Consider the following 196,350-nt stretch of genomic DNA (forward strand, 5'->3'; position numbering starts at 1 on the left):
CTCGAAGAGCCCGATCGCCGCCTTCCTGGCCTCGATGTCGTGCTTCACCCTCAAGTCGACACGCATAAAAAGCCTCCCATTTCTCATGTCCAAGAAATGGGAGGCAGTTCAAATTTGGGACGGGGCTTTTTTGGCTACCCTGTTCTGCGCAGCCTCAGTTTCTAGACCTGCCGCTGGGTAGCTAAAAAAGCCCCGTCCCAAATTAACTACTTTGATTTTGTGTGCTGGGCGAAAGATTGGGTAGTATAGCTATTCAATGCGGCGACCCTGCCGTGTGTTAACCGCTACGTACCGGAGGTGTTCCATGGTTCGTGTCGACATAGAGACCATCGTCATGGCCGCCGGTCCCGTGCCATCGCTGATCGTCTTGCGCGAGCGTTGCCGTAAGTCGGATTCGTCCGCGCCGCTGCGCTCTCTTTCCATCCAGACCGGTTCCTACGAGGCAGCGGCCATCAGCCGCGGTATCGATACCGGCCGCACCGATCGCCCCATCACCCACGATCTTTTGCTCGATACCATCGAAGTGGTGGGAGCGAAGATCGAGCGTATCGAGATCGTGCGCGCCGAGCCGCCGGTGTTCTACGCGACGGTCGTCGTGCACACCGATAGGGGCGAGCGTATGCTTGACGCGCGACCGAGCGACGCTATCGCCCTTGCCGTGCGCAGCAATGCCCCCATGTTTGTGGAGGACGACATCATGAATCGCTTGGGCACCGTCTCTCCGCTTGCCGACGAGGTTGACGACGAGAGTGAGTTCGAGAAGTTTGACGAGTTTGTCCACACGCTCTCGCCCGATGATTTCTAAATGTCGGTTGAGCACGATGCACGGCGAGCGCTGATGGGTACCAGTGTGTCGACCGAAGCAGCCGCTATCGCGCGTGAGGCCCATATGCGCGCCGAGGCATTTGAGGCCGCGCGCATTGCGTATGTGACGCAGGCTCGCACTCTTCGCGAGCGCCGTGACTCCTATATCAAGATGGTTGTTGTCTCCGCGCTTGCCGCGGTAATCTTGTCGCGGCTTCGTGGTACAGTTGGTGCGCTTGGGTTTTCGATTTCGACGGGCCTGGTGATCTGGGGCGTGGTCGATGCGGTAATGCTGACCAACCAGATCAAGGTGCTCGACAAGCGCGCGGCGGATATGGTTCGCGCCCGTGACGCTGCCGCCAGAATCGCGGCCGAGGCACAGGAGTTATAACGACGCCGAATACGATGGGAAGGTCAAAAGATGGCACAGGATATGCAGGACGCCGGTAACGTCTCCGCCGAGCTCGACGCCATGGTGTGCGATCTGATCGGTGCGTTTTTGGACGACCTTGCCGCCGGTGAAAACCCGGGCGTTGTCGTGGCGATCGAGGATGCCGCCTCCAACCGCTATCTTGCGGCTCTCGACGAGGACGGTGAGGAGGCATGCCTGGAGGCTGCCACCAACTTTATCTCCGAGCACAAGATGGGTCTCAAGGACGAAGGCCTGGGCCGCATCGCCCGCTATGCCATCGGCTACACCGGCTGTGTGGAGATCGAGGGAGGATATCACGACGCTTTGCTCGTTAGCTTCTTCGAGACCACGCTCGAGAGCGGTTTTTCGGCATATGTGCTGTACGAGGGCATGGGCGCCGGCGATGGTTTTATGTGGAGCGACCCTGAACCTGCAGGTGAGGAAACCCCTCTCATCTAGAATCGCTAAAATAAACGAGTTTTCGGTAAAAGGCTCAATATTCCCGCCGAGCGTTGTGTTGCTGGACGGGTCGCATACGCGTGCCGTTTGTATATAGATAGAAGATAGGGGAACTACATGCGCGTAGACAATCTGAGGAACATCGCCATTATCGCCCACGTCGACCACGGTAAGACGACGATGGTCGACAAGCTCCTGCGTGCCACGGACGCCTTCCGTGCCAACCAGCAGGTCGAGGATCGCGTCCTGGACTCCAACGACCAGGAGCGCGAGCGCGGCATCACGATTCTCGCCAAGAACATCTCTATCGAGTACAAGGACGTTAAGATCAACGTCATCGACACCCCGGGCCACGCCGACTTTGGCGGTGAGGTCGAGCGCGTGCTGCGCATGGCCGACGGTGCCCTGTTGCTGGTCGACGCCTTTGAGGGCCCCATGCCCCAGACCCGCTTTGTCCTACGTCACGCCATCGACACCGGCCTTAAGATCATGATCGTCATCAACAAGATCGACCGTCCGGGCGCCAACCCCGAGAAGGCCTACAACGACTGTCTGGACCTTATGGCCGACCTGGGCGCCACCGACGACCAGCTCGAGTTTGCCATGGAGCACGTGGTCTATGCCAGCGCCATGAATGGCTTTGCCCGCCTTGACCCCAACGACGGCAACATGGACATGTACCCGCTGCTCGACATGATCATCGACGACATGCCCGCGCCCGAGGTTGACGAGACCGCGCCGCTCGCTATGCAGTGCGTGACCATCGACCACTCCAACTTTGTCGGCCGCATCGGCATTGGCCGCGTGTACTCCGGCACCATTCGCCAGGGCGATCAGATCCTGGTCGTCAAGAACGACGGTTCCAGCGCCACCGCTACCGTCAAGCAGCTCTTTACCTTCGACTACCTGGGCCGCACCGAGTGCCAGGAAGTCGGCGCCGGCGACATTGCCGCCGTCGTGGGTATCGAGCGCACCGACATCGGCGATGTCTACACCGATCCCGAGAACCCCGTCGAGCTCGAGCCTATCGAGATCGATCCGCCGACCCTGTCCATCGTCTTCGAGGCTTCGACCTCTCCGCTCGTCGGCCGCGATGGCGACATTGTGGGCGCTCGTCAGCTCAAGGAGCGCCTGTTCAATGAGGCCGAGAACAATGTGACCATGAAGATTGAGGAGCTCGAGGACAAGAGCGGCGTCGAGGTCTCGGGCCGCGGCATTCTGCACCTGTCCGTCCTGATGGAGTCCATGCGTCGCGAGGGCTTTGAGTTCCAGGTCGGCCGTCCCCGCGTTCTGTTTAAGAAGGATGAGAACGGCAACAAGATGGAGCCCGTCGAGCAGGCTGTCGTCGAGTGCCCGGACGAGTACTCGGGCAAGGTCGTCGAGGTCTTTGGCACCTCTGGCGGCATTATGACCAGCATGGACACCTCGGGCATCGTGACGCACCTTGAGTTTAAGATCCCGACCCGCGGCATCATGGGCCTTAAGAACCGCATCATGAACGTCACTCACGGCGAGGGCGTGTTCTATCACACCTTCCTGGAGTACGGTCCTTACGCCGGCGAGATCGGCAACCGTCAGAACGGCGCCATGATCTCCATGACCACCGAGAAGGCCGTTGCCTACGCTCTGGGCACGCTGCAGGAGCGCGGCCAGCTGTTTGTTGAGCCGGGTGTCGAGTGCTACGAGGGCATGATCGTGGGCGAGCGCAGCAAGGCCGGCGACATGGTCGTCAACATCGCCCGTACCAAGAACCTGGGCAACCAGCGTTCCTCGACCTCCGATATCTCCGTGCAGCTGGTGCCGCCTCGCACCTTCTCGCTGGAGGAGGCGCTGGAGTACATCGCCGATGACGAACTGGTGGAGATCACCCCCAAGAACATCCGTCTGCGCAAGCGTCTGCTCAACGCCACCGATCGCAAGAAGGCTGCCGTTCGCGCCGGTCAGGTCAACAAATAAGCGCTGCGCTCTGTAGCATTCACAAGAAAGGGCGTCGACCATCGCGGCCGGCGCCCTTTTTGTACCACCACAAAGAGAAAGGACACCTTTGCGGTGGTTGGCGGTTAGGCGGAGGGAAGGCCCGGGGTGTTGGGGGCCTGTTGCGGCTTGACGTGGGCGTTGCGCCAGATGATCTGAATGAGATAGCCCAGCGTAAAGACGAAGGCTACGCCGCTGATAAAGTTGCCCATAAGGGGAAGTGCTGTAAGGGCGCCGGCGATGGCGCCGCCCACGGCGGCCATGGCGTAGCGGTTCTGGCTGTGTCCGACCATGCGTGCGACCGCGGTGCCCGCAAAGGCCGCCGAGACCAGCGCGATGCCGATGACGCCGCACATCAGGGCTCCGGCGAGCGACAGGCCGGCAATAGAGATGATGAGCAGCAAGATGGCGGGAACGGCGGCTACCGTGCCCAAAAGACCGCTCACCCACAGCGGGGCGGGGTGCTGGTGAAGCATGCCGGCCGCGCTGGCTGTTGCACGCGGAAAGACGAGCTCAAGGAGAATCGCGACAAAGCAGGTGGAAAGAGCTGCGGCAACGATGCCGCCGATGACGTCGTTGACGGTGGAGGTATCCTCGTTCTCGGTGCGGTCGATCTTGAGGGCTCCAACTTTGGCGCCGTCGGCGCGTTCGGGGTCCTGTGAGACATGAGCGTTTACGGTACCGGTGATGTTGGCGTTTTTGCCGAGCACCAGCTTGTCGGCCCAGACCTCAACATCGCCATCGACAGTGCCGTCGATGGTTACCGTATTGCCCGCGAGCGCTGCCGACTTGGCGGAGCCGCGCAGGGCAACCGTCTCACCTGCGGCATAGAAGCAATTGGCGGTACTGCCGGAGTTAAGTACGACGTGCTGAGCGGCAACTGTCACGCTTCCATCAATGGTGGTCTTGGCGATATCGATGGTGCGCGCCGCCAGGCGAACGGCGCCGCCTACGGTGCAGTCGCGAATCGACAGGCTTTCGCCGGCGGCGATGATATCGCGGTCGATGGACGCGTCGTCCAGGCTAAGGCTTTGACCGGCCCAGTACAGATCGCCCCCGACGCCGGATGGACTGGAATCCCCGTCGGACACGAAAACATTGCCCGCGGTGTCGGTGCCGGCGAATGCCATGGAAGGCAGCGCGGTAAACGCCAGCGCGATAAGCGCGAAGGCCATAATGAGGTGTCCGCGCATGTTGTGACGTTGCGCCGCCGCGGGTTGGTTGTGAGGCATGGTGAATCCTTTGCTTGGTGATTTGCATACGCCCAATATGGTACCCATTGCGCCTTCGCTCTAAAAGAAACTCGCGGTTGCAGTATTCTGCATGGGCAATTGCCTACGTAAGGCGTCGTGGGATATCGGGCCTGCGGCCGGTTGTAGATAGGCTGTCACCTTGCGATGGGTCGGGCCGTGCTATCTATTTTTTACGATGTAGGAAACGCGCGATATCGTCCTCGGTGGGGCTTTTGATGTCAAAGCGCAGCGAGAGCCAGCGCAGGCCCATGGTCACTGCGACGCAAACGACCAGCGCGACGACATTGCTGACCAAGCCGCTCATGACAAGGCAAACATAGCTTGCCGATCCAGCGATAGCCGCGATGGCATAGAAGTTGGTTCGCTGGAAAATACCCGGCACCACGCCCATAAAACCATCGCGCAGCATGCCGCCGCCTACCGCGGTAAAAAAGCCCATCATGATGCACACGACCGGTGCAAATCCGTACACGAGCGCCTTATCTGCGCCGGTTGCCGCATAAATACCCACCGAGATGATGTCGAGCAGGGGGATGAGCTTGTCGGGCTTGTCGACGATGGCAGGGAAGATGTAGATGATGGCCGCCGTGGCGATGGACAGCGGCAGCGCCATGGGCTGGTTAAGGATGTAGACGTTGCCCACCTGGAGCGTCATATCGCGCAAAAGACCGCCGCCCAGACCGCAGACCACGGCGAGCGCGACGGCGCCCACCAGATCGAGTTTGTGCTCGCGCGCAACCAGTACACCCGAAATCGACGCCGCGACGACAGCGAACATCTCGAGCCAAAACGGGATGGCAACCATGGCATCCGAGGCGTGTGCGGTAACGATTACAGTGGCGATGACGGGCAAGGTAGGTTCCTTTGGGTAGTTGGATTGGAAAATGCCCGTACATAGTACATGGTTGTGGGAGGTCGTGACCCCATTGCTCGGTAAACGGTCGGAACTGGGCGCGGTCACAGGTTCCAAACATGTACATCAGCATCCAAAAACGACATTTTTTGACATCTTTGGAGGGTGATGTACATGTTTGGAGATCTAGATTGGTGTTGAACGCCCTGGCGGGTTCGAACCCCTCCTCCGCCGTATTTGTTTGTAAGGGACTCAAAACAAAAAAGCTCCCTTTGTTGGGAGCTTTCTCAACCAAAATGGCGGAGGAGGAGGGATTCGAACCCTCGTGACCTTATACAGGCCAAACGGTTTTCGAGACCGCCGCATTCAACCACTCTGCCACCCCTCCGCGTGGGGTAAAAACAAAGCAGGCACAAAGGCCTGCTTTGGAATTAACTGGCGGAGAGTCAGGGATTTGAACCCTGGAGACGCTTTTGACGCCTACACGATTTCCAATCGTGCTCCTTCGGCCACTCGGACAACTCTCCGTTAAATGCGAAAGTCAGTATACACGAGGAATCGCAAAGTGCAAACCAAAAACTTGGCATTTTTTAAATTGCATCGCTCCGTCGTTTGCCTAACCGTGCCGAAACCAATCGATGACCTTCGTAATCTGACCAGACGAACTGTTCAAATGAGGTAGTTACGGACGGTCGGGAATCAAGTTTAATAATTCAAAATGTCGCGTTGTACCGCTGGTATGCATTTTGCGACCGCAGCCATGCTGCGAGCGACTTGCGGTTATCTGGCAGAAAGTCGGTATGTACCCGCCCTTGTCCTCAAATCCGTCAAGCTCTTGGCCAGCATTTGGTTGGAATACGCAAGAAAGGCCGTGCGAGTATGGGCATATGTGGAGGTCATGAGGTTGTAGCTGCATATTCTTGCAGCCTGGGAGGTTGAAAGATACTATTACCAAGTCTTTTCCTGCTTCAGGCGCACCTTCACGACCTGAAGCCACATTTGTCCAGAGGAGGTGACAATATGAAGGCTTATGAACTGCTGTTCTTTGTTGACCCGTCGCTCGACCCCGAGACTCGTCTCGCTGTTATGAAGCGTATCGATACCACGATCGCTGAGGGCGCTGGCAAGGTCGACTCCGTTGACGAGTGGGGCAAGCGCAAGCTCGCCTACGAGATCAACGACCTCACCGATGGTGACTACACCCTCATCAACTTCCACGCAGATCCTACCCAGATCGCCGAGCTTGATCGCGTCCTGCGCATCACCGACGCTGTGGTCCGCCACATGATCGTCCGTCGCGACGACCAGGAGTAAGACTGTCGTTTTGGACTGGGCTTGTGCCCCAAGAGGAAGTAGTGAGTAATGAGCATCAATCGAGTGAACATCACCGGTAACCTCACCCGCGATCCCGAGCTGCGCGCCACTGCCGGCGGAACCCAGGTTCTGTCCTTTGGCGTCGCCGTGAACGATCGCCGCCGCAATGCGCAGACTGGCGAGTGGGAGGACTATCCCAACTTTGTCGACTGCACTATGTTCGGCACCCGCGCCGAGGCCGTGAGCCGTTTCCTGGCAAAGGGAAACAAGGTCGCGATCGAGGGCAAGCTGCGCTACAGCTCTTGGGAGCGCGACGGTCAGCGCAGGAGCAAGCTTGAGGTCATCGTCGATGAGATCGAGTTTATGAGCTCCCGTGGTGGCCAGGGTGGCTACGATCAGGGCGGTTACGCCCCCGCAGCTCCCGCGCCCGCAGCACGTCCTGCCGCACCGGTGGCTACGCCGCCCGCGGTCGACGTCTACGATGAGGACATCCCGTTTTAAGGGTTGTTCACCTATTTTTGAGTGAGAGGCGGCTTCGGTTCGCCGAAGTTGCCAAATGAAAGGTATTTTGACATGGCTAATGATTTTTCTGCACGTCAGCCGCGTCGTAAGTACTGCCAGTTCTGCAAGGAGAACACTGAGTTCATCGACTATAAGGACACTCAGCTTCTCCGTAAGTACATGACCGACCGTGGCAAGATCAAGCCCCGTCGCGTCACTGGCGCTTGCACGCAGCATCAGCATGACATCGCCAACGCCATCAAGCGTGCCCGCGAGATGGCTCTCCTGCCGTACACCGTCCCCGTGGTTTCCTCTCGTGGCAACCGCGACCGCGGCTAAGAAGGGAGACGCATCATGAAGGTTATTCTTCTCGATGAGATCAAGGGCAAGGGCGGCGAGGGTGACGTCGTAGAGGTCGCTCAGGGTTACGCTGAGAACTTCCTGTTCCCCAAGAAGCTCGCTGTTGCCGCCACCAAGGGCAACCTCAAGCAGCTTGACGAGCGTCGCAACAACATCGCCAAGCGCGAGGCCGTCCGCCTGGCTACCGCCAACGAGACCAAGGCTGCCCTCGAGGGCAAGCAGGTCACCGTTGACGTCAAGGTCGGCGACGAGGGCATCCTCTTTGGCTCCGTCACCGCCGCTATGATCGCTGACGCCATCAAGGATCAGCTCGGTATGGACATCGACCGCAAGCGCGTCGAGCTCGGTAAGCCCATCAAGGTTGCCGGTGCCCACACCGTTGCCATCTCGCTGTACCGCGAGATCAAGGCCGAGGTTGTCGTTCTCGTCGGCGTTACCGCCGAGGAGCTCGCTGCCGAGGCTGAGGTCGAGGAGGCCGCTGAGGTCGCCGAGGCCGAGACCGCCGAGGTCGAGACCGAGGCTGCTGCCGAGTAGCATTTGCTGCAACGCAACAATCTTGTTCTAAGAAGGGCGCTCTGGGAGACCGGGGCGCCCTTTTATTTTTTTGCGCTGAGTGGGTGTCACGTCATACATTGAGATGTAGTCCCACATACGCGTTGTGTTAGACCGCTTTGGATAAGTGTCCTATGCACAGTACACGCAGCAGGACCCCCAATTGCGACAATTCCATCATCAGGAAAGATGGAGGTTGCAATGGAAGACGTGCTCACCCAGCTGACGAGGCAGTTCCTCCCGCAGATGACGGCTGCCGAGAAGAGCAGGGCCCTGAGATCGCTCAAGGCGCTGATAGACGCGGAGCTTTTCGACCTTGCGGCAAGCGAGGGGGCGGAAGACGATCCCGACAGAGCCTGCCCCTGGTGCGGCTCCCCGCATTACGTGAAGAGGGGGCGAGACGGGCGCGGCCGTCAGCGGTTCCTCTGCCGAGGGTGCGCCAGAACCTTCACCGACGCCACCATGCGCATCTTCTCCACCACCAAGCTCGACAGGTCGGCCTGGATGAGGTTCGCGGAGTGCCACGTGGACATGCTCCCGCTGCGCGAGTCGGCGGAAAAGTGCGGCGTGTGCCTCAAGACGGCGTTCTTCATGCGCCACAGGCTGCTCGAGGCCATGGCCAAGCGCATGCCCGCCTTCCGCGTGGAGGCCGGTGGCGGGGCCGAGCTCGACGAGTGCTTCTTCAGGGAGAGCTTCAAGGGAAACCGCTCCAGGTCGGAGTCCGGCATGCCCAGGAAGCCCCGCACAAGGTCGCAGGGAACCGACGGGCACGAGAAGATATGCGTGCTCACCGGCATCAACGACGCCGGCGACATCTTCTACGAGATCGCGGGGAGGGGCGGCCTCGACGAGGCGGCAGCCAGGGAGCTGCTCGCCGACAAGCTCGCGGTCGGCGCGATAATCTCGACGGACCGTGCGCACGTGTACCGCCGCGTCCTGCCCGCCCTCGGCGTCGGCGAGCACATCGCCAGCAAGAGGGAGGAGCACGCCATCAACAGGGTGAACAGCCTCCACTCCCAGATGAGGCACTTCATCGGCAGGTTCCGGGGCGTCTCCACGAGACGCCTCGAGAACTACCTCGCCTGGTTCAAGTGGACGTGGTGCTTCAAGGTCCGCAGGAGCGCGGACGAGCTCGCCGAGCTCATAGTGAGGCAGGCGGCCCGCGGCACGTACGAGAAGACCTGGCGCCAGTACAAGGTGACCCCCTATCCGTTCTACGAGTACTGGATCAAGCAGGCGAAATGGGACTCGCGTGCGCGGAGGGCCATATACGGCGTGGCGTGATGTCCAGGGCGGTCTGGCGCAGCGCATCTGCGGCAAGCGCTGAAGTCGTGACCCGATGCAAAAAGCAACAGCTAGCGATATTCTTCGGGAACGTCGAAACCGTACTCACGGCATAGGAGCATGACATCGTGGACGTCGTGCTCGTCATGCTGATAGCCCAAGTGAAACAACAGCTGGCTTTCGGGGTCGATGCACGACACCTCCACCTCGCCGATGCGCCCCCTCCCCGAAAAGACCTCCCCGGGAAAACGATCTCCCTGATACAGAATATCGCCATTCTCGGCGAAATCGAAGCAATGCAGGTCGACGATGCGCCCCGCCTCGTCTTGCCACACCGTGTGATCTTCGGTGGTGAAAGATGCAGCCACCTCGGAAAACCCCTCATCAGCAATTAGATCCACGAACCTTTGGTAATCCCCGCGCTGAACGAACAGGTCGATGTCGTTATGAGCCCTGGTCTCACGCCCGACAAGCGCATCGACGCCCCAGCCGCCATCAAGATATACGCCAATGCCCGCACCTGCGGAAAGGCCGATTATCCAACACGCATCATCCTTGGTGACCATAGGAGCTCCTTCGCTTTCGCCTGCTATTTAAGCAAGAAAGATTATAGGAAAAGTCCCAGTATCCAAAGTGGTCTAACACAACGCACATAAGGGACCGTTCATCCGTTTGGTTCGGTGATGATTATTAAGGCGCGCCTCGATTTAAAGCTGTGGCTGATACTATGGATGCTCGCAAGCGATATGAATGAGGATGCTCATGGCATACGACGATAGGGAGACATGGCTGACGGTCGAGGACCGCGGCTCCAAGTTGGGTCTCCCCCAAAACCAAGATGCAGAGGCCAACGTACTGGCCGCCATGCTGCTATCGCCCGAGGTGGTCGAAGAAGCCCAGGTCGAGCTGCAGCCCGACGATTTCTACCGGCCCATTCATAAGACCATCTATACCGCGATGGTCGATATGTACAACAGTCGCATTCCCATCGACTCCATCTCGCTGATCGATTACCTGCGAAGCATCAACAAGCTCGATGCCGTGGGCGGCGAGGCGTACATTTTGGAGCTGATGGGTCAGACCCTGTCGCTCGTCAACTGGCAGCACCATGCCGCCATCGTTCGTCGCGACTCGATGCTGCGTGAGCTGATCGGCGCCACCAACGAGATTAACGCGCTGGCCTATAACGCCCCCACCGATACCAAAGAGGTCGTGGAGCTGGCCGAGAGCAAGCTGCTCAAGGTTACGGCGCGCGAGGTTAAGTCGAGCTACAAGACACTGACCGAGTTTATGGTCGAGGCCTATAACGAGGCCGAGGAAGTGTGCCAGGCCGGTGGCCAGGCAGCGGGCGTTCCCACGGGCTTCCCGTCACTCGACCGCATGCTTATGGGCTTCCGCGAGGGCCAGCTCATCATTATCGGCGCCCGCCCCGCCGTGGGTAAGACCTCGTTCGCTCTAAACCTGGCGCTCAATGCCGCCGCTGCGGGCTACACCGTCGGCTTTTTCTCGCTGGAGATGTCGGGCAAGGAAATTGCCCAGCGCCTGATTTGCGCCTATGCCATGATTTCGATCAGTGATTTTCGCATGGGTCGCATTAGCCCCGAGCAGTGGGCCAATATCAATGAGGCCACGCAGACCTTGTCCAAGCTCGATATTCTGATTGACGATACGCCCGGCACCACGGTGACCGAGATTCGCGCCAAGAGCCGCCGCATGCTCCACAACAAGGAGAAGGCCATCATTATCTTGGACTACCTGCAGCTGGTGAGTCCTCCGCCGGGACGCCGTTCCGAGAGCCGCACCGTCGAGGTCTCCGAGATGTCGCGTGGCTTAAAGATTATGGCCAAGGAACTCAAGATTCCGCTGATCGCGCTGTCTCAGCTGTCGCGTCAGGTCGAATCCCGTACCGGCAAGCGCCCGCAGCTTTCCGACCTGCGCGAATCGGGCTCCATCGAGCAGGACGCCGATATCGTCATGTTCTTGGACCGTTCCGCCGACGAGGCTGAGGCCTCGCGCGACGACCGACCCGACGAGGGCGTCACGCGTATTGTCGTGGCCAAGAACCGTTCGGGCCCGATCGGCGACGTCGACCTGATGTTCCTGCCGGCATCCACCAAGTTCTATGAGCTTGATGGGGTGCATACCGAGGAGTAGGACAGGCGCCCGTTGCACGGGTATACTGGGAATGTTTTGTGCTTCTGCCCGCCGTGTGGCGCGCAGACAGTCCATGTATGTAAGGAGTAAACATGCCGTCAACCGTTTTGGTCGGTGCCCAGTGGGGCGATGAGGGCAAGGGTAAGATCTGCGACCTGATCGCCGGCGACTTCGATGCCGTCGTGCGCTATTCGGGCGGCAACAACGCCGGGCACACCATCGTTGTCAACGGCAAGAAGTACGGCCTGCACCAGGTGCCTTCCGGCATCATGTACGCCGACCACGTGTCGGTGATTGGCAACGGCTGCGTCGTCAACCCCAAGGTTGTCCTTGAGGAGATCGACATGTTCGAGGCCGATGGCATCACCACCAAGAACCTCAAGATCAGCGGCAACGCACACGTGATCATGCCGTATCACGTCGACCTGGACGGCGCCTTTGAGCAGAAGCTCGGCAAGAAGAGCATCGGTACCACCAAGCGCGGCATTGGCCCGTGCTATCAGGACAAGATGGCCCGTATTGGCCTCCGCATGCAGGACATGCTGGATGAGGAGCTCTTCCGCGACAAGCTGGAAACCGCTCTCGCCCGCGTGAATCCCGAGCTCGAGCTGCTTTACGGCCTGCCCACCTACACCGTGGACCAGATCTGTGAAGAGTACCTGCCCATGGCCGAGCGCCTGCGCCCGTACATCACCGAGACGAGCCTGCTGCTCAACAACATGATCGATGAGGGCAAGACCCTGCTCTTTGAGGGCGCCCAGGCAACATTGCTCGATATCGACCACGGCACCTATCCGTTTGTCACGTCTTCTAACTGCACCGCCGGCGGCGCGATCACCGGTTCTGGTGTTGGCATGAAAAACGTCGACCGCGTGCTGGGCGTCATGAAGGCCTACATCACCCGCGTCGGTGCAGGCCCCATGCCCACTGAGCTTTCCTACGAGTCCGAGGCCGGCCATACGCTGACCGAGGAGGGCTATGAGTACGGCGTGACCACCGGTCGCCGTCGTCGCTGCGGCTGGTTTGACGGTCCCATCGCCAACTACGCCTCGCGCGTCAACGGTCTTACCGACATCGCCCTGACCAAGCTCGACGTGCTTTCGGTCTTCGACACCATTAAGGTGTGCGTGGCCTATGACGTCGACGGCGAGCGCTACACCAGCGTGCCCGAGCACCAGGTACGCTTTGAGCATGCCAAGCCCATCTACGAGGAGCTTCCCGGCTGGAAGTGCGATATTACCGGCTGCCGCAGCTTTGAGGAGCTGCCGCAGGAGGCTCAGGACTACGTGGCATTTGTCGAGGATCTGGCGCACACGCGCGTGACGTTTGTCGGTGTTGGCGCCGGTCGCGAGCAGATCATCAACCGATTCTGGAAGTAATCGGCGTTATTTGGTTATTGCGATATACCCCTTCGCAGCCCGGACGGGCGGCCGAGGGGTATATTTGCTTGTAATGGGCCCGCATGGTTGACGGGCCGTTAATCCATAGAGGAGGCACCCTTGAAGGCGGACACTCAAACCATCGACATCCTGTTGTTGGGCAGCGGCGGCCGCGAGCATGCTTTGGCAGCCAAGCTCGCGGCATCACCGCGCGCCGGCAAGCTCTACATCGCCCCGGGCAACGGCGGCACCGCGAGCTGCGGCGAGAACGTGGTTCTCGACGATTGCGATCCTGCTGCCGTGGCGGCGTTTGCACAGAGCCACGGATGCGGACTCGTGGTAATTGGCCCCGAGGCTCCGCTCGTGGCGGGCGTGGCCGACGCCGTGCGCGCGGCGGGTATTCCCTGCTTTGGCCCGGGTGCCGAGGGCGCTCAGATGGAGGGCTCTAAGCTGTTCTCCAAGCAGCTCATGGAGCGCGCGGGCATTCCGACGGCCGCCTACGGCTCGTTTACCGACGAGGCTTCGGCTCTCGCCTATGTGCGCGAGCAGGGCGCTCCGCTGGTCGTGAAGGCCGACGGTCTTGCCGCGGGCAAGGGCGTTATTGTGGCAACCGAGCTTTCGCAGGCCGAAGAGGCCGTGCGCGAGTGCTTTGGCGGCACCTTTGGCGACGCCGGCAACACCGTGGTTATCGAGGAGATGCTCGTTGGCCCCGAGTGCTCGCTGCTGGCCTTTACCGACGGCAAGACCGTGCGCCCCATGGCCACCTCGCAGGACCACAAGCGCGCGCTTGAGGGCGACCTTGGTCCCAACACGGGCGGCATGGGCGTCTACAGCCCGGTGCCCATCGTGACCGACGAGGAGCACGCCACCATGGTGAAGGTCATGGAGCAGACCGTGGCCGAGCTCGCCGCCGAGGGCATCGATTACCGTGGCTGCCTGTACGGCGGCTTTATGCTTACCCCCGCCGGCCCCAAGGTGCTGGAGTTTAACGCCCGCTTTGGCGACCCCGAGACGCAGGTCGTGCTGCCGCGCCTTAAGAACGACCTGGTCGAGGTCATGCTTGCCTGCGCTAACTGCGAGCTCGACCAGATTGAGCTCGATTGGCGTGACGAGTGGGCGGTGGCCGTTGTCCTGACGAGCGCGGGTTATCCCGGCAGCTACGAGAAGGGCAAGGTCATTACCGGCATCGAGGATGCCGAGGCCATGGAGAACGTGACCGTGTATCACGCCGGCACCGCCGTGGTGGACGGCCAGCTCGTGACCAACGGCGGCCGCGTGCTCGCCGTGACCGCGCTGGGCGACACGTTCGAGAACGCTCGCAACCTTGCCTACGAGGCTTGCGAGAAGATCGATTTTGAGGGCAAGACCCTGCGTCACGACATTGGCCTGCGCGCGCTGCGCGGCCGCGACGCCTGGGATGCTTAAAATCCGAGAGGAATGAGACGGATGGACGAGAAGAACGAAGAGCTCGTGGACGCGCAAATCGTCGAAGAGGACAGCCACATGTATGGGCACGCCGAGGGCGAGCCTGGTGGCGAGGTCGCTGACGAGCCGGCGCTGGTGCTGGGCGACGACGACCCGCACGATGCCGAGCTGCACGAGAAGATTCTTTCGGAGGAGTGCGCCTGGAAGGGCAAGATCCTCGACGTCCACCGTCTTGAGGTTGAGCTGCCCAACGGTCACCGCAGCGCCCGCGATATCGTTCGCCATCCGGGTGCGGCGGCCGTTGTGGCGCTGACCGAGAGCGGCAAGATCGTACTGGTGCGTCAGTACCGCACCGCCATCGACCGCGTGACGGTTGAGATTCCCGCCGGCAAGCTCGACCCAGGCGAGGACCCGCTCGATTGTGCCAGGCGCGAGCTGCATGAGGAGACGGGCTTTAAGGCCGGGCGCATTCGCTTTTTAACGTCGATTGTCACGACCTGTGGTTTTTGCGACGAGATTATTCACATCTACCTTGCCACCAAGCTCGAGTTCGATGCGCCCAACCCCGACGATGACGAGTTTGTCAACGTTGACCTGGTGCCGCTGCACGAGCTGATCGATGCCGTGCTCGACGGCAAGATCGAGGATGCCAAGACCGTCGTGGGCGCGCTTGCCTGCGACAGCATCGCACACCGCCTTGGTGGTTCTGAGCTGTAACGAGTGGGGATAGCCCTGGGACAAGTGCTACTGATTGCTTTGTCCCAGGGTCTTACGTTGCTGATATTTCTTTGAGGATCACATGCTGAAGCGTTTTCTGTCTTACTACAAGCCCCAGATGGGGCTTTTTGTTGCCGATACCATTTGCGCCCTAGTGCTCGCCGCCATTGACCTGGCGTTTCCCATTATCCTGCGCAATCTGTGCGGCGGGCTGTTTACCCAGGGCCAGACTGCCATTATGCAGGCGCTCGGTATGATCGCGGTGGGACTGGTGCTGATGTATGCCACCCGCTGCGCCTGCCGCTACTTTGTGAGCTATTGGGGCCACGTGATGGGCGCGCGCATGGAGTCCAAGATGCGCGAGGACTTGTTCGATCAGTACGAGCGTTTTAGCTTTGCGTACTTTGATCGCAACAGCTCGGGTGACATGATGAGCCGCGTGGTCAACGACCTGTTCGATATCTGCGAGGCGGCGCACCACGTGCCCGAATGGATCATTATTTGCGGTATCGAGATCATTGGCTCGTTTGTGATTCTGTTTACCATTGCGCCGGTGCTCGCGCTCGCCATGGCCGTGGTGACGGCGGTGTTCGCGGTCATTATGTTTTGGCAGAATATGCGCATGCGCGAGGTCTTTAGCGATAACCGCAAAAAGATCAGCGGCATCAATGCGCAGCTGCAGGATTCGCTGGCGGGTATGCGTGTGGTCAAAAGCTTTGCCAATGAGCAGACCGAACGCTCTAAGTTCCGTGCTTCTAACGATCGCTACCTTTCGTCCAAGGAAAACATGTATCACGCCATGGGCGTCTACACCGCGACGTATGGTCTGCTCTCGGGCGTGCTCTATGTGATCGTGGTGCTGCTGGGCGGTTGGCTCGTTGCCCAAGGCCAGCTGCAGGCGGTCGATATGGCAACCTTCGCGCTCTACATTTCGCTGTTCTGCACGCCGCTCGAGACGCTCGTCAATTCGGCCGAGACGTATCAGAAAGCCATCGCCGGCTTTAAGCGCATGGACGAGGTGCTCTCGACTGTCCCCGATATTCAGGATAAGCCGGGTGCTGCGGATCTGCAGGTGACGGCCGGCGCTGTTGAGTATCGCGACGTGTGCTTTAGCTACGAGGATGTCGAGCTGGGCGCGGGCGACGGGACGCGCCCCGTTATCGACCATATGGATCTGTCCATTAAGCCCGGTCAAACCATCGCTTTGGTTGGTCCCTCGGGCGGCGGCAAATCAACGACTTGTTCGCTGTTGCCGCGCTTTTACGACGTTGCCGCCGGCTCCATTAGCATTGACGGCCAGGATGTGCGCGACGTGACACAGCGTAGCCTGCGCCAATCCATCGGCCTGGTGCAGCAAGATGTCTATCTGTTCGACGGAACGATTGGCGAGAACATCGCCTATGGCAAGCCGGGCGCCACGGCAGAAGAAATCGCCGAGGCGGCCCATCGCGCCAACATCGATGCTTTTATCGAGTCGCTTCCGCAGGGCTATGACACCGTGGTGGGCGAGCGCGGCAGCCGTCTTTCTGGTGGTCAAAAGCAGCGCGTCGCCATCGCGCGCGTGTTTCTCAAAAATCCCAAGATCCTTATTTTGGATGAGGCGACCAGTGCTCTGGATAACGAGAGCGAGGAGGCAGTGCAGGAGTCGCTCGAGCGCTTGGCGCGCGGCCGCACCACGATCATCATCGCTCACCGTCTCTCGACCATTAAGCATGCCGACGAGATTGCGACCGTTGAGCATGGTCGCGTTGTGGAACGTGGCACGCACGAGGAGCTTCTCGCCCGTGGCGGCACTTATGCCCGTTACTATCGAATGCAGTTCGAAGGTGCGCGTGCGCACGAGCTCGACTGATTGATATGGCAGGAAGGTTATGGCTGATAAGAACCATCTGACTCCGGAAGAAGTGACGGAGTTATTCTCCGAAATCGATGCATCCGGCGTCTTGGATCCTACACTCGCCAAAAAGCGTACCGAGCGCATGCGCGAGAAAGAGTCTGCCGTCAAACGCGGTGACAAGGCGACACTGGCGCGGCTGCGCAGCGAGGATCGCGCGAGCCAGGCAAAACATATCGACCCGCTGTCCGAGGACGATCCTTCGGGTTCGCAGGTGAGCCATACCATTACGAAGACTGCCATGGTCGTGGTTATCGGCATCCTGGTGCTGATTGTGGGCATGCAGATCGGCTACGGCGTGATGCGACGCCTGAACACCGCGAACCTCTCCGAGAGCGTTTCGGTGGATACCGTCTCGACCGCGCTCAAAGGTGGACTTGAATGGGGCAACGGCTTTACGCAGTTCCCGCTCGATTTTACCGTCGACGAGGCCGACGAGGGTACGGGCACGGTTGAGGTGACGGTGCTGGACACGTCTTCTGCCAATGAACTCGAGTTGCTGTCCAACGGTCAGATTCAGGCGGCGGCGCTCGCAACCAATGCCCTGCTCAACGACAAGATTGACCGTGTGGTGTATAACGTCCACGCCTATATCGACGAGGACAGCAGGATTCAGCATGATTCCTTCTTTGGCATGTTTCCCGCCCAGGGCCACCAGAGCGCCATCCTGACGTTCGTCTGGACCAAGAGCTCTTCCAACGCCACCAATATCGACTGGAAGATGCGTATCGTGAGCATGGATGACACCATTGCCGAGCGTATTCAGAAACAGGTGAACTCGGTATCGTCGCTCATCGAGGACCCGGCGGTGAGCCAGACTAAGATTGACGAGGAAAAGGCCGAACGTGACCTGGAGCACCGCCTGCACGGCCGCGAGATTTTCCGTGGCGGCAAGCTTGGCCGCACCCCGTCCGAATTACTTGAGCAGGACAAGCAAAAGTAGTCCGCAGCCACATAGAACGATGACATCCCGCGTGAGCCGCAAGCCCACGCGGGATGATTTTTCTGGGACGGGGATTAAAAAATATTCTGTCATGTATGCGGTTGGCGAGTAGTCAATTTGGGACGGGGCTATTTTAGCTATCCCGGCTGGTGGCACGACGGTTAGGTTGATTGACGGACGGGGCAGCTAAAATAGCCCCGTCCCAAATTGACTACTCAGCGACAAAGCTCTGCTTTCAGAATGATTTTTTAATCCCCGTCCCAGAAAAATCATTATGCATAAGAAGTCATAATTATCATTTTGTAAACAATTCTATGTAATTAACGCCATACGGCATACTTACGGTTAGAATACCGCGAGGCCTAACTACACACCTTTAAGCCGGTCCCGAGAGACCGGGAAGGAGAACTATGGCGAACAACCATATTGCGGGCGCTGCCGCCCGCACCATCGCGCCCAGCGAACTGTGCCAGCGCATGCTGGCCAAAACCAGCAAGGGTGCTTGCGGTCCCTGCATCCTGTACCTTGAGGATGGGACCATTTTTTATGGCCGTGCATGTGGTGCCGAGGGCACCGCGACCGGCGAAGTCTGCTTCAATACCTCACTCGAGGGTTACTTTGAGGTTATGACCGACCCGAGCTATGCTGGCCAGATCGTTACCATGACCTATCCGCAGATTGGCAACTATGGCATCGATGAGACCGATGTCCAGTCCGCCTTCCCCGGCGATGACGTACGCCCTGCGAGTGCTCCCGCCATGCGCGGCATGATCGTGCGCGACATGTGTGCCACGCCTTCTAACTGGCGCTCGGCCGTCAGCGTGCCGGAGTACCTGCGCGCACACGGCATCGTCGCTATCGAGGGCGTCGACACCCGAGCCCTGGTGCGCCACCTGCGCGACAATGGCTCCAAGATGGGCATTATTTCGACCGAGGTCCTCGACATCGACGAGCTTGCCGAGCGCTTGGCCTCTGCTCCCACGCTGGTGGGGGAGAACCTGGTCAAGACCGTGAGCTGCCCTGCGCCCCATTCGTTCGCCGGGAGCGATCTGCCTGCCGAGCATGGCTTTGCGCTTGCGGCCCCCGCTCCCGCCCGCCACAACGTGGTCGCGTACGACTGCGGTGTCAAGCGTGGCATCCTGGAGGGTCTGGTCCGTGCTGGCTGCGACCTCACCGTCGTGCCATGGGATACACCCGCGCGTCAGGTACTCGACATGAATCCCGATGGCGTCTTTTTGTCCAACGGTCCCGGCGACCCCGATGCCGTGGTAGAGACCTACGAGCAGGTGCAGCAGCTGATCGGCAAGGTGCCCGTCTTTGGCATTTGCCTGGGTCACCAGATGATCAGCTTGGCATGCGGTGCCCAGATGGAAAAGCTCAAATTCGGTCACCGTGGCGGTAACCAGCCGGTTATGAATCTGGTCAGCCGCCGCGTGGAAATTACCACGCAAAACCATGGCTTTGGCCTGCTGTTCCCCAGCTTGGGCAAGCTTGTCCCCGAACTTTCGGGCGGCGAGACCGAGCATGCGGCCGACGGCGATCTGCGCGTCTGGGTGCGCCGTGGTATCGCGCCCGTCGTGATGAACGAGCGCTTTGGTCGCATTCGCCTGACGCACGTGAACCTCAACGATGGCACCGCCGAGGGCATTCAGCTGCTCGACGCCCCGTGCTTCTCGGTCCAGTACCACCCCGAGGCCTCGCCCGGCCCCACCGATGCCCACTATCTCTTTACCGCCTTTACGCGACTCATGGACGGCGAGGAGAACTACCTGGACATCGACACCGCGAAGGACCGCCTGCAGGGCTGGAACTTTGCCGACAATGGTTCCGCCACGACCGAGACCGAGGAGAACTAACATGCCTAAGCGTACTGACATCAAGCGTATCCTCGTCATTGGCTCGGGTCCCATCGTCATTGGCCAGGCCTGCGAGTTCGATTACTCCGGCGCCCAGGCCTGCAAGGTGCTCAAGGAGGATGGCTTTGAGGTCATCCTGGTCAACTCCAACCCGGCGACCATCATGACCGACCCGGGCCTGGCCGACCGCACCTATGTCGAGCCCATCACCGCCGAATTTATCGAGCGCGTGATCAAGAAGGAGCGCCCGGACGCGCTGCTGCCCACGCTGGGCGGCCAGACCGGTCTGAACGCCGCCGTCGAGCTGGCAAAGGACGGCACGCTCGACCAGTATGGCGTCGAGATGATCGGCTGCGACCTTGCCGCCATCGAGCGCGGCGAGGACCGCAAGCTCTTTAACGAGGCCATGGCCGAGATCGGCCTGGAGGTCGCGCGCTCGGGCTATGCCTACAGCGTGGCCGACGCCGAGGCCATCGCCGAGCGCGTGGGATATCCCTGCGTGCTGCGCCCGAGCTTTACCCTGGGCGGCGCCGGCGGCGGCATCGCGCACACCCACGAGGAGCTCGTCTCCATCGTGAGCCAAGGCCTTGAGCTTTCGCCCGCCCACGAGGTACTGGTCGAGGAGTCCATCGAGGGTTGGAAAGAGTACGAGATGGAGGTCATGCGCGACCACGCCGGCAACGGCATCATCGTGTGCTCCATCGAGAACCTCGACCCCATGGGCGTGCATACCGGCGACTCCATCACCGTGGCGCCGGCGCAGACCCTCTCCGACCTTGAGTATCAGCGCATGCGTGTCGCCTCGCTCGCCATTCTGGAGAAGATCGGCGTCGAGACCGGTGGCTCCAACGTGCAGTTTGCCGTGAACCCGCAGACCGGTCGCCTGATCGTCATCGAGATGAACCCGCGCGTGAGCCGTTCGTCCGCACTGGCCTCCAAGGCCACGGGCTTCCCCATCGCCAAGGCCGCCGCTCGCCTGGCCGTGGGCTACACGCTCGACGAGATCGTCAACGACATCACCAAAGCCACGCCTGCCTGCTTTGAGCCCACGATCGACTACTGTGTGGTCAAGGTGCCGCGCTTTGCCTTTGAGAAGTTCAAGGGTACCGACCCCACGCTCACAACGCGCATGAAAGCCGTGGGCGAGATCATGGCGATCGGCCGCACCTTTGAGGAGGCCTTTGGTAAGGCCATGCGCTCGCTGGAGGACGGGCATCAGGGCATTTGCGCTGGTGGCAAGGAAGGTGCCGATAAGCTGAGCGACGACGAGCTCGCTCAGGCCGTGGGCACCCCGACTGAGCACCGCATCTTCTTTGTGGTCGAGGCCCTGCGTCGTGGCTGGGATGTCGCGCGCATCCATGCCATCTGCGGCATCGATCCGTGGTATCTCAACCGTATCAACGATATGGTGCAGGTCCAGGAGAGCATTCGCGGCCTGCGCGTGGAGGACATCGACGCCGACGCGATGCGCCTGCTCAAGCAGTATGGCACGAGCGATGCCGAGATTGCCGCGCTGACCGGCTCGGACGAGCGCTTTGTTCGCGCTTACCGTAAGGGTCTGGGCGTGGTTCCCAGCATGAAGACGGTCGACACCTGCGCTGCTGAGTTCTCGAGTGCCACGGAGTATCACTACAAGACCTACGAAAACATCTACCGCACGAGCCCGGTCGCCAAGAAGTGCGTTGCCCCCGACGAGACCACGCCGGCAGATAAGCCCAAGGCGATGATTCTGGGTGCCGGCCCCAATCGTATCGGCCAGGGTATCGAGTTTGACTACTGCTGCGTGCACGCGAGCTACGCGCTGGCGGCCCGTGGCTTCGAGACCATCATGGTCAACTGCAACCCCGAGACCGTCTCGACCGACTATGACACGTCCGATCGTCTGTACTTTGAGCCGCTCACCTACGAGGACGTCATGGACGTTATCGATGTTGAGCGCCCCGACGGCGTCGTGGTGACGCTCGGCGGCCAGACTCCGCTTAAGCTGGCGCGCATGCTCGAGGAGAGCGGCGTGAACATCATGGGTACCACGCCCGATGCCATCGATTTTGCCGAGGACCGCGAGCGCTTTGCCGCCCTGCTCGACAAGCTGGGCATTATGTACCCGCCGGCGGGTCAGGCCACCTCGTTTGAGGAGGCCGAGGCCGTGGCTGCGCATATCGGCTACCCGCTGCTGGTTCGTCCGAGCTATGTGTTGGGCGGCCGCGGCATGATGATCGCCTACGATGCCGAGCATCTGCACGATTACATGGCCGAGGCTGCGCGCATTAGCCCCGACTACCCGGTGTACCTCGACCGCTTCCTGGAGGGCGCGATCGAGTCCGATGTCGATGCCCTGTGCGACGGCGAGGAAGTCTACATCGGCGGTATTCTGGAGCATATCGAGGAGGCCGGTATCCACTCCGGTGACTCCGCGACTTGCATTCCGCCGTTTAGCTTTAGCGAGAGTCTGCAGGCGAAGCTCCGTGAGACCACGCGCCGCATTGCGATGGCGCTGGGAGTTCGCGGCCTGGTCAATGTGCAGTATGCCATCAAGGGCGAGACTGTCTACGTGATCGAGGCCAACCCGCGTGCCAGCCGTACCGTGCCGTTTATCTCCAAGGCCACCGGCGTACCGCTGGCCAAGTGCGCGGCGCGCATCATGGCGGGCGATTCCATCGCGAGCCTGGGACTGCCGAGCGACGAGCGCCAGCTGGACTGCTTCTGCATGAAGGAAGCCGTTATGCCCTGGGGTCGTTTCCCGGGAGCCGACGTTATCCTGGGGCCCGAGATGAAGTCGACGGGCGAGGTCATGGGTGTCGCCAAGAGCTATCCCGAGGCATACGCCAAGACACAGCTGGCGATTGACTACAAGCTTCCCGATCCGAGCGCCGGCAAGGTGTTCATTAGCGTGTGCGATCGCGACAAGCGCCATATCCTTTCGGTCGCCCGTATCCTGCGCTATCTGGGCTTTGACATCTGCTCTACCGAGGGTACGGCGCGCGTGCTGCGTGGAGGCAACGTGACGTGCGAGGTCGTGGAAAAGATCAGCGGCCCGCACGACGGCGAACGTCCCAACATCGGTGACCTTATCGCCGATGGCAAGATCGCGGTGATCATCAATACGCCGTACGGCCCGGGCTCGCGCGGCGACGGCTATCTGTTGCGCACCGAGGCGGTGCGCCGAGGCGTGACCTGCGTGACGGCGATGTCTGCCGCCAACACCTACGTGAGTGCTATCGAGGCGGTGCGCGAGGACCAGCAGGGCCACGGTAGCGCCAACGACATGGGCATGGACGTCATCGCCCTGCAGGACCTGCCGCAGTACACGGTGTAATGTGACCTGGTCGGCCGGGGCGGGAGGGGCCGAGATTTCCCCCTTTCGCTCCGGCTGCAAGCAGAGTCGCTCAGGAGGAAACTCGGCCCCTCCCGCCCCGGCCTGCGGTGACTCGGTTGCACCGTGTGCTGCAGAAGGGGCTTTGCGCAATGACCAGGGCTGAATAAAAAGTGAGCGTGGGATCTGCCGTTCGAATGAACGGCAGATCCCACGTTAATATTTCAGCCAACGTACGTCATGGCAATTCCCGGTAGGTCGCAGGGCGCTTCGCGGGCGGGCCAGTCTTTATCTGAACGACTTTGCGAAGCAACCGGAGTGAAGATAAAGCCTGGCCCGCCCGCGAAGCGCCACAAAGACCGCAGGGACGGGAGCAGCTATACTACTCTCAGTAGTTAAGGGTCTCGGATTGGCCGCGTCACCGCTCTCAACAGGAGGTCTTTGTTTATGGCAGATCAAAAGCCGGTTGTCGGGATCATCATGGGTTCCAAGTCCGATCTGGGCGTTATGGAAGGCTGCACCGCCGAACTCGAGGCGCTCGGTGTGCCCTATGAGCTCGTGATTGCCAGCGCGCACCGTACGCCGGCGAAGGTCCACGAGTGGGCTTCGACTGCCGCCGACCGTGGCATCAAGGTGATTATCGCCGCAGCCGGCAAGGCCGCGCACCTGGGCGGTGTCGTGGCTGCCTTTACGCCGCTGCCGGTTATCGGCGTGCCTATGAAGACGAGTGATCTGGGCGGCATGGATTCGCTGCTGTCGATGGTGCAGATGCCTTCGGGCGTGCCTGTGGCATGCGTTGCCATCAACGGCGCCAAGAACGCTGCCATCTACGCCACGCAGATTCTGGGTGCTTGCGATCCCGAGTATCGCGCAATTATCGAGAAGATGAAGCAGGAGATGGCTGACGCTTAAGCGGCTTGCCGTTCCGTTGTAATCATAGGGAGAGTCATGTCCGACTATCAGGGAAAACGTTTCTCGGCTTCTCAGATCCCCGATCCATCCAAGTCGGGATCGGCCCGCTCCATGCAGCAGGGTCGGGCATCCTCTCCTCAACAGGCTCGTGCGCCGCGCCCCGTAACGCCGACGTCCCATCGCCGTCAGGATACGCCGGCTGCGTTTCGCCCCTCGTCATATGGCACGGCAAAGAAGCAGGCCCGGTCGACGAGGCAACCGAGCGGCGCTCCGTCCAGCTACACCGAGCCGCCGCGTAAGAAACGCCGCTCCATCATCCCCATTCTGCTCATCATCGTGGGCATCGGTCTGATTGTCGCCGCCGCCGCCATCTTTATCAATGCTCAGATTGGCTATAAGCAGGCAAGCGATTCGTACCAAAAGATCGAGAAGCAGTACGTGAGCGATAAGGATGCGAGCGGCGTGCCGATTGTCGATTTTGACGCTCTTGCTAAGGCAAATCCCGAGATCGTGGGATGGATTTATGTGCCGGATACCAACATCAACTATCCCGTGGTGCAGGCCAAGGACAACTCTAAATACCTCAACACGCTGTTTGACGGTACGTCCAATGCATCGGGTGCGATTTTCTTGGACTTCGAAGATGTCGCGCCGGGCATGGTGGACCAGCAGACGACAATCTACGGCCACCATATGAACGACGGATCGATGTTTAATGTGATCTCGGACACCACCGACCAGGCGACGTTCGATAGCATCGAGTACGTGTACTACATCACGCGCGATGGCACGTATAAGCTGAGACCGCTGGCGACCAAGGTGGTTGAGGATACGTACTCCAAGGCGCGCGCGACCAACTTTGAGGGCGACGACGGGCTGACAAATTATCTGTCCGAGATGCTCGACGGTGCCTCTGCCGTGGCGAGCGATGCCACCGATCGTGCCGCTTCGGCAACCAAGGTCGTAACACTTGTGACCTGTCGCTCACTGTCATTTAGCAATACGCGCGCAGTCATGGTACTCACGCCGGTCGAGGAATAAGCGGTTCGAGAGTAGCTAATTTGGGACGGGGCTCTTTTAGCTACCCCGGATATGCAGAATGATTTTGCTGGGTTAGGTGACTGGGGTAGCTAAAAGAGCCCCGTCCCAAATTAGCTACTCGACGACGGAAAAAAGGGGAAGCGATGCTTGAAAGCGGCAAATTGATGCCTTCGGTCGATGCGTGGCTGCGCGAAGCCAAGGCCGACGCTTCGGCGCCGGTGTGTGGCATGTACCTGACGCACAATGGCGTGGTGCGTGCGACACCCAAGTCCGAGGCGCGCGGTGTCGAGACCGATGGCGTGGCGCCGGGCCACAAGGTGGGCGGCGTGGTGTTTGGCTACGACGCCAGCAAGGTGCAGGCTGCCATCGAGGCGACGCGCGCGATGCCCGGCATCGGCTATGTGCGCGTATGGCTGGCGAGCGGCGAGCTTGCCGTGGGCGACGATATCATGCTCGTGCTCATTGGCGGAGACATTCGCCCGCATGTGGTCGATGCCCTGCAGGCGCTCGTCGGCACTATCAAGAACGAGTGCGTGAGCGAGGTCGAGCGCGAAGCGTAACGCCTAGCCGGCAACCCGTGTACGTCTATAGCAAAAGCCCGCTGGCAGTTCAGGTAAATCTGCCAGCGGGCTTTGGTGTGTTGGGGCTGTTTTGTGCCGGCGCTCGCTACACGCGTGTGGCGTCCTTGGGGCTCATGGTCATGCTCTGGAAGCGATTTTCCATATACTCGTTATCGAAGTACTTTCCGTAGAACTGCGCAACGGGAATATCGCTGGCCGTGCCGTTGACACGCTGGTACCAGTAGTCGAGCGACTGCAGCGTCATGACGCCGTCGACCAGCATGATGATGGTAAAGATGACGGTGGCTGAGTAGCGATTCTTCCAGGGAATCATGTTAATGAGCTTGAGCAATCTGGGCAGCAGCAGCTTGATCCAGATGAGTCCGCCCAGACCCCACAGGCAGGCGAAGCCCGTGCAGGTGCGACCGCCCGTAAGCACGGCGAGCGGATCGGGCATGCCAAAGAGCTTCATGTGCGAGTAGTTCCACGAGACCACACCGAACGAGGTCTGCATAAACCAGCCCACAAAGACCTCAAAGCTTGCGCCAAGCAGGGCGCTCACCAAAAAGATAATGATGGGGTTCTTTTTGTAGAAGCGGTTGAGCACCATGGTCATGAGTACGGCGCCAAATCCGTAGATGGGGCTGAAGGGGCCAAATAGCATGCCGGCGCGGTTCTGGTAGACGCCTGGATCGTCGACCGTCATGTGCCAGATGTCCTCCAGGATCAGACCGAGCACGCAGCAGACAAAGAATACCCAAAACAGGTTGAAGTAGTTGAGCTTGATGTAGCCCTCGCCGGTCTCATCGCGGCCGAGCATACCCTCGGCGGCGGCGTCGCGATCGAGCATCTCCTGCAAGCGGCGCTGCAGTTCGCGCTCCTGACGAAGCGTTGGGTCAACAGTGGCCGAAAGCGCGACGAGGATGCCGAGCTGGATGGCGGGGCGCAGCAAGAACGGCCCGATACCCTGGAGCATCACGTCGACCAAAAGCTCAACGACGGTAAGTGCGATAAGGATATAGGACAGGCGCGCGGCGTTGCGGCGCTGGTTCTTGATGAGGTCCAGGCCAAAGATGATCAAGATGACCGCGCTCGCCGCCGAGAGCATGATGCCGGCGACGATAAGGCCGACCGCGACGAGCGTGTTGTCGCCGAGCTTGGCGGCGGCGTTGCCGTTGATGAGCGCGGTGATGACCTGCCACATAAAGGCGCCGACCGAAGGGAGCGTGCCTACGCCGGACAGGATGCACAGGACGGCGTACACCTTAATGATGAGGGGAATCTTCTTGACCTCCGTGGCGCTGGGGACGCTGGGGTCGAGTTCGTTTCGATCCATACGGAACCTTTCTCGTTTTGTTGTAGGTTACAAGGATACGCCGCCGACCTGCTTAAAGACAGGACGAATGGCCCAATTGCAGCAATGTAAGCCCTAACGGTGGGCGAGACGCGTCGCGACGGAAACATACGGGACCTTTGGCCCCGAGGGCGGGTTGCCCGATAAAATGTTTGGCCGCAAAACGGATTATAAGCTCGGTGGGCTTTTAAAAACCGCTGTTCATGCGCGGGAGTGCTTGTCTTGCCGTGCGTATAATAGGGCAAGTAACGCCAAATAACGAGGCTCTGAGGGGATGCCATGTCTCAAGAAACCATCCGCGCGGCCGAGCGTGCTACGGGACGGCTGACGACCATGTCGACGTATGATCCGGACTCCGACCAGCTGCATGAGGAATGCGGCATCTTTGGTGTGTGGGCACCCGATCGCGACGTGGCTCGACTGACGTACTTTGGTCTGCGTGCGCTGCAGCATCGCGGCCAGGAATCGGCGGGAATCGCCGTGGGCGATGGCGGCACGGTTATGGTTCGCAAAGACCTGGGACTGCTCGATCGCGTGTTCTCCAACGCCGACCTGTCGACGCTCTCCGGCCAGTTGGCTGTGGGCCACGTGCGCTATGGCACCGCCGGCGCCAAGAGCTGGGAAGCCTCGCAGCCGCATCTTTCCACCATCAACAGCGTCATCATCGCGCTTGCGCACAACGGCACCCTGGTTAACACTGACGAGCTGCGCCGCCAGCTGATCGAGCTCGGCGTGCCGTTCCTCTCCAATTCGGATTCCGAGGTCGCGACCAAGCTCATTGGCTACTTTACCCAGTGTACGGGCCACCTGCGCGAGGGCATTCGCAAGACCATGGAGCTCGTGCGCGGCGGCTACGCCATGACGCTCATCAACGAGCAGGCACTCTACGCTTTCCGCGACCCGCATGGCATTCGTCCGCTGGTGCTGGGCAAGCTCGTGGACGAGGGCCTGGACCAGGCCGACGCCGCATCCGTTTCGCAGCTACCGTCGCAAGACGACGCCGCGAGGGTCGACGCTGCCGCTCATGTCACGCGCGCTGGCGGCTGGGTCGTTGCCTCCGAGACATGTGCACTCGATATCGTGGGCGCCGAGTATGTCCGTGATGTCCGCCCCGGCGAGATCTTGCGCATCAGTGCCGAGGGCCTGGTATCCGAGCAGGGTGTGCCCGCTGCCAAAGAGCCCGCTAACTGCATCTTTGAGCAGGTCTACTTTGCCCGCCCCGACTCCATCATGAATGGCAAGAGCGTCTACGCCTGCCGTTACGACATGGGTCGTCAGCTGGCACACGAGGAGCCCGTCGATGCCGACCTGGTCATCGGCGTGCCCGACTCCGGTCTGCCGCCTGCGGAGGGTTATTCGCGCGAGAGCGGCATTCCCTTTGGCGAGGGCCTCATCAAGAATCGCTATGTGGGCCGTACGTTTATCGAGCCCACGCAGGAGCTGCGTGCCATGGGCGTGCGCATGAAGCTCAATCCACTGCGCGACAATATCGAGGGCAAGCGCCTGGTCGTCATCGACGACTCCATCGTTCGCGGCACCACCATGGTGCAGCTCGTCAAGATGCTGCGCAACGCCGGTGCCAAGGAGATTCACATCCGCATCAACTCGCCCGAGGTCATCTGGCCGTGCTTCTACGGCATCGATACCGACGTGCAGTCGCAGCTCATCAGCGCTAACAAGACGGTCGATGAGATCTGCGAGTACATTGGCGCCGATTCGCTGGCCTTCCTTTCGGTCGAGGGCCTGCTGAAGGTCATGCCCAAGGGCGGCTACTGCGATGCGTGCTTTACCGGCCGTTATCCCGTGGCGATTCCCGAGAGCTTTGGCCGCGACAAGTTTATGGAGGGCTTTAAGCCCCGCAACCTGGATAAGCCGCTGCACTTTGGCGACGACGCCGTGGTCGAGAAATACGATGACCGCAGCTGGGAAGAGAAGCACGGCGAGGCCTAAAACCTGCCATTTAGGGACAGGTTTATTTTGGTAGGTTTTACCTGCTGTTTTGTTGATTTGGCGGCGCGTGTTGTTACCGTGTGCGCCAACTTGAGGGCAACTATGAGCACTGTTTGGCGTCTGTGTGTCAAACGGTAGTGGGAGAGGAAGGCTCAGATGAGCGACAGCAAGCATGTGACGTATGAGGATGCCGGCGTCGATACCGCCGAGGGCGGCCGCGCCGTCGACGCTATTAAGCAAATGGTTAAGGATACCAACCGTCCCGAGGTTATCGGCGGCATCGGTGGCTTTGGCGGCCTGTTCTCGGCCGCCGCGCTTAAGGACATGGAAGACCCGATCCTGATCAGCGGTACCGACGGCGTGGGCACCAAGCTCGTCCTCGCCCAGATCATGGACCGTCACGAGACGGTGGGCCAGGACCTGGTCGCCATGTGCGTCAACGACATTTTGGCTTCGGGCGCCGAGCCGCTCTTCTTTTTGGACTATGTTGCCATCGGCCACATCGAGGCCGAGCACATGGCAAAGATCATCAAGGGCGTGGCCGATGGCTGCAAGCTCGCGGGCTGCGCGCTCGTGGGCGGCGAGATGGCCGAGCACCCGGGCGTCATGGCTCCCGCCGACTACGACCTCGCCGGCTTTACCGTGGGTGTCGTCGACCGTCCCAAGATGCTCGACCCCGCCAACGTCCGCCCCGGCGACGTGATTCTGGGCCTTCCCTCCACCGGCGTGCACTCCAACGGCTACTCGCTCGTGCGTAAGGTCATCGGTGTTGACGGCATCAAGCCTGGTACGCCCGAGGCCGCCGCTAAGGCCGAGGAGCTGAGCCGTCCGCTCGAGGAGCTCGGCGGCGCATCACTGGCAGACGCTCTGCTGGCCCCCACGCGCATCTACGTCAAGCCGATTCTTGAGCTGCTCCGCGGCGGCGCTCCGGTGCACGCCATCGCCCATATCACCGGCGGCGGCATCACCGAGAACCTTAACCGTGCGCTGGCCGACGACGTCGACGCCGTGGTCACCCGCAATGGCGCCGAGATGGGCTGGGACATTCCGCCCGTCATCGCCTATGTTTCGCACCAGGCCGAGCTTACGCCCAACGAGGCATGCAAGACCTTCAACATGGGCGTCGGCCTGTGCCTGATTGTCGCTCCCGAAGATGAGGCCGCGGTAACCGATGCCCTGGTCGCGCTGGGCGAGAAGCCGTTCCGCGTGGGCGAATGCGTCGAGGGCTCCGGTAAGGTCGTGTACTCCGATGAGCGCTAACGAGCAGACGGCTGCCGCCGAGGGCCTGGGTTTTGCGCCCTATACCCGTCCGACCGGCACCGATACCACCGAGCCGCTCAAGATCGGCGTGCTCATCAGCGGTTCGGGCACCAACCTACAGGCGTTGATCGACCTGATCGCCGCCGGCAAGCTCAATGCTTCGATCGAGCTCGTGGTGTCGAGCCGTCCTTCGGCCAAGGGCCTGCAGCGTGCAGAGCGTGCGGGTATCCAGACGCTGACGCTCTCCAAGGATGTCTACGCCGACCCTATCGCCGCCGACGAGATTATTGCGCACGAGCTTCTCGAGCGCGGCTGCGAGTATGTGGTCATGGCTGGCTACATGCGCATGGTGCACACACCCCTGCTGGCGGCGTTCCCCAACCGCGTTGTCAATCTGCATCCGGCGCTGCTGCCGAGCTTTACCGGTGCGCATGCGATCGACGATGCCTTTACGCGCGGCGTCAAGGTGACCGGTGTGACTGTGCATTTTGCCAACGAGATCTACGACAACGGTCCCATCATCGCCCAGCGCGCGCTGGCTGTTGAGGAAGGCTGGGATGTCGACACACTCGAGGAGCACATTCACGCGATCGAGCACGTGCTGTATCCCGAAGTCGTGCAGATGCTCGCTGACGGCCGCGTCCACGTGCTGGAGAGCGGTAAGGTGGCAATTGATCCGGCGCGCCATCGTGCGTAAAAGGATTCGCCTGGTTTTCCTTGCGACGTAAACTATCAAAAAAGCTGATTGGGGCATATGGAATCACATGTGCCCCAATCAGCTTAATACACCTCTTTGATTTTGGGCTTTGGATAACGTGACGGGCACCATTCCAATTCCAAGAAATCCGATAGGGCCTCGTCCGTGTGTGGGCGGGGCCCTTTTGCGTGGCCTTTTATGTTTGCTATACTGCTAGCAAGTAGAGAGGAGCCGCTATGGGTACAGCGACGGTGCAGCTCAATACGCGAATCGATCCTATGCTCAAAGCTGGTGGCGATGCGGTCCTGGCTCGCAATGGATTGGGGCCGAGCGATGCCATTCGTACGCTTTGGGCCTATCTCGTCGAACATCAAACGTTGCCGGGATTCATGGTGACGGATAAGTGCGAGGCACCCCGTGCGGAGAGTCTGGCCGAGCAGGGATGTGGCCTGGCTTTTTCTTCGTTGGGGCTACGTGCTTCGGATTTTGCGCCAGTTGGATCATCTGCGGAAGACTGGGATGCCGTACGAGATGATATGTATGACGCGATGATTGCCGACACCGAGGCGAATTGCCGATGATTGAGGCAAAGCATCTCTTGGTAGATACGAACGTTTGGCTCGATTATTACCTGCAAGAGGGGGCGTTCGACGAAGCGAAAAGATTGGTTGAACTGGCCGAGGCAGGAACGATTGACCTTCTGTATGCCCCAACGACGGCAAAGGATGTGTTCTATATTTTGCCCCGGCGACTGGCCCGGCGGAATGCGAATGGGATTAACGTTTCGTTTGCCTCGGCGTCATGGGCCTGCATCGAGCACATGATGCAGGTGGCAACTGCCTCTCCGCTTTCGTTGGCAGAGTGCGAGATGGCGCGCATGCTTGGCAAGCGCATGCCGGATCTCGAAGACAACCTCATCATCGCTTCGGGCGAGACGGCAGATGTTGACTACGTGGTCACGAGCGATCGGCACATGCTGGAGGCGATGCCCGAGGTGTGCTTGACGCCTGCCCGCGCACTCGAGATGATTGGGATCCTCGGCTAACCTTGCCTGTCTGGTTTCGCTATCATATGGGGCATTGTGAACCTCATGCAACTTTGGAGGACGGTATGGCGGATAACGCCGAGATGCTATTCGCGCCTGAGCTGGTGTTTTTTGATTGGGAGTGCGCGACGCCGGATGAGGTGTTTGCGCGACTCGAGGGCGAGCTTGCTCCGCACGGCTACATTGCGTCCGGTTGGCTCGATGCCGTCCGTACGCGCGAGGACATCTATCCCACGGGCCTCGCCATGCCGGCGGCCAATATTGCCATTCCGCATACCGATCCGGGGTTTGTGGCTAAGCCCTATATCGCGGTGATTAAGCCCTCCGCGCCCGTGACGTTCAATGCTATGGCGGGCATGGGTGCCCCCGTGCCGGCGAAGATCATCATCAATCTGGGTATTGCCGAGCCGGGCGGCCAGGTCGAGGCCCTGCAAGCGCTTATGAATATCTTTATGGATGCTGACGCCGCAGCCGACGTGCTCGGCCAGACCTCGTCCCAGGGCATGGTCGACGCCATCCGCCGCCACTTCTAGGGCCGGCATTTGGGGACTGTCCCTAACTGCCGGCAGAAAAGGAACGTCCCTAGCTGTCGGAGCTGTCCCCTTTGCACCAAAATGGTGCAGATTGACCTGTCTCCCATGCACCAGGTGTGCCGCGGAGCTGCGTTGTGACACAATGACGTTTGTTCGATTCGTGATGCGAAAGGCCAACTATGGCAAACAAGAAAAAGAACCCAGAGGCCGCACCGACGCCCGAGCAACGGTCCCGCGCTGCCTCCAGCTCTCGCAAGAAGCAGCGCAAGACGTACGTGTCTAAGACCGTCAAGATCGTCCTGGTGGTTATCGGCGTGCTGGCAATGCTGCTTTCCGTCTCGGCCATGGCGTGCTCCGGTTTGATGTCGCAGACCGAGAACAATAACTCGGGTTACAAACTGACCGGCGGTGTGGCTGCTACCGTCAACGGAACCAATCTCACCGAGGACACCGTAACCAAGCAGATCATGAGCATGCGCACGTCCTACGGCTACACCAAGGATGAGGATTGGGCGCAGTATCTGGTTGACAACGACCTGACGCCCAAGAAGTACCGCAAACAGCTCATCGATTCCTATACGCAGCAGATTCTGCTCCAGCAGGCGCAGACGGAGAACGGCGTGACGGTTTCGGACGAGGAAGTAGAGAAGGCTTGGAAGGACGCCTGCAAGAGCGCGGGCGGCGCCAAGACCTTTAAGGAGACCCTTAAGACCTACGGCTATACCGAGGACACCTACAAGGACTCGCTCAAGGAGAGCCTGGCGCAGCAGAAGCTTAAGGATGCCGTTGCTCCCACCAGCAAGCCCAAGGACAGCGAGATTGTCGATTACATTAACGAGAACCTGTCTAACTACAACGATGCCCGCCGCTCGTCGAACATCCTGATCAAGGTTGATTCCGACGCTTCCGACGAGGACAAGGCCGCCGCCAAGGCCAAGGCGCAGGAGTGCCTGGATAAGATCAACTCCGGCGAGCTGAGCTTTGAGGATGCCGTGAAGCAGTATTCCGACGACACCGGTTCCAAGGAGAAGAAGGGTGACGTGGGCTGGGATAAGCTCACCACCTTTGTCGACAGCTACCAGACGGCGCTCGAGGGCCTTAACAAGGGCGATGTGAGCGACGTGGTCGAGTCGACGTATGGCTACCACATCATCAAGTGCACCGACTACTTCCATGTCGATGGCCAGGTCGATGACATCAATCAGGTGCCCAAGGCTATTAAGAAGTACGTTTCCAATGTGGTGAAGACCCAGGCATCGGGCACGGCATACAACGAGTGGCTGGAGAAGTACACGAAGGATGCCGACATTACCGTCAACCCCATGCCCAAGGACGTGCCCTATAACGTAAGCCTGAAGGGCGTCACCAAGAGCTCGACCGACGATTCGTCGACGACTGAGTAATCAAGGGGCGGTGCTCGTGCGAGTGCCGCCCACACTATTGAGGAGGATTTGCAGATGACCAACGAAGAGCTGCAGCAGGAAATGATTGCCGCCATGAAGGCCAAGGACAAGGTTCGCCTGTCTATCATTCGCCAGGTCAAGGCCGAGGTTAAGAACATCGAGGTCAACGAGCGCCGCGACGTGACCGAGGAAGACGTCAACAGCATGATCAAGCGTCTGATTAAGCAGACAAGCGAGACGTTGGAGATGTCCATCAAGGCCGGTACCGACCAAGATCGTACCGACAACCTGACCGAGCAGGTCAAGATTCTGAAGAGCCTACTGCCCGCGCAGGTTTCGGGCGAGGAGCTCGAGGCGCTGATCGAGCAGGTCATCGCCGAGCTGGGCGCCACGTCCAAGAAGCAGATGGGCCAGGTTATGGGGGCGCTCGGCAAGGCCACCGGCGGCAACTTCGATAAGCCGGCCGCGGCAAAGATTGTCGGCGGCAAACTCGCGTAATTTGTTACGCGGTTTTACCAAACCGCGTAACGGCTCGACGCTGCAAACCCGTACACGCGGCAATCTGACGTTCAATTTCAAGGGCGCGACCATGAGGTCTGCGCCCTTTCATTTCACGTCACCTTGCTCGCGTGTACGGGTTTTCGCTGACTTATGCTCAACAAGGGCGGTTGTATTATTTTCGGGTCTTGAGGGGCGCGGCCGTCATGGTCGCGCCCCTTTTTGCTGGGCTGGGTACTCATTTAAGCCTGTCCCCAATGAGTGCAATGAGCGCTCAATGAGTGGGTTAAAGGTTGCGGGTTCTTTACGGGAATGTAGTGTGGGCTGCGGAAACGTGGTTCTTTCCGTAAAATAGAGCAATTCGTGTAAGCGCAGGGAAGGGATATTCATGGCAGACATGATCGAGATCAAGCATCTCAACAAGTACTTTGGCGACCTGCATGTGCTCAAAGATATCAACCTCACCGTCAAGCGCGGCGAGAAGCTCGTAATGATCGGGCCTTCCGGCTCGGGCAAGTCCACGCTCATCCGTTGCGTCGATTATCTGGAGGAGCCCACGTCGGGCGAGGTCATCATCGACGGTACGCCACTCACCAAGAAGAATCATCTGGAGATGGCTCGCAAGTACAGCTCCATGGTGTTTCAGCAGTTCAACCTATATCCCAACATGACGGTGCTGGGCAACCTGACGCTCGCGCCCATCAAGCTGCAAAAGAAGAGTAAGGAGGAGGCGACCGAGATCGCCATCGCCGCGCTCAAGCGCGTCGGCATGGCGCATAAGGCCGGCGAGTATCCGCAGAACCTCTCGGGCGGTCAGCAGCAGCGCATCGCCATTGCCCGTGCCCTGTGCACCAAGCAGCCCATCATCCTGTTTGACGAGCCGACCTCGGCGCTCGACCCCGAGATGGTCCAGGAAGTCCTGGACGTTATGATTGAGCTCGCGCAGGAGGATATCACCATGATCTGCGTGACGCACGAGATGGGCTTTGCGCGCCAGGTGGCCGACCGCGTCATCTTTATGGAGGACGGCCGCATCCTGGAGGAGGGCACACCCGAGCACTTCTTCGATAACCCCGAGAACCCGCGCTGCCGCGAGTTTCTGTCCAAGATTCTGCACTAGGCGCGGTGATGGACATGACGGATATGACGAGGGTGGCCGTGTCGCGCCGCCACTTTTTGCAGCTGGCGGGCGCCGGTATGCTCGCGCTGACGGGGACCGCGCTTGCCGGTTGCGGCAACTCCACCGTCGGCGAGGGCTCCGACAAGGGGTCTAAGCTTGCGGCCATTAAGTCGCGTGGCCATCTGAACGCCGGCGTTAAGAAGGACGTTCCTGGCTACGGCTATTACGACACCGCCAAGGGCCGCTTTGAGGGCATGGAGGTCGATTTGTGCTACCAGATCGCCGCTGCCGTCTTTGGCGTGAGCTACAAGGAGGCCCGTGCCCAGGAGCTTGTCGAGTTTACTGACGTAACGCCCAAGACGCGCGGCCCGCTGATCGATAACGGCCAGCTCGACGTGGTCGCGGCGACCTACACCATCACCGACGAGCGCAAGAAGAGCTGGGATTTCTCGACGCCGTACCGCACCGACTACGTGGGACTCATGGTCAAGAAGCGTTCGGGCTTTACCTCGATTGAGGACCTGGACGGCAAAGTCATTGGCGTGAGCCAGGGTGCAACCACGCAGGGCCTGATCGAGCAGATGATCAAGGACAACGGCTTTAGCTGCAAGCCCGAGTTTAGGGCCTTTAGCGGCTACCCCATCATTAAGAGTTCGCTCGATGCCGGCAATATCGACGTCTTTGCCATGGACCGCTCCACGCTGGCCGGTTACATGAACGAGACCGTCGAGCTGCTGCAACCCGAGGTCAAGTTTGGCGAGCAGGGCTACGGCGTGGCGACCAAGAAGGGCTGTGATCTTTCGGCCGTGGTCGATCAGGTGATATGCGATCGCCTGGCCGACGGCTGGCTCGACCAAGAGGTTAAGACCTGGGGTCTTGTATAGGCGCATCGTCCAAGGAAGGAATCAAATGCTCGAAGGATTGTTTGACGCCGACCGCTGGTCGACGACATTCCAAAACATGGGGCCCTTCTGGGAGGGCTTTGGCGTGACGATGCAGGTGGTCGTTGCCGGCCTGCTGCTGTCGCTGGTGTTGGGCACGCTGCTTGGCGTGTTCTCTACCACTCGTTCTCGCGTTCTGCGCGCCATAAGCCGCGTGTACGTGGAGTTTTACCAGAACACCCCGCTGCCCGTGCAGGTGCTCTTTATGTACATGGCCGGTCCGCAGTTTTTGCAGGCCATAACCGGTGCCGACCAGCCGGTGCGTATCGCGCCGTTTGTGCTGGGCTTCTTGGGCGTGGGCCTGTATCACGCTGCCTACATTTCGGAGGTCATCCGTACCGGTATCGAGGCCGTTCCGCGTGGCCAGATGGAGGCGGCCCAGAGCCAGGGCTTCACCCGTGCGCAGGCATACTGCTACATCGTGCTGCCCCAGACGTTCAAGATCATTCTGCCGCCGCTGTGCAACCAGGCACTCAACCTGGTCAAAAACACGTCGGTGCTGGCGCTTGTGGCCGGCGGCGACCTTATGTACCGTTCCGACAACTTTGTGAGTCTGTACGGGTACCTGCAGGGATACATCGTCTGCTGCCTTATGTATTTCATCATCTGCTTTCCGCTCGCCATGCTGGTGCAGTGGCTCGAGCGCCGCTCCAAGGAGCGCCCGCGCGGCGTGAGCCTGGCCGAGCTGGGGCTCGACAACGTAGAGGAGGCCTAGCGCATGGAAATCTTCAACGCGACCAACCTGCTCTACATTTGGGGCGGCTTTGTTAAGACGATCGAGATCTCGGCGCTGTCGATCTTTTTCTCGCTCATCTTTGGCACGGTGCTGGCGCTCGTTAAAAGCTACGCGCCTCGTCCGTTCCGTATTTTGGTGAGCGCCTATATCGAGCTGTTCCGTTGCACGCCAAACTTGCTGTGGATCCTGTTTATCTACTTTACGGTGCAGGGTTTGGACATTGTGATTTCGACCATCGCCTTTACGCTGTTTACCAGCGCTGTTATGGCCGAGATTGTGCGCGGCGGCCTCAACTCGATTCCGCGCGGCCAGTTTGAGGCGGCGCAGAGCCAGGGCTTTGGCTTCTTTGCCACCATGCGCTACATCATTCTGCCGCAGACGTTTAAGACGATCATTCCGGCGCTGTTTAGCCAGTGCACGACCGTCATCAAGGACAGCTCGTATCTTTCGGGCATTAACGTGGCCGAGCTCATGTACACGGCAAACGTCGTGATGGCCCACGCGATCGACCTGTCGCAGGTGCTTATGCTCTACGGCCTGGTGTTTGCGATGTACTTTGTGCTCAACTTTGGTATCTCGCTGCTGGTGAGGGCATATCAGCGTCGCATTGTGGCCGCATAGTCCTGCTTCCCCAAGCACGGCACCTTGCCCCTCAATCGTCGCTTGCGTACATTTAGTACGCGGCGCTCCTCTTTCGGGGCAATCTGCCGCACTTGGGAAACCAGGACGAAGGTGGGGGCAAAATGAATGTGACAAAGGGACTGTCCCTTTGTCACATAGAGAAAGGAATCGCGATGAGCGATCTGGAGAACAAGAAGAATCCTGTGGTCATTACCATCGCGCGCGACTTTGGCGCCGAGGGCCACGAGATTGGTCGCATGCTTGCCAACGAGTTGGGAATTCCGCTGTACGACAACGAGCTGCTGGTGCGTGCGTCGATGCGCGCGGGTGAGTCGCTCGATAAGATGGCCGCCTATGACGAGCGTCTGGCCGTGGAGAACATGGCGTTTCTGCCCGACCGCTACGATGCGCGTTCGTACTCGGACAAGTTGTTCCAAAAGATGAGTCAGGTGATTTTGGACCTGGGCGAGACCGAGAGCTGCATTATCGAGGGTCGCCTGTCCGATTACCTGCTGCGTAACAACCCTAATCACATTGCCGTGTTGGTGACCGCACCCTTTGAGGACCGCGTCGAGATCGTGCGCAAGAAGCGTGGGCTCAACAAAAAGAAGGGCGCCAAGCTGGTCAAGCAGCAGCAGAAGGCACGCGAGGCGTTCTATAAGCGCTACAGCGCCGGAAAGTGGAAGATGACGAGCGGCAAGGATATCGTCGTCAACCGCGCCAAGCTGGGCCGCGAGGGCTGCAAAGACGTCATAGCCGCTGCCTACCGCTACAAGGTGGCTCAGCTCGAAGTCTAGCCGACCAAAAGCCATCACAAAGGGGACAGGCACCTTTGTGATGGCTTTTGTTTTAGGCGGAGGGGAAGGCCTTGGTGAGACCGGCGCGCGTCTGCGTGTCGGTCTTTTGGTAGATAGAGCTCAGGTGGCGCTGTACCATGCGCATCGAGATACCGAGCTCCTCGGCGACCTGCTTGAGCGGGCGTTCGTCTTGGGTTACAGCCATGAGCACGTCGACTTCGCGCGGGGTGAGAGCGTGGTTGGTGATGAAGGCCTGACGCTGCTCCTCGATGGTGGGGGTGGCGAGTGCTTCTTCTGCCAGCTGTTCGCGCTCGCGCTCCTGCCCGGTTTGGGGTAGACGGAACAGGCCGGCTGCCACGAATGCCGCGCAGGCGGCGACGAGCAAGACGAGTGCACCGATCATGATGAGGGCAACGTTGCCCGAGGTCACGAGGGTAAGCGAGATGCTCGATGTAGTGAACGCGCATACGTTGTTGGCCGCGCGACCCATGCCGGCCCATAAGGCGGGCGCGTGCATGCGCGGCGCTAGCTGTGTAAACGTGGCGGTGAAGAACGTGACGAAAAAGCCTGAACTCAGGTAAAAGACGATGAGGCCCAAGTTGGGGTCGGCGCCGGCTTCCACGGCCAAGATCGAAATGCTGGAAAGCACCGTGACGCCGAGCATGACGAGTCCCATATAGCGACGCTCGGCAAGGTCAAAGATGATGCCGGCAAGCAGACCGCTCGCTGCCAAAAAGAGGCGTGGCCAGGTTTGCACGGCAATGGTGCCGTGGGCGTTTGAGAACGTGACGACGTTGTCGAGGGTGGAGAACAAGCAGGCGAGAATCATGACGAGCGCGATGCTCCAGCACGCCTGTTTGGCGAGGGCGCGTGAGGGCTCGACTAAGGGATTGATGGTGCGACTGGAGCCCCTGTCTGTCGCTTGGGGAGCGGCGCTGAGGGCGGAAATGACGATCGTCGCCGTGCCAAGAACGATGAGCTCCGCGATGCCGCCGCAGTCGAGCAGGTTGATCGCGAACTGTATCAGGATGCCTGCGGCATAGGCCGCTCCGGCGCCGGTGGCGAGTTTTGGGTCATCTTGGAACGCCATCGAGAATGCGTGGTGCGCCGCGGCGCCCAGTAGGCCGAGTCCGAGGAATGCGAGACATCCCAGAATCTCGAGCGCAAGCGGGCTCGTGGGGGACTGGACCTGGGTCAATCCCAGGATGGCGATGGGAACAGCGGCGTTGGCGGCTGCCAGTGAGTGGCCTTTGCGCTGTGCGAGCCCGAGCAGCGGCGCGTACCCGATAAAGCCGAGCACGCTCGCACCCAGAATAAAGCCCTGTGCGATTACAACGCGTTCGGCATCGGCGAGCAGCCCGACGTTGACGTCGAAGCGAAACTCGGCGGCAAGGAAGGCGAAGGTGAAGAGCGCGAGTGCCAGAAGCGCGTTGATTTTAGGCTTGCTCAGGTTCAAGGACGGTCCTTTGGGTGGATGAATAATCGTGTCCTCGATTGTAGCGTTCCCGGGACGAGTGCGGCGATGGCGAAGTCATATTGAATTAAATCGCAGGTAGAGGCCTAGGTTCGCATCTACGAACCTAGGTATACGGAGTCATTTGACACATCTTGGTGCTACAGGACCACCACAAAGGGGACGGGCACCTTTGTGGCGGTATGTCCCTACGACCAAGGAGGGCGTTATGTGCGGAAGCCACTTTGATAAGCAAACCCAACGCGAGCGTACCTGCTCGCTGGTTCACGGTACCTGGCGTTGTGTGGGTGTGAGGATTGCGAGCGTCGGTGCGTGTGCGCTTATGGTTGGCCAGCTGCTGCTGCCGAGCGTGGCGCTGGCGACGGAATGTGCCGATCCTGTCGCTGCGGCGGACGAGGTGGCCGCAGCTCCGGTGACGCCGACGGTTACGGAGGATACGGCGGCTCCGGCGCCGGTACCGTTGGCCCCGGCTGCGCCGATGACTGACGCGGCTCCGGTGGCGCAATCCACGGCAGAACCTCAGCAGGCTCAGCAGGACGCATCAGCGGCAACGGCGAACGATGCGACACCCGCTGAACAAAACACTCCCAGCGACAACGCCGCCACTCCGGCAGGCGACGCCATCATGCCCTGTGGCGTGACCGATGTGACAGGCGAGGGCGGCGTTAGGGTCAATACGACCGTGGTTCCCCACTACACGGACTGCGTGCTTCCGAGCAATGTCACACTCGAAAAGGGCCAGTCGTATACCTATGATTTTCCCGATGTTGAGGGCGGCATGCCGGATGAGCCGCTCCGCGAACTTGTCGAAACCAAGTACTACCGGGCCGATGCTGCTTCGGGCACCCTGGCTGAAGTCCAGGACACATCTATGTCCGATGTGACGGCTCACTTTGAGCCTGTTGGCGATCACATGAGGCTGACACTGACCTTTACGGCTGGCGCGGCAGGCGGCTCGTATCGACTCACGCGCAATGAGGTTCTTTATATTGGCGCGGCACTGACGTATACCGGAACTGACTATGGCACCGACTATGAAGGTGACAACAGCTACGCGGGCAGCTCGATTACCCTCAACGAAACCAGGGACGACTATTACCTCCGCTACGCCATCAATAGCGAAATTACGCTTGATGCATCGGAAAACGAAGCCCTCCATAACCTGAACGTCAACGACGTGAAGACCGACTACGCGCCCGGCGAGGCACCGCGCGCGACCGCGACGATTCCCGCTGCCGATGCCGACAAGTACGAGATCGCGTATGAGTGCTGGGAGGAGATGGAGCTCAATATGGAATCCAGGGAGTCGGTACCCGTCGCCTTCTGGTATTCCGATCCCGCGCAGTACAAGCCGGGCATGAAGAAGATTGACCACTTCGAAGAGGGCAAGTTCTACATGTACTCCGTTGAGCTGAGGCTCAAGGGCGACAATACCGTGGCCGATGACTGCGAAATGAACGTCAACGGCCGTTGGGTGCCCCACATCAAGACCGACAACGGTGTCTTCGCGCCAAACGCTGACAATATGCTGTGCGAGGCTCCGATTGATGAGTGGCGGGCAATCGACCTTATCGAGATTAGCGGTGCCATGACCACCTTTAAGGCGGGCGACAGGCCGGTCTTTACGGCGGGTACTCCGGCGGGTTCCGACTCTATTCTCCAGTGCGAGTTCTGGACGGGCAGCGATGGCAGCGAAGTGAACTCTCAGAAGTTCTGGGATCAGAACATCACGAATCACATCGACGTCTTTAAGCCCGGCGTGACCTATCGCTACGGTATCTACCTCAAGTCCGCGCGCGGCTTCTACTTTACGCCCGACACCAAGCTGGTGATCAACGGCCAGGAGTGCGGCTACCAGATGGACGAAGCGAGTGTGGTTGATCCCGAGAGCGGTTGGATCTACACGCTATGGCTGAGCACCAACCTGACGTTTACGCCCGAGGCCACGCCGGCCCCGGTCGATCCCGAGAAGCCGGCGCCGCAGCCTGGGGTCAAGCCTGAGGCCAAGCCAGAGGTCAAGCCGGTCGCGACAACTACCCCGACCAAGAAGGGTGATGCTGTCCTGGCTACCACGGGCGACACCACCGCGATGACGGTCGCTGCCCTGGGCGTCGCCGGCGCAACCGTAGCCGCGGCCGGCATCGCCGCGACCAAGCGCCGCAAGCGCTAGGTTTTTTGGTGGCAGCGCCCATCCTCGGATTTTGCAAGATCTCAATCTGTAACACCAAACTGCCCAAAACGGTTCTAGATGTTACAGATTGAGATGAACCGAATGGCCGTCAATCTAACGTCTTGATCTGTAACACCAAGCGGGGAATTTGACCTCTAACTGTTACAGATTGAGACAAACTGGCCGGCCAAGTCCAGAACCACCACAAAGGTGCCTGTCCCCTTTTTGGTGGTTTGCGCAGGTAGAACGGTAGGTTCGTATATATGAACCTACCGTTCGCTTTGTTTTTGGACGACGATTACGCTGGATGACTTTTGGTTTCAGGAAAGGAACGACCATGAGGTGGACCGCTGTTCGAGCGCTTTGCCGCCGCCTGACCGTTGCCGCGGTGACCCTCACCATGGTGACGGGTTCGTTGCCCGCGGGCGCGTTTGCCGAGACCCTCACCACCGACGGCACTTTTGTGCAGACGGATAACGGCCAAGCAGCCGACGCCGCCCCCGCCGATTCGGCTGACGCCCAAACGCCAGACTCTGCTTCCGCCGACCCCGCGCCCGATGCCGGCGCTGCCGACCCCACAGTGCTCGATAACGGTGACACCCCTACGCCCCCGGACTCCGAGATTGCATCGGCGGCGGGCCTGACGGGCGCCGGGCAGACCGAGAGCACACCTGCGGGTACGCTCGCCACCGATCTTGTCGAGGGCAAGGAACTCGCCGAGCAGCAGAAGCAAGAGGAGGCTTCCGGTGCCGAGGCAACCTGGAACGAGGAACTTGAACTCTGGGCAACCTCGAAGGGCGCCACGGGCGTAAAGGGCGAACACGACGACGGCTACGTGGCCGGCGAGCAGACCCCCGCGCAGTACTACTTCTCGATCGATAGCCTCACCAACGAAATTTCTATCGAGTATGGCGACGCGGGCATTACCACATTGGAGGTCCCCTCGACCATCGACGGCAAGCATGTCGTAAGCCTTACGGGTATGGGAAGCGCTGTGCTCACATCGATTACCTTCGCTTCGAATTCGCACGTCCGCTCGGTTGGCGGCTTGGGCGGCAGCAGCATCAAGGAAATCGCACTGCCCGATTCGGTTGAGGAGTTGGGCTGGAATGCGTTTACCGGGAGCAAGACACTTCAGACGGTGACCTGGCCCAACAACGCGGCCTTTACCACGATTCCCGAGCAGGCCTTTGAGGGCTGCGAGCAACTTGACGACAATGTGGTGGCAACGCTGCCGCCTTCGGTTAAGACTATCGACTATCGTGCCTTCGCCAATTGCGGCGTGCCGCAGTTCCATGTCTCGGACACAACGGTACTCACCTTTACGCAGATCAACGTGCCGGGCACGGTGGAGCGGATTGAGCGCTATGCCTTTGACGGGTGCTCGCATGTGTCGTCGGTGACGATCGGCGATGGCGTCAAATATATCGGAGCGCACGCGTTTACTTACCTCGATCCCGCACTGGCCGGTAAGGAAATCGTTGTGCCCAAGAGCGTGCAGACAATTGATCTGGAGCCGTTCGACAACACGCGTAATACCAGCAGCGCCGGCACCTCGACCGCCAACCACAATGCGGTGACCCTGCGCGTCATGAATCCCGACATCAAGCTCGAAGAGGCGGGCCTGTACACCAACAACGTGACGATCGATGGCGTCGATTACCTGATGCCTTTTAGCGAGGGCCAGACCATCTATGCCTATGCGACGGACTCGGCGGGCAACCCCTCGATGATCAAGAAGATTGCCGATGCCGTCGCCGATCGCATGGACTCGGCCGACCCAACGCGTCCCGCCTATACCTTTGAGTGGATGGGCGAGGACGCCCAGATCACGGGCAAACTTCCCCAGGGCGCGGCGGCCGTGCTCGTGCAGGCGGGACAGTCCACGCCGTTGACGGTTGGCGACGACGGCTCCGTTGCTGCCGACGTCCTCTCCAAGACGGCAGCAACGCTGCGCATTTCGCTCAGCGGTTACTATGACATGGTGCTGGCGCGCCCGGGCGACCAGATGACGGGCACATGGAATATCGGGGAGATTAAGGCGGAGGACTTTACCAAGATTCCGGCTTCGCGCGCGATTGAGCTCAACGTGGGCTATCTCGAACCGGTCGCAGGCCAGGATAAGACCGAACGCATTGAGCTCGATAGTCTCGATAACATCGATCTGACGGTGAAGAGCGGCGGCAAGACGCTTAAACCCGCCAAGGGCGACAGGGAAAACGACTACCGTATCCAGGGCACAGTGCTCGTGGTGTCGCAGGCCATTGCCGACGCGGACCAGGATCTGGAGATAACGCTCGAGCCCAAAGACAGCCTCAAGCTGGGTGGGGCGACGGCGACGGTGAAGCCTTCGGTCGGCAAGGTCGATATCGACTTGAAGCCCTGGGGCACGGCGACGGTCACGACCAAGGGCGACTACCAGGGCGCCAACCGCGTGCTGGTGTTCCGTACGTCCGACGGCAAGCTGGTCGCCGACGGCGTCACCTATTTGATGGGTTACGAAGACGATGGCACCACGCCTATCATGAAGGCCGAGACGCCGCGCCTTAAGGCCGGTTCGTACACCATCATCGCCTTTAACAAGACGAGCTACGACATCCAAGCGACGAGCTATTCCACGTTTAGCCGCCTAGGGCTGACCGCGGGTAAGCATATCGCGCAAAAGCAGGTGAAGATCGAGGACGGCAAGCAGCTCAACGTGACGCTCGACGTGCCGACGTTTGACGTGGAGACCTATCGTGCCGAGCGCGGGCTGACGGCAGGCTCGGTTATCGCTGATTCGTCCGCGGTCGCTGGCGTGGAGACCGAGCTGCGCATTCATTACGAGCTCAAGGACAGCCAGGCTGCTAAGATTGAGATTCCGCTTGCCAAGGATGCCGTCGAGGATGTGTCCGCAGGTGCTCGCGAAGCCGGCGCAAGCTCCGATGCCATGTGGGCTGACACAACTTGGGAGGGCGACAACCTCGTTCTCGATATGAAGAAGAGCGCGGGCGCCGATGTGTTTGTGCGCTTTAAGCCTAAGGCCGCGGGCATCTATGCCGTCTCTCCGCTCATTACGCTGGGCGAGGTGACATTGCCGCTGGGAAGCACCACACTCGAGGTTAGCGGATCGCGCATCGAGGTCGACAACACCGACGTTCACAGCCTGCTGGGCAATGTGGCCTACGTTTATGCAGCGCCGGGCAAGAGCGTGCAGCTCACCGTGGGGACGGGCTCGTCGGCTGTAAAGTACACCGGCAAGACCAATAAACTCGGCCGTGCCAAGATTGAATACGACCTGCCGCAGGATACGCTTGCCGCCGAGCGTGTGACGCTCGAGGCGCGCGTGGGCTCGACCGATGTTGCCGCCGCTGCCGCAGAGGTGACGGCTCGCAACTACGTGCGCTATGTTCCGAGCGCTTCGGTCTGGAGCTTTGATGTGACGTATCGTGGCGGTACGCAAAACTTGGTCAAGGACGGCAAGGACACCGGCAAGAGCCTGTGGACCTTCCATCATCTGCCACAAAAGAAGAACGCCTACTGGACCTTTGACATCACGCTCGAGGTGGGAAACGAAGAGGCCGCCGACACGCTCGACCTGTACGTGGACTGCGTGGATGGCAAGACGGTGACGATTCCTCTGACTCAAAAGTCGCGCGAGGGCACCCGTGTGCGCTATGTGGCGGAGTATGTGGACGAGGGCTACCTTAAGCTGCTCGACGAGTTTAACAAGGCGAATGACTCGACCTATGTGAACTGCGGCAACTTTGAGCAGATCTTTATGCCGCAGACCTACCGCATCTCCAATGCCCAGCTTATGACCATGCTGAGTTTTGACGCCAAAGCTTCGGCCAAAAAGCATTCCGCCGCGGCCGAGGAGCGCCAGCAGGAGTTCTCGAATGCCGTTCAGCAGTGGCACGAGTATATGATGGATAACTCGTTTAATGATGTCGACGAGGCCTTTAACGACGCGATTGACAAGATGGTCGCCGATGCGTTTGCCGAGGAGGACGAGAACGGTAAAGAGGACGAAGCCCAAGGTGGAGCTGCCCGCAAGGCTCGTCGCGCCCCTGCCGCCAGCGACGGCGAGGGCGATGATGCTGGCAACGAGGAGGCCGCGCAGTTTGCGGCTGAGCTCAAGGCCGCGGTCGGCGGGTCGGCGGCGCTGCTGACCCAGCAGGGCGACAGCTATGGCGTCAATGTGGACAAGATGATCTTTGAGGATGCTTACGGCACCAGCGAGGATTGGTATCAGGAACTCGCGGCGGCCCAGGGTGCGAACCCTGCGGATGCGGCCGCCATCAAGGAGCTCGTCGACCATGCATCGCGAGCGGAGTTTATCGCCCAGCAGGCCGAGGATCTGGTGGGCCAGTCGATGGGTATCGGCCGGCTCAACCAATACGGAAGCTGGAATGACGCAACCGCTGCGGCGCTCAACAAGTGTGCGGGCATTAAGGCCAGCGAATACAACGGCCAGTCGACGAGCGGGTTTAACGATTTGGGCCAGGCGCTCGGCAGCTCGCTGAGCTACAAGGCGGCTGACGACGATACCATCAAGGGCTTTAAGGTCGCCGCGCCCGATGGCGAGCAGACGGCCTATATAGAGTCGGAATTTATCGAGAACTCCAATAACAACAAGAACCAGGCGCTTCTGTTTAATTCGATCGCCATGCAGTGCGATATTCTGGACAACCTGTACGACAACTGGAATGTGGTCCAGAGCCTCAACAACTCCAAGGTGCGCGGATGGCTCATGGCCTGGAAACGCAACGGCGACGTGAGCGCCCATATGAAGCTCATCCGCACGATCCGTTCGCTCAAGAGCTATAAGATCGAGTGCGAGATGTTCGGACAGGTCTTTAAGACCGATGCGTGGAAGGCGGCCGGACAGGCGTTTCCCGCGGCGACCCAGGGTATCGGCGTCTTTACCGGCATTTACGGCGTGAACGATGCCAGCAAGAACTGGGAGAACGTGAACGTCCGTATGCAGAAGGTGAAGGGCGAGCGCGAGGGCTATGAGCTTCAGCATACGCGCTTGCTTGCCAAGCCCGAGAAGACCGAGGACGACTGGAAGTGCATTTACGCGCTGCGTGACGCCATGGAGAAGGCGCGTGCGTTTGAGGATCTGCTGTATCGCCAGCTCTGCCACGATAGTACCGATGTGGCGGTGGGCTCCATTATGACGATCGCCGGCGTGCTAACGGCTGGCTCGGCGGGTACCGTGGTGGGCGCCGCCTATGATGCGGCCTCGACGAGCGTGGGCTCGGAGCGCGCGGTTAAGTTGACCAATGCCGAATGCGCCTACGATGTTGCCTGCGAGCAGGTGGAGCGCGCGTGTCAGAATCGTATTACGGTCAACTGGGGCGAGCTGACCGATGCCGAGGTCTACAAGGCCAACAAGGATGGCTTGATCTCGGACGAGAAGATGCAGTCGATCTTCGAGGCGCGTTATCGCAATGTGGCTGCCAAGGCAGCACCCGACCCTGCGGGCGTGGTGTACGAGGGTCTGCTGTCCAATACGGTTGAAGGCGCAACGGTTGAGCTGTGGAGCGCCGACGATGCGGCCGGTACCAATGAAGTGCGTTGGGATGCCGAGGAGTATGAGCAGGACAATCCGCTTGCAACGGGTGCGGACGGTGCATACAACTGGAATACGCCGACCGGCTGGTATCAGGTGCGCGTGACCAAGGGCGGGTATGAGGAAGCGCGTTCGGCTTGGCTGCGCGTACCGCCGATTCAGACTGAGGTGAACATTGGCTTGGTGTCGACGGCGGCGCCCGAGGTGGCTTCGGCCCATGCCTATACCGATTGCATCGAGGTTGAGTTTGCGCAGTATATGGATGCGAGCGACGATGCCCTGGCCGCATTGTGCGCGCAGGGCTTGGGCGACGTGACGTATACGTGGCTCGACAAGCAGGACGATCCCAATGGCAAGCCGCTGTCGCGCGTGCTGCGTATTCGCTATGCCGATGCGTGTGAGGCGGGCTCGACGGTGGCGCTTGAGCTCGACGGTGCTCGCAACTACGCCGGCACGGCCATGGAGCGCTGGGCAAGTGGAGAGCTTGTCGTGGGCGCTCGTGCCGACAAGTTCAAGCTCAACGTGGAGCAGGCCGTGACCATGCTTGATGGCAGTGACTTTGAGCTGGTGGCGCACGTGACCGATAAGGCGGGCAAGCCGTTTGCGGGCGCCAAGGTTAGTGTTGGGCTGGAGTCCTCGGCTATCTGCTCTGTCGATGCCACCCAGGCCGTGACGGGCGAGGACGGCGCGGCGACGTTTGTGCTGCATGGTGCTCTGCCTGGTTTGACGACGTTGACGGCGGCGGTGGACGGCACGGCGCTGTCCAAGCAGGTCGACGTTCGCGTGTCTGCCGAGGCGGTGCGACCGGCGCGACCGGTGGCGACGATTGGTGCGACGACGTTTGGTGCATGGTCGCCCAAGGAGAACTACATTACGGTGCCCAAAGGCACGAAGCTAGAGCTTTCGGCCGAGGATGGCGCGACGATTTGGTACACCACCAACGACACCTGCCCCTGCCGTGACGAAGGCCGCGTAAAGTACACCGAGCCTATTGCGCTCGATAGCAACATGTATGTGCGCATTGCGGCACAGCGCCCTGGCATGTCGTACAGCGAGTATTCCGAGCGTCTGAACATTACGATTACGGTGACCGATGAGGCGGCGCCTGATCCCGAGCCGACGCCTGACGGCGGCGGGCAGGGCGGCGGTACGGATGGCTCTGGTGGGGCCGGGGTCCCTGCGGGCGGCTCGGCTTCGACGACGACCACGGTGACGACGGAAAAGTCCAAGGGTAAGGGCAAGAACGGCAAGAAGTCCGGTGGCACGGAGCTTGCCAGCACGGGTGACTCCGCCGTGATGACGGTCGCCGCCCTAGGCATCGCCGGCGCAACCGTAGCCACTGCCGGCATCGCCGCGACCAAGCGCCGCAAGCGCTAGGTTTTGGCGGCGGCGCCCATCCTCGGCTTTAACAAAATCTCAATCTGTAACACCGAGCCAGATATTTGGACTCCAAGTGTTACAGATTGAGATGAACTGTTCGGCCGCCAACCTAACGTCTCGATCTGTAACACGTAGCGAGGAATTTGGTCTCTAACTGTTACAGGTTGAGACAAACGTCGGAATCGGTTCGCCGGCCAGGCCCTCAACCACCGCAAAGGTGCCCGTTCCCTTTATGGTGATCGAGCGGCCGGCATAGAAAAAGTCCCCGCCGGGCGTGTGCCCGACGGGGACTTTGCCGTTTGGTGGCTAGTGCTGTAGGTGATTACTCGCCCAGCAGGCTCTTGGTGATGGAAGCGGCGGCCTTCTTGCCGGCGCCCATCGCCAGAATGACCGTAGCGGCACCGGTGACGATGTCGCCGCCGGCCCAGATGCGGGGATCGGTGGTCTGGCCGGTCTCCTCGTCGGCGACGATGTAGCCCCACTTGTTGAGCTCCATCTTGCCGCCGATCTTGGCAGCGAAGGGGTTGGCGTTGGTACCGATAGCCGAGATCGCGACGTCGCAGGGGATCTCCTCGATGGCGCCCTCGATGGGCACCGGGCGACGACGGCCGGACTCGTCGGGCTCGCCGAGCTCCATCTTCTGGACCTTGACGGCGCACACGGAGCCGTCCTCGCCAGCGACAAACTCGAGCGGGGAGACGAGCGGCAGAACCTCGACGCCCTCGGCCTTGGCATGGTGCAGCTCAGCGCGGCGGCAGGGCATCTCGTCCTCGGTACGACGGTAGGCGATGATGGCGTGCTCGGCGCCCAGGCGCTTGGCGGTACGGACAGCGTCCATAGCCACGTTGCCGCCGCCAAAGACGACGACGTTCTTGCCGTGCTTGGTGGGGGTGTCGTACTCGGGGAACTTGTTGGCCTTCATCAGGTTCACGCGGGTGAGGTACTCGTTTGCGAAGAAGACGTTGGGCAGGTTCTCGCCGGGGACGTTGAGGAACTTGGGCAGGCCAGCGCCGGTCGCCACGTAGATGGCGTCGAAGCCCTGCTCGAACAGCTCATCGGCCGTGGCCATGTTGCCCACGACGGAGTTGTACTCAAACTTGACGCCCATGTCCTCAAGGCCGTCAATCTCGCGCTTGACGACCGCCTTGGGCAGACGGAACTCGGGGATGCCGTAGACCAGCACGCCGCCGCCGGTGAAGAAGGCCTCAAAGACGGTAACGTCAAAGCCGTTGCGGGCGAGCTCGCCGGCGCAGGTGATGCCGGACGGGCCGGAGCCGACGACGGCGACCTTCTTGCCGTTCTTGGGAGCCATCTTGGGCGTGGAGGCGAGCTCGGGGCGGTCACCCAGGAAGCGCTCGAGCTGGCCGATGGCCACGGGCTCGGACTTCTTACCACGGATGCACTTGCCCTCGCACTGGTTCTCCTGCGGGCAGACGCGACCGCAGATGGCGGGAAGCATGGAGTCCTCGCGGATGGTATCGAGGGCGCCGCCAAAGTCCTTCTCGCGGATCTGCTCGATAAAGCGGGGGATGTTGATGTTGACGGGGCAGCCCTCAACACAGAACGGCTTCTTGCAGTTGAGGCAGCGCTCGGCCTCGGCCAGCGCCATCTCCTCGGTGAAGCCCTTGTCGACGGGGCGGAAGTCGCAGGCGCGCTCGGCGGCCGGCTCCTCGTTATCGGGGGTGCGGGGCGACTTCATATCGGCAACGAAACGACCGTTAACTAGTGGCATGCGCAGCTCTTTTCCTCATAGGCCTTGAGGGACTCGCCCTCTTCGGAACGGTAAGCGGCCTGGCGGGCACGAAGGTCATCCCAGTCGACCAGGGTGGCATCGAAGTCGGGGCCGTCGACGCAAGCAAACTTGGTCACGCCGCCCACCTCGACGCGGCAGCAGCCGCACATACCGGTGCCGTCAACCATGATGGGGTTGAGCGACGCGGTGATGGGGGTGTCGTACTTCTGGGCGGTGAGGGTCGAGAACTTCATCATCGGAACGGGGCCGACGCAGAAGACCTGGCTCACGGCCTTGTCCTGCAGCAGGCGCTCCAGCGGAGCGGTGACAACGCCCTGCTCGCCGTAGGAACCGTCGTCGGTGGTGATGTGGATGTGGTCCTCGTCGAGGAGCTCGCGGAACTGGTCCTCCATGAGCAGGAGGTCCTTGGTGCGAGCGCCCATGATGGCGTGCACCTCGTGGCCGGTCTCGACCAGGTGCTTGGCGACCGGGAAGGCAATTGCCAGGCCGACGCCGCCGCCAATGACGGCGCAGGGGCCTTCGGCCATCTCGGTGGGAACGCCCAGCGGGCCCACGACGTCGCGCAGCGACTCGCCGGCCTCGTAGGTGGAAAGCATCTCGGTGGTCTTGCCGATCACCATGAAGATGAACTCGACCCAGCCCTCGTCACCGTTCCAGCCGGCCAGGGTAAACGGGACACGCTCGCCCGTCTCGTTGGCGCGAACCATGAGGAACTGTCCAGCGTGCGCATGCTTGGCGATTGCAGGCGCCTCGATGCGGAACTTGAACACCTTCTCCGAGAACTGCGTCTTCTCCAGGATCTTATACATAGAACCCCTCTCTTGTTAGGGCAACCGAACCGTGCCTCCACGGAAATGGACGGCAGCCCGAATAAAACCGTACGCGCACAGGCGTTGTGCAGACATACAGTGTAAATTATACCCTCATGGACATGTTGCTTACGTGTATCTTTGGCAGGCGGGAAAAGTGATCTAGCACAAAGAGGCAGGTTTATTTTGGCGGGTTTTATCAGATAAAACGACAAAAGGGGCCGGCCTTGCACATCGGTGAGGCCGGCCCCTTTTGGGGTGTTGGGTATGTATGGCGGCACAGGGTTTATTGCGATGCGGCCGCTGCGGCGTTTTCGCATATAAAACCTGCCAAAATAAACATCCCTTTTTGGTAGGTTTTAGTGCTTGCCGTTGGCAGAGGCGGAGCCGTTGACGTGGTCGCGGGCATAGATTACGCCGTGCACAATCGCCAGGCCGGCGGCGTCGGCGGCGCGGGCGCAGGTGTCCTGGAAGTCCTCGGCCTCGCGGGCGCGCAGCTGCTTGAGCACGTAGTCGGCGACAGCCATCTTGCCGGGAGGGTTGCCGATGCCGGTGCGGATGCGGCTAAAGTCGCGGCTGCCCATCTTGTCGATGATGGAACGCAGGCCGTTGTGGCCGGCGTGGCCGCCGCCCACCTTGACGCGCACGTCGCCGGCGGGAATGTCGAGCTCATCGTGGATTACGAGCAACTCCTCGGCCTTGATTTTGTACTCGCGGCAAAGTTTGGAGATGGGGCCGCCCGAGGTGTTCATGTACGACTGCGGCTTGACCAGCACAATCTGGCGCTTGCCGCCCTCTTCCTCTGGATCGTTGATGTTGATGAGCGCGACCTCGGCGCCGGCCTGGTTTTTCCAGTACGTGACGCCGGCCTGACGCGCCAGCTCGTCGATCGCCTTAAAGCCTGCGTTGTGGCGGGTCTCGGCATACTCATCGCCAGGGTTGCCAAGTCCGGCAACCATGCGAATCTTAAGCGGCTGTGCAGCTGCCATGTGCTTCCTTTCATCGATTTGTCGCCTGCTATGGTGAGCGACCCCGTTGCTGCTGTCAAATGGAGGGTGATTGAGGCTGCATGAGGGCGTTTGGACAGTCGTCAGAAGCCGGGATGGACAGTTAGTTCAGATTTGTATAAACCAAGAGATCTTTGACTGCCAAAATCGGGGCCACGGAACTGTCACGGCGCTTTGGGGAGCACAATTTGTGCTATTTCAGATCTTTTGAGTCTTCAAATGAGGTGATTGGCGCCGGGATGGCGGCAAACCACCTCGACATGAGCCGTCTGTTTATACAAATCTGAACTAACTGTCCGGCCATGCTCGGTAGCACTGGGTAAAAGTCTTTTAGACCGGCGCGAGGCCGATTCCGGCCCGCAGGGTGTTGAGCCAGGCGGCCTGACGCTTGCGATAACCCTTGATGCGGTAGCGGAATCGAACTCCCGCAAGTCGATGCATCGTCTGGGCGAAGGCTTCGAGTGCAACAAGGTCCTTCATTTGGTCACGATTGATAACCAGGACGTGGATACCCATGGCCTTAAGGCCATTGTTGCGATTGCCATCGTGGATGCGAGCGTTTTGAAGCTCATGTCCAATTCCGTTGTATTCGTTGTCGACTCCGGCTGCTGGGCAATATAAGTCGCAGATGGCGTAGGGGATGCCCGAGGACATGTTGACCGCAAGGGTGTCGAAATCGATTCGATAGTTGAGCAGCAGGCCTCCCATGGGCAGGCTGCAACACCCGAATCCGCCAAAGCGCATGGGTGCGCCCAGGACAGCGAACATCAATGATTCCGCTGGGGATGCGGATCCGGCCCGGGCGAGTTTGATAGCTGTGCGAAACGAGGCGTAGGAACTACTTTTGGCAAACCGTGCGACTGCCTCGAGCTCTTCGATGGTTGTGGCGGGCTCGCATTTGTAGTGCGCCTGTTCGTAGCGGGTTTCGGCTTGCTTTTCGGGTGTCGGTTGATCGCCCTGGCAATCGAGATCGTCCATCGTTTCGAAGCTGTTGGCCTCGGGCCACGTGTCGTCGTAGGCGATGGGGTAAGTTGCTTCGGGCGGAAGTGAGTAGGTCCCGAGCAGTTCCATGAGAAGCATCAAGGTTTTGGCAACCGATTCATTTTTGGAACAAAGCATGGCCGTCATGGCGGGAGACGTTGCGTAGATGTCGGCTTCGATGTGCATGATCGCGCCCTGGGGGAGAGGGGCGGTGATGGTGTGCTGGAGGAGCCGTCCGTCGGGCCGTCTGTTGCTGCCGCTCGCAACAAAGAGGTCTAGACGCTCGGAGTCGTCTTCGCTCCAGGCGTCAAGTATTGCAAGGGCCGCAAAGTCTATGGCGTCCTTGTTGGGAACGCAACCTACGAGGGCTTGTGTCTGTTGCTCGTCATCGATGGCGTCCCAGGGAAGGGCGGAGTACGCCCGTCGAGCGCGGCGAATTGCGCGGAGGGCGGAGAGGTGTGAAATTACGGTTGTCATAGCTATAAGGTACTAAGCCGTTGGCGAAATGATATAGCCGTGTCGTTCTTTTCGCTCAAAGGGGCGTCGCGCGCCGCGGGCGGTAACGACATCATACGGAATGCCTTGGAAAAGTGGAGAATGGAGTGATGGGTTGGCCTTGGAGGCATCTACTGAGATGGATGCTGGACAGTTAGTTCAGATTTGTACAAGGCGACCGGGGTGTATTGCCGTTGTTGAAGGACTCGGTGGGCAAAATGGGGCCAATGGCACGGTGAGGAGATCCATAGGTGGAGGAATCGAGTGGAATTATGCCGGCAAGAGAGCTTTCGACGCATTAAATGGCCCAAACGAATGCCACATTAATACAAATCTGAACTAACTGTCCAAGGCGGGTTGTCGAGGGGCAGAAAAAAGGGTCGGAAGCGAGCCTCCGACCCTTCAAAAACACCAAAGATGATGCGATGCGCGCTGGATTACAGCGCGAAGTCGCCGCCGACGAGCGTGGAGACGGGCTCCTCGTGGTAAACGGCAGAGATGGCCTCGGCGAACTCCTCGGCGACCGAGATGGTCTTGATCTTGCCGCCAACCTCGACGGGGATGGCATCGGTGACGAGGCACTCGACGATGGGGGCGTCGTTCAGGCGCTCGATGGCCGGGCCCGAGAAGATGCCGTGGGTGGCGCACACGTAGATGTCGCCGGCACCCATGGCCTTGAGCTCCTTGACGTTGGCGCACAGGGTGCCAGCGGTGTCGATCATGTCGTCATTGATGATGCAGGTCTTGCCCTTGATGTCACCGATGATGCCCATGACCTCGGCGGCGTTGTGGCGCGGACGGCCCTTGTGGGCGATGGCGAGGCTGCAGCCGAGCATGTCGGAGAGCTTCTTGGCAGCTTTGGCGCGACCCACGTCGGGGGAGACGACAACCAGGTTGTCGGTGTCGAAGTGCATGTCGTTGTAGTACTGGCCAAACAGCGGCAGTGCAGACAGGTGGTTAACCGGGATATCGAAGAAACCCTGAATCTGGCCCTGATGCAGGTCGAGGGTGATGATGCGGTTGACGCCAGCGCGCTCGAGCAGGTTGGCGACGAGGCGGGCGGTGATGGGCTCGCGCGGGCCGGCCTTGCGGTCCTGGCGGGCATAGCCGTAGTGGGTGATGACGGCGGTGATGGAGCGGGCGGATGCGCGCTTGGCAGCGTCGGTGGCGATGAGCAGCTCCATGAGCATGTCGTTGACGTTGCCGCCGGCCACGGACTGAATCAGGAAGACGTCGGCGCCGCGGACGGTCTCGTCGTAGCGGGCGTAAATCTCACCGTTGGCGAACTGCTTTAGCGTAAGGCCCGAAAGCTCGACCCCAAGGTAATCAGCGATCTTCTGAGCGAGGGGACGGTTGGAGGAACCGGAATACACGCGGATGGACTTGCGCATATTCTCCGACTTCTCGGGATCATTAATCGGCATTACCCTTCTCCTTTATACATCGAATGCCATATAGATGCCTTGTTGCATTGTAACCGCGTGGCGGGGTTTATGGGGTCTTGATAACGTCTTTACCGTCAACGGACACGAACCGACCACTCATCGGTCGCGCAGGTCAGCATAGAAAAAGGAGCCATTCCCATGGGAACAGCTCCTTAGATGCTTGGTAAAACGTTATACCTCGTCGTCCTCGTGCAGACGGCGGCGATAATCGGCGGCCCAGCCCTCAATATTTACCTGACGGGCGCGGCCCAGGCCGAGTGCGTCAGCCGGGACCGGCTCGGTGATGACGGAGCCGGCGGCCACGAGCGCGCCGTCGCCGATCTGGGCGGGCGCGACCATCATGGTATCGGAACCGATGAAGGCATCCTTGCCGATGACGGTCTTGTGCTTGTGCACGCCGTCGTAGTTGCAGGTAATGGAGCCCGCGCCCACGTTGACGCCGGAACCCATGGTGGTGTCGCCGATGTAGGACAGGTGCGGTACCTTGGAGCCCTCGCCGATCGTGGACTTCTTGATCTCCACGTGTGTGCCGGCCTTGGAGCCATCGAGCATGTGGGTGCCCGGGCGCAGGTAGGCGCGCGGGCCGCAGTCGACGCCGTTCTCGATGACAGCCTCGATGGCGATGGTCTCATCGATGGTGCAGCCGCTGCCAACGGTGGTGTCGGTGAGGCGGCTGTTGGGGCCGAGCTGGCACTCCTCGCCCACGGTGACGTGGCCGATCAGGTGCGTCTGCGGCCACACGACGGTGTCGCGGCCGATGACGGCGTCAGGGCCGATCCAGGCCTGCGTGGGGTCGATGAAGGTAACGCCCTCGGCCATCCAGTGCTCGTTGATGCGGTCGCGCGCGATAGCGGTGAGTTGCGCGAGCTGGATGCGGCTGTTGACGCCCAGGCCGTCGCGGTAGTCGTCGCAGTGGAAGATGGAGACTGCCTGGCCGTGGCCCTTGAGAATCTCGAGCATGTCGGGCAGGTAGTACTCGGACTGCGCGTTGTCGTTGCCGATCTCGCTGATGTGGGCGGCGAGCTGCGCGCCGTCGAAGGCGTAGCAGCCAGCGTTGCACTCGAGCAGCGTGGCGGCCTGCTCGGGCGTGCAGTCCTTCTGCTCGATGATGCGCTCGATCTGACCGTCGGCGCCCAGCTTGATGCGGCCGTAGCCAAAGGGATCGGGCGGGGTCATGGTCATGACGGTGCAGGCGAGCTCGCCGGTAGCGACGGTCTTCGCGAACTTGGCGACGGTGTCGGCGGTGATGAGCGGCAGGTCGCCGTTGAGCACGACGACGGGGCCTTGCACGATGCCGCATGCCTCGAGCGCGACCTTTACGGCATGGCCGGTGCCCAGGCGCTCGGTCTGTTCGACGCACTCGACCTTGGTGGCGCTGTTGGCGTAGGCGCCGTCGATAAGCGCGCGCATCTCGTCGGCGTGGCTGCCGATGACGACCACGACGCGGCTGCAGCCGGCCTTGATGGTGGCGTCGACGATCCACTGGACCATGGGCTTGCCCAGGATCTTGTGCGAAACCTTGCAGTGGTTCGACTTCATGCGGGTGCCCTCGCCGGCGGCGAGGATAATTGCGGTTGCGTCCATGTGATCTCCTGTTACGTTATAGAGACGTGTGTTTGGAAACGATACACGGCGCAATATGATACCGCAGGCATATGATGAGCGCGTAACGATTGGCGCATGGCGGCCGATGTCGGTGCCGCCGGCGTGCCGTTTGCGCTGGCTGTGCATGGCGGCGGCACTGCGGCGTTGGAGCTTGAGCGAGGGGATGGGGGTGTCCGTGGATATCATGCGAGAGGAATCGGGCAACGAACCCGTCGCGGCATTCTCGATGTCGCATCCGGCGGTGCCGGCGCTCTACATGGTGCTGACGCTGGGGCTCACCATGTTCTCGATGCAGCCGGTACTGCTTGCGCTGTCGCTTGCGGGCGGGCTGGCGTATGGGTTTGCGACGCGCGGCGTCGCACGCACGTTGGGGGCGCTTCGCTGGCAGCTGCCGGTGATTTTGATTATCGCGGTGCTCAACCCGTTATTTAGCGCTTCGGGCTCGACGGAACTGTTCCGTATTGGCATGCGTGCGGTGTATCTGGAGAGTATGGTATACGGCCTGTGCATGGGCGGGCTGTTTGTGGCGAGCGTGCTGTGGTTTGAGGCCGCGGCGTCGATGCTTAGCTACGACAGGGTGCTTGCACTTTTGGGTAACACCGCGCCGGTGATCGCGCTCATGATCTCGATGTGTATGCGGCTTATCCCGCAGTTTTTGCGTCGCGGTCGCACGGTGCTGGCGGTGCAGGATGCGATTGATGTGCCGGGCCGCGCGCCGGCCGACCCCGTGCGTTCGCGCCTACGGGCATCGAGCGTGTTGATGGGCTGGGGCATGGAAGATTCGCTAGAGCGTGCGGACGCCATGCGCTCCCGTGGGTGGGGCGCCGCGGCGCGTCGCACGACGTACGCGCGGTATCGGCTGGCGCGCGGCGACGTTGCCGCGCTGGTTGGGCTTGCGCTGTTTGGCGTGGCCACGGCGGCAGTGGCGTGGACCGCGACGATGCAGTATTCGTTTTACCCGCAGCTTTCGGTGCCGGCGCCGTGGCCTGGCTATGTTGTATACGCGACCTGGATGGCGCTGCCCTGCGTGCTGCATGCGATTGACGAGAAGAGGTTTGGCTGATGGCTCGGTTGGACGGGAGCATCATGGCGGACGCGGTGTGCGGCTCGGATATACCGGCGATTGAAGTGCGGGGCCTGCGCTTTGCCTACCCCGGGGCCGAAGTGCCGGTGTTCGAGGGGCTCGATTGGCGTGTTCCCCAAAGGACGTTTGCGTTGCTTGTCGGTGGTACCGGGTCGGGCAAGTCGACATTACTCTCGTTGCTCAAGCCCGAGATTTCGCCGGCGGGCGAATGCTCCGGCGAGCTGCGCATGCTGGGCGAAAGCGTTGCCGACATGGACGTTCGCGCGTCCGCGGAGCGCGTGGGCTATGTGTTTCAGGACCCCGAGAACCAGATTGTGTGCGAAACCGTGTGGCACGAGATGGCGTTTGGCCTGGAAAACTTAGGCATGTCACGCGACGAGATGCGTCGTCGCGTGGCCGAGACCAGTTATTTCTTTGGGGTGGAGGATTGGCTCCACCGCGATACCGATACGCTTTCGGGCGGACGCAAGCAGCTGCTGTCGCTGGCAGCCGTGCTGGCGTTGCGCCCTCGCGTGCTGCTGCTCGACGAGCCCACGTCCCAACTGGATCCCGTTGCCGAGAAAAATTTTCTGCATGCGCTGTTTCGCGTGAATCGCGAGCTGGGCTGCACGGTTGTTGTGGCAACGCACCAGCCGCGCCCGATGCTTGAATACGCGACGTGCGCGTATCGGATTGAGGGCGGGCGCGTATGCGAGGTCGCTGACATCGCCTCCTTGGGGCATCGCGAAGAGCTGTTTTCTGGCGAGGTGCCAGGGTGGGGTGGCTCGTGGCGTGCAAAAAACGGAGTTTTCAGCAGCGCCAGTGGCCGGCCGGGCTATTTGGACCCGCGCGTGGGCGCTTCGGGCGCAAAAAAAAGACCGAAATCGGACAAATCGGCTGAATTTGAGGCGCAAATCCTGTCGCAAGACGACTCGGGGGCGCCGTCGTGCGCCGGTGGATGCCGAATACTCCCAAAAATGCACGCTGGGTCGGCTACCACCCTGGCAGGGGGCTGGTTTCGCTACGATCGAGCGTCCGGCTGGGTGCTGCGCGGGCTCGATGCGTCGTTTTCGGCAGGCGCGGTGCATGCTGTTGTGGGCGGTAACGGCTGCGGTAAGTCGACAATGCTTTCGGTGCTGGCCAAGACGGTCAAGTTGCAGCGTGGGCATATGGAGCGCGGGGCGGCCTCGGCGGCACTGCTGCCTCAGAATCCCAAGGCGCTGCTGGTTGCCGAGACGGTGCGCGAGGAGCTGATGGAATGGGCTTCGACCTGCGGATATGACGAGGCTATGGCGCGAGAGCGCGCGACGAGTCTGGGATTGTCCGGCTTGGATGGGCGCCATCCGTACGATCTTTCGGGCGGGCAGCGCCAGCTGCTTGCGTTGGCAAAGCTGCTGTTGATCGGCCCCGAGCTGCTATTGCTCGATGAGCCCACCAAGGGTCTGGACCTGGCCAGCCGTCGCATCATCGCCCGCGCCCTGCGCGACCATGCGGAGGCTGGCGGTACCGTCATCATGGCAACGCACGATCTGGGTTTTGCCGAGCAGGTTGCCGATGACATTGCCATGATGTTCGACGGTGAGATTGCCTGCATGGAGCCGCCCGCCGACTTTTTTGCCGACAATGTGTTTTATAGGGCGTGATGGGATGGCGGATTATCGCGTCTTGCGCCTACTCGCAAAACTGGAGATCCCACTGCTGCTGGCGGTGCCAGTGGTAATGGCCGCGGCGTTGCTGGCAGGCGTTGAGCAGGCGGCGCTTGCCATGCTTGTCGTGGTGGCGCTGGTGCTCGCGCTGTTCTTTGCGGGCTACGAGGCGTCGCGACCGGGCCTGCGCCAGATTATGCCCACGCTGGTTCTGGCGGCGTTGGCCGCGGCGGGGCGTATCTTGTTTGGCCCCATTCCCGACTTTAAACCCGTGAGCGCCATCGCCATTATCGCCGGGGCGACGCTCGGTCGTCGTAACGGCTTTATGGTCGGTGCGCTGGCGACGCTGACCAGCAATTTCTTTTTTGGGCAGGGCATGTGGACGCCGTGGCAGATGTATGCCTGGGGTCTGGTCGGCTATGTTGGCGGCGCGCTGGCGCATGCGGGTGCGTTCGACCGTGCCGATGGAACCGTGCGCATGCCGGCGCTGATGGCGTACGGCTTTGCGTCGGGCCTGCTCTATGGCGCCGTGATTAACGCCTACGACATCATCGGTTTTGTGCAACCGCTCACGTGGGCGGGCGCCGTGGCGCGTCTTGCCACGGCGGTACCGTTCGATATCACACACGGCCTTGCGACCTGCGTGTTCTTGGCCGCTCTCTACAAACCTTGGTGTCGTCGCATTAACCGTGTCCTCGTGAAATACGGGCTGTAGTGGCGGTTGCGCCGGGGCGAGAATCAATACTGTCGAAGTGCCATTTTAAAACTATGTCGGTTTACGGGGCTAGATTGGCACAGGCAGACCATACCGGCTTTTCCCGAAAAAAGACGAGCCGTCTACCTGCGGTTTTATTTTGCTTGAATTGCGTTTGGTTGGGGATTTGCGATTCAGCCCCGTAAACCGGCATAGTTTTAAAATGGCCGGCTGATATGACGGGCGTCGTGGCCCTCAGAGAGCCAAATCGATCCGTTTTCTTCCGCCCCCAGACGTCCCCAGGGAATCAGTTGACGGCGCTTGCCACGAAACTGGCCCATCTACTACGTTTAGCTTGATACCCCCGACCATGACCGCGCTTTATGAAAAACCGCAGGCTTTCTACCTGCGGTTTTCTTTTTGCGTTGTTCGCTGTGGTTGAGGGTAGTGGTTTAAACGTAGTAGATGGGGCAGTTTCGTGGCGGGTGTGCCGCGTGGATTCCCTCGCGAGGTGAACATGATCCGCTTTGCTTCGTCCCCGAGGGGTCGGCTGGTGCTAGAGCTCTAGGGTGAGGGTGACGGGGCAGTGGTCGCTGCCAAAGATGTCGCCGCGGATGCCGGTGTCGCGCACGTTGCCGGCGATGGCGTCGCTCACCAGGAAGTAATCGATGCGCCAGCCCGCGTTGTTCTTGCGGGCATTAAAGCGGTAGCTCCACCAGCTGTAGACGCCCTCGACGTCGGGATTTGCCGCGCGCCAGGTATCGGTAAACCCGGCGTCGAGTAGCTCGGTAAACTTGCCGCGCTCCTCGTCCGAAAAGCCTGCGTTGCCGCGGTTGGACTTGGGGTTCTTGAGGTCGATCTCCTCGTGCGCGACGTTAAAGTCGCCGCAGGTCACCACGGGCTTGCCGGTCTCGCGCTCGAGTCCCGCCAAAAAGCCGCGATAGGCATCGTCCCAGGCCATGCGCACATCGATGCGCGCGAGCTCATTTTGGGCGTTGGGCGTATAGACGTCCACAAACCAAAACTTGTCGAACTCGAGCGCGCAGACGCGGCCCTCGGTCGCGGCCTGCGCCACGAGCTCGGCTGCCGCGCCCTCGCCGGCGTAAGGCAGCAGCGCATCGGCGCGCAGCACGCGCAGCGGTTCCTGGCGGCTAAAGACCGCAGTGCCCGAATAGCCTTTACGCTCGGCGTAGCTCCAGGTTTGGTGATAACCGGGCAGGTCGATATCGGCCTGGCCCTCCTGCAGCTTGGTCTCTTGCAGCGCCAGGATATCGACATTGAGCTCCTGTGCGATCTGGATAAAGCTCGGGTCCTTTTTGAGCACGGCGCGCAGACCGTTGACGTTCCACGAGGCGAAAGTGTAAGTCTGAGGCATGGTGTCCTTTCGACGGGGTTTGCAGGCTTAAGATTAGCGCAAAAGGGGCGGTGGTGGGCTCCGCGCGTGCTGACTCAAAGGCCGCATGCTGGGATGTCGCCCGACGCTGCCCGACCAACAAGGACGGAGGACTCATATGACGCAGGCGATATCGGATCCCGAGCGGGCCTCCGCCGCACTGGCGGAGCTGTTTGGTACCCACAAGCGTGTGGTCTTCTTTGGCGGCGCCGGCGTTTCCACGGCGAGTGGCATCCCCGATTTCCGCAGCGTGGACGGCCTATATCACCAACAGTTTGCCTACCCTCCCGAGACCATGCTCTCGCATAGCTTTTACGAGGCGCATCCGGCCGAGTTCTTCGACTTCTACCGCACCAAGATGATCTCACTTGGCGCCAAGCCCAACCGCTGCCACACCAAGCTGGCCGAGCTGGAGCGTGCCGGCAAACTAAATGACGTGGTGACGCAAAACATCGACGGCCTGCATCAGATGGCGGGCTCGCAGCGCGTGTTCGAGCTGCACGGATCGGTCCATCGCAACATTTGCCAGTCGTGCGGCGCGGTCTATAGCGCCGAGTGGATTTGTGCCCGCGGGCACGAGGACGCCGCGGGTGTGCCCGTGTGCCCCGCGTGCGGCGGGCGCATTAAGCCCGATGTGGTGCTCTACGAGGAGCCGCTCGACGAGCATGTGCTGACCGACGCCGTTGCCGCCATTGCCGCGGCCGATGCCCTCATTGTGGGCGGGACCTCGCTCGTGGTGTATCCGGCGGCGGGTCTTACGCGATACTTTATCGGCGATACGCTGGCCATATGCAATCTTGCTCCCACCGATCAGGATGCAAATGCCGACCTGCTGATTTCTTGCGACATCGCTGCCGCGTTTGCGTTCTAGCCCGCGCGCGCGGATACAATAGAAAGACTAATTGCAAAGCGACCCCGCCGCCTGCGCCCGAGCGTGGCGGCGCGGGCATTTTAGGAGGATGTTCATGGCGAACGACAGCAAGACATGGCGGTGCGGAAAGTACGAGCTCAGCTTTGACCGTCCGCGCATCATGGGCGTCCTCAACGTGACGCCCGATTCGTTTAGCGACGGCGGGGAGCATTTCGACCCGGATGCCGCCATCGAGTACGGCCTGGCGATGCTCGACGCCGGTGCCGACATCATCGACGTGGGCGGCGAGTCCACGCGCCCCGGTTTTACCCCGGTCAACCCCGACGAGGAGGCTCGCCGCGTGCTGCCCGTTGTGCGTGCGTTGGCCAAAGAGGGCGCCATCGTCTCGATCGACACACGTCACGTGGCGGTTGCCAAGGCGGCCGTGCGCTGCGGCGCCTCGATCGTCAACGACGTGACGGGATTCACCGACCCCAAGATGGTCGAGTTTGTCGCGACGAGCACCTGCGGCGTCATCGTGATGCACGCCGGCGAGGTCGCCGCGCCCGCCCGCACGCATGCAACGGTGCAGCTCGATACCTCTGCCGCGGCGTTTGTTGCCGAGAAGGCGCGCGAGGCGGCTGCCGAGGCCGCGCGCGAGGCCGAGAAGCCCGCTCGCCGTCGTCGCGGCAAGCTGCTGGGCGAGCCCAAGACGGAGGCCAAACTGCCGGGTGGCGTGGTGCATCCCTCGCTGCCGTTTGGCGATCCGGAGCCAGCGCCCGAGCCAACGGGCGAGCAGAAGCAGGAGACGCCGGCCGCCGAGCAGGTTGCCCCTGCCGCCGAGGCCGCCGCGACCCCTGAGCCCGCGCCGGAGCCCAGCGATCACTTGGCCGCCATGATGCGCCGCAGCGCCCGCCGCGAGGAGGCTTATGTGCCCACCTCGCAGCTCCGCCGCTTTACCCTGCCCGATTCGGCGCCCATCATGCGCCGCGTCATGGGCTTTCTGTCCGATCAGGCCCGCGCGCTCATCCACGCCGGTGTGTCACGCGACCGTATCTGCATCGATCCGGGTCCGGGTTTTGGCAAGACGGCCAACGAAGACATCGTCATCCAGCGCGAGACCGCCAAGATGGCGTCGCTGGGCTATCCGCTCATGTGCGCCGTGTCGCGCAAGCGCTTTGTGGGCGCCGTCTCGGGCGTGACCGAGGCCGCCGAGCGCGATGCCGCCACATTTGGCGTGTGCCTGGGCGCTATCCAGGCCGGTGCCAACATCGTGCGCGTGCACGATGTCACCGGCTTTGCGCAGTTCCTGAACGGCTACTGGGCTGTTTCCAAGCCGCAGCCGCGTCGCGCGTTTGTGGCCGTGGGCTCCAACCTGGGGCATCGTTGCGACAACATCCGCGCCGCGCGCGACATGATCGCCGAGATTCCGCTCACCTGTGTGTCCAACTGCTCGCGCATCTACGAGAGCGAGCCGGCCTACGAGACGCGCCAGGACGCGTTTGCCAACGCTGTCATCGAGATCAAGACCGAGCTGGCGCCGCTGGTTCTGCTCGACGAGCTTATGAAGATCGAGGCCGAGCTGGGGCGCGACCGATCCAAGAAGGCCAAGGTCAACGGCCCACGCACCATCGACCTGGACCTGCTGTGGATGGATGGCGAGACCCATGGCGGCAAAAAGCTGCGCCTGCCGCATCCGCTCATTGGCGAACGCGACTTTGTGCTGGTGCCGCTTGAGGACCTGATGCACGACCCGGCGCGGTTCTTCCGCTACAACGGCGTCGAGGTCAAGGAGCCCGAGGATCGCGTGGGCCATATCGTGGGCGAATTGGGGCGTATGTAGATGATTGAGATGAACACTGTAGCCGTCGGTGCCGAGCTTGACGCCGCGCGCGACGCGGGTCGCGAGGGTGCGCCCGCGGGCTGGTGCGCTTGGAGCGTGGGCGAGGCGTCGTTGACGTTTTCGCTGGTCGTGCGCCCGGATGTGAATATGCACGCCTTCCATGGCCTGCCGTTTGTGGCGGCGATGGGCATGATGGACGCGCTCGCGGGAACGGCATCGACGTCGGGGCTGGGTCTTGCCGGTAAGGTGGGCATTCAGTGGCCGAGCGATATTGTGTGCGGCGCGCCCGCGTTTGAGACGTCGTTTGCACGCGTCGCCGCCAACGGTGGCGCCGGTGCCGCGGGTATGTTCGGTGCCGTGACGGTGGATATTGAGCGCGCGGCGCTGGGCGAACTTGGCGTGGATGTGACCGATGAAGCGCTGGTCGAAGCGCTGGCTACCGCCGTGTTGACCCGCGTGGACGCCTGGGCGGTTGTCGCCAACACGCCGCAGGGCGCCGCCGGCCCGCTGGCTCCCGTGCTGGGCGAGTACTTCGACATGGTGCCGCTGCTGGGCCGCCAGGTTGCGGCGGTGTCGCCCAACGGCTTGCCGCTTGCGGTCGGTGTGTTTGCGGGCCTGGACATCTGGGGTCGCGCGACCATCAAGACCGATTCCGGCGAGCAGGAGTTTCCGCCCGAGGCCGTACGGATTCGCGGGCTGTAACGCGAGATGTCCGCGCTCAAAGATAATGATGACAACAAGACCCTCCCCGGCAGAGTGAACTGCCTCTGCCGGGGAGGGTCTTTGCGCGACTACAGGGTGGCATCGCGGCCCTATTCCTCGAAACTGAAAATTTTTCGTTTTTGAGGAATAGGATTAAGGCAGCTCGGCCTTTCGCGAGGTATATTCGCTATAGAGCCTATTCCTCAAAACTGAAAAATTTTCGTTTTTGAGGAATAGAGATAAAGGACCGCGAGGAGGCCCCGATGAAACTCATCAATAGAGCGTCATATATGGACACGTTGACGAGTCTTATTGGCGTGCCGGATATCAAGGTCATCACGGGCATCCGCCGCAGCGGTAAATCAAAATTGCTCGAGGCCCTCCGCGATTACGTGGAGGCAAATCTGCCTAATTCGAATGTCATCCATATCAACTACAACCTCGATGAGTTCGAGAACCTGCTCGAGTATCACGCGTTGCTCGCTTATGTAAAAGATCATCGGGTGCCCGGCAAACAAAACTTTCTGCTTATCGATGAGGTTCAGATGTGCGAAGGTTTTGAGCGTGCGATCAACAGCCTTCACGCATCCGAGCATTATGACATCTTCATTACCGGATCGAATGCCTTTTTGCTGTCGAGCGATCTGTCGACGCTCTTTACGGGGCGCACGTTCGAGATCGAGGTTTTCCCATTCTCGTTTGAGGAGTATCGTCTCTATGGCGACGAGGGCGAGGTCGACCGTGGCTTCGATGAGTATGCGAGAACCGGCGGTATGTCTGGCTCTTACCCTTATCCACTGCAGGAGCAGCGCTATCAATATCTCTCCAACGTCTTTAAGACGCTCATTGTGAGAGATATCGTGCAACGGCATAACGTGAGAAACGAATCGGCGCTGCTGCGCATTGCCGATTACATGATGGACAACGTTTCCAACATTACGTCGGCACGCAACATTACCGATGCATTAAATGCGGATGGACTAAAGATTACGAACAAGACGGTCGGTGCGTACATGGGGTACCTGTGCGATGCGTTTGCCTTCTATAAAGTTCGCCGATACGACATTCGCGGCAAGAAATACCTTAAGAGCGGCGAGAAGTATTACCTGGCGGACCACGCGTTCAAATACGCGCTGCTCGGTACACGCGATATGGACTGGGGTCGCGTGTACGAGAACATAGTGGCCATCGAGCTGCTGCGCCGCGGATATGAGGTATACGTCGGCGTACTCTATAAAAAGGAAATTGACTTTGTAGCAATCAAGCGAAGCGAGAAGCTCTACATTCAGGTGAGCGACGACATCAGCTCGGATAAGACATTTGAACGCGAGATTTCACCACTGCTGAGCATTGGCGACGCGTACCCCAAGATGATTCTCGCCCGCACGCATCACGAGGCCACGGACCGCGACGGAGTGCAGATCGTGGACCTGGCGAGGTGGCTGTGCGGCGAGGCGTAGCGTGCATCGAGCCTATTCCTCAAAACTGAAAAATTTTCGTTTTTGAGGAATAGAAAGGCTTTGAGCCTCTTAGAAAGCCATTGGGCTGCCTTTCCGGTGCGAGATTTGTGTCCGCGCCGTGCGAAATAATAGTTTATGTCCTAACGATGGGAGCAGACTATGGCTGACAAAGCAAATTCGGCGTGTCCACAGGCATGGAGGGTTGCAAAATCCCTATCCGAGAAAATACTCGCTCAAGGCAAGAACGGGGTTTGGTCGCCTGCGTGCGTCGCGAGCTTGTTGACGATTGTACGAAAGGGTGCCTCGGGCGCCACATGTCGGGAGCTCGACATGCTCCTGGGCGATGGCGACATGTTTAGCGAGCGTGATCCCTTCGGCATCGAGCTGGAGCGGAACTGGGGCTATGACGGTTATGATGCGAGCACGGCAACGGCAGCTTGGCTTTCCAGGTCCGCGAGCCCATCGGAGGCGTTTCTGCACGAGTGCGACAAATGCAGCGTGCGTGTGTCAATCGATGACTTGGCCGATCCGCGCGTTAGCCAACGGGTGACCGATTGGGTAGCCGAACAAACTCACGGCCTGTTGTCGCCAAGCATCGAGTTATCACCAGTGGCTCTTGCCTGTCTTGTGAGCGCGCTTTACATGAAGGATGCATGGGCGGATCCGTTTGACGGCGAATCGACCAAAGTTGAGACCTTCCATGCAAAGAACGGCGATGTTCAAGCAGCGTTTATGCGTGGCAAGCGCGATTGTGCGGTGATCGTCGAGAGCGGCAGGGTTGCCTTCTTGTTGCCGCTCAGCTCCGATGCCGGCGTGTGTTTTGTTCTTCCGAGCGGCGAGGATGATCATGTTGATGACGCGCTTGGGCTATTCGAGCGTCTGTCCCAAGGCGAGGGAGAATGGGAGCCCGTCGACCTGGGGATTCCTCGCTTTGAATGCGAGTCGACGCTCTCGGACGTCTGCTCGCTGCTAAAGGCCGCCGGCATCTCTACGGCAACTGCGATGGAGCTTACACCTATGGTGGGGGTAGAGGGGACTCCAACGCAGATTGTCCATGGCGCGAATTTCGCTGTCGATGAGAACGGCGTAGAGGCCGGCGCGTACACGGTGATGGTCGCTGTCGCGGGCCTTCCGCCGGAGAACCCGCCAGAGCCGCGCAAGATAACGCTTGACAGGCCTTTCTATGCAGCGCTCGTGTCTCGCACCGGCGTACCGCTCTTTGTGGCAAGCGTCGCGCTGCCGTCGGTGGACGTGCAAGAAAGGTGAGGTTGAGGTTTGCGAAGGGGGCTGCTATGCCAAGGGTTGCCAACGTACTCTTTCCAGCTGACTATTTTGAAAAGATAGCTCCAGATGGGTCGATGCGCATCGAATATGAGTCTGCGTGTGCTGAGGGGCGTCTTGACGTGGGGCTTTTCGATCTGGAACTGTTCGAGGAGCGTGGAGAGCTTGCGCTCTGATTTTCTAGGCCATCGGACTGATGCGGGGGTAATCAACCGCATGTTCACGGAGTTTATGGTCAAGGACTATGTAAAGTCGGTCAAAGGGACGAGGTTTCCCGTTAGCTTTCGCGCTCCCGTGAGCCAGGAGCGCATGGGCGGGATTGTTAAAGAGTTCGTCAAGCTCCGCGGGGACCTTTTCACGGTCGGTATTGTCTGCAAAGAGTACGTTGATCTGGCCCGCTACGGTGGTGCAACGAATGAATGGAGAGCTTTCTATCTCGACGGGAATCTCCTCACCGTATGCCGGAATTCAAATCAGCCGACCAATGTTGCGAAGCCGCCCGAGGAGCTTGTACTGGCGTGCTCAAATCTTGGGAGCCCCTACTACACCGTGGACTTTGCGGAGCGAGTGGATGGAACCTGGATTGTGGTGGAGACCGGCGACGGGCAGGTGTCGGGCCTCGCTGCGGCGCAGGATCCGGCTATCTACTATCAAGTGCTTGCGGATGCCCTCGAAAGGCGGGATGCGGACGGAGGCCGGGCTTGTGCGTCTGGCATTCGGACCTAGTGCAACACTACGCCGCGTTTGCCGAGGGGGCGGCGTCGCGACACGAAAGCGACGCTGTCGCATTTGTGTCGGTCTTTCTGTTTTTGATGAAACGTAGTCGCTTGATCTGGCTCACGGAGGGGTTGGAGAACTAGAGTCACCTAGTCCGTGCGTCAGAGAAACCGAGGGGTTAAGACAGTGCTCACGCTTGGCTCCGGTCCCTGTCTTACCCCAGCTCCTGCATGCGGCGGTAGATTTCGCAGATACCCTTAATGGTGAGCTGTCCATCGACCACGTCGAAGGCATCGGTCGAATCGGCGACGATGCCGGCGAGGCCTCCCGTGGCGATAACGGTGGCATCCTCGCGGCCCAGCTCGCGCTTCATGCGCGCGACCAGGCCTTCGGCCATAGCGGCGGTGCCCACCACGGCGCCGACCTTGATGCACTCCTCGGTATCGCGGCCGATGGCGTGCTCGGGCGCCTCGAGCGGCACGCTGGCGAGCTTGGCGGCGCGGGCGGCAAGTGCATCCATGGAGATGCGGATGCCCGGCGCGATCGCTCCGCCAATGTAATAACCGTCCTCATCGATGACGTCGATATTGGTTGCGGTGCCAAAGTCCACCACGATTGCCGGCGCGCCGTAGAAAGTCTCGGCCGCAACGGCGTTGGCAACGCGGTCGGCACCTACGGCCTGGGGACGCGCCGCGCGCAGCTTGGTCACGGCGGCCGTCTGCGGCCCAATGACGATGGCGTCTGCGGCAATGCGGTCGGCCACGGCATGCCATTCACGCGAGAGCTGCGGCACCACGCCCGCAAAGGCGATAGCATCGACCGCGTCGAGCGAAAGGCCGTACATCTTAAAAAAACCCATCAGGCGCACGTGGATCTCGTCGGCGGTATAGGAGCGGTCGGTGGGCATGCGCCACGACTGCACCAGCTCGTCTCCGTCAAACAGGCCCATGGCCGTCTGCGTGTTTCCCATATCGATAGCGAGCAGCATGTCTACTCCCGGTTTCGGCATAAAAGGACGCGCACCATTGTATACGTGCTGTCGACGGCGCTCGGCTGCGATTCGTTTACGGTGATATGGGCTGAGGGGTTTTAAATATGAAGGAATTATGCTCTACGAGAGTTTCCTTGCCGTCCACCGAACTCCCGAGTAATATTCTTTCTTGCGCACATGAGGCGCCCAGACATTGCGGGGTGGAGCAGTCTGGTAGCTCGCCGGGCTCATAACCCGGAGGTCGTAGGTTCAAATCCTGCCCCCGCGACCAAGAACTTGCAGCTCGGAAGCAAAATTGCTTCCGAGCTTTTTCTTTATCGGGTTACCTTGCGGGTGAATCCTGAGTCAATTTATTATGTGAAACAGATAAACCATTGATAATCGCGGGCCGGTCGGCTTGACTTATCGACCGATAAACTCCAATTGGGAGGAGTTCCGGCGGTCCTTAGCTAAAATAGTGACGTCTGAATAACAACAAGGGAGTCGCTATATGAAGACCGTCTACGATGCCCTTGATTCTATCGTCAATGGGTCGGCAACGACCAAGGAGAAGGGCGACAAGTACGAGGCGGCCTGCATTTACTATCTCAAGAACGACTCCTTCAACGCGCTGTTCTTTTCCCGCGTCGGGACGATAGCCCGGGCACTCGAATGGGATAACAGTTTGTTTTAAGGGAAAGGAAGCCGTATGGCGAAAAAGGGATATATCTTCTGGGACAGCGAGACGGCGAATCCCCAGCAGAGGATATGCCAGGTCGCCTACATCCTCACGGATCTTGAGGGAAACTGCGTGGGCGACCCGGTTTGCCGGGTGATCAATCCTGAGAGCGAGATTGGTTGGTGGAGCAGGTCTCATCTGGAAATCGATTGGGACTCACTGGACGACATGCCGACCTTTGTCCACTTCTGGGAGGATGCCGGTCTGGCGGATTTGCTGCGAGACTACATCCTGGTCGCGCATAACGCCAACGGCGCCGACATCCACCACATCAAGAAGAGTCTGGCTGCCTACGACATCGAAATGCCCGAGATCGAAGTGGTCGATACGATGCTGGTGGCGAAGCAGAATGGTCTGCCGGGAGCGCTTGTCGATCTCTGCGAGCATTACGGAGTGCATCTTGATAGCCACCACGATGCCATGTGCGACGCCGAGGCGTGCCTTGAGATTTTCCATAGGCTGGTCGGCGAGTTCGGTGCGCTCGAGCCTGCCGTTTGGGCCCCGAATGCTTCCTCCCATCATGGCCGCAAGCGTGTTTTCACGGGCTTGGGACTGGTGAACGGGTCGCAGGAAACCATCGAAGAGGTTTTGGCGAAAGCCGAGGAGGCGGGCCACAGGGGCGATCCGGGCGAAATCACCGATCCGGTCGGACTCAAGGTGAAGGTATCCGGCGTTACTCCGGGCTACAATCGCGATGAGATCCTTGCCGCACTTAAGGAATGCGGGATGAAAGCGACCGATGGCAAACCCGCGCAGAGCACGAAGTACCTCGCAATAGGCGACAATGTGGGACGAAGCAAGCTCGACGCAGTTTTCAACGGCAACTCGCAGGCAAAAATCGTCACAACGGGCGAGTTACTTGAGGTCATGAACCGATTTGGCAAGGCGGAATAGAAGGGAAGGCTCGATATGGCCGTCAATTTGAAAACCGTAAAAGACACGGTGAATCTTGCGGCAGGGGTTTTGGCTGCTGCCGCCGGGGTTGTCGATGGGGCAAAGCAGCTCGGTTTCGATGTCGATGGGGCCGTGAAAAGCGCTGCCGACGGGGCAACCAACGGCGCACGTGTTGTTGTCGACGGCATCGGCAAGGGATTTGGTGCTGCGGCGGAAGGCGTCGGCGCGGCAGCCGGCGCGTTGGGGGATGCCACGAAGGCGTTCCAGGACTCAAGGGCCGCTGCGGAGGCTCGCAAGAAGATCGATGCCGCGAGGCAATCAATATTTGAAGGCGCGTCGACGGTGATGCCCCTGCACGAGTTCATCTGCCAGCAGGGCAAAGCCTCCGAGGCTGCGTTCAACGGCTACGATATGCCCGGCTGCTATCTCATCGCGACATACCGCAGGCATGACCACGATAAGAACTTCAGCGACTATCTCGGAATATACGTGGGGTCAAGTGATCGTATGGCGGACGATATCGCGTCCATACCTACGCGATTGGGCGATCCGGATGTCTACGCTGACTACAAGTACCGGCAAAACATTTTGCTATTCGTGTATCCGTGCGAGCTGAAGGACGTCGACGAACGTCGTGGGCTCCTGCTGCGTTCGTTTGACGGCGAGAGGCTCTACAACGGCACTGGATTATCGGTCGAGAGAGCGGCGGATGAAGACCTATAACCTGGACACCATCAAGAAGGTCCCCTTGCGCGAGGTGTGGCCGCATGAGGCCCACGACTTCACCAAGTGGCTGGCCGAGGAGCAGAACCTCGCAACCCTCGGGATGGCGGTCGGAATCGAGCTCGAGCTCATAGAGACTGAGTCCTCGGTCGGATCGTTCAACGTGGACATCTACGCACAGGAGTCCGGTACGGGCCGCAAGGTGATCATCGAGAACCAGCTCGAGGACACCAACCACGACCACCTCGGCAAGGTGATCACGTACGCCGCCGGCAAGGGCGCAGAGGTCGTCATCTGGGTCGTGGCGCGCGCCCGCGACGAGCACCGCCAGGCCATCGAGTGGCTCAACCAGCACACCGACAGCGACTTCGGGTTCTTCCTGGTCGAGGTCGAGCTCTGGAAGATCGGGGACTCCCTGCCCGCCCCGCGCTTCGGCGTGGTCGAGCAGCCGAACGAGTGGACCAAGGCCGTGAAGCTCTCCGAAGGGCTCAGCGAAACCGAAAAGGTCAAGCTGGCGTACTGGACGGCGTACCGCGAGGTGGCGGGCGGCCATCCGGAGTTCCTCAAGGAGTTCAGCCCGCAGAAGCCCAGCAAGGACCATTGGTCGACGCTTCGCCTGGGGGTCTCGGCATACCATCTCGCCCTGCTCATCGATACGCACAAGGGCCGCACGGGTATCGAGCTGTACGTGGACGACGACAAGGAGATCGGGCACCGCGCCATCGCCAACAGCGGAATCTTCGAGGAGCGCCTCGGGCTGACGGCGGCACCCTTCGATGCGAAAAAGGCCTCGGGACTGCGCTTCTACAAGGCGGGCCACCCCATCAAGGGCCACCAGGACGCATGGCCGGGGTACATCGAGGAACAGCTCGGATGGGCCCTCGAGATGAAAAAAATAATCGCGGAGATCGGACTTTAAAAGCGCTTCGGCAATTACTGGGCTTATTGGACACACTTTTTGTCCTATAAGCCGACTGTTTTCTGACTACAAAATGCGGGGATGTCATCGAAAACAACGCTTGCGGTTTCCAGATTCTGGTGGGGATAGATATCTCGAGCAAGGATTCCGATGCTAGACGATGCGCCCGGTAAGGTGCCCGGACGCATCGCGGTCGGTCTGTTGGGGGCCGTGCATCTGACGGTAAGATCTATCACGATGTTACAGGGCATGCCATCTTGCGGTCTTTCCCGTTCCGTCGCTATCGATGGTCTTGTCCACCTTCTTCATTTTCGCTAGAAGGTTCGATACCTTCTTGGCCTTTTGCGCGTCGGTAAGGCCCGAGGGGAGAAGATCGTTGATGAGGGCGGTGATTTTCGCACGTGGTGCGGGCCCCGTTTCTGAGAGCATCTGAATGACAAGCGCCTTGCAGGCCTCTTCATTGAGGCCTTTGCTGCGCGTGTAAGACACCTCCTGTCCCGTCTTCGAGGCAAGGGCGTTCGTGATGGAGATATGGGGGTACCTGCCTTCGATAAGCTTGAGTCGATGCAGCTCTGAGGCCTCCTCGTTCGTGATTTCCTCGCCTTTTTGAACCTTGTCCAAAAGGTAGACGACGTCCATCGGAAGGTCCGGCTTAGCATAGAGTAGCCTGCTGTAGCTCTCATTGATGGTCTTACCGTAGACACTTACGCGCACGCGGGTTGGATTCGAAAGGTCGTAGGTGGGTAGGGGGAAGTATCGCTTTCTCTGCATCTGGAATACTTTGGGGATTCCCATGGCGATGGTGTCGATCATGTCCATCTGCACCATCGCCTCGGAAAGGAAGGGGTTGCGGTAGTAGCTTGGCTTAAAACCCGGCCGCATCGCATTTTCGATTGTCTCCGGAATGAAGGACCCTTCGTTTAGGAAAACGAGGTGATCCTCGAATTCCTCGACGTTGATTCGCCCCTGCATGGAATAGTCTTGATGGGCGATACAGTTGTTCAGGAGCTCTCTGATGATCTCGGGTTCGTACTGGTCAGCCTCAAAGGGAAACAGACTCGCGCCATTTGCGTTGAACCGGTACTTCTCGTTGCGGATTTTCCCGAGTACCTGGTCAATCGCGAGAAGGAAGGGTGGTTTGAAGTGCTCGTAAGAGGTTACCGATCCATTGGAGGCATAGAGAGTCCAGGTGATGCGCGGGCTCATCCCATCGAGCAAGCGGGTGGATTCCGGCCTTCCGAGCAGGATGAGTGTCGTCGGGGTGATCTTGCCGTTTCTGGTTAGGTTTGCCATGTCGAGAATCGTGCGGTCATCCATGTCCGCGAACGCCCCGGAATGCCGTCGGTGCTTGGAGAGAAAGAGCCCCACCGCTTTCTTCACGGCTTCGGGGTCGAGGTCCTCGAAGGTTGCTTCTTCGATTTCGAGGGCACTCCAGTCCGGCCTCCGCATTTGGCGTATCTGCTCGTACTTATCGATGGGGAGTGGCCCGAGTGATTCGCCCTCGCGCGCCCATGCCGCATTGTTGAACGCCGTTGGCATGCCCGGCGTTGCGGCGGGGATTTGAAACGCGAGGACGCGTTTGCCGTCAATCCTGAGTTCATGGATCTCTCTCAGGGTGAGGTGGTTGTTCGCGCGGTCCGCAATCTCCTTTTTAAGGGATCTAAGGTTGGCCGGATTTCCTTCTCGGTAAGCGGTTCCGCATGCGACCTTGTCGTTGTCCATACCGAAGATGAGCCAGGCGTCTTGTTTCCCGCGCAGGACCGCTTCGTTACTCAGGGCGGAGAAGTACTTCCCGAGATTCTTGAAACTGAAGTCGTTTTTCGCTTCCTTGAGCTCGATAACCTCGCTCTCGTAGGGCTTCTCGATACGGGCGATGAGTTCAAGGACGTCGTGATCGCTGTAGTACAAGATCGCTCCTAACGGTCTCGTGGCTGATATTTAGTCGTAAGATACGACTAAATACCGAAATCAAAGTCATTTTAGTCCAATCTAACGACTAGAAATAAAGATGTTGGACTGTTTATAGGACTAAATACTGTGGAAGGCCCGGCTTTAGTCCAATCGCTGTTTGACGGCCCGCCATATCCGTAACCCGGAGGTCGTAGGTTCAAATCCTGCCCCCGCGACCAAGAACTTGCAGCTCGTCGGCCTAGCCGACGAGCTTTTTTGTTATTCCGGGATCGTGTTTTCGGTACGGTCCGCAGCTTCTCAAACAATATCTTGATCTGTAACAGATGGACCCGATTTGGACGTCTGGCCGTTACAAATCGAGACAAACCAGCACGCCAGCCTCCGTTTGTCTAAATCTGTAACACGAGGAGCGATTTTTGTCGTCTAATTGTTACAGATCAAGATTATTCGGAAGCCCGGTTTGGTTTGTCTCGATCTGTAACGCCTAGGGCCGGTTTTGGTCGATAGATGTTACAGATCGAGACGTTTTGTTGGGATGGTTTCTATTGTCTTGATCTGTAACAGGTAGGGGTCAAAAGTGGGTCTAGCTGTTACAGATTTAGATTGTTGAGGATGGGTCGAGAGGAATATCTCGATCTGTAACAGTAAGACCCGGTTTTGCTGGGTAGCTGTTACAGATTGAGACAAATCGACGGGCCACCCCGCCCCATCCGCCTGCCGCTGCCTGCTATCCGCCGATTTTCGTTGTGCCGCTGTACCCCCATGCCATATCCTCTAAACAACTACGCGGCACCATCGCCGCCGCGTCTACAAGAGAGGAATGTCCATGACCGCACCTGCGTCCAAGCTGCTCCAGCCCATTACGGTTGGCCCCCTTGAGCTCAAGAACCGCATTATGTTCCCGCCGCTGACCACCGGCTATGAGGAGCGCGACGGTTCCATCGGCGAGCGCAGCCTGGCTTTTTACGAGCGCCTGGCCCGTGGCGGCGTGGGCTACATCGTCATCGGCGACGTCGCTCCCGTCATGACCGCAAGCCCCACGCCCAAGCTGGCGACCGACGCCCAGATCCCCACGTTTAAGGCACTGGCCGACGCCGTCCACAAGCACGGTGCCAAGGTCGCGCTGCAGCTGTTCCACCCCGAGTACGATGTGCCCGGTGTCGGCCGCATGGTCATGGGCTCCATGGCTGCAGCCAAAGCCGCGCAGGAGGCCAAGGCCGCCGGCGACGAGGAGACCTTTGCCGCCAAGATGGCCGAGTCCAACGAGATCCGCAAGCAGGCATACGCCAAGCTGCACCACGACATGCAGCACTTTGTGAACGAGGCGAGCGTAGAGCAGCTCGCCCAGATCAAGGAGGCCATCGCTGCCTCGGCCGCTCGCGCGCAGCAGGCCGGCATCGACGCCATCGAGGTCCACGGCGACCGCCTGGTGGGTTCGCTGTGCTCCGCGATCCTCAACAAGCGCACCGACGAGTACGGTGGCTCGTTTGAGAACCGCGTTCGCTACGCGCTGGAGGTCGTCGCTGCCATCAAGGAAGCCGCGCCGCAGCTGATGGTGGAGTATAAGCTCCCCGTGATCATGGAGAACCCCGACGGCACGCCGCGTGGCAAGGGCGGCCTGCAGCCCGATGAGGCCTGCGAGTTCGCCAAGCTGCTCGAGGGCGCGGGCATCGATATGATCCAGGTTGCACAAGCCAACCACACCGGCAATATGGGCGACACCATTCCGTCCATGGGCGCCATGCCCTACAACTGGACGCTGCCCGTGGCCGAGCGCGTCAAGGCCCTGGTCTCCGTGCCGGTGGCAACTGTGGGCCGTGTTGTCTCGGTCGAGGCTGGCGAGAAGATCCTGGAAGACGGCGCAGCCGATATCATCGCCTATGGCCGCTCGCTCATGTGCGACCCCGACATTGCGCTGAAGGCCGCCACGGGCGAACCCATCCGCGAGTGCCTCAACTGCAACAAGGGCTGCGTCGATGCGATTCAAAACCGCAGGTACATCTCGTGTGTGCTCAATGCCGAGAACGGCGACGAGGCTACCATCGCCATTAAGCCGGGCGAGGGCGACAAGAAGATCGCCGTTGTGGGCGGCGGTATTGCCGGTCTGGAGGCCGCACGCGTGGCGGCCAAGCGCGGCTACGACGTGACCGTCTACGAGGCGAGCGATCACTTGGGCGGCCAGATTGTGCTGGCGGCCGCGCCCCCGCGCAAGGACGAGATTATGCGCTCCGTCGATTATTACGAGAAGATTCTGCCCGGCCTGGGCGTGAAGGTTGAGCTCAACCACGTCGCTACCACTGAGGACCTCAACGCCGCCGACGCCGCGATTGTGGCTGTGGGCGCGCACGACGTGGTCATCCCCGTTCCGGGTGCCGATTCTAAGAAGGTCGTCTCGAGCTGGGACGTGCTGGCCGGCAAAGTGGAGCTTACGGGCCGCGTCGCCGTCATTGGCGGTGGCCTGGTGGGCACCGAGACTGCCGAGTACCTGCTGCAGCACGGCTGCGAAGTGGCGATCGTGGAGATGCTCGACAAGATTGCCGCAGGCGAGTCCGAGACCATTCTGCCGCTGATTATGAGCGACTTTGCAGAGCACAACGTGGAGCAGCACGTGAAGACCCGTCTGACCGCCATTACCGACGAGGGCGTGGAGGCCGTGCGCACTGCCGATGACGGCGCCGAGGAGCCGGTGAAGATCGCCTGCGATTACGTGGTGATGGCCGTCGGTTCCAAGGCCAACGCGTTTGACTTGGATGGCGTTACGGTGCCCGTGACCTGTGTGGGCGACTGCTCGGGCGAGCGCACCGCCGACATTGCGAACGCCATTCGCACGGCATATCACGCGGCCAACGAGCTGTAGTTGAACATCGCGGCCAGGCGGGGCGGTAGCACGGATCTGTCTCGCCCGGCCGCGTCCCATCGGGTGTCAATCGGGGCGGGGCCTGCAAGCGCAGCAGGTCCCGCCCTTTTTGTTTTGCCCCGGTGGACGGCAATGCGCGCTAATCATGGGGAGTGAGGCGTCTACTGCCTTGCAGGCTGCTCAAAATTATTGGAGGAGGGGTTAATAATCATATCCTCTATTCCAAAGGACATAAAGAGATGCCAATGTTGCTGGCAAGCGAATGACGATTAGCTGCGAGCTAGTTACCAGCGTAAATAATCAATAAAGAAATATCGTAAATTGGTGTCAAATTCCCAGATAGCGCCGCGTCTATTTTAATTAACTGCTTTGAGCAAACGGTAAAATGCTACTATCTAACTTGCACGTAAGAAAGCAATTTAACGTTTAAGGCTAAGAAGTAGAAGTGGCAGGTATGTCAGAAACAACAAGGACTCGCACGCATGCGCCCGAGATTAGGCAGCGCGCTGTCGAGATCCTCCAAGAAGGGGTCGGCCATCGCGCGCTCGCCGCAGAGCTTGGCATCCCCCAGGCCACAGCCCGTCAGTGGGCCCGTGCGTATGCCGTGGGCGGCGCCGACGCCGTTCTCAATGCGGGCTCTCATCACCACACATACTCGTTTGACGTTAAGCTTGCCGTGGTTAAGGACCGCTTGGAACATGGTCTGACGGTGCGTGAGGTCATGGTCAAGCACAAGATCCCCAGCGAGTCTTCGGTTAAAGCTTGGTGCCGACAGTATCGCGACGGTGGCGAGGCCGCCTTGGTCGATAAGCCGCGGGGTCGTAAACCGCGCGTTAAAAAGGCGGAATAGCGAACGGGATGGTGCGTCCGCAGGGGCGCATTTTTCTTGCCGCGCCAACTTTTTGGACCGCCGCGAGTCTATCGGGACATCCTTCAAAGTGGTCAATAAACCGCGCGCAGTGGCCCGTGCGCCCGCCGCTACGAGAGGGGGAGCGTTGCCTCTCTACTCCAAAGCGGACATGTCCTTACCCCATACACCTAAAACTCCCCAGTTGACCGAAAACCTGCCGCCTGAACTCCCAATTTGAGCTATAACGTTAAATAATTGCAGCGTTTTTGCATGGGGGAGTGATGGTATGACGCTACTGTATTTCCTTACCCTGTTTCCGCTGGTACCGGCGATGGGCATGCTGCTCGCGCGCAGTGACCGAGCCCGCGATGCGGTAGGGCTTGTAGGCTCCGGCATTATTATGGCGGTGACCGTTGTAGTTGCCGTCTTATTTTTTGGCACGGGTCCGCAGGGCTTTGAGGTTGCCCCCGGCACCTCGCATGTGCTCTCGATCATCAGCTCCGTCATCGACGTAATTCTGTGCGCCGTCATCCTGTACAACGCGTTCAAATATAGGAACGCGCTTACCGGTGTGCTCGGCGTGGTGCAGCTGGTGGGTTCGGTTGCCTTCGCTGCCATGACGCTGCCCACGGCCGAGGTCGTCACCGCCACGCCGCTCTACCTGGACTATATGAGCGTGATCATGGTGCTCGCCGTTGGCATTGTCGGCAGCCTGATCTGCGTGTATGCCCTGGGCTACATGAAGGACTTCCAGGCGCACGATGAGCACGAGGCCGCGCTGCGTGGGCAGACCGCGCCCGACCGACGCCCGCAGTTCCTGGCGCTTATGTTCCTGTTCCTTTCGGCCATGTTCGTCATCGTGACGAGCGACAACCTGGAGTGGCTGTTCTGCGGCTGGGAAATCACCACCGTGTGCTCGTTTCTTATGATTGGCTATACGCGCACGCCCGAGGCTATCAAAAACGCCTTTACCCAGATCATCCTCAACATGCTGGGCGGCATCGCGTTTTTGGCGGGCCTTATGTTCCTGCACGTCAACGGCGTACCGCTGACCATCTCGGGCATGATCGAGCTTTCCGGCGCCGGAACCGCGCAATCCGCGCTGCTGGTGCTGCCGGTCGTCTTGCTGTCGATCGCCGCGCTTACCAAGGCCGCACAGATGCCGTTCCACACCTGGCTGCTCGGCGCCATGGTCGCCCCCACGCCCACGAGCGCCCTGCTGCACTCGTCCACCATGGTCAAGGCCGGCGTGTTTTTGATGGTCAAGCTGAGCCCGCTGTACGCCACCTATCCCGTGACCGGCATTATGGTCACGAGCGTGGGCGCCATCACGTTTTTGCTCGCCGCCCTCATGGCCGTCTCGCAGAGCAATGCCAAGCGTGTGCTCGCGTACTCCACCATTTCCAACCTGGGCCTCATCAGTGCCTGCCTGGGTGTCGGCGCGCCCGAGGCCGTGTGGGCCGCCATCTTCTTGATCTTGTTCCATACGGTGGCAAAGTCGCTGCTGTTCCTGTGCGTGGGCACGGCCGAGCATCATATCGGCAGCCGCAATATCGAGGACATGGACGGCATGTTCAGTCGCATGCCGCACCTGACGCGCCTGATGATGCTGGGCATCATGGGCATGTTCGTGGCGCCGTTTGGCATGCTCGTGTCTAAGTGGGGCGCCCTGGTGGCGTTTGCGCAGACCGGCAATGTGCTCATGATCATGGTGCTGGCCTTTGGCTCGGCCGCGACGTTCTTCTTCTGGGGCAAGTGGCTCGCCAAGCTCTCGGGCGTGGATTCTACGGCCGAAAACGTGGAGGGCAATGTCCATAAGACCGAATGGATAGCGCTCAACACTATCGCCGCGCTGCTGATTCTATGCTGTGTAGCGTTCCCGATTATCTCGAGCGGTCTGGTGTCGCCTTACTTGGCCATGGTGTTTGGCCGCGTGCCGTATGTTATTGGCAAGGATGCCATGTATCTAATGGTGGTTATCGTGGCTTTTATCGCCGTGGTGCTGCTAACTTCATTCCGCGTGAGCGACAAACCGCACGTAAACGTATATCTTTCGGGTGTGGGAACCGACAATTACCGTCATTTCCGCGGCTCGATGGGACACGAGGTGAAGGCCGAAAAGCGCAATTGGTACCTGGAGGATGCCCTTGGCGAGAATCGCATTGGCCCCGCGGGCAGCATCGTGTGCTGCAGCATCATCCTGTTCGCGCTGCTATGCTGCGTATGGATTGGTCCCGATACGCTCGCCATGGGCGAGCCCTCGGTGCTGCGCGGCAAGTATTTCGAAGGCTCGGGCGTCGTGGGCATCTTTATAGGCACCGTGGCGTTTGCCCTGCTGGCGCCTTTGGTTGGTGGTCTGATCGACGGCATCGACCGCAAGCTGTCCGCCCGCATGCAGGGCCGCGTGGGACCGCGTCTGCTGCAACCGTTCTACGATGTAGCCAAGCTCCTGCGCAAAGCCCCTGCCAGCGTAAACACCGTGGACGATACCTACATGGCGTGCGCGCTCATCTTTACCGTGGTGGGCGGCGGCATCTTTGTGTCGGGTTCCAACACACTGTTATGCGCCTTTATGGTTACCCTCGCTGCGATCTTTGTGGTGCTGGCGTCCGCCTCGACGCAAAGCCCGTTTGCCCAGGTCGGAGCCGACCGCGAGCTGCTGCAGGTCATGAGTTACGAGCCCGCCGTTTTGCTGATGAGTGTGGGCCTGTACCTTGCCACCGACAGCTTCGATTCCATCGCCGTGACGGGGCAGTCGGCCCCCATCATCGTGTACAGCGTGCCCATTTTCCTCGCGCTGCTCGCGGTGCTTACCATCAAACTGCGCAAGTCGCCGTTTGACCTTTCGTACTCGCATCACGCGCATCAGGAGATCGTCCAGGGCGTCGCCACCGAGATGAGCGGCGGCACGCTGGCCAAGATGACCCTTATGCACTGGTGCGAGACCGTGCTGTTTTTGATGTGGGTGGGCATGTTCTTTGTTTGGGACAACCCGGTGAGCTGGGTCGTCGCCCTGGTCGTTATGGTCATGACGTATTTTGTCGAGGTACTGATCGATAACACCTTCGCCCGTAGCACCTGGCGCAGCTGCTTTAAGCTCGGCTGGGGTGTGGCGCTGGTGTTTGGCCTGCTCAACCTTATGCCCATCCTCGTCGACGTGTTTATTTAGGAGGCGGCATCCATGGATCATAAAATGTCGCGCTCGCCGTGGGTTATTCATTACGACGGCTCGAGCTGCAACGGATGCGATATCGAGGTGCTGGCCTCGCTCACGCCGCTGTTCGATGCGGAGCGCTTTGGCGTGGTCAACACCGGCAACCCCAAACATGCGGACATCTTTTTGGTGACGGGGTCGGTCAACGCCCAGAACTTGCCCGTCGTGCGCCAGATTTACAACCAGATGCTCGAGCCCAAGTGTGTGGTGGCGTGCGGCATCTGCGCGTGCTCGGGCGGCGTGTTCCGCGATGCGTACAACGTGATCGGTGGCGTGGACCGCGCGATTCCCGTGGACGTGTACGCGCCCGGATGCGCCATTCGCCCCGAGACGGTGATCGACGCCATTGTGGAGGCGTGCGGCATCCTGGACCAGAAGGAGGCCGTGATGCGCGCCGGCGGCGACCCGCTTACCGTGGGCGGTGCCGCTACCTGGGATGGTGGTGTTGAGCTGGGCGAGGACGGATTTGTGGCCCCGGCTGAGGCCGGCGACGCGCCCGCCGCTGGCGACGCACCTGCTGGGACGCCCGCCGCGTCCGCCGCTGCAAGGGGGGCCGAGTAATGCAAAAGGCAATCTATACCACCGTCGAGCTCGATGCGCTGCTGTCGCATGTCCAGGCGCTCAAGGGTGCCGGTGCCCGCTTTGTACAGATGCACGCTGAGCGCAATGTGGACGACGGCACGTATCGCTTGGTCTATACGTTCATCAACGTTCGTGCTGCCCAGGAGCAGATCGCGCAGGACGGCAGCTATGCGATTGAGAACCTGGTAGTCGATGGTATCGACCGGTACCAGGAGATTCCATCCATCAGCTCGTACTACCCTGCGGTGTTCCCGTTTGAAAATGAGGCACACGACCTGTTTGGGCTTGCCATTACCGACATGCAGATTGACTTTAAGGGCTTTTTCTACCAGGTCTCGACTGCCGAGCCCATGAGCGTCATCACGCCCGAGGTTAAGGCTGCGCGCGAGAAGGCCATGAAGGTCCGTGCCGCCGCCGAGGCCAAGGCGCGCAAGGCCGCGGCCGAGAAGGCCGCCGCGGCTGCTGCAGGGGAGGGCGCTGCGAGCGTCGGCGATGCCGCGGGCGCTGCCGTCGCTCAGCCCGCTGCGGCTGCCGGCTCCGATGCTCAGCATGACGAGGCTGCCGCCAAGGCCGCGCTCAAGGCTGCCGAGATGGAGGCAAAGCTCGCCGCCATGGATCCCGAGAAAGCGGCCAAGGTTCGCGCGGCGCTTGCCGCCAAAGCCGCCCGCGATAAGCAGAAAAAGGAGGCGTAAGGTCCATGGCACATCGCTCCGTTATTCCGTTTGGCCCGCAGCACCCGGTGCTGCCCGAGCCGCTTCACCTGGACCTGGTGCTTGAGGACGACCGCGTTATCGAGGCAATTCCGCAGATCGGCTTTGTGCACCGCGGACTCGAGAAGCTCACCGAAAAGCGTGACATGCACCAGTTTGGCTACATCGCCGAGCGCATCTGCGGCATTTGCGCCGTGGGTCACAGCTGCGGCTATGCCAGCGCCTGCGAGCGCATGCTCGATATCGAGGTGCCTGGCCGCGTGCGGTATATTCGCACCATTTTGCACGAGCTTTCGCGCATTCACTCGCACCTGCTGTGGCTGGGCCTGCTCGCCGATGCCTTTGGCTTCGAGGCGCTGTTCTATCGTTCGTGGACCCTGCGCGAGCAGATTCTCAAGATCTTTGAGAGCACGTGTGGCGGTCGCGTGATTCTGTCGATTAACGAGATCGGCGGCCTTAAGCACGATATCGAGGACTCCGAGCTGGCGGGCATTGTCCAGACGCTCGATGCCATGCGCCCCGACTACGAGGCCCTGGTGCATACGTTTTTGGACGACAACAGCTGCGGCGAGCGCCTGCATGGCGTGGGCGTGATCAGCAAGAAAGACGCGCTGGAGCTTTCGATGGTCGGTCCGTTTGGGCGCGCCTCGGGCGTGGACTACGACGTGCGCATGTTTGGCGACGGTGCCTATGCGGACCTGGCTGCGTTTGAGCCCATCGTTGCCACCGATGGCGACTGCTATGCCCGCTGCCAGGTGCGCTGTGCCGAGGTCACGCAGGCCATGGACATCATTAAGGAGCTTGTGGGCAAGATTCCGCACGACGGCATCGGCGGACGCACCAAGCTTACGCCGGCCGATGGCGCACGCGGCGAGGTTGTGATTGAGCAACCGCGCGGCGAGGCGTACTACTATGTGCGCGGTAACGGCACCAAGAATTTGGACCGTTTCCGTGTGCGCACGCCGACGTCGCAAAACCTGGCGGGCCTGACGCATGCACTGCAGGGCGTGCTCATTGCCAACGTGCCCATGATTATCCTGACCATCGACCCCTGCATTAGTTGCACGGAAAGGTAGGCGCGGCATGAGTTTGATGACATTTGCCAAGACGGCCTTGGGCTCTATGGTCAAGCAACCGGTCACGGTGTGCTATCCGCAGGAGGAGCTGACGGTGCCCGAGCGCCTGCGCGGGCATATCATCAACGATATGGACGTGTGCATCTGCTGCGGTATGTGCGCGCGTCGCTGCCCGGCGGGCGCGCTTGCGGTCGATCGCAAGGGTGGTACCTGGTCGATCGATCCGTACGCTTGCGTGGTGTGCGGCGAGTGCATCGAGAGCTGCCCCAAGCACTGCCTGACTATGGACACCGCCCGTACTCCGGTTGCGGCGAACAAGACTCCCACGGTAGAAACCAAGCCGGAGTAGCACTGGAATAGAGCTGGAATAGGGGCCGGTGGGGCAAAAATGCCCCGCCGGCCCCGCGCGTGAACGCGCGGCTAGGCTGCCGTTAACAAAACTATGCCGGTTTACGGGGCTGGATAGCGAACCTCCGACCATACAGAAAATTGCAAAAACAAAACCGCAGGTAGACAGCCTGCCGTTTTCCAAAAAATGAAGGTATGGATGAGGGTCCCGACTTTAGCTCCGTAATCCGGCATGGTTTTGAAATGGCACCATATCCGTAACAGCCTTTGATCTCCCGTGGACGGAGGAAAACGGACCATTTTGGCCTTGCGAGGGCTGCCTCGTGACCCGTCTGCCACGAAATGGGCCTATCTACTACGTTTAAGCCGTCGCCCTCAACCATGGCAAATAATGCGAAATAAAAACCGCAGGTAAAACTCCTGTGGTTTTTCATGAAACGCGGTTATGGTCGGGGGTGCAGGACTAAACGTAGTAGATGGGCCGATTTCGTGGCGGGCGCCGTCAGCCGATCTCCGCGGGCGGAAGAAAACGGATCACTTTGGTCCTGCGAGGCTTGCGGAGGCATTCGTGCAGGGGCGCCCGAACAAAACTATGTCGGTTTACTACGATAAATTCGACATCCCCGACCATGACTGCATTTTTCCAAATATTGCAAGCGTTCTACCTGCGGTTTTGCAAGCTCGCAATTTGCTGTGGTTGAAGGTGGGCGATTCATCGTAGTAAACCGGCATCGTTTTGAAATGGCATTAAATCGGTAGCAGACATTTTGTTATGTCGGGGCGGTCGGTCTTCGGGCAACTACCCTCGCAGGTAGGCGATGGCGATCTGCGTGCGGTTGCGCAGGCCCATTTTGGCCAGGATTGAGCTGATGTGGTTTCGCACGGTGCCTTCGCCCATATAGGCGGTGGCGGCAATCTCCTTGTTATCGAGGCCGCGGGCGATGAGCTCGGCGACCTCGAACTCGCGGTCGGTCAGGCTGACGAAGGCCGCGGGCCGGCGGGTCGTGCCCACCTCGACGCCCGCCCCATCAAAGTCGACATCCTCGATTGCCTTGCCCTCGAGCACGCGTTTGCCGTCCATGACCTGGGCCAACGCCGGCGGGATGGCGGCGACATCGGTTTTGATCAGGTAGCCGCGGGCACCCAGTTTGAGCGCCGACACAATGTACTCGTCATCCGAGAATGTCGTCAGAAACACCACGCGCGCCGCAGGGTCGCGCTCAAGGATCTCGCGGGCCGCCGAAAGCCCGTCGCGCCCCGGCATCTGAATGTCGAGCAGCGCGATATCGGGTGCGTGTTCGGCATAAAGAGCCACTGCGTCGTTGCCGTCGGCGCCGGTACCCACCACCTCGATCTGCGGCTGGGCGCCCAGGATTATCTTGAGCGAATCGACCACCAAGCGGTCGTCGTCGACAACGATGAGCCTCATCGGCCCTCATCTCCTTGCTGTTTGGGAACGGTGGCAAACACACGCCAGCCGCCGGCGCCGGCGCGCGGGCCGGCGGTGAAGGTGCCGCCAAGCGCCTCGACGCGCTCGCGCATGGAGCCGAGCCCCATGCCCTCTGCGGTGCCGCGGCTGCTTGCTTGGACCCCGCCTGCGCCATCGTCGGTAACGATGAGCTGGTAAAACGACGGATGCTCCATGCATCGTACGGTGACGGTCTGGGCGCAAGCGTGGCGTATGGCGTTGGAAAGCGCCTCGCGCAGGACCGCCGTAAAGCAGTTGGCGACATTTGCGGGCGCATGCTCGGCCAAAACCTCAAGTTCAATCTGCGGCCCGCCATCTGAGCGCGCGCCCTCCACGATGCGCTCGAGCTGTACGGAGAGATTCGCCGCGTTGTCGTTGAGCGCGTGGACGCTCGAGCGCACGAGCTGAAGCGCTTCGTCCACGGTGCGCTTGACGTCAGCGAAGTCGGCGGCGACGCCGGGCTCGTTGGCGTGGACCACGCGTAGGGCCTCGGTTTGCAGCGAGGCGCGCGTGAGCTGGTGCCCCACGTTATCGTGGATCTCGCGTGCGATGCGGGCGCGCTCGGCGAGCGTTGCGAGCTCGACCTCGTAGTCCTGGCGGTCGGCAAGGTCGCGGTTGCGCGCCTCGAGCGCGAGGGCTCGCTCCTGCAGCTCGTCGCGGGTGCGACGCATGCGCTCCTGCTCGCGCTCCAGCTGAGCGGTGCGCAGAGACAGCAAGGTGGCGGCGACTGAAAGGATGGCGGTCAACAGCAGCGCACGGGTGGGAAGCGCGCCGGCGTGGGCATATGCGACGAGTGCGCAGACAAAGATGGCGCCGGCGCCCAGCGCGACCCAAACGTGTTCACGGCGCACGCGTCGCGCGATGTCATAGAGGGCGAGGGGCGCAAACGGCACAAACGACGGCACAAAGACGGCCACCATAATGTAAGCGTAGCTCGCGGCCTCACCGGCGCGGCGGGCACGTTCGCCTTGCGCAATTTCCGTAAGCGAGGCGACTGCGACGCCAAGACAAAACGCCGCGACCAAGCAAGCATCCACAGCAAGGCCCAGAGCGGCCGCGATACAGCACGCCAGCATGATCGATTTGTCGAATAGCCTGTTCATACGGGTATTGTACGCGATGGTGCGCGCGACGATTGCTCAGGTGCCGCAACCGTGACATTCCTCCCGCCCGCCCCCGCCGCACTCGTGACAAAGCTCACTGGTGCGCGCCGGCGGCTCCTGCGATGATGCAATCGTACCGGGCCGAAATCAACAGAAGGGCCACCTCATGACAGACATCGTCCACGTCGAAAACCTCGTCAAGCGCTACGACGATCTTATCGCGCTCGACCACTTTAACCTGAACATCGCCCCCGGCGAGATCTTTGGCCTGCTGGGCCCCAACGGCTCGGGCAAGACCACGTCCATCAACTGCATTCTGCAGCTGCTCGCCTACGACAAAGGCACCATCGAGTTGTTCGGCGAGCCCATGACGCCCGCCCGCTACGACCTCAAGCGCCGCATCGGCGTGGTGCCGCAGCAGGTGGCGGTGTTCGACGAGCTCACGGTGCGCGAGAACATCGACTATTTCTGCAGCCTTTACGTCAACGACCGCAAACGCCGTCGCGCGCTGGTCGACGAGGCCATCGACTTTGTCGGCCTGGGCGACTTTGCCAAGTTTCGCCCCGGCAAGCTCTCGGGCGGCCTGGCGCGTCGCCTCAACATCGCTTGCGGCATCGCGCACAAGCCCGAGCTCATCTTCTTCGACGAACCCACGGTGGCCGTCGACCCGCAGAGCCGCAATGCCATCCTGGAGGGCATCTGCCGCCTGCGCGACGAAGGCGCCACGGTGGTGTATACCAGCCATTACATGGAGGAAGTCGAGCAGATCTGCAGCCGCATCATGATCATGGACGGCGGGCGCGTGCTGGCGCAGGGCACCAACGACGAGCTCAAGCGCATGATTCAGATGGGTGAGCGCGTGACCGTCGAGGTCGGCGCCGTCGAGCTCGCCACAGTCGAGCGGCTGCGCGCCCTCGAGCACGTGCTTTCGGTTGAGCTTTCCGGCGGCGAGCTCGTCTGCACCTGCGAAGCGAGCCCGCACAACCTGGTTGACATCCTCGACACGCTGCGCGCCGCCGATGTGGCGCTCGGCCGCGTGTGGAGCGAGCCGCCGACCCTCAACGACGTATTCCTCGAGATCACCGGCCGCAAGCTGCGCGACTAGGGGGCGGCCATGTTCAACACCATTATCATTACGGTCAAGACGCTGTTGCGCCGGCCGAGCACGTGGGTTTGGGGCGCGATCTTTCCCGTCGCGCTTTCCACGATGTTCATGTTTATGTTTGCGAATCTGAGCTCCGACGGCACGGTCGACCCGGTGCCGGTGGCCATCGTGGCGGATGAGGCCTGGGGCGCCTCGACCTTTAAGGACGTGGCGACGTCGCTTGCCAAGGAAGGCGACGACCAACTGCTCGAGATCCACGAGTGCGACGATGCAGTCGATGCGAACCGTGCTCTTAAGGCCGGCGAGGTCGCGGGCATCTATGCGGTCGATGCTGCGGGCACGCCCAAACTCACGTTGCTTTCGAGCTATGACAGCTCGCGTGCGACGTCGGTGCTCACCGACCGCAGCATCCTGGAGACGGTGGCAAGCTCGTATACGCAAAATGCCGAGCTCATGCGCCAGATTGCCCAGGACAACCCGGCGGCGCTCGCCGACCCGGAGGCGGTTGCGCGCGCCCTGTCGCTCGAGGGCGGCACTCGCCGTGTGAGCCTGACGCGTGCCACGCCCGATGGCACGGTCATCTACTACTACGCGCTCTTTGGCCTGGTTGCGATGATGTCTGCCGAGTTTGCCGCCTTGAGCGTCGTCGACCTGCAGCCCAATCTGTCTGGCCTTGGCGCGCGTCGCTGCGTGGGTGGCCTTTCCAAGACGGCGTCGCTGGCCGGCATCTTTGTGGGCTCGTGGTTGGTCTCCTTTGCCTCGATGACGATCGCGATCGGCTACGTGCGCCTGGTCGTGGGGGTCGACTTTGGCGGGCGCGAGGGGCTGTGTCTGGTGGGTGGTGCCGCGTCCGCGCTTGCCGCGACGGGTCTGGGCCTTTTTGTGGGCACGCTTCCCGTTAAGGGCGGCAAGGCGTCCAAGTCGGGCATCCTCACGGGCTTTGCCACCACGTGTGCCCTGTTCGCCGGGCTTTATGGCGAGCCGGCGATGGCGCTTGCCGACGACGTCGCCCGCGCCTGCCCGGCCGAGAGTTGGCTTAATCCCGTCAAGCTCATCTGCGACATGTTCAACCGCTTGTATTTCTTTGAGGACCTGGGCCCCTTTGCCGTTCGCGCTGGCGCGCTGGCCCTTATGGCGTTGCTGTTCGTTGCCGCCGCCACGCTGATCTTTGGAAGGAGCCGCTATGAGCACCTTTAAGACCGCGCTTCGCATGGCGCTGGCGCACCCGTTCTACCTGCTCATCTATACGGTGTTCATCTCGCTCATGGGCGTATTCATCGCGGCATCGGTGAGCTGGAACTCGTCGCAGCTCACCGAGTACGAGCCCTACGACACCAACGTGATCGTGGTCGACCGCGACGACAGCGATCTTTCGCGTGCGCTTACCAAGCACCTGGGCTCGCGCTTTGATCTGGTCACGGGTATCGGCGAGGACACCTACGACCTTGCGGACGCGCTCTCCAAGAGCAACAGCGCCAAGGGCAGCGCCGACTGCGTGTTCTTTATCCCGGAGGGGTTTGAGGACGACCTCGTTGCAGCCGCCCGAGCGGGGGAGTTCCTGCCCAAGCTCGATGTGACCTACGGTGCCGGCACCATGGCGGCGGCGCTTTCGTCTGCCGAGGCCTCGCGCTGGATCTCGCTCGCGGGCGCTGCGGCCGCACTTGATCCTACTGCCTCCGACGGTGACGTCGCCAAGGCCGCCGAGCATGCCGCCGCCAAGCGCGCGGAGGTCGAGATCGAGCAGGTCAAGGTCGACTCGACAGCCGCCGCCACGCTTGAGTCGTACTTCAACTTTGGCACGTACGCGATTATCTCGTCGGTCATCGTATCGGTGGGGCTGGTGTTCTCGGGCATGAACGAGCCCGAGCGCGTGCGCCGCATGGAGGCCAGTCCGGTCTCCGAGCGTCAGCGCTCGCTTGCCGTGTTTGCGGCCGCCGCCGTGCTCGCCGTCTGCATCTGGTTTGTGTCGAGCATGATGGGCGTCGTGGGCTTTGCCGGCGCGGTCGCCGAGGTCGGCGTAGGTCGTGTATGCCTAGCGCTGGCGGCAACGTTTGCCCTGGCGTGCACGCCGCTGGCCGTTGGCTTTGCGTTGTCGGGCTTGGGCGCGCGCGAGGAGCTGCTCAACGGTGTGGGTAACCTGCTCGGCATGCTCATGACGTTTTTGGGCGGCGCCTGGATGCCGCTGTCGCTGATGGGCCCGTCCGTGCAGACGGTGGCGCACTTTGTACCGACGTTTTGGGTGAACGACGCAATCGGCAAGGCACTCTCGTCGGACCTGACGTCCGCCGTGCTGGGAGACATCGCCTGCGATCTGGGCGTCACGGTGCTCTTTGCCGCGGCCATCGCCGCCGTAGGCCTAGCCCTCACTCACGCCAAATCCCACGCCTAGCCACCTAGTCATTGGGCGCTCATTGGGGACAGACTTAAACGACCAAGAGTGGTCATTGGGGACAGACTTAAACGACTAGTCATCGGGGACAGTCTTTGCCGATTCGCCGGCTCGCCGGCAGGGTTGGCAAGGGCTGTCCCCAGCTGCCGGCAGGAAAGGAACGTCCCTAGCCGCCAGGTGGCGAGGCACTCATTTAAGTCCGTCCCCAATGAGTGGTTTCAGTCATTTAAGTCTGTCCCCAATGAGTAGTCACTCATTTAAGAACGTCCCCAATGACTGGGCGCCGTACTTGACTTTGACCCCGCTTTAACGGGTACCATCCTCTATGTCTGTAACGCCATATAGACCGAGGGGATAGATCTATGACCGCAACTTCACCCGCAGCACCCGCTAAGGTGTACTTCACCAACTTGCGTACGCATGCTCGCGAGAGCCAGCTCGACAAGCTCAAGCGCCTCATCCGCCGCGCCGGTATTGAGCAGATCGACTTTGAGAACAAGTTCGTCGCTATCAAGATTCACTTTGGCGAGCTGGGCAACCTGAGCTTTTTGCGCCCCAACTACGCCCGCGCCGTCGCGGATGTCGTGAAGGAGCTGGGTGGCAAGCCCTTCCTCACCGACTGCAACACGCTCTATGTGGGTAGTCGCAAAAACGCGCTCGAGCACATCGACACCGCTTATCAGAACGGCTTTACTCCGTATGCCACGGGTTGCCAGATCATCATCGCCGACGGCCTTAAGGGCACCGACGAGGCGCTCGTCCCGGTCGAGGGCGGCGAGTACGTGCGCGAGGCCAAGATCGGCCAGGCGCTCATGGATGCCGATATCGTGATCAGCCTCACCCACTTTAAGGGCCATGAGCAGGCCGGTTTTGGCGGCGCCATGAAGAACCTGGGCATGGGAGGCGGCAGCCGTGCCGGCAAGATGGAGCAGCATGCCGCCGGCAAGCCGAACGTCGCGACCGAGCACTGCATTGGCTGCCGTGCCTGCGAAAAGATCTGCGCGCACAACGCTATCTCGTTCGAGGACACCCGCGAGCGCGAGCTTGCCAGCGGCGCTACTCGCACGGTGCACGTGGCTGCTATCGACCACGATCGCTGTGTGGGCTGCGGACGCTGCATCGGCGTGTGCAACCAGGACGCCATCAAGCCCGTCTATGACGCCGCGGCCGACGTGCTCAACTGCAAGATCGCCGAGTACACCAAGGCCGTCGTCGACGGCCGCCCGAGCTTCCACATCTCGCTTGCCATGGATATCAGCCCCAACTGCGATTGCCATCCCGAAAACGATACGCCTATCGTCAACGATATCGGCATGTTCGCGAGCTTCGACCCGGTCGCCATCGACCAGGCCTGTGCCGATGCCGTCATGGCGTCCGAGCCGCTGCCCAACACCGAGCTCACCGATAGCGCGGCCAAGATGGAGCATAACCACGAGCATCTGGAGGGCGAGCAGGCGCGTGACCCCTTCTGCATCACGCATCCCGACACCGACTGGCGCGCGTGCATCGCGCATGCCGAGAAGATCGGCCTGGGCACGAGCAAGTACGAGCTTATCGAGGTCAAATAGCGCCTAGCTATTGGACAATACAAGCGCCTTTGTGGCGTAATTCGAGCAAAAGCCGCTCGCGAGCACAGCGCTCACGGGCGGCTTTTCGGAAGTGCGGGGAAAGTCGAATACCGCCGACCACAAGGCGTTTTTGGCAACAAAACCCCTGATAAATTGTTGGTAAAACTGCGGTCTGCTCGGCAGTTCCAGATTTTGCCGCATACTTCCGAAGGCGGGAGCCAAAACGGTCCTCCAGCGCTGTAACCAACCATGATTGTTCGCCGTTGATGCGTCAACAAGAAAAGAATGGGTAAACAAGGGGTCACGTATGGTGCAAATTTCGCACGTACCCAGACGCTTTGATATAGTGTTGAGAACTCTTTACGTTGGAGGATGTAACCGGCATGTCCGATTCGAGCGACAGTTCTAGGCCGCGACCCAAGGCCGCGGCCGTTCTACACTACACGGTGGGTGAGGAGATCATGAACTCCGTCACCCATGGTGTCGGTTGCCTGCTGGGCATCGCGGGCCTGGTGCTCCTGATCGTATTTGCCGCTCTTCGCGGCGGAGGCCCGGCTCACATGGCCGCGGCGATTGTCTATGGCGTCAGTATTATCCTCGAATACCTAGCCTCTACGCTCTACCACGCGATTCAGCCCGCACGCGCCAAGCGCGTGTTTCGCATCATCGACCACAGTTGCATCTACCTGCTCATAGCCGGCAGCTATACGCCGTTTTGCCTCATCACGCTCGCAAACGACGGCGGCCCTATGCTGTTCTTTGCCGTATGGGCCATCGCCATTATCGGCATCGCCCTCGAGTGCTTTATGCGCGAGCGTCAACCGCACTGGGTAAGCGGCCTGGTTTACCTGCTGATGGGCTGGCTCGTCGTCTTTAAGCTGCCCGAGCTCGTGTCGCTGCTCAACCCCGTGGCACTTGCCCTGCTCGCTGTCGGCGGCGTGTGCTACACCGTGGGCGTGCCGTTCTACATCGCTAAAAACGTGCGCTACCTGCACAGTGTGTTTCACTTGTGGGTGCTCGCCGGCAGTATCTTCCAGTTCATGGCGGTGATCCTCTTCGTAATCTAGCGATCACGTCTGTGCCTGCGGACCCATCCAAGCGGCCGCCGGACGCAACTGCCCTATCCGTTATCTACGCTTACTACCTAACGTCCCGAATCTTGGAGGTTCGAGAAACTCCCGATGGACATAACCATCTCCCTTATCACCACCCTCGTTTTGACCCTCATCAACGGCTACTTCTCTATGTCCGAGATGGCGCTCACCACGGCAAAGCGCGCCGTGCTGGAGCACGAGGCCGAGGAAGGCGACAAACGCGCCGAGCGCGCCGTTAAGCTGGCTGCCGACTCCGACCAGCTGCTCGCCACCATCCAGGTCGCCATCACGCTCGTGGGCTTTGCCTCGTCCGCCGTCGCCTCGACGAGCCTGTCCGACCCGCTCGCCACGTGGCTCATGAGCTTTGGCATCGCGCCGCTCTCTGCCATCGCGCGCGGACTGGCGCCGGTCATCATCACCGTTGCGGTCGCCTTCGTGTCCATCGTGATTGGCGAGCTTGTGCCCAAGCGCATTGGTCTGGCCAATGCCGAAGGCGTGTCCAAGCAGGTCGTGGGGCCGTTGTCGTTTTTCCAAAAGATCGCCCGTCCGCTCGTTTGGCTGACTGGCGCTTGCTCCGATGGCCTGGCCCGCATCCTGCGCATCAAGAGCGCCGACGATCGCCAAAACGTCTCGGAGGAAGAGATTAAGTACATGGTCTCGGAGCAGGACGACCTGCTCGACGAGGAAAAGCGTATGATCCACGAGATCTTCGACCTGGGCGATACCGTTGCCCGCGAGGTCATGGTGCCGCGCGTGGACACCACCATGTGCGAGGACGACGAGACGGTCGCCGACGTGCTGTCCACTATGCGCCAGACCGGCTTTAGCCGCATCCCCGTCTATCACGAAGATCCCGACAACGTGGCGGGCATCGCGCACATCAAGGACCTGATTCAGCCCTCGCTCGACGGCGAGGGCGACCAGACCATCGCTGGTTATTTGCGCGACGCCACCTTTGTGCCCGACACCAAGGACATCCTGCCGCTGCTGTCCGAGATGCAGACTTCGCACGACCAGATCGTGGTGGTCGTGGACGAGTACGGCGGCACGGCTGGCATCATTACCATCGAGGACATCGTCGAGGAGATCGTGGGCGAGATCGAGGACGAGTTCGACCCCGACAACAAGTACCTCACGCGTCTTTCGCGCCGTGAGTGGCTCGTCGATGGGCGTTTTTCGTGCGATGATGCGATTGAGCTTGGTTGGCCGCTCGAGGAAAGCGATGATTATGAGACCATCGCCGGCTGGATTTTGGAACTTTGCGACTCGGTGCCCGACATCGGAGAGGTGTTTGAGGTTGCAGGGTACAAGTTCAAGGTGCAGTCGATGCGTGGCCAGCGCATCTCGCTTATTCGCGTGATCGCTCCGGCCGAAACCGATAAGAAGGATTCCGATTCCTCGGCAGATAAGCCGGCGACGCCGGGCGCGGGCTCTGCGGGCCCGCACGACGGCGACGAGTAGGGCAAGGAAGAGTAGGGGAGAGTTATGGCAGGCCTGTTCAACATCCTTAAGGTCACCGTCAGCGAGGACAAGATCTGCGCGCATGTGCTGGTGAACCCCGGCATGCCGCTCATGACCTCGGAGGACATCGAGGCCACGGCGCGCGTGTACTACCTGGTGCCCGCGATTGCCAAGCACCTGTGCCTAGGCGATTCCGGTCGTGAATTCCAGGACTGCATGGGCCAGACCGAGCTTTGCCATCTGCTGGAGCACGTGACAGTGGAGCTCATGAACGAGACCGGTCTCGCCGGCAGCATTTCGTGCGGCCGTACCCGCGTAAGCGAGCACGATGAGCGTGTCTTTGAGGTTGAGCTTTCATGCCCCGATGACGCGCTGGCCATCGGCGCGCTGTCTTCGGCGACCTTTATGATGGACTGGGCTTATCTGCACGCCGACCAGCCTGCCCCTGACGTGGAGGGCACGGTCGCGGGCCTGCGCAACCTGGTGCTGGGTATGCGCGCCGAGGCCGAGGGCAAGGATCCGCACGAGGCCATCGCCGCCGCAAACGCCGAGGACGTGGCCGAAGGCGAGGCTCCTGCCGATTCCGAACCCGGCGTCGAGGCAGCTGCTGAGGAAGCCGTCGAGTCCGAGCCCGTGGAGCCCCAGGGTGTTCCGAGCTTTGACGATGAGCTGCAGGAGGCAATCGATACCGAGGGCGCGACCGCCGAGAGCCACGAGGCCCCCGCTGCCGTCTACGGTGGCGCGGCGACGGTTCCGGCAGGTCCCGCACAGGAAGGTGCGCTTCCGCTCGTTGATGGCGCCGGCGAGGACCCGGCGGCCACGGTGGCCATGCCTGCCATGCCGCAGGAGTAGGCTCACTCGCTTATCACCATCATGTACCTGCGCTTTTACCGTACGCAGATGTGCGCGACGGCAAGTGTTGCGCTGCGGGTATAATGGACAGCATTCAAACGGTGGGCATCGAGGTGCCCGCAGGAGAGGAATGATCATGGGAAAGACTTTCAGCTTTGTCTCCGGTGCGCTCTTTGGCGCTGCCGCCGGCGCTATCATCGGCGTTGCTCTGGCCCCGCGCTCGGGTGCCGAGACCCGTGCCATGGCCGCCGATATCGCCAACGATGCCTGGGACAACATGCGCGACACCTACGAGCACGGTGCCGAGGAGGCTCGTGCCGCGGTCAACGACTTTGGTCCGATGGTCGACGCCAAGACCGATGACCTTCGCGCCAAGGTCGACCTGGCCCGCGAGCGCATGGACCAGCTTCGCGAGCAGCTCAACGACGCCATCTCGGGCGGCAACGTGACGCCCGCTGCCGACGTCGTGGTCGAGAACGTCACTGAGGCCGACACCGAGGCCACGGAGCCCTCGACCGAGGCATAATGCGCGCAGGGGATTTTGTCGGCGTCAAGGTTTATCGTAAGCCTGCCGAAGACAAGCGCACCAAAAAGGACGGCACGCCGCGCAGCCCCAAAAAGCTCGGCAAGATTCACTTTCCGGTCTTTACCCCGGGCGGTACGCGCGTGGTGGGCTTTATGGTTCGCCAGTCCGATATCGCGGGCATGATCGAGCGCCCCGATCGATTTGTGGCGCTCGATGCCATCGGCGTCTATGAGGGTGCTGTCGCGGTCGACGACGTCAAGGGAACCTACGATGCCGCCGCGGCCAAGCGCCTCGATATCAACCTGGACGATTGCATCATCTGGGTTGGCATGGACGTGCGCACGGAATCGGGCGATGTCGTGGGCTACTGCTCGGACGTTGAGTTCAAGCCGCGTTCGGGTATCGTGCAGACGTTCTACGTGACCGCCGGCACTGCCTCGAGTGTGCTGGTGGGCGACACACAGATGCCGCCGACGATGCTGCGCGGCTACGAGAACGGCGCGATGATTGTCTCGGACGAGGTCAAGTCGCTCGGGTATTCGGGTGGCGCGGCTGCCAAGGCTGCCGAGGCCAGTGTCGTGGTGGGCGATAAGGTCAAGAAGGGCGCCAAGGTGCTCGATGACAAGGGGTCGGTCGCCGTGGACAAGGGCAGTCGCGCACTGGGCAAGCAGCTCGGCAAGACGCGCGGTATGTTCAAGGCCTTTAAGGACGAATATCAAAAGGCGAGCGGGGGCTCGTCAAAAGCTAGCAAATAGCGACGTACCAAATGATGGGAGGCGAGCCGGAGACATGTTGCTCCGGCTCGCTGTGTTTATGGGGGAGGGCACATGCGCCAAAACGGATCTAACTTAAACGGGCGCTCGGGTGCGCGTCCGACGGCGCGACGCGACCTGGGGCAGCTGCCCAGCGGTCAGCGTCGACGTCGCCGTAAACCCGGCGCGATGTACCTCAACCATAGCCGTGGGTTTAGCGATCGCAGCGCGCGCATCGGCAACGGGCGCTCACCGCGCCGACCGTCCCGCCTGCCCTATGCGCTCATCGCTGTCGGCTGTGCGCTCGTGCTGTTTATCGCTGCCGTCGTGGGCTATGTCAATCGCAGCGTGGACATTGTGCTCAATGGGGAGCAGGCTTCGGTGCGCGTGGGCTCCACGTTGCAGAACCTTATCGATGATCAAGGCCTGACCGACACCTACGATGCCGGCGACTTGTTGGCTGTCGACGATAGCGTGCTTACCCGCCGTGGCGGCGAAAAGCTGTCGGTGAAGGTGGACGGCAAACGGGTGAAGCAGGGCAAGTGGAATAGCCGCGAGCTAACGGGCGGCGAGAAAGTGACGGTCAAAGACGGCCGCGACACGTACGAGAAGCACGAGGTCCAGGTCACGACCATTGAGCCCAAGTTGAAGGTCGAGGGCACGGGCGCTATCGAATACGTTAAAACCTGGGGCGTTCAGGGCCGCTCCGAGGTATGGGTCGGCGAGCAGTCGGGCAAGACGCAGGACCGCGGCGAGGTCGTGCCCGCCACCGACTGCGTAGTCGAGTGCGCGAGCGTAGCGCCCAAGGGCAACGAAAAGTACGTGGCCCTGACATTTGACGAGGGTCCGAGCGGCGCGACCAAGCAGGTCTTGCAGGTGCTCAAGGAAAAGGGCGTCACGGCGACGTTCTTCCTTTCGGGCGATGCTGCGGAAGCCTCGCCCGCTACTGCCAAAGCGATTGTCGATGCCGGATGCGAGATCGGCTCCAACAGCTACAGCGATGATTCGCTCAAGGGCGAGGATCGCGAGACGGTGCGCAAGCAGATCACGAAGGGCACCGAGGCGATTAAGTCGGCGACCGGCGTCGAGACGATGTTGCTGCGTGCTCCCTACGCCGCGTTTGACGAGCAAAACTGGATCGATGCGATGGACCTGGTGTCTGCCGTGGTCTCGTGGAATATCGATTCGGGCGACTGGCTGCTCAACGGCGCCGACGAACAGGTTTCGACAGTGCTCGAATCGGTGACTCCGGGCAACATTGTTTTGTTCACCGATAGCGACGAGTGCTCCGAACAGACGCTCGAAGCGCTGCCGCAGATCATCGATGGCCTTGTCGCCAAGGGCTACAAGATCGTGACACTGAGCGATTTGGTTAAGACGGATACGTCGCTGAGCAAAAAACTCACCTCGCTAACGAAGACTTCCATGCCCAAGAACGCCGTGTTTCCCCAGCTCGCCGAAGATAACGACACCACAGACTAGTCACGGGGGACGTTTTTAAACGACTATGTCACGGATGCGTCAGCGTTTGGTATGCCTGCGATGTTTGGAGCATAAATTTGGCGTCACGGCGCGATGCTGATGCTATAGTTACTGCGGATAACAAGGGTCAAGAGAAAGGTTGCAGGTGAAATCCAAACCTCGACCATACAGTCGATGACCCCTTGCAGGTGCTTCTTGCGCATGCACGGGGTGTGAGCGCCGAGCGGTGTGCCGCCCGCGCATGCGTATACATATCTAAAAGTCCACGGATGGCGTGCCGGCATGGCCACGGTCCGAAGGAATAATGATGGGGAGCACCAGTGAATTATCTGAGTGAGATGCTCAAGCTGCCGGTCTTGGACGTCGATGGCGAAAAGCTCGGCGTTGTGAACGATTTTGGCATTGCTACCGGCGAAGTTTTTCCGCACGTGACGTCGCTCGCGTTCCGCGGTCCCGGCAAGACGCCGTTTATGATCAGCTGGCGAAAATGGGTCGACCGTATCGACGAGACGGGCGTATACCTTAAGACGTCGGCCACCGAAATCCGTTTTTCGTACCTGCAGCCGACCGAACTTTTGCTCGCGCGCGACGTGCTCAACAAACAAATCGTCGACACGCAGGGCATGAAGGTCGTGCGCGTAAACGACATCAAGTTTTCCATGTCAGGCGAAAATCAGCTGCGCCTGCTGGGTGCCGAAGTCGGTGCCCGCGGTCTGCTGCGCGCAATCAGCCCCGCTCTTGAACATGTCGTCGAGGGCTTTATGAAGCACCTGGGCAAACCGCTCGGCGAGGACATCATCGCCTGGTCCTACATGGACCTGCTCGATCGCTCGACTAAGAACATCCAGCTGTCGGTGTCGCATAAGACGCTCGGCGAGCTGCATCCTGCCGACATTGCCGACATTATCGAGCAGCTCGATCCTCGCCTGCGCGCGCAGGTGTTCGCGCAGCTCGACACCGCCCAGGCCGCCGAGGCCATCTCGGAGTTCGATGACGACGAGCTCATGACCGAGATGCTCGAGGGCCTGTCCGACACGGATGCGTCGTCGATGCTGGCCATGATGGACCCGGACGACGCCGCCGACCTGATTGACGAGCTCGATTACGAGAAGGCCGAGAAGCTCCTGCGCCTGATGGGCGTTCAGGAGGAGAAGGCGATTCGTAACCTGCTGGGCTATGAGGAAAACACTGCCGGCCGCATTATGACCTCGGAGTTTGTCTCCCTGCCTGCCACGGCGACGGTCGGTGACGCCATCGAGGCGATCCGCAAGCTCGACGAGGATTTCGAAAGCGTCTACTACGTCTATACCGAGGATCCGAGCGGTATGCTGACCGGCGTGCTCTCGCTGCGCACGCTGATCGTGGCCGACCGCGACGCCACGCTGGGCCAGCTGGCCTACCGCGACCTGGTTTATGTGTCGCCCGACGAGGACCAGGAAGACGTAACGGACGAGATGACCAAGTACGACCTGGTCGCCATCCCCGTCTGCGATGAGAACCGCCACATCTTGGGCATTGTGACCTTCGACGACGCCATGGACGTTATCGCCGAGGAGTACCAGGAGGACCTGCAGATCGCAGGCGTCGGCTCGGGCGATAGCGCGTCCGACGACTCGACGAATGTGCTCAGCTGGTTTGTGCATCGCCAGTACTGGGTTGTCGTGTGGGGCATTGCCTCGTGCATCATGGCGGCAGTGCTGGGGACGGCGCTGGGCTCCGCACATCTGGTGGTGTTCCCCATGTGCGCCATGCCGCTCGTGCTGCTGGCTGCCTCGCGTATGGTGTCGTTCGTCAAGAACTACTTCCTGGAGTACGACGGCCATGACGATGAACCCAAGCCGTATCTGGGATTCTTCTTCCAGAGCACGGGCATGGGCCTGATCCTGTCGCTCGTGACCTACCTGTGCGCTCAGCTGGTGCGCACCACGGCGTTCCCCGACGCGCCCATGCTTGAGGAGCAGCTCTTTACCGGCTGCTTTAACATCGCGGCCATCGTCTGCCTGATTGGCAACATGAGCGCTGTGATTTACCTGATGGTGCTGTTCTGGCGCGACGAGCACGACCTCAATACGTCGGGTACCGCCATGAACGTCATTGCCGTCATGATCTCGTGCGTGGCGTACTGTGCCGCTGCGGTGCTGCACACCATGTCGGTCATGGGTTAGGTGGTCGCGTGCAAAATAGCAAGCAAAAGCAGGGCACCAAGCAAAAGCTGACCATCGCGGCCATCTTTGGTGCCATGGGTCCTGGCCTTCTGGCGGCGCTTTCGGGCAATGACGCCGGCGGCATCGCCACGTATTCCAGCGCCGGTGCCAGCTATGGTTACAAGATGCTCTGGATGCTTCCCGTCATGACCGTGCTGCTCATCGTGACGCAGGAGACCGCGGCGCGTTGCGGCTGCGTGACGGGCAAGGGCCTGGCCTCGCTCATTCGCGAGCGCTTTGGCGTGCGCAAGAGCGTGCTGGCCATGGCGGCGCTGCTGATTGCCAACACAGCCGTGACCATTTCGGAGTTTGCGGGTATCGCGAGCGGCCTTGCCCTCTTTGGCGTGCCGGCGAGCATCTCGGTGCCGCTTGTGGCGCTGATGGTTTGGATGCTTACCATGTCGGGTAGCTTCCAGCGCATCGAGAAGATTCTGTTGCTGGTGAGCTGCGTGTTTGTGACCTACATTGTCGCTGCAATTATGGCTGGTCCCAGTTGGGGCGAGGTGGCGGTCGATCTGGTTGTACCCAACATTCAAAATGACCCCAGCTACGTGTCGCTTGTGGTCGCGACGATCGGTACCACCATCGCGCCCTGGATGATTTTCCTGGCACAGAACAACGTGGTCGATAAGAATGCGGGCGAGGACGATATCGTGTTGCAGCGCATCGATACCGTGAGCGGCTCGATTGCCGCCGATGTCATTGCCGGTTTTATTATCATCACGACCGGTACGGTATTGTTCCCCGCGGGCATTCAGATTAGCGATGCTGCAGACGCTGCCCGCGCGCTGGAGCCCATTGCGGGCCAGTGGTCCACGGTGCTGTTTGCCTCGGGCCTGGTCGCGGCGAGCTTCTTGGCCGCCTGTGTGCTGCCGGGCGTTACGTCCAGCGCTATCTGCGAGGCGTTTGGCTGGGAACGCGGTGCCGATCGCAGCTGGGACGAGGCCCCGGTCTATCGCGGCATCATTACGGCAATCATTGGCATTTCTGCCGTGCTGGTGCTCATGCCCGGCGTCGACCTGTTCCAGATTATGATGACCTCGCAGGTCATCAACGGCGTGTTGCTGCCCGTGGTTCTGGTGTTCCAGGTGGTTATTGCCGCCGATCGACACATTATGGGCGCCAACCGCAACGGCCGTGTGTGGAATGTGCTCACTTGGGCGACTATCGGCGTTATTACGGTGCTGACGGTCGTTATGTTTGTTCTGCAAGCGATGGGCTACAGCGCGTAGCACCTCTCTTGGACTCTAAACAGGCCGCCGCCATGGGCTGCGGCCTGTTTTTGTCTGCTATAGGGTGCTAGTTATATACCGATGTGCAGCTATAAAGCCGCCTCTGGGGTGAATTAACAGCCCGGAGGCGGCTTTGTAAGTCGCGGAAGTGGTCCCAAGTGCCGGATTGTAAGCAGATTTGGCTGTGCGTTACTTGTCGGTGCCTAGCTTGTGCGGTTTGTAGGCGAGGGCGTTGACGAGTGTCTCGGCAGCGGATTTGACAGCCGCCGGCTGCGGATCGTTAACGTGGTCCTCGGGGTGCACGGGTAGGTCCTTCTTGACGGCATCGTGGATGAGCTTAAGGTACTCGGTCACGCCGGTAGTCGACAGGTGCGTGCCGTCGCCATCGAACAGGTCGTTGCGATTTGTGCTGTATCCGTACCAGTCGATAACACGCACGTTTTTATAGCGCTTGGCGGCGTTGGCGATGGCCTGGTTCGTGGACCCGACCCACGGCTGCGGGCTACGCGTGTTTACAAACACGACAATACGCTGATCACCGGCGTCGGCCATGATCGCATCAATCTGATCATCGGTTACCAGGCCGTTGGTGCCTAGCGCAAAGACCACAATCTTGCCGGCAAGGTTCTGCTGGATATAGCCCTCAAATGTCGCGCGGCCCGCATCAAACTGGCGGCCCTTTTCGGCATCGATGTGGCTGTGCGGGAACACGCCGTCAAAGGCATCGACGGCGCGCAGGGACACGGAGTCGCCAATCATTAGCAGGTCGTAGGCTCCGTCGGGGAAGCCGTCGTCGTCTTTGTCGGTGTCATCGGCCGCCTGCTGATCTTGAGGCTTTGCATTTTTGGCCTCCTTGTTTAGGATTTCGGCGCCCTCGCCGCTCAGCGCGGATGTGTCGGGCACAAAGACCAGGCCGCCCAGCGCCACAACAAGCACGACGGCGCAAACGGCGCAGGTGGGGACATGTACGCGCATCCAGCCGGCGAGCGTGGTGGTGCCGTCGCGGAGCTCGGAAACGGTGCGCCCAAAAGCGCCCTTCCTAAACGGCGTTTCGATAAAGCGATAGGAGCACTCGGCCACGGCGACCACCAACAACACCTGCAAAATGTAGTGCCACCAGGGCGTGTCGTTAATGTTGGCGACCGGGTTCATGAGGAGCAGCAGCGGATAATGCCACAGGTAGATGCTGTAGGAGCGCTTGCCGATCCATACGAGTGGCTCGGCGGCCAAGGCCCGTGCGACCATGCCCTGGGGCTGCACGCATGCCGCGATAACCATCAGTGTGAGGATGGAGCACAGCAGCGTGCCTCCGCGATACTGAAACGCGGTATAGCCGTTGGTGAGCGCGACCATGGCGGCGAGTCCGACCAGGCCAACGACGCCCATCAAATCGATGGATGCGGGGGAGGACCAAAAGCGTGCGAGCTCACTTGGCTTTGTCGTGGCAGCCTCGGCGGTGTCGCTCTTTGACTTGTCGTGCTTGCCGGCGCCGGCCAGTCGGTCGAGCCCCAGATGGCGGACAAGGCGCGCAGGCGCCAGGTCGCGGTCGGGGATAAAGGCCATCCAGGCGCCCAGCAGCAACGAGAACACGCGGGTGTCGGTGCCGTAGTACACGCGGCTGGGGTCGGTGGCGGGGTTGTAGAGCACCATCATGGCGACGGCGGAGACGGCGGCGAGGCCCAGGACCACGCGGCGCGTGTTGGGCTTGCTCATGTGCACCGACACCATGGCGAGCAGCAGCGGCGGCCAAATAAGATAGAACTGTTCCTCGATGGCAAGCGACCAAAAGTGCGTGAGCGGCGAGGGATCGCCCAGGGCGTTAAAGTACGAAACGTCCTGCATAATCTGCCACCAGTTATTAAAGAACAGCAGCGACGGCAGGATGTCGGGGCGCATCTTGGTGAGCATCACATGGTTAAAGACAGTGCACAGTGCGCAGGTCACCACCACGACGGTTACCACGGCGGGGAACAGGCGACGGATGCGGCGGATCCAGAAGCTCTTGAGATCGATACGACCGGTCTTTGCGATTTCGTTGAGGAGCAGGCGCGTGATCAAGTATCCCGAGAGCACAAAGAAGATCGTGACGCCGAGCAGGCCGCCCTGAGCCCACGTGAGGTTGAGGTGATAGAGCACCACTGCGACAACGGCGAGCGTGCGAAGGCCGTCGAGGGCGGGGATGTAGCGAGATTTGGGACGCGTGGGCGCCTGTTCTTTTGCGGCGCTGTCGGTGCGGGCGCCCTTGTTGGCGGGCGAGCGATGGGAGCCTGCAGCGTGGCGCGGCTCGGTGGTTTGGCGGTTAGTGCGCGAACGTTCGTGCGGCGCTTGTTGATCGCTCGCATGGCGTGAGCTGCGCGAGCTCGATCGCGGGAATTGTTCCATAAAACATCATCCAATGACGAGAATAATCAGCACGCTTTCATTGTAGCCGCCTACTCCTGTGAATGCTTGCTGCTGGCGTAAGCTCAAGCGCGCGTCCACATCAAAGTGAACTAAAGTTATAGAGGTGCGAGAGTGCACGATTGACGGCCGACAGCGGGTGCAGAGCCCGCGGACGAGGAGGTTTCCATGGCAGATTGCGGCATCGTTGCGGTGTTTGGCAGCATGAACATGGACCTTTCGGTGGCTTGCGAGCGCATGCCGCGTGCGGGCGAGACCGTCGGCGGCAGCGGGTTTATCACCAACGCCGGCGGCAAAGGCGCCAATCAGGCCGTAGCAGCTGCGCGCATGGGCGCGCGCACGCGCATGATCGGCGCGGTCGGCCGCGACGCGTTTGGCTCGTCGCTCGTGGCGGGGCTCCAAGATGCTGGCGTGGACTGTGACTTTGTGGCGCGCCGCGACGACGTGGAGACGGGAACGGCGACCATCATTCGCTGTGAGGGCGATAACCGCATCGTGCTGTCGCCGGGCGCCAACCATGCACTTGCGGGCGAGGACGTTGCCCGAGCGCTGAGGCGTCTGGTGGCCGATGAGCTCGATGGCAACGCCAGCGAGATTGCCCCGGCTGCCGGAGGCGTCTTTATCGCCCAGGGCGAATGCGACCTTGCAGCGACGGCCGAGGCGTTTGTTTGCGCTCGCGAGCTGGGGTTCTATACGGTCTTTAATCCAGCGCCTGCCTGCGATTTGCCTGCGGAGGTCTGGCCTGCAGTCGACCTGGTCTGTCCCAACGAGACTGAGTGCCAGGTACTGACGGGCATCTTGCCTGCAGACGATGCGAGCTGCATCGCGGCGCTCAATGCCTTGCTCGCCAAGGGTGCCGGCGCCGCGGTCATCACGCTGGGCGGCGCCGGCTCGGTTACGCTCGGCGACGACGGTGAGCTGCTGCGTATGCCGGCGCTTTCGAGCACGGTGGTCGATACGACGGCTGCGGGCGATACGTTTATCGGTGCGCTTGCCGCGGCTCGTCTGGAGGGCCTGCCGCTCTTTGAGTGCATGGCCGCGGGTGCACGCGCCTCGGCGGTGACGGTGTCGCGCTTGGGCGCGCAGCAGTCGATTCCCACGCGCGCCGAAGTTGAGCGCGTGTTTGGTTTAGACGATTTAGTACAAGACGGAGAAGCGGAGTAGAACAATGGCAACCAAGAAGCTGATCCTTGATCTGGATATGGGTGTGGACGATGCGATGGCGCTTGCCTATGCCATCGCGAGCCCCGAGGTTGAGCTCGTGGGCATTACCACGTGTTTTGGCAACGTGCGCGTCGACCAGTCGGCGCGCAACTGCCTGGCGGTGCTCGACTTGTTGGGTCGTCCCGAGGTGCCGGTGTACCTGGGTGCTGACCGTCCTCTGCAGGCGACTGAGCCCTATACGCCGCCGGCGTCCACCGTACTCATTCACGGCAAGAACGGCATCGGCGGCGCGAGCGTGCCCGCGTCGCCCTACGAGCCGGTGGGGGCGACGTCGGCCGATGGCAACGCTGCAGTCGATTATCTAATCGATGCCGCGCGCACTTATGGTCCCGATCTGGTCTACGTAGCGACCGGCCCGCTCTCCAACCTGGCGCTTGCCCTGGAGCGCGATGCGACGGCGGTGATGTCTATTGGCCGCGTGGTGGTGATGGGCGGCGCCCTGACCGTGCCCGGCAACGTGAGCGCGGGTGCCGAGGCCAACATGGCAAGCGATCCCGAAGCGGCCGATGCCGTGCTGCGCTCGGGCCGCAAGCTCACCATGGTGGGTCTGGACGTGACGCATCGCGTGGTGCTCACGCGTCGCGACATTGCCGGATGGACGGGCTCGGGCACCATGGCGGGCTGTGCGTTTGCGAGCATGGTCGAGCACTACATTGGCTCGTACGAGATGAACGCACCCTACCTGGGTGGTTGTGCGCTGCACGATCCGCTGGCTGTTGCCGTGGCGATTGACCCCACGCTCGTGGGTGCGCTCGGCTGCAATCTGCGTGTTGATCTGCTGGGCGAGTATCGCGGCCGCACCATTTGCGACGAGCATCGCCTGTCCGATCCGGACAAGAGCGCGCTTGTGGCGCTGACCGTGGATGCCCCGCGCTTCCTGTCCGAGTTCAAGACGCGCATGGCCCGTGTTCTTGGCTAGATGATTTCCGTGCCCCGCCCCATGTAGTCAATTTGGGACGGGGCTTTTTTAGCTACCGAGTAAATGTGCCCGTTGGGGGAATAGTCGTGCCACTTCGCTTGACAACAGGCTAAACTAGCTCATAAACATTTACTATTCTGTTTAGATTGAATTTGCGGTCGTTTAGTTGTCGAGTCATCAAGTTGTGATGCTCCGCCACGGCCGTTGCTAGGGGGAACAATGGCCAAAGCAAGTGTTCGCGAGATCAGCCGCATCACCGGTTTTTCGCCTGCGACCGTGTCCAACGCGCTCAACCGCAAGCGCAGCGTGAGTGAAGAGACCGCCAAGGTCATCCTGGAGTGCGCGCAATCGCTTGGCTATCAGCAGTCGACGCAGCTCGAGAGCATTCAGTTTGTGCTCGCGCGCAAGACGGGCGCCATTCTGGACGAGAGCACCTTCCATCCCGCGGTCATCGAGGGCGTGGAGCGCCAGGCGCGTCGTCACGGCATGAGCACGAGCTTTGTCTCGCTCGACTTTAGCGACTTGGGCGCCGTGCGTCCGCAGGTCGAGGGCCTGATCGCCGATCCGTCCGCCGCTATCGTGCTGATGGGTACCGAGCTGGGTGAGGAAGACTACGCCCTGTTTGCCAACGCTGCCGCCCACCTGATCGTGCTCGATGGCTGGAGCGATCGTCAGTACTTCGATGCCGTGGTCATTGCCAACACCGACTCGGTGCTGCGCGCCGTGGATCACCTCATCGAGAAAGGTCACAGGCAGATCGGATATCTGGCAGGCGACCTTCGTATCCGCAACTTTAAGGATCGCGAGCGCGGCTATCGCCAAGCGCTTGAGGACGCAGACCTTGAGGCCAACCCGACATGGCGCGTTACGCTGGGCACCACGCTCGAGGGCGCCTATCGCGACATGGGCGCATGGCTCGACAGCGTCTCGCGCGACGACCTGCCGACGGCTTTCTTTGCCGAAAACGACGTGCTCGCCGTGGGTGCCATGCGCGCGCTCAACGAGCACGGCATACGCGTGCCCGAGGATGTCTCGATCATCGGCTTTGACGACCTGTCTCTGGGTGCCTTCTCCAACCCGCCGCTCACCACGGTGCACGTTCCCAAGCACGAGGTGGGCGAGATCGCGGTGCGCCGCCTGGTGGGCAACATCCGCAATCCCAAGAGCTATACCTGCAAGACAGCCGTATCGACCTATTTTGTCGAGCGTCAGAGCGTGCGTGAGATCTAGGCAAAGGCAACGCCGGGCCGCAGGGCGGCAAAGCCGTCGACGCGACCATTTTGTACACAGCCTAGAATGATTTTTTAGGACGGGATTAAAAACTCATTGATCCCCGTCCCGGGCAGCTCATTGGGGACGGGGCTTTTTTGACTGGTATGATTGGTGCGACCATTCGAACCAGCTAAAAGAGCCCCGTCCCAAATTGACTATCGAGAGGATCTGCCATGGAGCGCATCGCGAGCTTTTCCGTTGACCATTTGCTGCTTGAGCCCGGCGTGTATGTGAGCCGCATCGACCGCGATCCGGCGACCGCCGCTGTCGTTACCACCTTTGACCTGCGCCTGACCACGCCCAACAAGGAGCCGGTCATGAACACGGCCGAGTGTCACACCATCGAGCACCTAGGCGCGACATTCCTTCGCAACCATGCCGAGTGGTCGAGCCGCATTGTCTACTTTGGCCCCATGGGCTGCCGCACGGGCTTTTACCTGGTCGTTTTTGGTGAGGTGACGAGCGAGGAGATCCTGCCGCTCGTGCGTGAGTTGTTTGAGTTTGTCGCCGACTTTGAGGGCGATGTCCCCGGAGCCGCTCCCGAGGAGTGCGGCAACTACCTGGACCAGAACCTTCCCATGGCAAACTGGCTCGCGCGCCGCTACCTCGACCGCGACCTGGCCGATATCGACGAGAAGCACCTGCACTATCAGCAGGCGTAAGGGCTTATCGCCCAAAACGCGCACATTGGGCGCCTTCGCTTATGCGGGGGCGCCTTTTTGTTGAGTGGTCTGGACGAGCGTTCAAAATCGCTCATGTTTGTTTTAGAATGTTCGTATAGTCACATTTACGAACAGGAGCGAACATGCATATCTACTCTGTCAACGATCCCGAGTTCAAGTCCTATGGCCGCGTGTGGGACGACGTCCCGTCCGGCCTGACCGCTCCACTCGTCGAGGCACTCTCCGCTACGCCCATCCCCGAGGGCAGCAAGTACGTAGCAAGCGCGCCGGAGCTCGAGGGCGTTAAGGGTGCCGATAAACTGGGCTTTCTCATGTTTGGTGGACGTCCCTTCCAGCTCGGCTGGTGCAACGGGCACAACACGCGTCTCAACTGCCTGGAGTACCACCGCGCGAGCGAGTTCAACCTGGGGGCGCGTGACTTTATCCTACTCGTGGCGCATCGCTGGGAGATCGAGGGCGGCAAGCTCGATACTGCGTGCGTCAAGGCGTTCCGCGTGCCGGCAGGCAAGGTCGTCGAGGTTTTCAACACCACGCTCCACTACACGCCGTGCATGGTCGACGACGGTGGCTTCCAGGTGATGGTGGCGCTGCCCGCCGGCACCAACGGTCCGCGTCCCGAGGCTGCGGCCGATATGCCTGCTGCCGGCGACAGCTACTGCTACTGGAAGGCCGACAAGTGGGTTCTCTGCCATGCTGACAGCCCCAAGGCAGCCGAAGGCGGCTACGTAGGCCTCATCGGCAAAAACCTCGACATCGCCTGCGACTAGAATCTTCTGTCTCGATCTGTAACATCTAGCGGGCTAAATCGTCTCTACCTGTTACAGATCGAGACATACCGCCCCCCAGCCACCACAAAGGTGCCTGTCCCCATTGTGGTGGCTGTCTAGAGCTGGCTGCGCAGATAGTCAGCCATATATGGAACAGCGAAACGCACGTAACCGCGGCGTGCCTGTTCGATAACGCCGGCGTCGATGAGGCGTCGGCGATACTTTTGCGCATAGTCGGGTGTGACTGACATGCGCTCGGCCACATTGGAGATGCGCGACACGCCGTCTTTGTCATCAGTCATTGCGTCGAGAAACGCGACGTCTTGGTCCGATAGCGCGGCGAGCGTCGTTTCACAAACATCGTTTTCGAAATCGGCCTTTGACGCTTCGATAGCTCCGTCGACTTGCTCTGGCGTTACGTATTCTCCTGCCTGGCAGCGATTGGCGATGTTGTAGCCGATGAGCTGTAGCATATAGGGCGATCCTTGGGTTGCACGAGCGGCACGGAGGCGAAGATCGCCTGGAATATCAAGGTCGAGCTCTTCGAAAGCCCGCTGATAATAGGCATCGACATCTCCGACTGAAAGCGGTTCGAGTGTGACTTTGCGTGCGCGGTTGAGAAATGTCAGTACGCGGTCGTTGAGTGTCGCGGAGACTGCTCCCGGGAGGCCCGCCATGACGAGCGCGACGTTGAGTCCCTCGCCGACCAGCTCTTGATAGGCGGTGACGAGCTGTCTGATCTCGGGTGAATTTGCCTGGAGCTCGTCGATGAGGATGAGGATGCCGTGTCCCTGCTCGGTTAACTTGCGTGCCAACTGCGTGAGTTTGAACTGGAAGCTCTTAGTTTCCTGTACGTCGCGCGTAAACTCGAGGCCGGCTGAGAAACCGAAGACGCTCAAACTGCCACCTGTAAGTTTGGGGAGACGATGCTTGTTGGCGTAAGGCTCGCCCGCTTCCTGGATTTTCTCAACAATGCGCTCGAGCATATCCTCGGAGGCTACGGTGGGCGTGGCGACAACAAAGCCGAGCTTGCGGGCGCGATCGGCAAGTTCCCACAACAGAACCGTTTTGCCGCTGCCTCGCTGGCCGAGCATGAGCATGGCTCGGTTTCGATTGCCCGGCTCCTGCTCAAGGCCGGAGATGAATGTCGAAATCACGCTCCTGCGTCCCACCAGATAGGACGGGCGATTTCCAAATGAGGGGGAGAAGATGGTTTCAGTCATAAGTCTCCTTTCCTTTTTTTCCTATTTTTTCCTTTTTTTCCTATTCAGTCAAATGAGTTGCTGAGCGAAGGCGGCTACGTAGGCCTCATCGGCAAAAACCTCGACATCGCCTGTGACTAGAATCTTCTGTCTCGATCTGTAACATCTAGCGGGCTAAATCGTCTCTACCTGTTACAGATTTAGACAAACTGCAAGGGACTGGCCGAACAATCTCAATCTGTAACACCAGGCCCGGTTTTGGCGGCCTACCTGTTACAGATCGAGACAAAACGGGCCCAAACCACCACAAAGGTGCCTGTCCCCTTTGTGGCGGCTTGGGCAGGTGGGTATCAAAAAGTGTCAGGTGGGGTGACTGCCGGGCGCCTGCACGCGAAAAGAAGTATCGGCCTGTGCCGTTGCCGTTGAGCGGTACCCCGTTTGCAGGGATACTGAGCCTATGACAACAGCGTGCGAAAGGATTGATACATGGCTTTCCGTAATGACTTCCTGTGGGGCGGCGCAACGGCTGCCAACCAGTGCGAGGGTGCCTACGACGTGGACGGTCGCGGCCTGGCCAAGCTGCATGCTCGCCGCGGGTAGCTACTACCCCTACAGCTGCCGTCCGGGCGACGTGCGCCAGGCGCAGCTCGATAACCAGGACAACTACTTCTTCGTCGACGTCCAGAGCCGCGGCTACTACCCGGCATATGCCGTCAAGAAGCTCGAGCGTCTAGGCATCGATGTGGGCATGACGGACGAGGACCGCGAGATCCTGGCCGCTAACACCGTCGACTTCATCAGCTTTAGCTATTACAGCACCCGCTGCTCTGCCGGTGCCGATAACCCCGATGTTGAGCGCACCCAGGGTAACGCCTTCGCCGGCGCCAAGAACCCCTACCTGCAGGAGAGCCAGTGGGGCTGGGCCATCGATCCGCTGGGCTTCCGCATCACCCTCAACGACCTGTACGACCGTTATCAGAAGCCGCTGTTTGTGGTCGAGAACGGTCTGGGCGCCAAGGATGTTGTCGAGGAGGATGGCTCCATCAACGACGACTATCGTATCGACTACCTGCGCCAGCATATTGCTGCGATGCGCGACGCGGTGACCGAGGACGGCGTTGACCTGCTGGGCTACACCACCTGGGGCCCGATCGACCTGGTGTCTGCCGGCACGGGCGAGATGTCCAAGCGCTACGGCTTTATCTATGTGGACCGCGACGATGCAGGCAACGGTACCCTCAAGCGTTCCAAAAAGAAGAGCTTCGACTGGTGCAAGAAGGTTATTGCTTCTAATGGTGAGGACCTGTCCTAAGGAAGCTGAGACACTCAACTTCATAGCCTTCTAACCAAGGCGCCCGGCGAGTAGTTATTGCTCGCCGGGCGTCTTGCCGTCTGCGGATTTTGGGACATGCGGCCCGCTTTTTGGGCCCGCCTGTCGGTACACTAAAGGGACTATGAGTACCCGCGAGCGACATATCGGCCACGCGGCCGCCCGGACCGCTCCGGTTGCGGATCCCAGGGGCGGCAGGCTCTTCGCCATGCCGCGATTCCTTGTTGGCATAACGCATCAGGTGTACCGTCACCGCGTCTTTGCTATCGCCGGCGCCATCACCGCGCTGTTCCTCATGCTTTTGGCGATCTTGCCGGTGCTGTTCGCCTTCGACCCCAAACTTTCTAACGCCGTGCCCGCCTATAGCGAGGTGTCCGAAGAGGTCGTGGATGGGCTCACCCATTCGAGCCCTCTCCCGCTGCTTGTCGCCGCAATTGTATTTTCAATTTGGGGCGTGTTGGTCTATCTGCGTTGTTTGGACTATGTGTTGCGCCGCCGCCTTGTTGCCATCGCCACCATCTGCGCCCTGTGGATGATTGAGGTCATTCTCAAGTACAAGTCGTACACGCCGTTCTATGCCACCTTGCTGTGGTACCTGTACTACGTGCCCATGACGCTCATTCCGCTGCTCTACCAGCTCTGCGGCCTGCGCCTTGCGGGCCTGGAGCAACGCCGCCTGGGTCGCCGCTACCGTGCTGCGCTGTGGATTGTGGCCATCCTGCTTATCGGATTTGTGCTCACCAACGATTTTCACCAGCAGGTCTTCCGCTTTGACCGTACAAGCGACACCTGGAGCAACGATTACACGTACGGCCGGGGTTATTTCGCCTTCCTCGTGTGGACGGCCTTTAACTTCGTGGCCTTTTTTATCCTGGTTGGTCGGTCCTCGTCCTTTCGCATCCAACGTTTCTCGGGCATGGCGGCGCTCGTGCTGCTGGGCGGCGCATTCTTTGGCATCTCATATGCTCTGCGCGTGCCCTGGGCATGGAGGCTCAACTTTTCGCTCGTCTATTGCATCCTGTGCGTGGTGGCGATGGAAATCTGTCTCGATTGCGGTGTCATTCCGTCGTACCACGATATCGCCGGCATCTTCGACACCTTGCCGCTTGACCTCAAAGTTCTAACGCGCGACCTGCAGGAGGTCTATGCCACGCCGGTGTCAAAGCCAATGCCGGTAGGCGTGCGCGAGGAGTTGCGGAACCAGGAGCACGCCCGCGCCCATGCTTTTACCGTGGCGTCCGATCCCGATGTGATGTATCGTGCTTTTCCGCTGCTGGGGGGATCGGCCCTGCTTGCCCAAGACGTATCGGAGCTCAACGAGCTCAATCGCGAACTGGCACATCGTCGCATGGAGCTGCAACGCCAAAACGAGCTGCTTGCCGCCGACTACGACCTTAAGACACATTTGGCAGATCAAGAGGCCGAGACCTTGCTAGTCCAAGACGTGGACCAGGCGCTTGCCCGCGCGCTCGAAGAGATGTACGACTTGTTGAGCTCGCTGCCGCCGTTGACTGACGAGGAATCTTCGCGCGAGCGTTACCGCATGCTGCAGCGCGCCAAGATGCTCGTTGCCTATTGCAAACGGAAGGGGTCGCTCACGTTGGCGCGGCACGGGGAGAGCGGTTTTGACCGCGACCGCATTCAGCTCATTGCCAACGAGCTCGCAAGCGACCTGCGCACGATCGATGTCGATTGCGCCTCGATTATTGCCATACGGCGCCCGATGCACGCCAGTACGGTAAGCGCGCTGTACGACTGCGTGTATGACTTTGCGTTTTTTGCCTACGCCACCGATCATCCGGCACTTATGTATCACTTGGGCGACCATGACCGATGCAGCGTCGAGCTGCGCGCCACACTTTTTTCCAACGATGATGAAGATCTTTCGCAGACGCCCGCTGCGCAAGAGCTCGAAAGCGCTTTGCAAGGGCGCAACGTGGCATACCGCCTTGAGGGCGAGTCCGGTCAGCTGCGCATGATCGTCTTGATGCCGAGGGCGGGTGAGTGACGATGCAGATTTCGCTCATACTTCCCCAAATCGTTGCGCTCGATGTTGTCTTTGCCCTGGCTGCGTGTCTGCAGACGATCCACGTCCCGCTCATCGCATCGCGCCGCTCGTCCTATAACCGTAAGGTGATTTGCGCCTACGAGGCGAGTCTTGTGCTTCACCTGATGATTTCGGCGCTCATCTTGTTCACGTCGTCTGGCTCGTATCTGGTGGCGCCGCTTGACGTTTGCGCCAGGGCAATGGGCGGAGCGTTGTGGCTCAATGCCGCAATCTTTGCCTATGGCGTGGTACTTATGGTGCACTATCGTCGTTCCGTCATGCTGGTCGAGCTGTTGCTTGTTGTCGCCGTTACACCACCGGTGGTTTTTGCCATGGGCTCGGCGTGGACCGTTGTCCTTATCGCAGAGGGAGCGTTCTTCCTGTTCCGTTCCATCGCGGCGCTCTTGATGGACGTCCGTAACCGCCAAGAGGATATCACCATGTTCTCGACGATCGAGACCATCAACGTGATTCCTGTGGGCATCCTGTATCTAGACCCGAGGGGCCGTCCGCTGCTCATGAACCGCTGCATGCGCAAAAACCTCGTAGAGCTCCATATGCCCACCGACCTGGGCGACATGAGCAGCACATGGAACAACCTGCGCAAACTGAGCATGCAAATGCCCGAAAGCAGCGCTAATCGCGCCCATATCGACCTTGATCGCTTTGGTAGGGATCGCGCCGTGGTCGAGATCTCTCCTTCCGAGATTCGTCTGTTCGTGCGTGACTCCGTTACGGTCTCGAGCCGTCCGTTCGAGCGCGTCGTCGGCCTGGACGTGACGGAATACGCACACGCCTACGACCGTCTGGCGCAAGCCAACCACCTGCTTGAGCGTGCTGGCCAAGAGCTCCAGGCCCAGATCGAAGAAGCCAAAAAGGTTGCCGACAATGCGGCCTACCTACGTATGCGTGCCCGCGTTCACGATGTGATCGGCCAGCGCCTGTCCATTCTTCATCGCTATTTGGAGGAGGGACGTCTGGATGATGAGTCGCTCGAGCAGATTGACCCGTTGCTGCGCTCAATCGCCGCCGATTTGCGCAGTGGCGGTGCCAGCGAGCCTGCGGAGCAGCTGAGCGATATCGTCCACGCCTTTGGCTTGGTGAGTGTGCAGATCGATGTTGAGGGTGCGCTGCCTGAGGACGCGCGTGTCGCCGCCGCATTTTTGCAGATTATCCGCGAGGCCTCGACCAATGCCACCAGGCATGCGCAGGCGCATCGGGTCCACGTGCGCCTGTGGCAGGAGGGGACGAATGCTAGCGCCGTCGCGCGCATGACGATTTCTAACGACGGGTCCCCGGCCCCCGTATCGTATCGCGAGGGAACGGGTATCCCAGGTATGAGGCATGTCGCGCAAGATTTGGGCGGCGGCCTGGAAGTCCACGCCGCCCAGCCCTTTACGCTTGCGGTGTCCATCCCGCTGAGCCCCAACGCCACGGTCCAAAGGAGAAGTTCATGGTCCGCGTGTTAATTGTCGAAGATCAGGCCATTCTGCGCGAAAGCCTGGCGCGCTCCGTTGGCGACCAGCCCGATATGACCGTCGTCGCCGCGATCGCCGATGCCTCCGAGGCCTTGGGTGTCGCGCTCAAGGAGCGCCCGGACATGATACTGATGGACGTGTGCACCGAACACGATTCAAACGGCATCGTGGCGGCGGCGCGCATCAAGGAGCAGCTGCCCGAGTGCCGCGTCATCATCATGACCGGCATGCCCGAGATCACCTTTGTCGATCAGGCTCGCGAGGCGGGCGTCGATAGCTTTGTGTACAAGAACGTTGGTATCGACGAGCTGTTCGCCGTGATGCGCTCCACGCTGGCGGGCTATTGCACGTTTCCCAAGCCGCCCGAAAGCATTTTTTCGGGCACGGCGGCACTCGACGATGTCGAGCTGTCGATTTTGCGCCTTGCCTGCGAGGGCAAAAGCCGCCGCGAGATCGCGGCCGAGCTGTTTATGAGTGAGGGTACCATCAAGCGTCGCATCTCGGAGATCCTAAGCAAGACCGGCTACGACAATATCATGCGTCTTGCCGTGCGTGCGGTAACGGAGGGCAGCATCGTCCCCAACATGGAGCGCCCGTAATCGACGCGCTCGCCGTGTTCCGGCGCCGTAAAGATAGGCCGCCCGCCGTTTTGCATCAGAAAACGACGGGAGGCCTGCTTGTGCGGCTGTGCTGTCGGCATAAAAACGACGGGGCCGCAGGATCAACTCCTGCGGCCCCGCCTGGCAAGTGCGCGGATGCGTCCGCCAATCCGCGGCTGATGTTACGTGCCGCTACGCGATGGTTGCGGTGTAGGAGGCGACGTCCTCGTAGGAATCGGTCAGGTAGGCGTCGATGCCGATGGTCGTGTTGACCAGGTCGTCAAGGCTGTCAAGCTCGCCGCTCGAGAACGTGAATTCCTCGGTGGCGTTGGTGCCGGGCATCAGGTTAGCCGAGAACCAGGGTTCCTTCATGGTGCCGTTGACGTTGGTCTTGCCGGAGGGAGCGTAGAAGGTCAGGTCCTTGTCGCTCTTGTTGGTGATGTTGACGACAAAGCCGATGTCGCCCCATTCGTCCTTGAACTTCTCGGTGATGGTGATGGTGCACAGATCGTCATCGGCGACGGTGACGGCGGGGGAGATTTCGACGCTCTGGACGTCGTCGTCTTCGACGGCCTCATCGATCTCCTCTTCCTTCTCGGCCGCCTCGCGATCCTTTTTTATCGTACCGGACAGATCCTTGTCGGACTTCGTAAAGATAAGCTTGTCGCCTTCCACCTCGAGGACGAGCTTGCCGTCCTTGAGTTTCATGTCCTGCGAATCGCCGTCGGCGGTGATGGTTGCAGTGGTGGCGTCCTTGGCCTCCCATTTCAGGTCGGCGACCTCAAGGAACATGTCGAGGACGCCCGTGCCGTCTTCGTCGAGGATCAGGATACAGTTGAGACCCCACTCCTTGAGCATATCCATGTACTCATCGGTGAGCTCTTCGCCCTCCAGGGTTCCACCCGAGAGTTCCCAGCTGCCGACGAAGTTGGCCTTGGGGTCCTTGCCGCCGCCGCTGCAGCCCGTCAGGGCAAAGGCGAGCGCCAGGACGCATGTCAGAAATGCGAGTACGGACTTTTTGAACGTTGTCTTCATGGTGTCCTCCTTTATCGAACGAAACCCATAGAAGCAAATGCGGGGGTGGCGGACCTCCCCGCCAATTACCAGATAGAGGGGTTAGGGCCTAGGCGTTCCGCAGTTGCTGCAGAACTTGCCGCCGTTTTCGCTGCCGCAGTTGGGGCAGAACCACTTGGCCGGTGCCGGGGCGGGTGCGGGACTGCCGCATTCGGGGCAGAACTTGCCGGTGTTGGTGGCACCGCAGCTGCAGGTCCATGCGCCGGCCGCGGGGGCAGCGGCAGGAGCCGGTGCGGGGGCGGGTGCCGGAGCCGGCTGTGGGGCGGCCTGCTGCTGTGCCTGGCCGGCGGCGAACAGCTGGCTGGCGTTCATGCCGCCCATGCCGCCCGCCATGCCCATGCCCATAAAGCCGGCCATCGCGCCGTTGGGGTTGGCGGCTGCCGCGCGCATCGCATCGCTCTGGGCGCTGGCGATGTTGGCGGCTGCCATGGTGGGATCGCGCATGACTGCGGCCTTCTGCAGGTCCTTGATCATTTGCTCGTCTTCTTGCGAGGCGGCGATGGAGTTGACGCCAAAGCTCACGATCTCGACGCCGCGCAGGTCGCGCCAGTCGGCGGAGAGAACCTCGTTGAGCGCGCGGGCGAGCTCGGTGGTGTGGCCGGGGATAGCGCTGTAGCGGATGCCCATCTCCGAGATCTTGGCAAAGGCGGGTTGCAGAGCGGTGAGCAGCTCGGACTTAAGCTGGCTGTCGATCTTATCGCGCGTGTAGCTATCGGTCACGTTGCCGCACACGTTGGTGTAGAACAGCAGCGGGTTGGTGATGCGGTACGAATACTCGCCGTTGCAGCGAACGGAGATGTCGACATCCAGGCCAATGTTGTTATCGACCACGCGGAAGGGCACAGGCGAGGCGGTGCCGTACTTGTTGCCGATGATCTCCTTGGTGTTGATGAAGTAGACGCGCTGGTCTTTGCCCGCGTCGCCGCCAAAGGTAAAACGGCTGCCGATATTGGCGAACGTCTCCTTGATGGAGTCGCCCAGGTTGCCGCTAAAGACGCTCGGCTCGCTGCCGGTGTCAAAGACAAACTCGCCGGGCTCCAGCGCGACCTCGATGATCTTGCCGTTTTGCACCACGAGCATGCCCTGGCCGTCGTTGACGGCGATGACGGAGCCGTTGGATATGACGTTGTCCTCGCCGCGCGTGTTGGAGCTGCGGCCGCCGGTGCGCTTGCTGCCCTTGCAGGCCAAGACGTCAGCGGGCATCGATTCGCAATAGATATATTCCTTCCACTGGTCGGCCATGACGCCGCCGGCAGCACCCAATCCAGCTTTCAAGAGTCCCATGGTGATCTTCCTTTCTCGTCAAAGGCCGGGTGGTATTGGTCAGAATGGCTAATCGTCCTTGTTGTTCTTCATGACAACGGTGGTCTCGGTGTGGCTGAAGGTGTCGTGCTTCTCGGTCAAGTCGAGCTCACCGCAGTAGCAATCGGCGTGGGTGGCCTCGTTGGCCGTCTTGAGCTGGCCTACCAGCAGCACGTCTCCGATGATTACGATGATCAGCGGCGCGACGATGTTGATGAGGATGCCCTCGACATCAAAGGTGAGGTAGTCCGGATCGAAGGCGTTCTCGCCCATAAAGAGAATCTGGGAGAGGACAAACCCGATCACAAAGAACAGCACCGAGGCGATGGCGAGCTTGGGCTTGGAGCAGGGAAGCTCGCCGACCATGCGGCCGGTTTGGCCGTTCATGGCAAACAGGTAGCTCTTGCCGTTCCACGAGGTGGAAAGCATCCACACGGGGAACAGAGCGTAGTTGCTGTCTTCCCAGGTGTAGTCGAGCTGCTTGCTTTCGACCGTGGCATCGTCATATTCGTCGACGACGGTCTCGCGCAGGGCCGAAATCGTACTTTCTTCCATACGACGCTCGGCGCGCGCCTTGCAGGTCTCGCAATCCTCATCGTAGCGGTTGGCGATGTAGCCGGGCATATACGCGACCGAGAACGGGCGCAGCGCGTCGTAGTCAAACGGCTCGATAGCATCCATATGGCCGTCGGGCATCTTGGACGATCCGTCGACGGGCACGCGCTCAAACGAGATATTGCCCTTACGGTAGGCGTCGTAGTGGTCGGTGGTCGTGACGGTGCGGTCGGATTCCTCGGTCACGGTCTCGTTGGTCGCATCAAAGTACACTTCGCCGTCCACGCGGGCGCCGTAGAGCCAAAACGGCACGTAAACGCCTTGGACCTCGTCGATGTGGTTGCCGGTGACAAAGCTCTTGGGCAGCAGGATTTTGCCTTTGTAATGCTCTTTGAGTGCTGCCATGACATCATCGCGCCCGAGCTTAAACGGAATCACCAGGTCGGGTGAGAAGTCGCCCGAGAGCTGGCCGGGCGCCACGGCGGAGTTGCCGCAGTATGGGCAGGTGGTAACGGCGACGGTGCCGTCCGAGACCAGCTCGGCGCCGCACGACGAGCAGATGTAGCCGGCGTTTTGGGCCAGATCCTGCACGGCATCGTCGACAGCAGGTTTGGGGGCCGCGGCTGCGGCATCGGCTTTGGCATCTGCCTTGTCCTGGCGCTCGCGATAGAGGGCCTCGACTTCTTCGACTTCAAAACGCGAATCGCAGTAGTCGCAGACAAGCTTTTGTTCGGCACTGGCAAAGTGAAGGGGGCCGCCACACGCGGGGCACTGATAGTTGACACTCTCGAAGGCCATGATCGGTCCTTTCCGTGCCGGAGGCTATGCGCCGATGGCGCCGCCGCAGTATTCGCAGCGTCCACTGGCATCGGGAATGGTGGTTGCACCGCAGAAGGGGCAGGTGACCGCGGTCTTGGGGGCCTTGGCGGCCACGACGCTGTCGCGCGTTTCCTGACGAAGCTGCACCAGTGCATCGCGGACCTCGGTTGCCTGGCGCTTGGCCTCGCGATATTCGATGGAGCCACGCTGATCGATGGTGGAGTCGTTCACGCGCAGGTTGATCTCGGTAAAGTACGGCGTGTTGACGTGAATGGTCAGGTTAAAGTCGTAATCCAGGTTGTAGCGCGGCGGGTTGTAGCTCTCGCGCTCGCCGTCCTTGGTCTCGCGATAGATCTCGGTGCGATGCTCGTCGATATCCATATCGCAGCCGAGTACCTGTGAGAACTCGATGATGTCGGGATTGGCGTCGCGCCAGCGGCTCTGCGAAGTGATGATCAGCAGGCCCGCGTCCTCATCGAGCATGATGTTGGTGCGCCCGGCAGAGAGCGTGCGCGTGGGGTTGAACGAGGCCAGGCGCTCGGCGTTGGCCTCGCGGTAGGCGAGTTGCTCGCGGATATCGTCCGCGGTGCTGGAACGCCAACCACTAAAGAAGGGGGAGAGCTTGCCTGCGCACTCTTTGCACAGGTAGCCTTCGTTGATTTTGGTCTTTCCCAAAAGCCCCAGTTCGGTACCGCAAATCGCGCACTCTTTCTTCTCGAACATCTTGTCAAAGAAGCCCATGGCTGCCTCCCATCAACAGGTAGCGTGTGTCACTTTTGATGATGGGTGAGCGCGCGATCTTTCACGATACCCAGACGGCTCAACGAGTCTCCACAACTGGGACACATGGCCCATTTTCGGCCACTCATTGGGGGCGTACTTAAATGAGTACAGTTGAGCGTTCAGGACATTGCCGCAACGCTTTTCCTTTCGCGCTCTACGCTCTACCGCCACATTTCCTCGATCAACAGAAAGACCGGTACCGCCTCGCGTGTGGCCCTTATCAACTTCTTCTGGTCCTGGGCACCCAAGGACTAGCGCATGAGCCGCCGCCCAGTTCCTTACTCTAACGGGGGGATGTGGCTCCAAAGCGCACCCGCATCGACGCTTCGCCTGCGCTAAACTGGAGGGCACGTACGCGATTACGAGAGGAGCCCGCATGGAGGCTTACAAGCAAGAGTTCATCAAGTTTATGGTTGAGTCCGACGTTCTTAAGTTCGGCAGCTTTACGCTCAAGAGCGGCCGTCAGTCCCCGTTTTTTATGAACGCCGGCGCTTACGTGACGGGCTATCAGCTCAAGAAGCTGGGCGAGTATTACGCCCAGGCCATCCACGATAACTTTGGCGACGACTTTGATGTGCTGTTTGGACCGGCCTACAAGGGTATTCCGCTGGCCGTCGTGACCGCAATTGCCTACCACGAGCTGTACGGCAAGGAGGTCAAGTACTGCTGCGACCGCAAGGAGGCCAAGGATCACGGTGCCGATAAGGGCAACCTGCTGGGTTATGAGCCCCAGGACGGCGACCGTGTGGTCATGGTCGAGGACGTTACCACCAGCGGCAAGTCCATCGACGAGACCTATCCCAAGGTTAAGGCTGCCGCCGACGTCGAAATCAAGGGCCTGATCGTGTCTCTCAACCGCATGGAGGTCGGCAAGGGTGGCGTGACCACCGCTCAGAAGGAGATCGAGGCAAAGTACGGTTTCCCCGTCGCGAGCATCGTCTCCATGGCCGAGGTCGTCGAGACCCTCTACAACCACGAGATCGATGGCAAGGTCGTCATCGATGACGAACTTAAGACCGCCATCGACGCCTACTACGAGCAGTACGGAGCTCGGGAGTAGTTACGGCGTTGTACCAAACGCCGTAACCGGCCGACGCTGCGCGCCGCCCAGGGCGACAATTTGTCATTCAAAAGGCGAGGCATGACCAGAAGGTCAATGCCTCGCCTTTTTCATGCCAACTTGTTCGCCCTGGACGTCGCTCGCTGTCCGTCCTCTACTTGCGGCGTTGTCTTGCTCCGGATGCGGCCCGCTCGCTGCCGTTGCCAGAGTAGCCATTGGGGACGTTCTTAAACGACTAGTCGTTGGGGACATTCTTGTTTGACTAGTCGTTTAAGAACGTCCCCAACGACTGGGGCTGGCAGATCGATCCGCTGGGCCTGCGCATCGCCCTCAACGAGATTTACGCCCGCTACGAGATTCCGCTGATGGTGGTCGAGAACGGCATGGGCGCCTACGACGAGGTCGAGGAGGACGGCTCCATCCATGACCCGTATCGCATCGCCTACCTGCAGAGCCACATCAAGGCCATGGGCGAGGCCATTGCCGATGGCGTTGACCTGATTGCCTACACCTGGTGGGGTCCCATCGATCTGGTTGCCGCCGGCACTGGCGAGATGCGCAAGCGCTACGGCTTCATCCACGTCGATAAGTACGACGACGGCACCGGTACCTACGAGCGCCGCCGCAAGGACAGCTTCTTCGCATACCAGAAGATCATCAAGTCCAACGGCACCGAGGGCTTGGAATAATTGAGCCCCGGCGTTCCGCCGAACGCCGGACCGGCCGCCGACTACGTGACCACCGACGTCGATGACGACGGCATCTGGAACGCTTTTGTTCACCTGGGGCTTATCGAGGCTTAATCGACAATATGAGTGCCCATGGGAAAAGGTTTTGGAAGGGCTTGGAAGGGCTTGGAAGGGCTTGTGATTCGGGCCCTCGCCTTAGCATTTTGGCCATTTGGCACTATAATCACCATAGGTATGCGCATAACGTTGCGCTTAATCAAGAGGAGAAAACGTATGGGTCTGTTTGATATGTTCAAGAAGAAGGCTGAGCCCGTGGCCGCCGCTGCTCCGGCCTCCATTTCTGCTTCTGCCGGCGCCGACGTGCTGTGTTCGCCCGTCAAGGGCAAGGTCATCAAGATGGCCGACGTGCCCGATCCCGTCTTTGCTGGCGAGGTTTTGGGCAAGGGCTGCGCCGTGTGGCCCGAGGACGACCTGGTCTACGCTCCCTGCGACGGCAAGGTGACCGTCACCATGGGTCACGCCGTGGGCCTGCAGTCCGATAGCGGCATCGAGGTTCTGGTGCACGTTGGCGTCGATACCGTCAACATGAATGGCGACGGCTTCGAGGGCTTCGTCAAGGCCGACGACGTCGTGAAGGCCGGCCAGCCCTTGCTCAAGATCGACCGCGCCAAGATCGCTGCCGCCGGTTACAAGGACTGCGTCGTCGTGGCCGTGTCCAACACCGCCGAGTTTGCCGATGTCGAGCTCGCCGTCGAGGCCGAGTCTGCCGTCGCCGCCGGTGACGCCATCGTTAAGGTCGTCCGCAAGTAGTCTGCGGCATCCAGAAGATGCACAAGGGTGGTCGGGTTATCCGGCCACCCTTTTTTAGTAGGCCGAGTAGGCGCATTTTATTGCAGGGGGCTTGCTTTATGGGCCATTCACTCGTCAAATTGAGCCGCCCACGCTTTTGCGACGTAGGGGGTTGAACGGAGCCGCTAATATGGACCTACTGTTACGACGTGCGCTGCGCGGGAAACGCAGCGCCGCTTGTTTGGAGGAATGTCATGAAAAAGAAGCTGCTGCTTGCGCCCCTGATGGCTGCCCTGGTCGCGTGCGTGGTTTTGCTTTCCGGCTGCGGAGGGCCTTCGGTGGAGGAGCTCATCACCAACGACCTTACGAGTCAGTTTGACGAGATCAAGAACGGCGGCGATGATTTCCTCTCCGGCCTGGAAGAGGCTTCGGGCGACGAGTTTGAGCAGCTGGGCATCGATCCCAAGGAGTATGCCAAGAGCTATCTCGAGGGTTTTGATTACAAGATCGGTGATGTGACGGTCGATGAGGACAAGGGCACCGCGACCGCCGAGGTCACCATCACCTGCAAGTCCATGAACAATATCGTCGAAGATTTCGCCACCCAGTATCAGGAGAAGATCGCCGCACTCGATACGATGCCTTCCGAGGACGAACTGTACAAGATGGCCGGCCAGGTGATGGTCGACGTGACCAAGGCCGCTAAGACCAAGGACACCAAGGTCACCTTTAAGTATTCCGCCAACGAGGATAACGAGTGGTCTGCCGACGATTCTGCAACCACCGAGATGATGAATGCGATGATGAACTAGTTCGTTGCGGCGTTTTACCAAACGCCGCAACTGCTCGACGCTGCGTGGGCACCAGAGCGACAACTTGTCATTCAAAGAGGACGGCATGACCAGAAGGTCTATGTCGTCCTCTTTTCATGCCAATTTGTTCGCTCTGGTGCCCGCTCGCTACTCGCCCAGCACCAGCGCCGCGAGCTCTGCCTGGCTGTCCACCACGTAGTCGGCGCCGGCGGCTTCCAGCTCTGCGCGGCCGCGGAAGCCCCAGCTGACGCCTGCGCTCTTAAGACCGGCGTTGTGGCCGGTCAGGATATCGACATTGGAATCGCCTACGTAGAGCGTGGTCGCCGGGTCGGCGCCCAGCTCTTCCATCACATGCAGCGTGACGGGTGCCTCGGGCTTGGGCGGAAACGCATCGACACGGCCCTGTACCAGCGCAAAGCGCTCGGAACCAAAATACTTCTCGATAAGCGGGGCCGCCGAGACGTGGTCCTTGTTAGTGAGCACGGCAAGCTGCACACCCGCGGCACGCAAGCGGTCGAGCATCTCGATCGTGCCGGCATAGGGGGCGGTGTGGTCCTCCTTGTGCTCGCCGTAATAAGCCCTAAACTCGGCAAGCGTCTGCTCAAACATACGGCTGTCGCCCGCGTACTCGGCGGGCATAAAGCGCTCAACCAGCTTGAGCATGCCGTTTCCCACCTTGTAGCGGTACTCGTCAACGGCAAATGTAGGCCAGCCGTGCGCCTCGCAGGTATGGTTGCCGGCGGCTGCCAGGTCCTCGAGCGTGTTGAGGATGGTGCCGTCCAGATCAAAGATCACATGGGAAAAAGCTGCTGCCATGAAAGCTCCCGTCATTGGGTTTCAAAACGCACCCCATAATACTGGGCTTACGCGTTGGGTGTGCTTGGAATCTGAACATCTCCAGGGATATCAGGTGACATCGCGCCACTCATGCGATTCCGCCCTAGCAAATCCTTGGCAGCTGCTCTCCCACGAGCATGTCGAGGATGCGGGTCGAGCCCCAGCCGGTGCGAACGCGCACGGCGGGACGGGCGTCCGATCCAAGCGGCAGCACGCGACCGATGATGGCGGCATTCTCGCCGTAGCGGGCGGCGCGCATGGCGCTCAGCGCGGCATCGGCTTGCTCGGCCGGCACCACGGCAACCATCTTGCCCTCGTTTGCCACCTGCAGCACATCGTAGCCGAGCATCTCACATGCGGCCTGCACGTCGGGGCGCACGGGCACGGCATCCTCGTCGATCTCCATGGCAACACCGCTGGCCTGGGCAAACTCGTTGAGTGTGGATGCCAGGCCGCCGCGCGTGGGGTCGCGGAAACAGCGCGTGCCGGGCGCTGCGGCCAAAACGTCGGCAATCAGGTGGTTGAGCGGCGCGGCATCGCTTTCGATCGTGCTCGAAAACGCCAGGCCCTCGCGTTGGCTCATGATGGCGATCCCGTGGTCGCCGAGTGTGCCTGACACCAGGATAACGTCGCCGGGGCGGCAGTTGGCGCCGCTGAGCGCCACGCCCGTGGGAACCTCGCCCACGCCGGCGGTATTGATGTAGACGCCGTCGGCCCCGCCGCGCTCGACCACCTTGGTGTCGCCCGTGATTATGGACACGCCCGCCTCGCGCGCCGTCTCGGCCATCGTCTGCACAATCTGGCGGAGCTTATCCATGGGATAGCCCTCTTCGAGGATAAAGCCGCACGATAGGTAGCGCACGTTGGCGCCCGAGGTCGCGACATCGTTGACGGTTCCGCACACGGCGAGACGGCCGATGTTGCCACCGGGGAAGAACTGCGGCGAGACTACAAAGCTGTCGGTCGACATGGCGATGCGCCCGCTCGCGGGCAGCGCGGCGACGCCGGCGTCGTTGCCTTCGAGCAACTCGGGCGTCCCAAAGGCATCCAAAAAGACCTCATCGATGATGCGTTTCATCATCTGACCGCCGGAGCCATGGCCCAAAAGGACGGTGCTATCGGTGATGCTATGGGACATATCCAAAACTCCAATCGTGGGTGGAATTATATGGGTGAGGCGCAGCGTCGACCAGTCCGCCGCTCGTTAGAACGGCGGAACCTAATAGTCGCGGTAGCGGTAGTACGCCGCGCAGCTGCCTTCGGAGCTCACCATGCACGGGCCGACGGGGTGCTCGGGCGTGCAAGTGCGGCCAAAGAGCGGGCAGCTGCTCGGCGTAATGGCCCCGCGCAGCACGTCGCCGCAGCGGCACCCACGCGGCTCGACCGTCGCCTCAACGGGCACGTCAAAGCGAGCATGGGCATCGAAGCGCGAGAACTCGGGGCGGATGGAAAGGCCCGAGTTGGCAATCGGCCCCAGCCCGCGCCATGTGGTGTCGCATGGCTCAAACACCCGCTCGACCAGCTGTCGCGCCACGGAGTTGCCGCCTGCGTTGACGCCACGGCGGTAGGCGTTGTCGATCGCGGGCCTGCCCTCGACAGCCATCTGGACCAGCATGCAGATGCCTTGCAGGATATCGACCGGTTCAAATCCCGTGACCACGCCCGGGGTATCGAACTCGTCGACCAAAAAGCTAAAGGGCGCCAAGCCCGTGATGGTGGCGACGTGGCCCGGCAGGATAAAACCGTCGATGGCGGTCTCGGGATCGTTGGCGATGGCGCGCAACGCCGGCGGCGTGGTCTTGTGGGCGCAATAGACCGAAAAGTTCAAAAGCCCGCGCGCCTCGGCCTCCAAGATGGCAGCGGCGATGGTGGGCGTCGTAGTCTCAAAGCCCACGCCCATAAAAATGACCGGACGATCGGGATTTTGCTCGGCAATGTCGAGTGCGTCGAGCGGAGAGTAGACGACGCGGATATCGCGCCCTGCCGCCTTTTGCGCTGCGAGCGAGGTGGACGATCCGGGCACGCGCATCATGTCGCCAAAAGTGGTGATGATGGCGCCGTCTATGTTGGCGAGCGCGATCGCGTGGTCGATGTCACGGTTGGCGGTAACGCAGACGGGGCAGCCCGGGCCGCTCAGCAGCTTGAGCCCGGCCGGCATAATGGAGCGAAAGCCATAGCGGCCGATGCTCACGGTGTGTGTGCCGCAGACTTCCATAAGGTTGATGGTACGGTCGCCGACAAGACCGCGAATGCGTTCGATGAGCTCGCGAGCCAGCTTGGGGTCGCGAAATGCCGAAAAGTCGATACCGGAGCGCACCGGCTGTTCGGCCGCCACTAGTATGCCTCGGCCGGGTTGCTGGCCAGTTGGTCTTCTTCGGCCAGTTCGGTCATGGCGTTAACGAGCTCGAGCGTTTCTTGTGCTTCCTGCTCGTCGACGATCTGGATGCCAAAGCCGGCGTGCACGAGAATATAGTCGCCAACCTGCGCCGTTGGCACGAGTCGCAGCGACACGGGGCGCTCGATGCCCATCATGTCGACGGTAGCCTTGAGGCCGTCGTCGCGTTTGACTACTTTACCGGGGACGGCAAGGCACATATTGTTCCCCTTTTAGACGCTTTGCGCTGGATGGGCGCTCAATAATCCATCAGTTGATGGTAACGCTCGCGGGGTTCGCGGGCAAACGCGTTACGCCTGTGAGACGGCTGGGCACAGCGGTGTGCGAGAGCGAGCTACTGCGATGCGATCTGCGCAAGACGAGCGCTTGCGACCGCCGCCTGACCGTAGGCGATGCAGCCGTCATTGACGGGCACGGTATGGGGGATAAGGACAGTAAGACCTGCGCTTTTGAGCTCGCGGGTGAGGAGCTGGAGCAGAAGTCGGTTCATGAACACGCCGCCCGAGAGCGCGACGGTGTCGATGCCCTCGCGCGCGCAGATCTCGCTGGCGATGCGTGCCGAGGAGCGCGCGACGGCGACATGGAAGTCGAGTGCGAGCCTGTCGGCGGGCACACTGGCTCTGGTTCCCTCCAAAAGCGCCGCAAAAAGTGAGCTGGGGCTCAGGACGAGAGACCTGCTCGAGGTTGCTTGGACAGTTAGTTCAGATTTGTACTTTTTAGAGTGGTAATGGGTGGTATAGATCGTCTGCGAGGGCCCCGAATGGGTTGATTTGGGGTATCCGGCGGGCGAATTAACCGCAAATGAGGTGCCTGGAGAGCCCTCTTCGGGGTAATCTGAGCCAAAACCGTTGGTTAGAGGGTCTGTTTTTAATACAAATCTGAACAAACTGTCCAGTCGCAATGGGTCAGATGCGGAACAGCCGTCTTTATCGCCGGGAACATGGGTAATTTTGCTACCGAGCGCGCGCCAGGCGGCGGCTTCGAGTTCGATGGCGGGCTCGCCTTCGTAGGTTGCCTGCCCGCAAATGCCCAAAACTGCAGCGGCGGCGTCAAAGAGACGCCCCATACTGCTCGTGCGTGGGCTGTTGATGTTCCGCTCGATCATCGTTGCCGTCACGCTGCGTGTTTGCTCGTCTAGGCCGTCCAAGAGCCGCTCGGCCCCCGGATGTTCAAGCAGGCCGAGCTCGCTGAGCAGGGCAAAGGCGTTGCGGCGGGCGTCGCGCACGGAGGCCGCCCCGCCGGGGAGCGTCCAGGTGCGCAAATGCGCGGCGCGCTCAAAGCCGCCAAGGCTGGCAACAAGAAACTCGCCGCCCCAAATGGTCCCATCGGTGCCGGCGCCGGTGCCGTCAAAGGCGATGCCAAGGACGCGCGCGTCGGTTGTAAGCTGGCCCGCGGCAATCGCCTCTGCCATTACGCTCGCGATGTGCGCATGATGGTGCTGCACCTCGACGAGCGGCAGATTGCATTTTCGCGCCTGCTCGCGCGCCCACTGGCTCGATAGATAGCTGGGGTGTAGATCGCAGGCCAAGGCGGCGGGCGCCAAGTCAAAGAGATCTTCCAAGCGCGTTCGCGCGGCGTTCCAGGCATCGAAGGTCCCGCCGTTTTCAACATCGCCGATATGCTGCGACACAAAACAGGTTGCCTCGCCGTTCGTCCCTTCACGCGTGAGCGCAATCGTGGCCTTTTGTTGTGGCCCGCAGGAGAGCACGCAGGACGGAGCGCCGTCGAGCGCCGGCAACGGCAGCGGCTGGGGTGCATATCCGCGAGCGCGGCGAACGGGCATGGCGACCCCACCGACCACGCGCACCACGGAATCATCGTAGCGCGAGAGAATCGCACGGTCGTTGCCAAGTAGCGCGTCAGCGATGCCGGCGGCAACAAGGTGCTCCCATGCAAGGGTATCATCGGTCTCGATAGGTTCCTCGCTCAGGTTTCCGCTGGTCATGACGAGCGCGTGCATGCCGCGGGCTTCTGCCGCGGCAAGCAACAGATGCTGAAGCGGGGTGTAGGGGAGCATAACGCCGAGCTCGGGTAGATCGTGCGCGACGGATGGCGCGAGCGCGAGCGCGTTGGGGGAGCCGCCGCTCTCGCAAACGGCACGTCGGCGCAGCAGCACGATGGGGCGAATGCTGCCGGCCAGCAGGCCGCGCTCAACGTCGTTGACATGGCACAGGCGTTCAACATCTGCAAGGTTGCGTACCATAACGGCAAGCGGTTTGTTGCTGCGGCGTTTGCGGCGGCGAAGCTCGGCTACCGTCTTCTCGTTGGAGGCGTCGCATACCAAGTGAAATCCGCCCAGACCCTTGATGGCGACGATACCGCCGTTGGCCAACAGCTCAACACAGCGGTCGATAATGGCGTCGCTGGTCTTGCGCGTGGTGCCGACGGTCAGCGACGCGGCGGCTTCGCCGGCCTCGCGCCACGTAATGTGCGGCCCGCAATCAAAGCAGGCATCGGGCTGCGCGTGAAACCGCCGGTCAAGCGGGTCGTCATACTCTGCGGCACAGGTGGGGCACATGGGAAAGCAATCCATCGAGGTGGCCGCTCGGTCATAGGGCAGCGACCGGATGATGGTAAAGCGCGGTCCGCAGTTGGTGCAGTTGATAAAGGGATAGTGAAAGCGTCGGTCGGCGGGGTCGAACAGCTCGTGCAGGCAGTCGTCGCACGTGGCGATGTCGGGCGAGACGAGCGTCGTGTGGGCGGTTTGATCCTGCGATGCCACAATGCGAAAGCCCCGCTCGTTGGCGGCGTCCCAGTCGCCGGGCGCTAGGTCCATAACCTCGACATGCTCCACACGAGCCGCCGCAGGCGTATGCTCGGAAAGCGCGGCGACAAATTCGTCGAGCGCCTCGCTTAGAGCGTGCGCCTCGATATGCACGCCATCGCCCGCGTTAAGCACCCAGCCGCAAATGCCATGCGCCATGGCCTCGCGATACACAAATGGCCGCATGCCAACGCCCTGCACAATGCCCGTTACATGGATATGCGCATGTCGCATGCGACCCTCCTTCATCGAGACCTGCCAAAAAGGGACAGGTTTATTTTGGTAGGTAAAACGTTAAACCTGCCAAAACAAACCTGTCCCTTTTTGGCAGGTGCGCCGCGCAAAGACCCGCTACAGCCCCAGGCTCTGCTCGGTGGCGGCGCAGGTGAGCTCGCCGTGCTTAACGCCGCGCAGGCCCAGCAGACGGTCAGCCAGCTCGTAGACACGCTCGCCGCGACCCTTAAGAGCCAGAATCTCCAAGCAGTTGTGGTGGTCCAGATGCACGTGCATGGTCGAGACAATCTCGTCGGTGTAGTCGTGCTGCACCTCGTCCAGACGGCGCGTCAGGTCGCCGGTATGGTGGTCATAGATCATGGTGAGCGACCCGATGACCTGCTCGTCGGGCGTTCGCATCTGCTCCTTGGCAATGGAGGCGCGAATCAGGTCGCGCACGGCCTCGGAGCGGTTGGCAACGTCGCCGCGGCGCGCGATTTGCTCGTCAAAGCGGCGCAACAGGTCGTCGGGAGCGGTGACCGAAAAACGGACCAGCTCGGAGGCGGAGCCGCTGCAACGGTAGCCCACGTCGCCGGTCGGCCCGTGCGGATGCTCGTGCTCGCAGGCGTGCTCGTGCTCGGCCACGCTACACCAGCTTTACGGAGCCAACGGAGTTATGGTCGGCCTCGATGGCCTCCTCGTAGCCCTCGAGTGCGTCGTGCGCCTCGTGGAGCGCCGCCATGGCGGCCTCGAGCTTGGCGCCAATGCGCTCCATGTCAAAGTTCTCGGTCGCATGCAGCAGCTGATGGCTCCACTCGTGAGCGAGCTCAATGGTGTCGTCGACCTGCTTGACGCTCATGGCAAGCTGGCTCATGTTCATTCCGACGTCATGCATGGGAATCTCCTTTTGTACGGGTCTAATCAGTGGTTCAGATTCTACTACGCCCGCTTTACGCATCGCCGCATAAGAAAACGGGTGCGAGTCCGTCTGACCCGCACCCGTTCACTGGGGGCTGTTTGTGATTACCATACTATCCGTGGTCGCGGGCGCAACACCCGGCTCTCCGGCGAGCGGCACAAAACCACTCATGGACGGCAACACATGACCGGCGTATTACAGGTGCTTCTCAAGCAGCGCCTGCAGCCTAGCCTTGGGCAGCGCGCCGACGGAGCGGTCGATTTCCTCGCCGTTCTTAAAGACAACCAGCGTGGGGATGCTCATAACGCCAAACTTCATGGCCAGGTCCTGATTGTCGTCGACGTTGCATTTGGCGACGGTAATCTTGCCGGCCAGCTCGTCGGCCACTTCGTCAACGATAGGCGAGAGCGAACGGCAGGGACCGCACCACGGTGCCCAAAAATCAACCAGCACGGGAAGGCTGCCGTTAACGACGGAATCGAAATTCTCGGGGGTAATTTGCTTAATGTCAGCCATGGTGACCTCCATAGTGCGACGCGGCTCGGCCGCGTAAAACTCAGTACGACCGTGCTTATACCCAACGGCCCGCAATGCAACCACTCGCGGGCGGCTCTTTTATATAATGGTGGGCATGCAAACGATTGGAGAGCGCATGCCCACGTCACAAAGCCAGAAAAAAGAAGCCATCGCCCAGGCGACCGAGCAGGAGCTCGCATCGCTCGCGGGTCGCGGCGTGCGTATCGCGGGTAACGCGTGCTCGCCAATTGTGCTGGTAAAAGGTGATTTAGACGATGCCGAGCGTGCGGGTGGCGAGCTGGCTGCCGGTCCAGACGGCGCCGCGTTGCGTAAGGCGCTCGGCGCCATCGGTTACGCGCCCGAGGATTTCTGCGTGCTGGCAAGTGTTGCCGGCGCGGGCGACGGGGCGGTTGCGGCAGGCGAGGACCTGCCGTGCGAGCTGTTCCGCGAGGCGCTCGAGGCCTTGGATCCCGAGGCGGTCCTGCTGCTGGACGATCGAGCGGCCGATACCATGCGCGAGACCTACGCAGACATGCTCGTGGCGATCGACGACTTTGATACCGCCATGCTCAAGCCCGGCTTGGTCGCCCACGTGCAGGGTCGTCGCGTACTCGCGCTCGACGGCTTTGAGGCCGCGCTGACCGACAAGGCCGCCAAGCAGCGCATGTGGGCCTACATCAAGCAGCTGACCCCGGCCGCCGCGCCGCTGTAGCGGACTGGCGCCGGCAAGGCGGTCCTGATGGGTCGAGCGCGGCGCCGACTTGTCGCGCCCTTACATCACTGCGCGAAACTCAAACCGATCGCCGTGAATGCGAAACTGGCAGTTGCCGTTCATGCGCTCGACGGCAAGCTTAATGCTCCTGGTTCCAAAGCCGTGTCCGGTGTGATCGGCCACGGGCATGCCGTCGACCATGCGCGGCGGGCGCCCAAACGTGTTGGAGACCAAAAGTAGCAGTTGTCCGTCCTCGCAACGCAGGTCCAGATCGACAAATCGCTTGCCCTGGGGAGCGGCGCTTGCGGCGACGATGGCGTTGTCCAGGGCGTTTGAGAGTACGCTAAACAGATCGACGTCGGCTACATGGACGCTCTCGGGCACGGCGGCGCGCAAATCGGCGCTGATGCCGTTTCGGTTGATATCGGAGCTAAATGACGAAAGCACGATATTGACCGTGTCGTTGGCGCAGTAGCGGCGCACAGCGGTGCGGTCGTTTGTCTCGCAGAGCTCGTCGATGCGCTCGAGCGCCTCGTCGGTGCGGCCCTCCTCGATCAAAGCCGCAAGGCCGCGCAGGAAGTGCCGCATGTCGTGGCGGAGAACCGAAAGCTCACGTCCAGATTGGCGCCAGGCCTCGAGCTCCTTGATGGCTGCGCTGTCGCGGGTCGCGAGCATCCAGCGCTCGCGCTCGGCGATTTCCTTTGCCTCGTATTCGCGCAGATACACAGTAAGAAACATGAGGTAGAACGCGCAAAGCGCAAACGCCAAAAACTCAACCGTCACCACGGAGCCCGAGTGGAAGAGCGTGGTGTAGACGTTGGTGGCGTAGTCAAAGATGTAATAGACGAGCGGCAGGATGAGCAGAATCTCGAGCTCGGTGGGGGTTTTAACCGCCAGGCGCGGACCGATGTCGCTGGCCCAATGCAGCAGGATTGCAAAGACGACGGCCGTGGTGATAATGCGTGCCGCGTAGTACGCGATTTGCGAGTCGGTGGCGGCGAGCGCGGCGATGCCCATCCAGTTGCTGAACTGGCAGCTCAGATAAGCACTGGTGACGCCCAGCATAACGAGCAGCGGGCTCAGGCGATAGCGCGCGCACAGGTAGATGACGAGCGGCAGATGCACGACGAGCGGATATACCTGACGGGCGAAAAGCTCGCCGCCGACGGCATTGGCGAGGCCGAATGCGCATCCGGTTACGGCGCCGACCATCACCAGCTCAAGCGCATGACGCCGGTTGATCTCGATACCGCAGAGCGCCGCCGAGGCAAAAACGCCAAAAAGCAGGGTCGTTGCGTGGTGGATTGCCCAAAGTACCATCTCGGCCGCGGGGAGCATTAGCGCCTCCCGCTCTCGAACCGTGCCGCAAAGTAGGCATCCTGGAAACCCTGCTTGCAACTGCGCGCCAGCGGGATGCAAGCGCCCGAGCGCATGACGATATCCGTGCGGTTGAAGTGGTCGATATTGCGCAGGTTGACCTGGTAGCTACGGTGACATTTAAAGAAGTTTGCGTTTTTGGCCAGCTGGTCCTCGATGCTGCGGAACGGCTCGAGCGCCTCGATATCGCGCCCGTCGCGCAGGTGGAATACCACGTGCTTGTTGCGGGCCTCGGCGTATTCGATATCGGACAGGCGCAGGGCATGGTATCCAAAGGACGTTTTGGTCACGAGCTCATCGGTCGCGTCAGGTCGCATGCTCGAAAGCTCGTCGAGCAGTTGCGCCAGGCGTTCGTACGTTACGGGCTTGAGCAGGTAGTCGAAGGCGCGGACCTCATAGGACTCCAGCGCGAACTCGGGCGATGAGGTGAGGAACACCAGTCGCACGGCTGTATCGGATTGGCGCAACTCCCGCGCGGTGTCCATGCCGTTGACGAGCGGCATGATCATGTCGAGCAGAATGATGTCGGCGCGCGATGCGGCATGGCGGGCCAGCAGGTCCTCGCCGCGCGTGACGAGTGCAACGTCGACCGCCGTGCCCGTCTCGGTCGACCAGCGGTCGATCATCCGGTGCAGTCTATCTAGAAAAGCGACGTCGTCGTCGCAGGCGATGATCTTGAGCATTCGGGCCCCCTTAGTAGTTCGATTTTGCCACATTGGGTGCGCGCCGCCCGCGGAGGAACACCCCGTTTGCGCCCCACGGTGCGCAACTCGCGCTGAGCGGCAGGGCGTCAGTTTTGATGGCCGCACAATACTCCATGGATACACATGTCAATCGATGCCGGCGGTCGGACGGGGAGTCAGGCCGACCGCCGGCGCCAAGCGATAACGAACATTGCGAAAGCATAGGGGTAAGGGGAGCCGTGATGAGGGAGAAGAAGATGAGGATGCGCAGACTTGCTGCTTGCGTGCTGGCTGCAGCGCTGGCGCTTGGGGGTGCGGCGACGACCCTCGCCACGCCTACGGTAGCCGAGGCGTATCCGTCCGCCGCGATCAAACCGAAACACCTGAAAAGCGAGCTTTCGTATGGCGAAAGTGATGTAATCCAACTTTCCGGCGGCAAAGACTATCGGTTTGCCGGCACGGTTGATATCGACCACTATGAGGTCGAGGGCGGCACCAGGGAGAATCCGACCCGCCTATATTTCACCGACAGCTCGTCTCTGGGCGGTCCGCTGACCGTCGAGCGTGACCTTACATATTCGCAACACCCGCTCTTTGTGCTCAAGGGCGGTTATGTCGAGTTCATCGGTGATTCGGGTGTCCCGACCGAGGTACGCTGCGATGGAAAAACGTTTTTGAGCGATAGCAATGATTACGAAGCGCGTGGAGGTGTCGATAAACCGAATACGGGCAAGAGCCTCAACCTTTCCGTGAAAAACCTCAAGCTTGTTTCAAGGACCGAGAACAAAGATACCGATCGGGCAATCACGCTCTATGGAACCATGGGTGCGGGGGAGACGGCCAGCTTCACGAACGTGAGTGTCAGCGGTTGGAAATGCTGCAAGAACAGCGCATTCAAGGTTGACCAGGGTAATGAAATTTACGAAGCCTCGCCGGCGCCTGTAACTATCAGAGGCAGCCAGGTCGCGGTGGATGCAACGTTTGTCAACTGCACGTTTAAGAATAATAGTGATGACTGCGTCGGCGCCTTGAGCGTGGTCGGGCGGTCGAAGACTCCAAAAGTTACGTTGAACGGCTGCACGTTCGAAAACAACAGTCAGGGAATGATTGCATGCGACGAGATGAAGGTTGAGAGCGGTCATGTGCATGCGGGCAATATTGGCGTCAAAAATGCCATAGTCGCCCTGAATAACTGCAGTATCCGTTCAACAAATAACACGTCATGGAATGGCCCCTGCTCTTATATGTTCAATGTGTGGGGTATTCAATATCAGATGCACATGACGAGTGCCATTGCGGTGGCAAAGGATGCGTCGTGCACCATAAACGGTACGGTTATCGACGATTCGTTCGTGTTTCCCTCTGATTATTTCAACGGTCGCGACATAAGCGGTCAGGACGAGAAACGCTGCGCGGTTTACGCCCTTGGTTCTGTGACGCTCGCCGGCAACACGAAGGTCACTACGGCCAAGGCGAAGGGCGTCGATGCGTCCGATGTCGGTAGCTACGGCAAGGTTCACGTCGATAAGTCTTTTACGGGCGAAGCCGTCCTGTCTATCGACGATACCAAGTTCGATCCCGAGTCCAATAAGCAGTATTACTATTATGAGTATGTGGACCTTGGCACGAGCGATCTTTCGCAGGAGGATCTTGCGAGCAGGCTCAAGTTTGCTAATGCCGACCTTGCATACGACGTTACCGATGGCAAGGTCAAGGTTATCCATCGCAAGCACGAGCACGAGTGGGCCTATTCCATCAACAAGAATGGGTACAGCATCGCGGCTAGGTGCAACGGACAGTATGAGGCCTCGCACTGTGTCTACTCCAGGGACGGCGAGACGATCTCGCTGATGTCGTCCAAGAGCGGCGACCTGAGCTTTACCTACAACGGCAAGCAGCGCGACGCCGTGCTTGCTACGACCAAGCCGTCTCAAAAGGACAACGCTGTAGCCCAGGGCAAGGTAAAGATTGTGAGCGCACGCTTTTACCGTTTCGTGGATGAGAATGACACCGTGGGCATCGAGATGGAAGGGTCGCAGCCGTGCGATGCGGGTACCTATCGCGTGGTGGCGACGGTTGCCATCGAGGGACAGAGCGATGTTACGCTCGAGCGCGTGTTCAAGATCGATGGAATTAAGCTAAGTACTTGCAAGGTCGAGGTGCTCAATAACGACACAGTCAAGAATAACTTGCCAGCGTTCAAGTGGACGGGTGAGAAGATCGCTCCGCAATTTAAGGTGACTACAACGGTAGATGGTGAGACGGTTGACCTCAGGTTGGGTGTGGACTATGAGTTCGATCAAGACCGTGGAGATCGGGACGGTACCGATCCCGGTACGTATAGAACCTGGCTGTGGGGCTTGGGCAACTTTGCTTATGGTCAGAGTTTCTACTGGAGCATCTACGGCACGCAGTTCGAGAATGTTCAGGCCAAGGGCTTTGACGGCACCTACGATGGCATGGCTCACTCGCCGTCGGTGACGGTCGACAACGCCCCCGAGGGCATGAAGATCGAATATAGCGTCGGTGGTGGCTCGCTGTACGAAGACCGAATCCCCTCCTATACCAACGCGTGCGCCGAGACAATTAAGTACCGTATTACCGCACCCGACTACGTGCCGGTGGAGGGCGAGCTTGAGATTAAGATCGCTCCCGCCGATCAGGCCGCTCCCAAGGACGTCAAGACGACGGCCGCGACCGGGCATGACTTGGCGGACGGCAGCATCGACGGGATTGATAACACCTACGAGTGGAAAGCCGAGGCCGCCAGCGACTATCAGCGGATTGCCGAAGGCGAGACGTCGGTTAAGGGCCTCGCCGCTGGCAAATACTGCGTTCGCCTTAAGGCTGACCGTAACCATAACGCCTCCAAGGCCCTGACGGTTGAGGTCAAGGACGGCCCTAAGAAGGCCGACGGTAGCGGTTGGAAGCACGACGATACCGAGCACTGGAACACCTGCACCTGTGGCAAGGAGGACGTTGATCGCGCAAAGCATGACTTTGAGTGGGTCGTCGACCAGACCGCTGCGGCTGATAAGCCCGGTTCCAAGCATGAGCGCTGCAAGACGTGCGGCTACGAGCGCGAGTCTGTCGAGATTCCCGCCTTCGGCATCAAGGGCTACTCCGACGAGTACGACGGTGCGTATCACACGGTTGATGCGACGAGTCTGCCCAAGGGTGCAACGGCAAAGTACAGCACTGACGGCAAGAACTGGTCCCCCGAGGCTCCCAAGATTAAGGACGTCGGCACGCTGACTGTGTCCTATGAGGTAACGATCGACGGCGTGAAGGCCGAGGGTAAGGTGATTCTCGAGGTCAAGCCGCGCGCGATTACGGTCACCGCCCAGGACGTTTCTAAGACCTACGGCGAGGCCGACCCCGTGTTTACGTGGGATGTCACTTCTGGCAAACTCGTCGCGGGCGAAACGCTTCAGGGCCTCGAGATCGAGCGCGAAGATAGCGACAACGTGCGTGATGGCGGCTATGCTCTGCAGCTGACGCAACCTGAGGGTGCAAACCCCAACTACAGCATCACGTTTGTCGACGGCACGTTCACCATCAACCAGCGTCTGCTCACTGTGGCATGGGGCACCACCGAGTTCACCTATGACGGCAAGGAGCACTGCCCCGAGGCGACGCTCGGTAACGTCATCGGCAAGGATGACCTTGGCGCGACCGTCGAAGGCTCCCAGACCGAGGCCGGCGATTCGTACCAGGCGAGCCTCACCGCACTGACGGGCAAGGCCGCAGGCAACTACGCGCTTCCGACTGAGGGTCTGACGTGCGACTTCTCCATCAAGAACGCCGCGCAGGGCGCGCCGGTGGTCCAGGTTGCGGCCGAGACCGTGAGCGGCAAGCGTGACGGCAAGATCACGGGCGTCGACGCGACGATGGAGTGGCGTGCCAAGGGTGCTGACAAGTATCAGGCGGTGGACGAGGGCACGGCCGAGCTTACGGGTCTTGCCGCCGGCACGTATGAGGTGCGCTACCAGGCCAAGGCCAACTATGACGCTTCTTCCGCCACCGAGGTTACCGTGGCGGCCGGTCCCAAGCTGGTCGTGACGCTGCCGAGCAATCAGGTGGGCTACGCGCTCACCTCGACGGCAACCGAGCTCGATTGGCACGGGACTGCAACACTCACCATGGGCATCGACAGCGCGTACTTTGCGGGCAAGGACTACGCCGTCAAGGTCAACGGCAAGGCCGTTAAGCTTTCCGCCAAGGGCACCTATGAGCTTAAGGACGTCGAGGGCGATGTGAACGTGACGGTCGAGGGCGTGCTTAAGCACGAGCCCGACGGCTCCGGCTGGGCACGCGATGCCAAGAACCACTGGCATAACTGCCGCTGCGGCAACATCATCGACAAGGCCGAGCATACCTTTAAGTGGGTTGTCGACAAACCGGCGACTACCGAGGCCAAGGGCAAGAAACACCAGGAGTGCACCGTCTGCGGCGAGAAGGGCGCAACCGAGGAAATCGCGATTCTGGTACCCGAGATCATCGACGGTAAGGGCCAGACGATGGTGGTTGACGCCGCCAAGGACCTGAGCTTCCGTTCGAGCGCACCGCTCGCGTTCTTCCAGAAGGTACTGGTCGACGATAAGGAGGTCGCGGCCGAGAACTACGTGCTCACCGAGGGCTCTACGATCGTGACGCTCAAGGCGAGCTTCCTGAATACGCTCGGCGTGGGCAAACACAGGCTGAGCGTGGTTTCGACCACGGGCACGGCCGAGACGACCTTTACCGTTGCCGAGGCTGCCAAGCCCGCTCCTGGCCAGACCACTACGACTACTACGACCACGACTACGACTTCCAAGCCTAAGAAGAGGGCTAGCAAGGAGGCGTTGCCTGAGTCCGGCGACAGCACTTATGTCATTGCGGGTGCCGTACTCGCTGCCGGTGTGGTAGTCCTGCTGCTGGCGTGGGCCATCATGAAGCGCCGCGCTTAACCGCGCACCAGCTCCCAGCGGGTCCGGATCGAGCGATCCGGACCCGCTTTTATGCCCACCGCCTCTCGGACCAAGATAAAACGGGCCGCTCGAACCGTGTGGCGGATCCATTTTCGACTGTCCTCAGCTTGCCAGTTCGAAAATGGATCCGCCCCAAGATTGAATCCTTATTCCAACTTTACACCTGGCTTTACAGCTGTCTTGTCAGCTGTAAAGCCAGGTGTCATACTAAAGCCCCAAGATTCGCCAAAAGAGAGGGGCCTTGATGGCACAGAGCGCGAACATGGATGCATCGGAGCTTGCACGCGATATCGCGGCCGGCCTGGCATCGGCAACGACGGCAACGGAGCGCGCGGCACTGGTGCCCGCAGAGCTCGTCGAGGCCATTCAGCAACTAAAAACCCAACGTGACGCAGTGATCCTGGCGCACTATTATGTGGCGCCCGAGGTCCAGGCCGTTGCCGATTACGTCGGCGACAGCTTCTACCTGGCAAAGCTCGCCAAGAGCCTGCCGCAGCAGACTATCGTGCTGTGCGGCGTGGAGTTTATGGGCGAGAGCGCCAAGCTACTCAATCCCACCAAGACCGTGCTGCTGCCCGAGCCGGGCGCGGACTGTCCCATGGCCCACATGGTCAAGCGCGAGACGGTCGACGCGGCGCGCGCCGAATATGGCGACGACCTGGCCGTGGTGTGTTACGTCAACTCGACGGTCGAGATCAAGAGCTGGAGTGACGTGTGCGTTACCAGCTCTAACGCCGTCAAGATCGTCTCCGAGCTGCCGCAGCAGCACATCTTGTTCATTCCCGACCAGAACTTGGGCCGCTTTGTGGCCGAGCAGGTGCCCCAAAAGCACGTCATCCTCAACAACGGCTACTGCCCGCGCCATCACATCATCACCGTCGAGCAGATCGTCGACGCACAGGAGGCGCACCCCGATGCGCTCGTGCTGGCGCACCCCGAGTGCAAGGCCGACGTCCTGGCCGAGGCCGACTACATCGGCTCCACTGCCGGCATCATCAAGTATGCCGAGGAGTCGGACGCGAGCGAGTTTATCATCGTAACGGTCCGCGGCGTGCTCTACGAGCTCGAGCGCCGCTGTCAGGGCACCGGCAAAAAGTTCTACTTCCCCGCGGTACAGCCCACCTGCGTCAACATGGATCTCATCACGCTCGAAAAGCTCGTGCGCTGCCTGGAGACGGGCGAGGGCGAGGTGCAGATTGGCGTGTCGGATGAGGCCGCCGACCAGGCCAAGCTCACGCTCGACCGCATGCTCGAATACGCGGCGCGCTAGAACGATGTGACATGAGGGACCATCCCTTATGCCACATTGCAAGGGAGAGGATTCCTGTGGAAACCAAACAATGCCCCGACATGGAGTGCGACGTCGTCATTGCCGGTTGCGGCGTGGCGGGCCTGTACGCGGCCCTCAATCTGCCGACGAGCACGCGCGTGATCATGCTCTCCAAGGGCGCTGTCGACGAGTGCGATTCGATGCTCGCGCAGGGCGGTATCTGCGTGCTTCCCGAAGGCTCTGACTACGACGCCTTCTTTGAGGACACCATGCACGCCGGCCACTACGATAACCGCCGCGAGAGCGTCGACATCATGATCCGCTCGAGCCGCTCGGTCATCAACGACCTGCTGGCCATGGGGGTGGACTTTGAGCGCAAGGCCGACGGCAGCCTCGACTTTACCCGCGAGGGTGCGCACAGTCGCCCGCGCATCGCCTTCCATGCCGACATTACGGGCAAGGAAATCACGACCAAGCTCCTCCAGGCCGTTCGCAAGCTGGATAACGTGCAGATTTTGGAGCACGTGGCCATGACCGACATTCTGACGGGCGAGCGTGATGGCGCCACGGCGTGCCTCGGCGTCGTCGCCGTTCCCGTGGACGAGGACAACTCGGTTCGCCCCGCCGACGAGCTGGCAAATGCCGCCGAGGGCGTGCATGCCGGCGAGCCGTTTAAGATCCATGCCCGCCACACGCTGTGGGCGACAGGCGGTATCGGCGGCGTGTACGACCACTCGACCAACTACCCGCAGCTCACCGGCGATGCCTGCTACATTGCCCAGGAGCATGGCATTAAGATGGAGCACCTGGACTACGTGCAGATTCACCCCACGGGACTGTTCTCGCCGCAGCCGGGCCGCACCTTCCTGATCAGCGAGAGCTGCCGCGGCGAGGGCGCGATTTTGCTTAACGCCGCCGGCGAGCGTTTTACCGATGAGCTTCAGCCGCGCGATGTGGTCGCCGCCGCTATTCGCGAGCAGATGAAGCAGGATGGTACCGAGCACGAGTGGCTGAGCTTTGCCCCCGTTGAGCGCGACGTGGTGACCAGACACTTTGCCAACATTCGCGCACGCTGCCTGGAGGACGGCCGCGACATCTTGGACGAGCCCATTCCCGTCACACCCACGCAGCACTACTTTATGGGCGGCGTGTGGGTCGACAAGGACGGCCGCACCTCGATGCCCGAGCTCTACGCCGCCGGCGAGACGGCCTGCAACGGCGTTCACGGCAAGAACCGCCTTGCATCAAACAGCCTGCTCGAGGCGCTGGTCTGGGGTCGTCGCGCCGCGTGGCACATGCGTACCGGCGAGTCGCTCGCCGTGGAGCAGGCGGGCGAGCCCGCGCTCGATGGCCGTCATCGCGCCCTGAGCGCCGACACCCTGGCAATCGATGATTTGGCCCGTGCCGCCGGCACGCAGGCCGTGGAGGAGTAGACCATGAACCCCATTACCATGAAGCTCGTCGTCGATGATCTGATTCTGCAGGCTCTGCGCGAGGACATTACGTTTGAGGACGTGAGCACGGCGAGCGTGTGCCCCACGGCGCGTCCCGCCACGGTGGAGCTCATCGCCAAGGCCGATGGCATCATCGCGGGCCTGGATGTGTTCGCTCGTACCTTTGAGCTGCTGGATTCGCAGAGCTCGGTGCTGTTTGATGTTGCCGATGGCGACGAGGTGCACGCCGGCGACCACGTGGGCCAGGTACGCGGCGATGCGCGCGTGCTGCTTTCGGGCGAGCGCGTGGCGCTCAACTACCTGCAGCGCATGAGCGGTATCGCTACCTATACGCACCAGATGGCTGCGGCGCTCGAGGGCACCAAGACCGTGCTCGTCGACACGCGCAAGACCACGCCGGGTATGCGCGTCTTCGAGAAGGCCGCGGTCGAGATCGGCGGCGGCAGCAACCACCGCTACAATCTGTCGACGGCCGTCATGCTCAAGGACAACCACATCGACGCCGCCGGCGGCGTGGCGCGTGCGATCGAGATGGCGCGCGCCCATGCATCGTTTACCGCGACGGTCGAGATCGAGTGCGAGAACCTGGACATGGTACGCGAGGCCGTGGAGGTCGGTGCCGACATCATCATGCTCGACAACATGACCCACGATGACATGGCTGCCGCGATTGAGCTTATTGCCGGTCGCGCCAAGACCGAGTGTTCGGGCAACGTGGATGCCAGCAATATCCGTGCGCTTGCCGACCTGGGCGTTGACTTTATTAGCTCGGGAGCGTTGACGCACTCTGCGCCGATTCTCGACCTCTCGCTTAAGCACCTGCGTCTGCTGGACGGTAAATAATGGACGCCCGCGAGCGTCGCCGTGCCATCATGGGCGTGCTCGAGCGAGCCAAAGACCCCGTCTCCGGCAGTACGCTTGCTCGCGAGGTGGGTGTGAGCCGCCAGGTTGTCGTGCAAGACATCGCCCTGCTGCGCGCCGATGGGCACGATATCGTGGCGACCAATCGCGGCTACGTGCTGCAGGAGGCCCCCAGCAGCCCCGCCGTGCCCACGCGCCTGGTCAAGGTTCGCCATAGCATGGAGCAGGCAGGCGATGAGCTCACGAGTATCGTCGACGCCGGAGGCGCCGTGCTCAACGTGATCGTCAATCACCGCGTGTACGGTAAGATCACGGCCGACCTGGACATCCGCAATCGTCGCGATGTTGAGCGCTACCTGCACGATATCGAGAGCGGCAAAAGCTTTCCGCTACTAACGGTGACGAGCGGCTATCACTTCCATCGCATCGCGGCAGAGGATGAGCAAACCCTCGACGAGATCGAGGCTATGCTCAAGGAGAAGGGTTATCTGGCAGACCTGATGCCCTACGAAGACGATCTATCGTAGCCGACGCTGCAAACGCCCCTAAGCGGCAATCTGACGTTCGATCGTCGGTCGCGTACAAAAGTACGCTTCCCTCCTCTTTCACGTCACCTTGCTCGCTTAGGGGCGTTTTCGCTGACTTATGCTCAACCTGCGACGGTGCCAAATTAGCTATCCGCACAAAAAAGAGGCCTCTGCGGCGATGCGGAGGCCTCCTTTTTTGTGCACGGTGTACTTGTGAGTGTGCAAGTGGGGGAGTTGTTACTCCTCGACGATCTCGGTGATCGCGCCGGCGGGGCAAGCGTCCTGGCAAGCGCCACAGGCGACGCAGGAGTCCTCGTCAGCAACGGTAGCGACGTCCTGGAGCTCCAGAACGCCAGCGGGGCAGGAGTCGACGCAAACGCCACAAGCGATGCACTCGTCGGCATCAATTACGGGATGAGCCATGGTAGTTTCCTCTCTGTTGACCGACGCTACAGGCGATGCGCGCCGGTTTGATTCGGGCAAAAACATACCACGTGAGCGACCGTTTGCAATACCCTCTGGCCGGCATCTTCATACCATTCGCCGAGTATGCCACGGCTTACTAAGAAACGCACAGGTGAGGCTGGTGAGCTGTGCAAATGTTAGCTAAAGGTGACTCGAATTATTGAGCAATTGAGTGGGCTTTCGGAAAGCGCATCCCGTTATCTGGTCGAAAAACGGGTCGCAGTTTCCGGTTGGGCCCGCTAGCGGAAACTACGACCCGGTATCAGCTCTCAAAACGGGATACGGTTTCCGGTTGAGCCTTCAGACGGAACTACGACCCGGAATCCACGCTCCAACCGGGACGAGCTTTCCGTAAAGCAGCCCCAGGCACCCCCGGCCCAAACCTCAGCCATCTCTACATAGATCTCGATAGATTTGCCGAGAACTCAATCAGCGCATCTACCTGCGCATTCGAGAACCTAAACTCTAAGTGATAAGAAATCTTATATGAATTGACTTAGATTTTGTATATTCCGGTCCATAAGGGGATACACTACATCCTGAAAGACAAACCGAAAGACCGCTTGGCAGACCGCCGAGTCGGTGCAAACGCACAAGAGAGAGGGAATTTCTAATGGGCAAGATTCTTGGTATCGACCTTGGTACTACTAACTCCGCAATGGCCGTTCTCGAGGGCGGTTCTCCGACCATCATCGTGAACGCCGAGGGCGACCGCACCACCCCGTCTGTCGTGGGCTTCCGTGCCGACGGCGACCGCGTCGTGGGCAAGGCCGCTAAGAACCAGGCGGTCACCAACCCCAAGAACACCGTGTTCTCCATCAAGCGCTTCATGGGCCGCAAGTACTCCGAGTGCACCTCCGAGCTCAAGACCGTGCCGTATGAGGTCAAGGAGGGCCAGGGTGGCCGTGCCGTCGTCGACATCGAGGGCAAGGAATACACCGCCGAGCAGGTGAGCGCCATGACGCTCGCAAAGATGAAGGCCGACGCCGAGAAGTATCTGGGCGAGACCGTCACCGACGCCGTCATCACCGTCCCGGCCTACTTCAACGACGCCCAGCGTCAGGCCACCAAGGACGCCGGTAAGATCGCCGGCCTCAACGTTAAGCGTATCGTCAACGAGCCGACCGCTGCCGCTTTGGCCTATGGCCTGGACAAGCAGGGCTCCGACCAGCGCATCCTGGTCTTCGACCTGGGCGGCGGTACCTTCGACGTCTCCATCCTCGACCTCGCCGACGGCGTGTTTGAGGTTCTGTCCACCTCGGGCGACAACCACCTGGGCGGCGACGACTGGGATCAGCGCGTCATCGACTGGATGGCCGATAAGTTCCAGCAGGAGAACGGTGTCGACTTGCGTCAGGACCCCATGGCCCTGCAGCGTCTGAAGGAGGCCGCCGAGAACGCCAAGAAGGAGCTCTCCGCCGCCCAGCAGTCCACTATCAACCTGCCGTTCATCACCATGAACCAGTCCGGCCCGCTGCACCTCAACTACACGCTGACCCGCGCCGAGTTCGAGAAGATCACCCGCGACCTGCTCGAGCGCTGCAAGCAGCCTGTCACCAACGCCCTGCGCGACGCTAACCTTAAGCTCTCCGATCTGACCGAGGTCATCCTCGTCGGCGGCTCCACCCGTATGCCCGCCGTCCAGGAGCTCGTCAAGACCATGACCGGCAAGCAGCCCAACATGTCCGTGAACCCCGACGAGGTCGTTGCCGACGGCGCTGCCGTCCAGGGCGGCGTGCTCACCGGCGACGTCGAGGGCATCCTGCTGCTCGACGTTACCCCGCTGTCGCTGGGCGTCGAGACCATGGGCGGCATCATGACCAAGATGATCGACCGCAACACCACGATTCCGACCTCCAAGACCGAGGTCTACTCCACCGCTGCCGACAACCAGACCAGCGTCGAGATCAACGTGCTCCAGGGCGAGCGCGAACTTGCCCGCGACAACAAGTCGCTCGGTAAGTTCCAGCTGACCGGTATCCCGGCTGCCCGCCGCGGCGTGCCGCAGATCGAGGTCACCTTCGACATCGACGCCAACGGCATCGTCAAGGTCTCCGCTAAGGACAAGGGCACCGGCAAGGAGCAGCAGATCACCATCTCCGGCTCCACCGCTCTGTCCGACGAAGAAGTCGATCGTATGGTCAAGGACGCCGAGGCTCATGCCGAGGAGGACAAGAAGCAGAAGGAAGAGGTCGAGGTCCGCAACCAGACCGACAGCCTGTGCTACTCCACCGAGCAGACCCTCAACGAGCTGGGCGACAAGGTTTCCGCCGACGTGAAGTCCAAGGCCGAGGCCGCTATCGCCGATGCCAAGAAGGCGCTCGAGGGCTCTGACGTCGAGGCCATCAAGGCCGCTGGCGAGTCCCTGCAGTCCGTGGCCTACGAGCTGGCTCAGGTTGTCTACGCCGACGCTCAGCAGCAGACCGACGGTGCCGCCGGCGCCCAGCCTGCCGACGATGACGTCGTCGACGCCGACTACGAGGTTGTGGACGACGAGGACAAGTAATCATGTCCGCCCGTAAAGCTCGCACGGAGGCGGCTGCCGTTGGAGCCGCCCCCGTTGACTCTGAGGAGAAGGACGTGAAGATTCCCGTAGAGGCCGTCGACGATACCGAGGCCAACGAGGCCGAGGCCGCCGAGGCTGTCGAGAACCAGGTAGAGGATTCCAACAAGGAGGCGACGATGACCGAGGACGAGATGGTGGAAGCCGCTATCCGCGCCGGTGAGGAAGCCGCCGACAACGACTTTAAGCTCAAGTTCGAGCAGGCCCAGAAGGAGCTTGCCGACGTGCGCAATGAGCTCGATGCTGCGGCAGAGGCTCAGAAGGCTGCCGAGGATAAGGCGAAGGACGCCACCGACCGCACCGCCCGTCTGCAGGCCGACTGGGAGAACTTCCGTCGCCGCACCGCCAGCGAGCGTATCGCCGAGCGTGAGCGCGCGACAGAGAAGCTCGTCACTGCGCTGCTGCCGGTGGTCGACGATATCGAGCGCGCGATCGACCATGCCCGCAGCCAAGAGCTTGCCGACGACTTTAAGCAGTTCGTCGACGGCGTCGACGCGGTGCATGCCAAGCTACTCGATGTGTTTGCGCACGAGGGCGTTGAGCCCATCGACCCCAAGGGCGAGGCGTTCGATCCGCTCGAGCACCAGGCTGTGGGTCGTGTCGAGGACTCGTCGCAGTACGACGAGACCGTCAACGACGTGTACCAGAAGGGCTACCGCATGGCGGACCGCATCCTGCGTTCCGCGATGGTGACGGTGACCTACGGTGGCGAAAAGCGCCCCGCACCGGAGCCCGAAGCGGCGCCCGAGGATGCTACGGCCGATACGGCCGAGAGCACCGAGGAGTAATTGAGAAGGGCCCCGGGGCAACACCCGGGGCCCTTTCTGGCCTAGTGCCATATGAAAGCATGAGCCGTCGTCTGCATGGACGGCGGACGTAACAGGAGAGGAGCTACGATGGCTGCAGGCAAAACCTTCTATGACATCCTGGGCGTATCCAAGAGCGCCTCCGACAAAGAGATCAAGAGCGCGTTTCGCAAGCTCGCGCAAAAATATCACCCCGACGCCGGCGGCGACGAGGCCAAGTTCAAGGAGATCAGCGAGGCCTACGAGACGCTTTCGGACGAGAAGAAGCGCAAAGAGTACGACCAGATGCTCATGTTTGGCGGCATGCCGGGCGCAGGCGGCGCGTATGGTGGCGGCTACGGTGCCGGCGCGGGTGCCAGCGGCTGGGGCGACATCTTCGACAGCATCTTTAGCGGCAACGGCGCCTGGGGCAGCGATTGGGGCTCGGGCTTTGCCGGGGCTGCGGGCGCTGCCGGTGCCGGAGCGGGTCGCAGCCGCGCTCGCAAGGGCGGCGACCTGTCGCTGACCGTCGATGTGACGGCCGAGGACGCGTTTCGCGGCGTGACGCACAAGGTCACCTATCGCATTCCCTCGACAGGCGAGCAGCAGACCATTACGGTCTCGGTGCCCGCGGGCGCGGTCGACGGCGGCAAGCTACGCTACAAGCGTCGCGGCGAGTATGGCGTCGCCGGTGGCGAGCGCGGCGACCTGGTCGTGACCACGCATGTGGAGGAGCACCCGCTGTTTAAGCGCAAAGGCGCCGACGTGACCATGGAGGTACCGGTCTCGGTCTACGAGGCGGCGCTCGGCTGCACGGTGGACGTGCCCACGCCCGGCGGTGCGACGGTCCGTTTGAAAGTGCCTGCGGGTACCCAGACGGGCAAGAAGTTCCGCTTTAAGGAGATGGGGGCGCCCGACGTTAAGCACCGTGGCCGTACGGGCGCGCTGCTCGTCGAGATCAAGGTACAGGTTCCCACGAACCTATCCGATGACGAGCGCGATGCCATGACCAAGCTGCGCGAGGCCGACACGCGCGACTACCGCGAGAAGGTCAACCGTTACAAGGCGACGTTCTAGGGCGGTCGTGGTACACGCCCACGCCCGCGGGCTTATGATGGACGATAACGAGACGGAAAGGGGTCAGGTAGCATGGCCGAGGACAATAGGAACAAACCGCTGTACATGATCAGCGTGGCGGCCGAGCTGACCGGCATGCATCCGCAGACTCTGCGCGTCTACGAGTCCAAGGGTCTGGTGAACCCCCAGCGCTCGGGCGGCAACACGCGCCTGTATTCGCGTGCCGATATCGAGCGCCTGGAGCTCATCAACCAGCTGACCGACGAGGGCATCAATCTTGCCGGCGTGGTGCGCATCCTCGATATGAAGGAGCGTGCCGAGGAGCGCGAGCGCGAGAACGAAAAGCTCCGCGCCCGCATGCGCCAGCTCGAGGACGAGCTGCACGAGTACAAGATGCAGAAGAAGATCACCTCCCTGGCCCCGCGCGATGGCTCGGTTAATCCCGAACAGGTCATGCGCAAGCTACTGGGAGCCGGCGGGGATCTCTAGGTTCCGCCGTTCTAACGAACGGCGGACCGGTCGACGCTGCGCGCCGCCCAGAGCGACAATTTGTCATTCAAAAGGCAAGGCATGACCAGAAGGTCTATGCCTTGCCTTTTTCATGCCAACTTGTTCGCCCTGGACGTCGCTCGCTGTCCGTCCTCTACCTGCGGCGTTGCCATGGTCCGGATGCGGCACTTGGGGACGTTCCTCACTTTGGAAATGCGGCCCGCTCGCTGTCCATCCTCTACCTGCGGCGTTGCCTTGCTCCGAATGCGGTAGTCGTTGGTAGTCATTGGGGACGTTCTTAAATGACTAGTCGAAAGGGACGCTCTTGCACCAAATCTGCTGACCCACATCGGGCTCGTCCTGTACTTTACCGAGATAAAGTGAACGTGCAGATTCGTAACCCACTCGCAACCGTTCTATGGCACGATATTGAACGAATGCATGCTATGCGCCCAAATCTTTTGGGCAGAGTGGGAGACAGTATGGTCAAGCTGTACGAAGACGGCATCTACCTGCGCGGCGGCAGCGAGGTTGTGCCTGCGGCCGAGGCTGCCGAGCGCGGTATTACGCAGACGCCCGAGGATGCCATGCGCGGCACCATCGCGTATTCGATCCTCCAGGCACACAATACGTCCGGCGACCCCGAGGCGCTCAAGATTCGCTTCGATGCCATGGCGAGCCACGACATCACCTTTGTCGGCATCATCCAGACGGCGCGCGCCTCGGGCATGGAGCAGTTCCCGCTGCCCTACGTGCTCACCAACTGCCATAACTCGCTGTGCGCCGTGGGCGGCACCATCAACGAGGACGACCACGTCTTTGGCCTTTCCGCGGCTAAGAAGTACGGCGGCATCTTCGTCCCGCCGCACATCGCCGTCATCCACTCCTTTATGCGCGAGAACTTCGCCGGTTGCGGCAAGATGATCCTGGGCTCCGACTCGCACACCCGCTATGGCGCCCTGGGCACCATGGCCGTGGGCGAGGGCGGCGGCGAGCTGGCAAAGCAGCTGCTGCGCGACACCTACGACGTTGCCTATCCCGGCGTCGTCGCTATCTACCTCACGGGCGCCCCGCGTCCCGGCGTCGGCCCGCACGACGTGGCGCTCGCCATCATCCGTGCCGTCTTTGCCAAGGGCTATGTCAAGAACAAGGTCATGGAGTTTGTGGGCCCGGGTATCGCGAGCATGACGACCGATTACCGCAACGGCGTTGACGTCATGACCACCGAGACCACCTGCCTGTCGAGCATCTGGGCCACCGACGAGGACACGCACGCGTTTTTGGCCATGCACGGTCGCGGCGACGACTACCGCGAGCTCAAGCCCGCCGATGTCGCCTACTACGACGGTTGCGTCGAGGTCAATCTGTCGAGCATCAAGCCCATGATCGCGCTGCCATTCCATCCTTCCAACGGCTTTGAGATCGAGGAGCTCAACGAGAACCTCGAGGACATCCTGCATGAGGTGGAGCTCGAGGCCGCCAAGATCGGCGAGGGCAAGACGCACTTTAGCCTGCTCGACAAGATCGTCGACGGCAAGCTTCACGTGCAACAGGGCGTTATCGCCGGCTGCTCGGGCGGCAACTACGACTCCGTGGTCCAGGCTGCCCGCGTGCTCAAGGGCGCCAACACCGGCTGCGGCGAGTTCTCGCTGTCGGTCTATCCCACGAGCCAGCCCGTGGCACTCGAACTTACGCGCTGTGGCTATATCTACGACCTTATGGAGGCCGGCGCGATCGTGCGCACGGCGTTCTGCGGTCCGTGCTTTGGCGCCGGCGACACGCCTGCCAACAACGGCCTGTCCATCCGCCACACCACGCGCAACTTCCCCAACCGCGAGGGTTCCAAGCCGGGCAATGGTCAGCTGAGCGCCGTGGCCCTAATGGACGCTCGCTCCATTGCGGCGACGGCTGCCAACGGCGGCGTCCTGACGCCGGCGACCGACCTGCCCGAGGAGACTTGGGACGAGGCCTGCGAGTACACCTTTGATGACGCGCCGTACAAAAAGCGCGTGTACTGGGGCTTTGGCAAGGCAGAGCCTGCCGACGAGCTGGTCGAAGGCCCCAACATCAAGCCGTGGCCCGCGATGGAGCCTCTCGGCGACGATATCCTGCTCAAGGTGTGCTCCAAGATCATGGACCCGGTCACCACGACCGACGAGCTCATTCCCTCGGGCGAGACGAGCTCCTTCCGCTCCAATCCGCTGGGCCTGGCAGAGTTTACGCTCAGCCGCCGCGATCCGGCCTACGTGGGTCGTTCCAAGGAGGTCGACGCCGTGGAGAAGCGCCGCGTTGCCGGCGAGGCGGCGGGCGATCTGGCGGCACTCGATGCCGAGCTTGCCGGCGTGTTTGAGGCGCTGGCCGGCGCCGGCGTCGTGGCCGATGCCAAGGCGACCGAGTACGGCTCCATGCTCTATGCCAAGAAGCCCGGTGACGGTTCTGCCCGCGAGCAGGCCGCGAGCTGCCAGCGCGTGATTGGCGGTCTGGCCAACATCGTCCACGAGTACGCCACCAAGCGCTATCGCTCCAATGTGATGAACTGGGGCATGGTGCCCTTCCAGATGGAGGCCGAGCCCAACTTTGAGGTGGGCGACTACGTCTTCGTGCCGGGTATCCGTGCCGCGCTCGATGGCGACCTAAAGGACATCGCTGCCTACGTGGTGCGCGCCGATGGTGCGGTCGAGCAGATTGAGCTCTACATTGCCGATATGACGGCGGAGGAGCGTGCCATCGTCAAGGCCGGCTGCCTGATCAACTACAACAAGTTCAAGGCCGCTGCCGAGTAACTCTGCTGTACGCCCCTGCCACACCTTTCCCTCGTGCTCACGCGCTTCGCGAGGGTCGCCCGAGGGAAAGGTGTGGCAGGGGCTACCGCGACGTTCTCGTTGGGTCTTGAGGGACGCTAATAAATAGACTTGCTTGATGCCGCCTCTGTTAATGGGGCGGCTTCTTTTTTGTCGAGAACCGCCACAAAGGGGGCAGGCACCTTTGTGGCGGTTCTCGGTTTGTCTCGACCTGTAACATCTTGGCCGCTAAAAGTGGGCCTGGTGTTACAGATTTAGATTTTCGATTCGGGTGTCTTCTGTTCGTCTCGATTTGTAACAGATAGAGCTCTATTTGCCGAGTAGATGTTACAGATTGAGACAAACGGGTGCCGCTGGCCATTTCATCTTGATTTGTAACATCTGGAGCCATAAACAGCCGCTAGATGTTACAGATTGAGATAGTAAGGGAACGAGACCGCAGCGGGTGAGCGTGCCTGCTCCCTATCCATCAATCACTCAGAAAATCTTATATATAGAGACTTAGATTTGTGTATAAGATCGTACAAAGCTGGCAACAATACTTCTCGGACAACGTGAAGCCGCCCCGTAGGGCGGCCGCCCCAAGAGAGGTGATTCCATGAGAATCGATAAGCTAGCAATGACGTCGCGCGAGGCGTTGCAGACCGCCATGAGCACGGCTGCCGACGCACAGGCCGGCGCGGTGGAGCCGATTCACCTGCTGTCCGCCCTGCTCGGTGCCGGCGAGCGCAATATCTCCGTGATTATCGAGCGCATCGGCGCCGACCCAGCCCAGCTTGCACACTCCACGCAAGATGCCATCGACCGCGCACCCAAGGTTTCGGGCGAGGGCCAGCAGATGGGCCTGTCTAACGAGCTCGTCCGTGTCATCGAGAAGGCCGAGAAAAAGGCCACCAAGATGGGCGACAGCTTTGTGGTGACCGAGCATCTGCTGATGGCGCTTGCCGAGGACAAAGGTGAGGCGGGCCGCGTGCTGCGCGACGCCGGCGTTACCAAGGAGCGTATCGAGCAAGTCTACGAGGAGCTGCGCGGCGATGACCGCGTGACGTCCGCCGAGGACAAGACCCAGTTTGAGGCACTGGAGCAGTACGGCCGCAACATCTGCGACCTGGCCCGTGCCGGCAAGCTCGATCCGGTTATCGGCCGTACCGACGAGATCCGTCGTACTATCCAGGTCCTGTCCCGTCGCACCAAGAACAACCCTGTGCTCATCGGTGAGCCGGGTGTCGGTAAAACGGCCATCGTCGAGGGCATCGCCCAGCGTATCGTGGCCGGCGACGTGCCGAGCACGCTGCGCGACCGCGACCTCATCGAGCTCGACATGAGCGCGCTGGTCGCCGGTGCCAAGTACCGCGGCGAGTTCGAGGACCGCTTGAAGGCCGTGCTCAAGGAAGTGCAGAAGTCCGAGGGCAAGGTCATCCTGTTCATCGATGAGCTCCACACCATTGTGGGCGCGGGTGCCACCGAGGGCTCCATGGACGCCGGCAACATCCTCAAACCGGCGCTCGCCCGCGGCGACCTGCACGCGATTGGTGCGACCACGCTCGACGAATACCGCAAGTACATCGAGAAGGACGCAGCGCTCGCCCGTCGTTTTCAGACCGTTATGGTGAGCGAGCCTACCGTTGAGGACACCATCTCGATTCTGCGTGGCCTCAAGGAGAAGTACGAGATCTTCCACGGCGTGCACATTACCGATAGCGCGCTCGTGGCCGCCGCCGACCTCTCCGATCGTTATATCGCCGACCGCTTCCTGCCCGACAAGGCCATCGACCTGGTCGATGAGGCGGCAAGCCGCCTGCGCATGGAGCTCGACAGCATGCCGGTCGAGATCGACGCCACCACGCGTCAGCTCACCCAGCTGCAGATCGAGGAACAGGCGCTCATGAAGGAGACCGACGACGCCTCCAAGGAGCGTCTGGAGACCCTGCGCCAGGAGATTGCCGAGGTTCAAGAAAAGCTCAACGTGCAAAAGGCCGGTTGGCTCAACCAAAAGAACGCCATCGACCATGTGCAGGAGCTCAAGGGCCAGCTCGATGAGGCCAAGAGCGAAGAGGAACGTGCGACGCGCAACGGAGACTTGGGCCGTGCGTCCGAGCTGCGTTACTCCGTGATTCCGGGTCTGCAGCAGCAGATTCAGGATTCCGAGGCCGCGCTCGAGGCACAAAAGCAGCAGGACGGTGAAGGCCTCAACGAGCAGGTGACCTCCGACGAGATCGCCGAGGTCGTGAGCGCCTGGACCGGTGTGCCCGTCTCCAAGATGATGCAGGGTGAGCTCGACAAGCTGAAGGGCTTGGAAGGCGAGCTGCATAAGCGCGTCATCGGCCAGGATGAGGCCGTCTCTGCCGTCGCCGCGGCCGTGCGCCGTAGCCGTGCGGGCCTCTCCGATCCGGACAAGCCCATCGGCAGCTTCTTCTTCCTGGGCCCCACCGGTGTGGGCAAGACCGAACTCGCCAAGGCGCTGGCCGAGTGCCTGTTCGATGACGAGCGCGCGTTCGTGCGTATCGACATGTCCGAGTACATGGAGAAATTCAGCGTTCAGCGTCTGATCGGTGCGCCCCCGGGATACGTGGGCTACGACGAGGGTGGACAGCTCACCGAGGCCGTGCGCCGTCGTCCGTACTCCGTGATCTTGCTCGACGAGATGGAGAAGGCTCATCCGGATATCTTCAACGTGCTGCTGCAGGTGCTCGACGACGGTCGTCTGACCGATGGTCAGGGTCGTCAGGTGTCCTTCAAGAACACGATCATCATCATGACGTCTAACGTGGGCTCCAAGGCCATCGCCGATCTTTCGGGCAAGGACGAGGAGGAGATGCGCCATCAGGTTGACGCGGCCATGGCTCAGACTTTCCGTCCCGAGTTCCTCAACCGTATCGACGATATCGTGGTGTTCCATCCGCTCGGCATGGCGCAGATCGAAAAGATCGTCGATATTCAGCTCGCCGACGTCCGCGCACGTCTGGCCAAGGAGCGCATGACGCTTGCCATCACCCCGGCGGCCAAGCAGATGCTCGCCGTGGGCGGTCTGGACCCGGTCTTTGGTGCCCGTCCGCTCAAGCGTCTGGTGCAGCGCGAGGTCGTGGACGCCATCGCCGCCGCTATCATCGACGGTACGGTGCGCGAGGGCGATCAGGTGACGGTTGACGTCGACAAGGACGGTGCCTTTACCGTCGTGTGCGATAACACGCCGTCTGCCACCTACGAGGTGCCCGACGCCGAGTAGATTGTTGGGCCATGCCTTAAAATCTGCCAGTCGTCTCTAAACGTCTCTAAACGCCAAGGGCGGCGGATCCAATTGGGTCCGCCGCCCTTTTTCGTGCGACAATCGATGATGTTGAACATGAGTACATGGCAAGGAGCTATGCAGATGAAAGACGAGAACGAGACGAACGCACCGGCGCCTGAGTCAGCGCCCGCCGCACCCAAGCCTGCGCCCAAGCCGGCACCCAAGCCGCGTGACCCCTACATCCGTGCCGAGAACGAGGACGACGACGGCTACGATCCCTACAGCGATCGCCGCCCCGAGCGCGAGCCGATGTTCGAAGCCGATCCGTGGCGCTAACTCCTGCAGGGTAGCTAATTTGGGACGGGGCTTTTTTAGCTGCCCCGGCTGGTAATGTGCCGGCTTAGTCGATTAACGGTCGGGGCAGCTAAAAAAGCCCCGTCCCAAATTAGCTACCCTCGCTGCGGACGGCTAGTCTTGGGCCTTGATGCTTGGCATCAGAATCTGGGCGAGGTAGTCGGTCTCGAGTTTGGTCGCGGCGTCTGCCTTGCCGTCTTTGTCGACCAGTACGTTCTTGATCTGGCTATAGGTATAGCGGTTGCCGGTTGTAAGCTCGACAAGCTCAATGGCCGTGTCCATGGGGTAGGTCGACACGGGGTCTTGCGTGCGCCCGTTGATGGTCTGGGGCACCACATACGGATAGACGGGGCCGCTGGCGTAGACCGTGTAGCCGTTGCCAAGGCTTGCCGCACCTAAAACCGTATCGCCCTTATCGGGCGTAAAGCTCTCGCCGTCGCGCACTGCGACAAGCGTCGCGATCGGCGTATTGCTGTCGCTGGCAAGATAGATGCACAGCGTATTGCCGTTTTGCCAAGTCGCGACTTTGCCGTACCACTCAACGGGAATATCGAGCTGATACAGGTTCGTTGCCTTATGCCGAGCATCGGCGTCTCGGGCCGCCTGCGCCTCGCGGGAACTCATGGCATTGACGGCGGCGTCACGGCGCGCGGTTGCCGCCTGCTGGAGCACCTTTGCGACCGCGGCAGAGCTCGCGCCGCCCTCCTCGGCGTACTTGGCCGCGGCATCGATCTGGTCGTCGGTCACCGTGTCTGCCGAAGGTACCTTAAGCTTAAAGGATGCCTGAGTGCTCAGGTCCTGCCCGTCGCTCTTTACGCTAACCTGCGCCTTGGTGGTCGGCACGGTGTAAATGGTACCGTCAGCTGCGATGGGGGACCCAGCGATGGAGAGCGTATAGTCGCCAGGCAGCAGCTTAATACCGCGACCGTGCTCATCAACGTAGAGCGTCTCGCTCACGGAGGAGCCGTCAGAGTCTTGCCCGCTCACCTGCACGGGAATCTTGGAGCCGGTGGAGCAGTCGAGCCCTGCGGCATGTACGCCAATCTGCACCGACATCATGGTGTGGGCGTTGACGGCAGCGACGGCGGCCTGTTCTTGTTGGTATCCGTTCCAAGCGGCATAGCCCGCGCCGCCGGCAACGAGCGCGGCGGCAACGACGCCGGCAACCATCAAATTGCGTCGCTTGGGCGACATCTTGTGATGGCGAGCCTTGGCTTCGCGTGCCGAGGGAACGGACGGCAGGGGAATATCGCCCATGGCGATGGTCTCGTCGACGGCCGGCGCAGAACCCAGGCCAGGAAGCTCGCGGGTGAGCGAGTCATCGGCAGGCAAGCTGCCAAGCAGGGCGGTCTCTTCTCCCGAGGCGGATTCCGACTGGACGTCGTCCTTGCTATCGTCCTCTTCGGCTTCGGCCTCGTCAGAAGCGTCTTTGGCGTCGCTGCCTTCGTCCTCAGTGCCTTCGCGCACCTCGTCCTGCGCGTCGACGGCCAAATCGCTCAATGAGGGCTCGTCTAACGCAATCCGGTCAAGGCTCTCCAGGGCCTCGGCACATGCTTCCGCATCCTGGGCCGCATCCTCGCGGCCACGTGTCTCATCGCTCATATATCCCCCAATGCAATATCGGCTCAACACTGTACCCAAAAATGGAGCCATATAAAGCGCATGCGAAATATAAGATCCGATTTAACCCGAGCGTATCGTTCAGCCGCATCCTCGCGGCAGCAAAAGGCCCCCGGAACGCGAACGAATCACGTTTCGGGGGCTCTGCAGTGCGTTGAGTTGCGCGGAGCCGGCTATGCCGCTTCGTGCTCAAGCGATGTTTGCGTCAGGCGCGTTACTCGGCGTGCGCGTAATCAACCTTGGCGCGACGGGCAGTGGCCTTCTCCCAATCGCTGGTGCCCTCAAAGACATCCTGCTTGTAGGGGTTGCGGCCGAGCTTCTTGGCACGGTAGGCGACGTAGATGATCGCGGCGATGTTGGCGACCAGTGCGACGATCGAGACCGCGGTGGCGGCGCCGGGGTCGAGCGTGGAGTGCGTCACAAAGATGGACTCCTCCTGGAAGTAGGGGAACACCTGGGCAAACATGCACCAAATGGCCAGCGTAAAGGCGCGGTTCTGGATCCAGCCGCCCTTGTTCCAGATAAAGGCGGCGACGGTGGGCGCCAGCAGCAGCGCAAAGCCGCAGAACCAGGAGTGGGTGGGCAGGCAGTTGTAGGTGTAGCAGAAGTTCCAGATGTCGTAGGCGATGATGTAGACCCAGGTCATGTCGGGCCACAGCATGTCGGTCTTGTCCTCGGAGGCGTAGACGCTCCACCAACCGGTCATGCAGAAGATGTTGATGATGCCCGCGATGCCGTTGAACACGTTGTTCCAGCCGGCCAGCTGCGTAGCACCTTCGGAGGTGACCCAGGTGGACTCGCCCAGGACAAAGAAGTGATAGGCGCTCTCAAAGTCGGACACGACAGCGATCAAGATGTTGATGGCGACGATCACAAACGGCCATGCGCGGAACCAATGCGCCTTGCCGATCTTGCCCCACTGGTACTTAATGGCAATGAAGCCCCAGCAGCCGGCCAGCGCCGCGTATACCTTGGCGTAATGGAACCAGCTGTTCTGGTATACATGGGTGGGGTTGGTGAGCGCCCACTCGGCACCCTGCGAAACGCCGACGGCGATGGCGATGCAGTAGATGGTCATGGCCAGCGGAGCCACGCCAAAGATGATGGCCGCGCCGAGCTTGGTACGGCGGCCGACCTCGTTGAGTACGATCAAGCCGATAAAGACCATCGCCCAGCCGGCCCAGTGGATAAGGGTATCGCTACCCCAAACATCGAACAGCATGCTGCTCTCCTTTCATACGCCCGCGGCCCCTCTTCCGTCGCGGGCAGTTTGGCCAAATGTCATCAGTTCCTGGGCTTGCGCTCGGAATACTTGGCGGTGTAGCCCTCGATGTGGAGTGTCGAGGCGATAATCTCCTTAACCGTCTCGTCGGGCACATCGGGGTGCGTGCGGATGTACATCAACAGCCCCATGATGAGGGTGTAAAACGTCTCGTAGACATGGTCGATGCGCAGGTCATGATGGGCGACAAAGTCCGCCACGGTGGTGTCGCAGATGTATTGCGCCACGCGCTGGACCACGTTGTGCAGAAAGCCGCCGTAGAGCGCGCCGCTGCTCGAGATGAGCGTGCTCGGCAGCTCGTGGCCGCTCACAACCAGGCGCTTAAAGAGCGGGGCGACGGTGTCGAGTGCGCCCTCGATATCACCGACGATGCGGCTGGCATTCCACTGCTCGAGCTCGGAGATAAAACCGTCGATTGCCTCGTCCATGACGGCGGTGACGGCGGCGTCCATGTCGACGAAGTAGTGGTAGAACAGCGAGCGCGTGCAGCCGGCTCGCTTGGTCACGGCCGAGACGGATAGATGGGACACGCCCAGCTCGGAGCTCACGGCGCGCACGGCGGCGAGAATCTCGCGACGGCGCTCGTCACCTGTCAGGCGCTTTGCCGCGCTGTCGGGCGTGGGGACGGCGTCGGCCACAGGGGTGTTCGCTGCGTTATCGCTCATGCGCTTGCCGCCTTTCATCCGTTTGGGCCCGACCGTTCGCCTAATAGTCTTGAATAGTGTTGACGGTTCGTCAATACTATTTTTGACATAATGTCAACAATGGCGGGTGAACGGCATGGGGGCATGCCCGGCCTGCAAAAAAGAGGGGCGCTGCGGCCTCGTCGGGCTGCGGCAAGAGAAGGGACAACCATGATTCTCAACGGACCGGGAATTAGCTACACCGAGCCCGACATCGGTTCGGAGTTTGTGCCGCCGCTGCCGGAGCATCCGCGCGAGGCCATTGTCAAGCTGTGCGAGCATTGCACCAACCGTCTGCTGCATCGCGACGAGCTGCTGGGCTACGAGTACTGGTCGTTTGCCGAGGCCGCAACCGACGAGCAGGCCGAAGTGCTCTGCAAGATGAAGATGCGCCGTCCCTATACGCTGCCCGAGATGGTCAAGCTCACCGGCATGCCCGAGGCCCAGATCGAGAAGATGCTCGACGACATGAGCTACACGGGTCTGCTTGAGTACAACTGGGAAAATCCCGAGCGCGCCAAGCAGTGGGTACTGCCCATGCTGGTGCCGGGTTCCGCCGAGTTCCTCAACATGCGCGTGGGCCAGCTCGAGGAGCATCCGGTCTATGCCAAGTTCTTTGAGCAGGCGTCCAAGGGGCCGCTGTCCAAAGCCACGCCGATGGTGCCGCCCGGAGGCGCCGGCATCGGCATGCACGTCATTCCGGTCGAGAAGGCTATCGATGCTTCGAGCACCTCGGTGCCGATCGAGCATATCGAGCATTGGCTCGACAAATACGATGGCAAATATGCCGCCAGCACCTGCAGCTGCCGCGCGAGCCGTCGTGTGATGGGCGAGGGCTGTGCCGACGACCCCGCCGACTGGTGCATTGCCGTGGGCGATATGGCCGACTATGTGGTTGAGACCGACCGCGGCCATTATGTGACGCGTGAGGAGGTCTATGACATCTTGCGCCAGGCCGAGGACAACGGCTTTGTGCACCAGATCACCAATATCGACGGCGAGAACAAGATCTTCGCCATCTGCAACTGCAACGTCAACGTGTGCTACGCCCTGCGCACCTCGCAGCTGTTCAACACGCCCAACCTGTCGCGCTCGGCCTATGTCGCCAAGGTCGAGAAGGACAAGTGCGTAGCCTGCGGTCGCTGCGTTGAGGTGTGCCCGGCTGGTGCCGTCAAGCTCGGCCAGAAGCTCTGCAGCAAAAAGGCCGGCGGACAGGTGCCCGAGTATCCGCGCCAGGAGCTGCCCGATGCCACCAAGTGGGACCACACCAAGTGGTCGCCCAACTACCGCAACGACAACCGCATCGAGACACACGATTCCGGCACCGCGCCCTGCAAGACGGCCTGCCCCGCGCACATTGCCGTTCAGGGCTATCTGAAGCTCGCGGCGCAGGGCCGCTATGACGAGGCGCTAGCGCTCATCAAGCGCGAGAACCCGCTGCCCGCTATCTGCGGCCGTGTGTGCAATCGCCGCTGCGAGGATGCCTGCACCCGCGGTCGCGTGGACGAGGCCGTGGCCATCGACGAGGTCAAGAAGTTTATCGCCCAGCGCGATCTGGATGCCGCGACCCGCTATGTCCCACCTGTGGTGACCCCGACGCGCGCCGGCGGCTTCGACCAGAAGATCGCCATCATCGGTGCCGGTCCGGCCGGCCTGTCCTGCGCTTTCTACCTGGCCGAGAAGGGCTACAAGCCCGTCGTGTTCGAGAAGAATGAGCGCCCGGGCGGCATGCTCACCTATGGCATTCCCAGCTTTAAGCTGCAGAAGGATGTTATCGAGGCCGAGGTCGAGGTCATTCGCCTGATGGGCGCCGAGTTCCGCTATGGCGTGGAGGTCGGTCGCGATGTGACGCTCGACGAGCTGCGCGAGCAGGGCTTTAAGGCCTTTTATGTTGCCATTGGCTGCCAGGGCGGCCGCCTCGCCGGTATTCCGGGCGAGGATGCCGAGGACGTGACCGTGGCCGTCGACTTTTTGCGCAAGGTCAACAGTGGCAAGATCGACGCGCTGTCCGGCCGCACCATCGTGGTGGGCGGCGGCAACGTGGCTATCGACGTCGCGCGCAACGCCTGCCGTCTGGGTTCCGAGCACGTTGAGATATTCTGCCTGGAGAGCGAGGCCCAGATGCCCGCCAGCGAGGAGGAGCGTCGCGAGGCCGTTGAGGACGGCGCCCACATCAGCTGCGGCTGGGGCCCCAAGGAGGTCCATCTGGACGAGGCCGGTCGTGTGTGCGGTATCACCTTCAAGCGCTGCACGCGTGTCTTTGACGACGAGGGCCGTTTTGCGCCCGAGTACGACGAGAACGACCTGCGTCGTGTCGACGCCGACCGCGTGGTCATGTCGATCGGTCAGTCCATCGTGTGGGGCGACCTGCTGGCTGGCTCCAAGGTGGAGCTTGGCCGTGGCCAGGGTGCCCTTGCCGATCCTCAGACCTACCAGACCGCCGAGCCCGACATCTTTGTGGGCGGCGACGTCTACACCGGTCCGAGCTTTGCCATCAACGCCATCGCTGCCGGTCACGAGGCCGCCGTGTCCATCCACCGCTTTGTGCAACCGGGCTCCACGCTCACCATCGGCCGCAACCAGCGCCGCTACATCGCGCTCGATCGCGACGATGTCGTGATCGAGAGCTATGACAACGCGAGCCGCGAGGTTGCCCACGTGGACCGCGAGCGCGAGAAGGCCGCGCCGTTTAGCGAGTACGTCGAGACCTTTACCGAAGAGCAGGTGCGCGCCGAGACCGCCCGTTGTCTGGGCTGCGGCGCCTCGATCGTCGACCCCAACAAGTGCATCGGCTGCGGTCTGTGCACTACCAAGTGCGCGTTCGACGCCATCCATCTGGATCGCGACCGCCCCGAGTGCTCCACGATGGTTAAATACGAGCAAAAGCTCCCCAGCTTGGGCAAGTACGCGCTCAAGCGTGCCATCAAGATCAAATTCGGGAAGAAGTAATGAGGCTCCGCCGTTCTAACGAACGGCGGCACTGCCGACGCTGCGCGGCGCCCAGATACCCCATCTTGCCCCTCAACTGCGGCGCCGCGGGCAAAAAGCCCAGCGGACGCCTTGTTTCGGGGCAACCTGGGGCACCTGGATCGCCGCTCGCTGATATATGGATTGACATCGTATCAACCGCTGCAGAAGGGTTTTCGCCTTGCATGAATTGGGAATCGTCTATCACATTATTCGCGATGTCGAGAACGTGGCGCGCGCCAATGGCGTGAGTCGCGTTTCGAGCGTCACGCTGCTGCTGGGCGAGGTCTCGGGCGTCGTTCCCGACTTGCTGCTCGACGCTTGGCGCTGGGCGGCAGATAAAAAGCCTATCACCGAGGGCACGGAGCTTATCGTGGAGCCTGTCGAGGCCGTGACGCATTGCGAGGCGTGCGGCCGCGACTATGCGACGGTCGAGCACGGCAAGATCTGTCCCCATTGCGGTAGCGGCGAGACATACCTGCTGCAGGGCCAGGAGGTCATGATCAAGCAGATTGAGACCCCCGACGAGGACCCGGCAGACACTGTTCCCGATGACCCCTCCGACGCCGTCGACGCCGCCAACCCTCTCCACATCGCCTAACATCCAATGGCTACATGGGCTAGAGTTCTAAAGATATTTGCTTCGGTTAGTCAAGTCATGTCTGTTTAAACAAAATAGCGGCAGTACAAGCGCGTTTACGCTTGCCTATAATCGATGTTAATGAACAGTCTGCTTGTATCTGTAAAATGAATGGCTTGATGAGCGACGCCTTGGCGTGTAATCCGTCAAAAAGCAGTAACGTAATCAACTTGTAACAAACCTAGACGTTTAAACAAATTATCCAACCATTCGCATTTTTCTCTATAATTTTACAGGACGAACAGGTATACTCCTTTCATGTCGTGTAGGAAATACGTAGACAAAGAGGAGGTTATGTGATGGTAAGTATTGTTCTTGCTAGCCACGGGGACTTGGCAGCCGGAATCAAGCAGACGGGCTCGATGGTCTTTGGCGATCAGCCGTCTGTGGCCGTGGTCTCGCTCGAGCCGAGCATGGGCCCCGACGACTTCCGTGCCAAGGTCGAGGAAGCAATCGCTTCCTTCGAGGACCAGGAGCAGGTGCTCTTCCTCGTTGATCTGTGGGGCGGCACGCCGTTCAACCAGATCAGCGGTCTCATCGAGGGCCACGATTCCTGGGCTATCGTCACCGGTGTCAACCTGCCTATGCTCATCGAGGCATATTCGCAGCGCTTTGACGCAAAGAACACTGCACATGCGATCGCAAAACATCTCGTGACTGAGGCTAAGGCTGGCGTGCGCGTCAAGCCCGAGTCTCTGGAGCCCGAGGAGAAGAAGCCGGCCACGGCCGCCGCTGCTCCTGCAGGCGCCATCCCTCCGGGAACGGTCATCGGCGATGGGCACATCAAGATCGCCCACGTCCGTATCGACACCCGTCTGCTGCATGGTCAGGTGGCCACCACGTGGACCAAGCAGATCAACCCCAACCGCATCATCGTGGTTTCCGACGGCGTTGCTCACGACGAGCTCCGCAAGACCATGATCGAGCAGGCTGCCCCTCCGGGAGTCCATGCCAACGTCGTGCCCATCAAGAAGATGGCCGAGGTTGTCAAGGACACGCGCTTTGGTGACACCAAGGCCATGCTGCTCTTTGAGAACCCGCAGGATCTGCTCAAGGCTATCGAGGCCGGCGTCGACATCAAGGAAGTCAACATCGGTTCCATGGCTCACTCCAAGGGCAAGGTCGTCGTCACCAACGCCGTCGCTATGGGCGATGACGACGTTAAGACTCTCGAGGCCCTCAAGGCCAAGGGCGTCAAGTTCGAGGTCCGCAAGGTTCCTTCGGATTCCTCCGAGGATCTCGACGCCATGTTGAAGAAAGCTAAGGCCGAACTGGCCGCTCAAGCATAGTAAAGGAGGGTCCGATACATGTCTGCAATCACTATTCTGCTTGTTGCGATTGTCGCGTTGCTTGCCGGTATGGAAGGCATTCTGGATGAGTTCCAGTTCCATCAGCCGCTCGTGGCATGCACGCTTATCGGTCTCGTAACCGGTCACCTTCAGGAGGGCATCCTCCTGGGCGGTTCGCTCCAGATGATGGCCCTTGGCTGGGCTAACGTCGGCGCCGCCGTCGCACCTGACGCCGCTCTGGCCTCGGTCGCTTCTTCGATCATCATGGTGCTCGCCCTCAACGGTGGCGCTACCGATTCGGCCAAGGCCGTTACCGCCGCCATCGCCGTCGCCGTCCCGCTGTCGGTCGCTGGTCTGTTCCTGACCATGATCTGCCGTACCCTGGCTACCGCTATCGCTCACGCCATGGACGGTTGCGCCGAGAAGGGTGACTTCTCCGGCATCGAGCGCTGGCAGTACGCCGCCATCCTCATGCAGGGCCTTCGTATCGCCATCCCGGCAGTACTTCTGTGCGTCATCCCGGCCGAGGCGGTCACCAACGCGCTTAACGCTATGCCCGACTGGCTGTCCGGCGGCATGGCTGTCGGCGGCGGCATGGTCGCTTCCGTCGGTTACGCCATGGTCATCAACATGATGGCCACCAAGGAGACCTGGCCGTTCTTCATCCTCGGCTTTGTCCTTGCTGCCATCCCTCAGCTCACGCTGATCGCTCTTGGCCTCATCGGCATCTCCCTTGCCCTCATCTACCTTGGCCTCAAGGATCTGGCCAAGCAGGGTGGCGGCATGGGCGGCGGCTCCGGTGACCCGCTCGGCGACATTCTGAACGATTACGAGTAGGAGGGGAGTGATACATATGGCAGAGAACAAGATTCAGCTCACCAAGGCTGACCGCAAGAAGGTTTGCTTCCGTCATCAGTTCCTTCAGGGCTCGTGGAACTACGAGCGTATGCAGAATGGCGGCTGGTGCTTCGCAATGATCCCTGCGATCAAGAAGCTCTACACCAGCAAGGACGACCAGATTTCCGCGCTTAAGCGCCACCTGGAGTTCTATAACACCCATCCCTATGTTTCCGCCCCCGTCATTGGCGTTACCCTCGCTCTCGAGGAGGAGCGCGCCAACGGTGCACCGATCGATGACGTCGCCATTCAGGGCGTCAAGGTCGGTATGATGGGCCCGCTCGCCGGCGTCGGCGACCCCGCCTTCTGGTTCACCCTTCGCCCGATCCTGGGCGCTCTGGGCGCTTCCCTGGCCCTGTCCGGCAGCATCGCCGGTCCGCTGCTGTTCTTCTTCGCGTGGAACATCATCCGTTACGCCTTCCTGTGGTACACACAGGAGTTTGGCTATAAGGTCGGCTCCTCCATCGCCAAGGACCTCTCCGGCGGTCTGATGGGCAAGGTTACCGAGGGCGCTTCCATCCTGGGTATGTTCATCATCGGCGCCCTGGTCGAGCGCTGGGTGTCCATCTCCTTCACCCCGGTCGTCTCCAAGGTCACGCAGTCTGCCGGCGCCTTCATTGACTGGGCTAACCTGCCTTCCGGTGCCGAGGGCATCAAGGAAGCGCTGACGATGTACAACTCCGTCGGTGCTACCGCTCTTGATCAGGTGAAGGTCACCACGCTTCAGGCTAACCTCGATCAGCTCATCCCCGGCCTTGCTGCCGTGTGCCTGACGCTGTTCGTCTGCAAGCTGCTCAAGAAGAAGGTCAGCCCGATTGTCATCATTCTGGCTCTCTTCGCCGTCGGTATCATCGGTCGCGTTTGCGGCTTCATGTAAGCGCGCTTCGGCTTACGACCGAGAGTTGCTAGGCAAGGGCTTTTGAGCCATTGAAACGGACCGCACCCGGTGGGTACACTGGATGCGGTCCGATTGTTTTATTTGGAGGGCGAGGCGCGCATGGCGCAATCTCAGAACAGCACGGTCGATCTGGCAACACCGGCAACCTGCCTGATGGGGCTTACCAGCCACGGTAACGTGATGGTGGGCAATAAGGCGTTCGAGTATTACAACGAGCGCAATCCCGAGGATTTTATTCAAATTCCGTGGGACGAGGTTGACTATATTGCCGCCGAGGTTTTGCGCGGCACTAAGAAGATCACGCGTTTTGCTATCTTTACCAAGGATAACGGCCATTTTACGTTTTCGACGCGCGACGACAAAGAGACGCTTCGTGCAGTTCGCAAGTACGTCGACGAGGATAAACTCGTGCGTTCGCCCGACTTTATCGATGTGACGGCCAAGGGCGCCAAGAGCATCCCCTCCGTTATCAAAAACCTCTTCCACAAAGGCAACTAGCTCCTCATAAGTTGCGGTGAAATAGTTCCTAAATACGGCTTTAGATGCTTCAGACAGGAACTATTCCACCGCAACTTCGAAGTCTAGTCATGCGACGTATGGCGATGCAGTAAATCTGCTACACTAGTACAACATGCCTCCGTAGCTCAGGGGATAGAGCACCGCTCTCCTAAAGCGGGTGTCGACGGTTCGAATCCGCCCGGGGGCACCAGAGGAACATCGAGCCCGGTACTGCTACGGTGCCGGGCTCTTCTGGTCTAAAGGCCGGATTCGGGCCGTCGACACCCGCGTCACCAATTTCCCCGCGGGGGAGTTTTCGAATCCGCCCGGGGGCACCAGAAAAACAGCAGGTCAGATGGTAAAAATTGTCTGACCTGTTTTTGGATAGATAGAGCGAAGTGGACGGTAGAGGGGTGCAAGAAAGCCCCATGACGACAACAGCTCATCTCCATATTTCACTCCGAATTTTCACACAAATGTCCGGTTCTCAAGGCTTCCCACTGCCTACAGGCTTATAAGAAGCCTTTCGGCCATGGAAGGCCTTGAGAATCTTGGGTGACATCGCAGCGGTATGGGCGAGTCTCCAGCGGCCCCGGCGTTTTCGGGTTTCATTCGGGATCCTCCGATGCCGTGGGCCTTTGAAAACTCGCCTCTTCCGTTCGCAGTACTGCCCTTACGCCTTAAAATTGTCCGGAAGAGACAACGACGCAGGAGGTCCGGTATGCCTGCCAGCAAGAAGGAGGCAAAGGAGTTCGTCAAACGGTGGAAGAAGCGCCTCGGTGCCATCCCCGCAGGCTCCAACAACGAGCAGCAGGATACGCAGAAGTTCTGGGTCGACCTGCTCATCAACGTCCTGGGCATCCCGTCCAACACCATAGACAGTTTCGTCGACTTCGAGCGGAAGGTGAGAGGCCGTCGCATCGACGTGTTCGTCTCCGACCACAACTTCCTGTGCGAGCAGAAGTCGTGGGGCATCGACCTCGACAAGCCCGAACCCAGGAACGGCGGCATGGAGACGCCGCTCCAGCAGGCCATGTGGTACGCGCGGCACCTGCCGTACTCCGAGCGCCCCCGCTGGGTGATGACGTGCAACTTCGGGACCTTCCGCCTCTACGACCTCGACAACGAGCGGCCCGAGGACACCGTGCAAGAGTTCTCCCTCGAAGAGCTCCAGGACAGCCTGTATCTCCTGTCTTTCCTGACCTCTAACGAGACGAGCCGCCTGCATAAGGAGCAGCAGCTCTCCGTCGAGGCCGGGGCCTACGTCTCCAGGCTCTACGATGCCCTCGCCAAGCAGTACCACCACATTGAGGAGAGGGACGAGCGGGCAAAAGAGGAGCAGCGCTCCCTCAACGTGCTCATCACCCGAATCATCTTCCTGCTCTACGCCGAGGACGCCGACCTCCTGCAATCGCATCAGGCGTTCGGCAGGTACTGCGAGGGGGACCCCGCGAAGCTCCGCCGCAAACTGGTCGAATTGTTTGAGACAATCGACACGCCTCTAGAGCAGAGGGACGAGTACATGGACGACGACCTCACAGCCTTCCCCTACGTGAACGGCGGTCTGTTCGCCGACTCCTCCATCATCGTCCCGCAGATGACCCCGGAGATCCTCGAGGCCATCACCGACGCGTCCCAGGACTTCGACTGGCACGAGATTTCGGGCGTCATCTTCGGCGGCGTGTTCGAGGGCACACTGAACCCCGAGACGCGCCACGCCGGGGGCATGCACTATACGAGCGTCGAGAACATTGAGCGCTGCCTCAGGCCGCTCTTCCTCGACGAGCTGTGGGATGAACTGCACGAGGCCGAGGGTGAGAGGACAGCTGCCAAGCGCAAGCAGACCCTGGCGAGGCTGCACGACAAGGTGGCCTCCATCACCATCGGCGACCCGGCATGCGGCTCGGGCAACTTCCTTACCGAGGCGTACCGGCAGCTGCGCACCATCGAGAACCGAATCATCGAAGACGAGCTCAGCGAGGAGACCGGCAACGCGGGGCAGACGTCCCTCGTCATTGCGCAGGGCAGTCCCGTCCGCGTCTCCCTCGACCAGCTGTATGGCATCGAGATAAACGATTTCGCCGTCTCGGTCGCAAAGACTGCCCTGTGGATCACCGAGGAGCAGATGCTGCGTAAGACGCAGGAGATATATGTCGGCTACGACTTCGACTTCCTGCCGCTCAGGAGCCTCAGCAACCTTCATGAGGGCAACGCCCTCAAGACCGATTGGTCCGAGGTGTTCCCCGATGACCTTACTTATCTTGTAGGCAACCCGCCGTTCCTGGGTGCTCGCAACCAGTCCAAGGAGCAGAAGGTAGAGCTTCTTGAGGTCTTCGACGGAGCGAAGAACGCAGGCAACATCGACTACTGCGGGGCCTGGTACATGAAGGCCGCGAGGTTCACGCAGGGAAAGCGTACGCGCTGCGCCCTGGTCTCTACCAACTCGATATGTCAGAGCGAGCAGGTCGCCAACCTCTGGAAACCCCTGCACGACCTGGGTATCCACATCGACTTCGCTCACAACACGTTCCGTTGGGACAACGAGGCGGCGGATAAGGCCCACGTGTTCTGCGTCATCGTGGGCTTCTCGCGGGAGAACTGCGAGAAGAGACTGTATGTCCACGGCACGCCCGATACGGCTGAAGTTAAGAAAGCCGCGAAGAGCATCAATGCATACCTTTCCGATGCTCCAGACGCATTTATTTGGAATCGGAATAAGCCTATTTGTGATGTTCCCAAAATCGGAATTGGAAACAAGCCCATTGACGGCGGCTTCTACCTGTTCGCCGATGAGGAGAAGACTGATTTCCTAAATAAAGAACCAGGAGCCGAGTCGTACTTTCACAGGTGGATTGGTTCCAGGGAATTCCTGCATGGTGAAAGCCGCTGGTGTCTCTATCTTGGAGACGCTACCTTTGCGGAGTTGAAGGAGCTTCCCCGCTGTCGTGAGCGCATCGAGGCTGTTCGCGAATATCGTTTGGCTAGTAAAAGCGTGCCAACTCGAAAGCTCGCAGACAGACCAGCTCATTTTCACGTTGAAAATATGCCGAAGGGGAACTCGATCGTGGTCCCCAAGGTATCATCCGAGCGTAGGCGTTATATCCCTATGGGTTTCGTGGGTCCAGAGACGCTCTGCAGTGACCTGGTGTTCCTTATCCCTAACGCCTCCCTCTATCACTTTGGCGTGCTTCAGTCTCAGTTTCACAATGCATGGATGCGCACGGTTGCAGGTCGTCTCAAATCTGATTACCGCTACTCGGGAGGCATCGTCTACAACAACTTCGTCTGGCCCGAGCCCACGGAATCCCAACGCGAGGAAGTCGAGCGTTGCGCCCAAGCCGTGCTCGACGCCCGGGATGCTCAAGAAGGTGCAACGCTCGCGGACATGTACGATCCCAAGAACGAGACGTTCTTCCCCGAGCTGATGGCAGCGCACGAGGCGCTCGACGCCGCCGTCGAAGCCGCCTATGGCGTCGACTTCGGTGGGGACGAGGAGAAGATAGTCGCCCATCTCTTCAACCTGTACGCCAAGAAGGTCGGTGATAGCGAATGATCCACCCCACGCGTTTCTCCCTGCCTGACGAGGAATACCTGACCCTTCTTGGGGAGGCGGTATACGTATTCAACTCGAACGTCTCCTTCTTTGTAGAGAATCTTATGCACGCCGGGGCTCCCAATTGGTATGAGCTTACCGACATGACGACGGGGCGGCTCAAGGACGAAGGAAAGAAATGGCTTGTGAACGAAGAGGATGTAAGAATCCTGGAACTGCTCTGTGATCTTGGAAATGAGAGGAACAGAATCATTCACAGTTTTCCGGTGACGCATGATGGGCGACAGGAGCTCCGAACGAAGGTTAAGGCCAAGGACGAAGAACGCCCCAACTATCAATACCAGATTGACCGTGAGCTGCTCTGCTCCTTCATCGACAGAAATCAAGAATTGAGCGACGAGTTATACAAATGTAGAGATAGGAATACCGCCAATGCCTAACTCCATCTATACCCCCATATCGCTAGAGGTTGGTAACATCCTGAAGGATGTTCAGACGGGCAAGATCGGCCTGCCCGATCTGCAACGACCCTTCGTGTGGGGAAACGAAAAGGTCCGTGATTTGCTTGATTCCATGCTCCGCGGATACCCTATCGGCTATGTGATGTTGTGGGACTCTCCGAGCGATAATGCGGGCAAGAAGTCTGCCATAGGCTCGAACCAAAAGGTGTATGCCGTTCCCAAGTCCCTTGTCATCGACGGGCAGCAGAGGCTCACTGTCCTCTTGAGCTCTCTGTACGGCGTACCCGTGCGAGACAAGAACTTCAGGGAGCGTACGGTGAAGATCGCCTACGACCCCATCGCACGCTCATTCAAGAATGCCGACGCCTCGACCGAGAGGGATTCGCACTATGTGCCGGACGTATCCGAGGCTTTTGCAGCGAACCACGACAACAAGCTGAGCGCCTATCGCAGAGCGTTCATCAAACGCCTTAACGAGGCGAATGCCAAAAAGGGCGAACCCGAGCTCGACGATGGCGGCGAGGATGCCGTCGAGAGTGGGCTCAACGCATTGCTCGGGCTTGAGCGTTATCTTCTGCCGACGCTGGAGATTTCCGAATCGGCGGACGAGGAGACCGTATCGGACATCTTTGTGCGTGTGAACTCGCAAGGGCAGGCGCTTAAGCAGGATGACTTCATCATGACCCTGCTTTCGGTCTACGAACCTGCCATGAGGGAGCGCATAGAGGAGTTCTGCGCCATGAGCCATGCGCCCGCAAAGGGCACCTCGTACAACCCGCTCATGACCGTCTCGCCGACGCATATCATTCGCGCCACGGTGGGCGTGGGGTTCAAGAGGGGTCGCCTGCGTTATGCCTACCAGATTCTTCGCGGGCGAGATCTCAAGACAAAGGAAACGACGCCCGAGACGAGGGCCGAGAACTTTGCCACGTTCGGTCGTGCTCTCGATCTCGTGCTTGACTTGAACAACTGGCACGCCTTCATCAACACGCTGGCGGAGGCGGGCTACGTCTGCTCCGACCAGGTGGGGTCGGGCAACGCGCTCATGTTCTGCTATGCGTTCTACCTTATCGGGCGCTATGAGTTCGACATGGAGCCACTGGCTGTGCGCGGGCTCGTGCGGCGCTGGTATTTCGCCGCAGCCATAACGGGGCTCTATGTGGGGTCCTTCGAATCCGAGTTCGAGCAGCAGCTTAACGACGTCTCGCGCCTTGATACTGCCGACGAGTTTCAGGCGTACTTCGACCGTAGGCTTGCCGCCATCATGACGGACGATTATTTCTCCATTACGCTGCCCAGCTCCCTTGATGCAAACGAGGCGACGGGTCCGACCTGGTGGGGCTTCGTCGCGGCTCAGGTTGTGCTCGGTGCCAAGGCACTGTTCAGCACGGCCCCTCTTTCTCAGCTGCTGCTTACCGGTTCGTCGGGCTCCAAGAAGGCCCTGGACAAGCACCATCTGTTCCCAGATAACTACCTGAGGGCCAAGGGTTACCTTTCGCAGCGCAGCAACCGAGGTAACTTCACCCTCGTTGACTACCAGAACAACATCTACATCTCGGATGACGCGCCGAGCGAGTACGTCAGGAGGTACCGTGAAGCCCTGGGCGAGGACGAATACCGCCGCAACTGCGAGGAACACGCCCTGCCCCTCGGGTTCGAAGAGCTTGATTACGAGGACTTCCTCGGTCAGCGCAGGAGGCTAATGGGTGAGTTCGTGAAGAGGGCATATGAGCGGCTGTAGATTACGGACTAGTCTTTGGGGGTCATGTTGACTAAGGTTTTCATATCCTACGCATGGGAAAGCGAAGAACACCTCGAATGGGTAAAGGCGCTGGCCAACCGCCTTCTGTCGGACGGGATCGATGCAGTCCTGGACCAATATGATCTCGAACTGGGTGACAGGTTGCCTCAGTTCATGGAGCAGTCGGTCAGATCATCGGACTATGTTCTTATTGTCTGCACCCCAGCATATAAGCAGAAGGCCGATGCGAGAATCGGTGGGGTTGGATACGAGGGCCATATCATCAGCGGAGAACTGTTCTCTGGGCATAATGAGAGGAAGTTTATCCCGGTAATAAAGGAAGGGGGCGTCGAGGAATGTCTCCCGACCTTCCTCAAGGGGAAATTGGCGGTCGACTTGGGCGATGGAGTCGAGTCTCGTGGCTATAACGATTTGCTTGCGACCCTTTATGGGGTCAAGAAGAAGCCGTCGGTTGCGCCCAAGCGCCGCATCGCTCAGACATCTTCGAAAAAACGCGAAGAAGAGGGCGAGGGCTCTGAGCCCATCAGAATTGTCGGTATTGTGGTCGATGAGGTGGGAGAACCGAGGAACGATGGAACGAGGGGGAGTGCCCTGTACGAAGTGCCATTCCGATTGTCGAGACGCCCCAGCTCTCTGTGGCGCGAGCTCTTCTTGAAGTCCTGGGACTTGCCGCCAAGATTTACCACCATGCATAGGCCCCATATCGCATCGGTCGTCGGCGACGAAATAATCCTTAATGGGACCACCGTCGAAGAAGTTAGGGACTATCACCGTGACACCCTCGTCTTGTGCGTGGAAGAAGCTAACAAACTTGAGGCCGAATATCTTGAGAGGGAACGGAAACGCCAAGCTCGCGAAGAGGCTGCTCGGTCAGCCTATCGAAAGAACGTCGAGGACGTTGCGGGGACGATAGACTTCTAGACCGGCTTCCATCGTAGGACCGCCATAACAATTGGCCTCGCGGCTGATGGGTCCCGCTTATGGGCGGGGCCCGCGACGCATGGCGCCGCTCTCGCTGCGGCTCCCTGGCAACGCTCCCCGGGGCCGCGTTTCGTCCGCCTCCGCTCACACCGGCCCCGTTCGCCGAGCGGCTTCGCTCGATGGCTTCCAGTAGTCGCCATCGCTCCTCCGTGGTCGCCGGGCGGGGGCCTCTCGCGCCGGGTCGCCGAGCGCCGTCGTGCGACGCCCCCTGTCGATCGCGTCTTCTCGGCGTCGGCTCAACCGGCGCTCTCCGAGTGCTCGGTCAGTCCCCTGCAGGCCATGTCGCGCTCGCCGGATTCGGGCCGTCGACACCCGCGTCACCGATTTCCCCGCGGGGGAGTTTTCGAATCCGCCTGGGGGCACCAGAGCAATATCGAGCCCGGTACCACTGCGGTACCGGGCTCTTCTGGTTTAAAGGCATACCGTAGTTTTCACTGCTTCGGATAAAGAAAGCGCCCGCTTGCTGGGGGAGCAAGCGGGCGCCTGTGAGCGAATATGTTTGTGGCATCAGCTGCTGTGGGCAATGTCTCGATGACTAGTTGGTCGTGCCGGAATCGTCGCCTGAATCGGTGCCAGAGCCAGAAATCGAAACCGTCAGCGTGATCGTGCTGTCGGTGGACTGCTTGCCAGTGGGGGAGACGCCCGTCACGGTGGCGTTTTCGTTACCACTCACGGGGTTGCCGTTCTGATCGCAGAATGCGATGTTGTAGAATCCGGCGTTGTTGAGCGCGGTGACGGCGGAGGAGATACTCTTGCCGTACAGGTTGCCCGGAACGTTTGCCTTGCCGGACTTCTTGGCGATGACGACGGTAATCGTGGCGCCGGGCTTTTGCTTACCGCTGGGGTTCCAGCTAATGACGGTGCCCTCGGTGACGGAATCGTTCTCCTGGTAGGTCACATCGACGCCGAAGCCGGCCATATCGAGGGCGTTGCGTGCCTGAGCCTCGGTCATGTCGGTCAGATCGGGAACGGAGGTGGTGTCGGGTCCACTCGAGACTTTGTACGAAATGGTCGTGCCCTTCTCGACTTCCTTGCCCGCATCGGTGCCCTGTTCAAAGACTTCGCCCTTTTCGGCCTCGTTGGCTTCCTCGGTGGCATTGCCCTTAAGGCCGACGCTTGCCAGCGCCGCCTCTGCCTGGTCCTTGGTCAGACCAACGAGCTGCGGGACATCAACCTTCTCGGAGGGCTTGGGACCCTTGGAGATTACCAGATTCACCTTGGTGCCCTTGGGCTTCTTGGTGTGACCGTTAGGAGTCTGCTCGACAACCTTTCCCTCGTCGACGTCGTCGTTGTAGCTCTGGTCAATGGTTCCGACGTCAAGGCCGGCATCCTTAATCAGTTCGACGGCGGTCTCCTGGTCCTTACCCAACACATCGGGAACCGGGACCTGCTCGCCGCCAAAGAGTCCGGTGGCAAAGGCCACGATGACGCCGATTACGGCTACCGCAGCAACTACGGCGGCGATGATCTTGTTCTTGTTGGATTTGGGCTGCTCGGTGGCGTAAGAGCCGGTTGAACCCGAGACGGAGCTGCGAGCGTTATTTTGTCCGCTCACGCCCGAGACGGGGCGTACCATGGCGCGCGTCTGGTCGGATAGCTCTCGGGTCTTGGTGGCACCCAGGTCGCCAACGGCGCCGATAACGCGCGTAGGCTCCGGCACGTTGACGGCGCGACCAGACAGGTAGCTGTTGAGCACCTGACGCAGCTCGTCGGCCGTCTGGAAACGGTTAGCCGGATCTTTTTCCATGCACTTGAGGATAATGCGCTCAAGATCGGCATCGACACCGGAGTTGATCTGGCTCGGCGGCACGGGCAGCTCGTTGACCTGCTTGAGTGCGACCGAGATGGCATCGTCGCCGTCGAAAGGCACGCGGCCGGTGGCGCACTCGTACATCACGACGCCCAGCGAGTAAATGTCCGAGGTGGGGCCTAGATCCTGCCCGCGGGTCTGCTCGGGGCTTACGTAGTGGGCGGTGCCCAAAACGTTGTTGTCCTGCGTAAGGTGGCTGTTCTTGGCGCGCGCGATGCCAAAGTCCATGACCTTGATGTTGCCGTCGGGCAGCACCATGATGTTCTGCGGCTTAATATCGCGGTGGATGATCTCGTGCTTGTGGGCGACCGAAAGTGCGGAGCTGATCTGCGAGCCGATCTGAGCGACCTTTTTGGGATCAAGGGCGCCGTGGCTCTTGATGCCGCTCTTAAGGTCGGTGCCGCGCAGGTATTCCATGACGATGTAATAGGTGTCGCCGTCCTTGCCCCAATCGTAGACGCCGACGATATAGGGGGAGGAGAGGCCGGCGGCTGCCTGGGCCTCCTGCTTAAAGCGTGCAGCAAAGGTGGCGTCGCCGGCATATTGCGGCAGCATGATTTTGATAGCTACCGTGCGGTCGAGGACCTGGTCCTGTGCACGGTAGACGGTCGCCATGCCGCCTGTCCCTACCTTATCCTTGAGGAGGTATCTTCCCCCGAGGACCCTCTGTTCCATTCCTGCTCCTAACATGACTATTCGCTCAACGATGTGTGTAGTACCAAATTTGAGGCCGCTGGGGCCGTGTGGCGCATTGCCGCTAGTGTTATCGGCCGCGGCACGCCCCATGCTTGCGCATCAATCACGGGCATCACGCTCCCTGGGCGGCAAGCGCCGCGGTCAGGACGATGCCGGCGATCTTTGCCGCCTCGACGTCGTGCTTGTCGTAATCCTCCAAGGCTACCGAGATGGCGACCGTGGGTGAATCGTAAGGCGCAAAACCGACGAACATCGAGTTGACCTTGGTGCCGACGATCTCGGCAGAGCCGGTCTTGCCGGCAACCTTGACGCCCGGAATCTGGGCATCGGTGCCGGTGCCGGATTGAACGACGTCGAGCATGGCCTGTTTGACCTGTTCGGCCGTGGTGGCGCTGACGGCCTGGCCCAGTGAGCGGGACTGCGTGGTCTTGACCACGGTTCCGTCTGGGGCGAGCACCTGGGCAACGAAGAACGGGTCCATGACGACGCCGCTGTTGGCGATGGCCGCCGCGATAACGGCGTTCTGCATGACGGTGGTCTGCGGACCCGGCGTGTGGTCCATGCCGACGGGCTGGCCGGCGCCGGCCCAGGCGAGCTCCCATTCCGTCATCACCGACGGGTCGGGCATGATGGAGGGCGTGGTGGAGAAGTCTTGGCCGAGCGACTGGCCAAACCCAAAGGCGTTCGCCTGGTTGACGAGCGTCTCGGCGCCGAGGTCGCGGGCCAGCTGGCCGTAGGCGACGTTGGACGACACGGCAAACGCGCGGCGGAGCGAGATGGTGCCGTAGCCGATGTCGTCGGCATTGGTGACGGCAGCGCCGCCGATCTCCATCTCGGCCGGAGCGCTATAGGTGGTGTCGAGCGTCGCTGCACCGGACTCGAGCGCCGCCGAAAGCGTGACGACCTTAAACGTGGAGCCCGGAGTATAGAGGGCGTCCATGGCGCGGTCGTACATAGAACCGTCCTCACCGCCACCCGATTGCAGCAGGGCGTCGATGTTGGTGTTGTCGTAGGTGGGCGAGCTGGCACATGCGAGCACCGCGCCAGTGCGCGGGTCCATGACCACAACGGCGCCCTTAAAGCCCTTGAGAGCCTGTTCGGCAGCCGTCTGGATGCGGGAGTCGATGGTGAGTTTGGCGGTGTTGCCCGGCTGGTTTTGGCCCGCGAGCGACGCGATGGCGTTGTTCCAGCTGGAGTAATCCTTGGAACCGGTGAGCGTGTCGTTCATCACGCTCTCGATACCGGCGGTGCCGTACTGCTGGCTCACATAGCCAACCACATGGGCGGCCAGGTTGCCGTTAGGGTAGGAGCGTACGTAGGTGCCGTCCTCCTGTTGCAGCGATTCGGCCAGCGTCACGCCGTCGGACGTGATGATGGAGCCGCGCTGGATGTACTTGGAACGGGCGATGGTGTGATTGTTGGTCGGCATATCCTGGTAATCCTTGGCCTTGATGACCTGGACATAGGTGAGGTTGCCGATGAGGATGGCGAACAGGGCCGTAAAGGCAAATACCGCGCGGGTTAGGCGGTTAGCGAGCGCCACGCGGCCGAGCACGCCAGATTCGGGCGTATCGAGCAGGCGACGACGCATGCGCGAGCCGGTGGAGTGGCTGCCACGGCCGTAGGAAGACGAAGAAGCGAAGCGCGTGCCGGCATGCGCCGCGGCAGAAGCGACCTGGTCGTCAGTGATGGCGGCCATGGTGCCGGTGCCGGTGAGCTCGGCCTCGCGACCGGTGGCCTCATCGCCGGCGCGCAGCAAAAGCGCGACAATGATAAAGCTCGCCAGCAGCGAGGAGCCGCCCTGGCTCATAAAGGGCAGGGTGACGCCGGTCAGCGGAATCAGGCGGGTAACGCCGCCAACGATCAAGAAGGCCTGGAAGCTAATGGCGGCCGTGAGGCCCGTGGCGCTAAATGCGGCAAGGTCAGACTTAGCGCGGGCGGCCGTGGTCAGGCCTCGCACGGCAAAGAGCATAAACAGGACGAGTACGGCGCCGCCGCCCAAAAGGCCCATTTCCTCGCCGATGGCCGAGAAAATGAAGTCGGACTCGACGACGGGGATGTTATTGGCCATGCCATTACCGATGCCAACGCCGATAAGACCGCCGTCAGCCAACGAGAAAAGGGATTGCACAATCTGGTAGCCCTGGCCCTGGGCATCCTTAAAGGGGTCGGCCCAGATCTGGAAACGTACCTGGACATGCGACAGGAACTTGTAGGCGCCCACGGCACCCACTGCCAAAAGCGCAAGGCCGATGACGACATACGAGAAACGTCCCGTGGCGACGTAGAGCATCAGCAAGAAGATGGTGTAGAACAGCACGGCGGAGCCCAAGTCGCGCTCGAAGACAACGACCAGAAGGCATACACCCCACACAGCGAACAGCGGTAGCAGCAGGCGCAGGCGCGGGACCTTGAGGCCCAAGATCTTGCGATTGGAGATGGAGAGTAGCTCGCGGTTCTCGGCTAGGTATCCGGCCAAGAACAATACGATAAAAATCTTGGCGAACTCGCCGGGCTGGATGGTGAAGCCGGCGATGCGAATCCACAGCTTGGAGCCCGAGATGGTGGTGCCGATAAAGATGGGCAGCATCAGCAAGATGATGCCGATGATGCCAAAGGTGTACTTGTAGCGCATGACCACATCGAGATTCTTGATCATCGCGAGCGTGCCCACCATCAGTGCCACCGAGACAAACAGAATGACGAGCTGCGAGATGGCGAGGGCGGGTGCCAGACGCGTTACGAACGTGATGCCGATACCCGAAAGCACAAAGACGATGGGCAGGATGGCCGGATCGGCACCGGGCGCCAGGATGCGCACGGCGATATGCGCCGCGGCGAAGGCGGCAAAAAGACCGATCGGCACGGCGAGCGTTTCAAACGAGATGGAAGCGCCTGCGGTGAGCACGTACATCGCATACAGCAGGATGACGGGGAACGCCGAGGCGATGAGCAAGAGCATTTCGGTGTTGCGGCGACTCATAAGCGGCACTCCCTTTCTAATTCTTATCGGAGGCTTCGGCCTCGGCGGACTGTTCGGCGGTTTTTTCGGAATTCGATTTGGAAGTCGATTCCTGGTCGGTGTTGTCGCGAATCGTTTGCGCGTCGATCACCTGGCGGGTCTGTTCCTCATCGATCTGATGACGGTACTTGGAGATAGTGTCCTGCGCGTCGTCGACACTCGTTTGCGGAATGCCTGCTTTCAGACGATTCTGCGTGTCTTCGGGTAGGTCGGATAGCTTGATGGCGGTCGTGCTCTCGAGCCAGTGCAGCTTAAGGCCGAGCGGCTTGCCGGGAATGCCCCGGTAGACCGCGACGGTGTCCTTGTAGGTGCCCAGGTAATACGAGCCGGTGACGCCCGCGTAGGCCCAGATGGTTGCCGCCAGCACAAAAGCGATGCCCAGGATGGCGGCAATGGTGACGTTGCGGCGGCGAACACGCTTTGCCTCGCGCATGACGCCGTCGTCGACCAGGTCCACAACGACTACCGTCACGTTGTCGTGGCCGCCGGCAGCGAGCGCGGCGTCCACCAGGTTGTCGACGCAAATCTGCGCCGTAGACGATTGCGTGGCGATGTTTTCGATTTCGCTATCGGGAATCATGCTCGAAAGGCCGTCCGAGCACAGGATCAGGCGGTCGCCCTCTTCGATGTGCAGGGTAAAGTGGTCGGCATACATGGCGGGGTCCGAACCCAGCGCACGCGTGATAACCGAGCGGTTGGGATGGACGCGCGCCTCGTCGGCCGTAATTTCGCCAGCGTCCACGAGCTCCTCCACATAGGAGTGGTCGCGGGTCACGCGGATGAGCGTGCCCTCGTGGAGCAGGTAGGCGCGCGAGTCGCCCACGTGGGCGATGGCGAGCATGTCGTTTTCGATATAGGCGCAGGTTGCCGTGCAGCCCATACCGGGCTTGCCCAGGCCGTTGAGTGCGGCCTCGATGACGGCGGCGTTGGCAGCTTCGACGGCTGCGGCTAGGCGCGCGGCGTCGGCAGCCTGTGGCGCCGTCTTGGCGATGGTCTCGACCGCGATGGAGGAGGCTACCTCGCCGGCGGCGTGACCACCCATGCCGTCGCACACGCAAAAGAGCGGCGACTGTACCAGGTAGGAGTCCTCGTTGTGCGGACGCACGCAGCCAACATCGGAGCGGGCGCCCCACATGAGTTGCGTGGTGGTGCCGGCATCGTAGGTCGAATCGGTCTCGATGCGCTCGTCGGCCAGCGGCTCAAAACTCATGGTCGAACCAGGGTCCTTAAGCTTGGCCTCCACGGCGGCGACATCAATCTCGGCCGTGTCGCCGGGCGAGACGGCGTTGGCCTCGTTGCTCGGGTCGTCGACTTTAGACGTGGCGGGCACTTCGGTTGTGTGGTCGGCAGGCTCTTCGTCTTGCGGGGCGACGGCTGCGGGCTCGGGTGCCGCGAAGTGTGCGGGCGCGGGCGTGCTGTGGGGCTGAGAGGCGTCCTCCATCGCTGCGACGGGCATCTCTTCGGCCGTAGGCTGCACGGCCTCGGGCGCCGATGCGGCCGCGGGGGAGGATGCCGCCGCGGGTGCCGGTGTAGATGCGGGCTCGGGCGCTGCGGAGGGTGCTGGAACTACGGGAAACACCGGTGCCGTGGGCTCGGGGGCCAAAAACACCGCGGCGCTCTCATCGATTGCCGCGGCGACAGACTCGGCAAAGTGGGCCGGCGCAGGTGTAGCTTCCGGTGCCGAAGGTTGATCGGCAACGGCGTGCGCGCCGATGGGGGCATCGGTGGAATTATCTTCATCCTGGCCATCGATGGGCATCGGATGGTCTTGCGTTACATGCGAAAGAGGCAGGGAGAACACGGTGTCCTCGGGCTCCACGGGCGCAGGGCCCGCCGGGGCGGCATGAGCCGGCACGGCCGCGGGGGCAGCCAGCGCCTCGGACATGGTTGCGGACTTGTTCTCCTCGTCGATCATCGACGGTTCACCTTCATGACCACGTCGCCAATCTGGACTTCGTCGCCCTCGCGCAGCGTTGCGGGCTCCACCAGCTGGCGGCCGTTAACAAGGGTGCCGTTGAGCGAGTTGAGGTCCTCGATAATAAGTGCCGGGCCCTGCAGCGAAAAACGCGCATGCGAGGCAGAGACAAACGGCTCGTTGATGCAGATGTCAGATGACGGCGAACGACCGACGATGACGGGGCCAAGCATATCCACGTGAATACCGCGAATGCCGCGCGGGCCCTTGTCCACATCGATTGTCCAGATGGCAGAGTCGCGGCGCTGGCCGCGCACGAGCCCCACGCCGGTCTTCATGACGGCGAACAAGAAGATATAAAGCAAGACGACCAGTACGATGCGGCCTGCAAAAAGGACGATATCGATGTTCATAAGCGATTAACCCCTAAATTCAAAGGTGCTCAGGCCAAACGTTAGCAGATCGCCGTTGCGCAGCGGGCAGCGCGTGATGCGGCGGTTGTTGACGAGCGTGCCGTTGGTGGAGTTGAGGTCCTCGATCGACCAGTCAGAGCCGGTAAAGGTGAGCTGGGCATGACGGCGCGACACGTTGGGGTCGCGCAGGGCGATGTCGGATACCGAGCGCTCACGACCGATGGTCACCTGCGCGGAGGTGATGTTGTGGCTCTCGCCGCTCACGACGTCGACGAGTTGGGCGAGCGGACGCTGCGGGGCGCGGGGGCTTGCCATGTTGGAGGCGATGCTGGTCGCAGCGCCAAGGCCCACGGCGGCGCCAGTGGCAGCCGCTCCGCCCATACCGGCAAGTGCGTCGCGCGAGACGGTTTGCGGCACAGGGATGGGGGCTGCGGGATCGGGGACATTGGGTGCAAAGGGGTCGGCCACAGCGAGCGGGTCGGGAGTGGCAGCGCGGGGTGTCGGCTGCTGCTGGGGCATGGCGGCCGGGTGTTGCTGCGGCGATGCAAACTGCTGCTGACCGGCGCGGGGGGCGCTTGCGGCACGGCTTGTGGCCGAGCTGTTCTGTCCCAGGCCATTTTGATAGGCGCGCTCTTCCTCGTACAGACGGCCGAGCGTGGGAGCGTCGACGTTCTCGGCAAAGACCGAGAACTTGCCGGCGCGCAGCTGAGGGTCGATCATAAAGCGAACAAGGGGCTCGCCGACAAAGACGTAGCGGCGTTTTTCGGCCTGCGCCTTCACAAACTCGCGCACCTCGCGCGAAAGCTCGGGATAGAACGGGGCAAGCATGGGATCGTCATCGGTGGCGATCAGGATGGTATAGAGCGCCGGCGCGGTGTTGACGCCGTTGATCACCAGAGTTTGATCCTCCATGTCGCGAGCAGCCTGCTTGGCAAGCTTCTTAAAGGAGAACGGGGCACGGGTGGCACCGAAGATGCCGGCCACGTGGTCCTCGAAGATGTTCAGGAAGTTCACGAAAGATCACTCTCCGTATAGGTTCTTTGGTATCCGAGCAAATACAGGCATATCCCAACGATTATAGAGGATAGGATTCCCGCAACCGCCGCCTTGGCGACGACCGTGCCCGCAAGGCTGGCAATTTCCATATGGTGTGCAAGACAAAACGATACGGCCGAGCCGATACCGGCGACGGCAATTGCGACGATGGCGGCGAGGTTTGACCCCTGCTCGGCGTGCTTGGCATGGGCATTGAGCAGCAGCGACGTTGCCGCGGCTGCTGCTGCGATCAGTGCGAAGGCGGCCCAGAGGAACGCGTCGCCCAGCGCTGCGGCGACATTGCCAAGCCCCAGCACGCCTCCCGTAGGGAGGGCAGCTGCGGCCAGGCGGGCAAAAAGCGCGCCTATACCCGTGGCGGCAGCGGCGCTTGCCGGGCCGAGCCAAAACGCCGCGAAGCCCGCGGCGGCCCCGGCGGCAAGGATGGCGTCGCCGGTTAGACAACCTAGCGCAAGCGCGCAGGTGAGTGCCGCGCTCGCGGCCGCTTCGGTGCGTCCCCAGGCAATCCACCATCCGGACATGGCGGCGGCAAAAATGACCGCGACCGGCAGCATCGACAGGATGCCCTGCGCCTGCATGGTGGCGTTGGCCATGAGCACCAAAAAGCCCACGGCCGAGATAGCCGAGCCGATCTGCGGTGCCAAGCCTGCCGCCGCGCCAATAGCGATGGCCGCGGCGACCAGCCCGGGAAGCGCCGCGACGCCCGCTGTCTGCATAAGCAAAAAGCTGAAGGTTGCACACGTTAGTGCCGAGATACCGCGCATGGTGTAATCGCGCGCGCAGCTCCAGCGCGTGCCCGCCCAACCAAGCGCGGGGTCGACCTCGATGGCGTTATCCTCGTAAGGCAGCGACTCCATATCGTCTGCTGCGTGCTCGTCGTCCGAAAGCTCGCTTACCATCTGCTCCAAGCTGCGACGGCCTTCGCGCACGCTCCCCAAGCCGGCAAGGAGTTGGTCGCAGAATGCCTCGATGCTATCGGGGCGGTCTTGCGGCATAGGGGAGAGGGCGCTCATGAGCGCTGCCTCGGCCCCCGGGGGAAAGTGCGGGATCAGCTCGCTGGGGTAGGTGGCGCCGCCGATGATGCGGTCGAGCGAGTCGGCAGGCGTTGCCGCCATAAAGGGGGCGCTGCCGCACAGGCCCTCGTAGATCACGCAGGCAAGGGCAAAGACATCGGCGCGCTCGTCGACCGTGCCGGTCTCGATATCGAGCTGTTCGGGCGGCATGTAGCCGATGGTGCCGCCGCGCGATCCGCCAAAGCCGCCGGCAGATGACAGCCGCGCCATGCCAAAGTCGGTGAGCTTTACATTGCCCGAGTGGTCAATGAGCACATTGGCGGGCTTTATGTCCAGATGAAGCACGCCGTTTGCATGGGCAAAGGTGAGCGCCTGACCCAACGCGTCGGCAATGGTCGCTGCCTCGTCAAAGGTGAGCGAGTGGCCGTCCACGCGATGCAAAAACTCGGCCAGCGACATGCCGTCGACATACTCCATGACCAGGTAGGCATAGGCGGTGTCATGCGTAAAGTCGATAACCTGCACGATATTGGGATGTTGAAGCATGGCGGCGGTATGTGCCTCGCGCAGTACATCCATGATGTCGCTGGCGGGCATGCCGGAGCCGTTGATAAGAGGGATGCGCTTAATGGCCACGCGACGGCGCAGGTGCGTGTCGCGGCAAATCTCGATGGAGCCAAAACCGCCGGTCGCAAGCGTCTCGAGCGGCTGGTACCGCTTGAGCAGCTCGCGAGAGCTGGTGCCCTCCAAAGGGACGTCCGGCGAGAACCGGGCGGTATGTTGCGAGAAAAGCGGCATGGCCAACCCTCGTGCGTTTAAAGTTCGTTTGCGAGCGGCGGGCGCGGAGCCGAGCCATTCGCGGTGGCATAGATGCTGCTAGTGTAGCACGCTCTGGTGCATGGGGAGGATAGCGGGATGCGAGGCTGCCTGTCTGACTTGGCCTTAGCGCTTCTTCTTGCCCTTCTTCTGCTTGCACTGCTTGCCCTTGTTGTCCTGGGGCTTGTTTGCCTTGTCTCCCTGCTTGGCCTCGGCTGCAGCCTTCTCGGCCTTCATTTTCTTCTTCTTGGTCTCGATGCGGAGCTTTTTGTTGATGCGCGCCTTAAGGAAGGAGCCAAACTGCTCGGCATCGCCGCGAACAAAGGTGTCCTTGGGGATCGTCACGCCCTGGTCTGCGAACATGGCAACAAAGATGCGCTCGCCGTCGAGTACGTGGTCGAGCTTCTCAAACGGGAAGAACTGCGACTTGCCGCTCTTGCCCCAAACCATCAAGCCGTCCTCGTTGGCGGCGACGCGGCGATAGCGGCCACCCATGGACTTGTCGGCCTCGACGGCGTCGATAAAGTCGCGGGCGAGCGTGTGGTGCAGGTTTTTGCTCCACCAGGCCAAAAAGGCGCCGAACACGATCAGGACGACGCCAAACTTGATCCAGTTGCCGCCGGCCACCAACATGCCGATGCCGAGCAGCGCGGCAATTGCCGCGGCGACATACAGCGAGCCGCGACGCCTGGGCGAGGCGACCAAGCGGGCGAAGTCGGTGACGAGGTCGTTTTCGTACTGATACTCGTTGAGGTACAGGATGCCGTCGTCGGCTGCTGCCTGTTTCTCGAGCGCGACCTCGACCTGGTCGGCTACTTCGGAGGGAACGAGGTTGCTCTCTGCGTCTGCCATGCTCTTTGGACTCCTATCGCGGCGGGCTCGCCGTACGGGTTATTATGAGTGCAGTATGCCGTGCGACCGCATGGCCGTCGCGGCAACAAAACTCAGTATACCCGGGGGAGCACCCATGGAATCGTTGTACCGAAAGTATCGCCCGCTCACCTTCGACTCCGTGGTGGGCCAGCAGCATATCGTCTCGACGCTCGAGCACGCCATCACCGAGGGACGCCTGTCCCACGCGTACCTGTTCTGCGGACCGCGCGGCACGGGCAAGACCACCATGGCGCGCATTCTGGCCAAGGCGCTGCTATGCCGCAATGCCGAGGCGGCGCGCGCCGAGGGCGCAAGCGGCTGCATGCCCGACGGCACTTGCGAAGAGTGCGAGCTCATCGCCGAGGGCAACCACCCCGATGTCTACGAGCTCGATGCCGCAAGCCGTACGGGCGTGGACAATGTGCGCGAGGAGATCATCAACTCCGTTAACTTTGCCCCGGTGCGTGGCAAGTACAAGATCTATATCATCGACGAGGTCCATATGCTCACGACGGCGGCGTTTAACGCGCTGCTCAAGACGCTCGAGGAGCCGCCGGCGCACGTGATCTTTGTGTTGTGCACCACCGATCCGCAAAAGATTCTGGAGACCATCCTCTCGCGCTGCCAGCGCTTCGATTTCCACCGCATCGGCAACGAGGATATCGAGCATCGCCTGTCCTACGTGTGCGAGCAGGAGGGCTTCGATTACGACGACGAGGCGCTGGCCATCGTGGCGCGCCATGCCAAGGGCGGCATGCGCGACGCGCTTTCCACGCTGGAGCAGCTGAGCGTTTTTGGCAACGGCGCCGTGCATGCGGACGATGCCCGCTCGCTTTTGGGCGAGGTTTCGGACCAGATCCTGGGCGAGTTTGCCCGCGCCATCGCCGAGCGTGATATTGCTGAACTCTATGGGCTCATTCGCGCACAGGTCGAGGAGGGCAATGACTTGCTTGAGCTGACGCGCGACCTGGTGGCGCACGTGCGCGACGTGTATGTGGCCTGCGTTGCCGGTACCCGTGCCGAGCTGTTTGAGGGCGGGGCCGAGCAGGCCGAGGCGCTTGCTGCCGAGGCCGCTGCCTTTGGCGGGCATCCGGCCGACCGTCTGGCCCGCGTGCTGACAGTGCTCGACGATGCCGCGTTGGAGATGAGGGGTGCGAGCGACGTGCGCCTGGTGCTCGAGATCGCCTGCACGCGCCTGGCACGTCCCGAGGCCGATCTGACCATTGAGGCCCTGGCCGAGCGCGTGGCACGCTTGGAGGCCATGGTCGCCAACGCCGCGGTGCCGGCGAGCGTGGCTGCTGCTGGTGCTGCGCCTGCGGCTGTCGCGGCTGCACCTGTGGCGACACAACAACCGACGCTGATCTCGGGTGCCCGAGCTGCTGCCCCTGTGGCATCCACCGCTCCCACTGCTACGCCCGCGCGCCAGGGCGGCATGCCTTGGGATCGCGGCGCCGCCGCTCCGGCGACGCAGCCTGCGTCCGTGTCAGCTTCCAAGCCTGCGGCGCCTGCGCCTCGGCCTGCCCCGGCTCCGATGCCCCAGCCCACCGCCGCTTCGGCTCCCGTACCTGCCGCTGCGCCGGCGCCTAAGCCCCAGCCCAACACTGCCGCTCAGGTTGCTGCCGCCGGCGCCGCCGAGACCCCTGCGGTCGAGGATGCCGGCGAGCTCCAGCGCAAATGGGTCGAGGTCGTCGAGCGCGTCAAGGCCCAACAACCTTCTTATGCGGCACTCCTGTTGAACGCTCGCGCTACGGCAGACGATGGTTCTAAGCTCACGGTCTCGTTCCCTACGGCATTTGCTATCAAGATGCTCGGGCGTGCTGATACACAGGCGGTGTTTTTGCCGACAGTCAGTGCGGTCTTCGGTCGTCGCACCGTCGACTATGTCCTGGATGGGGGTGTCAGGCCGGCTCCTCAACATGAGGAGCATTCTCCATCTGTACGGGCTGCGGCATCTGCGGACCCGCAACCCGTGTCCTCGGCGGCCCCTGCATCCTCGAGCGCCAGCGCGACGCAGCCAAAAGCGGCACCGGTAGCGGCACCGATCCCGTCGGTGACTGAACCCGCCGTGCCCAAACCGGCTGCTCCGATCCCCGCGTCCAAGCCCGCTGCCGCGCCTGCACCCAAGTCATCCGACCTGGCCAAGGCCCCCTGGCTGCGCTCCGACAACCCTGCCGGTGCTCCTGCCACGGGCAAGCTCCCGACCGAGCCCGCGCCCCGAGCGCCCGAGTGCGCGTCTGCTCCCAAGATTCAGCCGTCTGTGCAGGCTGCGCCATGGGAATCCGAGCAGGTACCCTACGACGACGCCATGGTCGGCGGCTTCGCCGGCGATGCGAGCGGAGAAGATCTTCCTCCGTTCGACGTGCCTGCCGCGGCGCCTGCGCCCAGCCCTGCCGCTTCGGCCGCAGCTCCCGCGGCTGCGACGTCCGCTCCTGCAAGTGACGACGCCCTCGCTGCCCCTTGGGAGTCCAGCCCCGGTGCTGGCAGTCCTTTCGGTCACCAGGGCGCAGCCCCGGGCATCCCGCAGACCGAGGACGAGGCCAAAGCCCTCATACGTAGTGTCTTTGGCCAGTCCACCATCTTCAAGCCGGTGGAGTAACTATGCGGGCGGGTATATACGCCGAGTTGTGCGACCTTGCATAATTCGACCTTGCATAGTCTTGGGCGGCGCGTCACGCTAGAGGACATGTACATCGACTGAGTTAGCGCGACCGCCCCGCTCGTATGCCCCGCGCCGTGGTACGATTTTTGAGTTTGAAAGTCCCGCCGTGCCCGGCTGCCCTTGCAGCTTGTCGCGCGACCACACGTAAAGGAGCCATCATGGCCGGTATGAACATGCAGCAGATGATGAAGCAGGCCCGCAAGATGCAGGAGCAGCTTGCCGCCGCGCAGGAGAACCTCAAGTCCCAGACCGTCGACGCTTCTGCCGGCGGCGGCATGGTCAAGGTGACCGTTAACGGCGAGATGGAGCTCGTCAACCTCACCATCGACCCCGATGCGCTCGATCCCGAGGACGTCGATATGCTGCAGGACATGATTATGGCTGCCGTCAACGAGGCCGTCCGCGGCGTCAACGAGCTCGCCAACAAGCAGATGGGCGCCATCGCCGGCGGCCTCAACATCCCGGGCATGCCGTTCTAAGACGCGCACATATATGAGTGCCAACCATAGTCTGCAAAAACTGCTCGATGAGCTGGGCCGTCTGCCGGGCATTGGCCCCAAATCGGCCCAGCGCATCGCCTACTACCTGCTCGAGGCCGACGCCGAGGAGGCGCGCCGCCTGGCCGAGGCCATTCTAGAGGTTAAGCAGGAAGTGCATTTTTGCAGCCGCTGCTTTAATTACGCCACCGCTGACGAGTGCTCCATCTGCCAAGACTCGATGCGCGACACCACCCGCATCTGCGTGGTGGGTGAGCCGCGCGATGTCCAGGCGATTGAGCGCACGGGCAGCTACCACGGCCTCTACCACGTGCTGGGCGGCGTGATCAGCCCCATGGACAAGATCGGCCCCGAGCAGCTGCACATCCGCGAGTTGCTGGCGCGCTTGGGCCACGAGGACATCCACGAGGTCATTATCGCCACCAACCCCAACATTGAGGGCGAGACCACGGCGAGCTACCTTGCCCGCACCATCAAGCCTCTGGGCGTCGAGGTGTCGCGTCTGGCGAGCGGCCTGCCCGTGGGAGGCGACCTGGAGTATGCTGACGAGCTTACGCTCGGCCGTGCTATCGAGGCCCGTCGTGCGATCTAGGCGGCGTCAGCTCCGCGGCATGTCCCGTCGGCCTGCCGCACGGGGCGCTCATAATTGGGCACGCGTTCATGCATTTGTTGTACAACAAACCTGCTTTTCATCCGCTTATCGCGTGGATGGGTCCACTCGCACCTCGTATTTGCCCATTCGTTGCACAACCTTTTGGGTTCGCTGATACACTCAAATGTGGATATGAAAGAATGCGCCGCTTTTAAGCGGCGTGTTTTTGTTGGAGGAGAACGCATGCGGCCCGCTAGCACTCAGACAAAGCATGGCGCCGCGGTGCGCATTCGACGCCGGCTGGGCCTGGCGCCTCGGGCGTACGTGCTGCTGTCTTGCTCGCTCGTGCTGGTCATAGCCGGTGTTTCGGCTTATGGCATGACGGTGCCGTCCATGGTACAGGCGCATGCTGAGCGCGAGCTGCATATTGGGCGCAAGGCCAAAAGCGACTTGGGAACGACAACCGGATATGCGTGGGCGAGCGTGGTCTCGCATGTTGTGTTCGGTGGCGACGATGCGGACAGTCCAGAAACATCGGACAACGAGGTTACGCTGGCAAACGGCAAGACCATCGTGCTCACCAACACCAAGGTCATTACGAAGCTTTCCAACAACAGTGTGGCTTCTGTCGTCAATAAGGCCGAGCAGCAGAAGGGGCAGGACGCCCAACAGGCAGGCCAGCCCGGCGGTTCGGGTTCGTCTGGCTCCAGCTCCGATTCGTCGGGCGGCGGTTCCGGTTCGGGCTCCGCCTCTGGCGGTGGATCTTCGAGTGATGGCTCGACGGACGGCGGTGCCGGCGGCGACACGGGCTCGGGTGGTCTCTCGGCTGCCGAGGAGGAGAGTATTCACAGCTGGCTCGTGACCAAATACAACATGCTCGATGGCTATGTCGCCCGCGCCAACAGCGTGGTTTCGACCTATAACGCTACGGGCGATACCGGACCGTGCGATAGCCTGACCAACGATATGTTTGTCATCCGTGCCGAGTTTGGCCGGCAAACGTTTTCTCCCAAGTCAAAGTGGTATCAGCAATACGCCAACCTATGGGGTTGCTACACCAATCTGTGCCAATGGGTGGGGCATTATGGCGATGACGACGTCGCGCTCAACAACTTCAATACCAAAGTGGCGGCGATCGCCCTATGACGAATAGCCTTGCTTCTGTGGCAACCCAGTCGCTCAGCCGTGACCCTATGGTGGGCCTGCGCCTGGCGCGCGTTGGAGGGTTTGAGCCCGCCATTGCGCTGGGCCCGGACGAGCTTCCCGCCTACCTGCGCCGTTTTACGATGCTGTTTGCCGATGACGCCACCATGCGCCGCGGCGGTATCGGCCGTGTGACGCGTGCCGTCAACGCGCAGGGCGAGGCCGTGGCACTCAAGCAGCTCATCTTGCCAACGCGCGACGAATTTGATGACGATGTCGCCCACGAGGCGCTGGTCACCAAGTTCAAGGCGGCGTTTCGCGAGGAATACGAATGCCATCGCGCCCTTTCGGGCCTTAGAGGCTTTCCCCGCCTGTATGGATGGGGCGAGGTTGACGGCGTGCCCGCGATTGTCATGGAGTGGGTCGAGGGCGAGACGCTCGCTCGCCTGCGCTCGCGCCTTGCCGTGGACGAGGCCGGGCGTCTGTCGCCGCTCGTGGCGGCGCGCCTGGGTCGCGACCTGTTCGATCTGCTCTGCCGCATGAGCTTGGTAGGCGAGGGGTTCGTCCATCGCGATATCTCGCCCGCTAATATTATGGTGCGCACGGCGCGCCTGCCGCTCGACCGACAGCTTGCCGAAGGCACCTTCGACCTGTGCTTGATCGACTTTGGCTCTTCGCTGGCGCTCGAGCCCGCCTCTGCGGTGGCCGGCACCGGCGGCAAGGCGTCGTTTACCGAGCGCTATGCCACGTTGCGCCGCGCGACGGTGGCCTACGCCCCGCCCGAGATGCTCACCGACGATATCCCCGACCTGCGCATGCTTCGCATGTCGCCGGCAATCGATGTGTATGCAGCGGCGAGTACGGTCTACGAGCTCATCGCCGGTGTCGCGCCGTACGAAGTGGCGCCGGGTGCGTCGGGTACTTCGGGCTCGCGCAAAAAGACGTGCGATATCGCCAGCCCTTATCGCCTCAAGATGGATACGCTGCCCGATTATCCCGTTGGCGCCCACGCGCCCGGCTGCGACTTGACGCAACTGCTGCGACGCGAGCCCGATGTGGCACTTGCCGCGGCCGAACAGGCTCAGCAGCTCGGACTCGATCCAAATTCCGAGGATCTGCGCGATGCGCTGGCGTTTGTCGATGCCCAGTTGTTCGACGTGGTCATGGCCTGCCTGTCCTGCCATCAGGAAGATCGTCCCGAGCCGGCTGCGGTGGAGGCGGCGCTCTCGGCATTTTGCGACCACTATGCGCAAAATGTCGCCCGCTCGCTTCGCGCCGAGCCGCTCATGCCGTGCCCGATGGAGGTATCGGGGCACACGGCCCGGCGTGCGGCGATGGTTGGTGCGACGGCGGTATGCGGCGTGCTTTGGGCTGTGGTCGTGGTATCAGCTGCGCTGTTGGCGTCGGGCGCCCATGTGACGCTCGTCGTAGGACCGCTTATGTGGTCCGGGAAGCTGCCGGCCATTATCGCCGCACTGGCGTTGGCACCGCCGAGCATGGTGGGCATCGCTGCCGGCGCCATGGCACACGATCGTCGCACGGGGTTCCTGCAAGGCGTACTGGCGCTTTCTGCCTGCGAGGTTCCGGTGCTGATCGCGGTTGCATGCACCGTGTTTTCCCAACGCGCCGTAGCGAGCGGCTTCGTTGCCGCCTTAATTGCAACCTATGCGCTCACGTGGTTTTTGCTGGCGATGGGGTTTGCCTTTGAGCTTCCCGTCGTGTCAGCGCGACGTGCGAAAATTTCCATGGCGACGCCGCTTGCCGGCGGAGCCGCGGCTGCTCGCGCCTTTGGCGGGCCGGCCGAAGTATCCGACACTATCTCTGCGACCAAGGAGGGCTAAGCCATGGCTTCTCAAGCTGAGCTCACCCCGTGCGGGGCAATGTTTGACATCTTTAAGCGCGCAGCGCACCTGAGCCATATCGAACTGTGCGGCCTGGTGCTCTCGAGCCGCCCGCTCGTCGACGGCCGTAGTCCGCAGAGCCGTGCTGCCGATCGCTCTTGGGTTTCGCGCTTTATCGTGCGCGCGCCGGTCGGCACGCTGCAGGAACGTTATTTTGCCGATTACGGCACCTCGGCCGCGCGCATTATGTCGCAGCTGGCCCTGCGCCGCCGCAATCCCATGGACGCCGCGGCCGTGACCAACATGGTGTGCGGCCCCGCTGGCGAGCCCATGGTGCGGGCACTCGAGGAATGCCATCAGGACACGAATCTCTATCGCAATGCGCTCGAGCGCCTGTCGCAGGCGGCTGAGCTCATGCCCGCCGAGCGCGCCGAGGCCATCCTGGTGCTGTTTGTCGCCGTGGGCTGCTCGGCAGATGTCCGCTCGTCGGTGACCTATGCCCTCGACTACGCTCATGCGACCTGTGGCGGCGCCACGTCGACGCCGCGCTCGCTGAGCACCTCGACGGTCACGGGCGAGCACGAGGCGGCGCCTGCGCACCCGTTGGGACTGCTGCGCGTGCAAAACGGCTACGTGGTGAGCGCCCCGCGCTGGATTCAGCCGAGTGAGGAGGGCGTCGAGATCGGCGCGCTGGCGACGGGGGAGGGCGATATCACCGATGTGGGCGATGACGTTTCGGCTCGCCATGCCCACGTGTGGTGCGATGACCAAAATGTCTGGTACGTCGAGGACCTGTCGTCCACCAACGGAACTGTGGTGGTAAACGGCGCGACGAACGTCTGCACCCAGGTCGAGCCCGGCCGCTCCGCTCAGCTGAACCCCGGTGACGAGCTCAGGCTCGGAGAATCCACAACCTACGCCATCCTCCTCGGCGCCCTCTGACTCATCTCCCAAATAAGTTGCGGTGAAATAGGGACTGTTTAAGGCTACGGCCGGCAAAAACAGTCCCTATTTCACCGCAACTGCCATTTGGTCCCTCGGTGACGGAAGGATTATTTTTGCCCTTGATGGTCGCTCGGGGTAAACCTTTACCGCCCGCCTATATTTGTCGAAATTACACTTGACGGCGGGGTACAATAAACCCGCATGCGGATTTCCGTTGCGGGCGCTTCCCATCACCGGGGCGTGCCCGGGAGCATCCGGCATGCGGCCTTTGCGGCGCTCGATCATGTGCAAGACGGGTAGCTGGGCCTGTGGGGCGCGTGCAGCCCTCCTCGCCTCGGCATGCCTTCTCTCCACGCCATGTACCTGCTGCTGAGTCCGCCTGTCAGATGACTGGAAGCAACAGCGAAAATCCCATCACGCCAACATCCCGGTAATCGCCGGGGCCTGTATACCTATATGAGAGGAGAGGGGTATATGGCGCGTAAGTTTAAGTCTATGGACGGCAACGAGGCGGCCGCATATGTTTCGTATGCGTACACCGAGGTAGCGGGAATTTATCCCATTACGCCGTCCAGCCCGATGGCCGACCATGTCGACCAGTGGGCGGCCCAGGGTCGCAAGAACATCTTTGGCACCCCGGTCAAGGTCGTCGAGATGGAGTCCGAGGCGGGTGCAGCCGGTACCGTTCACGGTTCGCTGGGTGCCGGTGCTCTGACCACCACCTACACGGCTTCTCAGGGCCTGCTCCTGATGATCCCGAACATGTACAAGATCGCGGGCGAGCAGCTCCCGGGCGTCTTCCACGTCTCCGCGCGTTGCGTCGCTTCCCACGCCCTGAACATCTTTGGCGATCACTCCGACGTCATGGCCTGCCGCCAGACCGGTTTCGCCATGCTCGCCGAGGGCAACGTCCAGGAGGTCATGGACCTCTCGCCGGTGGCTCACCTTGCCGCCATCGAGGGTAAGACCCCGTTCCTCAACTTCTTCGACGGCTTCCGCACCAGCCACGAGATCCAGAAGGTCGCCATGTGGGACTACAAGGATCTTGCCGAGATGTGCGACATGGACGCCGTCCAGGCTTTCCGCGACCACGCGCTCAACCCTGAGCACCCGCACACCCGCGGCAGCCATGAGAACGGCGACATCTTCTTCCAGAACCGCGAGGCCTGCAACAAGGTCTACGACGAGCTCCCTGCCGTCGTCGAGGGCTACATGAAGAAGATCAACGAGAAGCTCGGCACCGATTACGGCCTGTTCAACTACTACGGCGCTCCCGATGCCGATCGCGTCGTCGTGTGCATGGGCTCCTTCTGCGACGTGCTCGAGGAAGTCATCGACTACCTCAACGCTCACGGTGAGAAGGTCGGCCTGGTCAAGGTTCGCCTGTTCCGTCCGTTCTCCATCAAGCACTTCGTGGACGTTCTCCCCGAGACCGTCCAGAAGATCGCCGTCATGGACCGCACCAAGGAGCCGGGTTCCATCGGCGAGCCGCTCTACCAGGACGTCGTCTCCGCTCTCTACGAGGCCGGCAAGACGGGTATCAAGGTCGTCGGCGGCCGTTACGGCCTGGGCAGCAAGGACACGCCTCCCGCGTCCGCGTTTGCCGTCTTCGAGGAGCTCAAGAAGGACGAGCCCAAGCGCGAGTTCACCATCGGCATTGTCGATGACGTGACCAACCTGAGCCTGCCCGAGGCCGAGGATGCGCCCAACACCGCAGCTCCCGGAACCATCGAGTGCAAGTTCTGGGGTCTGGGTGGCGACGGTACCGTCGGCGCCAACAAGAACTCGATCAAGATCATCGGCGACCACACCGACAAGTACGTCCAGGCCTACTTCCAGTACGACTCCAAGAAGACCGGCGGCGTCACCGTCTCGCATCTGCGCTTTGGTGATTCCCCGATCCGCTCGCCGTACTACGTGACCAAGGCCGACTTTGTCGCTTGCCACAACCCCAGCTACATCGTCAAGGGCTTCAAGATGGTCCGCGACGTCAAGCCGGGCGGCACCTTCCTGGTCAACTGCCAGTGGAGCGATGAGGAGTTCGCCGAGCACATGCCCGCCGTGGCCAAGCGCTACATCGCGAACAACAACGTCAACGTCTACCTGATCGACGCTATCGACCTGGCCGCCAAGGTTGGCATGGGCAAGCGCACCAACACGGTACTCCAGTCCGCCTTCTTCGCGCTGGCCAAGGTCCTGCCCGCCGAGGACGCCCTGCAGTACATGAAGGACGCGGCTACCAAGTCCTACATGAAGAAGGGCCAGGCCATCGTCGACGCCAACCACAAGGCCATCGATGCCGGCGCTACCGCCTTCCGTAAGTTCGAGGTTCCGGCCGACTGGGCTACCGCCGAGGACGCCGCTCCTGTCGAGCTTTCCGAGGAGACCAAGTCCGCTATCGCCCAGCAGGTCAAGAACCTGCTCGAGCCCATCGATCGCATGGATGGCGACAGCCTGCCCGTTTCTGCCTTTGTCGATTGTGCCGACGGTCAGTTTGAGCTGGGCGCCTCCGCATACGAGAAGCGCGGCGTCGCCGTGGTCGTTCCTCACTGGGACGAGACCAAGTGCATCCAGTGCAACCAGTGCGCCTATGTGTGCCCGCATGCCACCATCCGTCCGTTCGCGATGACCGAGGACGAGGCTGCCGCCGCGCCCGAGGCTACCCGTACGCTCGACGCCATGGGTCCCAAGGCCAAGGGCATGAAGTTCACCATGGCCGTGTCCCCGCTCGACTGCATGGGCTGCACCAACTGCGTCAAGGTCTGCCCCAAGGGCGCCCTCGAGATGGCTCCCACCGAGCAGGAGATGGATCAGCAGCCCGTTTGGGACTACATGGTCAAGAACGTCTCCGAGAAGAAGGAGCTCATCGCGGCCAACGTCAAGGGCAGCCAGTTTAAGCAGCCCTACCTGGAGTTCTCCGGCTCCTGCGCCGGCTGCGCCGAGACCGCTTATGCACGTCTGGTGACCCAGGTCGCCGGCGACCGCATGTTCATCTCCAACGCCACCGGCTGCTCCTCCATTTGGGGCAACCCCGCTGCCACCGCTCCTTACTGCAAGGACAAGGACGGTCACGGCCCGGCGTGGAACAACTCCCTGTTCGAGGACAATGCTGAGCACGGTCTGGGCATGGCCATCGGTTACGAGGCCGTCCAGAATAAGCTGATCGCCGCCACCCAGGAGCTCATCGCCGCTGACGGTCCGTCCGACGAGCTCAAGGCCGCCGGTCAGGCTTGGATCGACTCCGTCAACGACGTCGAGGCCTCCAAGACTGCTGCTGCCGCCTACGTTGCCGAGCTCGAGAAGTGCGGCTGCGACGCTTCCAAGGCGATCCTCGCCGACAAGGCTTACCTCACCAAGAAGTCCTTCTGGATCTTCGGTGGCGACGGTTGGGCCTACGACATCGGCTTCGGTGGTCTGGACCACGTCCTGGCTTCTGGCCACAACGTCAACGTCTTCGTCTTCGACACCGAGGTCTACTCCAACACCGGCGGTCAGGCCTCCAAGGCTTCGAACCTGGGCCAGGTTGCTCAGTTCGCCGCTGCCGGCAAGGTGACCAAGAAGAAGTCTCTGGCCGAGATCGCTATGAGCTATGGTTACGTCTACGTGGCGCAGGTCGCCATGGGCGCCAACCCGGCTCAGACTCTCAAGGCCATCCACGAGGCCGAGGCCTACGACGGCCCGTCCCTCATCATCGGCTACAGCCCCTGCGAGATGCACTCCATCAAGAAGGGCGGCATGCAGAACTGCCAGGCCGAGATGAAGAAGGCTGTCGAGTGCGGTTACTGGAACCTCTTCCGCTTCAACCCCGAGGCTGCTGCCGGCAAGAAGTTCTCGCTCGATTCCAAGGAGCCCGCGGGCGGCTATCAGGAGTTCCTGATGAACGAGGCCCGTTACGCTTCGCTGACGCGCTCCTTCCCCGAGCGCGCCGAGGAGCTCTTCAAGGAGAACGAGCAGGCCGCTATGGACCGCTACGCTCACCTGCTGAAGCTTAAGACGGTGTACAACGAGGCCTAGGTCTCCCACCGCAGGATCTGAGGGCTAACCTTCGCGGACGTCCTCGGACATGAAAGAACCCCTGCTGCGCACTGAACTGCCTCCCATTTCTTGGACATGAGAAATGGGAGGCTTTTTATGCGTGTCGACTTGAGGGTGAAGCACGACATCGAGGCCAGGAAGGCGGCGATCGGGCTCTTCGAG

Annotated in this window: 154 protein-coding genes, 4 tRNA genes and 2 pseudogenes; 115 read left to right on the forward strand and 45 right to left on the reverse strand. The window is 61.0% G+C overall.

Translation table 11 applies throughout. From position 1 onward, the window contains the following. Window positions 1-304: 304 nt before the first annotated feature. The 4 genes from ACTQ1S_RS01120 to typA all read left to right on the forward strand — a co-directional run bounded on the left by ACTQ1S_RS01120 (window position 305) and on the right by typA (window position 3,631). Complete coding sequence (locus ACTQ1S_RS01120; RefSeq protein ID WP_427748159.1) at window positions 305-805, forward strand: bifunctional nuclease family protein; 501 nt, start codon at window positions 305-307, stop codon at window positions 803-805. Then, a complete protein-coding gene (locus ACTQ1S_RS01125; RefSeq protein WP_427717929.1) occupies window positions 806-1,195 on the forward strand; it encodes a hypothetical protein in 390 nt (129 codons plus the stop codon). A 30-nt stretch (window positions 1,196-1,225) separates the two neighbouring features. Continuing rightward, window positions 1,226-1,675, forward strand: coding sequence for a hypothetical protein (locus ACTQ1S_RS01130; protein ID WP_154516767.1), 450 nt, complete (start codon window positions 1,226-1,228; stop codon window positions 1,673-1,675). A 117-nt stretch (window positions 1,676-1,792) separates the two neighbouring features. After that, complete coding sequence (typA, locus tag ACTQ1S_RS01135; RefSeq protein ID WP_154516764.1) at window positions 1,793-3,631, forward strand: translational GTPase TypA; 1,839 nt, start codon at window positions 1,793-1,795, stop codon at window positions 3,629-3,631. Between the two features lie 104 nt (window positions 3,632-3,735). Here the strand turns inward: typA and ACTQ1S_RS01140 are convergent, their stop codons facing one another. The 4 genes from ACTQ1S_RS01140 to ACTQ1S_RS01155 form a co-directional block, all read right to left on the reverse strand. Then, on the reverse strand, window positions 3,736-4,881 hold the full coding sequence (locus ACTQ1S_RS01140; RefSeq protein WP_441546864.1) for a polymer-forming cytoskeletal protein: 1,146 nt from the start codon (window positions 4,879-4,881) through the stop codon (window positions 3,736-3,738). A 184-nt stretch (window positions 4,882-5,065) separates the two neighbouring features. Then, entirely contained in the window at window positions 5,066-5,755 is a 690-nt protein-coding gene (locus ACTQ1S_RS01145; protein ID WP_229770653.1) for a trimeric intracellular cation channel family protein, read from the reverse strand. A gap of 297 nt (window positions 5,756-6,052) precedes the next feature. After that, window positions 6,053-6,143: transfer RNA gene (locus ACTQ1S_RS01150), tRNA-Ser, on the reverse strand. 48 nt (window positions 6,144-6,191) lie between these two features. Continuing rightward, a tRNA-Ser gene (locus ACTQ1S_RS01155) sits at window positions 6,192-6,282 on the reverse strand. A gap of 493 nt (window positions 6,283-6,775) precedes the next feature. On the opposite strand from ACTQ1S_RS01155, the gene rpsF reads away from it, so the two are divergent. The 5 genes from rpsF (at window position 6,776) to ACTQ1S_RS01180 (ending at window position 9,766) form a co-directional block, all read left to right on the forward strand. After that, window positions 6,776-7,069 (forward strand): 30S ribosomal protein S6, encoded by a 294-nt coding sequence (rpsF, locus tag ACTQ1S_RS01160; RefSeq protein ID WP_006235831.1) that lies wholly within the window; start codon window positions 6,776-6,778, stop codon window positions 7,067-7,069. A gap of 48 nt (window positions 7,070-7,117) precedes the next feature. Continuing rightward, a complete protein-coding gene (locus ACTQ1S_RS01165) occupies window positions 7,118-7,570 on the forward strand; it encodes a single-stranded DNA-binding protein (RefSeq protein ID WP_006235830.1) in 453 nt (150 codons plus the stop codon). 72 nt (window positions 7,571-7,642) lie between these two features. Beyond that, complete coding sequence (rpsR, locus tag ACTQ1S_RS01170; RefSeq protein ID WP_006235829.1) at window positions 7,643-7,909, forward strand: 30S ribosomal protein S18; 267 nt, start codon at window positions 7,643-7,645, stop codon at window positions 7,907-7,909. A 15-nt stretch (window positions 7,910-7,924) separates the two neighbouring features. After that, the gene (rplI, locus tag ACTQ1S_RS01175) at window positions 7,925-8,464 is read left to right on the forward strand and encodes a 50S ribosomal protein L9 (protein ID WP_154516756.1); all 540 of its coding nucleotides are present in this window, start codon (window positions 7,925-7,927) and stop codon (window positions 8,462-8,464) included. 219 nt (window positions 8,465-8,683) lie between these two features. Continuing rightward, complete coding sequence (locus tag ACTQ1S_RS01180; protein WP_441540327.1) at window positions 8,684-9,766, forward strand: IS1595 family transposase; 1,083 nt, start codon at window positions 8,684-8,686, stop codon at window positions 9,764-9,766. Between the two features lie 71 nt (window positions 9,767-9,837). Here ACTQ1S_RS01180 and ACTQ1S_RS01185 read toward each other — a convergent pair whose 3' ends face one another. Beyond that, the gene (locus ACTQ1S_RS01185) at window positions 9,838-10,332 is read right to left on the reverse strand and encodes a nucleotidyltransferase domain-containing protein (RefSeq protein ID WP_039689008.1); all 495 of its coding nucleotides are present in this window, start codon (window positions 10,330-10,332) and stop codon (window positions 9,838-9,840) included. A gap of 190 nt (window positions 10,333-10,522) precedes the next feature. On the opposite strand from ACTQ1S_RS01185, the gene dnaB reads away from it, so the two are divergent. The 11 genes from dnaB (at window position 10,523) to ACTQ1S_RS01240 (ending at window position 25,960) form a co-directional block, all read left to right on the forward strand. After that, window positions 10,523-11,920: a replicative DNA helicase gene (gene dnaB, locus ACTQ1S_RS01190; protein ID WP_427718155.1), complete on the forward strand. Its 1,398-nt coding sequence runs from the start codon at window positions 10,523-10,525 to the stop codon at window positions 11,918-11,920. 92 nt (window positions 11,921-12,012) lie between these two features. Beyond that, window positions 12,013-13,299 (forward strand): adenylosuccinate synthase, encoded by a 1,287-nt coding sequence (locus ACTQ1S_RS01195; protein ID WP_427717940.1) that lies wholly within the window; start codon window positions 12,013-12,015, stop codon window positions 13,297-13,299. A gap of 120 nt (window positions 13,300-13,419) precedes the next feature. Beyond that, window positions 13,420-14,724: a phosphoribosylamine--glycine ligase gene (gene purD, locus ACTQ1S_RS01200; RefSeq protein WP_154516747.1), complete on the forward strand. Its 1,305-nt coding sequence runs from the start codon at window positions 13,420-13,422 to the stop codon at window positions 14,722-14,724. A gap of 21 nt (window positions 14,725-14,745) precedes the next feature. Continuing rightward, window positions 14,746-15,441: an NUDIX domain-containing protein gene (locus tag ACTQ1S_RS01205; RefSeq protein ID WP_441033470.1), complete on the forward strand. Its 696-nt coding sequence runs from the start codon at window positions 14,746-14,748 to the stop codon at window positions 15,439-15,441. Window positions 15,442-15,523: 82 nt separating this feature from the next. Further along, a complete protein-coding gene (locus ACTQ1S_RS01210; protein ID WP_154516744.1) occupies window positions 15,524-17,293 on the forward strand; it encodes an ABC transporter ATP-binding protein in 1,770 nt (589 codons plus the stop codon). A 19-nt stretch (window positions 17,294-17,312) separates the two neighbouring features. Further along, the gene (locus tag ACTQ1S_RS01215) at window positions 17,313-18,278 is read left to right on the forward strand and encodes a hypothetical protein (protein ID WP_427729200.1); all 966 of its coding nucleotides are present in this window, start codon (window positions 17,313-17,315) and stop codon (window positions 18,276-18,278) included. 410 nt (window positions 18,279-18,688) lie between these two features. After that, window positions 18,689-20,134 (forward strand): glutamine-hydrolyzing carbamoyl-phosphate synthase small subunit, encoded by a 1,446-nt coding sequence (carA, locus tag ACTQ1S_RS01220; RefSeq protein WP_441546865.1) that lies wholly within the window; start codon window positions 18,689-18,691, stop codon window positions 20,132-20,134. 1 nt (window position 20,135) lies between these two features. Beyond that, the gene (gene carB, locus ACTQ1S_RS01225; protein ID WP_441546866.1) at window positions 20,136-23,450 is read left to right on the forward strand and encodes a carbamoyl-phosphate synthase large subunit; all 3,315 of its coding nucleotides are present in this window, start codon (window positions 20,136-20,138) and stop codon (window positions 23,448-23,450) included. 444 nt (window positions 23,451-23,894) lie between these two features. Further along, window positions 23,895-24,359: a 5-(carboxyamino)imidazole ribonucleotide mutase gene (purE, locus tag ACTQ1S_RS01230; protein ID WP_154516732.1), complete on the forward strand. Its 465-nt coding sequence runs from the start codon at window positions 23,895-23,897 to the stop codon at window positions 24,357-24,359. 36 nt (window positions 24,360-24,395) lie between these two features. After that, complete coding sequence (locus tag ACTQ1S_RS01235; protein WP_441538490.1) at window positions 24,396-25,400, forward strand: class B sortase; 1,005 nt, start codon at window positions 24,396-24,398, stop codon at window positions 25,398-25,400. 143 nt (window positions 25,401-25,543) lie between these two features. Beyond that, window positions 25,544-25,960 (forward strand): molybdenum cofactor biosynthesis protein MoaE, encoded by a 417-nt coding sequence (locus ACTQ1S_RS01240; protein WP_441546867.1) that lies wholly within the window; start codon window positions 25,544-25,546, stop codon window positions 25,958-25,960. Between the two features lie 106 nt (window positions 25,961-26,066). Here ACTQ1S_RS01240 and ACTQ1S_RS01245 read toward each other — a convergent pair whose 3' ends face one another. Beyond that, a complete protein-coding gene (locus ACTQ1S_RS01245; protein ID WP_441015242.1) occupies window positions 26,067-27,296 on the reverse strand; it encodes a putative ABC transporter permease in 1,230 nt (409 codons plus the stop codon). A gap of 297 nt (window positions 27,297-27,593) precedes the next feature. Between ACTQ1S_RS01245 and ACTQ1S_RS01250 the strand changes: the two genes are divergently transcribed. The 13 genes from ACTQ1S_RS01250 (at window position 27,594) to ACTQ1S_RS01310 (ending at window position 38,915) form a co-directional block, all read left to right on the forward strand. After that, window positions 27,594-29,264 carry an amidophosphoribosyltransferase gene (locus tag ACTQ1S_RS01250; protein WP_441048755.1) on the forward strand — a complete coding sequence of 557 codons (1,671 nt, stop codon included), beginning with the start codon at window positions 27,594-27,596 and terminating at the stop codon, window positions 29,262-29,264. A gap of 156 nt (window positions 29,265-29,420) precedes the next feature. Further along, window positions 29,421-30,524, forward strand: a complete 1,104-nt coding sequence (purM, locus tag ACTQ1S_RS01255; RefSeq protein ID WP_154516718.1) for a phosphoribosylformylglycinamidine cyclo-ligase — start codon at window positions 29,421-29,423, stop codon at window positions 30,522-30,524. After that, complete coding sequence (purN, locus tag ACTQ1S_RS01260; RefSeq protein ID WP_427795605.1) at window positions 30,514-31,221, forward strand: phosphoribosylglycinamide formyltransferase; 708 nt, start codon at window positions 30,514-30,516, stop codon at window positions 31,219-31,221. The genes purM and purN overlap by 11 nt, the downstream gene beginning before the upstream one ends. 236 nt (window positions 31,222-31,457) lie before the next feature. Continuing rightward, complete coding sequence (locus ACTQ1S_RS01265; protein WP_441546868.1) at window positions 31,458-31,802, forward strand: type II toxin-antitoxin system RelB/DinJ family antitoxin; 345 nt, start codon at window positions 31,458-31,460, stop codon at window positions 31,800-31,802. Further along, window positions 31,799-32,266 carry a PIN domain-containing protein gene (locus tag ACTQ1S_RS01270; RefSeq protein ID WP_441546869.1) on the forward strand — a complete coding sequence of 156 codons (468 nt, stop codon included), beginning with the start codon at window positions 31,799-31,801 and terminating at the stop codon, window positions 32,264-32,266. The genes ACTQ1S_RS01265 and ACTQ1S_RS01270 overlap by 4 nt, the downstream gene beginning before the upstream one ends. 65 nt (window positions 32,267-32,331) lie before the next feature. Then, window positions 32,332-32,799, forward strand: coding sequence for a PTS sugar transporter subunit IIA (locus ACTQ1S_RS01275; RefSeq protein WP_441546870.1), 468 nt, complete (start codon window positions 32,332-32,334; stop codon window positions 32,797-32,799). Between the two features lie 179 nt (window positions 32,800-32,978). Next, window positions 32,979-34,202 carry a peptidylprolyl isomerase gene (locus ACTQ1S_RS01280; RefSeq protein WP_441546871.1) on the forward strand — a complete coding sequence of 408 codons (1,224 nt, stop codon included), beginning with the start codon at window positions 32,979-32,981 and terminating at the stop codon, window positions 34,200-34,202. Window positions 34,203-34,256: 54 nt separating this feature from the next. Beyond that, entirely contained in the window at window positions 34,257-34,700 is a 444-nt protein-coding gene (locus ACTQ1S_RS01285) for a GatB/YqeY domain-containing protein (RefSeq protein WP_441546872.1), read from the forward strand. Between the two features lie 388 nt (window positions 34,701-35,088). Beyond that, window positions 35,089-35,820, forward strand: coding sequence for an amino acid ABC transporter ATP-binding protein (locus ACTQ1S_RS01290; protein ID WP_055251548.1), 732 nt, complete (start codon window positions 35,089-35,091; stop codon window positions 35,818-35,820). 8 nt (window positions 35,821-35,828) lie between these two features. Beyond that, window positions 35,829-36,704 carry a transporter substrate-binding domain-containing protein gene (locus tag ACTQ1S_RS01295; protein WP_441546873.1) on the forward strand — a complete coding sequence of 292 codons (876 nt, stop codon included), beginning with the start codon at window positions 35,829-35,831 and terminating at the stop codon, window positions 36,702-36,704. Between the two features lie 25 nt (window positions 36,705-36,729). Then, entirely contained in the window at window positions 36,730-37,476 is a 747-nt protein-coding gene (locus tag ACTQ1S_RS01300) for an amino acid ABC transporter permease (protein WP_441546874.1), read from the forward strand. Window positions 37,477-37,479: 3 nt separating this feature from the next. Beyond that, the gene (locus ACTQ1S_RS01305; RefSeq protein WP_055285379.1) at window positions 37,480-38,118 is read left to right on the forward strand and encodes an amino acid ABC transporter permease; all 639 of its coding nucleotides are present in this window, start codon (window positions 37,480-37,482) and stop codon (window positions 38,116-38,118) included. Window positions 38,119-38,291: 173 nt separating this feature from the next. After that, window positions 38,292-38,915, forward strand: a complete 624-nt coding sequence (locus ACTQ1S_RS01310) for an AAA family ATPase (RefSeq protein WP_441546875.1) — start codon at window positions 38,292-38,294, stop codon at window positions 38,913-38,915. A 52-nt stretch (window positions 38,916-38,967) separates the two neighbouring features. Here the strand turns inward: ACTQ1S_RS01310 and ACTQ1S_RS01315 are convergent, their stop codons facing one another. After that, window positions 38,968-40,371: a helix-turn-helix transcriptional regulator gene (locus ACTQ1S_RS01315; protein ID WP_441546876.1), complete on the reverse strand. Its 1,404-nt coding sequence runs from the start codon at window positions 40,369-40,371 to the stop codon at window positions 38,968-38,970. A 226-nt stretch (window positions 40,372-40,597) separates the two neighbouring features. On the opposite strand from ACTQ1S_RS01315, the gene ACTQ1S_RS01320 reads away from it, so the two are divergent. Together ACTQ1S_RS01320 and ACTQ1S_RS01325 are read left to right on the forward strand one after the other, a co-directional pair. Then, window positions 40,598-42,559: an LPXTG cell wall anchor domain-containing protein gene (locus tag ACTQ1S_RS01320; RefSeq protein ID WP_441546877.1), complete on the forward strand. Its 1,962-nt coding sequence runs from the start codon at window positions 40,598-40,600 to the stop codon at window positions 42,557-42,559. A gap of 337 nt (window positions 42,560-42,896) precedes the next feature. Continuing rightward, the gene (locus ACTQ1S_RS01325; protein ID WP_441546878.1) at window positions 42,897-49,493 is read left to right on the forward strand and encodes a leucine-rich repeat protein; all 6,597 of its coding nucleotides are present in this window, start codon (window positions 42,897-42,899) and stop codon (window positions 49,491-49,493) included. 325 nt (window positions 49,494-49,818) lie between these two features. On the opposite strand, the gene gltA is transcribed toward ACTQ1S_RS01325, so the two are convergent. The 6 genes from gltA to glmU form a co-directional block, all read right to left on the reverse strand. After that, window positions 49,819-51,228, reverse strand: a complete 1,410-nt coding sequence (gene gltA, locus ACTQ1S_RS01330; protein ID WP_427728860.1) for an NADPH-dependent glutamate synthase — start codon at window positions 51,226-51,228, stop codon at window positions 49,819-49,821. Further along, the gene (locus tag ACTQ1S_RS01335; RefSeq protein ID WP_006235793.1) at window positions 51,219-52,058 is read right to left on the reverse strand and encodes a sulfide/dihydroorotate dehydrogenase-like FAD/NAD-binding protein; all 840 of its coding nucleotides are present in this window, start codon (window positions 52,056-52,058) and stop codon (window positions 51,219-51,221) included. Before ACTQ1S_RS01335 ends, gltA begins: the two co-directional genes overlap by 10 nt. A 359-nt stretch (window positions 52,059-52,417) precedes the next feature. After that, a complete protein-coding gene (pth, locus tag ACTQ1S_RS01340) occupies window positions 52,418-53,047 on the reverse strand; it encodes an aminoacyl-tRNA hydrolase (protein WP_427717993.1) in 630 nt (209 codons plus the stop codon). A 348-nt stretch (window positions 53,048-53,395) separates the two neighbouring features. Beyond that, window positions 53,396-54,232: a hypothetical protein gene (locus ACTQ1S_RS01345; protein WP_441546879.1), complete on the reverse strand. Its 837-nt coding sequence runs from the start codon at window positions 54,230-54,232 to the stop codon at window positions 53,396-53,398. 746 nt (window positions 54,233-54,978) lie between these two features. Then, window positions 54,979-55,965 (reverse strand): ribose-phosphate diphosphokinase, encoded by a 987-nt coding sequence (locus ACTQ1S_RS01350; RefSeq protein ID WP_441015266.1) that lies wholly within the window; start codon window positions 55,963-55,965, stop codon window positions 54,979-54,981. A gap of 192 nt (window positions 55,966-56,157) precedes the next feature. Next, a complete protein-coding gene (glmU, locus tag ACTQ1S_RS01355) occupies window positions 56,158-57,570 on the reverse strand; it encodes a bifunctional UDP-N-acetylglucosamine diphosphorylase/glucosamine-1-phosphate N-acetyltransferase GlmU (protein ID WP_441546880.1) in 1,413 nt (470 codons plus the stop codon). 205 nt (window positions 57,571-57,775) lie between these two features. Here glmU and ACTQ1S_RS01360 point away from each other — a divergent pair, with 205 nt between their 5' ends. From ACTQ1S_RS01360 to ACTQ1S_RS01370, 3 genes are read left to right on the forward strand one after another with little or no spacing between them, the layout of a single operon-like run. After that, the gene (locus ACTQ1S_RS01360; RefSeq protein ID WP_441546938.1) at window positions 57,776-58,654 is read left to right on the forward strand and encodes an energy-coupling factor transporter transmembrane component T family protein; all 879 of its coding nucleotides are present in this window, start codon (window positions 57,776-57,778) and stop codon (window positions 58,652-58,654) included. Window positions 58,655-58,677: 23 nt separating this feature from the next. After that, window positions 58,678-60,297, forward strand: coding sequence for an ABC transporter ATP-binding protein (locus ACTQ1S_RS01365; protein WP_441546881.1), 1,620 nt, complete (start codon window positions 58,678-58,680; stop codon window positions 60,295-60,297). Between the two features lie 4 nt (window positions 60,298-60,301). Further along, on the forward strand, window positions 60,302-61,015 hold the full coding sequence (locus ACTQ1S_RS01370; RefSeq protein ID WP_441546882.1) for a DUF6580 family putative transport protein: 714 nt from the start codon (window positions 60,302-60,304) through the stop codon (window positions 61,013-61,015). Window positions 61,016-61,550: 535 nt separating this feature from the next. On the opposite strand, the gene ACTQ1S_RS01375 is transcribed toward ACTQ1S_RS01370, so the two are convergent. Continuing rightward, entirely contained in the window at window positions 61,551-62,369 is an 819-nt protein-coding gene (locus tag ACTQ1S_RS01375; protein ID WP_154516667.1) for an exodeoxyribonuclease III, read from the reverse strand. A gap of 136 nt (window positions 62,370-62,505) precedes the next feature. On the opposite strand from ACTQ1S_RS01375, the gene ACTQ1S_RS01380 reads away from it, so the two are divergent. The 7 genes from ACTQ1S_RS01380 (at window position 62,506) to ACTQ1S_RS01410 (ending at window position 69,249) form a co-directional block, all read left to right on the forward strand. Beyond that, window positions 62,506-63,258: an NAD-dependent protein deacylase gene (locus ACTQ1S_RS01380; protein WP_441546883.1), complete on the forward strand. Its 753-nt coding sequence runs from the start codon at window positions 62,506-62,508 to the stop codon at window positions 63,256-63,258. Window positions 63,259-63,352: 94 nt separating this feature from the next. Next, window positions 63,353-65,080 (forward strand): dihydropteroate synthase, encoded by a 1,728-nt coding sequence (gene folP / locus ACTQ1S_RS01385; protein WP_441546884.1) that lies wholly within the window; start codon window positions 63,353-63,355, stop codon window positions 65,078-65,080. Beyond that, window positions 65,081-65,782 (forward strand): hypothetical protein, encoded by a 702-nt coding sequence (locus ACTQ1S_RS01390; RefSeq protein ID WP_441546885.1) that lies wholly within the window; start codon window positions 65,081-65,083, stop codon window positions 65,780-65,782. A gap of 263 nt (window positions 65,783-66,045) precedes the next feature. Beyond that, window positions 66,046-67,242, forward strand: coding sequence for an ATP-binding protein (locus ACTQ1S_RS01395; RefSeq protein WP_441546886.1), 1,197 nt, complete (start codon window positions 66,046-66,048; stop codon window positions 67,240-67,242). Between the two features lie 159 nt (window positions 67,243-67,401). Then, window positions 67,402-68,508, forward strand: a complete 1,107-nt coding sequence (locus ACTQ1S_RS01400; RefSeq protein ID WP_441546887.1) for a serpin family protein — start codon at window positions 67,402-67,404, stop codon at window positions 68,506-68,508. Between the two features lie 26 nt (window positions 68,509-68,534). Continuing rightward, a complete protein-coding gene (locus ACTQ1S_RS01405; protein ID WP_441546888.1) occupies window positions 68,535-68,699 on the forward strand; it encodes a hypothetical protein in 165 nt (54 codons plus the stop codon). A 40-nt stretch (window positions 68,700-68,739) separates the two neighbouring features. Then, window positions 68,740-69,249 (forward strand): ATP-grasp domain-containing protein, encoded by a 510-nt coding sequence (locus ACTQ1S_RS01410; protein WP_441546889.1) that lies wholly within the window; start codon window positions 68,740-68,742, stop codon window positions 69,247-69,249. Window positions 69,250-69,454: 205 nt separating this feature from the next. On the opposite strand, the gene ACTQ1S_RS01415 is transcribed toward ACTQ1S_RS01410, so the two are convergent. Beyond that, window positions 69,455-70,228 carry a type III pantothenate kinase gene (locus ACTQ1S_RS01415; protein ID WP_427718022.1) on the reverse strand — a complete coding sequence of 258 codons (774 nt, stop codon included), beginning with the start codon at window positions 70,226-70,228 and terminating at the stop codon, window positions 69,455-69,457. A 197-nt stretch (window positions 70,229-70,425) separates the two neighbouring features. Here ACTQ1S_RS01415 and ACTQ1S_RS01420 point away from each other — a divergent pair. The 5 genes from ACTQ1S_RS01420 (at window position 70,426) to ACTQ1S_RS01440 (ending at window position 73,485) form a co-directional block, all read left to right on the forward strand. Next, window positions 70,426-70,502 (forward strand) — tRNA-Met (locus ACTQ1S_RS01420). Window positions 70,503-70,721: 219 nt separating this feature from the next. Next, on the forward strand, window positions 70,722-70,904 hold the full coding sequence (locus ACTQ1S_RS01425) for a hypothetical protein (protein WP_441068278.1): 183 nt from the start codon (window positions 70,722-70,724) through the stop codon (window positions 70,902-70,904). Window positions 70,905-70,919: 15 nt separating this feature from the next. Continuing rightward, window positions 70,920-71,843: an exonuclease domain-containing protein gene (locus ACTQ1S_RS01430; RefSeq protein ID WP_441546890.1), complete on the forward strand. Its 924-nt coding sequence runs from the start codon at window positions 70,920-70,922 to the stop codon at window positions 71,841-71,843. A gap of 15 nt (window positions 71,844-71,858) precedes the next feature. Beyond that, complete coding sequence (locus tag ACTQ1S_RS01435) at window positions 71,859-72,566, forward strand: hypothetical protein (RefSeq protein ID WP_441546891.1); 708 nt, start codon at window positions 71,859-71,861, stop codon at window positions 72,564-72,566. Then, window positions 72,553-73,485 (forward strand): DUF4268 domain-containing protein, encoded by a 933-nt coding sequence (locus ACTQ1S_RS01440; RefSeq protein WP_441041498.1) that lies wholly within the window; start codon window positions 72,553-72,555, stop codon window positions 73,483-73,485. Before ACTQ1S_RS01435 ends, ACTQ1S_RS01440 begins: the two co-directional genes overlap by 14 nt. Window positions 73,486-73,725: 240 nt before the next feature. On the opposite strand, the gene ACTQ1S_RS01445 is transcribed toward ACTQ1S_RS01440, so the two are convergent. Next, window positions 73,726-75,393, reverse strand: coding sequence for an RNA-binding domain-containing protein (locus tag ACTQ1S_RS01445; RefSeq protein ID WP_441546892.1), 1,668 nt, complete (start codon window positions 75,391-75,393; stop codon window positions 73,726-73,728). Window positions 75,394-76,222: 829 nt separating this feature from the next. On the opposite strand from ACTQ1S_RS01445, the gene bilR reads away from it, so the two are divergent. The 7 genes from bilR to ACTQ1S_RS01480 all read left to right on the forward strand — a co-directional run bounded on the left by bilR (window position 76,223) and on the right by ACTQ1S_RS01480 (window position 85,034). Then, window positions 76,223-78,253 (forward strand): bilirubin reductase, long form, encoded by a 2,031-nt coding sequence (bilR, locus tag ACTQ1S_RS01450; protein WP_441546893.1) that lies wholly within the window; start codon window positions 76,223-76,225, stop codon window positions 78,251-78,253. Between the two features lie 454 nt (window positions 78,254-78,707). After that, entirely contained in the window at window positions 78,708-79,103 is a 396-nt protein-coding gene (locus tag ACTQ1S_RS01455) for a helix-turn-helix domain-containing protein (RefSeq protein ID WP_229770663.1), read from the forward strand. Between the two features lie 286 nt (window positions 79,104-79,389). After that, window positions 79,390-82,272 (forward strand): proton-conducting transporter transmembrane domain-containing protein, encoded by a 2,883-nt coding sequence (locus ACTQ1S_RS01460; protein ID WP_441546894.1) that lies wholly within the window; start codon window positions 79,390-79,392, stop codon window positions 82,270-82,272. Between the two features lie 12 nt (window positions 82,273-82,284). Then, a complete protein-coding gene (locus tag ACTQ1S_RS01465) occupies window positions 82,285-82,878 on the forward strand; it encodes an NADH-quinone oxidoreductase subunit B family protein (protein ID WP_154516632.1) in 594 nt (197 codons plus the stop codon). Further along, complete coding sequence (locus ACTQ1S_RS01470) at window positions 82,878-83,591, forward strand: NADH-quinone oxidoreductase subunit C (protein ID WP_441546895.1); 714 nt, start codon at window positions 82,878-82,880, stop codon at window positions 83,589-83,591. Before ACTQ1S_RS01465 ends, ACTQ1S_RS01470 begins: the two co-directional genes overlap by 1 nt. A 5-nt stretch (window positions 83,592-83,596) precedes the next feature. After that, a complete protein-coding gene (locus tag ACTQ1S_RS01475; RefSeq protein ID WP_441546896.1) occupies window positions 83,597-84,685 on the forward strand; it encodes a hydrogenase large subunit in 1,089 nt (362 codons plus the stop codon). A gap of 7 nt (window positions 84,686-84,692) precedes the next feature. Continuing rightward, a complete protein-coding gene (locus ACTQ1S_RS01480) occupies window positions 84,693-85,034 on the forward strand; it encodes a 4Fe-4S dicluster domain-containing protein (RefSeq protein WP_441546897.1) in 342 nt (113 codons plus the stop codon). Between the two features lie 798 nt (window positions 85,035-85,832). Here ACTQ1S_RS01480 and ACTQ1S_RS01485 read toward each other — a convergent pair. Both ACTQ1S_RS01485 and ACTQ1S_RS01490 read right to left on the reverse strand, forming a co-directional pair. Continuing rightward, window positions 85,833-86,462, reverse strand: coding sequence for a response regulator (locus ACTQ1S_RS01485; RefSeq protein WP_441546898.1), 630 nt, complete (start codon window positions 86,460-86,462; stop codon window positions 85,833-85,835). Further along, on the reverse strand, window positions 86,459-87,604 hold the full coding sequence (locus ACTQ1S_RS01490) for a sensor histidine kinase (protein ID WP_441546899.1): 1,146 nt from the start codon (window positions 87,602-87,604) through the stop codon (window positions 86,459-86,461). The genes ACTQ1S_RS01485 and ACTQ1S_RS01490 overlap by 4 nt, the downstream gene beginning before the upstream one ends. A gap of 166 nt (window positions 87,605-87,770) precedes the next feature. On the opposite strand from ACTQ1S_RS01490, the gene ACTQ1S_RS01495 reads away from it, so the two are divergent. The 12 genes from ACTQ1S_RS01495 to ACTQ1S_RS01550 all read left to right on the forward strand — a co-directional run bounded on the left by ACTQ1S_RS01495 (window position 87,771) and on the right by ACTQ1S_RS01550 (window position 102,269). Next, window positions 87,771-88,709 (forward strand): ATP-binding cassette domain-containing protein, encoded by a 939-nt coding sequence (locus tag ACTQ1S_RS01495; protein WP_441546900.1) that lies wholly within the window; start codon window positions 87,771-87,773, stop codon window positions 88,707-88,709. A 9-nt stretch (window positions 88,710-88,718) separates the two neighbouring features. Then, a complete protein-coding gene (locus ACTQ1S_RS01500) occupies window positions 88,719-89,906 on the forward strand; it encodes an ABC transporter permease (RefSeq protein ID WP_441546901.1) in 1,188 nt (395 codons plus the stop codon). Further along, window positions 89,893-91,098, forward strand: coding sequence for an ABC transporter permease (locus tag ACTQ1S_RS01505; RefSeq protein WP_441546902.1), 1,206 nt, complete (start codon window positions 89,893-89,895; stop codon window positions 91,096-91,098). Before ACTQ1S_RS01500 ends, ACTQ1S_RS01505 begins: the two co-directional genes overlap by 14 nt. Window positions 91,099-91,460: 362 nt before the next feature. After that, window positions 91,461-92,666, forward strand: a complete 1,206-nt coding sequence (locus tag ACTQ1S_RS01510) for a DUF362 domain-containing protein (protein ID WP_441546903.1) — start codon at window positions 91,461-91,463, stop codon at window positions 92,664-92,666. 383 nt (window positions 92,667-93,049) lie between these two features. After that, window positions 93,050-93,733, forward strand: a complete 684-nt coding sequence (gene trhA / locus ACTQ1S_RS01515; RefSeq protein WP_441546904.1) for a PAQR family membrane homeostasis protein TrhA — start codon at window positions 93,050-93,052, stop codon at window positions 93,731-93,733. A gap of 114 nt (window positions 93,734-93,847) precedes the next feature. Further along, entirely contained in the window at window positions 93,848-95,221 is a 1,374-nt protein-coding gene (locus tag ACTQ1S_RS01520; protein WP_441546905.1) for a hemolysin family protein, read from the forward strand. 24 nt (window positions 95,222-95,245) lie between these two features. Beyond that, complete coding sequence (locus ACTQ1S_RS01525) at window positions 95,246-96,073, forward strand: cyanophycin synthetase family protein (protein WP_441546906.1); 828 nt, start codon at window positions 95,246-95,248, stop codon at window positions 96,071-96,073. A 136-nt stretch (window positions 96,074-96,209) separates the two neighbouring features. Further along, on the forward strand, window positions 96,210-96,599 hold the full coding sequence (locus ACTQ1S_RS01530) for a YtxH domain-containing protein (RefSeq protein ID WP_154516595.1): 390 nt from the start codon (window positions 96,210-96,212) through the stop codon (window positions 96,597-96,599). Continuing rightward, window positions 96,599-97,354, forward strand: a complete 756-nt coding sequence (locus ACTQ1S_RS01535; protein ID WP_427718078.1) for a PRC-barrel domain containing protein — start codon at window positions 96,599-96,601, stop codon at window positions 97,352-97,354. The genes ACTQ1S_RS01530 and ACTQ1S_RS01535 overlap by 1 nt, the downstream gene beginning before the upstream one ends. A 72-nt stretch (window positions 97,355-97,426) precedes the next feature. Further along, window positions 97,427-98,833 (forward strand): polysaccharide deacetylase family protein, encoded by a 1,407-nt coding sequence (locus ACTQ1S_RS01540; RefSeq protein ID WP_441546907.1) that lies wholly within the window; start codon window positions 97,427-97,429, stop codon window positions 98,831-98,833. A 320-nt stretch (window positions 98,834-99,153) separates the two neighbouring features. Then, window positions 99,154-100,998, forward strand: coding sequence for a magnesium transporter (locus ACTQ1S_RS01545; RefSeq protein WP_427727258.1), 1,845 nt, complete (start codon window positions 99,154-99,156; stop codon window positions 100,996-100,998). 74 nt (window positions 100,999-101,072) lie between these two features. Next, window positions 101,073-102,269 carry an Nramp family divalent metal transporter gene (locus ACTQ1S_RS01550; protein WP_427747655.1) on the forward strand — a complete coding sequence of 399 codons (1,197 nt, stop codon included), beginning with the start codon at window positions 101,073-101,075 and terminating at the stop codon, window positions 102,267-102,269. Between the two features lie 189 nt (window positions 102,270-102,458). Here the strand turns inward: ACTQ1S_RS01550 and ACTQ1S_RS01555 are convergent, their stop codons facing one another. Further along, window positions 102,459-104,651: an acyltransferase family protein gene (locus tag ACTQ1S_RS01555; RefSeq protein WP_441546908.1), complete on the reverse strand. Its 2,193-nt coding sequence runs from the start codon at window positions 104,649-104,651 to the stop codon at window positions 102,459-102,461. A gap of 186 nt (window positions 104,652-104,837) precedes the next feature. Between ACTQ1S_RS01555 and ACTQ1S_RS01560 the strand changes: the two genes are divergently transcribed. The 5 genes from ACTQ1S_RS01560 to ACTQ1S_RS01580 all read left to right on the forward strand — a co-directional run bounded on the left by ACTQ1S_RS01560 (window position 104,838) and on the right by ACTQ1S_RS01580 (window position 109,534). After that, window positions 104,838-105,833 (forward strand): ribokinase, encoded by a 996-nt coding sequence (locus ACTQ1S_RS01560; RefSeq protein WP_441546909.1) that lies wholly within the window; start codon window positions 104,838-104,840, stop codon window positions 105,831-105,833. Window positions 105,834-105,837: 4 nt separating this feature from the next. Further along, the gene (locus ACTQ1S_RS01565) at window positions 105,838-106,812 is read left to right on the forward strand and encodes a nucleoside hydrolase (protein WP_154516583.1); all 975 of its coding nucleotides are present in this window, start codon (window positions 105,838-105,840) and stop codon (window positions 106,810-106,812) included. Window positions 106,813-107,031: 219 nt separating this feature from the next. Continuing rightward, window positions 107,032-108,042 (forward strand): LacI family DNA-binding transcriptional regulator, encoded by a 1,011-nt coding sequence (locus ACTQ1S_RS01570; protein WP_441546910.1) that lies wholly within the window; start codon window positions 107,032-107,034, stop codon window positions 108,040-108,042. Between the two features lie 215 nt (window positions 108,043-108,257). Further along, window positions 108,258-108,746 carry an S-ribosylhomocysteine lyase gene (locus ACTQ1S_RS01575; RefSeq protein ID WP_441015328.1) on the forward strand — a complete coding sequence of 163 codons (489 nt, stop codon included), beginning with the start codon at window positions 108,258-108,260 and terminating at the stop codon, window positions 108,744-108,746. Window positions 108,747-108,889: 143 nt separating this feature from the next. Continuing rightward, window positions 108,890-109,534 carry a DUF4867 family protein gene (locus ACTQ1S_RS01580; RefSeq protein ID WP_441546911.1) on the forward strand — a complete coding sequence of 215 codons (645 nt, stop codon included), beginning with the start codon at window positions 108,890-108,892 and terminating at the stop codon, window positions 109,532-109,534. Between the two features lie 116 nt (window positions 109,535-109,650). Here ACTQ1S_RS01580 and ACTQ1S_RS01585 read toward each other — a convergent pair whose 3' ends face one another. Next, window positions 109,651-110,757 (reverse strand): ATP-binding protein, encoded by a 1,107-nt coding sequence (locus ACTQ1S_RS01585; protein WP_441546912.1) that lies wholly within the window; start codon window positions 110,755-110,757, stop codon window positions 109,651-109,653. 465 nt (window positions 110,758-111,222) lie between these two features. Here ACTQ1S_RS01585 and ACTQ1S_RS01590 point away from each other — a divergent pair, with 465 nt between their 5' ends. From ACTQ1S_RS01590 to ACTQ1S_RS01610, 5 genes and pseudogenes are all read left to right on the forward strand, one after another. Further along, window positions 111,223-111,336: a family 1 glycosylhydrolase gene (locus ACTQ1S_RS01590; RefSeq protein ID WP_154518215.1), complete on the forward strand. Its 114-nt coding sequence runs from the start codon at window positions 111,223-111,225 to the stop codon at window positions 111,334-111,336. Continuing rightward, window positions 111,317-112,048: pseudogene (locus ACTQ1S_RS01595) on the forward strand (family 1 glycosylhydrolase); the annotation flags it as partial. The gene ACTQ1S_RS01590 and the pseudogene ACTQ1S_RS01595, both read left to right, overlap by 20 nt. Before the next feature lie 226 nt (window positions 112,049-112,274). Next, window positions 112,275-114,074: a histidine kinase N-terminal 7TM domain-containing protein gene (locus tag ACTQ1S_RS01600; RefSeq protein WP_441546913.1), complete on the forward strand. Its 1,800-nt coding sequence runs from the start codon at window positions 112,275-112,277 to the stop codon at window positions 114,072-114,074. Further along, window positions 114,071-115,582: a sensor histidine kinase gene (locus tag ACTQ1S_RS01605; protein ID WP_441546914.1), complete on the forward strand. Its 1,512-nt coding sequence runs from the start codon at window positions 114,071-114,073 to the stop codon at window positions 115,580-115,582. Before ACTQ1S_RS01600 ends, ACTQ1S_RS01605 begins: the two co-directional genes overlap by 4 nt. Next, window positions 115,567-116,190, forward strand: a complete 624-nt coding sequence (locus tag ACTQ1S_RS01610) for a response regulator transcription factor (RefSeq protein WP_441546915.1) — start codon at window positions 115,567-115,569, stop codon at window positions 116,188-116,190. Before ACTQ1S_RS01605 ends, ACTQ1S_RS01610 begins: the two co-directional genes overlap by 16 nt. 192 nt (window positions 116,191-116,382) lie before the next feature. Here ACTQ1S_RS01610 and ACTQ1S_RS01615 read toward each other — a convergent pair whose 3' ends face one another. The 4 genes from ACTQ1S_RS01615 to ACTQ1S_RS01630 all read right to left on the reverse strand — a co-directional run bounded on the left by ACTQ1S_RS01615 (window position 116,383) and on the right by ACTQ1S_RS01630 (window position 120,681). Further along, window positions 116,383-117,225, reverse strand: a complete 843-nt coding sequence (locus ACTQ1S_RS01615) for a hypothetical protein (protein WP_427718120.1) — start codon at window positions 117,223-117,225, stop codon at window positions 116,383-116,385. 81 nt (window positions 117,226-117,306) lie between these two features. Next, complete coding sequence (locus ACTQ1S_RS01620; protein WP_441540376.1) at window positions 117,307-118,548, reverse strand: SPFH domain-containing protein; 1,242 nt, start codon at window positions 118,546-118,548, stop codon at window positions 117,307-117,309. Between the two features lie 48 nt (window positions 118,549-118,596). Next, window positions 118,597-119,919: a hypothetical protein gene (locus ACTQ1S_RS01625; RefSeq protein ID WP_441546916.1), complete on the reverse strand. Its 1,323-nt coding sequence runs from the start codon at window positions 119,917-119,919 to the stop codon at window positions 118,597-118,599. Between the two features lie 24 nt (window positions 119,920-119,943). Continuing rightward, window positions 119,944-120,681, reverse strand: a complete 738-nt coding sequence (locus tag ACTQ1S_RS01630) for a DUF4428 domain-containing protein (RefSeq protein ID WP_441546917.1) — start codon at window positions 120,679-120,681, stop codon at window positions 119,944-119,946. A 153-nt stretch (window positions 120,682-120,834) separates the two neighbouring features. On the opposite strand from ACTQ1S_RS01630, the gene ACTQ1S_RS01635 reads away from it, so the two are divergent. The 5 genes and pseudogenes from ACTQ1S_RS01635 (at window position 120,835) to ACTQ1S_RS01655 (ending at window position 124,073) form a co-directional block, all read left to right on the forward strand. Next, complete coding sequence (locus tag ACTQ1S_RS01635; RefSeq protein ID WP_154518191.1) at window positions 120,835-120,978, forward strand: LuxR C-terminal-related transcriptional regulator; 144 nt, start codon at window positions 120,835-120,837, stop codon at window positions 120,976-120,978. A gap of 121 nt (window positions 120,979-121,099) precedes the next feature. Further along, entirely contained in the window at window positions 121,100-121,783 is a 684-nt protein-coding gene (gene pyrE, locus ACTQ1S_RS01640) for an orotate phosphoribosyltransferase (RefSeq protein WP_006236284.1), read from the forward strand. 287 nt (window positions 121,784-122,070) lie between these two features. Next, a pseudogene (locus ACTQ1S_RS01645) lies at window positions 122,071-122,472 on the forward strand (family 1 glycosylhydrolase); the annotation flags it as partial. A gap of 273 nt (window positions 122,473-122,745) precedes the next feature. Beyond that, window positions 122,746-123,282: a PTS sugar transporter subunit IIA gene (locus ACTQ1S_RS01650; RefSeq protein WP_427719835.1), complete on the forward strand. Its 537-nt coding sequence runs from the start codon at window positions 122,746-122,748 to the stop codon at window positions 123,280-123,282. Window positions 123,283-123,515: 233 nt separating this feature from the next. Next, window positions 123,516-124,073 (forward strand): hypothetical protein, encoded by a 558-nt coding sequence (locus ACTQ1S_RS01655; RefSeq protein ID WP_441546918.1) that lies wholly within the window; start codon window positions 123,516-123,518, stop codon window positions 124,071-124,073. A 147-nt stretch (window positions 124,074-124,220) separates the two neighbouring features. Here the strand turns inward: ACTQ1S_RS01655 and ACTQ1S_RS01660 are convergent, their stop codons facing one another. The 8 genes from ACTQ1S_RS01660 to trxA form a co-directional block, all read right to left on the reverse strand. Continuing rightward, complete coding sequence (locus tag ACTQ1S_RS01660) at window positions 124,221-124,889, reverse strand: HAD family hydrolase (RefSeq protein ID WP_441546919.1); 669 nt, start codon at window positions 124,887-124,889, stop codon at window positions 124,221-124,223. 124 nt (window positions 124,890-125,013) lie between these two features. Beyond that, entirely contained in the window at window positions 125,014-126,048 is a 1,035-nt protein-coding gene (gene hypE, locus ACTQ1S_RS01665; protein WP_441537081.1) for a hydrogenase expression/formation protein HypE, read from the reverse strand. Between the two features lie 81 nt (window positions 126,049-126,129). Next, window positions 126,130-127,245 carry a hydrogenase formation protein HypD gene (hypD, locus tag ACTQ1S_RS01670; protein WP_441546920.1) on the reverse strand — a complete coding sequence of 372 codons (1,116 nt, stop codon included), beginning with the start codon at window positions 127,243-127,245 and terminating at the stop codon, window positions 126,130-126,132. Continuing rightward, window positions 127,245-127,505: a HypC/HybG/HupF family hydrogenase formation chaperone gene (locus ACTQ1S_RS01675; protein WP_154518167.1), complete on the reverse strand. Its 261-nt coding sequence runs from the start codon at window positions 127,503-127,505 to the stop codon at window positions 127,245-127,247. Before ACTQ1S_RS01675 ends, hypD begins: the two co-directional genes overlap by 1 nt. A gap of 134 nt (window positions 127,506-127,639) precedes the next feature. Next, a complete protein-coding gene (gene hypF, locus ACTQ1S_RS01680) occupies window positions 127,640-130,303 on the reverse strand; it encodes a carbamoyltransferase HypF (protein WP_441546921.1) in 2,664 nt (887 codons plus the stop codon). 117 nt (window positions 130,304-130,420) lie between these two features. Then, window positions 130,421-130,927 carry a nickel-responsive transcriptional regulator NikR gene (gene nikR / locus ACTQ1S_RS01685; RefSeq protein ID WP_441546922.1) on the reverse strand — a complete coding sequence of 169 codons (507 nt, stop codon included), beginning with the start codon at window positions 130,925-130,927 and terminating at the stop codon, window positions 130,421-130,423. Window position 130,928: 1 nt separating this feature from the next. Then, window positions 130,929-131,177: a hypothetical protein gene (locus tag ACTQ1S_RS01690; RefSeq protein ID WP_006235225.1), complete on the reverse strand. Its 249-nt coding sequence runs from the start codon at window positions 131,175-131,177 to the stop codon at window positions 130,929-130,931. A 219-nt stretch (window positions 131,178-131,396) separates the two neighbouring features. Next, the gene (gene trxA, locus ACTQ1S_RS01695; RefSeq protein ID WP_154518161.1) at window positions 131,397-131,717 is read right to left on the reverse strand and encodes a thioredoxin; all 321 of its coding nucleotides are present in this window, start codon (window positions 131,715-131,717) and stop codon (window positions 131,397-131,399) included. Between the two features lie 136 nt (window positions 131,718-131,853). On the opposite strand from trxA, the gene ACTQ1S_RS01700 reads away from it, so the two are divergent. After that, window positions 131,854-132,429 carry a hypothetical protein gene (locus ACTQ1S_RS01700; protein ID WP_441546923.1) on the forward strand — a complete coding sequence of 192 codons (576 nt, stop codon included), beginning with the start codon at window positions 131,854-131,856 and terminating at the stop codon, window positions 132,427-132,429. A gap of 60 nt (window positions 132,430-132,489) precedes the next feature. On the opposite strand, the gene ACTQ1S_RS01705 is transcribed toward ACTQ1S_RS01700, so the two are convergent. Both ACTQ1S_RS01705 and ACTQ1S_RS01710 read right to left on the reverse strand, forming a co-directional pair. Further along, a complete protein-coding gene (locus tag ACTQ1S_RS01705) occupies window positions 132,490-133,767 on the reverse strand; it encodes a sensor histidine kinase (RefSeq protein ID WP_441546924.1) in 1,278 nt (425 codons plus the stop codon). Next, the gene (locus ACTQ1S_RS01710) at window positions 133,767-134,489 is read right to left on the reverse strand and encodes a LytR/AlgR family response regulator transcription factor (protein ID WP_441546925.1); all 723 of its coding nucleotides are present in this window, start codon (window positions 134,487-134,489) and stop codon (window positions 133,767-133,769) included. The genes ACTQ1S_RS01705 and ACTQ1S_RS01710 overlap by 1 nt, the downstream gene beginning before the upstream one ends. Window positions 134,490-134,731: 242 nt before the next feature. Between ACTQ1S_RS01710 and ACTQ1S_RS01715 the strand changes: the two genes are divergently transcribed. The 5 genes from ACTQ1S_RS01715 to ACTQ1S_RS01735 all read left to right on the forward strand — a co-directional run bounded on the left by ACTQ1S_RS01715 (window position 134,732) and on the right by ACTQ1S_RS01735 (window position 143,571). Beyond that, complete coding sequence (locus ACTQ1S_RS01715; protein ID WP_441546926.1) at window positions 134,732-139,438, forward strand: MBG domain-containing protein; 4,707 nt, start codon at window positions 134,732-134,734, stop codon at window positions 139,436-139,438. 265 nt (window positions 139,439-139,703) lie between these two features. Further along, window positions 139,704-140,729, forward strand: a complete 1,026-nt coding sequence (gene nadA / locus ACTQ1S_RS01720; RefSeq protein WP_117876932.1) for a quinolinate synthase NadA — start codon at window positions 139,704-139,706, stop codon at window positions 140,727-140,729. A 56-nt stretch (window positions 140,730-140,785) separates the two neighbouring features. Further along, on the forward strand, window positions 140,786-142,162 hold the full coding sequence (locus ACTQ1S_RS01725) for an L-aspartate oxidase (RefSeq protein WP_441546927.1): 1,377 nt from the start codon (window positions 140,786-140,788) through the stop codon (window positions 142,160-142,162). 3 nt (window positions 142,163-142,165) lie between these two features. After that, entirely contained in the window at window positions 142,166-143,026 is an 861-nt protein-coding gene (nadC, locus tag ACTQ1S_RS01730; protein WP_441054584.1) for a carboxylating nicotinate-nucleotide diphosphorylase, read from the forward strand. After that, on the forward strand, window positions 143,026-143,571 hold the full coding sequence (locus ACTQ1S_RS01735; RefSeq protein WP_441015374.1) for a transcription repressor NadR: 546 nt from the start codon (window positions 143,026-143,028) through the stop codon (window positions 143,569-143,571). The genes nadC and ACTQ1S_RS01735 overlap by 1 nt, the downstream gene beginning before the upstream one ends. Window positions 143,572-143,808: 237 nt before the next feature. Here ACTQ1S_RS01735 and ACTQ1S_RS01740 read toward each other — a convergent pair whose 3' ends face one another. After that, window positions 143,809-144,060: an indolepyruvate ferredoxin oxidoreductase subunit alpha gene (locus tag ACTQ1S_RS01740; protein ID WP_158564522.1), complete on the reverse strand. Its 252-nt coding sequence runs from the start codon at window positions 144,058-144,060 to the stop codon at window positions 143,809-143,811. Between the two features lie 589 nt (window positions 144,061-144,649). Here ACTQ1S_RS01740 and dnaK point away from each other — a divergent pair. From dnaK to ACTQ1S_RS01775, 7 genes are all read left to right on the forward strand, one after another. Next, window positions 144,650-146,542: a molecular chaperone DnaK gene (gene dnaK, locus ACTQ1S_RS01745; RefSeq protein WP_154518137.1), complete on the forward strand. Its 1,893-nt coding sequence runs from the start codon at window positions 144,650-144,652 to the stop codon at window positions 146,540-146,542. A 2-nt stretch (window positions 146,543-146,544) separates the two neighbouring features. Beyond that, window positions 146,545-147,387 carry a nucleotide exchange factor GrpE gene (locus tag ACTQ1S_RS01750; protein ID WP_441546928.1) on the forward strand — a complete coding sequence of 281 codons (843 nt, stop codon included), beginning with the start codon at window positions 146,545-146,547 and terminating at the stop codon, window positions 147,385-147,387. Window positions 147,388-147,495: 108 nt separating this feature from the next. Then, a complete protein-coding gene (locus ACTQ1S_RS01755; RefSeq protein WP_154518131.1) occupies window positions 147,496-148,461 on the forward strand; it encodes a DnaJ C-terminal domain-containing protein in 966 nt (321 codons plus the stop codon). Window positions 148,462-148,533: 72 nt separating this feature from the next. Next, complete coding sequence (locus tag ACTQ1S_RS01760) at window positions 148,534-148,950, forward strand: heat shock protein transcriptional repressor HspR (RefSeq protein WP_427719306.1); 417 nt, start codon at window positions 148,534-148,536, stop codon at window positions 148,948-148,950. 482 nt (window positions 148,951-149,432) lie between these two features. Then, window positions 149,433-151,733, forward strand: coding sequence for a hydratase (locus ACTQ1S_RS01765; RefSeq protein WP_441546929.1), 2,301 nt, complete (start codon window positions 149,433-149,435; stop codon window positions 151,731-151,733). 616 nt (window positions 151,734-152,349) lie between these two features. Beyond that, a complete protein-coding gene (gene clpB, locus ACTQ1S_RS01770) occupies window positions 152,350-154,977 on the forward strand; it encodes an ATP-dependent chaperone ClpB (RefSeq protein ID WP_441546930.1) in 2,628 nt (875 codons plus the stop codon). 144 nt (window positions 154,978-155,121) lie between these two features. After that, window positions 155,122-155,316, forward strand: coding sequence for a hypothetical protein (locus ACTQ1S_RS01775; protein ID WP_229770727.1), 195 nt, complete (start codon window positions 155,122-155,124; stop codon window positions 155,314-155,316). 132 nt (window positions 155,317-155,448) lie between these two features. Here the strand turns inward: ACTQ1S_RS01775 and ACTQ1S_RS01780 are convergent, their stop codons facing one another. The 3 genes from ACTQ1S_RS01780 to ACTQ1S_RS01790 all read right to left on the reverse strand — a co-directional run bounded on the left by ACTQ1S_RS01780 (window position 155,449) and on the right by ACTQ1S_RS01790 (window position 158,901). Next, entirely contained in the window at window positions 155,449-156,936 is a 1,488-nt protein-coding gene (locus tag ACTQ1S_RS01780) for a hypothetical protein (protein WP_441546931.1), read from the reverse strand. A gap of 232 nt (window positions 156,937-157,168) precedes the next feature. After that, on the reverse strand, window positions 157,169-158,176 hold the full coding sequence (locus ACTQ1S_RS01785) for a DUF5692 family protein (protein WP_154518417.1): 1,008 nt from the start codon (window positions 158,174-158,176) through the stop codon (window positions 157,169-157,171). A 62-nt stretch (window positions 158,177-158,238) separates the two neighbouring features. After that, window positions 158,239-158,901 carry a TetR/AcrR family transcriptional regulator gene (locus tag ACTQ1S_RS01790; RefSeq protein ID WP_441067404.1) on the reverse strand — a complete coding sequence of 221 codons (663 nt, stop codon included), beginning with the start codon at window positions 158,899-158,901 and terminating at the stop codon, window positions 158,239-158,241. A gap of 189 nt (window positions 158,902-159,090) precedes the next feature. On the opposite strand from ACTQ1S_RS01790, the gene ACTQ1S_RS01795 reads away from it, so the two are divergent. The 11 genes from ACTQ1S_RS01795 to ACTQ1S_RS01845 all read left to right on the forward strand — a co-directional run bounded on the left by ACTQ1S_RS01795 (window position 159,091) and on the right by ACTQ1S_RS01845 (window position 172,805). Continuing rightward, entirely contained in the window at window positions 159,091-161,868 is a 2,778-nt protein-coding gene (locus ACTQ1S_RS01795) for an FAD-dependent oxidoreductase (RefSeq protein WP_427748175.1), read from the forward strand. A 199-nt stretch (window positions 161,869-162,067) separates the two neighbouring features. Next, window positions 162,068-162,487, forward strand: a complete 420-nt coding sequence (locus ACTQ1S_RS01800) for a hydrogenase maturation nickel metallochaperone HypA/HybF (RefSeq protein ID WP_441546932.1) — start codon at window positions 162,068-162,070, stop codon at window positions 162,485-162,487. Between the two features lie 338 nt (window positions 162,488-162,825). Next, window positions 162,826-163,815: a PTS sugar transporter subunit IIB gene (locus ACTQ1S_RS01805; RefSeq protein WP_154518426.1), complete on the forward strand. Its 990-nt coding sequence runs from the start codon at window positions 162,826-162,828 to the stop codon at window positions 163,813-163,815. Window positions 163,816-163,833: 18 nt separating this feature from the next. Continuing rightward, complete coding sequence (locus ACTQ1S_RS01810) at window positions 163,834-164,652, forward strand: PTS mannose/fructose/sorbose transporter subunit IIC (RefSeq protein ID WP_316365668.1); 819 nt, start codon at window positions 163,834-163,836, stop codon at window positions 164,650-164,652. Between the two features lie 16 nt (window positions 164,653-164,668). Continuing rightward, complete coding sequence (locus ACTQ1S_RS01815; RefSeq protein ID WP_154518429.1) at window positions 164,669-165,589, forward strand: PTS system mannose/fructose/sorbose family transporter subunit IID; 921 nt, start codon at window positions 164,669-164,671, stop codon at window positions 165,587-165,589. Between the two features lie 120 nt (window positions 165,590-165,709). After that, window positions 165,710-166,108 carry a DUF956 family protein gene (locus ACTQ1S_RS01820; RefSeq protein WP_117646410.1) on the forward strand — a complete coding sequence of 133 codons (399 nt, stop codon included), beginning with the start codon at window positions 165,710-165,712 and terminating at the stop codon, window positions 166,106-166,108. A gap of 135 nt (window positions 166,109-166,243) precedes the next feature. Then, a tRNA-Arg gene (locus ACTQ1S_RS01825) sits at window positions 166,244-166,319 on the forward strand. A gap of 510 nt (window positions 166,320-166,829) precedes the next feature. Further along, window positions 166,830-169,661: a DNA methyltransferase gene (locus ACTQ1S_RS01830; protein ID WP_441535752.1), complete on the forward strand. Its 2,832-nt coding sequence runs from the start codon at window positions 166,830-166,832 to the stop codon at window positions 169,659-169,661. Next, on the forward strand, window positions 169,658-170,101 hold the full coding sequence (locus tag ACTQ1S_RS01835) for a hypothetical protein (RefSeq protein WP_441067385.1): 444 nt from the start codon (window positions 169,658-169,660) through the stop codon (window positions 170,099-170,101). Before ACTQ1S_RS01830 ends, ACTQ1S_RS01835 begins: the two co-directional genes overlap by 4 nt. Beyond that, window positions 170,094-171,863 carry a GmrSD restriction endonuclease domain-containing protein gene (locus ACTQ1S_RS01840; RefSeq protein ID WP_441546933.1) on the forward strand — a complete coding sequence of 590 codons (1,770 nt, stop codon included), beginning with the start codon at window positions 170,094-170,096 and terminating at the stop codon, window positions 171,861-171,863. The genes ACTQ1S_RS01835 and ACTQ1S_RS01840 overlap by 8 nt, the downstream gene beginning before the upstream one ends. 24 nt (window positions 171,864-171,887) lie before the next feature. Next, window positions 171,888-172,805 carry a toll/interleukin-1 receptor domain-containing protein gene (locus ACTQ1S_RS01845; protein ID WP_441067381.1) on the forward strand — a complete coding sequence of 306 codons (918 nt, stop codon included), beginning with the start codon at window positions 171,888-171,890 and terminating at the stop codon, window positions 172,803-172,805. Window positions 172,806-173,400: 595 nt separating this feature from the next. On the opposite strand, the gene pknB is transcribed toward ACTQ1S_RS01845, so the two are convergent. The 7 genes from pknB to ACTQ1S_RS01880 all read right to left on the reverse strand — a co-directional run bounded on the left by pknB (window position 173,401) and on the right by ACTQ1S_RS01880 (window position 184,455). Further along, window positions 173,401-175,350, reverse strand: a complete 1,950-nt coding sequence (gene pknB, locus ACTQ1S_RS01850; RefSeq protein ID WP_427795137.1) for a Stk1 family PASTA domain-containing Ser/Thr kinase — start codon at window positions 175,348-175,350, stop codon at window positions 173,401-173,403. Between the two features lie 133 nt (window positions 175,351-175,483). Beyond that, window positions 175,484-178,354: an FtsW/RodA/SpoVE family cell cycle protein gene (locus ACTQ1S_RS01855; RefSeq protein WP_441041749.1), complete on the reverse strand. Its 2,871-nt coding sequence runs from the start codon at window positions 178,352-178,354 to the stop codon at window positions 175,484-175,486. Window positions 178,355-178,370: 16 nt separating this feature from the next. Further along, window positions 178,371-180,308 carry a Stp1/IreP family PP2C-type Ser/Thr phosphatase gene (locus tag ACTQ1S_RS01860; protein ID WP_441546934.1) on the reverse strand — a complete coding sequence of 646 codons (1,938 nt, stop codon included), beginning with the start codon at window positions 180,306-180,308 and terminating at the stop codon, window positions 178,371-178,373. Beyond that, window positions 180,305-180,721 carry an FHA domain-containing protein gene (locus ACTQ1S_RS01865; protein ID WP_055250779.1) on the reverse strand — a complete coding sequence of 139 codons (417 nt, stop codon included), beginning with the start codon at window positions 180,719-180,721 and terminating at the stop codon, window positions 180,305-180,307. Before ACTQ1S_RS01865 ends, ACTQ1S_RS01860 begins: the two co-directional genes overlap by 4 nt. A gap of 6 nt (window positions 180,722-180,727) precedes the next feature. Next, window positions 180,728-181,735, reverse strand: a complete 1,008-nt coding sequence (locus ACTQ1S_RS01870) for an FhaA domain-containing protein (RefSeq protein WP_427719325.1) — start codon at window positions 181,733-181,735, stop codon at window positions 180,728-180,730. Beyond that, window positions 181,732-183,585 carry a serine/threonine-protein kinase gene (locus tag ACTQ1S_RS01875; protein WP_441546935.1) on the reverse strand — a complete coding sequence of 618 codons (1,854 nt, stop codon included), beginning with the start codon at window positions 183,583-183,585 and terminating at the stop codon, window positions 181,732-181,734. The genes ACTQ1S_RS01870 and ACTQ1S_RS01875 overlap by 4 nt, the downstream gene beginning before the upstream one ends. A gap of 144 nt (window positions 183,586-183,729) precedes the next feature. Beyond that, the gene (locus ACTQ1S_RS01880) at window positions 183,730-184,455 is read right to left on the reverse strand and encodes a hypothetical protein (protein ID WP_441546936.1); all 726 of its coding nucleotides are present in this window, start codon (window positions 184,453-184,455) and stop codon (window positions 183,730-183,732) included. A gap of 115 nt (window positions 184,456-184,570) precedes the next feature. Between ACTQ1S_RS01880 and dnaX the strand changes: the two genes are divergently transcribed. From dnaX to nifJ, 7 genes are all read left to right on the forward strand, one after another. Then, window positions 184,571-187,072 carry a DNA polymerase III subunit gamma/tau gene (dnaX, locus tag ACTQ1S_RS01885; RefSeq protein WP_441545569.1) on the forward strand — a complete coding sequence of 834 codons (2,502 nt, stop codon included), beginning with the start codon at window positions 184,571-184,573 and terminating at the stop codon, window positions 187,070-187,072. Between the two features lie 221 nt (window positions 187,073-187,293). Then, entirely contained in the window at window positions 187,294-187,614 is a 321-nt protein-coding gene (locus ACTQ1S_RS01890; RefSeq protein WP_427719331.1) for a YbaB/EbfC family nucleoid-associated protein, read from the forward strand. Between the two features lie 13 nt (window positions 187,615-187,627). Next, window positions 187,628-188,224, forward strand: a complete 597-nt coding sequence (recR, locus tag ACTQ1S_RS01895) for a recombination mediator RecR (protein WP_099432550.1) — start codon at window positions 187,628-187,630, stop codon at window positions 188,222-188,224. Window positions 188,225-188,467: 243 nt separating this feature from the next. Further along, complete coding sequence (locus tag ACTQ1S_RS01900; RefSeq protein ID WP_441083519.1) at window positions 188,468-189,370, forward strand: hypothetical protein; 903 nt, start codon at window positions 188,468-188,470, stop codon at window positions 189,368-189,370. Further along, window positions 189,367-191,208: a serine/threonine protein kinase gene (locus ACTQ1S_RS01905; protein ID WP_441537350.1), complete on the forward strand. Its 1,842-nt coding sequence runs from the start codon at window positions 189,367-189,369 to the stop codon at window positions 191,206-191,208. The genes ACTQ1S_RS01900 and ACTQ1S_RS01905 overlap by 4 nt, the downstream gene beginning before the upstream one ends. Before the next feature lie 3 nt (window positions 191,209-191,211). Further along, window positions 191,212-192,150 carry an FHA domain-containing protein gene (locus tag ACTQ1S_RS01910; RefSeq protein ID WP_441057700.1) on the forward strand — a complete coding sequence of 313 codons (939 nt, stop codon included), beginning with the start codon at window positions 191,212-191,214 and terminating at the stop codon, window positions 192,148-192,150. 477 nt (window positions 192,151-192,627) lie between these two features. Beyond that, the gene (gene nifJ, locus ACTQ1S_RS01915; protein WP_441546937.1) at window positions 192,628-196,167 is read left to right on the forward strand and encodes a pyruvate:ferredoxin (flavodoxin) oxidoreductase; all 3,540 of its coding nucleotides are present in this window, start codon (window positions 192,628-192,630) and stop codon (window positions 196,165-196,167) included. The last annotated feature ends 183 nt before the right edge of the window (window positions 196,168-196,350 follow it).

Origin of the sequence: Collinsella sp. LCP21S3_D3 (assembly GCF_052118305.1) — a bacterium.
Lineage (GTDB): Bacteria > Actinomycetota > Coriobacteriia > Coriobacteriales > Coriobacteriaceae > Collinsella.

Excerpts from the sequence above, each read along its gene's own strand:
- ACTQ1S_RS01275 (WP_441546870.1), top strand. The coding sequence starts at position 32,332 with ATGGCGGATAACGCCGAGATGCTATTCGCGCCTGAGCTGGTGTTTTTT.
- ACTQ1S_RS01375 (WP_154516667.1), bottom strand. The coding sequence starts at position 62,369 with ATGCCTCAGACTTACACTTTCGCCTCGTGGAACGTCAACGGTCTGCGC.
- ACTQ1S_RS01495 (WP_441546900.1), top strand. The coding sequence starts at position 87,771 with ATGACAGACATCGTCCACGTCGAAAACCTCGTCAAGCGCTACGACGAT.
- clpB (WP_441546930.1), top strand. The coding sequence starts at position 152,350 with ATGAGAATCGATAAGCTAGCAATGACGTCGCGCGAGGCGTTGCAGACC.
- carA (WP_441546865.1), top strand. The coding sequence starts at position 18,689 with ATGGCGAACAACCATATTGCGGGCGCTGCCGCCCGCACCATCGCGCCC.
- hypE (WP_441537081.1), bottom strand. The coding sequence starts at position 126,048 with ATGTCCCATAGCATCACCGATAGCACCGTCCTTTTGGGCCATGGCTCC.
- ACTQ1S_RS01480 (WP_441546897.1), top strand. The coding sequence starts at position 84,693 with ATGAGTTTGATGACATTTGCCAAGACGGCCTTGGGCTCTATGGTCAAG.
- ACTQ1S_RS01785 (WP_154518417.1), bottom strand. The coding sequence starts at position 158,176 with ATGCTGTTCGATGTTTGGGGTAGCGATACCCTTATCCACTGGGCCGGC.
- nifJ (WP_441546937.1), top strand. The coding sequence starts at position 192,628 with ATGGCGCGTAAGTTTAAGTCTATGGACGGCAACGAGGCGGCCGCATAT.
- ACTQ1S_RS01285 (WP_441546872.1), top strand. The coding sequence starts at position 34,257 with ATGACCAACGAAGAGCTGCAGCAGGAAATGATTGCCGCCATGAAGGCC.
- ACTQ1S_RS01740 (WP_158564522.1), bottom strand. The coding sequence starts at position 144,060 with ATGTTTTTGCCCGAATCAAACCGGCGCGCATCGCCTGTAGCGTCGGTC.
- ACTQ1S_RS01750 (WP_441546928.1), top strand. The coding sequence starts at position 146,545 with ATGTCCGCCCGTAAAGCTCGCACGGAGGCGGCTGCCGTTGGAGCCGCC.
- ACTQ1S_RS01615 (WP_427718120.1), bottom strand. The coding sequence starts at position 117,225 with ATGAAGACAACGTTCAAAAAGTCCGTACTCGCATTTCTGACATGCGTC.
- ACTQ1S_RS01390 (WP_441546885.1), top strand. The coding sequence starts at position 65,081 with ATGATTGAGATGAACACTGTAGCCGTCGGTGCCGAGCTTGACGCCGCG.
- ACTQ1S_RS01655 (WP_441546918.1), top strand. The coding sequence starts at position 123,516 with ATGAAAAAGAAGCTGCTGCTTGCGCCCCTGATGGCTGCCCTGGTCGCG.
- ACTQ1S_RS01710 (WP_441546925.1), bottom strand. The coding sequence starts at position 134,489 with ATGCTCAAGATCATCGCCTGCGACGACGACGTCGCTTTTCTAGATAGA.
- ACTQ1S_RS01890 (WP_427719331.1), top strand. The coding sequence starts at position 187,294 with ATGGCCGGTATGAACATGCAGCAGATGATGAAGCAGGCCCGCAAGATG.
- ACTQ1S_RS01125 (WP_427717929.1), top strand. The coding sequence starts at position 806 with ATGTCGGTTGAGCACGATGCACGGCGAGCGCTGATGGGTACCAGTGTG.
- ACTQ1S_RS01625 (WP_441546916.1), bottom strand. The coding sequence starts at position 119,919 with ATGGCCTTCGAGAGTGTCAACTATCAGTGCCCCGCGTGTGGCGGCCCC.
- ACTQ1S_RS01900 (WP_441083519.1), top strand. The coding sequence starts at position 188,468 with ATGCGGCCCGCTAGCACTCAGACAAAGCATGGCGCCGCGGTGCGCATT.
- bilR (WP_441546893.1), top strand. The coding sequence starts at position 76,223 with ATGACCGCACCTGCGTCCAAGCTGCTCCAGCCCATTACGGTTGGCCCC.
- ACTQ1S_RS01570 (WP_441546910.1), top strand. The coding sequence starts at position 107,032 with ATGGCCAAAGCAAGTGTTCGCGAGATCAGCCGCATCACCGGTTTTTCG.
- dnaB (WP_427718155.1), top strand. The coding sequence starts at position 10,523 with ATGCTCATGGCATACGACGATAGGGAGACATGGCTGACGGTCGAGGAC.
- trhA (WP_441546904.1), top strand. The coding sequence starts at position 93,050 with ATGTCCGATTCGAGCGACAGTTCTAGGCCGCGACCCAAGGCCGCGGCC.
- ACTQ1S_RS01265 (WP_441546868.1), top strand. The coding sequence starts at position 31,458 with ATGGGTACAGCGACGGTGCAGCTCAATACGCGAATCGATCCTATGCTC.
- rpsF (WP_006235831.1), top strand. The coding sequence starts at position 6,776 with ATGAAGGCTTATGAACTGCTGTTCTTTGTTGACCCGTCGCTCGACCCC.
- ACTQ1S_RS01535 (WP_427718078.1), top strand. The coding sequence starts at position 96,599 with ATGCGCGCAGGGGATTTTGTCGGCGTCAAGGTTTATCGTAAGCCTGCC.
- ACTQ1S_RS01700 (WP_441546923.1), top strand. The coding sequence starts at position 131,854 with ATGCCCACGTCACAAAGCCAGAAAAAAGAAGCCATCGCCCAGGCGACC.
- ACTQ1S_RS01435 (WP_441546891.1), top strand. The coding sequence starts at position 71,859 with ATGGCCGTCAATTTGAAAACCGTAAAAGACACGGTGAATCTTGCGGCA.
- pknB (WP_427795137.1), bottom strand. The coding sequence starts at position 175,350 with ATGGAACAGAGGGTCCTCGGGGGAAGATACCTCCTCAAGGATAAGGTA.
- ACTQ1S_RS01500 (WP_441546901.1), top strand. The coding sequence starts at position 88,719 with ATGTTCAACACCATTATCATTACGGTCAAGACGCTGTTGCGCCGGCCG.
- ACTQ1S_RS01245 (WP_441015242.1), bottom strand. The coding sequence starts at position 27,296 with ATGGATCGAAACGAACTCGACCCCAGCGTCCCCAGCGCCACGGAGGTC.
- ACTQ1S_RS01440 (WP_441041498.1), top strand. The coding sequence starts at position 72,553 with ATGAAGACCTATAACCTGGACACCATCAAGAAGGTCCCCTTGCGCGAG.
- ACTQ1S_RS01540 (WP_441546907.1), top strand. The coding sequence starts at position 97,427 with ATGCGCCAAAACGGATCTAACTTAAACGGGCGCTCGGGTGCGCGTCCG.
- ACTQ1S_RS01320 (WP_441546877.1), top strand. The coding sequence starts at position 40,598 with ATGTGCGGAAGCCACTTTGATAAGCAAACCCAACGCGAGCGTACCTGC.
- ACTQ1S_RS01325 (WP_441546878.1), top strand. The coding sequence starts at position 42,897 with ATGAGGTGGACCGCTGTTCGAGCGCTTTGCCGCCGCCTGACCGTTGCC.
- ACTQ1S_RS01475 (WP_441546896.1), top strand. The coding sequence starts at position 83,597 with ATGGCACATCGCTCCGTTATTCCGTTTGGCCCGCAGCACCCGGTGCTG.
- ACTQ1S_RS01620 (WP_441540376.1), bottom strand. The coding sequence starts at position 118,548 with ATGGGACTCTTGAAAGCTGGATTGGGTGCTGCCGGCGGCGTCATGGCC.
- ACTQ1S_RS01590 (WP_154518215.1), top strand. The coding sequence starts at position 111,223 with ATGGCTTTCCGTAATGACTTCCTGTGGGGCGGCGCAACGGCTGCCAAC.
- recR (WP_099432550.1), top strand. The coding sequence starts at position 187,628 with ATGAGTGCCAACCATAGTCTGCAAAAACTGCTCGATGAGCTGGGCCGT.
- ACTQ1S_RS01560 (WP_441546909.1), top strand. The coding sequence starts at position 104,838 with ATGGCAGATTGCGGCATCGTTGCGGTGTTTGGCAGCATGAACATGGAC.
- pth (WP_427717993.1), bottom strand. The coding sequence starts at position 53,047 with ATGGCAGCTGCACAGCCGCTTAAGATTCGCATGGTTGCCGGACTTGGC.
- ACTQ1S_RS01735 (WP_441015374.1), top strand. The coding sequence starts at position 143,026 with ATGGACGCCCGCGAGCGTCGCCGTGCCATCATGGGCGTGCTCGAGCGA.
- ACTQ1S_RS01510 (WP_441546903.1), top strand. The coding sequence starts at position 91,461 with ATGACCGCAACTTCACCCGCAGCACCCGCTAAGGTGTACTTCACCAAC.
- ACTQ1S_RS01370 (WP_441546882.1), top strand. The coding sequence starts at position 60,302 with ATGGCGGATTATCGCGTCTTGCGCCTACTCGCAAAACTGGAGATCCCA.
- ACTQ1S_RS01460 (WP_441546894.1), top strand. The coding sequence starts at position 79,390 with ATGACGCTACTGTATTTCCTTACCCTGTTTCCGCTGGTACCGGCGATG.
- ACTQ1S_RS01565 (WP_154516583.1), top strand. The coding sequence starts at position 105,838 with ATGGCAACCAAGAAGCTGATCCTTGATCTGGATATGGGTGTGGACGAT.
- ACTQ1S_RS01455 (WP_229770663.1), top strand. The coding sequence starts at position 78,708 with ATGTCAGAAACAACAAGGACTCGCACGCATGCGCCCGAGATTAGGCAG.
- ACTQ1S_RS01835 (WP_441067385.1), top strand. The coding sequence starts at position 169,658 with ATGATCCACCCCACGCGTTTCTCCCTGCCTGACGAGGAATACCTGACC.
- pyrE (WP_006236284.1), top strand. The coding sequence starts at position 121,100 with ATGGAGGCTTACAAGCAAGAGTTCATCAAGTTTATGGTTGAGTCCGAC.
- ACTQ1S_RS01520 (WP_441546905.1), top strand. The coding sequence starts at position 93,848 with ATGGACATAACCATCTCCCTTATCACCACCCTCGTTTTGACCCTCATC.
- ACTQ1S_RS01425 (WP_441068278.1), top strand. The coding sequence starts at position 70,722 with ATGAAGACCGTCTACGATGCCCTTGATTCTATCGTCAATGGGTCGGCA.
- ACTQ1S_RS01505 (WP_441546902.1), top strand. The coding sequence starts at position 89,893 with ATGAGCACCTTTAAGACCGCGCTTCGCATGGCGCTGGCGCACCCGTTC.
- ACTQ1S_RS01490 (WP_441546899.1), bottom strand. The coding sequence starts at position 87,604 with ATGAACAGGCTATTCGACAAATCGATCATGCTGGCGTGCTGTATCGCG.
- hypF (WP_441546921.1), bottom strand. The coding sequence starts at position 130,303 with ATGCGACATGCGCATATCCATGTAACGGGCATTGTGCAGGGCGTTGGC.
- ACTQ1S_RS01360 (WP_441546938.1), top strand. The coding sequence starts at position 57,776 with ATGCGAGAGGAATCGGGCAACGAACCCGTCGCGGCATTCTCGATGTCG.
- ACTQ1S_RS01210 (WP_154516744.1), top strand. The coding sequence starts at position 15,524 with ATGCTGAAGCGTTTTCTGTCTTACTACAAGCCCCAGATGGGGCTTTTT.
- ACTQ1S_RS01880 (WP_441546936.1), bottom strand. The coding sequence starts at position 184,455 with ATGGCAGACGCAGAGAGCAACCTCGTTCCCTCCGAAGTAGCCGACCAG.
- ACTQ1S_RS01865 (WP_055250779.1), bottom strand. The coding sequence starts at position 180,721 with ATGAACATCGATATCGTCCTTTTTGCAGGCCGCATCGTACTGGTCGTC.
- ACTQ1S_RS01280 (WP_441546871.1), top strand. The coding sequence starts at position 32,979 with ATGGCAAACAAGAAAAAGAACCCAGAGGCCGCACCGACGCCCGAGCAA.
- ACTQ1S_RS01855 (WP_441041749.1), bottom strand. The coding sequence starts at position 178,354 with ATGAGTCGCCGCAACACCGAAATGCTCTTGCTCATCGCCTCGGCGTTC.
- glmU (WP_441546880.1), bottom strand. The coding sequence starts at position 57,570 with ATGGACGCAACCGCAATTATCCTCGCCGCCGGCGAGGGCACCCGCATG.
- ACTQ1S_RS01310 (WP_441546875.1), top strand. The coding sequence starts at position 38,292 with ATGAGCGATCTGGAGAACAAGAAGAATCCTGTGGTCATTACCATCGCG.
- ACTQ1S_RS01300 (WP_441546874.1), top strand. The coding sequence starts at position 36,730 with ATGCTCGAAGGATTGTTTGACGCCGACCGCTGGTCGACGACATTCCAA.
- ACTQ1S_RS01335 (WP_006235793.1), bottom strand. The coding sequence starts at position 52,058 with ATGTATAAGATCCTGGAGAAGACGCAGTTCTCGGAGAAGGTGTTCAAG.
- ACTQ1S_RS01240 (WP_441546867.1), top strand. The coding sequence starts at position 25,544 with ATGCTTGAAAGCGGCAAATTGATGCCTTCGGTCGATGCGTGGCTGCGC.
- ACTQ1S_RS01775 (WP_229770727.1), top strand. The coding sequence starts at position 155,122 with ATGAAAGACGAGAACGAGACGAACGCACCGGCGCCTGAGTCAGCGCCC.
- dnaK (WP_154518137.1), top strand. The coding sequence starts at position 144,650 with ATGGGCAAGATTCTTGGTATCGACCTTGGTACTACTAACTCCGCAATG.
- nadC (WP_441054584.1), top strand. The coding sequence starts at position 142,166 with ATGAACCCCATTACCATGAAGCTCGTCGTCGATGATCTGATTCTGCAG.
- dnaX (WP_441545569.1), top strand. The coding sequence starts at position 184,571 with ATGGAATCGTTGTACCGAAAGTATCGCCCGCTCACCTTCGACTCCGTG.
- ACTQ1S_RS01215 (WP_427729200.1), top strand. The coding sequence starts at position 17,313 with ATGGCTGATAAGAACCATCTGACTCCGGAAGAAGTGACGGAGTTATTC.
- typA (WP_154516764.1), top strand. The coding sequence starts at position 1,793 with ATGCGCGTAGACAATCTGAGGAACATCGCCATTATCGCCCACGTCGAC.
- ACTQ1S_RS01830 (WP_441535752.1), top strand. The coding sequence starts at position 166,830 with ATGCCTGCCAGCAAGAAGGAGGCAAAGGAGTTCGTCAAACGGTGGAAG.
- ACTQ1S_RS01910 (WP_441057700.1), top strand. The coding sequence starts at position 191,212 with ATGGCTTCTCAAGCTGAGCTCACCCCGTGCGGGGCAATGTTTGACATC.
- purE (WP_154516732.1), top strand. The coding sequence starts at position 23,895 with ATGGCAGATCAAAAGCCGGTTGTCGGGATCATCATGGGTTCCAAGTCC.
- ACTQ1S_RS01815 (WP_154518429.1), top strand. The coding sequence starts at position 164,669 with ATGGCAGAGAACAAGATTCAGCTCACCAAGGCTGACCGCAAGAAGGTT.
- ACTQ1S_RS01395 (WP_441546886.1), top strand. The coding sequence starts at position 66,046 with ATGAAACTCATCAATAGAGCGTCATATATGGACACGTTGACGAGTCTT.
- carB (WP_441546866.1), top strand. The coding sequence starts at position 20,136 with ATGCCTAAGCGTACTGACATCAAGCGTATCCTCGTCATTGGCTCGGGT.
- ACTQ1S_RS01120 (WP_427748159.1), top strand. The coding sequence starts at position 305 with ATGGTTCGTGTCGACATAGAGACCATCGTCATGGCCGCCGGTCCCGTG.
- ACTQ1S_RS01400 (WP_441546887.1), top strand. The coding sequence starts at position 67,402 with ATGGCTGACAAAGCAAATTCGGCGTGTCCACAGGCATGGAGGGTTGCA.
- ACTQ1S_RS01585 (WP_441546912.1), bottom strand. The coding sequence starts at position 110,757 with ATGACTGAAACCATCTTCTCCCCCTCATTTGGAAATCGCCCGTCCTAT.
- purN (WP_427795605.1), top strand. The coding sequence starts at position 30,514 with ATGAGCGCTAACGAGCAGACGGCTGCCGCCGAGGGCCTGGGTTTTGCG.
- ACTQ1S_RS01430 (WP_441546890.1), top strand. The coding sequence starts at position 70,920 with ATGGCGAAAAAGGGATATATCTTCTGGGACAGCGAGACGGCGAATCCC.
- ACTQ1S_RS01790 (WP_441067404.1), bottom strand. The coding sequence starts at position 158,901 with ATGAGCGATAACGCAGCGAACACCCCTGTGGCCGACGCCGTCCCCACG.
- ACTQ1S_RS01250 (WP_441048755.1), top strand. The coding sequence starts at position 27,594 with ATGTCTCAAGAAACCATCCGCGCGGCCGAGCGTGCTACGGGACGGCTG.
- ACTQ1S_RS01905 (WP_441537350.1), top strand. The coding sequence starts at position 189,367 with ATGACGAATAGCCTTGCTTCTGTGGCAACCCAGTCGCTCAGCCGTGAC.
- ACTQ1S_RS01600 (WP_441546913.1), top strand. The coding sequence starts at position 112,275 with ATGCCGCGATTCCTTGTTGGCATAACGCATCAGGTGTACCGTCACCGC.
- ACTQ1S_RS01795 (WP_427748175.1), top strand. The coding sequence starts at position 159,091 with ATGATTCTCAACGGACCGGGAATTAGCTACACCGAGCCCGACATCGGT.
- ACTQ1S_RS01180 (WP_441540327.1), top strand. The coding sequence starts at position 8,684 with ATGGAAGACGTGCTCACCCAGCTGACGAGGCAGTTCCTCCCGCAGATG.
- ACTQ1S_RS01380 (WP_441546883.1), top strand. The coding sequence starts at position 62,506 with ATGACGCAGGCGATATCGGATCCCGAGCGGGCCTCCGCCGCACTGGCG.
- ACTQ1S_RS01765 (WP_441546929.1), top strand. The coding sequence starts at position 149,433 with ATGGTCAAGCTGTACGAAGACGGCATCTACCTGCGCGGCGGCAGCGAG.
- ACTQ1S_RS01610 (WP_441546915.1), top strand. The coding sequence starts at position 115,567 with ATGGTCCGCGTGTTAATTGTCGAAGATCAGGCCATTCTGCGCGAAAGC.
- ACTQ1S_RS01550 (WP_427747655.1), top strand. The coding sequence starts at position 101,073 with ATGGGTCCTGGCCTTCTGGCGGCGCTTTCGGGCAATGACGCCGGCGGC.
- ACTQ1S_RS01290 (WP_055251548.1), top strand. The coding sequence starts at position 35,089 with ATGGCAGACATGATCGAGATCAAGCATCTCAACAAGTACTTTGGCGAC.
- ACTQ1S_RS01675 (WP_154518167.1), bottom strand. The coding sequence starts at position 127,505 with ATGTGCCTTGCCGTCCCCGGTAAAGTAGTCAAACGCGACGACGGCCTC.
- ACTQ1S_RS01365 (WP_441546881.1), top strand. The coding sequence starts at position 58,678 with ATGGCGGACGCGGTGTGCGGCTCGGATATACCGGCGATTGAAGTGCGG.
- ACTQ1S_RS01140 (WP_441546864.1), bottom strand. The coding sequence starts at position 4,881 with ATGCCTCACAACCAACCCGCGGCGGCGCAACGTCACAACATGCGCGGA.
- purM (WP_154516718.1), top strand. The coding sequence starts at position 29,421 with ATGAGCGACAGCAAGCATGTGACGTATGAGGATGCCGGCGTCGATACC.
- ACTQ1S_RS01715 (WP_441546926.1), top strand. The coding sequence starts at position 134,732 with ATGAGGGAGAAGAAGATGAGGATGCGCAGACTTGCTGCTTGCGTGCTG.
- ACTQ1S_RS01345 (WP_441546879.1), bottom strand. The coding sequence starts at position 54,232 with ATGCACATCGAAGCCGACATCTACGCAACGTCTCCCGCCATGACGGCC.
- ACTQ1S_RS01195 (WP_427717940.1), top strand. The coding sequence starts at position 12,013 with ATGCCGTCAACCGTTTTGGTCGGTGCCCAGTGGGGCGATGAGGGCAAG.
- ACTQ1S_RS01470 (WP_441546895.1), top strand. The coding sequence starts at position 82,878 with ATGCAAAAGGCAATCTATACCACCGTCGAGCTCGATGCGCTGCTGTCG.
- ACTQ1S_RS01525 (WP_441546906.1), top strand. The coding sequence starts at position 95,246 with ATGGCAGGCCTGTTCAACATCCTTAAGGTCACCGTCAGCGAGGACAAG.
- ACTQ1S_RS01820 (WP_117646410.1), top strand. The coding sequence starts at position 165,710 with ATGGCGCAATCTCAGAACAGCACGGTCGATCTGGCAACACCGGCAACC.
- rplI (WP_154516756.1), top strand. The coding sequence starts at position 7,925 with ATGAAGGTTATTCTTCTCGATGAGATCAAGGGCAAGGGCGGCGAGGGT.
- ACTQ1S_RS01465 (WP_154516632.1), top strand. The coding sequence starts at position 82,285 with ATGGATCATAAAATGTCGCGCTCGCCGTGGGTTATTCATTACGACGGC.
- gltA (WP_427728860.1), bottom strand. The coding sequence starts at position 51,228 with ATGCCACTAGTTAACGGTCGTTTCGTTGCCGATATGAAGTCGCCCCGC.
- ACTQ1S_RS01810 (WP_316365668.1), top strand. The coding sequence starts at position 163,834 with ATGTCTGCAATCACTATTCTGCTTGTTGCGATTGTCGCGTTGCTTGCC.
- ACTQ1S_RS01305 (WP_055285379.1), top strand. The coding sequence starts at position 37,480 with ATGGAAATCTTCAACGCGACCAACCTGCTCTACATTTGGGGCGGCTTT.
- ACTQ1S_RS01185 (WP_039689008.1), bottom strand. The coding sequence starts at position 10,332 with ATGGTCACCAAGGATGATGCGTGTTGGATAATCGGCCTTTCCGCAGGT.
- ACTQ1S_RS01235 (WP_441538490.1), top strand. The coding sequence starts at position 24,396 with ATGTCCGACTATCAGGGAAAACGTTTCTCGGCTTCTCAGATCCCCGAT.
- ACTQ1S_RS01580 (WP_441546911.1), top strand. The coding sequence starts at position 108,890 with ATGCATATCTACTCTGTCAACGATCCCGAGTTCAAGTCCTATGGCCGC.
- ACTQ1S_RS01350 (WP_441015266.1), bottom strand. The coding sequence starts at position 55,965 with ATGCCGATTAATGATCCCGAGAAGTCGGAGAATATGCGCAAGTCCATC.
- ACTQ1S_RS01845 (WP_441067381.1), top strand. The coding sequence starts at position 171,888 with ATGTTGACTAAGGTTTTCATATCCTACGCATGGGAAAGCGAAGAACAC.
- ACTQ1S_RS01755 (WP_154518131.1), top strand. The coding sequence starts at position 147,496 with ATGGCTGCAGGCAAAACCTTCTATGACATCCTGGGCGTATCCAAGAGC.
- ACTQ1S_RS01705 (WP_441546924.1), bottom strand. The coding sequence starts at position 133,767 with ATGCTCCCCGCGGCCGAGATGGTACTTTGGGCAATCCACCACGCAACG.
- ACTQ1S_RS01555 (WP_441546908.1), bottom strand. The coding sequence starts at position 104,651 with ATGGAACAATTCCCGCGATCGAGCTCGCGCAGCTCACGCCATGCGAGC.
- ACTQ1S_RS01530 (WP_154516595.1), top strand. The coding sequence starts at position 96,210 with ATGGGAAAGACTTTCAGCTTTGTCTCCGGTGCGCTCTTTGGCGCTGCC.
- ACTQ1S_RS01410 (WP_441546889.1), top strand. The coding sequence starts at position 68,740 with ATGTTCACGGAGTTTATGGTCAAGGACTATGTAAAGTCGGTCAAAGGG.
- ACTQ1S_RS01760 (WP_427719306.1), top strand. The coding sequence starts at position 148,534 with ATGGCCGAGGACAATAGGAACAAACCGCTGTACATGATCAGCGTGGCG.
- ACTQ1S_RS01485 (WP_441546898.1), bottom strand. The coding sequence starts at position 86,462 with ATGAGGCTCATCGTTGTCGACGACGACCGCTTGGTGGTCGATTCGCTC.
- ACTQ1S_RS01650 (WP_427719835.1), top strand. The coding sequence starts at position 122,746 with ATGGGTCTGTTTGATATGTTCAAGAAGAAGGCTGAGCCCGTGGCCGCC.
- ACTQ1S_RS01575 (WP_441015328.1), top strand. The coding sequence starts at position 108,258 with ATGGAGCGCATCGCGAGCTTTTCCGTTGACCATTTGCTGCTTGAGCCC.
- rpsR (WP_006235829.1), top strand. The coding sequence starts at position 7,643 with ATGGCTAATGATTTTTCTGCACGTCAGCCGCGTCGTAAGTACTGCCAG.
- ACTQ1S_RS01415 (WP_427718022.1), bottom strand. The coding sequence starts at position 70,228 with ATGCTGCTCGCTATCGATATGGGAAACACGCAGACGGCCATGGGCCTG.
- ACTQ1S_RS01875 (WP_441546935.1), bottom strand. The coding sequence starts at position 183,585 with ATGCCGCTTTTCTCGCAACATACCGCCCGGTTCTCGCCGGACGTCCCT.
- ACTQ1S_RS01130 (WP_154516767.1), top strand. The coding sequence starts at position 1,226 with ATGGCACAGGATATGCAGGACGCCGGTAACGTCTCCGCCGAGCTCGAC.
- ACTQ1S_RS01630 (WP_441546917.1), bottom strand. The coding sequence starts at position 120,681 with ATGGGCTTCTTTGACAAGATGTTCGAGAAGAAAGAGTGCGCGATTTGC.
- ACTQ1S_RS01690 (WP_006235225.1), bottom strand. The coding sequence starts at position 131,177 with ATGCATGACGTCGGAATGAACATGAGCCAGCTTGCCATGAGCGTCAAG.
- ACTQ1S_RS01270 (WP_441546869.1), top strand. The coding sequence starts at position 31,799 with ATGATTGAGGCAAAGCATCTCTTGGTAGATACGAACGTTTGGCTCGAT.
- nadA (WP_117876932.1), top strand. The coding sequence starts at position 139,704 with ATGGCACAGAGCGCGAACATGGATGCATCGGAGCTTGCACGCGATATC.
- ACTQ1S_RS01295 (WP_441546873.1), top strand. The coding sequence starts at position 35,829 with ATGGACATGACGGATATGACGAGGGTGGCCGTGTCGCGCCGCCACTTT.
- ACTQ1S_RS01860 (WP_441546934.1), bottom strand. The coding sequence starts at position 180,308 with ATGATCGACGAGGAGAACAAGTCCGCAACCATGTCCGAGGCGCTGGCT.
- folP (WP_441546884.1), top strand. The coding sequence starts at position 63,353 with ATGGCGAACGACAGCAAGACATGGCGGTGCGGAAAGTACGAGCTCAGC.
- ACTQ1S_RS01840 (WP_441546933.1), top strand. The coding sequence starts at position 170,094 with ATGCCTAACTCCATCTATACCCCCATATCGCTAGAGGTTGGTAACATC.
- trxA (WP_154518161.1), bottom strand. The coding sequence starts at position 131,717 with ATGGCTGACATTAAGCAAATTACCCCCGAGAATTTCGATTCCGTCGTT.
- ACTQ1S_RS01205 (WP_441033470.1), top strand. The coding sequence starts at position 14,746 with ATGGACGAGAAGAACGAAGAGCTCGTGGACGCGCAAATCGTCGAAGAG.
- ACTQ1S_RS01660 (WP_441546919.1), bottom strand. The coding sequence starts at position 124,889 with ATGGCAGCAGCTTTTTCCCATGTGATCTTTGATCTGGACGGCACCATC.
- ACTQ1S_RS01165 (WP_006235830.1), top strand. The coding sequence starts at position 7,118 with ATGAGCATCAATCGAGTGAACATCACCGGTAACCTCACCCGCGATCCC.
- ACTQ1S_RS01405 (WP_441546888.1), top strand. The coding sequence starts at position 68,535 with ATGCCAAGGGTTGCCAACGTACTCTTTCCAGCTGACTATTTTGAAAAG.
- ACTQ1S_RS01805 (WP_154518426.1), top strand. The coding sequence starts at position 162,826 with ATGGTAAGTATTGTTCTTGCTAGCCACGGGGACTTGGCAGCCGGAATC.
- ACTQ1S_RS01780 (WP_441546931.1), bottom strand. The coding sequence starts at position 156,936 with ATGAGCGATGAGACACGTGGCCGCGAGGATGCGGCCCAGGATGCGGAA.